A 208424-nucleotide genomic window follows, 5' to 3' on the forward strand; every position below is an offset into this window, starting at 1 on the left:
GCCGCCAGCGTTCGTCCTGAGCCAGGATCAAACTCTCCATAAAAGAAATTTGATAAGCTCAAATTGTTTTGCTGGCATCAATTTTGATGTCCAAAATTTTTGTTTCGTTCACTTACCGAAGTTAGCTACTAAAAACTTTATTGATTACGTTTTGCTTGTTCAGTTTTCAAGGTTCATTTAATTCATATCGCCATCTTCAAGAGACAACTTCTATATCATAACTCTTGTAAGAATGAATGTCAATATGTTTTTTTAAAGTATTTTTGGAGCGGGTGATGAGAATCGAACTCACGACATCAGCTTGGAAGGCTGAGGTTTTACCATTAAACTACACCCGCGATATTAGATTTTTTATGGCGCGCCCGGCAGGAGTCGAACCCACAACCTTCTGATCCGTAGTCAGACGCTCTATCCAATTGAGCTACGGGCGCATATTTTAGTTAAATGACTTGGTGCGGCCGAGAGGACTTGAACCTCCACGGGGTTGCCCCCACTAGGCCCTCAACCTAGCGCGTCTGCCGTTCCGCCACGACCGCATTCAATTAGTAACTTTTTTTATTATACTATGATAATTTGAAATGTCAAGTCTTTTTCTTAAAAACGATGAGCCATGAAGGACTCGAACCTTCGACCCTCTGATTAAAAGTCAGATGCTCTACCAACTGAGCTAATGGCTCAAATATAAGAAATGAATGGCTGGGGTACCTGGATTCGAACCAGGGCATGACGGAATCAAAATCCGTTGCCTTACCGCTTGGCTATACCCCAATAAATGGCGGTCCCGACCGGGATCGAACCGGCGATCTCCTGCGTGACAGGCAGGCATGTTAACCGCTACACCACGGGACCGATATACTAACTTTTTTTGAAAAATGACCCCTACGGGATTCGAACCCGTGTTACCGCCGTGAAAGGGCGGTGTCTTAACCGCTTGACCAAGGGGCCGTGGCTCCGAAGGCAGGACTCGAACCTGCGACAACCTGATTAACAGTCAGGTGCTACTACCAACTGAGCTACTTCGGAATAATCAATGTTGATTTGTCGTTGTTATCTTGTCGACTTTTACTATTATAGAGATATCCTATAAAAACGTCAACCTTTTTCTTAATTTTTTTTATCCCTTCAGTTTTAATAGGCCTGAGCACTTGCCACAGCAGTATTTCTTCACATTTAATTTAATTTTTCTTATATAAATCTGCTGACATTTTACACATGTATATGTATACAGAGGGCGCTGTCTTTTACTCGTAGTTGTAGATGTTTGTAATGTCGAACAAAAGCGAGGTGCATTCACTTTTTTTAATAAATCTCGGAAATCTTTGTCACGATGTTGATAGCCTTTCCCTTCTAAGTGTAAATGATAGTGACATAGCTCATGACGAACTATTCCTTCAATTTCCTTTACACCATATATTTCAAACGCCTTAGGATTTATTTCAATATGGTGTGATTGTAATAGATAGCGTCCACCTGTTGAACGTAATCTACCATTAAAATAAGCTTGATGCAGAAATGGTTTATGAAAGCTTTCTAATGAAATTCGATTAACAAGCTGCTGCAGTTCCTCATTGTTCATAACATTCACCTCTAACAACAAGAATACCACACTGCGTAGTATAGACAGTGTGGCTAAAAATTATTACTTTTCAATATTTTGATCTTTTGGTGGTAGCATCGTTAATGCGATGCGCCCTTTATTTACTTCTATTTGCTCTACCCATACTGTAACAATATCACCTAATGCCACAACTTCTAATGGATGCTTAATTCGTTTCTTCTGTAATTTAGATATATGAACGAGACCATCCTGTTTTACGCCAATATCAACAAATGCGCCAAAATCGACTACATTTCTAACTGTACCTTGCAACTCCATACCAACTTTTAGATCTTCCATTTTCAAAACATCTGTTTTGAGTAGTGGTTGGGGAAAGGCATCACGTGGATCACGGCTTGGCTTCATTAATGTATCAACTAAGTCTTGAATTGTAACAACCCCAATTCCTAAATCTTCACTTAGCACTTGCACATTAAGGGTTGCAATCGCTTCTTCTGCCCTCTGAGAACCAATTTCTTTTTTATTTAGATGTGCCGCTTCTAAAATCCGCTCTGCTAAATTGTAGCTTTCCGGATGAATACCTGTTCCATCAAACGGATTTTTCGCTTCTGGCACACGTAAAAAACCTATTGCTTGCTCATACGTTTTAGCACCGAGTCGCGGGATTTTCTTCAGCTGTGTTCGTGTAGTAAATTGACCATTTTCTTCACGTGCTTTAACAATATTCTCTGCAACTGTTTTTGACAGACCTGACACGTATTGAAGTAGTGAAGCAGAGGCTGTATTAACATCTACCCCAACCTGATTTACAGCTGTTTCTACTATAAAAGTTAACGACCCTGATAATTTCTTTTGCGAAACATCATGTTGATACTGACCAACACCGACTGCTTTCGGTTCAATTTTCACTAATTCCGATAAAGGATCTTGCAGACGACGCGCAATCGATACAGCACTTCGTTGCTCTACCTGTAAATCTGGAAATTCTGCGCGTGCCACATCCGATGCAGAATAAACCGAAGCACCTGCTTCATTGACAATGACATATGCCACATCATTATTTACTTCATTCAGTACATCAGCAATAAACTGCTCAGTTTCTCGAGAAGCTGTACCGTTACCTATAGCAATAATACTAATTGGATACTTTGTCAAAATCGACTTCACAACTGATTTTGATTTTGCTACATCTGGTTTCGGTGGATGAGGATAAATGGCCGTTACTTCAAGCATTTTACCTGTTTCATCAACCACAGCTAATTTACAGCCTGTTCGGTAAGCGGGGTCTACTCCTAAGACATACTTACCCTTCATCGGCGGCTGTAATAATAGATTGCGAAGATTTTCAGAGAAAATATGAATGGCCTGAGCTTCCGCCTTTTCCGTTAACTCATTTCGTAATTCACGCTCAATGGATGGTTGGATTAATCGCTTATAAGAGTCTTCGATGGCTAATTTCACTTCCGAAATAGCAGGTGATGAGCCTGTTGCTGGAATCCATTCCTTCCACATGATCATTAGCACTCGATCTATTGGAACATGAATCGCAACTTTTAGAATTTCCTCTTTCTCCCCGCGATTCACAGCTAGAATTCGATGTGGGACAATACGGTTAACAGGCTCTTCGTATTCATAATACATTTCAAAAACATTTTTATCGTCTGCCTCCGCATTCTTCACACTTGCAGCCAGTACGCCTTCTTTCCAAGAAAACAAACGAATTTTTTCACGGATACCTGCATCATCAGCAAAGCGCTCTGCCAAAATATCACGTGCGCCTGTTAATGCATCTTCTGCTGTTGCAACATTCTCCTCGTCTATAAAATCCTTTGCTAAAAGTATTACATCGTCACCACGGAACTCTAATAGAAGATCTGCTAACGGTTCTAGTCCTTTTTCCTTCGCAATTGTCGCTTTAGTACGTCGCTTTTGCTTATAAGGGCGATATAGATCCTCTACACGCTGTAAAACAGTCGCTATTTGAATTGCTTTTTCTAATTCGGGTGTCAGCTTGTCCTGCTCTTGAATTAAACGAATAACTTCTTCTTTGCGTTGCTCAAGCTGCTGTATGTAGTGATAGCGATCCTCTACAGATTTAATTTGCACCTCATCAAGAGAGCCAGTAGCCTCTTTTCGATAACGCGCGATGAATGGAACGGTATTTCCATCATCCAATAATTTAATTACTGCCTCTGCTTGACCGGGTTTAATAGCTACATCTTTTGCAATGAGCTGTAACATTTGCTTTTGTTCCACATCATCACTACCTTTTTCTTTTCATTTTACCATTACATACTAATAAAAATGCAAAAATAGCCTACTCCTAAGTTGAGTAGACAGCATCTTTCAAATAATAGCAGGCGTTTATCGCTACTGAATAGAGGAATCCAATAGTAATAAACGCCTCATTGTGATGTCAGAGTGATACACTGCCACTAGACAGGATGGCCTCCTGTAATTTCTTAATTGCCTTCCTTTGTATTCTGGATACATGCATTTGAGAAATCTCTAATCGTTCTCCAGCTTCTTTTTGACTTAGTTGGTCTAAATAAGTAAGCTGAATAATTTGTTTTTCTCGTTCGTTTAAAACATCCATTGCATCAAATACAATCATTCTTTTGTTGGTCATTTCATAACCAACATCTTCTTTACCCATAATATCAAATAGCGTGACGGTACTACCATCAGAATCTGATTTAATTGAATGGTCCATAGAAAGTGCTTGGTAACTGCGACTCATTTCCATCGCCTCTAAAACTTCTTCTTCTTGAACATCTAATCTGTCTGCGATTTCTTTAATAGAAGGTGACCGTTGCAATTCTATTGTCAATGCTTCTACAGTTGCTTTAATACGTGGTCCTAATTCTTTAATTCGTCTTGGCACATGAACATCCCATGTTTTATCACGTAAAAAGCGCTTGATTTCGCCTACAATAGTCGGCACAGCAAATGCCTCAAAGCTCCGGCCAAAATCTGGATCAAAACGTCTAATAGCACCTAATAATCCAAGCATCCCCACTTGCACGATATCATCATAATATGATTTACCGTGTGAATACTTACGAGCGATGGACTCTACTAAATACCGGTAATGAATCACTAAATTTGTTTGTGCTTCATCGTCCTCAGTTGCCTGGTACAGTGCAATCCACCTTAATACATCTTCCTTTGACGAAGATTTATGTAGTGATTCTTTCGACATTTTTTTCCACCTGCTCTCTAGCGACATACTTTGTCATGAAAACAGTTACGCCACCATCGTTATTAATCATCACCTCATCCATCAAAGTTTCCATTAAGTAAAGTCCTAAACCGCCTTCTCGTAGTCCTGCAATACTCTCTCCTGGAAGATATGGTCCAATTTTTGACTTTACCTCCTCAAAATTGAAACTATTGCCGTAATCCGCAATCATTATTTCCATCTTATTTCCATATAAGGCGCAACCAATCACAATTTCGCCTTCTTCATCTTCTTTATAAGCATGGTGTACAACATTCGTCACCGCTTCACTTGCTGCGATTTTCAAATCCTCAATATCATCATAATTAAATCCTATCCGACTAGCTAAGCCAGAAACTGTTAAACGAATCACACTGACATATTGCGGCTTTGCAGGAACCCTTATTTCTATATAATCAAATTCCTTCATCAGCTTAATTCCACCTTTTTATCAGTTTCTATATCCATCAACTCACTTAAGCCTGTTATTTCAAATAATCTTTGTAATCTATTTGATAAGCCGACTAGTTTAACTTTACCGCCTTCACGCATGGCTCTTTTATAAAAGGCTACGAAAATGCCTAGCCCTGTACTATCCATATAATTTACTTTTGATAAATCCAGTTCGATTTCTATTCCTTTAGTTATCTTCACAGCCTCTAGTTCTTCACGTAGGCCTGAAGCTGTAAATGTATCGATTTCACCTTCAACAAATCCACATAATTTTGCACCGTCTTCTTTAAAATGGATCATCACGTCCATACAGCCCACCTCCACCTTATTTGTTAGACTCTTCTTCAATTCCCCTTATTATAAAATATTAAACCTATTTATCTACTTTTTTATAATCACAACTGAAAAATCATCTGATAGTTTAAAACCTTGTATTCTTTCTATTTCTTTATGAAGAAGACTACAAAGTTCCTGTGCAGCTAGATGTTTATGCTTCACAATCAATGACGTAATGACATCCCGTGAATTTAATTCATCATGCGCTCTAAATTCTGTAACACCATCGGTCATAATGATTACTATGTCCTGCTCCTCTAAGAGAATTTCATTATATGAATACTTAAATTCAGGTAATACGCCAAGTAGTAAACCTTTCGCCTCTAAAGCATAAAATTTATTCTCTTTAGCATTATAATGCAACGCGGGTTCATGACCTGCAGATGCGTAAGAAAAAATGCAGTTTTGAATATCCAAGCAACCGTAAAACATGGACACGAACATACTATCGTCCACACCCTTTTCAATTACTCGATTGATGACCTCCAATACATAAGATGGATCTTTATAAGCATATTCTAACGTTTCAAGTCCATATTTCACCATAGACATACACAATGCAGCAGGAACACCCTTGCCTACAACATCGGTCACAGCAACACTGAGGTAATCCTCTCGGTCATGTAAAAAATGCACATAATCGCCATTCATCTTACGAATCGGGATCGAAATCATACCGATATCAACACGCGACAGTTGTGGTACAACAGTTTTGAGTAGTGTTTTTTGAATATTAGTTGCGATATTCATTTCTATTTCAAATTCAGCCTGCTTTTGCAATAAGCTTTGATGCTCTCTATGTGCCATCCCATAATGCACCATAACTTCAATGAGAAAATCATAAGCAGACTGCATTTCATTTATTCTATCTGGAAAAATCTGTTCTATTGCGTTTTTATGAATGCTTACAACATCCTCTGGTGAAACATTTTTTCGGATTAATTGACGGGTGAAATTTTGAGCAATATATAAATTTTTTTCAGTTTGATCGGTCATATAATCTGATAATGTTGTTTTATATTGCTGTTCTAACTCTTTCAATTTCCCCACCCCCTAATGCAGCCTTTTCTCAGTTCTGATGATCGTACCTTCCCCAATAATAGATTGCACTTCCATGCTATCCATTAACCTTTTAACACCAGGTAAGCCTGCACCTAGTCCACCCGAAGTAGAATAGCCATCTTCCATTACTTTTCGAACATCCTTAATACCTGGGCCTTTGTCTGATGCAGTAATAACAATTTTCTTTTCAGCTTCTGTCTCAATTCTCTCAACTTCTATAACACCAATACTTGCATATAAATATATATTTCTAGCTAATTCACTAATTGCTGTCGTTATTCGAGCCTGATCAACAGTTCCAAATCCAAGTGCCTTCGCCTCATTGCGCCCTAGTTGTCTTGCTGCAACTATATCCCACTCAGTAATAATTTCAACCGAAGACTTTACTGTCACTGTTGTCCCTCCAATTCCTTTCGGAGTTATATTCTCTCACTTTTTTGTCTAATGACCCTGTTGTGCTTTAAACGATACGTTTATTTTATCTAAAGTGAAAATAATTAAGGTATATTCTATGTAAATCTCAATAACCTCTTCGGCATTTTTTCACAAAAATCCACTTTATTATAGTGCTTATGTCTATTTTAAATCTATTAATACCATTTTTCAATTTACGGTATTGCAGAATTTAAGAATAGCAATATAAAAAAGCATCCGGATGAAGAAATCATCCAGATGCTCTATACATATGTATATCAAAATTTAACAAGTCCCAAACTAATCATCAATGCACCATCTACCTTTTCCATCACTGCATGATCAAGTTGCGTAATACGATCAGTCAGCCTAGACTTATCGATTGTACGTACTTGTTCGAGCAAAATGACCGAATCACGTTCAAAACCATACTTTTCAGCATTGATTTCAACGTGCGTCGGTAACTTTGCCTTTTGTATCTGTGCAGTAATTGCTGCGATGATGACAGTCGGACTAAATCGATTGCCAATATCATTTTGAATAATTAACACCGGCCTCGTACCACCTTGCTCGGAACCGACTACCGGCGATAAATCTGCAAAAAAAACGTCACCACGTTTTACATTCAAAGTGTCATCCCCCGCTAACGAGACGCTCCACTGTATGTTGTGCTTCATATTCTGCATGCAAGCATTCACTTGCAATCATCAGATTAATATGAGACATCTCAACATATCCTTTCATCATAGCTTCCCGTATTTGATTTGGTTGCTCCTGCATTAAATTTTTGCGCGACAAAACATGCACAAAAGATTCACCTTCAATTACTTCCTTTGTTTGTAGAAATAATCTGTCTCGAACAGCAATTGTAGCTTCTCTAAACTTTTTCTCGTACACAGCAAGCACCTCCAACGGAACCATCACTTTTCATTACTACTCATTCTACCATTGAAAGATATTGTTGAAAAGACACGAAATGACAAAATATCTGACAATTTGAAGTATAAGTTGTAAAATCCATGTTGGTTTTCGAAGGAATATGTCGTTAAATATATATTCTAGGGACTCTTGCTGTAATAATACATGGTATTTCATAATTAATGGTTTTTAGTTTTGCTGCCCATTCATTCATTGAAATAATTTCTTGCCCTTGACGACCAATGAGCGTTACTTTCTCTCCTATAGCATATGCTTTTGGAAGGGCAACCATACATTGATCCATGCAAATTCGTCCAACTATTGGTGTTCTTTGTCCACTAATTATCACTTCTTGTCCAGCTAGTTTACGAATTACTCCATCCGCATAGCCTACTGGGATAGTACCTATCCACATATCTTTAGGGGCAACAAATGTTGCACCGTAGCCTACTGACTCGCCTGCCTTTAATTGCTTGACATGTACAAGCTCACTCTCAAGTGAAAAGGCTGGGTTTAATGGAAATGGTAAGATTCCATCAACGTAAGATGATGGAGACAATCCATACATTGAAATACCATACCGTACTGCATCAAATTGCAAATGTGCGTCCTTTACTAATGACGTTGCTGTATTTGAAGCATGTACAAGTCTTGGCTTTTCAGGTAATAAAGAAATAAGTTTCTCAAAAGACTGCACTTGGCTATCGAAATATTTCGTATCCTCCTCATCAGCTGTTGCGAAGTGAGTAAAGATTCCGTCAAGCTCCACATTATTTGTTAGTTGAATCATATGATATACATCCAATAACGCTTCCTCTGTACGTACGCCGATTCTTCCCATTCCACTATCTACTTTTATATGTAGGCGTAAAGGATTTACTGCGTTAGCAATGTGTGCCGAAACTTGTTGTACCCATTCTCTTGCAAATGTAGTAAGAATAATACGTTGCTGAGCTGCATAAGGTGCAAACGAAACTGGCGAAGCTCCTAATACTAGTATATCTGGTTCTTCAAAATGTGCTCGTATATGTAATGCTTCGTCTGGTGTAGCTACGGCCAGCATTGTTGCGCCCGCTTCCAGTGCTGCTTTTGCAACGGCTACATCGCCATGTCCATATGCATTTGCCTTCACTACTGCAATAACTTGTACATTTGGTTGAAGTAGCTCTTTTAAGTTTCTTACGTTTTGTTGAATCGCTTGTAAGTTTACAATTGCTTTGGTTGGTCTAAAATACTGCTGTGTCTCCATTAGAATACCCTCTTTATTTTTTATTAAACCATTATGTAATACCCAAATACCTTTTATTCATTATACCTCAAAATAATTTCTGCTTGAATTTTGAATATCGCTAGGCATTAAGTATCTAAATAGTGTTAATAAACAACTTTTTTCATTTTAACTGTACTATTTGACTTAGTTAGCTACAGCTTTCTTTACCTTGAAAGCTGTAGCTAGTAAAAAATTACTTCATACTACTTATCGTCATAGAAGTAGCAACTTCAATCATTTCTTCACGCGTTAATTTACTCGATGCTACAAAGAAGGCAACACCGTCTTTTTCCCAGCTGATAGAAGTATCCGTGATAGCACCAATTGTAAAGCCTAAGTCAACAGGATCTCCAGGAGACGTTACTGGCAACATAGAAGTCTCTTTCATAACTGGTTGTTGCATCACAGTATATGCCTTATCACCTTCAAATGTTAAGATAACACGTTCCATACTACCATCACGAATAGCTTGCTCATCCACCATCGTTGTGTTTTCAAAATTCACAACTGGGTAATGTGTTTGGAATTCTTCATATTCTACTTCTGCACCAACTGCTTCTTTATCATCTTTTTCTGTTGGCGCAGCTTGCTCACCTTTAGTTTCATCTGTTTCAGTAAATTGCTCTACGGCATATTCTTTCGCAGCATGCTGCACACCTAATTTAATATTCTTAAATGTAATACGAATTTGTTCTTCTTTCACATCATTCATAATTACTACTGAAGTTGGAAGCATTGATTTTTTATCAACTGTTATGACCTGGTGAGGCATACTATTTTTATAGCTATTTCTAGTAGCCGCTTCAAATATATATGCTTTGTCTTCTTCTTTCATGACTAAATTCTTATCTTCCGCTAAATCTTCTGCAAGCGCTCCAATTAAATAGGCCTGACTATTTTTCTTTGGCCAATCACTTTGGAACTTATACATTTTGTTCAATGTTGGTGTAACCACAAAGACGCCATCTGCATTGCGCACAATCATTTGCGAAACATCTTTCCCGCTTTCTACTACTTCTACTCGGTAAAAATCAGGCTTTGTATGCCAAACAGTTACATCATACTTTCTCGGTTCTCCACCTGATTTAATCTCCATCGTAGCGTCTAACTCATAACCATTTGTCTCTGACCACTTGCCATTAACTTTCTTCAACACTTTTTCCTGTGAGGCTGTACCACATGCCGACAGAAGTAATATCGCACAAATTAAAACGAGCCAAGTAACTAAACGGTTGCCCACGCTTTCACCCTTTCTTCTTTCAAATCCACTACGACAATATATGAACTGCATTTGTCAGTTATGTCTTTTGAAGAATAGGCAATATATTTATCTTCATTCATCATATTTTTTTGTGGCAAAAACATAGTAAACTCCCATCTCTACAGGTGGTGAAATGAATGCCACTGTAGCTTTTATTATGGTAGGAAGCCGACCAAATGAAGATAAAGCCCCAAACGGATGTCACGGATTTTGAATGGATGACTAAAAGGCAGTTGACCTAATAGCGATGCAACAAGGCGACAACGCTGTGTCATGCAGACCTAAGCACCATTCAAGTTCCGGATGCTGAGGTCTAATGGACTACAACAGTAATATTACTTGAGCAGCTGCATATTGCTTAGTATGTGTAATACTGACAAATCCGTTCACTAGTTCTCCTTTGAAATATAGAATGGGATTACCAGCTTCTCCTCTTAATATTTCAACATCCTGTAGCCCACATTCTTTACCAATACCCGTACCTAGCGCTTTTGAAAATGCTTCTTTTGCCGCAAATCGTCCTGCCAAAAATTCTATTTTGCGAGTTTCTGAATGTGTTGCAAATAATGTCTGTTCTTTCTCTGATAAAATACGATCTTTAAATTTACTTGAACGTGTCATCACCTTAGTAATGCGCTCAATTTCCACAATGTCGAGACCAATTCCTTTAATCATATGAACTTCTCCTTTTCTTATTTCCAAAAATCCATGTATAATAATTGTAAATTGAGGTGGAGCAATGTTTAGTAGAACAGAAAATTTTAAGCAATATACAAAGTATTATCCTGTTGTTTCAATATTAATAGCTGTCAATCTAATCCTTTATGGATTAACTCTTTTACCTGGCATAGGTACGCTCATGTGGAACTATGGTGTCCAAGCAAATTTCCTCGTACAAAACGGTGAGTGGTGGCGTGTTTTCTCGGCAATGTTTTTACATGCCGGCTTTATGCATGTACTTTTCAATATGTTTTCACTATATTTATTTGGACCAGAGCTGGAAAAGATTGCTGGTAAGGCACGTTTCATTACGATTTACTTAGTATCTGGTGTTGTCGGTAACATGGCAACCTTTATGCTATATGATAGTAGCTATGCGAGTCTTGGCGCAAGCGGAGCTATCTTTGGCATTTTCGGTGCTTTTGGTGCCCTTGTCTACTATACTCGCCGTACAATGCCTATGCTACGCAAGGTTATTTTACCGATTATCGTCATTAGTGTTATTATGACTTTTTTACAGTCCAATGTGAATGTCTATGCCCATTTAGGTGGTTTAGTAACAGGATTCATTCTCGGACTTGTTTACTTACATCCCAAAAGAATCTTAAGCTGGCGTAAGCAAAAGATGGCAGGTAAATAACGCGAAAAAAGAGAGTGAGGTCACAATAACCTTCACTCTTTTTATTTATCCACAACTAGGCCAACTTGTATCAGCCGTTTCTTTTAGCCATTTCTCGGATACAATTATAATGCAATAGTCTCCTCTTTAGCTGCTTTGATTTTTTTCCATTCGGCTGCCGTTAAACCATATACAACCTGGTCTACATGATGATCATATAACCATTCTGCATCTCTTAGACGGCCTTCTTCATTAAAGCCTAACACTTTAGGAATTGTACGACTTCGGATATTCCCTACTGCTACACGCACCTCAATGCGATTCAACTTCAGATAACTAAAAGCATAATCGATAAAAGCTTTCATCGAATTAGTCACCAATCCTTTGCCGACAAAATCATTACCTAACCAATAACCTATACTCGTCCACTTATGCTGCCAATTCACCTGATGATAGCCAATTACACCTGCAAGTTTACCTTCATAGTAAACCCCAGCTTGTATCCCATTATTATTTGCATATTGTTGCATTGCTTTTCGTACAAATTGTTCAGTATCTTTTACTGATTTCACATCATCTACAAATGGTAACCACTCACGTAACGTGTCCCTTGAACGGTCAGTCAGTGCAAACAATTCATCTACATCACTTAAATCCAACAATTTCAAATATGTTTTTTCATTAATATCATATTTAAACACGATTACCACCCCTTATATTCAGTTTATTCTATTATATACATGATTTTTGTAAATTTATAGATAAAAAAGCTAATCTTCACATTTCACTGTAAGATTAGCTTAGTTTTTTTCTCCCGTTAATATTCGTACCAAGATAATATGGCTTCAGCATCTCGTTGTTCCAAACTCGGCACATTACCTGTCATCCCCGTCATGCCTGACATGACCGTAGCTTTAACAGACATGACCTTTTTTCTCTTTTGGAAATATGATTGTGTACACTCCACCGATTGTATACGTTTTTTCTCCATATAAAACGTTATACGACTAAACAGACGATATTGCATAGTAAATTGTTTACCATCAATCATATAGCCTGCCGTTTTATGTTGCCATATACCAAGTAGTATTGTTAATGGAATCAGTAACAACGACAGTAAACCATACGGATATAAGAAATAACTACTAGCACCAATTATCGGTACAAGCCATATAAAATCAATTCGGTAAAAAAAAGGACGGGCCCGTTTTGGTGAACGTGTATATTCAGGATGCCAGTTCATATCCGGAAAAAGTTCAGCTAATGTTTGTAGACAATCATGCTTTTTAATAAGTGGGAACAGTGCAATTTTTTTATCTCCACCTTTCTCACCATTTCCTCCAGCACTTTCTACAACAACAGTTGCAAAGCCTGTTAACTGACGTAAAGGGTTTTCAACAATACGAATGGCTTGTATTCGATTTAAAGGCAAAGTAATACGTTTCTTCTCCAGCAAACCCTTTGTAATAATAAGCTTTTCATCTTCAATGCGAACAGTATAATCGTAATAATTTACAAGCGTGATGATAACGGACACAAACCATGCGACTATAAGAATTAGCATGACTGTCAATGCTAATAAAAATGCACCAACTTTCACAAAATCTGAAAGCTCATGGAATACCGCTTCATATGGAATAATATCTGAAAACTGTGAAACTACCGCCACAATACCCGAAAGCACTACACCTATTCCACCAGAGGTCGTTGCTAACACCAATAAATCACGAATTGACATATGATAAATCGACGGAACGATCTCTTCTTCCACAGGAGTAGAATTAAGCGTCTGTTCTACGTCAATCTGTTGCTCATTTCGATTTTTTGCCCGGTGCATTTCAAGTTCAATAACATCTGCAGCCACCTTACGTATTGCTGTCAATTCTACCTCAGGCTTACCACCCTTACTACCAGCAGTTTCAACTTGTACTTTTACTAAACCAAATAATCGGTGAAAAATGCCCTCATTATAATTTAAACTTTGAATCCGCTCAAATGGAATATAGCGCTTTTTCTTCACGAACAAACCGTACTTTACACGTAGTTCGCCCTCCTCAAACCAATAGACAAAGGTACGCCATTTTATAATACCACCTACAAGTGCAAGTACTGCCGCTCCACCCCACACACCAAACAATAAAACCGTTTCAAAAAAATGCTCGCTGTGGAAGTTGAATGAAAAATTAAAGCCATTACTAATAATAATAATCACGACTGGTAAAATCATACTTTTTAATGCTTTTACAGTCGTTATAATAGCAGACACTGGGTGCAAACGATAAATTTCATTAGACATCATCTTCCGCCACCCTTGCTAATTCCGAAATATGTGCACGAAGTCCATCTGCCTCATCCATAATAAGTGCTGGAATTGTATGTACAGTAGCTGCCGTGGAGATAGAAATATTGCCAAGATTATATCTTTTTAATATCGGCCCTTGTGTAGTATCAACATGTTGTACACGCACCATTGGAATAAGTGTACGTTTTACTACAAATAAGCCATGCTGCACTTCGATTTCACGCTCACGCACTTCATAACGCCAACGTTCCCAACGTATTTTTGGAAATAAATATACAGACAGGATGGCACTCAGTAAAACAACAGCCCCGGCAATGAAATAAATAAATGTAGGCCATTCAAAATAATACGTGCCATAACATACGAACGCTGCCACAATTATGAGTAACACGGTTTGAATTACTCCGTAAAGCCGCCATACCGTTAATCCTTTACGAGAAATTTGATGAATTGGTTCTGCTCTCAAAGTCGTTCCTCCTCTTTTATCCAACTATGTATACGTACCCAAATGCCATTTTGTTTCAATTAAAAACGAAAAAAACCTTACAGTCAAATTAGACTGTAAGGTTCATAATTAATATTAGTCTTCATGACGACGAGGTGCTCTAGAACGACCTTGCCCTTGCCCTTGTCCTTGACCTTGTCCACCTTCACGGCGACCACCTTCACGACGTCCGCCATCTCGGCGACCTCCACGATCTCCACTGCGGCGCTCTCCGCTTCGACCGCCATCTCGACGACCACCGCTGAAGTTACGACCTCCACGGCTTCCACGATCTCCACTGCGGCTACCGCCACCAGAACGTTCACGACGCATTGGTAATGGACGTTCTTCTGAGATTGTTACTGGTGTATCATCTGGCTCTTTTGTTAATGAACGCAATGCAGCAGCTACTACATCTGTCGCATCATGATTTTCAAGAACTTCTGCAGCAAGTGTACGATAATCACCTAAGTTATTGTTAGCAATAAGACCTTCTAGTTTTTCAACAGCTAAACGTTGTTGACCAACTAATGCTTCGTCAGTTGTTGGTGGACGAAGTGGCGTCATGCGTTTTTTCGTAGTATCTTCAACGATACGTAGGTAACCCATTTCACGTGGTGTTACGAAAGTGATTGCTGTACCCGATTTACCAGCACGACCAGTACGTCCAATACGGTGAACGTAAGATTCTGGATCTTGTGGAATATCGAAGTTGTAAACATGCGTTACGCCTGAAATATCAAGACCACGAGCAGCTACGTCCGTTGCAATTAAAATGTCAATTTTACCCTCTTTGAATTGGCGTAAAACTGAAATACGTTTCGCTTGGCTTAAATCACCATGAATACCTTCTGCAAGGTAACCACGTACGCTTAGCGCTTGTGATAATTCATCAACACGGCGTTTTGTACGACCAAAGATAATCGCAAGTTCCGGTTTTTGAACATCTAATAAACGAGATAACGCATCAAATTTCTCACGTTCAGTCGCTTTCACGAAGAACTGCTCGATATTTTCAACTGTCATTTCTTTTGCTTTAATTTTAACTACTTCTGGGTTGTTCATGAAAGTTTCAGCAATTTTACGAATAGCTGGTGGCATAGTAGCTGAGAACAATAATGTTTGACGGCTAGATGGCACGCTTTCTAAAATTGTGTTAATGTCATCGATGAAGCCCATGTTTAGCATTTCATCCGCTTCGTCTAGTACAAGTGTTTGAACTTCGTCTAATTTAAGCGTACGACGATTAATATGGTCTAAAATACGCCCTGGTGTACCAACAATAATTTGTGGTTTATTTTTAAGTGCACGGATTTGACGACTAATTTCTTGACCACCGTAAACTGATAATAATTTAACACGTTTGTCGTAACCTAATTTATATAGTTCTTCTGAAACTTGAATCGCTAACTCACGAGTCGGAGCGATGATTAAAGCTTGGATTGCAGGGTTTTTAGGATCGATTTTCTCAATAAGCGGAATACCGAATGCTGCTGTTTTACCAGTACCAGTTTGCGCTTGACCTAAAACGTCGCGGCCTTCCATTGCAAACTTGATAGTACCTTCTTGTATTGGTGTTGCTTCTTCAAATCCCATACGCTTTAGTGAACGTAATGAAGATTCGCTAATATTTAATTCTGAAAAATTTGTCAAACTTCTCAATCTCCTTTTTCCTTTTAAGTTGACAAATGGTTACATTTTCAGATGAAGTTGTCGGCAAATTCGAGCCTGTGTTGTGGAACGTTTCCGTTACTTAAAAATTCTCTCTACGTGGATGTATCGTGTAGAGCTCTCTTATATGAAAAGGAAAGCCCGGTCTTTACCGAGCGGTTTAATTCTGTCGTAATTATTCACTTAGAATAAAACCGTTATGTTCAAAAAAAAGCACTCTTCAACCAAATCATGAAGAGTCTTCGCACAAAATGTATCCATTGCTTACACTAGTCTATCACGTGAATCAGTCGTATGCAACGATAACGCATGAGTCGTAATAATCTGACTACTTATTGACCCTTTAAAAATTCAAGAACCCTTAAAAACCAAGCAGAGCAATCCTCGCCATAACAAATATGATGCTTACCATTATCAGAAAAATACAAGTGTTTATCTTTTGAGGCCAGTTGGTCATATAAAAATTGCGCCGTATGATACGGCACAATACCGTCTAATTTTCCCTGTATTATATATACTGGATTTTTTATATCTTTATAATACGGCGCTACTGCTTGAACCAGTCTCATAAATTCCATTGTTGCTGATAAGGGCACGTTGTTAAACTTATTGCGATAGCGTAAAAACAATTCATTATTAGCAAGATTGCGATGATATGCCTCAGTCGCCAGCATCTTAAAATCCTTAACAAGCTGCTTTGGGCTCACATACTTCGCTGCTGCACTAAGCAACACAAGCTTTTTCACTTTATAGCGTTTCGCCAGGTACAAAGCGATAATGCCTCCCATTGAAAAACCAACGATTATTACTTCATCCACTTTTTTCGCAAGTGCGCGAAAAGCAAGTTCAGTATCCATTAGCCAGTGCTTCGCGGTAAAGCCTCGCATATGCAATTCTTCACCATGTCCGGATAGTGTGGGCGTCTCAACCAACCAGTCTGTCTGCGCCCGTAAATAAGCTGTAAAAGGCTCTACTTCATAAGGTCCACCTGAAAATCCATGTATACATAGCACCCCTACTGTCATTACCTCACCTCGAGAATAAAACACTAGTTTTACAACTAGCACTTCATTAATTACATACTTACAAATGCTAGGAATTCTACTTCAAAAGATGGGAATTCGAAAGATTCAAAAGTCGTTCATCATCATTATTTACCCAAATAGATTTCATATACTAAGATCACAACAACTTGTGCAGGCGTAGGTGTTAAGTAAGTACTCCACCGCATTTTCCTGAGAGATTGACGCGACATGAAAAATGCAGCTTTTTAGCCTAGATGGTATCTATAGATTAAATTATCCATTGTAAAAAATCTATTGTTCTCTTAAAAATTAAAAATCGATGGGGTGCATCCCCATCGATAAAACTTTACTGCGCAAATGCATTTAAAATGTTTTCTAACTTCATGCCTCTTGAACCTTTTATTAAAACGATGGATTGCTCATTAGCTTGCTGTAACTTTTTAATAATCGGAGCGTAATCATCTTGCGTATATAATAAATGCTCTGCGTCAAATTGCTCTTTTAACACCTCGTACAAATAAGCCATGCGTGGTCCATATAAGCAAACGTAAGAGATTTCTTCTACCTGAATATCTAGTGATAAGTCTTCATGGAAACTCTGTTCATTTGAGCCTAGCTCGAGCATATCACCTAGCACAAGCCACTTTTCTGGGCGAATCGTTGTCGTAGCTACAAACTGAATAGCAGCCTTTACAGATGTTGGTGCCGCATTGTAAGCATCATTAATGAACAATGCACCATTTGTACCGTGTACTTGTTGCATGCGCATATCAGTTAAGGCAACTTTTTTTAACGATTCCCGTATTTGGTCATTATTTAAACCTAATTTTTGTGCAATTAGCATAGCAATCAATGTATTTTTCACTTGATGCTTTCCTAGTATGGAAATAAAGAAATCACCTTCAATCATACCATGTGTCGTGAAGCTGCTTCCGTTAGCAGTCGCTTCTATATTTTCTGCGTACAATAAATCTCCAGGCTCTAAACCAAATGCCTGTGCATTTAAATTCCCCTCTTGTACAACCAATTCCTGCAATAACGGCTCATCACCGTCATAGAAAAGTACGCCATCATCTTGCATACCTTGAATAATTTCAAACTTTGCCTTGGCAATCCCTGCTCGAGAACCCAAATCTTGCATATGTGCCTCACCAATATTTGTAATAACCGTCATATGCGGGTGCGCTAACTTCGTTAAAAATTCAATCTCACCAAAACCACTCATGCCCATCTCAAGCACAGCGACTTCGGTATCTTCATCAAGCTGCAATATCGTTATTGGCAAACCTAGCTGATTATTAAAGTTCCCTATGGTTTTTTGCACCTTGAAAAATGGTGCCAGTGTTCCTGCTAAAATGTCCTTCGTTGATGTTTTACCATTCGACCCTGTAATCCCTATAAACTTTGCCTTATGCTCACTGCGATAGGCACGCGCCATCTGCTGTAATGCCTTTTCGGGATCATCGACAAATAATAATGGAACTCCTGCTGGCGGATTCGGTTCATCCCTTTGCCACAACGAAGCTCCTGCACCTTTTTCAAAAGCTTGCACAACAAATTTATGGCCATTTGCTTGCTCACCACGAAAAGGCACAAATAAATCACCTTGCTGAATTGTTCTTGTATCAATAGAAATCCCTGATACTACCGTGTCACTGAAAGCTGGCACTTCATCATTTAACCATGCTGCTAATTGCTTTAATGTCTTTTTCACAATAATCCCACTCAGTCTTTTTTATAGTGAAGCTGTTGTTTTTCCTCGTATCGCTCAATCGCTAGCTCAATTAATCGATTAATAAGCTCTGGGTAACTGACATTTGTATGTTGCCAAAGAAGTGGATACATACTTACAGGTGTAAACCCAGGCATTGTATTTACTTCATTGATATAAACCTCGTTATTTGCTGTAACAAAGAAATCTGCACGTACTAAACCGCTTCCATCTAGGATTTTAAAGGCACGTTTTGCATAATCTGTTAAGTTGGCTACAACTTCTGTAGACAATTCTGCTGGAATAATAAGCGCCGTTGAACCATCCTTATATTTAGAGTCATAATCATAAAAATCTGTCATCGGTTTAATTTCACCTGGCACTGAAACTTCCGGGAAATCATTGCCTAATACACCAAGTTCGATTTCACGTGCCACGATTCCTTGCTCCACTACGATTTTACGGTCAAATTGTAAAGCTACTTCAATCGCCCTAGTAAGTTCTTCACGATTTGACGCCTTGCTAATCCCAACACTTGAGCCTAAGTTGGCTGGTTTCACAAACATTGGCCAAGTTAATTTTTTTTCGCAGCGTGCTAAAATGGCTTGCTGTTCATTTGCCCATTCACTGCGAATGAAATACGTATACGGCACTTGTGGTAAGCCTGCAATTTCAAATAATTGCTTCATGATTACTTTATCCATACCTGCTGATGATGCTAGCACACCATTTCCTACATACGGAAGATTTAAAACTTCAAGTAAGCCCTGAACAGTACCATCCTCACCATTTGTACCATGTAACAACGGGAAAATCACATCGAACTGTACAGCTTTACCATTCTCGTCGATTAATAAATTTGTAATATTGTTTTCTAAAATAATGGCATCGTCACCAAATTGTAATTCTTCAATTGTACTTGCAGGCTTTACTAGGCGCTTACCTCGTCGCCACTCCCCATCAAGTGTAATGAAAATCGGATATACTTCATACTCCTCGAAATTTAAAGCCCCAGTGACTGCACATGCCGTCGACAATGACACCTCATGCTCCGCAGACTTTCCGCCGTATAATAAACCGATTCTTGTTTTCATTTTTGTGCCCTCCACATACTTCTTGAGTACTATTAGTTTATCACGAAACGGCTTGACAAATGTCATAAAAATCTCACCGTAATTTTGACGGTGAGATTTATGTATCCTATTCAATTCACGTTTAAAAAGTGAATGTGAGTTCGGTTAAATAATATGAATCAATTCATCGTGTTCGTTTTTCAAAATCGTATTTAAATCATCCCATACTTCATCTGGATAAGAATAATCTGATAGGTTGCGAATTTCAATGCCATACGCTGCTTTAGGTTTTTCAATTCGATAGAGTGACAATAGTGCCCCGTCTTTCGCGAAGGAGCGATAAGCTCTCAAAAACTCTGGTGTGATTGAAGGCGTACTGGATTGCACTTTCCGACGCCAAAAGCCCGTGCTACGTTCTTTTTCACGTATTAAACTATTAAAAACATTGGCAACTAGCAAATCTGAATCACTTAAATGACGAAAATAAACTTTCGTCATTTTTTCCACATCAGAAGAATAATAGACAAATCGATTTTGTAATTTATTAAAAAATGGAGAAGTAATTGGTTCTTTTTTATGACTTAGGTAGAGTAACTCCCCTTGCTCCATAGGTGTCAGCTGATTTAATTTTTTTTCATCCATGAAGTCTACCCAACACAATTCTTTTGACTCAGGCGCTTTTTTTACAAAATGAGAAACTTCTTCATCTGATACATAGTCAAACTGTGTATGCATATTAAACGAGCCGTCTTCATAGGAATGTTTCAATAACAGTAAGTGATGCAGTGGATCTAAAGAAGCTACGAATTGCGCGAGCTTAAGGCCACTAAAAATGACAAATTTATCGACATCATTCATATGAACATAAATATGGTACATAAAATCTTCAGCTGACTTCAATTTCTTAGCCACACCCATCACCCCATTCTTCATATCATTATAAAACTAAACCGAATTTTTTTGAAACATTTTATGCTGATTGTCGTCCCAACAATATACGTAGGCGGAAAAACGTTTTTTGCGTTATAATGTTTATGTTCTACATGCGTTAGCGCGCAGATTTTCAAACTATTTTATTTTAGGTGGCTTTTATGGAAAATAAACGAAATTTCGCGAATCGTTTCGACTGGACACTCGCTTTTATACTTATCACTTTCCTTGTCATTAGCATATTAGCTATTGCATCGGCGCAAACTTCAGGACAATATGGCATTAACTATGTACCCAAGCAATTTCAATGGTACGTGATTGGTGCAGTTATTATTGGTATTGTCATGTTTTTCGAACCAGATCAATATAAAAAAATGGCTTGGTATATGTATGGAGCTGGTATTGCTCTCTTAGTACTTCTTATTTTTATGCCTGATGGAGAAGGACAAATTGGTGCACCTGTTAACGGTGCTAAAAGCTGGTTTCATACACCTTTAGGGAATATTCAGCCCTCTGAATTTATGAAAACATTTTACATTTTAGCACTTGCACGACTAATTAGTAAGCACCATGAGGTCTATTCTTTAAAATCATTAAAAACTGATTTCATTTTACTAGCTAAAATCGGTGTGACTTTGATTATACCACTAGGCATTATCATGCAGCAGCCAGACCTTGGTTCAGCACTCGTGTTCTTTGCTATCACCGCTGCACTGGTTATAGTTGCAGGCATCTCTTGGAAAATAATTTTGCCGACTTTCGTTGGTGGTGCAGTAATTGGTGGTGCTCTCCTATGGATGGCACTATATATGCAGGATTTCTTAGAGAAAACTTTCGGCTTTAAGGCTTATCAGTTCGCCCGTATTTATTCGTGGCTCGATCCCTATTCATATTCATCAAGCGATGGCTACCATTTAATTACTTCATTGAACGCCATTGGTTCAGGTGAAATTTTTGGTAAAGGTTTCCGTGGTCGTGAAGTTTACGTTGCCGAAAACCATACCGATTTTATATTTACTGTTATCGGTGAGGAATGGGGCTTTATTGGTGCAAGTATCGTTATTTGTATTTTCTTCTTGTTGATTTATCATTTAACGAAAACAACACTTTTATTGAAAGATCCGTTCTCAACTTATGTGTGTGCTGGGATTATTGCCATGATTACGTTCCATGTCTTTGAAAATATCGGCATGACAATTCAGTTACTACCGATTACAGGTATCCCTCTACCTTTCATTAGTTATGGTGGGAGTTCATTGATGGGGAATGCACTTGCGATAGGACTTGTCTTTAGTATGCGTTTCCATTATCGTACGTATATGTTTACAACTCACGATGAAGATGATTAAAAAGCCAGCCATTACAGATGCCAAAGATATAGGAAATGGGTAGTCTCAATTTTAGGAGACTACCCATTTTCATTTTAAACGAGTTAAGCTTGAACTTGCGGTGTTTGCGTTGGCGGTGTGAGTACTTTTAAAAGCTCAAGTCGAGACTTTGTAACAGTAGCTTTCACACCCAACTTCGATAAATTCGAAACAATCTTTTTCAAATCTACTTCCTTCGTCATACGTTCCACCTCAATCTTTCCTCGAATTTTATAACGTTTGATTTACAAAAAAGTTTCAATTTTATATGTGTAAGATGTCTGACAAGTATATCTGTCTCTATCATACCATTTAACTTGACATTATAGTTTTTCAATTTTGTTACAATGTAAATTTTATTTACCCGCCAACTCTTGCCATCCTCAACATACCCTATATCGGTATATAAACATTATACTGTAGAACTAATCAAGGGGGCTATATGACAAATGATACAAATCAAAATGCTCAAAAAAAGTCGCCGTTTACTCGCTACCCCAGATAGCTATAGTTAAATTATTTACCTATCTTGTCCTATCTATTCGTACATCAAAAAAATTCTTCATCCTAAATCAATTATTTTTAAGTATTATGTGACCAACGCAATGAATTAAAATCCTTAACCAAGATACTTTCTCAAGTACTCGCAGATGAGCTATCTAATGATTTCTTGTAATAGCAAGAACAAGAGAGGTAGAATATACATACTGAAATATCGTAAGAAAGCAGGGAACTGTATTATGAAAAAGGCTATTCTATTGTTAATGTCTGTTCAATTTCTCGTCTACCTAGGTTTCGGAATTATTATTCCTGTTTTACCAGAGGTTATTGTCCAGCAAGGCTGGGATGATATACACGTGGGTGGTTTACTGACTGTGTATTCACTCGCAAGTTTTTTTACTGCACCACTTTGGGGAATGCTATCTGATAAGGTTGGGCGCAAACAGCTCATTTTAATGGGACTAATAGGCTTTAGCCTAAGCTTCGTTATTTTCTCTTTGTTTATAGATAATTTAGCCATTCTATACGTATCGCGTGTTGTAGGTGGTTTATTCTCAGGCGCACTATACACAGCCGTAACAGGCTTTATAGGTGATATGTCTAGCGAAGAAGATCGTAATAAATACATGGGTCTAATGGGCATGTCCATCGGTCTTGGGTTTATTTTCGGTCCAGCTATTGGCGGTATGCTCGGCCATTATAGCTTGCAATTACCTTTTGTCACTTCTGCAGCTTTAATCGCACTATTATTTATTTATGCAAATATCGTCTTAAAAGAACCTGACAAACGAAAAAATTCAAAAAAACGTGCAATTGTACCAAAAGGTGCTGGCAAGATGCTTCAATACCGAGTGCGTTATTTATTTATGTTTTCTTTTTTAGTGACATTTATGCTAGCAGGCGTAGAAGCGACATTCCAACTATTCCAAATTGACCGTATTAACATTACGCCATTACAGATTGGTTATTTATTTATGTTTAGCGGCTTTGTGGATGCGGCTATTCAAGGGGGTGTCGTTCGACGAATTAAAAATGGAGCTGAGACATCTTGGCTAATTGGCGCTCAAATTGTTACTGCACTTGGTATGCTTTTATTTACTTTAACTGCTAATTTAGTCATGGCTGGGCTAGCGCTTTGTGTCTTTACAGCTGGAAACGCTATTGCAAGAACATGTGTTGTCTCTCTTTCTTCCAAAGAGTCGGGTGGTCAATATGGTACGGCTGCAGGTCTTTCTTATTCAATGGATAATTTAGGTCGTATAATTGGGCCGCTCTTCTTCACATGGTTGTTCACCATGGAATCTAATCTTGGCTATTATATGTCAGCAGGAATAGCCATTGTATCCATTACTTTAATTTTTGTTTATAAATCTTCAAATAAATCTTTACGTCTTGAATAATTTAGCTGTTAAAAGCCGTAACCTATAATAATTCACAACTTTATATATGGGGTCAAATACGTAAAAAGGTATATCGATCATATGTAAAGAATATTGAATGCTTTTATGTGTAAAATCGGAGGGCTTTACATGAACAAAACAACAAGTCTTTTACTTCCTAAAGAGCTCGAAACGTTTCGTTCTAAAATTGAAGATACACTTCTTTCAGCGGTGATTATCTCGCCATTTAAACGTTCAACTTCGATAACGGAAAGTAAATTTGCTGGTGAACCTTACTTACCTTATTATCAAACATACCCGAAAGATATTACAGGTGAGCCAATGCGCCTATTAGCTCAAATAAATTTTGCAGAGATGCCTACACTACAGGATTTTCCTTCACAGGGCATTCTTCAATTTTTTATCTCATCTAATATATTTGCCAACGCTGCACATTACCAGGAGGATATTTTCCAGCAGTTTTATAAAATACGATTTTACCCTACAATAAATACTGACATAGTTGTTCCTTTACAGGAGACATCTGTGAAAGCATTAAATGATTGGTTTCCTATTAGCCAGGAACTAGCATTACAATTCCAACCTGGACAAGAGCCTGTTTCTGCTTTAGATTATCGTGCAGCACAATATTTACCAAATCTAAAACTAAATCAGGATGATGCTAATTTGCAGGAAATATATTTACAGCATTTTTTAGGTGCTGGTGCAAAAATAGGTGGTTACGCCTATTTTTTAGAGGAAGATATTCGTCATGAATCAAAATTGCTTCAGCGTTATGATGTTCTTTTACTACAAATTGATTCGAATGATGAATTTGGTATAATGTGGGCTGATAGCGGTGTCGGGAAATTTTTCATCAACCGCGAAAGACTACTTCAAGAAGATTTTTCAGATATATTATTCCAATGGGAACATTATTAATGATATTACTGAATTACCCCGAACTAACTTTCGAGGTAATTCTTTTTTCATGATTACAAGCTATTAACATATCTTCTTACATTCCACCTGTGAAGTAAGCTATACTAAATATATTGGAAATATAGTAAAGGCAGGTGCAGGAATGAGCATTTTTACAGATGTAGAGCATCTAGTACCTATAATTTTATTCATTAATATTTTATCAGCAATGACTATTATTTTTTTAGAGCGTAAAGATGCTACTTCTACTTGGGCATGGGTTTTAGTACTATTTTTCCTGCCATTAGCTGGGTTCATTTTATATTTATTGTTGGGACGACAATTGCGAAAAAAGCATTTGTTCCGTTGGGAAGGTCGCAAGGATATTGGCATAGATACCCTTATTAATTATCAGAAGGAAACAATTCACGACAATACGTTTGAGTTCCGTATCGAAAATGCTGAAAATTATAAAGAAATGATTTATATGCATTTAATAACAAATAATGCCGTGTTGACACAGGATAACCACATTACTATTTTGGTTGATGGCGCCGATAAATTCGAGCAACTCCTTAAGGATATAGATGCAGCAAAAGACCATATCCACATTCAATATTATATCTTTCGTCTAGATGATTTAGGAACTCGTATTGTCAATGCACTTATAAAGAAGGCAAAACAGGGTGTGAAAGTTCGACTCTTATATGATGAAATGGGCTCACGAAATGTTAAAAAGCGCCACTTTAAAAATCTTCTTAGTGCAGGCGGAGAAGTAGAAGTGTTTTTCCCATCTATTCTACCGCTTCTTAATCCGCGGCTAAATTTCCGAAATCACCGTAAAATCGTTGTTATTGATGGACGTATTGGTTATATAGGTGGTTTTAATGTCGGAGATGAATATCTTGGACTACAAAAGAAATTTGGTTACTGGCGAGATACGCATTTACGGATTGAAGGTAGCGCCGTACATCCTTTACAAACACGTTTCTTACTAGACTGGAACCAGGCATGTGCACAACAAAAAATGGGGTATTCAGACCGCTACTTCCCTGCTATTCCTAAAAAAGGTGATGTAGGCCTACAGATCGTATCAAGTGGACCCGATTCCGATTGGGAGCAAATCAAAATTGGTTATTTAAAACTTATTAATATGGCAAAAAAATACATTTATATTCAGACACCCTATTTCATACCGGATGTTAGTTTTTTAGATGCCATTAAAATCGCCACCCTTTCAGGCATCGATGTTCGGATTATGATTCCAAATAAGCCTGACCACATGTTTGTTTATTGGGCTACATACTCTTACGTAGGACAATTGCTTCGTGCAGGTGCAAAAGTTTACATTTATGAAAAAGGATTTATTCATGCCAAAGCCATTATTATTGATGATGAAGCGTCGACAGTAGGAACGGCAAATCTTGATGTTCGAAGTTTCAGCTTAAACTTCGAAGTAAATGCCTTTATTTATGATTCCACAATTTCCCATCAGTTGGCGGAGATATTTGAGAAAGATATTTTCGATTGTACTGAGTTAACATGGGAAATGTACAAAAATCGTTCGAGTTTAATCAAATTTAAAGAATCCATTTCCCGTTTACTAACACCGATACTTTAAAACGCTTTATACTTTCAAAAAAGAGGTTATCTCGATTTCTATCGAGACAACCTCTTTCTGTTATTTAACACCTAGGTATTCTTCTAATGTTATACTTTTCTTCTTAATTTCCTTGGCAATGTCGATGCCAACATAACGGAAATGCCACGATTCATACATGTAGCCCGTAATGTCTTCTTTATTTTGAGGGAATCGTAAAATAAAGCCGTATTCCTGAGCATTCTCCACTAACCATTTCCCTGCTGGTGTTTCACCGAATTCTTCAGTAAGCCATAAATCATCTTTACCCCGTTCGCCAATATCAAAAGCTAAGCCCGTTTGATGCTCTGAATAGCCTGGGCGCGCACTATAACGGTCTGCAGCAGCCTGTCCATCACGATTGACATAGTTTTTGTATAAGGTTGTTTGATATTCAAAAGAACGATAACCACTAAACGCTACTAAATCGAATCCCTTTTGTTGCTTCGCAGCAGCTAGCATTTTTTCTAGAGCTTGACTTGCCTCTGGGTTTACGTCAGGTGCAAAGGTCGATGGAAGCGGATAGATTTTATTTGCTAATAGGATACCGTCAATATATGTAGGCTCCGTTGGTAAGGTTTGGTTCGGTAAATAACCATTTTCATCAGGTTGTTGCTCTGGTTGTTCAATTGGTTTTGTTGGATCATCTGTTGCTGGTTTATCCGTTGCTGGAGTATCTTTTTTATTTGCCTCTGTTATTGGTTGCTGCTCATCTGACGCTACATTTACTTGATTATTTTTATAGTAAACAACTACGAAAATAGCTATTATTAACGCCGCTGACATTAAAGCACCAATGATGAGTGGTAGACGGTTGTTTTTCACTGTATTAGCCCCTTTTACGTTTAACCTATATGAACGGGTTATTAGGGCTCCCTACTTTAAAACAGATATTTAAAGTGGGAGCTCAAGCACCGTAACTCGATTAAAGCTTCACTTTATCTATATAGTTTTATTTTAACATTCTTCACATTTTTTAGTGTACCTTTTCGCCATTATTCTATTGTTAGTCCGTTAGAATGATAAAAAGCACAACTACTGAAGCGATTGTGAAAAAGATAGCCATATACTTCATCCATTTTGCTTCTTTCACGTAACCTTGCTCTTTAAAACTCTTAGCTCGAAAACCATTTGATAATGCAAACATTATCGTCATTGCAAGTACAGCAAAATTAAAATTACCCATAATTATACAAACAATAGCCGCAATACTGAAAATAGCGACGAGAATCGATGATAACCACTTCGTGTTCATCCTGTTGTCCCCCTAAAAAAATCGAGGCTACATAAGCGCCTCGACATACATTTTTTATGATTTTACTTTTTCGGGATGCTCCGAATAATATTTTCGTCCAATATAAGTTTGAATAATCAGTAACGCACCACTTACAGACCAGTAAAGCGGTAAGGCTGCCATTGAAGACATTGAGATAAAGACAATCATAATTGGTGAAATATAAATAAACATTTTCATCTGTGCTTTTTGCTGCTCTGGTACCGTCCATAGTGACACACGCGCTTGAACTAAATAAACAATCCCCGCAATAATGGTCATAATGATATCTGGCGAACCTAAGCTAAACCATAAAAACATATGTGATTTAACATCGGCTGAATATAAAATCGAAAAGTAAAGACCCATGATGATTGGCATTTGGATTAACATCGGTAAGCAACCCATATTTAATGGATTAACACCATGTTTTGAATACAAGGCCATCATTTCTTGTTGGTACTTCATTTGTTCTTCTTTTGTCTTAGCTTCCTTCATCTTTTTCTGAACTTCTTCCATTTCAGGCTTGAAGGCATCCATTTTTGATTTCATGATTTGTTGCTGACGATAGTTTTTCAACATAATCGGCATTAAGACTAAACGAATAAGCACTGTAATAGCGATAATCGCTAAACCGTAACTACCTGAAAATATATCGTTCCCGAAAAACTCAAGTAAAAATTCCATAGGCTTTACAAAAATACTATAGAAAAAGCCTTCTTTGTTCTGAACTGCTTGACAGCCACTAAGTACAAAAACCACAAGACCAAGCATTGAAAATAGCTTTAAATTTTTCATTTATCCACCTACTATTATTTTTCAACTAATGTGAAGTATACCTTATAAAGACTATCTTTATCAAATAGCAAGCGCTACTAATTCAATTACTTCTAGGCTTCATCGTAAGAGAGTCTAATTCGCATAAAAAAAGATGCGAGCTTAGCATCGCTAACATGTCCGCATCTTACTGTATGTTCGAAAATTGCTTACAAGGTCCTTCTACATTTAAAACAATCACAATATCAATTATATATTTTGAAGCTCAGACTCCGCCATTTCAAAACGATAAAATTCGTGATGTAACTCGTCTCGGAAATGCTTAGGTGTAACTCCTGTATATTTCTTGAAAATACGAGTAAAGTAACTTTGGTTACAGAAATGGAATTGATCAGAAATAGAAGTAATGCTTTTATTTGTATGGCGTAAATAGTACTGAGATTCCTCAACACGGCGAACATTTAAATATTCGACAAGTGTAATCCCAACATGTTCTCTAAATATACGCGATAAGTGACTTGTACTAATATGGAAGTTATTTGCGATGCTCTCTACTGTTAGGTCATTTTCTAATTCATCGTTTATATACATAATCACCTTATTGACAGTCTGGTGACGGAAAGTCGGTTGCTTGCGATCTGCGATAAAATAGACAAAGAAATCAATTAAATCGTCGGCAAATTGCAAAAACTCTGCGTCCTTCATTTGATTTTCAATCATATCATTACAGGCAATATTAAAGGCAAAAGCTTTCTTCGAAGGTACCTGATTGTCAAGTAATTTACGAGCAACAATCGACGACAAAACGGAAAAATAACTTCGAACAATTTTAATGACTTGCTTGCCAAAACGTATTGAAAGAATATCAATTATCTCATGCAAAGATTTCTTAGCCTTTGCAGATTCTAAGTGATAAATTTCAAAAATTAATTTCGACTCAATATTAAAAAATTCTTCAACACCGATGTATTGATTAATATTATCAATTTCTTGGAAGTATCTTTTTGATATCGTTTCTGACATTGAATGTTGATGTAGTTGCATAATCTTCCCCATCTTTCCTCAGAATGCACGAATAACTTTACAATATTTGACACCATTCTACATAATTTTTTAAATAAGAAAATAGCATTTACTTATTTTGGTATGAATTGGGTCCTATTCCACCAGTATAAATTGACTATAACTTAAAAATAATCCAATTAAAACACCAATTGTAATAAAAGTAGACTATACAGAGGATTTTATCATATTCTGCGAATTCCTTTCAACCACATTTTGACTTCCTCCCTAGTTCTTATTTATCACATAGGAATAGTAGAAACCTAGTAAACTTACTTAGACCCAATTAAATTTTACCATATATGTAACAAAAAAATTAGTAATTAATTAAAATTTGTTACATTTTCTGTAATGTATTTTACACCTTTTTATTTCACATTCGACATTTCTCTATTTTATTCCTAAATCTTCTCTATATAATTTATACGAATATGTAGTAAACTAGATGATAATACTATTTTTAAAAGTTCAAATGAGGTGTTAATAGTGGATCCAAAACAAATAGAAGAAATCATGGAGATTATTAAGGAGTTCTTCCCAGAGAATACTTCCATCGCAATTTCCGACACAAACGAATACTTGTATTACCAACCAAGCAAAAAAGTTGATTTAAAAATCAAGCCAGGTGACCCAATTAAAGAAGGCTCAGCTGCACATAAAGCTTTAAGCTATGGGCAAAAAATCAGCACGTATATCGAACCTGATGTATTTGGCGTTGCTTATTTCGGCATGAGTATCCCTTTAATGGAAGAAGGCGAGACAAAAGGTGCCATTACTGCTATCTTCCCACAAAAGCCATCAGCGTTTTTAACAAATTACATCACAATCAAAATTGATGATTGCTGGTACCCTATCAAGCATGACCAAGTCATTTATCTTGAAACCCAGCTTCGAAAGACATTTGTTAAAACAATGGGGCGCGAAGGATATCACCGACTAAATTTAAGCGATCTTGAGCTATTTTTAGCACCTGATTCATTTATTCGATGCCACCGCTCATATATTGTAAACATTGACTACATTGATGAAATTCAACCAGACTCACATTCCACTTTCTTATTAATCATGAAAGACGGCACACGTATCCCTGTTAGCCAACGCTATGCAAGCTACTTCCGTCGTTCTTTAGGATTTTAAATTATTAAGGTACAGCGAGCATTTTACTTTTCAAAGTGCTTGCTGTATTTTTTTCTTTTTAATAAGAATTTTATGTCAGTTCAATATAGGTGGCGCTATAATAAAACGTTTTCTCTGTCGAAAAAGCGTTCTTATGCTCGAATTTCCTTTTTTTAAACAGTTTAATGCTGTTTATAAAGTATTTGTGACAGATTGGTGATAGTATTATTCAAATGGTTGGTGTTATACTACAACTAAATAAACAGAAAATTCTTATAAGTTTTTTCTAGTTTTGTAATCGGTTTCCATCAAAACTTTTTAGGGGAGGATTTTTTTAATGGATGCAATTATTCAAAAACGTTTAGGTTTACAAGAGCTTGAAAGCAAAATCGTTACAGCTGATGTAGCTGCAGCACTTATTTCTGATGGTGATGTAGTAGGTATGAGTGGTTTCACTCGTGCTGGGGACGCTAAAGTTGTTCCAATGGCATTAGTAGAACGAGCTAAAAATGAAAAATTCAAAATTGATGTATATACAGGCGCTTCTTTAGGCCCTGAAGTAGATAAATACTTAGCTGAGGCTGGCGTTATTCGCAAACGCGGACCTTTCCAAGGCGATGCAGGTATCCGCAACCTTATCAACTCTGGTGATATCCAGTATGTAGATGCACACCTTTCTCATAACGCTGAATTAGTTCGTCAAGGGATTATGGGCCCAATTAAATATTTAATTCTTGAAGCTGTGGCTATTACAGAGGACGGATTTATTATCCCTACAAACTCTGTAGGTAATTCACCTATCTTCGCTGAGTATGCAGAAAATATTATTATCGAGTTAAATATCTCTCACCCAGAAGCTCTAATCGGTATTCATGATATTTATGTACCTGCTGAGCAAGGTGAACGTGAAGCAATTCCAATGACTGATGCTACACAACGTATTGGCGAAATCGGGATTAAAGTAGATCCAGCTAAAATTAAAGCAATCGTGATTTCTGAAGAACCAGATGCTCCTTCATTAATCGTTCCTCCAGATGAAGAAACACAAACAATGGCGAATATTTTATTAGACTTCTTCCGCGATGAAATTAAAGCTGGTCGTCTAACTAACAAATTAATGCCATTACAATCTGGTGTAGGTTCTGTAGCAAACGCTGTACTTGACGGCTTCGCTAATTCAGAGTTTGAAGATTTAGTTGTTGCTTCTGAAGTACTCCAAGATGCTGTATTCAACTTAATCGATGCTGGTAAAGTTAAATTTGCTGCAGCTACTTCAATTACACTTACTGAAGAATTACAGAAAAAAGTTTATGGCAATTTAGAAAAGTATGCTGATAAAATTTGCTTACGTCCACAAGAAATTTCTAATCACCCAGAACTTATTCGTCGTTTGGGCTTAATCTCAATCAACACAGCTCTTGAATTAGATATTTATGGTAACGTAAACTCTACACATGTATCAGGTACAAAAATGATGAACGGTATCGGTGGTTCTGGTGACTTCGCACGTAATGCGCGTCTTGGAATATTCGTAACAAAATCATATGCTAAAGGCGGAGCGATTTCGTCTATCGTACCAATGGTTTCTCACGTAGACCACACTGAGCATGACGTAGACGTAATCATTACTGAACAAGGTATCGCTGATTTACGTGGACTTGCTCCAAAAGAACGTGTACAACTAATCATCAAAAACTGTGCTCACCCAGATTACAAAGAGCAATTATGGGATTACTACAACCGTGCTGTTGAAGCAACTGGTAACCAACAAACACCTCATATTTTAGAAGAGGCACTTTCTTGGCACGTTAATCTTGCTAAAAACAAAACAATGAAAAAAGAAGTTGTAAAAGCTTAATTTATAATTCTAACGCCTAATAAGTTCATTTCGACTTATTAGGCGTTCTTTTTTTGTCGAAAATGGTATAATAAAATAAAATCGGTGGGGACTTATTCTTCCCCACCGATTTTATTGAGTTCTACAAGATGCAATAAACTTTCAAGTGTACTTTTGTCCAGTACTTATCGTGAACATGATTTCCTTCAACTGCGTTTTAGTTGGAAATGTTCGTATCCCTTTGTACGGATAAACCCACTAAGTCGTAATTTGTAACAGGAGGAGCTATGAAGAAATTTATCTATGTAATTATATTCTTTTCATTTTTTGACTTATTTACTCAGCTTCCTGTAATGAGTACATATGCAGAATCTTTAGGGGCATCTGCCTTTTTAACTGGGCTAGCTGTTGGCATGTATTCCCTTTCTAATACGTTCGGGAATATTATTTCAGGTTTTTTAACTGATCGTAAAGGACCGTTTGTGATTTTAGTAATTGGTCTTTTAACTACAGGTCTCTCGTTAACACTTTATAATTTAATAGCAGAGCCATTTGCTCTACTGGCTGTACGATTTGTACATGGCTTAGTAGCAGGTTTTATCGTCCCAGCTGCGTTTACATTCCTAGCAAATGCCACCGAACAAGAAAAACGTGGTAAGGGTAGTGCAATTTCGGGTGCATTCGTGGGAATAGCAGCTATCATTGGACCAGCATTTAGCGGTATTTTAGCAAGTCGTACAAGCGTACCTTTCGTTTTTAATATTACAGCAAGTTTTATGTTACTTTTAGGTATTCTAGCTACTTTTTTGCTTAGATCGAGTAAAGTAACTACGGAAAAAACTGCACCCAGTACATATATACCTATTCGTGTATTTTTTAATAATGCCGGTACGTTAAAAGCCTTTTCAGGTGCATTCTTTTTAATGTTCTCACAAGGTGTTATTGCCTACCTACTTCCCTTAAAGGTACAGTCTTTAGGCTTTGATTCTCGCTTAAGTGGTACACTAATGAGTGCATTTGGCGTTATTGCTGTACTCGTGTTTATTCTGCCTAGCAATCGCATTTTTGACAAAGTTGCCCCCATTAAAACGTTGTCACTCGGGATTGGCTTAATGGGGATTAGCCAAATACTTATCAGTCAGGCTGACTCCAGTACACTGCTTTATATGGCGATGATTTGCTATGGTGTTGGCTTTGGATTCTTGTTTCCTTCAGTAAATTCACTATTAATTGACTCGACGACAGTTGAAATTCGAGGAAAAGCATACGGTTATTTTTATGCCTTTTTCTCACTAGGCGTTGTATTAGGCTCCTCATTGTTAGGTTGGCTCTCACTCGGTATTGTCAGTGGATTTATTTTCACTGGATTAGTATTAATAGGCTTTGCAGTTATTACAGTCATTCCTAAAAGAAAACCTTCTCATCGTTAAATGAGAAGGTTTTTACTTACTTTTCTTTTTCCTGAATCTCTTCGTTGTAAAAATGGACGCCTGTATGTCCGCCACCTTCAGCAACCATTTCATTTGATGCTAACTTCGTTGGAGATGTCCCTGCTTCTGTCGCTACCTCAGTAGTTATACGTTCGGCGATTCTTTCATCCATATTAACATTTGATGTATTCAAATAAGATTCAACTTTGGATTTGGCACTACTAAACATATTCAATGCTTTATCACGGTTTTCTTTTTTGCTTAAATAAGATGCTGCTAATCCTGCTAATCCTGCAAGTACAACACCTGTTCCTTTGCGTTTTGCCATTTTAAATCCCTCCTAGAAATATAGAAACTGGCCTTATAATATAGCTTTTCCCTATTCTTAGAGGTCTAAACATTATTTTTTCGCCTTATACAACATATCAAGGTGCGGCAAGCTATCATAGATATAGCGCTCTGAAACTTGCTTGAAGCCAAAAGAACCGTAAAAATCTTCTAAATACCCCTGCGCCTGAATGAATATCTCTGAACCTGGCCATTCTTTTTCGATTGTATTTATAGCTAATTGCACCATTTCCTTACCCAGTCCAGTGCCACGTACTTCTTCATTGGTTATCACACGACCTATCGATGCCATATCAAATTTTTCTCCCGGAGGTAATAAACGTGCATATGCGAATATTTTTCCATTTTTAACATATGATAAATGTATAGAGTTTTGATCATGATTATCTAAATCCTCATAGCATGTTTGTTGTTCAACAATAAAAACATTTACTCGTAGCTGAATAATTTTATACAGTTCTTCCGTCGTTAATTCATTATACGTCTGTATTTTCCAAGACATTATCTATCACTCTCCCACTCAATATTATCGCACAATTCTAACTCCTTTTCGTTATCCAACTTTATTTTGTAATTATTTATGATTATAACTAACAAACTAAGGGAATTAATTAATTATTACAATTAATAGGAGGGTGATTTGTGTGAAAGATTTAGACTTACTATACGATTGGGTTGATATGGCTTCATTATTGGGGGGAGCAGGTTTCTTAACTTTTCTAATCTACAGTGTAATTCTACTATAGGGAGCGTAATTAATGATTTGCAGTAAAAGCTGAAAAGGCAATCCGCTTACTAGCACAAGGCTACTAGCAGATTGCCTTATTTTTTTAAAAATCCAAGTATCTCCATTAGTTTCGGTCGACATAATGTCAAATGTCGCGACAGTGCTCTACTGTTTTTACTTTATTGTTTTACATCATCATAGGCATCGGATTTTTCAAATGCAGCAACTACATATGAACAAACGGCTTCCATTTTATAATCGTTTTCACGTGCATAATCTGCTGCACGATCTAATAATTTTTTGGCCACTCCTTGCCCACGGAGCTTGTCTGAGACATATGTGTGATCCATTACCATCACTTGCCCCTGTTGCTGCCAAGTAATTTCTGCTAATCTTTCCCCTTCTTGCTCATATACAAATGCAAGCTTATTTGATGTACCATTCTGTAATTGGAATTCCATTTCTCACCACTCCTTTTTTTCATAGTAACACAGCCTTTTGTTTTTTCATAAAGATAGTGAGCGTTCGATTCGCACGCGTTTGCCTTGTGAAAATGGTGGCTTACCGAGTGTTTCTAGTGGCTCATCTGACGTAAAACCTGGCTCGTCTGTCGCAAGTCCATATAAAATCCCATTAGGCTCTCTAAAGTAAATTGAACGGAAATAGAAAAGATCCACTTCTCCAGAAGTTTGAAAATCTAGTGCACGTAACTTATCAGACCATTGTTCATATTCTTCGACTGTTTTGGCCCTGAACGCCACATGATGTACACTTCCTCTGCCGGCACGCCCTACTGGTAAGTCTTTATGTTCTTCAATGTGCATGCACCTCTGCTCCAGGACCGCCCTCGCCTGTAGTATAGACGAGGATATCTGGCCGTCCCATTACGGACGATGGATAGCTACCTGCCTTTTTAAAACCAAGAACATCAGATAAGACGCTTTCAGTCTTGTCAGCCGTACGTACCGTCAACGTGACAGGTCCAAGTCCAACGATTGCATGCTCTGCTGTAATACCCTCAGTCTTCCAAGGCTAACCATATGGCACACCATTACCATCATCAACTACAAGCATTAATCTTGCACCTTCAAAGTCACGGAAAGTAAGTGTTTGTCGTCCAAAGCGTTCGATAATATCATCACGTGTTACCCCAAAAGCATCTAATTGTTTTAGCCAAAACTGTAAGGCTTTATTCGACTGAATACGCAAAGCTGTATTAGAAATACTAGAAACACCAGGTCTAGTCCGTGCTGCCATTGGAATATCAAAATACGTCATATCTGTCCCTGGTGTACCAACCGCATTTTCGTAAAGAAATGAAATAAAACAAAAAAGCTCAACTGCCATTGTGACAGTGAGCTTTACTATTTTTATTTAAACCAAGATGAAATCGATTCTTTTAAATTGGCGAAGAAATTTTTCACACCTGTCCAGAAACCTTCATCTTCCATTAGTGCACCGAACTTTTCTTGTAACGTATTACTAATATCATTTAATTGATCAGACCATTTACTAAAATCAATATCTAGTTTACTAATTTTGTCCATTAAATCTATTAACAGTTGTCGATCCTTCTCACTTAAATTTATTTCTAGCTTATTTAACTGCTCTTGCACGATTTTTTCAACATCTTCACGTGTTGCCGGCTTTAATTCTGCTATTTGTTTTTTTATTTCTGTTAGTAGTTCTGCAACCTTTGCATCATCTACTCCAGATGACTCGGCAAGAGAAGTTGCTACTGACAGTTCTTCATTGGCAACGTCTGTGCGCTCAATATCTAGCGTTTCACCAGTCTTCACTTCATAAGCTTTATAAATCCCTACAAGCGCTGAATGACCCGTTACAGCCTTTGGCGCAGCTACCTGCACTGAAGCATCCTCAATACCTGCTGTCAGCATCGCATTCGCATACATTTCAGATGTTACTTGTGTGATGTTTGAGGGTGTGACAATCTCAATCACTAAGCCCTTCCCTGCATCCTTGCGCGTAATTTTTGCAGAGGAATACATGCGTGAACTGGAATTACTGTCTTTAATGTATTTCGCTAAGTCTTCTCCTGATACTGTAATTTCTTCAGTTTCAGGTTCTTCGTTTACTTTTAATGACTTTTTGACAGATTCCTTTTCCGTCTCTGATAAGTTTGCACCATATACCACGATTGGCACACCAAGTTTTTCATCAATTGCTTTTGTTGTCGAATTATCGGCCGCAAATCCTGTTGCTGGTGCCATCACACCAAATACTAACATAGTAGCAGTTAGCACTTTCATCCATGTTTTTTTCAAATTGTGTGACCCCTTTCGCTAGAAAAATCATTTAGCCTGTATAATGTATGTCACTATACAACTATTAGTACGAAAAAATGACGAGAAGGTTTCAAGCATTCTCTCGTCATTCGTGTGATATCCATTGAAGGATTATAAGATCCATTGCGCGTCTACAAGACGACGTTTCACTTTCCCTACACAAAACAAAACACTGAAAGAAGTTAAATTTCTTCTGTCCAGCCATTTTGTTGTTTTATCTTGCCAGCTTTCATAAGTGTACCTAGCGCACGTTTAAATGCAGCTTTACTCATATGGAACATTTCTTGAATTTCTTCTGGTGAAGACTTATCACCAAATGGCATTTTGCCACCAACATCCTGTAAATAGCTTAAGATTTGTTGAGCATCACCAGTAATGCGCTCATGTTTACGTGGTAAAAGTGAACCGTTCATAGAGCCGTCCTCTTTTACATCAATAATACGTACATCTATGTCTTGTCCAAGACGAGGTTCTGCAGAACGCTCTGATTCATGGACGAAAATGCGATATGGTACTTCTACACCTAGTAAAAACGATCCTACTGGCAATAAACGATATGGTCGTGCTTTAATATTTTTATTGTGCAAATCTTCAAATGCACCTTCATATAGCTCCAATATTTTTTCTTCCGTTGCTAGACGCCCAAATAAATCTCCATTACGATCTGTGCGCAATGTCATAAATAAATGGTCGCCCACTGCTGGCCAAACCTCGTTTATGGCAGGTAGATCTTCAGCTTTTACAAGTACCTCACGTGATGTCCCAATATCAACAAAAGCTCCTTCACGTTCCACCACTCGTAGTACGCGTGCCCAGCCATACTCACCTTGTGCAAATGTTGGAATAGCAGTTGTAGCCGCTAAATCTCCACGGCGATCCGTGAATAAAAATACTTGAAGAAGATCACCCACAGCAAGTGGTTCTGTGACCTCTGAAGCATTTAATGGTAATTCGGCTACCCCATTTGTTAAGATCCATTTCGATGCTTGTTGCTCTAATACAGTTAACGTTACAACTTCACCTGATTTTAATTCGTTCATAATGTCTTCCTTTCCTTCACACCATCAATTTCGCAAAATATTTTACTCCGTGCTACTAACGGGTACTAGGGCGTCCACTCCAATACAACAAGATAGTGGCAGGTCCAGCAACCATAAGTAACTGATTAAAGTTTCACTTTTATAGGTTGTGCTGTGATCTAGATGCCTCTAATTTTTTTGCGATGTCTGGATTTTCTTCCATTACCTGCACAAGATCAGCAATTCGATCGATTGAATTCCAACTAAGATGGTGCTCAATTCCTTCTACATCATTGTAAATGCGTTCTTCGTCTACACCAATGATTCGTAAAAATTGCTCTAGCAGTTCATGGCGTTGTACAAGACGCTTTCCAAGTTTTTCTCCTTTTGGCGTCAATGTAAGACCACGATATTTTTCATAAACTAAATAACCATCTTTATCTAATTTTTGAACCATTTTCGTAACAGAAGAAGGAAGAACAGATAATGCTTCCGCTATGTCAGACACACGAGCATACCCTTTATTAGCGATTAATAAATATATTTGTTCGATATGGTCCTCCATACTTGGTGTTGGCATATTCTATTCCCTCTCTTTCATTTTCTTACTCTCTATTTTACTACAAGCTTGCCTTAAAAGTTAACTGAAAATACATAACCACAGGAATCATTGTCATTACACATAAAAAGAGCCGACCTCATATAGAAGTGGGCTCTACTTATGCCGAGGATACTTATTCACTACATGTAATGCACGGATAATCTCTCTGTTAACCAGCTCGATATTTTCAGGAGTATTCATTGTTTTAAATGCTTCATCGCGCGCGTCCATAGATGTAACATACTTACTAGGTAACGCATTTAAAGCAATTGCAACTGTGTCAAACTCACAGATTTCACATTTACAAAATGTTTGATATTCCGGTCCTCGTAAAAGAAAACTTACTAAGCCACGTACAATTTCCTCTGTAACATTTACTAAAATAGGTTCTGACATATACAACTTTCGCCTCATTTATAATTAATTGTTACATTGTCCTCAACATATCTTAGCATTAAATAAGTGCTTTTTCAAGAATCGCTAATAGCATCTACATCAACAATAATTACTAATTTAAAGCGGTAGTATTCTCCTATATTTTATCAAACCCAATCTTTTTACTTGTATTTTTTTGTTTTAATTAGTCTTAAAGAGTTAAAAACAACTAGCAATGTCGCACCCATATCTGCAAAAATGGCAATCCATAATGTTAACCATCCTGGGATAACAAGTAATAAGGCGATTAATTTTAATGCCAATGCGAAAATTATATTTTCTTTAATAATGCGTAATGTTTTTCTACTTAAACCAATTGTATAAGGCAATTTCGTTAAATCATCACCCATTAAAGCAATATCTGCGGTTTCCAAAGCTGCATCTGTGCCCGCACCACCCATTGCGATACCTACATTGGCAGATGCTAAGGCTGGCGCATCATTCACTCCATCCCCTACCATAGCTACAGCTCCGTACTTCGTGCGTAATTCTTTAATTGCCATTAATTTTTCCGCCGGCAGTAAACCTGCCCTTACATCACTCATATTAAGGGAAGTAGCAATAGCTTCTGCTGTCATTTTAGCATCACCTGTTAACATCACGGTATGTTTCACTTTTAACGCCGTTAGGCTATGCAGAACACTTTTACTTTCCACACGTAATTGGTCAGCGATACCGATAATGCCGATTAATTGATCGTCGCTAACAGCTGCAACAACTGTTTTACCTTGTGCTTGCAATTGATTGGCTTGTTCTTTTGTCACTTCATCCACAGACGTTAAAGTGGCAATCCATTTCAAACTTCCGACAGAAACCTTTTTGCCTTCAATTGTTGCAAAAGCCCCTTTCCCCGTCACTGATTGGAAATCAGTCGGCACCAGCTCATCTAACCCCTTTTCATGTAAAGCAGTTAGAATTGCTTTTGCTAGCGGATGTTGCGATTGCTTTTCAACGGCCGCAACAAGTTGTAATACTGTATCCTTTGCCATGTCGCTCTGCGTAATTATGTCTGTTACTTCTGGTTTACCTTTTGTTAAGGTACCTGTTTTATCAAAGGCCACGGCTTCAATATGACCTAATTGTTCTAAATGAATGCCGCCCTTAATGAGCACACCATGTCTTGCTGCATTCCCGATAGCAGTCACGATGGCTACCGGAGTCGAGACAACAAGCGCACAAGGGCAGCCAACAACTAACACAGCTAAACCTTGATATATCCAATGCTGCCAATCGCCTATAAACAATGGTGGAATAACAGCAACAAGTACGGCAACCAGCATAATCGCAGGTGTGTAGTATTTAGCAAAGCGATCAACAAATTGCTGTGATGGTGCTTTCTCCGCCTGTGCTTCTTCTACCAAATGGATAATTTTAGCAATAGTTGTATCCTCCACACGCTTCGTAACACGGACCTCCAGTGCACCTTCCTCATTCAATGTTCCCGCAAATACCTCGTCATCTATTGTTTTATTAACAGGTATTGACTCCCCTGTAATAGTTGCTTGATTGACTGCCGATAGTCCACTTACTACAATCCCGTCCATGGCAATTTTTTGACCAGGTTTGACAATTAAAATATCACCAATTTCAATTTCTTCAGTCGGCACTTCCATTTCATGAAAATGCTTACCGTGAGCACGTTTAATAGTTGCTGTTGAAGGTGCAATATCCATAAGTTGCCGAATCGATTGGCGAGCTTTATCCATCGAATATGCCTCAAGTGCTTCACTCACTGCGAATAAAAAGACAACAACTGCCGCTTCTTCCCATTCACCAATAATTGCAGCACCTATTACGGCAATCGTCATCAGTGTTTTCATATCAAATTCGAAACGTGCTAGATTACGGAAACCTGTTTTAAATATTCCTACTCCACCTACTAAGATTGCTATGATAAACATGCCAATTGCCAGAGGATCTGTTTCACCACGTATTGTTACCAATACATAACCAAGTACCACGAATAACAAAGCAATCCCAGCTAAAATGTTTTCCATTTTTTTATAAAATGGTGTAGATGTTTCAATTGTGCTTTTTGGCGATTGCGATACTTTAATGCCATCAAATGCACCGGCCTCTTCAATTTGATCGACGTTTACGTCACCGATTACCATGATTTTGGAGGCCCCAAAATTAACTTGTGCTTCTTGTACCTCGGGAATAGCTTTCACATTTTTCTCAAATTTTGCTGCACAGCTGGCGCAGGATAAGTTTTGCAAACGGTATTCTTGCTTAGTTGGTGTCGCTGCCATCGTCAATCCCCTCTTTCGCATGTTCATAAGCAATCGTGACAATTTGGTATACGTGTTCATCGGCTAAAGAGTAGTACATTTGCTTTCCTTTTCGATACGATTTCGCTAGACTGTTATCTTTCAAGTAGCGTAAATGATGTGATGCTGTTGCTACAGATGAACCGATAATTGTGGCGACATCACAGACACATAATGCATCTTCTACCGTTAGGGCATAGGCAATTTTGAGTCTTGTTTCGTCAGATAAAGCCTTTAAAAATTTTGCTACACCTGATAAATCTGGCATTTGTTGCTGTACCTTCGTGACAGCCTCATCATTTACATGCGTTACTTCACATACTTCTTTCGGCATTTTCTCACCTCATTCAAATGTTCGTTTGATTGTTTTCAATATATCATAGTACTTCATCATATTCAAACAGACATTTGAATGTGTATGATTACGATCACGTATTATAGTTAAATTTATACGCTGACTCTCACAACAAAAAAACAGCGCACAAAATCGGACGCTGTTCAGACTGTAGAGTAAATAGTAAAAAAACATTGATTTCCGTTTCAGGCGCTCCCTTTCCGTAGGCACGGCTCCAACTAATTTTTGCGCACGTGCTGTTCCTGCAGGAGTGTCGCGCCTTCCACTCCAATCACCTACGTTTTCCATGCAGCTACAGACGTAAAAGGATTTGTATGAAGCACAATCGTCACGCTTGATTAGTCGAAAAGATTATTATTGCAATCTAATTGCTGTGGCAGCTGATGCTGCTTATAAAACACCTACGATGACGAATTTTTTATTAGAAAATCACAACTGCTACCTGTATTGCCATATACTCGCCGAAAAACAAAAGAAGGTTTTTTCTGCAAGCACGAATTCAGGAGAAATTTGAATTCAACTACCTTTAAAAACGACAAAATAGTGCACTGTCCGTCAATATTATTGTGCCTTTAATAATAACGTCTGCCCTTTAATATCATCTTTCTTGACAGAAGTTTCATGATAATTCCCATTAGCCCAATCCTCTACCTGGTCTTGATACCACTTCGATTTCACGTGGCCACTCTGTCCAGGACCGACAATATGGTAAGCTGAGCTCAAATCACCTACGTCTGCTACAAATCGCCAGGAAGCTCCATGATCTACATTGCCATCCATATCATCGTCAGCTGCCTGTACAGTTACTTTCGAACCGCCAATAGGTACCTTTTTAGCATTAAAGTATGCGGCTAATATCGGTGATGCACTTCCTAGTGTATGATCAAATGTAAGTTGATGGAAATCCCCCCATTGCCACTTCGAAACATTCGTTCCAAAACGATTCTCAATTAGTGCTATCGATCGTTCTAATGCTTCATATACTATTGCATCCACACCACCCTGTTCTTCTATCCAAGTACTTTTCTCACCCGCATATGCTTGTCGTAACAGTTGATCCGTTATATTGTATTTACCAGCCATTAGATTATACATATCTAGCGGCATTTCATCTTTAAAAAGAACTTCCTGCAATTGTTCCATTAGCGTATGGAAGACAAGTGGTGCGCTTGATTCTTTTGCATCCACCATATCCCAATTCACTAGTTGCGTAATGACTTCTGCATACTTTCCATCCTTATCTTGTGCTTTCAACGAAGTTAGTAAATCTGGTAAAAACTCACGTGCATATAAATTATGCTGATCCATTTGCAAATTCATCATGTCTTCTATTGTTAGCGAATCATTAGCTTCTAACACTTCTTTAATACGCTCATAGCGATACGGCTGTGCCCAGAAATCCGTTAGATGATAAGGATATTCCTCGCCAATAACTTCGTTATTCGCAGTCGCAATAAATCCTTCCTTTGGATTTACTACTGTCGGTAGTTCATCCCATGGGATAAAGCCTTCCCAGCCATAGTCACTTGAATCACCAGGCACTGGTAACTGTCCTTCTCCCTGCTTGCGTATCGGAATTTCACCGTTTGCTTTATAGGCGATTGTGCCGTCCTTGGATGCAAAGACAAAGTTTTGTGCTGGCGCTTTAAAGTCTTCTAATGCCTTTTCAAAGTCATCCCATGAATTTGCTTTATTAAAGCCAATTATTGCTCGCAGTTCTGCTGTAGATTGTAGCGCTGTCCACTGCATCGAAAACTGTGCTGATGGTTCAGTATCTTTAAACGCTAAATCGGTCATAATTGGTCCGTGTCGTGTTACGACAACATCAAAATCCACTGTTTTTCCATCCTTCACCTTGATAGATTCCTCACGTACCTCAGCCTGCTCCCACTCACCATCATATCTGAATTGTGTAGGATTATCCGGATTTGGAATTTCAATATACAAATCCTGTACATCTGGACCTACATTTGTTACCCCCCAAGCAATATCATCGTTATGACCTAGAATAATGCCAGGGATACCTGCAAATATGACACCGCTAACATTTTGTTCAGGTGACTGCAGATGCATTTGATACCAGATAGACGGCGTGCTTAAACCTAAATGTGGATCATCGGCTAAAATCGGAAAGCCTGACTTTGTTTTATCGCCTGAAACAACCCAGTTATTACTCCCATTAAATTCATTTGGCAATAAGTCTGTGTTAAATTGACCTGCTACCGCTACTGGATTTTCTATGTTTGCCTCAATAATGGATGATGCGTTGTCAGGATACTTTATAAATAATTCCTTTGCCTTCTCTTCATCGAAATTTTGTAAAGCCCAATGACGGAAAGCAAGCGTATTCCAATTACCCCCTAAATCGTACGCCATATATTTACCAATTGTTAGAGAATCTACAACAGACCATTCTTCCGGCTCGTAACCTAGTAATGCGAATTCATAGCTTAATGTATTATTTTCCTTTGCCTGCGTGATGAAAGCATTCACTCCTTCTGCAAACCATTCGAGCACCTGCTTACTTTCCGCATCATAAGCAGATAGTGATTTTTCTGCTGCATCACGTAAACTAAACGTAAGAAAATGTTTATCTGTATTAATTGTCGCCTCACCAATAACTTCCGATAATCGACCACTTGCCTGTCTACGTGCTAAATCCATTTGAAACAGTCTGTCCTGCGCCTGAACGTACCCTTGTGCACGATATAAATCTGCATCGGTCTCTGCTAATATATGGGGAACCCCCTTATCATCTCTCGTAACAGTTACATCCTGATCAAGCACACTTACTGCAAGATCCCCCTCAATAATGGGCTTTGATTTATTCATAAACCACGTAAAGCCTATAAAGACTACTAAAAGTACAATAGCTAAAAAAGCAACAACACCAACAAGCCACTTTTTCCATGCCTTTTTTTTCACAACTACAAACCCCCTTTAAGCAATATATTCTTTATCTAGCTTTTTCAAATCCTTTCCCACAAGATAAAAGCTAAAATTTTTAGCGAAGTTTATTGTTTTATCAGCGAAAAAACGCCTCTTTATAGACTACAAATAAGAAATCTATCAGAAAACCCTTTAAATATACGGAAAGATGTAAATTTCGTTGTGCACAAAATAATAGGATAAAAAACTTTTCTGTACGACAGAGGTATATAAAAAAATCGCACTTCCCTCCGGAAATACGATTTCTTCTTAGATATTAATGGTCAAGTTGTAATTCAATTGGACAATGATCACTACCCAAAATATGTGAATGAATTGTCGCAACGCTAATCTGCTCTTTCAATCGCTCCGATACAATAAAATAATCAATACGCCAACCAATATTCCGCTCACGTACTTTATTCATATAAGACCACCATGTGTAATGATCCGTCTCATTCGGATGCTTGTAGCGGAAAGAATCTATAAATCCACTTGCTAAAAGTTCGGTCATTTTAGCACGTTCTTCATATGTAAAACCTGAATTACCAATGTTTGATTTTACATTTTTTAAATCTATTTCCGTATGCGCGACGTTCAAATCCCCACAGTACACGATAGGTTTTTTCGCATCAAGTTCTTTTAAATACAGTGCTAAGCGGTTCTCCCACTCCAGGCGAATCGGTAATCTTGCTAAATCACGCTGGGCATTTGGTGTATAGACGTTCACTAAATAAAAATTGTCATATTCTAACGTTATTATTCGGCCCTCGTCCTGTGACTTATCCTCACCGACACCATATTGTACTGAAAGAGGTGTATGTTTTGTAAAAATAGCTGTACCTGAATAGCCCTTTTTCACCGCATAATTCCAATATTGCTCATAACCTTCTAGCGAAAGTTCAACTTGTCCCGCCTGACATTTTGATTCCTGAATACAAAAAAAGTCTGCATCTACCTCATTGAAAAAATCTAAAAAGCCTTTGCTTACGCAAGCTCGGATACCATTGACATTCCATGATATAAACTTCATAGTGATTCACCCCTAAAAAACGCCCCTCGCCATCAGCGAAGAGCGTCATCTGTAATTTTTTTACAAATCATCACCGACTATTTTCACTTCCGTTTCTAAGTCGATGCCAAACTTTTCTTTGACCACTCGTTGCACCATTTGGATGGTCGCAATGTAATCGGTAGACGTCGCATTTCCTTTATTAACAATAAAGCCTGCATGCTTGGTTGATACCTCTGCATCACCTACGCCTTTCCCTTGCAGGTCACTATCCTGAATAAGCTTGCCTGCAAAGTGTCCTGGAGGACGCTTAAAGACACTCCCAGCAGATGGGTATTCTAACGGCTGTTTAGACTCACGTTGGTACGTTAAATCTGCAATTTTCGCGGCAATTTCTTCCTGTATACCCTGCGTTAACTGAAATTCCGATGACAGCACATAATAACCCTTCTTGGCAATAATACTTTGGCGGTAGCCGAGTTCCAGCTCTTCTTTCGATAATTTCAAAATCTCCCCTTCTTTTGTTAAAACTTTAGAAGAAATAATAATATCCTTTATCTCACCACCATATGCCCCTGCATTCATCGCCATAGCTCCCCCAATGGAGCCTGGAATACCACATGCAAATTCAAAGCCTGTTAGGGATGCGGCTGCTGCAAGCTTCGACACATCCTTAATAAGTACCCCACTTTGTGCATATACATAATCACCGTTAATATGAATTTCATCTAAATGTGCAAATGTAACAACTATTCCTCGTAAGCCGCCATCACGCACGACCATATTGGAGCCATTACCGAGCATTAATAATGGAATATTATTTGTATGTGCATAGCGAATTACAGCTGCCGCTTCATCCTCCGTTTCAGGTAGAACAAAAACATCCGCCTTGCCACCTAATTTTGTCATTGTATATTGTTGTAACGATTCGTCTAACTTAATATTGGCTGGATTAATATTTTGCGCTAAATCCTTCGCCCATTGTTCTTTAGTCATGAGAGCTAATTCCTTTCTAACGTCCTTCTTACTCTACACTAGTATGGATTTAGAACCTCGATTTGACAAGTAAAATGAAGGGTATTTTTCCCGCATTAACGGGCAGTAAGATGTCTTTTTCAAAAATGCTTTATGCTATAAAAAAATTCACCGTCATTCCAACTGCTCGTAAATGCCCGATTAAAGGGACACTTCCTAAATTCACCACTTCCTGTGGTAACGTATGTGTGACCTACAGTGATGTCTATGTCACTTCACTGTTGGAAGTTTCATTTATAACCAGCCAGTTGCCCAAGCTTCAATATTACGAATAGCACCCTCTAAAGCTTGACCTTTATCCGTTAAAGAATATTCTACACGCACCGGCACCTCTGAATATACTTTTCGTCCAACGAGCCCTTCTTTTTCAAGCTCCTTTAAACGTTCTGATAGTAAACGACCACTTACAGGTAAGGCTGATTCAATTTCATTGAAGCGCTGTGGTCCGTCTAATAATTGATATAAGATTAGCCCTGTCCAGCGTTTCCCGATTAAATCCATTGCCTTAGCTAAACGAGGACATAAAGTTGTCTCATTCATATTTTTCACCTCTTATGTATTCTATTGTAACGATTTTTTAAGCAAAAGTAAATTTAAAGTAACTTATTTACTTGACGTAATTTGTTTACTATTTTATATTTAATTACAAAAAGTAACTTAAAATATGGAGGGTATTTATTATATGTCATTTAAAATTGATACAAAATTAGAGCTTGAGCATTTACACTTACTTGTACAGTCATTAGAGGAAATGACTGATTTTTATAAAACACTCGGTTTACAAATACTCAATAAAACGGCCACTCAAGTGGAATTTGCTATTCCTGGAACTACAAAGCCCATTTTAGTATTGTCATCTAATGAAGAAGTGACGATTCGTCCCCCACGTACCACAGGCTTATTCCATTTTGCCATTTTAGTACCCTCACGTGAAGATTTAGCATATGTGATTGGAAATTTATTAAATGTAGGCGTGCCAGTAACTGGTGCTGGTGATCATATCTATTCAGAAGCTTTTTACTTGAATGATCCGGAAGGTAACGGCATAGAAATTTACCGTGACCGCCCACGTTCTGAATGGATAAGTGATGGCAAGGGTGGACTTGTTACAGGAACCGAGGCAGTTGATATAGAAGGTGTGATGGCTCTCTATGACCGTCATCGTCCATGGACTGGTTTCCCAAAAGGAACTGTACTCGGTCATATACACCTAAATGTGCGCGTTATAAATGATGCAACAACTTACTTCTATATAGATGCACTCGGTTTAGATATTATGACTAACTTCCATGATAGCGCGCTATTCATTTCGGCTGGTGGTTATCATCACCATATTGCCGTAAATACATGGCAAGGAGTCGGGGCACCAGTGCCACCAGAACAAACAACAGGTTTACTTAGCTACACGCTTTCCCTTTCTTCACAAGAAGCATTACAAAAGCTTGTAGAAAATCTGCACACACATCAAATTCCACATGCATTAGAAAATGGACGCTTGCGTGTTTTAGATTTTAATAATGATGCCATGATTTTTTACGTACGTTAGTATTTATAATGATTACAAATATTCACAAAACCCACTATATTTTGTATCCTATTTTCCCTTTTTTCCTAAAAACTCATTGAACTAACAAATTATTTAATTTATCATTCGTGTAAGATGCTGTTATTAGGAGGAACTTCCAATGAAAAAGTATACGATTGATTATAGTCACTCAACAATCGGTTTTTCCGTAAGACATATGATGATATCACAAATTCATGGAACATTTGAATCTTATAATGCCGAACTTACCGTATTAGATATTGAAAAAATACAAGATGCCAAGGTATCATTCTCGATAATTGTTGCCAGTGTTTCGACCAAAAATTTTGATCGTGATGTTCATCTTGTATCACCTGATTTCTTTGATGCTGATGTTTATCCGAAAATTCACTTTGAATCTACATATATTGAAAAACTAGAAGATAAGAAATTTGCGATTCATGGATATTTAACAATTAAAAACATGACAAAACCCGTCATATTTACAACAATCTATACTGGAAGTGGCATGAACCCGTGGGCACAAGAAGTTTATGGATTTCAAGCAAAGTCAAAAATTGACCGTAGAGATTTTAACTTAGTGTATAATGCACTCCTCGAAACAGGTGGTGTATTAATCAGTGATGAAATTGATATAGTAGTAGATCTTGAAGTAAATCCAGTTTAACAGCTTGTGGCATCTTAGGTTGGAGGAATATTAATGTTTTGGGTGGATGGCTTTAATTTTGCAACGATTTTTATCTCGGTAATCTTTATCATTGTCTTTGGTACATTTGCATTTGTCATTATTAATAGTCTCATACAATGGTCTAAGAATAATGCAGCACCGGTTTTAACCGTGCCAGCTAAAATCGTAACGAAAAGTACAAATACAAGAGGCGGTAGCGGCAACTCAGGTGCTCATACATCTTACTATGTAACGTTTGAACAACAAAGTGGTGACCGTATAGAATTAAAGTTAAATGGACGCGAATATGGACAGTTGGCGGACGGCGACTTTGGTTTACTAACATTTCAAGGAACGCGTTTTCAAACATTTGAGCGACACAAAAAGGAGAGCAGCGATTGATATCGCGCTCTCCTTTTACATATTTATTTTATTAAATATTTTCCAAATCCAGCATCCTCTGTATCACCAAGATACTCTATCTTACTACCAGCTGGCATGACCTTTTGTGCATCCTTTGCAGAAAGGTAAATAACCTTTGTATTTGCTGGGAATGGTACGAATGACCAGTTGTTATCCGCTGCAGGATTAATTGTTTTATTTGCCATGATGTAGTCGATCACTGCTTGACGATTTTCATATGCATAGTTTGTTACATTGGAGCCGTCCGTATTTTTAAATGTCGCTCCGTAAGAGCCACCTACACGATAGTTGTTTGTAATGATGATGAACTCTTGGTTTACATCGATCGGTTTACCGTTGTATTGTACATCCTTAATACGATTCGCTTTTTCATCCACTAACTGACCGCGGCGATCGTATTTTGCAGGCGATGTCACATCAATTTGATATGTTAAACCGTCTAATACGTCAAAATTATAAGAACGTGCTTCTGCGTCAATAATATTTTGCTCTTCTGTTTTATTTGGATCAATTGTTGAGAAAATACCTGCAGCCATTTCTAACCATTCAATCGCTTGTGCACCCGTCACTTTAATAGTTGCAACAGTATTGTCGTAATGATAAATGTCTGCCATGTTTTTAATAGCAAGTGGGCCAACAGGAATGTTCGTGTAGTCGGCTGGATTATTTCGTGAACCTGCTTTGAAAGGTGCACCCGCAGAAAGGATTGGTGTATTTTCATCTGCCGTACCCTTTAATTGTTTTTCAATATACCATTTTTGAGCTTGTGTTACGATTTGAATGGAAGGATCATCTTGAACCATAGAGAAATAGCTGTGAATTGGTGCAGTTGTCTCACCAACAGCTTGGCGAATGTACGTTAATGTACCTTCGTGCGCTTCTTTAATAGCCTTTAACACTGTTTGAGATGGTTGTAACCCTTGTTGTTTGATGGAACGAAGTGCTCCCTGTCCATCTACTACCACCCATTCAGCGCCTTGTTGCTCTAATTTCAGGTCAATAACGCCAAGATGGCTACCATAGCTTCCTGCCATTACTGTAGGAACACCGTTAATCGTTCCTTTTTCTTGATCAACATTTTTAAGATCTTTATAATCACCAGGGAATGTTAGATGTGAGTGACCTGTTATTAAAGCATCGATGCCTTCAATAGCAGCAATTTGGTATCCTATATTTTCAGCCCCTGCTACATAGGTATCTCCACCAATACCTGAGTGTGAAAGTACAACAATCACATCTGCTCCTGCTTTTTGCATTTCTGGTACTACCTCTTTTATAGCTTCCACAGGTTCTTGCATCTCTACCTTACCTGCAAGATGGATGGCATCCCACTCAACAATTTTCGTAGGTACGATCCCTGTTACACCTACTTTAATTGTATGTTTTTTACCTGTGCTATCTAACACTTCTTTATCCATAATGACATAAGGTGTGTACATATGCTTTTTTGTTTTTGCGTCGTATGCATTGGCATTAACGACCGGATATTTCGCATCATTTAATACTTCATTTAAGAAATCTAATCCATAATTGAATTCGTGATTTCCTAAAGTTCCACCATCATATTTCAGTGCATTAAGCGCTGCAATAGCTGGATGAACCTCACCTGGTTTTAAGACATTTTCTAACGCTTTATATGAACCAAGTGGCGTTCCCTGAATTAAATCACCATTATCGAATAATAATGTATTCGGATTTTCTGCTCGCGCCTGCTCTATTAAAGCTGCCGTGTTTGCTAAACCAACGTCAGCGGATTCAGCATCTAAAAAATAGTTATAGTTGGCTAAATTTGTGTGAATATCAGTTGTACCTAAAATTTGAAGGTCAACTGTCGTTGCTTTTACAGGCACTTTGTATTCTGCTACAAAGCGTTCTACAATACTTTCCATTTGTTCCGTTGTCACATAGTCACGTGGACGAATTGTATTGTCTTCGAAACCCTGTAATATATTTGCTGCCACGGCATTTGCTAGATCTTGCTTATGTGTCTCAGCAATTTTATCTGCATCCATGAATTTATTTAACGCTGTCAACGGGGCATTTTCAGTGACTAATCCACGTGCAGATATGACAAATGCTTGTTGACGTGTTAATTTATCGTTTGGAGCAAAAGATGTAGTTGATTTCCCTTTGATAAGCTTCAGTTCTAATGCTTTTTCAACATAAGGCGCTAAGTCCTTAGGTACATCAGTAAAAGTAAGTGTAGCACCATCACCAAGCTCAACATTCAAGCTTTTTACTAATTCTTTCACATAGTCTCCACGTGTCACATCATTCGATGCAGCATTTGCAGATAGTCCTACAGGGAAGACTGTGAAGAGAATTAATAACATTGCTAAAAAATTAGTAAGTAATTTCTTATTCATGTAACGACCCCCTTATAAATCTAATATTTTCCTACATTTTCTATTATATTATACAAGCTTACGATTTAACTGAATATTTAGACCTAATTGTATGTACTTTTAAACGAATAGCACAACACTTTACTAATATATAATATATAATTATCATCTATGAACGATTCACAGTTATATGATGTTATATTATGTAAAACTCTATCAAATGCATAGCATCCATACGTCAGACCTTCATACCACTACCAGACTTCTACTTAACCAATAAAAAAAGTCCCCTCAAAATTGAGAGAACTTTTAATAAAAAAATAAATGATTATGCGTTTACAGTTTGAAGAGATTGTGCAACTTTTTTCACAGCTTCTAAGCCATTTGCAATGATTTCGTCTGCTTTGTCTTGTGATGCATTATGTCCTTCAATAATTACTTCTTCAATAATTTCCATACCGAATACGCCACCTACTACATTTTTAATGTAATTAACAGACATTTCCATCGGTTGTGCTTCTGGTGATGAGTAGTAACCACCACGAGCATTAAGAATGACAGCTTTTTTGTCACGCATCAAACTAACTAGTTGACCGTTTTCGCCATACTTGAATGTGAAACCAGCTTGATATACATAATCAATGAATGTTTGTAAAGTAGCTGGGATTGTTAAGTTCCAAAGTGGGAAAGCAAACACTACAACATCAGCTGCAGTTAACGCGTCCATTGCTTTTTGTTTTGCAGCTAAAATGCGTGCTTCAATATCAGTTAATTGTTCGCCGTTTTGTACTTTACCGAAAGCGTTGAATAGATCTTGACCGAAGTATGGCATATCTTCAGCGAATACATCGAAAGTCGTTACCTCTACACCTTGTACGTTTTCCATGAAAGTGTCATACATTTTTGTTGAGATACCGTCTGGGCGGTTATTTGCTTTTACTACTAATACGTTCATTATATAAATTCTCCCTTAGTCTTCTAAAATTATTATCTCGAATTCAAGATATATTAACATATTAAAAAATTTTTTCAAAAAAGTCAACGCTAGTAGTCTCATACTTTTGACTGAAATGTAAAATTAGCGATGCCTTCTAATGCTTTAAACCACATGCAAAAATACTCAGACTCCTGTTAATTGAGCCTGAGTATTTCTGCATTAGTATGGGGTTACATCCTTCACTTATTGTGTAAAATTAAAATTCGCAGCTTTCGTCAGTACATATGCCAGCATTTGTAGAACCTTCCATCTGCAAGCCTGGTTGTAAGCCTTCTTCTTCCGCTACTTTACGTAAAGTATCTTCAAAAACTTCCTGCGGTTGTGCACCAGAAATGCCGTACTTACGATTTACTACGAAAAATGGAACTCCTCTTACACCTAGTTGAAGACCTTCTTGAATATCATCCTCAACCTCACTTGAAAATACATCACTAGAGAGAACGTTTTCTACTTCCTCACGTTTTAGACCTAATTGCTCAGCAATGTCAATTAATACGTCATCATGGCCAATACGTTTCGCCTCAATAAAGTAACCATGTAACAAGGCCTCAACAAGTGCTGAAGCTTTCCCTTGTTGTTCAGCCCATTTCACAAGACGATGTGCCTTTAATGTATTTTCTTCCATTAGCTTATCAAAATTATAGTCCAATCCTACTTCTTTAGCACGAGCTGCTACACCTTGCGTCATTTCCTTCGCTTTTTCTAATGTCATACTATATTTTTTTGCTAAGGATTCATAAGTAGAGATATTCGCATCCACAGGCGTTGTTGGATCAAGTTGATAACTTTTATAAACCAGCTCCACCTGCCCTGCAAAGCCCGTATCCTGAAGCGCCTTTTCTAATTGTTTTTTACCAATATAACAAAATGGGCAAACATAATCTGACCAAATTTCAATTTTCATAAATGTACACACTCCCTTTGCTATATTGTATAGACACTGCACACTTCTAAGCAATTTTTCTGCTTCATTGCATAAATTTTCAAATCAATCTCCATACTGAGCATAAAAACAATGTGAGGGTTATGTATGACACAATCTCTTTGGCTTGCAACGAGCGAGTCTATTTCCTTACCATCACTTACTGATTCTACAACTTGTGATGTTTGTATTATCGGTGGAGGTTTGACAGGACTATATACTGCCTATGTTTTAGCAAAGGCAGGTGTGGATGTAGTACTGCTCGAAGCAAACTCCCATATCAGTCACGGTACGACCGGTCATTCAACAGGCAAATTAACAGCACAGCATGGCTTAGTATACGCTAATATTATGGAAAAGCTTTCAGTAGAAGATGCGCGGCTTTATTATCAACTGAATCAACTCGCTGTTGAAAAAGCATTACAGTTACTACCTAAAGAATCCATTCAACAAGTAGATTCACTGCTGTATTGTCAAACAAAAGAAGGCTATAAACAATTATTAGATGAGTGGAATGCCTATAAAGTATTAAAAATCAAGGCAAAAATCACCTCAGAAACGGAGCTACCTTTCTCTATTACAAAAGCACTTAGCATGTCGCAGCAAGCGCAAATAAATCCTGTGACCGTTTGTAACTTTTTAGTGAAAAAGGCATTATCGATGGGGGCAAGATTGTATGCCAACACACGTGTCCAACAATTACGCCTACCACAAAATGACTTACATACCGAAAATAATATGTCGGTTCAATATAATAAGCTTATTTTAGGTACGCATTATCCAATTGAGGCCTTCAAAGGTCTACAATTATTTAAGCTCTCCAATAGTCGCTCTTATATAGTCGCTAGCAAAATTTCAGATACTTTCCAAGGGCAATATTTATCGGTCGATTTTCCATCACGTTCTATTCGAACTGTAACTATTAACGATGAACACTATCTACTGCTTGGAGGCGCTAACCATACCGCTGGCCAAACAACCAATACCGAGCCTTTTTATGACGCTATACAAAATGAAATGAAAGAGCATTTCGAACAGGAATCTCTTTATAGATGGTCCGCACAGGATATTGAAACACCCGATATGATACCCTATGTCGGCAATATTACACAGTCCTTACCAAATGTCTTCATAGCGACTGGTTATAGAAAATGGGGGATTTCCAATTCTTTCGTGGCGGGCGATTTACTATCTTCCCTTATAACAGGAACACAGGCTAATGATGAGGCTACTGCACTTTATTCACCTACGCGTACAAAATTTGGTGCTCAGTTTATGCAAATGCTAAAGGTTGGCGGCTTTGTAGCAAAGGAGTTTGTAACAGGATATGTCAAGCATGCTAACACACCAACCTGTACACATTTAGGCTGTAAAACAAAATGGAATGAAGCGGATGAAACATGGGATTGCCCATGTCACGGCTCCCGTTTTAATGCCCAAGGGGAAGTTCTTGAAGGCCCTGCCGTCTTTCCATTAAAGCTAGAATAACAAAAAGGGGTGTCTCAAAAGTCATTTGAGACACCCCTTTTCTGCGCGAAAGCGAAGTAGAACGAAGCGACAGCAGCAAATATTTTTCTGTATCGTAAGCGTAGCGGCAGATACAAATGTTTTCTGTATCGTAAGCGTAGCGGCAGATACAAATGTTTTCTGTATCGAAAGCGTAGCGGCAGATACAAATATTTTTCTGTATCAAAAGCGTAGCGACAGATACAAATGTTTTCTGTATCGTAAGCGTAGCGGCAGATACAAACGTTTTTCTGTATCGAAAGCGTAGCGGCAGATACAAATGTTTTTCTGTATCGTAAGCGTAGCGGCAGATACAAATGTTTTTCTGTATCGTAAGCGTAGCGGCAGATACAAAATTGGGCTAAAATCGCTTGTTTTTCAGAGAATATTACTATCTAAATTTCTTACTTTTGACTTATTGGACAACCTTTATAAATTATTTCAATGCGTCAGTTAATACTGGCACGATTTGTTTTTTACGAGATACAACACCTGGTAATACAACACGATTATTCACAAGCTCTGCGCCAAAACCTTTTGCTGCAGCTTCTGCTACTTGCCCGATCGCTACTGCTGTTGAATCATTGTTTAAAATATCCGTCACAACAAAGAAGAATAAGTCTAAGCCATTCTCAGCAACATTTTTGTTTAATAAAATTTCTAATTCCTCTTGACGCCCAAGTACGTCATTAATATCGACAGCGTTTACTTGAGCAACTACTGATTTATATTCACCAAATTGGAACTCTTTTGCGTCTAGAGATAAAAGATCTTCTAATGATTTATCTGAAAGGTCCGCGCCAGCTTTAAGCATTGCTAAACCGTATTCTGCTATATCAACACCTGCAATTTTAGCTAGCTCTTCACCAGCTTTCACGTCCTGCTCTGTGCAAGTAGGTGATTTGAATAATAATGTATCCGAAACAATTGCTGAAAGCATTAAGCCTGCAATGTTTGCTGTTACCTCTACGCCGTTTTCTTTGAAAATTTTATTTAAAATTGTTGCTGTACAACCAACTGGCTCTGCACGGTAGTATAGCGGATCTGCTGTTTGAAAGTTTGCGATACGATGGTGATCAATCACTTCTGTAATTTGTACTTCATCAATACCATCTGCCGATTGTTGAAACTCGTTGTGGTCTACAAGAATTACCTGTTCTGCTTCTCCTACTACTGATGTGATTAATCGAGGTGCAGCAAAGTCAAATTTGTCTAACGCAAATTGTGTTTCGTTGTTCAATTCACCAAGACGTACAGCTTCAGCATTCTCACCGATTTGTTGTTTTAAATATGCATAGACAATAGCAGATGTAATTGTGTCTGTATCTGGATTTTTATGTCCAAAAACTAAAACTTTACTCATTGAAAATATTCCTCCTAAATGGCGATTACAATTTTATTTTTATTCTATCATACCTTTTAAAATATAATTATATAAAGTAAAACTTTAATTGGGTTTTTAACATGACTTTTCGCTCATCTTGGCCCATGATTAAGAGCTACTAAATAATAGTATTTCTCTCTACTTAATTTTATATCTATTTTTTACCATCCTTTAATTAACATTTAATATTAATAACAGGTTTTATATTAAAATTTATTCACTCTAATAGATATATAGTTGCGTTTTATTATTCAAGAAACCATAATTTTATGCTATTATCATGTAGTCTATATGTTAGGAAATACAGGAAATGGGGATTACGATGACGAAGAAGATGGAAAAAAAGTATATTCCTTTAGCAAGCTACTTTGAAGTAGCTTCGCAACAAAATATTACTTTAACCTTTAGCGCACTAGAAAACATTATGGGGCAAGCTTTACCAAATGCTGCTTATTTGAATAAGAGCTGGTGGAAAAAAACAAAGCCTCCTCTCACTCATTATTTATCATGGACAAATGCAGGATATTATGTCATTGATGTCAAGCTCGGTACAAGTGTCACTTTCTCTCGCGATCAAGTGAATGCCTCATCAAGCAATATTTCTGAAAATAATGAAATTACTTCTGCATACATAATCAGAGCGATTGAGGCATCCGATGCTAGAGCATTTATTCTGTTACAAGAAGAAATTTTTCAGGAAACCAATTTTATGTATAATGCGCACAATGAGTTAGATTTAACTGTACAGCAACTACGAAAAAATTTAGCTTATTGGAAACAACTAAAAAACCGCACTATTTTGTTGTGCGTATTAAATGGTCTATTTGCTGGTTATGCCGTTATTCATGGTAGTAAGCATTCTAAAGCCAAACATGTTGCTTCTGTTCGTCTTGCAGTCAAAGACGAGCATCAACAAAAAGGCATCGGATCAGCTCTTATGAAAGCAGTCGAAAACTGGTCCACACAAAGAGATATTTCACGCTTAGAATTATCTGTTATGGAGCACAATGACGTGGCCATCAATCTTTTTAAGAAACTAAATTTTCAACACGAAGGCACTCGCCAAAATGCTATTAAACTAAACAACACTTTTATCGATGAATATATCATGAGTAAAATTTTATAAACCATATTTGTCGCAAGGCTCCAAAGGTGTTGGTGTTTAAACACCGGCGGGTCTTGCCAACTTTCTTTACTGCTGTCGCTTATGCAAATGCTCCAATCTCCACTTAAAGGTAAGCCCCCACTACTCTTATGGATCCACATATATAACGCTCATACGTTATACATAATAAAAAAGCATAGAAAAGTAAATGCTACTTTATCTATGCGGAATATGTTATCAAAACACTAGCTTTTCTCTTGCAGCATCTAAGAATAATAAATTATTCTCCACTTGCTCATATGATTGTTGGTATTGATTGTATTGTGCTTTATCGTGACTGACCATTTCCTCTATCAATGCATGCATAAACGAAAAAAGAACTGGCACCATATCGAGTGAGGTTTGGTTCTTCATACCGAGTGCAAATAATGCACTTGCATAATCTCTTATTGGTGACAATGCTGAACCAGTAATCGCAATAATTTTCACCTTTTTCATTTTCGCAATTTCTACAATTGTTTTTACATCTTTCATTTGTTTATCACATGAAAAGACAATTAACGTCGTGCGTTCACCCATACTGTTAATTTGTTGCACAATATCTTCTGAATCTGTACGAAGTTGCTTAATGTTTGGTCGTAAGGTTTTCAACGTATAAGATAACCAGTTTGCAATGGAAGCAGATTGACGAGCACCAAGTATATAAATAGTATCTGCTTCATGCATCCATTTTGAACTTTTCTGAAGCATGTTATCGTTAATAAGATGAATGGTATCTTGAATATTTTGTATATCACGTTGCATGACTTTACTAAAGCTTGCGTTCTTCTGTTTATTGGATGTATATGTAGCGTTAAAATGAGCTCCATCATTTTGAGACATTAAGTAACTTCTGATTTCCTCTTGAAGCTCAACATAACCTGACAAATCCATTGCATAACAAAAACGAATGACCGTCGATTCACTAACATTAGCCTGTCTACCAACTTCAGCCGCACCATTGGCAATAACAACTGTCGGATTGTCAATTACAAACTGTGCAACCTTACGTTGCCCCTTCGACAGTCTTACAAATTTTCTTTTTATATTTTCATTTATACTCATTCCTAACAACCTTTCTTTCAAAGAAATTATCACGAATGGAGATTGTTTGCTACTGACTCTAAATTCGATTAAAAATACAGTATCATGATTGCAATTTGAATACAATGACTTTTCAGAAAAATCTTTAATGCTTTAAATCACTAATATAGTAGTTCGTAATAAAATGACATAAAATCGCTATATTTTCATTATCCATAGTATCTTTATCAGCTTAGTTCATAGGTTGGTTGAAAGTTTATAACGGTTTTTAATCTTAACAGATTGCCGAAAGGTATGTATATTAATTAATAAATCCTTATTTTTATGTAGCCAATAAGCAAATTATGAATGAAAAATGTCTTGAATCCTTAGTGAATTCAAGACACTTTCTTTTTTTAATTATTGTAATTCAGTTTGTTTTGTTTCAGTACCTAATAAGATTACTCCAACAACACCAACAATAATCGCTCCACAAAATATAGCGAAGATAAAGCCAATATCATAACCAGCAGTTAACAATGAACCGACTAATAGCGGACCAAAAATACCACCAATTCGTCCGACTGCCGCAGCCATACCTGCACCTGTACCACGTATAATTGCTGGGTACTGCTCTGGTGTATACGCATAAAGTGCACCCCATGCACCTAAATTAAAGAATGATAAAAACATCCCTGACGTTAAAAGCATCGCCATTGTTTCTGCATTACCAAAGATGAAAGCACTTACAGCAGTGCCAATTAAATAGGAAACAAGTACAAACTTTCGACCAAATTTTTCTATGAACCACGCAGCTGTAAAATAGCCCGGCAGTTGAGCTACTGTCATAATGAGGACATACTTAAAGCTTGTAATCATGTCAAAGCCTTTCCCAACCATTACGCTAGGTAGCCATAAGAACATTCCATAATATGAAAATACAACCGTAAACCATAACACCCATAACATCAATGTAGAACGTGCATATTTTTTCGACCATACCTCGCGAATATTTAGAAGAATACTACGTTTCTTAGACTCAGCCTTCACTGTAAACTGCGGTGAATCTGGCAAATGCCAACGAAGATAAATTGCATATACAGCAGGTATTGCGGTTAACAATAGTGCTACACGCCAGCCCCATGTAGGAATGACAAAATACGAAATGAGTGCAGCGATTAACCAACCCACAGCCCAGAAACTTTCGAGTAATACGACCACTCTACCACGTTCTTTAGCTTCTACACTTTCTGACACAAGTGTAGATGCGACTGGTAATTCTCCACCAAGCCCCATACCTACTAAAAAGCGTAATGCCATAAAAGCAACTAGTGTTGTTGTCAATGCAGATAAACCACTTGCAATTGAAAATAACACAAGCGTCCACATAAATATTTGCTTGCGCCCAACTTTATCGGCAAAAACACCGAAAACGAGCGCACCAACAGCCATCCCAATCGAGTTTATACTACCGATCCAACCCATTTGACTAGAATTTAAATTCCAATCTACTGCTAAGGCTGCAATGACGAATGATAATATTCCGACGTCCATTGCATCGAAAAGCCAACCTACACCCGCTACTCCCAAAAGCTTATTTCGAGAAATAGATTGTTGTGGCTTATTAGTATTTGTTGTCATCTCAACCACCTGTCTTTACAATTGACTTTACATCATAAGTTTACTATACAGTTGTTTCAATTAAGTGACAAGTACAATTCAAATGACCGAATTGTTTCGACAATTTATCAATTGCTATTGAAAACATAGGGCAATTTGCGTTAAAATGTCTTTTATACAAAAACAAATGTTCTTTCTATAAGAACAAAAGGAGATCGTAACGTTATGTGGAAAGGCCTTATTGAAGAATATAAACAATTTTTACCCGTAACAGAAAATACACCCGCTCTAACTTTAAACGAAGGCAATACGCCTCTTATACATTTAGTCAATCTATCTAAAAAACTTGGTATCGAGCTATATGGTAAAATTGAAGGTGCAAACCCAACTGGCTCTTTTAAAGACCGCGGTATGGTGTTTGCTGTTGCAAAAGCTATTGAAGACGGTAGTAAATGCGTCATTTGTGCATCTACTGGTAACACTTCTGCTGCGGCCGCTGCTTATGCAACTCGCGCTGGCATCCAATCGATTGTTGTTATCCCAAAAGGGAAAGTCGCACTTGGTAAATTAGCACAAGCAACAATGTACGGTGCAAAAATTATTGAAATCGACGGTAACTTTGACGACGCATTAAATATTGTGCGCCAAGTGAGCGAAACGACAGCAGTCGCACTTGTAAATTCAGTAAATCCATACCGTATCGAAGGTCAAAAAACGGCTTCCTTTGAAATCGTAGACGCTTTAGGATCAGCTCCAGACTATCTATGCATACCAGTCGGTAATGCAGGTAATATTACTGCTTACTGGAAAGGCTTTAAAGAGTATAACGATGTGAAAGGCTCTGGCCTACCAAAAATGTATGGGTTTGAAGCTGAAGGGGCTGCAGCTATTGTAAAAGGTGAGCCTATTGCGAATCCAGAAACAGTAGCAACAGCCATCCGCATTGGTAATCCTGCAAGTTGGCAATATGCTGAAGCAGCACGTGATGAGTCTGGAGGTATCATTGACTCTGTAACAGACGAAGAAATTTTAGCTGCTTACAAACTAATCGCTGGTACTGAAGGGATTTTTGTTGAACCTGGATCAGCAGCATCATTAGCTGGTGTCATTAAATCGGTCGAAAATGGCCAGATTGCCGAAGGTTCAAAAGTTGTCACAGTATTTACAGGCAATGGCTTAAAAGATCCTGATACTGCCATGAACGTGTCAACAGTGGACGTTGTATCTCTTAAGAATGAAGAAGAGGAAATTCGCAAATACATCGAGGGCGTACTATGAGTAAAAAGTGGCAAATCTCAGTTCCTGGGAGCACAGCCAATCTAGGCCCTGGCTTTGACTCAATCGGACTTGGCTTGTCTCTTTATTTAAAGCTAGATGTTTCTCTACAGGATAGCTGGGAGATCATACACCTCGATGATAATGGTCCTAGTGAGTTTGAGCTTGAAGAACATTTACTATACGTTATTACGAAAAAAATTGCTGATCAATACGGTAAGGGACTTCCACCTTGCCGTGTTGAAATGACAAGCGAGCTTCCATTAGCACGTGGTTTGGGAAGTAGTGCTGCAGTCATCGTTGCGGGTATTGAGCTGGCCAACCAAATATGCGAGCTAGGGTTAACTGTTCAAGATAAACTGAATTTATCTTCTCAAATTGAAGGACATCCAGATAATGCAACTGCCTCTGTTTTGGGCGGTTTAACTATCTCTTCTATGGATGAGAGTGGCATTGTCGATACATTCCATGTAAACAAAATCGATGCTTCTTTCGTCGTATTTGTGCCCGATGTTGAACTAAAAACAAGTGAATCTCGCTCAATATTACCAGAACAATTTGATCGGGCATATGCAGTCTGTGCATCGGCAAATGCTAATATGCTTGCGGCTTCCTTAATGGCACGCGACTTTGAACGTGCAGGTCGATATATGGAAGCTGATTTATTCCATGAGCCTTTCCGCTCAATATTAATACCTCAATATGCAGAAATTCGTGCAGTTGCCAAGGCGAACGGTGCATATGGTACAGCATTAAGTGGAGCAGGTCCAACCCTGATTTCCATCATTCCTACGGCTATTGCTGAAGACTTTGTTACAACAATGACAATGCAATTTCCAGAACACCATATTATCCTAACCAAAGCGGATGAGTATGGTGTACAAGTAATATGATTGAAAACGTCTACTCCCTAGTAGGCGTTTTTTATCAGAGGAGGAAATGTCTTGAAACCAATTATATTTTGTGATTTTGATGGTACAATTACGGCAACTGATAATATCGTCTCCCTAATGACACATTTCGTTCCAGAGCAATCAGAAAAAATTGCTAAAGCAATGATGGCACAGACAATTACCTTTAAAGAGGGCGTCTCAGCTATGTTTGAGCTACTATCCGCTACCCAAAAAGATGATGTCATTCAATATTTAATGGACACAGCTGTAATTCGTGAAGGCTTTGGTGAATTTGTTCGCTATGCACACGAACATGCTATTCCATTCTATGTTGTTAGTGGCGGAGTAGATTTTTTCATAGAGCCGATGCTGGAAAAATTCGGTCCACTTTCAGGTGTCTATTGTAACAGTGCTGACTTTTCAGAGAAGCAAATCACGCTTGTCTATCCAAATAGTTGCGATGAGGATTGTACCAAATATGAAACGCAAGGCTGCGGCTGTTGTAAACCAACAGTCATGCGTAAAGTTTCACAAAGCGATCATTTCAAAATCGTCATTGGTGATTCCATATCTGATTTTGAAGCAGCTAAACAGGCTGATTTAGTCCTTGCCCGAGATCATCTAATTGAACGTTGTGAGGATTTACATATCCCCCACAAGCCCTTTGAGACCTTCTATGACTGCTTGGAAGCCGTTAGAGAGCTTGTAGAAGCTTAAAAAAAGGAATCTAGCTGATTTGTTTGCTAGATTCCTTTTACTATATCGTTTATCGAATTATATCCTAATTCCGAAGTATTTGTTTATGCTAGTAATACTAAACTGACAGCCATTACAGCCATTCCAGCTACTAAACCATACATCGATAAATGTGTTTCGTCGTATCTTTGTGCAGCTGGCAGTAATTCATCTAATGAAATGAAGACCATTATCCCCGCAACTCCCGCAAATACAATTCCAAACATGACATCGGTTAAAAAAGGCATTAATAATAAGAACGCCACTAGGGCACCTACAGGCTCAGCCAACCCTGATAAAAAAGATAGCTTAAAAGCTTTTCTACGATTTCCTGTTGCAAAAAAAATCGGGACCGATACCGCAATGCCCTCTGGAATATTATGAATCGCTACAGCTATTGCAATAGCAATTCCGACATTTGGATCATTTATGGCAGACATAAATGTGGCAATACCCTCTGGGAAATTATGAATTCCTATCGCTAATGCCGTAAATAGCCCCATCTTCATTAAATGATCCTGATCGACTTGAGGCTTTACAGCATTTACATCCTCAACTAATTTCACTTCATGTGGATTTGCAGCTTTTGGAATAAACTTATCAATCAACGCAATAAATAGCATGCCACCAAAAAAGCCTGCAATTGTCATCCAATAACCATTGGTTGTACCTAGTGCATTCGTTAAAGCATCCTTGGCCTTCACAAAAATTTCAACAAGTGATACGTAAATCATAACGCCTGCTGAAAAACCAAGTGCTACTGATAAGAATTTTGTATTTGTTCTTGATGTAAAAAACGCTATTAAACTACCTACTCCTGTTGCAAGTCCGGCAAAGAGCGTTAACCCTAAAGCCAATAATACATTTCCTTCCATTCCCTTCTTCCTTTACCCTTTATGTTATTGTACTCATCTTAACGTAGAAGTTTCCTATGTGCAATTCTTTTTTACTAGGCTAATATTATTCGCCTATGAATTCCTTGAATTTCCAGATAAAAAAGCAGCACCCTATTCTACAGAATAAAAGTACCGCTTCCTAAATTTTAACTACATATTCGCTTTTTGAATTACTCGCTTACGTCGCTCATACCAAATGACACAAATGATGAACCATGTAAAACCGACGCTCCATCCTGCTAGTACATCCGATGCAAAATGACGAGCCCCTGCTACACGCGACATACCAATGAGTATTGTTAGCACAATCGCCCCAACCCACAATTGTATTTTACGTACCTTCTTATTATTCTCCGATAAAATATAAGCCGTAGCAAATAGATATAGGATACCTGACATGGAATGTCCTGATGGGAAACTAAAGGATGTTAACTGATCTTCAATTTCAGGTCGTGGTCGCTGCACCCACTTTTTCAATAATTGGTTTAGTATATTTCCTGCTGCAAATGTTAATAGAACAAATACTAACCCACGGTAATTTTTCATCTTCCAAGCTAAATACACCATTAACACAATCGCTACAGATACTACAAATACGGGCTCTCCGATATAATGAAAAACTTCAATTAAACGATTGCCGAATAAGATATCTGCCATTTTGATATCAAAGTTTTGTATAGTCTCACTCTGATAAGTTACACGTAATACAAAAAAGGCAATAAGCGTTAAAATCGCCAATGGATATGCCCAATTTTTCATATTTTCTTTCACCTCTAAGCACATTCACGCTATATTTTTTCACATCATATCATATATACATGTAATTAGAGGAGAAAAAGCAATGACTCTTCATAAACTTACAACATAAATTTGCACTCTTTACCTTGTGCAATTACAATCGTTTCTTCATCCGGTTTATAGAAATAATTTGAAAGAGCCAATGCCACAATGAATAAAATCACAATTATAGGTAGTATTTTTCTAAACAAAATAAACACTTCCTCATCTTAAAGAATGTCATAGCCCAAAGTAAGTTACTTTAATAATACAGGATCAAATAACCAATCTTTTGGCCCGAAATTACGATCCTTTTCTCCCTTAACTTCTCGAGAAATATTATTTTTTATAATTAATTCTCTGAACTTTCTACTGAATAATGTTTTTCTGTAAAGATATCTTCCATCATGGCTCCACTCAGCTGAAAAGAAAATATCTCCCTTTAAATCCGTTATAGCTTTTCGATCATAAATATCAGGACCATTGATAACTCCACTTAGCCCACAGCGACATGGCGGTTGCTCTGTCGCAAAATACAATTTAACTCTTTCAGAGTTACATGTCGGAAGTATCTGTCTTGGTATTATTTGATAAGCAGGTTGCTTTCCTCTTTCTGGACCTTGATGGATTACTTCTAGAAGATCATAGCCTTCAATGCTCTCTTGTTTCATTAATGTTACTAATCTCTCTGAAGCTACCCAAAAACCGCTTACATGTACGAGATGTCGGTCCTCTATTTTTGATGTATCAATAACTAATGGGGAAAGTTGCTCTTTCTCCATTAGACCACAATGATGACAATATGTGCTTATAGAAAATAAGGTTCCTCTATCATCCAAAAACATTTCTGGGGAGTTCCCTGTCGAGTTTAACGTAAATAATGATGCTTGTTCATATTCGCTATCTGAAAAGTCGAAATAAAATCGTTCACCAATTGAAACAATGCCTAATTCATGTTCTAAAGATTTATATAAATCTGCCACGTGTTCATATGTCACATCTTCATTCAATGTAAAAATTGGATTGAAGGATGCTTTTAAGTTTCTTTTTCTTATTTCAGGCGCATCTATAAAAATACCATAGCGATTATACACTTTTATGACTTGATCTTGACTAGATTCATCTATAGAAAATAAATTTTCAAGTTCTACTTTCAAAATACACGCCTACCTTTATATAAAGTTTTATCGTGAAGTATGTTGTTTAGCTAGTAACATTTTTAGGAAATCTAACATAGTCTACTTTATTCATAGATAGCCAGGCAGCTTACTTTAAACGAAATCTTATCTTGTATTATTACTCACTACAGCATATTTACTTAACCACGATTATCTTAAGCGTAACAGCACTTACACCGATATTTCAATGTCGGGTTTACGCCAATTTTTTGGCGGACAATAGCGGTTTTTTTGGCGTGAATTGGCGGACTCAAGAAAAACACCGCCAATATTTGGCGGTGTTTTTTAAAATATATAGGTATTTTATAATGTAAATATGCTTTATTTACCCAAAGGAAAATATAGTAATTAATTTGGTGGTAAATTGGCATTTATTTTATTTTGAAATATATTACATTTTTGAATATTATATCATATTATAAATTTACAGTAAATTCATTCTTTCTGCAAGATCCACAGCTTCCGTACGAGAATCTACATTTAACAAAGTAAATAATTGTGTTAAATATCTCTCAGTTGTACGCTGCGGAATATTTAATTCAATAGCAATAGCTCTATTCGTATGCCCCTCTGCAATAAGTCTTAATATTTTCTTTTCTTTTTCATTTAAATGAATATCCAACTTTGCATCCTGTAATTTAAATCGATTGTCTAGAAAATCTAAAAAATTAATAGGAAGAACAATTTCACCGCTGCCGATTGCACGCACTGTTCGTAAAATATGTTCCTTAGATGCTGTTTTAGCTAATATCCCTTCTATTTTCCGCTCTAAAATAAGTGAATAATAATCGGTAATATCGTCACCTGTGTAAAGAATAATCGCAGCATTAGATTGTATCGCTTTGATATTGCGAGCTAAGGTAATACCGTTTTCTAGTGGCATATTTATATCAATTAAATAAATATGATAAGGCTTTTCTTTAATTCTTTGCAGTACACATGTAGCATCGCTTTCCGTATCAACTACGATATCGTCATCTTCTTTAAATAAATTTTTTGTTCCCTCTAAAACTATAGGGTGATCATCCACTATGAGCATTGTAATCAAGTGTGTCACTTCCTTCTTTTACTGATATCCGAATAGACATCCCTTCATTGATATTTGAGCTTATATAAAAATGTCCATTAAAGGCTTTCACTCGTTCCTGCATACCCTTTATCCCCATGGAATCCGTTTGTCTAATGTCTTCTACATTACAACCTACGCCATCGTCCGTGTAGATGATTTCGAATCCATCCGCCATTTCTTTGAGATGTATTTCAACAATTGTTGCATAGGCGTGCTTTAACGCATTATTGAGTAATTCCTGAAAAAGTCGATATATCATTAAATTCATTCGCTCATCCTCTAGATAGAGGCGATCTATTGTATAAATTAAATCATAATTAGATCTTTCTGCTACCTTACGAATCAGCTTCTCCAGAGCAGCATTCAATCCTAATGTGTCCAATAAAGGCGGCTTTAAATTTTCACAATATGCTCTTAAATCATGCAAGGATACTATCATTTGTTCATGAATTTTCGCAAGATTTTGTTGAATATCAGTGGTATCCTTCGCATGAATAAGTACATTAACTTCTCTGGCAATATGAAGCTGTTCTTGTAAATTTGTATCATGTAGTTCTTGAGCCAATTGATATTTTTCTTCCTCAAATCTTAACCATAATAGCTTGTTTAGCCAAGGTAGTTGACCATCATCTGCTTGCTTCATATGCTTTAGTTCCTCTAACAGTTCTTCCACCATCTTTGTATTCTCAATAAAGTTATTTACGTATAATAATAGCAATTCAAGCCACAATAGCTCTTCGTCTTTTAAATGAATTGAATTGTTATGTCCTAATACTAGGACCCTTTTGCAATGAGTATCTTGGTGGAGGAAGGCTAGATAAACAGTGTCAACCTTTCTTATTTCACCTAACCTTAAATCTTCCATTAGGTCTGGATTAATAGGAATTTTCCCCTCACCCGTTGAAGTGAATTGATTTGAATCATACTTATAGGTTAATACATATACTTGCTCGAGCTCAAGGTGAAGTGAAACCTCCTGAGCGAATTTCCCTAAAAGTTCTTCTATTCTAATTGTTTTTCCTATCTTATCTACCGCTGTGTATAGCTGATGAATATAATCTCCCTTTGTTGAAAACAATATTTTACGCTTTCGATAATCTACTTTTTCTTTTATGTAAAAAAGAATAATTAACGATACGAGAGTAAACAAGAAAATTCCCGATAAAACAGTAAAAGATAATAACTTACCGGCAATCCAATAGAGACCAAAAATAAACCAAAGAGTAAATATTAGCGAAAAGATAAGATAATAGCGAAGACGTGAAATATGATATTCTAGATCAAAAAGACGCTCCGTAAGCTGCGAAAAAATAAAGCTAAAAGGCATTAGTAATAAAAATAAAGCACTTACCTCAGCTGAAAGTATATATTGTTGGAATAAGATATTGGGCAACGCGTACAAAAACAGAAATGGTAAGAAAGGGATGATTATACTAATTAATAATATTTTCAATTGTGGTGTTTTATATTTGAAATAGCTGAGTAATAAAATACTAAGAATTAATAAGAGTAAGATGAAGAAACTTGCTAATACGATATTAGAAAGAATATTATTGGTAGATGGATAGATAATACCGATTATGCTAAATAATATAGCAATGACCGGTACAATATAAAACAGTTTAATATTGTTAGCAAACAGCCAATTAGTCTTTAAAAAAGAATAGTAATTTTTCATAAAATTGAGTAGTACTACTAAGCAAAGTATCATACTACTACGATTAACTATAACCCCTATTTTATTCAAACCACCAGACGCGCCAATACTAACATATGCCAAAGAAACTAGGAGCATAAATAAGATGAGCAAACTTAAAAGTGGTGTGTTTTTTTGTTTATAGTACAAATAAAAAGCAATAATTAAGGTTAAAAGAAAATAACAAAAAGGAACTATCAATAAATAGTAAAATTGCTCAGGTATATCAAAATTACTTATTTGTACATCTATTATTTGACCATTAGGCTTCTGAATCGTTAATGCTTTTGCGGCGCGGACAATATTATCATATTTTACATTAGGTACATCATCTATTAGAACACCATTTACTTTTAAAACTACATCCCCTGATGATATATCGTTTTCATTGGCCCATTCTTTATAGTATGGGTCTGATATAATCCAACGTTTATTTTCTTCTTTTACCTCTAAACCCAAATAAGGCGTGCTATAAGTAACATAAAGTAGATAACACCCCAATACTAAATAGATACTTATAACAAGCCAAAAATATTTCTTTTTAATATCTATTAATTCCAAAGACCGTTTTCTACACATACTACAGCTTCAAAAGACTCTAATATTGCCTTTTGTTCAATTGAGGAAATTCCGATTAATGAAGCTTTTTGTTCTATTAATAGTTCAACTAGGGATGGGTTTTTTTCTAAATACTGAATTACATTCATCATACAATTTCTCCTCATTTTATTAGTTTTTTTAAATACTCTTTACTCACATTACTCAAAGTCACATCTTCGAGATCATCTAACGCCTTATGTTTATAAATATTTTTGATTGACATTGCATAGCGTATAGCGCCACCAGTAGTCAACTCTTTTTCTAAAGCATTATTATCTAAATGTGTAACTATATCACCATTATAATAGTTCATAACCGATTTCGAAACATTATTTTCCTTTGATAAAAGATAAATAATGGGCAAAGAATATTTTTTATTTAAAAGGTCATTCTTGCGTCCCCATGTCTTCAAGCCCTGAATATCGTTTTTAATCTGTTGGATAATGCCTATATACTTCCCATATCCCTCAACCCGAGTAGACACATTACCTTTTGCAAGCGCTTCACCAATCAAACAACTCATCGCCGTCAATGAACCTGATTTCTGCTCAATCATCTGTAAATAGGAGTGCTCTTCACAACAACCATTGAGCAAATCTAGCTGCTGGCCATTTATACTGAGCAAAGCATTTTTTTCAAGGATCTCTATGGCTACATCTCGGTGTATAAAGGAAGTCTCACGAATATTTTTAGATGCCATTACAAGTATGGCTATAGCAATATTTAAGGATAATTCAGGTGTTTTGCTCCAACTATAGTCCGTATCTTTATCTTGCAAATCATCAATAATATCAAAAGAAAGAATAAGCAGTTCAATAGCTGCTGCAACTTTGTAAATGTCTTCATTCAAACAGTCCGTAAATGCCTCATAATGCAAAATACATAGTTTTCCAAAAGAATAACCACCTGCTTTTTTCTCATTTTTAAAGCTCTTTAGCATTTCCCGTAGTTCCATACCTATCAATGTCTCAGATTCAATAAAAATGTCCAATGATTCATTAATTCGATTATCTAACCACTCCAATAGTCCTCTCCTCCGTCTAATATATTAATAAATATTATATAGATTAATGGCAATTAATACTAGTGAACTTCAGATATTTTAATGCATTTCCTTTTTAAAACGGTTGTTTCTAATTGTAGCTTTTCAGTATTATTTTATTGTCTCGAGACACTTTGCATAAAAATGGCGGCATTAAATTCGAGTCCGCCAATTCACGCCACTAAAACACCCATGTCCGCCAGAAAAATGGCGGAAACCCACCATTGAAATGGCGTGATTGGTAATGATAGGATTAAATTAACTTCTATGGTAAATAATATAATTATAACAATAATTAAAGGATAAAAATACCTTTTATTTTAATATTCAGATATTAAAAGCATTAAAAGCAATAGGTAAAATTTGTAAGTAATTCTCCTATAGTATAGTTTAAAACTGACAGATACTTATACCTTTTACCTTTATCAAGTTTTACAGTTTAGTTCAGTCATCAATAATAAGACAACTTAAAGGAGGTTTTGTATGATAGTGAATTTTCTTTATACACAGGTAAAAGTAAAGGTAGACAGACCTTTAGGTTCAAAACATCCTAAATATAACTTTGTTTATCTCGTCAATTATGGGTTTATCTCAAACACTATTGTTGGAGATGGTGGAGAAATAGATGCATATATTCTTGGTGAATTTGAACCGTTGGAAACCTATGAAGGAAAAGTAATAGCCGTTATTAAAAGAAGTGATGATATTGAAGACAGACTTGTTGTTTCGAACCAACCTTATACGACCGAACAGATTTATGCTTTAATTGAATTTCAAGAAAGGTTCTTTACAACTCAAATAATTACGAAAAATAATATAGGCATTAGTAATCCTCAACCTTCTATTAAATTTCAACATTAAATAAAAACACAGTAGATACTACGGAAGGAAAAGTAAATGAATGTACATCTAAAAAGGAAATTTTTAATTATCGGGTTATTAGCTTTTATAGGCGTTATAATTTGCTTATATATAAACGCTTACTTTGTTCATAAAGAAATTATGCATGCAACGAATATGTGCTTTGATAACAATGGCATTCCACAAGTAAGTAAAGGGCTTTTATCAAGTTCTTGGTCATTTACATGTGAATAAAAAACGCCCTGACTAATTGTCAGGGCGTTTTCTTTTTAACCTTTTACATAATAGACTTCTTGACCGCTCTCAACGATATAATCGGATTTTGGCTTCCCTGCATTTGCTTTATGACCTGCGATATGCTCGGGGCTCTTTTCCCAGTTCTTCCATGCCTCTTCCGATTCCCAACGAACCATAATTAGCACTTCTTCGTCACCACGGCGAACTTTCTTTACTAATACTTGCTTGTCAATAAAACCTGGTTGTTGTTCCAATAATGATGGACTGTCCTTTTTTGCACCAAAGCGCTCAACGATTTTCTCAGCATTACCTTCTGTTACAACCATACGTTTAATTTGTACAAACATATTAGTTAAATGCCTTTAAAACATCGTCAGCTTTTGCAGTTTCAGATGTAATACCGCCACCTGATAGGTACCAGTATTGTGGATCTAAATAGAAGATTTTACCGTTTTTCGCTGCATTAGTAGCACCAACGATTTCATTTTCAATTGCCGCTTTCGTACCAGATTCGCCTTCAGGATTTACTGCAGCATCACGGTCAACTACGAATAATACATCTGGGTTTGTATCGCGTACATATTCGAATGATGCGTTTGCACCATGTGTAGATACTTCAATTTTTTCATCAGCAGGTTTTACAGCAAATACATCGTGAATCACACCGAAACGTGAACCAGGACCATAAGCAGATAATGAACCTTCAGAACCTAAAACGATTAAAGCTTTTTCTTCAGATGAAGCAGTTTTAGCTTTGATTTCTTCTACTTTTGCTTCATATGCAGCAAATGCATCAGCAGCTTCTTGTTCTTTACCAAAGATTTTACCAGCTAATTCAGTATTTGTTTTGAAAGAGTTTACGAAATCAGCGTCATCCACACCAATGTATACAGTTGGAGCGATTTTAGATAATTCTTCGTAAGCAGATGCTTGACGACCAGAGATGAAAATAATATCTGGATTCATAGAAGATAATGCTTCAAAATCAGGCTCTTTTAAAGAACCAACATTTACATAAGTTGTGTCTGTGTATTTACTTAAATATTCAGGAACTGATTTTTGTGCAACACCTGCAACTTCAACACCTAAAGCGTCTAAAGTATCAAGGAAACCATAGTCAAAAACAACAACATTTTCTGGTTTTTTTTCTAAAGTAACGTCAGTAAAAGTGCTTTCATCAACTGTGCTACCTGGGATTGTAAGTGGGTAAGCAGTTGCTTCGTCCTTTTGTTCCTCTGCAGGCTTGTTATCAGTTGTTGAACCTTTATCTTCTTCTTTTGCTTCGTCTTTTGAACCACACGCAGCTAATACTAATAGCATCATAGCCATTAATACTGTAAGTAATTTCCAATTTTTCATAGTGAAATTGCTCCTTTAATTGTTTTATATTTTTCAGATGACTTTAATCATCTTTGTTCCTAAGCGTTAAAATACACGCAAATGCGGCAACCATCCTGTTCTTGAACAGGGATATCCATATCATAGATTTCCTTAAGCGCATCCGAAGTAATGATGTCATGTGTTGGCCCGTCTTTGACAACGCGTCCATCTTTTAATGCTACGATATAATCAGAGTACACCGACGCAAAGTTAATATCGTGTAATACAATGACAACCGTTTTTCCTAACTCGTCCACCAATTTGCGCAGGATTTTCATGATTTGCACCGAGTGCTTCATGTCCAAGTTGTTCAGTGGCTCATCGAGTAAGATATAGTCTGTGTCTTGTGCAATCACCATTGCGATAAAGGCACGTTGACGCTGACCCCCTGATAATTCATCCAAATAATTATGTTGGAGATCTTCCAAATTCATATATTGAAGTGCCTCTTCTACTTTTACTTCATCCTCTGGTTTTAAATTTCCTTTTGAATAGGGAAAACGACCAAAAGATACAAGTTCACGAATTGTTAGGCGCACATTCATATAGTTCGACTGCTTTAAAATCGAAACGCGCTTTGCAAAATCATCTGATTTCCAACGACGTACGTCCGATTTATCGAGTAATACTTCTCCAGTATCTGCATTAAGTAAACGGCTTACCATTGAAAGCAGTGTTGATTTACCAGCACCATTCGGTCCTATAAAGGACGTAATTTTCCCTGTTGCTACTTCAACACTGACATCTTGAATGACCGGTTTTTTTCCAAAATACTTAGAAATTTCTTTAACTTGGATCATCCTGCTGACCTACTTTCCTTGAGTAATAGGTAGATGAAATATACGCCACCTATAAAGTTTATAATAACGCTAAGTGTTGTATCGAAATTAAAAATACGTTCGACCACCCACTGCCCACCGACTAAAGCAACAATACTCATTATACAAGAGCCTGCAATTAACACAGAATGCTTGTACGTCTTGAAAAACTGATACGATAAATTCGCCACGATTAAGCCGAAGAAAGTAATTGGCCCAACAAGTGCAGTAGAAACGGCAATTAATACCGAAGATAATATAAGCATGCGCTGTACAAGTTTATCATAGGGTACCCCTAAGTTTATTGCTGTATCTCGACCAAGAGACATAACATCTAGTTGACTCATATGACGCCAGCCAAAAATAAAGGTAATCACAATAACAAGCCCTGCTAGCCATACTAAATCCGAATTGACATTGTTAAAGCTTGCAAACATTTTACTTTGTAAACTCAAAAACTCATTCGGATCAATTAATACTTGGAAGAACGTTGTGACGCTTCCTAAAAACGTTCCGACAATCATGCCGACAAGCAGCAAGAAGTAAATTGGACGTTTTCCTTCTTTAAACAATACGCGATAGAAAATTAACGCAAAAATAATCATTGCTGAAACAGCTAGTAAAAAATTATATTGTGCATTAATAACGAACACCGACATCGAGCCAAAGAAGTAGTAGATAATTGTTTGAACCAACATATATAAAGCATCGAGACCCATTACACTTGGCGTTAAAATACGATTATGTGTAATTGTTTGGAAAACAACTGTAGAATAGGCAATTGCTACTCCAGTTAACGTCATTGCTACCACTTTAATTAAGCGACGCGGGAACGCGTAATGATAGTTGCCATTTAGTTCATAAAACACATATAGTAATACAAAGACTATAGCTAGTCCTACTAAAATTAACAGCTTCTTACTATTACGCATATGCTTTCCCCCTAAACAACATAAATAGGAAGATTGCACTTCCGATAACACCGACTGTCATGCTAATCGGAATTTCATAAGGGAAAATTAATATCCTGCCCAAAATATCACAGAATAATAGGAATGACATACCTAACAAGGCTGTGTGGGGTAATGTCTTCGCTAAATTATCCCCTTTGAACAGCGAAATAATATTCGGAATGATTAAACCAAGGAATGGAATAACCCCAACCGTCAATACCACTGTTGTTGATATAAGTGCTACTAACACTAAACCTAAATTTAAAACAAACTTATAGGAAAGACCAAGATTTTTGGCAAAATCCTCGCCCATGCCTGCTACAGTAAAGCGGTTCGCATAAATGTAAGCTAAAATCAGCACAGGCACACTTATGTATAAAAGCTCATAACGACCTTTCATCATTAATGAGAAATCTCCTTGTAACCATGCAGAAATGTTTTGGATAATATCCGCCTTGTACGCAAAGAATGTCGTAATCGACGAAAGAATATTTCCGAACATTAGGCCGATAAGCGGTATAAATATCGCATCTTTAAATTTGATTCGATTTAATATTTGCATAAATAATAACGTGCCGGCTAAAGCAAATATGAAAGCGAAGGAAATTTTTTGAAAGTACGTGACATTTGTGAAAAACATCATTGAAATTAGTATGCCTAATTTCGTTGCGTCTAAAGTTCCCGCTGTCGTTGGCGATACGAACTTATTCCTACTTAAGCTTTGCATAATTAAACCAGCAATACTCATACCTGCCCCTGCAAGCAAAATTGCCACAAGTCTCGGTATACGACTAATTAAAAAAAGTCTAGTTTCCTCTGATTCGAAGTCTAATAGGTCACTCGGCTTAATATCTACTACACCGATAAACAACGACACGATAGACAACACAACAGTTGCTGTTAAAAGATATCTTATTTTCATTGTAATCCCCGGTAGATTCATTTTTGTAAGTTAACCTTTTTCTAGTGAAAATGATTATCATTACTCACGATTCTCATTATAAGCGTGTTTGTATTATCAGTCAACCTTCAAATGAGAATTATTCTCGCTTTATTTTACATTGACTAAAAAACAAGTATAAATAATGATTTATCGACATTTCTGACTTTTTTTAAGACAAAAACAATTCAATCTTCCACAAGTTTTTTATCCAAATGAAAAAGGTAATTGAGAATAAAGCATTTTACTTTTCTCAATCACCTTATTAATCAAGCTAATCTACGTATTCCCCTTAACCAAGCAAAAACAATTGACACCACTAAGATAAAACCTAGATAACCCATCACAGCATATAATTTCGATACGAGTGTTGTGAAACCTGCAAGACTTGCTAAAAAGCCTAATGCACCTAAGAAGAGTACAGCAACCTTAAAGCTAGGCTTTTTCGGTTTAAAGAAGCGTACCATGAACGAGTAAAACATCCCAACTGCTGTATTATAAATCATGCCTAACAATGATAGTGACATTAATAGACCAATTATCGGATGTATTTCATTCGCTAAGGCGAGCATCGGGATATCTAATCCGCCTACGATATTCATCTTGGCAAGTAGCGAGAGATTAATGAGTAAGATTAATGCTCCTAGCAGAATCCCTCCGATAATGCCTCCCAAGCCAGCAACTCTTTCATTTCGTATAGATCCACACATCACGGTAAGAAGTGAGAAACATACACCCATATTAAAGGACATGTATAGTAAAGCCGTGACCCACCAGCTTTTGGATTCTACTCTTAATTGTTGTTCGGCAATCACAACTTGTTCTGCAAAGGATAATTCCATCGTCGCTAATGAATAAACTGCTATAACTGTTACGACTGCTAGCAAATAGGGTGTAGCAATGGCTATAATGTTAATGATACTTTTCACATTCATCATCACTGTGACAATGGTTAGGGCTATCATAAAAATACTTCCCATCCAGACCGGCAGGCCAAACATTTGCTCAAATGTAGCGCCCGCTCCAGCAAACATAATTACGGCCACGCCAAATAAAAAGAGTGACAGTAAATAATCCATCACGAAACCAATAGTATTACCTGAAATTTGATAAATCAAATCCTTATGTGATGTTGTACGCAGTCTTGAGCTAATTTGCGCAATACACATTCCTACAAAGGCAAATCCTAATGTAGCAATAAGTGCGCCATAAATCCCCTTATAGCCATAGCTCGTAAAGTACTGTACGATTTCCTGTCCTGATGCAAACCCCGCACCGACGATAATTCCTACATAGGCACCACCGATTTGCAAACTCTTTTTCAATCAATTCTCTCCCCGTTAATTTATCCCGTGCTAGCAGGTACTACGACTCCCGCTAATGAATGTTTCTATTTGTAGATTTTCTTGCTGATTGTCAATTTTTCAATTACGTCCAAATTAGGCGTATACCCAATACCAATAGTCTGTGGAATACGAATATAGCCATCTTCTACAATCACTTCAGGTGTAATAATATCCTCATACCAATAATGATTTGAACCCGCTGTATCGCCAGGCAATATAAAATTAGCGAGTGACGTTAAGGCAATATTATGCGCTCGTCCGATTCCAGCCTCTAACATACCGCCACACCAAACAGGAATATTTTTTTCTTTACACAAGTCATGAATTCTCTTAGCTTCAGTTAAGCCTCCTACCCGTCCAATTTTAATATTTATGACACCACAGCTACCAAGTTCTATCGCCTTTCGAGCATCCTCCAAAGATGTAATACTTTCATCTAAACAAATTGGCGTTTTCAACTGCTTTTGTAGTTTGGCATGATCTATGATATCGTCGGCCGCAAGTGGCTGCTCTATCATTAGTAAGTTGTATGCATCAAGTTGCTGTAACACCTCAATGTCACGTAAAGTATAGGCAGAATTTGCATCCGCCATTAAAGGCAAGTCTGGGAATTCAGCACGAATAGCACGAATCACTTCAACATCTTGACCTGGTTTTATTTTTATTTTTACACGTTTATAACCCATTTCCACATAGCCTTTTATCAAATCTATTAATTTCTCGGTGGACAATTGAATCCCTACACTAATTCCTACCTCAATCATCTCCTTACTTCCGCCTAATGCGTGGGCAAGAGACTGCTTCGTTTGCTGTGCATATATATCCCAAACCGCTCCTTCAATTGAAGCCTTCGCCATGCAATTACGCCGGATAGAGGCAAACATAGCACTGACCTCATCCGGATGCACAATATCTTTATGTAGCAAGGTAGGCATTAAAAAGTCCTCTAGCATATGCCATGTCGTTTTTAATGTCTCCTCTGTATACCACGGTGCTACAAAGGCTACCGCTTCTCCCCATCCAATCGTTCCGGATACATCCTTCACTTCTAGAAGTAATAATTCTTTTTCATGAATCGTACCAAAACTTGTTTTAAATGGGGCTTTCATCGCCATTTTCAAATGTCTAATTGTAATTTCTTCTATTCTCATAAGCATTCACTCCTTATTCTTATTATAAGGCTAATAAAGAGCGTCTAACTAACAGATAAAAATTCACATATTCCTTGTGCTTTTTCACTCGAACGATAGCATACTCCTGTTCAAATAAGGTCGTTAAAATTGTACGGATCTTATATCGCCAGTCCTCCCCAAGCTTCGGACTTTCTACTTTCATTTTTTGCAAATATTGTGGAATTGCTAATAAGTAAGCATCCCTAATAAATATTTGGTCGCGCTGAAATTCACCATCTTTATCAAGTACAGGGAGTCCATCCACCGTCATTGACCACGGAACAATTTCTTCTGCAATTTCTTCTAATTCATCTAAGCAATCATCTACATGGTTGCGCTCAACCCACCACTCAACAACAAGTCGATCTGAGGGTAGTCCTTCATTAAAATCATCTTGTAATGGACCATAGTAATCCGTTTTGTATTGACAGCTAACGGCATTTAATTTCAAGAAAGATAAATTAGCCAACCGTGCTTCTAAGGGATCGAATAGCCAGCGCACAAGATGAAACTCATTTTCTTTTGCATAATCTTGTTGTGCATGTTTTAATAATTCCCCTACACCTTGTTCACGATATGTTTTCTCCACGCCAATCATGTGCGAGTGAAGATACATTTTGCCTTCTTGATAGCCAACAAAACAGTAATTAAAGCCAATCAGTTGATCTTCCAGATAGGCACCATGTATTAATCCCCCATTTTGCACAACGGCGAGCAACTGGTGTGAGGGAATTGCCTGACTTCCCCATATTTCTGCATTTAAGTGTTGCACTTTTACAATTTCTACAGGTGTTATCACTTTCTTTATACATACTTTTTCTAACATTATACTGACGCCTCCCCTATATTCCCTGTTTTTAATGCTAGCAATATAGCCCTTGTAAGAATTTCAACCCCAGTGACAAGCCTTGCCTGCTTAAATTTCATCTTCGGATGGTGCAATCCTGGTGTTAAACCACAGCCTAGACCTAGCATTGTAGATTTTAAATGTGGTCGTTGAACAGCATAATGGTGGAAATCCTCACCCCCTGGTGTTCGTATAGGCTTTCTTAAATTCGATAAACCTGTCGCTTTCACAATCGCCTGCTCCATAATACATTGCGCACTTGAATCTACCTCTGCCGCCACAATGTTCGCAACCGTACGTAACTCAATTTGAACTTTATGCAAGATTTTCGAAGAATCTATTACTCGCTTTACACCTTGAGCAAGTGTATCCATGACATCATTTTGTTGAGCTCGTATATCAATAGTGAAAGATGCTCTTCCGGGAATTATATTGCCCGACCCTCCCCCTGCTTGAAATTTTGTCATCTTGATCGATACAGGGATCATAGGATCTGTATGAATCGTACGCAAATCTTCTATAATGGTTGCCCCTACCTCAATCGCATTGATACCAAGATGCGGTCTTGCAGCATGTGCATCCTCGCCAATAATTTCCCCTTCAAGCAGCCTCGAAGCACCATGGTACAATGCAGCACAATAGGCACCATCCTCTAGTTCATGTACAGGTCTTACATGAACACCAAATAGATAGTCTAAATCATCGATTATTCCTTCTTGTAGAATCGCTAACGCACCCGTCCCCTTTTCTTCTGCTGGTTGGAAAATTACACGAATTGTGCCATTGAATGATTGTGGTTGTTCTTTCAACAATAAAAGAGCACCAATGGCCATCGTCATATGTCCATCATGCCCACAGGAGTGATTGGCGCGGAACTCACCATCTATCTCCTGCCACAACGCATCCATATCCGTACGCAAACCAACTTTTGGCTTACCTTCTCCTACGTCCACATAGAGTCCTGTACAATTTTTAAAGCGTTTTGGAGAAAATCCTTCACGCGTTAGTAGATCAATAATATAATTAGTTGTTTCTATCTCATACCAGCTTTTCTCTGGATGTGCATGTAAATACGTAAAAATCTCCATTAACCTTGGTCTCAAGCGATCCAACGCTTCTTTCATAGCAACCACCCCTTTAATTTTCATACTATTAAGATTATTATAACGGAAAAAATTTCTTTTCTACACAGAAACTTATGCCCTTATTTAGCAAATCAACCACACGAAACACAAAAAAAGATGTCCGGAGCAGTCCATCACTAGACTACCCTGACATCCTTTTACTAATTAATACCGCGCATTGCTTTAGATATAATTGGTGAAAGCAATAATAAGATCACACCAATAACGATTGACAATAAACCTAAAAAGCCAAAGTACGTGAATTCACTTACGACTTCATATACCTTTACAAGCTGTGCGTTAATGGCTTGCGCTGCGGCGCTTGTTAAGAACCATAGTGACATTGTCTGTGCTGCAAAAGCCTGTGGTGCTAATTTCGTTGTAGCTGAAAGACCTACCGGTGATAGCAATAATTCCCCTACCACAACTAAGAAGAATGACAGCACTAACCACCAAGGACTCACCAATACTTGTCCACCAGATAGGTGCGCCGGAATCATCATCACTAAAAATGATAATCCCGCAAAGAATAATGCGTAAGAGAACTTACGTGGTGTCTTCGGTTGCTTATCGCCCCATTTTAGCCATAGCATGGCGAATAACGGAGCCATGGTAATAACGAATAATGGATTTAAAGATTGAAACCAAGACGATTGAAGATGAAAGCCACCAATGTTTAAACGAGTACGCTCATCTGCATACGTTGCTAAAATAGTTGCCCCTTGTTCTTGGATGGCCCAGAACATAACAGCAGATATAAATAGCGGAATATAAGCAAGCAGACGAGATTTCTCATCCTTCGTTGTTTTCTCGCTGCGATACATATAGATAAAGAACACTGTTGGAATGATAATACCTAATGCGGTAATGATTAGACTAAAGACATTCATTGTTAGTATGCCTGTTTTAATGCCAATCGCACCTGCAATTATTATTAGTAAGGCAATAATGCCGAATTGCGTAAATACTTTTTTACGTTCTTCAGGCTTTAATGGATTATTTACCTGTAAGCCTGCTAAACCTAAATATTTTTTCTCTGTTGCCTTATAAACGATTAAACCAATTAGCATACCAATACCTGCTAAACCAAATCCTAAATGGAAGCTATACTTTTGTCCAATTGTTCCGACAATAAACGGCGCAATAAACGCACCCATATTAATACCCATATAGAAAATTGAGAAACCTGCATCGCGACGACTATCTGTCTCAGCATAAATATCTCCAACAACACTTGAGACATTTGGTTTTAATAGCCCCGTACCAATAACAATAAAGGCCATTGAGACAAACAACATGCTCACGCCTCCAGGAAATGCTAACAGTAAATGACCAATCATTATTAATACGCCACCATAAAATATAGTTCTACGCGTACCTAAAAGTCGGTCGGCAATCCAACCACCGATTATACCCGACATATAGACAAGTGATCCATAGATAGCCATAATGGAGTTTGCTGTACCACGATCTAAACCTAAACCGCCTTCATTCAACTCATAATACATAAAGAAAATTAGAATCGCTCGCATACCATAGTATGAAAAACGTTCCCAGAATTCAGTGAAAAATAAAGTAAAGAGCCCTTTAGGGTGTCCGACAAAGCCATTTTGAGGGACGGATTTTACAATTTCATCTTTAGTAGACATACAATACCCTCTCCCGTTTTTATTATCCCTTAATAATATTATTACCCATAAATAAGGAAAAAAAACTATATTTCATCATAGTAAAGCGTTTTCATCACTTTATCAACAGTTTTTTTAAATGTTGAAAGTTTATCATTTTTCACTAAATTCTGATTGATTCTAGTTATTTTCGCTAAAATCATTGATATATCTAAGTTTTCTTACTCTTTTACCGTATCCCTACATCAAATTATTCCAAAATAATATTTAATCTGAATTTTCTATATATCTCATTCCATAAAAAAACAACGACGATATTCGTCGTTGATTCCATCATTGTTATTTAACGACATATTGCTGATACTTTGCATAATCAGCTTCTTTTGCTTCAAGCGTCAATAAGGTACCCTCTTCTTCATATGCCGTTTCATGAATGGTTGATTTTTCATTTAGATAAGACACCACATTTCCTTGTTCATAAGGAATAAGCATTTTACATGTTATATAATCAGAGAAAATATACTGACGTATCATTTGTAGTAATTCGTCTAAGCCAACACCCTGCTTTGCAGAAATCCAAATATTATCGCCACTGATTATCGGGTAAGGAACATTTGCTAGATCCGCTTTATTATATACATAAATAGTTGGAATGCCTTCAACCCCAACTGCCTTTAACGTCTCATTCGTTACATCCATCATAAAACCATGCTCCTCATTGGACACATCTACAACATGAAGCAGTAAATCTGCATCACGTGCCTCTTCTAGTGTCGAGCGAAAGGCCTTAACCAAATGATGAGGTAATTTGCTAACAAAGCCGACTGTATCCGTTAATAAAAATGATTTATTATCGGACAACTCTATCTGACGCACAGACGTTTCGAGTGTTGCAAATAGCATATCCTTCTCAAATACTTGTTTATGATCCTCTTGTCCAATTTTCGCAAGAAACTGGTTCATAATGGTTGATTTCCCAGCATTCGTATAGCCAACAATGGATACGACAGGTATAGCATTTTTGCGTCTTTGCTTACGCTGTGTTTCCCGTTGTTCCTTCACTTGCTCTAGGTCTTTTTTAATTTTTGAAATCTGATCCTCAATTTTACGACGATCCAACTCAAGCTTTGTCTCACCGGCACCACGGTTTTTAAAGCCGCCCCCTGTACCTCCACCTTGACGGCTAAGTGAAGCATGTAATCCGACTAAACGTGGCAACATATATTGTAGCTGTGCCAATTCTACCTGCATTTGGGCTTCACGAGTTTTAGCACGACGACCGAAAATATCTAAAATAAGCATTGTCCGATCAATAACCTTCGTTTCTAAATCGCGTTCTAGATTGCGGATTTGAGAAGGAGACAATTCATCATTAAAAATGACGAGATTGGCTTGCGCTTCATCATAAAAATTTTTAATTTCTTCGATTTTACCCGTTCCCACATAATGAGAAGGCGTAACACGCTCTAAGTTTTGCGTCACGGTGCCTACAACTTCCACATTCAAAGCTTCTGCTAAATTTGTAAGCTCTTCAATGGAATAATCAAAATGCGTATCATTACGCAAATTCACACCAACTAAAATTGCCTTTTCCTGCAGTACATCTACTTCCTTTATTCTATCCATTCACAAACCTCCCACCAACGCCTTGGTGACGCTACGACAAATTTTCTCCATCTTACCATATAATGCCCCAATCTGTGACTTTTACTCGGTATCATTAGAAAAGGACATCCACTCTTGTTCCGCACGTCATCACAATCCAAACAGTTAGAAATTGAATTTAACGTAGCTCTTAAAAAATTGTGTTACACTATTGCCATCTATCACACAATGAAGAAGGCGAAAAAATGACATTTGAAGAAATGAAGGCTCAACTGCAAGAGCAAATTTTACAACAACAACTCATAGCGGCTACAATTAGTCAGCCACGAATGAAATCAAATGAAGTAAAGCGTATTAAACTAAAACCATTAATGTTAAAAGACGTTTATCATATACAAATTGAATACCAATATGAACGCATCTTGAAACATGAAAACGTTCAACTGGCGGAATTCCCGACTAAGCTTGAAGCTTTTTTCGAAGATTTTCGTCAAGCACATATAGATTTTATGGGTGAAAAAGTACAAGTACAACTTTCGAAAAAAAACAAAGTATTATGGAAATCCAATAATACAGAGGCACCAAAATCAGTAAACCTCTCGCATAATCGAAAGAAAAACTACTTACTTGACGATGCGACACCTTACCCATTTTTAATTCGACTTGGTGTACAAACAGAGGAAGGTAAGGTTAAAAAGCAAAAGTACGATAAATTTAAACAAATTAACCGTTTCATTGAATTTATCGACGATGCTTTAGCCTATTTACCTAAAGATCGACCAGTTCGTATTCTAGATTTTGGTTCAGGAAAATCATATTTAACCTTTGCTTTATATCATTATTTAAAAATTGAAAAGGGCTTGGACATTCGCGTTACTGGCTTAGATTTAAAAAAGGAAGTGATCGAGGAGTGCTCCTGTATCGCACAGGATTTAGGCTATGAACAGCTTGAATTTTTAGTCGGGGATATTAATGACTATAATGATGAGTCCACAGTGGACATGGTGGTGACATTACATGCCTGTGATGTAGCAACGGATATGGCATTATCACGTGCTGTCAAATGGGGGGCAAGTGTTATATTAAGTGTACCTTGTTGTCAGCATGAGTTAAACCGCCAACTTCATACTCCGGCTCTCGACATTATGCTACAGCATGGGCTTGTCCGTGAACGCTTTGCTGCTCTAGCGACTGATGCTATTCGCGCAGAAATACTATCTCTGGTTGGCTATGAAGCACAATTACTGGAGTTTATAGACATGGAAAATACGCCGAAAAATATTTTAATACGAGCGTATCGTACTGGCAAAAAAACTAGTCCAGAACAACGTGCCAAATATGATGCCTTTGTAACACTGTTGAATGCGAAGCCATTTTTAGCTAATGAACTAAAATCATACTTATAATTATGAAAACCCGAGACAAAATATGTGTCTCGGGTTATTTAGGTTGCCTAGAAAACGAACTGACCGAAATAGGTAGCTACCAAAAATTTTGTCATATCGCTGTCCTATTGCCATTAGCTTCGTTTTTTGTTGAAGTGTCACCTATGAAATTATAACTCTTGTCGTAATGCTTGAATAACATCTATTTTCGTTGCCTTCCGTGCTGGTCTGTAACCCGAAATCATTGCTACACCAACACTTATAGCTGATGCAATAACCACAAGCTGCCATGGAATTAGCGAGAACGTAATGTCATTCGTACTAAATGCTTCTTCCCCGGTAGCTGCTTTAAGAATAAATGGCAATACTGCATTTGCAGCAAAGCTAATGACATATGAAATCACTACAGCAATCAACGTACCCAGGATTCCTATAAACGTGCTCTCCATTAAAAACAAGCGTTGAATTAGTTTTGGACTAGCTCCAATAGCCTTTAACACACCAATTTCACGTGTACGCTCTGTAACAGCCATCGTCATCGTATTAAAAATTCCAATCGAAGCAATCAATACCGCGATCGTCCCAACAAATATTAAGCCAATTTTCAATACAAGGAAGAATACGTCCATCTGCTCTAATTGTTCAGTTACAGAGAAAACGCTGTACCCTTTGCTCTTTAGCTTCTCTAAAATAGGTTTTACATTTTCCATACTGTCTGCAAAAATATTAAATTCCGCATAGAACATTTCATCGTCTAGTAAATCGCCTGTTGTTGACATGTTCGCAGCTAATACAGCTTGCTGTTCTGTATCCATATAAACAGAGTTCTCAATCTTCCAATCATAAGAAGGCTTTTTAGTCACGCCGACAATGGTGTATGTCATTTTTTCAGACTCAGTACCTTCAGCAATATTAGGCACTAAAGACATTTCAATTTCTTGACCAATTAAGGAATCTTTATAACCTTCCTCATTGCCATCATAATAGGTTTCTTCCGCTTCAGCTTTCTTATTTTTTTCTTGAATTACATCACGTTCTGCATCATTTAATAGTGTTTGACCAAAGTGGTAGCCCACAATGATTTCATTAGGTTTTGTCGGATATCTCCCTTCTGCAAGTTTCCCCATAACTTTCTCGAAATCCTGCATATCTGTTACATATAAATTGGAGTTTGTATCACGATCCTCAAAAAAGGAATGCGCATTTGCATTGACGGATACAGTTTCAAGTACAGTTTCAACATGCTCTATCGCCTTAATTTCATCTATTTGTTCGTCTGTAAATTGCCCGTCTCCGTATACTTGAATCTTCGTAACCTTTTCATCTGATAATATTTCATTACGAATTGAATCTTGTAAGCCAAAGCCTACGGATGCAAGTACAATCAAAAATGCACAACCCATTGTTGCAGCTAACACTGTCATAAAAACGCGTAATTTATTTTTCTTAATATGTTGTGTGACAAAGTCTAGTTGATCCTTAAATAACATGTTACGCATCCTCCTTTACAAGCTCGCCATCATACATACGAAAACGTCGATGTGCAATCGTCGCTACTTCTTCATCATGCGTAATAATGACAAAGGTTAAGCCATATTCGCGGTTCAAGCTTTGTATGAGCAGTAAAATATCCTGCTCTGTTTCAGAGTCAAGGCTTCCTGTCGGCTCATCTGCTAGCAAGATAGGTGGATTCGTAATCAAAGCTCTTGCAATACTAACACGTTGTTGCTGACCACCTGATAATTCATTCGGATAATGGTCTGCTACCTCAGCTAGTCCGACCTTGTCCATTATTTTTTTCACTTTTTCTTTTCGAACCGCCTTGCTAGTACCTTGTAATTTTAAAGGTAACTCGATATTTTCAAACGCCGTCAAGCCAGGCATCAGTTGAAAGTTTTGAAAGATAAACCCGAACTGTCGCAAGCGAAAAGCTGCACTCTCCGTTTCTGTAAGCTTTGCAGTTTCCTGTCCGTTTACCTTTATGGAGCCTTGTTCAGACTTCATAAATCCCGCTAAAGTTTGTAGCAAAGTTGATTTACCAGAGCCACTTTTGCCAACAATTGCGACAATCTCTCCCTGCTTCACTTCAAAGTTTACGCCCTTTAATACTGGCACACGCTTTTCCTTACCCTTTTTCCCTATTAAAAATGTATGTTGTAAATTCTCGACTTGGATCATTATCGTTTAAACGCTCCCTTCTCATTCTTACTCCATTGTAGAAAAGAATTCTTAATAATATTGAAGGATAAAAGTGAAGATATTCTTAAGAAAACAGGGAACACTAATAACAATCGAACGCCTTTACAATCCCTTTACAATTAAATCTAAAACAGAGCTAAAAAACAGTAATCCGCAAGGCTATTTTCTGTACTAAACAGCTTTTTATTTTTTAAAAAATGTTGTTCTATAGGCTTTTTTCTGTACCTATAAAAATGAGTACAATCAATACCATTCCTATTTGTGAACAAATTAAATATTACGGGAATGTAAAGTTTTATGGAGATTAGATGAATTTTATGTAGATAAACTAAAGATTTTGTTATGATAGTAAAGTTTAATGGTCGATTATTTTATATACATCCAGGAGGATTCGATTTACATGCTTAACTCAAAAAAACAAGACCCTTTCTTTGTAGCATTGCATAAAATTGCTGAGAATATAAGAGAGGCCGTACATTACGCAAATGATTTTCGGATTAACAGTGTAGCTGACTTGAAAGAGATTAGCATTACCATGAAAAATTACGAAACAGCTGGCGATAAACTTATTCATGAGCTAATCGTGATGCTAAATAAATCATTTATGACACCTATCGAGCGCGAGGATATTTTAGAATTAGCGATTCGTATGGACGATGTGTTAGATGGTACGGAGCATTGTATCGCTCACTTTGAAATGTTCTCATTGACAGAAGTTGACGAATCAATGCGTATTTTCCTAGGCTATATTTCTAAAAGTGCCGACGAAATTGTTAAAGCAACTGAAGAGTTAAAGAAAAAGAATCTTATCGGCATGCGCCCACATGCAATTTTAATTAAAGACTATGAGCGCGAATGTGATGAAGTGCAACGTACTTCGATTAAGCAATTGTTTTTAAATGAAAAAGATCCAATCCGAATTATTAAGTTTAAAGATATTTATGAACAATTAGAAGATATCGCTGATTATTGTCAAAACGTTGCCAACACAATGGAAACAATTATCATGCGTAACGCGTAATTAGGAGCTGGGCACTTACAATGGACACAATTATTATATTAACCGTACTAGTCGTCATCTTTGCCCTAACATTTGACTTTATTAATGGTTTCCATGATACAGCAAATGCTATCGCTACTTCGGTTTCCACTAGAGCATTGCCACCACGTGTGGCAATTATTATGGCAGCTACGATGAATTTCATCGGTGCTATTACCTTCGTAGGTGTAGCAAAGGCACTTACAAAAGACATTGTAGATCCCTTTGCTTTAAATGCCTTTGAAGGTGACACAACAGGTTCTGTCGTTATATTAGCGGCGTTATTCTCAGCTATTATTTGGAATTTACTTACTTGGTATTTTGGTATACCATCAAGCTCATCCCATACGTTAATCGGTTCAATTGCTGGCGCAGCCATAGCCTCTGCTGGTTTCGATGTACTTAACTATGGTGGTTTTACAAAAATCTTAACGGCATTAGTGCTTTCGCCAATCATTGCCATTTGCGCTGGCTTTCTAATGATGACATTGTTTAAATTACTGTTTAAAAACTTAAATTTGTACCGTACAAATAAAGGCTTCCGTACAATGCAAATTTTCACTGCCGCTATTCAATCGTTTACGCATGGTACAAACGATGCGCAAAAAGCGATGGGGATTATGACGATGGCGTTAATTGCAGGTGGCTTGCACTCAGGGGACGAAATCCCTTTCTGGATTCGAGCTGCTGCAGCAACCGCTATGGGTCTTGGTACTTCTATTGGTGGCTATAAAATTATTAAAACTGTTGGCGGTAAAATCATGAAAATCCGTCCAGTTAATGGAGTGGCAGCGGACTTAGCTTCCGCAACAGTTATTTTTGGTGCTACTTTAGTTCACTTGCCAGTATCCACAACACACGTTATTTCTTCATCTATCATGGGTGTTGGTTCTGCACAACGTGTACGTGGTGTAAACTGGGGCATGGCACGTAAAATTGTAACTACTTGGATCATCACGATGCCAATTTCAGCTGTAATGGCATCTATAATATATTTCTGCTTATCACTATTCTTTTAATGTTATTGACTATGCGTTTAAACGCCTGCTCCATAACATTAAATTCTCCAACGGATGTTTTTTTGACTCCTGCTCTTTTATGGGCAGGAGTCTTTACTTTGTCACACGACAAAATGTGACACAACCTTTACACTAGTGTAAAAAGGGGGCTACATAATCAATATGAAAACTTTCTCAAAATTCATCACTGCTCATGCAAAGGTCATCGTTGCTATATGGCTTGTTCTTTTTATTGCAATGGTAGTGTTTGCCATACAGCTTCCAAGTAAACTCCAAGGGGACGGTTTTTTTGTCGAAGCTGATCATTCCTATGTAACAAATGAGCTAGCAAAAACATTTGATTTACCTGCTGATACAGTTTTAGTGGTCTTTGATCCCGCAGAGGATAAAAAAATACAAGAGACATTGCAAAAATTAGACGATATCGAAGCCATTCATTCTATTCAGTCACCGCTGGAAGATGCCTCTTTGCAAAAGAATGGTATTGCCTATGCGATGGTTCATTTTAATAATGATGTTGAAAATCTTCCTGAAGTCGTAAAAGAAGTTCGTTCACTAATAGAGGATGACGGTGTCAGTATAACGGGTGGACCTGTTATTTCAGAGGATATTAATACTGCAAGTCAAAAAGATTTAGCATCCGCCGAAGCAATAGGTCTACCAATTGCCATTGTCGTACTATTACTTGCTTTTGGGACTGTTGTAGCGGCCATATTACCGATTATCATTGGTGTCGTTACAGTTGTCACAGCATTTGGGATTCTGACATTATTAAGCGGTGGTGTTAATTTATCCATTTTCGTGTTAAATATCGTACCAATGTTAGGGCTCGCATTAAGCATTGATTTTGCGCTACTATTTATCAATCGTTATCGCGAAGAACGTGCACACACATCGATCGCACAAGCTATCCAAACAGCTATTCAAACAGCTGGACGTTCAATTATATTTTCCGCCGTTTGTGTAATGATTGGTCTTGGTGCAATGATAGTAATTAACGTAGAAATTTTTCACAATATCGCACTAGGTGGCACAATCGTTGTGTTACTTGCAGTGATTTCTGGTCTAACATTATTACCAGCCACAATGATGTTATTAGGGGATCGTTTAAATAAGTGGCGTATACTACGTGTAAAGCCAGGAGGCGCAAATCGTTGGCGAGGCTTTGCAGGCTTCGTCATGAAACGACCAGTAACTATTGTCATTGTGGCTTTACTTTTACTTGGTATCGGCATGATTCCACTAAAAGATATTCGACTGACGATTCCACAGGTGGATTCTTTACCAACAAAATACGATGCACGTGCAGCATACGATAAGTTAGATGAAACATTTGGGCTTGGCGAAACTTCCACTTTATACTTACTTGCAGAGCGCAAGAAAGGTTGGGATGATGAAGAGGCGAGAAACATTATTTACACGATTCAAGAACAACTACTGGAAGATCCGCTTGTAGATACAGTATCGACTATTTTTACTACCGCTAATATCAAAACACCCGATGAATTATCAGCTTCGTTGGAAATTCCGCAAGCAGCGGAACAATTAAAACCAGTTCTCAATGCTTTTTCAAAGGATACACAATTGTTTATCCCTATTACATTAAATGTTGCTGGTTCATCCACCGCTGCCCAAGATTTTGCTAGAACGTGGATGGACAAAGATTTAGGGGTCGATTTTGCGCTTGGTGGACATGCGAAATTTAACCAAGAAATTTTCGATGAAATTGCGAGTAAAATATTCTTAGCAGTATTGATTATTATCGTGTCAACTTTCTTTATTTTAATGCTCGCTTTCCGTTCTATTTTAATCCCCATTAAAGCCATTATGATGAATATCATTGGATTATCTTCGGCATTTGGGATTCTCGTGTATATTTTCCAATATGGTCATTTCGGAATCGAAGCTGGTTCCATTGTTCTTATTATTCCAGTAATCGTATTCTGTCTTGTGTTCGGCTTGAGTATGGACTATGAAGTCTTCTTAATATCACGTATTCAGGAGGAATATCTAAAAGGTTCAGATAATACACGCGCAACAATTGATGGGCTGACATCTACTAGCCGTATTATTACATCTGCTGCACTCATCATGATTGTTATTACAGGAGCATTTGCTTTCACAGATGTAATGCCCGTGAAGCAAATCGGGGTCGGCATTGCGGTCGCAGTTGCCATCGATGCAACAATCATTCGCCTTATGCTTGTCCCTAGTCTCATGAAACTATTTGGCGATTGGAACTGGTGGTTACCTTTTGCTAAAAAGAATAAATAATACCCGATATTAGAAACATAAAAAACCGAGAACGTCTATTACAGATGTCCTCGGTATTTTTAATAATCTCTAGCTTTATTCGTAGAACTATCGAATCTAGGCTTCAGTATAATTAATTTTATACCATTCCCTAGCAGCTTCTACCTCAGGCATTGTTAGTTGATGGCCGTAATTAAACCACTTGGTCATTACGTCGGCTCCGGCAGCAGACAAAAGCGCCTCCAAGTCTTGTGATTCTTGAGCTGTACACATAGCATCATTCGTACCAGCAGCGATAAACACTGGAATCGAAGATAATATTGGCAATTCGATATTTCGTCTAGGTACCATAGGGTGATGTAAGATCGCACCTGCTAATGCATCCTCATAATGGAATAGCAAGCTCGCTGCAATATTGGCACCATTTGAATAACCAATAGCTACAATACGTTTACGATCAAAGCCGTATTGTTCTGCAGCCTCAGTCAAAAAATCATGTAACTCTTGTGTACGGAAGATTAAATCCTCTATATCGAAGACGCCTTCTGCAAGACGGCGGAAAAAGCGCGGCATGCCGTTTTCCATAACATTCCCACGAACACTTAATATATTCGCTGTCTCATCAATTTCCTTTGCAAGGCCGATTAAGCTATGCTCGTTACCACCTGTCCCATGTAAAAGTAATAGGGTTGGTTTTGATTCATCTGTTCCTTTATGAAAAACGTGCTGCATAAACAGACCACCTCTCAATTATCTTGAATTCGAGATAATTGTAGCCTGTGGTAAGATTAAATTCAAGCTCTTTGACTTATTAATTTCACGATTTTCGCTATTTGGCTGCTCTTGATTGTTTTTATAAAAATTAGTAATCGTAAATACTGAAAATAAACATACAACTATTACAACAACAATAACAATGCCCACTAATTTTTTCCCATTCATCGAAAGTTTCCCCCGTCTAACTTAGTTCTTTTTACGAAAGCCCTCTTCCAGTAAATATTCCTTTGCTGCATCATATGTGCCAAAGGCTTCCTCTAAATTTTCTCCATGATAAATATTCCAAGAACGTTGCTCAAAGGCAAGCTCTAATTTATCGCCCTCACGATTGCGCCATAATTCAACGATAGGTGCTTCCGCTTCTTGTTCCTCCGCTAAATATTGAATAGCATCTTCAATAATTTCTCGAAGCCGTTGCTCATCGTAATCACGAATATTCACTAATCCTTTGTCACTTGCCTCGTTTTCATAACGAAGTAGATCCCCTACAAAGACAAAACCATTGCCATTTGGATGAAGTTTCTCCACGACAATCGTCTTTTCGTATAGGCTATCCTTGAAATGATAATTTACACGTTTCATTGAAATTTCCTTCTTCGTTAGTTCAGGAAATGATTCTATAACCGCTTGCTTTTGTTCAAATGTTAGCATATAAAAATGCTCCTTTTCTTTCAATCTAACTTACAGTATAACTTATTTTGCCTGTTATATCGTACTATAAGGTGAAACTTCAATCAGTGGGGTCTTCTTCACCCCACTGATTGTACGTTGAACCAATCTGTTTTTAAACATTGTGCATAAAGCTTCACTACTGAGTTTGTCAGAAACTAAATTTCAATTCACATGATTTCAAATGCGAGGAGCTGAACAATCTACCTACCACTTCTACGTTTAAAAATAGTAGGACAAACCTTGTTATGGGCTTGTCCTACTGTTAAGTATTTTGACTATATAGTGCTATTTAAACATCTCATTTTTTACAAATTCAATAACTTGTGCAACATAAAGCTCTCTGTACGGTACAAATTGCGCTGTACTCACAGGTCGCACAACTCTACCTCGTTGACCATCTGGGAAGTATTCATAACCCTCAATATTAAGCGTCACTGTTTCTCCCAAAAAGAATGATTGTGCTTCATCCAGTCTCGCCCTCACAACACCTGATACTTCCTCGTATTGCAACTCAAAAGAATCCCAATCATGTTCAAATGGATACAAGTATACATGACAAAATTCATTGTCAATCATCTTTTCAGATACAATGCTGCAAGACGTCATGCCCATCCGCACAACTTCTTGAATATTGATACTAAGACCTAGCTCTTCCTTTACTTCTCGAATACCTGCTTCAACTGTCTCAAGCGCTAATAGATGTCCTGCCGCAGTAATATCAAGTAAACCAGGGTAATCCTTCTTCTGAGAGCTACGAATTTGGAAATAAATATAGTCCTTATTTACAAGCCAGCAATGAAACGTTTCATGCCATAAGCCCTTTTCATGCACTTCAGCTCGTGTAGCTGTTCCAATTTGTTCGTACTGTTCATTAAAAACTTTAACGATTTCTTGCTCCATTTTATTTCGACCCCTATACTGACTTCGTAGCCTTTTTCTTTATTGCATTTCGTTCATCATAAATATTGGACACGATTACCTTCAATACCGCATAAAACGGTACGGCTATAATAATACCGATAAATCCAGCAATATTTCCTGCCGCTAAAATGATCGTAATGACCGTTAATGGGTGAATATCAAGTGATTTCCCCATCACATTTGGCGTAATAAAATTGCTATCGATTTGCTGTGCGACAAGCGTAACTACACATACCCAAATAACAAGCATCGGATCTTGCATGACAGCCACAACAACAGCTGGTGCCAATGCAATCCAAGGTCCGATAAATGGTATCATATTCATAAAGAAAGCAAAAATTACGAGTAACAACGAATACTCTAAACCAATAATTAAAAAACCAACATACATAATTAGAGCCAATAAAAAACTAATTTGCAATTGCCCCTGAATATAGCTACGTAAAACATCGTCAATTTCACTTAACGTTTTTTTCACCCATTCACGACGTTCACCACTAAAATATTTATAAATCGAAGGCGCAAGTTTCTCATGATCCTTCAACATAAAAATGAAAAAGAATGGAATTAAAATTGCCAATAAAGAAGCAGATACAATAGATTGTAAAAACGAAACAAGTCCTTTACTTGCCACTACTGCAATATCTTGTACTGAGTTTGCTACATGATTAATAAAGGATGTTAATTGCGGTGGGAAATTTTCCCTGTTTCGTAATACATATTCCGATGCATCTTGAATGCTTGCTCCAATCATAGGCGCACTTTTCACAAGATTATTTACCTGTGTCGCGATTGGACTCCCAATAATCAAGCCCAAACCACCAACAAGCGCAATGAGCCCAACGACAATCGTCAGTATACTTGCCCACCTAGGCCATCTGCGTTTCTCTAAAAATCGCTGTATTGGCTCTGTCACATAATACAAAACGCCACCTAATAACAATGGCACAAAAATAGTTTTTAGAATAATAGCGAGCGGTGAAAAAATCCAATGTATTTCTATAAAATATTTAGTAATTAATAGAGCTAGTAAAATTCCTACTCCAACCTGAAACCAGACTTTCCTCGTCACTCTCGTCACTTCCTTTTATCACAGTTACTGAAAATACTACTTATATATTAACCATTTCGCAAGTATCCTAGTATTAATTCAGCAAATTATTCATATCATCAAAGAGTAACATCAGATACAGAAGATTTCCAATCCTATAGATGATGATAGCACTTATTTGTTCATCGTAACTATTACTTACAAGAGTCTCGCAAATTTTTTACTGTTATGAAAATCAAAAAATCAAGATAGGAAATGAAGAATAGCCTCTTGTTCCTACATATTGGACCCCTCATGTTCAAGTTAATACCTTAACTTTTGATACAAAAAAAATTCCGCTCTCTTTCCGCAGGGGTCCACAAGACCTCGGAGATGCAAAAGCATCTCCGAGGTCTTGCTTGGCTTGTTGTCCCGCAGGAATATCGCGAAATTTTTCAAATAGAGTATTCAATATTTTTTCAGGAGCACTATATCCATTCAGAACTGGCTCTTGGACATTCTATAATTTTGTATCGTCAACTGAATTTAAGTAGTTCTCAATATCACCAATTACCGATTCAACACAGCCTTCCTCAAATGGTGAAATTAATCCTGCTTCCTTCACAAGCTTGGTAAATGACATTGAACCACCTAAGCCACATAAATGTATATAATCCTTCCAAGCCGCCGCAAATTCTTCACGCGAGCGTTTCCAGAATTGGAATGCACAAATTTGCGCTAATGTGTAGTCAATATAATAGAACGGGCTCGCATAAATATGCGCTTGACGCTGCCAGATACCACCTACTTCTAAATAGCTATTGCCGTCATAATCACGATGTGGTAAATATGTTTCCTCAATTTTTTTCCATGCTGCTTTACGCTCTGCTGGTGTCATCTCAGGATTTTCATAAATAACATGCTGGAACTCATCAACGGCAACCCCATAAGGAAGGAATAATAAACCACTGCTTAAATGTGCGAATTTGTACTTCTCTGTGTCTTCCTTGAAGAATAATTCCATCCATGGCCACGTAAAGAATTCCATACTCATAGAGTGAATTTCACATGATTCATATGTTGGCCATAAGTATTCTGGAATGCCAATATTACGGCTTGAATATACTTGGAAGGCGTGTCCAGCCTCATGTGTCAATACATCGATATCACCAGACGTTCCATTGAAGTTCGAAAAGATAAACGGTGCATGATAATTTTCAATAAATGTACAATAACCGCCACTTTCTTTCCCCTTCTTCGCCACTAGATCCATTAGATCATTATCGATCATAAAGTTAAAGAATTCACCTGTTTCAGTTGATAATTCCTCGTACATACTCTTGCCATTCGCAACAATCCACTCAGGGTCACCCTTTGGTGTAGCATTTCCTGTTAAGAAGTTTAAATTTTCATCATAGAACTTAAAATCAGAGATGCCGATACGTTTCGCCTGGCGTTCAAAAAGCTTTGTTGCCACAGGTACGATTAAATCACGCACTTGGTCTCGGAATTTTTTCACCATATTAGCATCATAATCAATACGGTTCATGCGTATATAACCAAGTTCAACATAATTTTTATAGCCCAGTTTCACAGCAATTTCGTGACGTACCTTTACTAGTTCATCAAATAATCGGTCAAACGCCTCTTCATGCTCTGCGAAAAAGCTAAATCGTGCCTCAGTTGCTGCTTTACGCATGGTGCGCTCAGTCGATTCAGCATATGGACCAAGCTGTGCAAGTGTTAATGTTTCACCATTAAATTCGATTTGTGCTGAGGCAACTAGCTTATTATACTCAGAAACCAGTTTATTCTCTTTTTGCATTAAATCGATGACAATTGGTGAAAAGCCTTTAATTTGGTAGGAAGCTAAATCGAATAGCTGTTGTCCCCACTTTTCTTCTAATTGTCCGCGAAATGGCGAAGCAACTAGCGCTTTATAGTATTCTGTAGTAACTTCTTCTAACTCTGGGCCAACTTCGTCGAAATAATCGCGTTCGACCTGATAAAACGCATCATTTGTATCAATGGACGCACGAATATAAACTAAGTTTGCCATGGTAGCATAGTCATTACTTAGCTTATTTAATTTCTCAATAAGATTACTTTGTTCCTCAACAGTTTGTGCAAGCTTAAATTGCCCGATTAAAGCTAATTGTTGTTCTTTCAATGCCTCCACATTTGGACGCTGGTATTCATAATCTTTAAAAGTTGTCATAGAAGTCCCCTCTTTCTGTCGTATACACGGTGATATTTCTATTATATGCCAAATACAAGATATTAAGAAACAAAATATACCTTTAATAACCCAAAATATATGTTTTTAATAACGCCGCTCTTTCACGGATTCTTAACTTTGTTTCAACCGATTTAGGTGTTTTTGCGGCAACAACATCCACCTCAAAGCCTAAAGACTTCGCTAAATACTTCGCCCGTTGTAAATGAAAATCATTCGAAACAATGGTAATTTGCTTTATATCATTTGGTAATAAATCCCTTGAAAATAATAAATTTTCGTATGTCGATGTTGATTGGTCTTCTACTAAAATACGTTCAGCTGGAATACCTCTTTTCACCAAATAATCTAGCATGACGGATGCCTCTGTTCTGTCCTCGTCAGATCCTTGTCCACCTGAAACAATTACCTTTACATGTGGATACGTATTTAAATACTCAATCGACTCCTCTAATCTATTTTTTAAAGATAGTGAAGGAACGCCACCTGGTTTTACCTTGGCTCCAAGTACAATCATGTATGTAGCTGTCCCATTCGCGGCAGGTTGAACACCACGTTTCATTTCCTCACCTAACCATATATAAATCACACCGCCCATGCAGACTAGTAGAATCATCACCCTCGTTATCCACTTTTTCAAATGCATCACCCCTTTACTTCTATCAACGTCCGACAATGAAAAAGGATGCTTGTACAAAGTCTTACTACTGTACAAACATCCGATTAGTTATCGTAATATGAAGCGCTTAATAGACTCTTGTAATGCAGAGATTTCATCCGTTAAATCATTTGAGGATTCACTAATAAGTTGAATTGCACGCTGTTGCTCGTCTACAGATGCAGTTACTTCCTCTGATGCACCAGCGTTTTTCTCACTAATATGCGCAACACTTTCAATAGAATGCATGATTTCATCCTTCGATTGATTTAAATATTCTACGCCAGTTGCCATTTCCTCTATTGCAGAAATGATTTTTTCGACTGCTAACTCAATTTCTTTAAATGATGTTTCTGTAATCGCTACCGAATCATTTTGCTCTTGAACAATGGAATTCGTTTTTTGCATTTCACCAGTAACTAAATTTGTTTCACTTTCAATACCACGTAATGTTGTACGCACTAATTCTGTCGCCACCGATGTTTGATCTGCAAGTTTACGTACTTCCTCTGCAACTACGGCAAAGCCCTTCCCATGTTCACCGGCACGAGCAGCTTCAATCGATGCATTTAACGCCAAAAGGTTTGTCTGATCAGAAATTTCATTAATCGTTCCAACAATGCCTTCAATTTCTCTTACCTTCACTATAAGACTATCAAAAACAGTTTGTACATTACTTATAAGTGTTGACGATTCCAATGACTTTTCCTTCAAACGATTTAAATTTGCTAAACCTTCCTCATTGGACTTTTTCATCAATTGTGATGAGTCCAACATGGATGTGTTTTTATCATGTAAAACGATGATTTGCTGTGCAAATTCAAGAGTTGTGCGATTCGTATCCTCAGCATCTGATGCCTGTTGCACTGCGCCTCTTGATACTTCATTAATTGCTTTTACTATTTCATCACCATATGCATTTGTTTCTTCTGTCACCGCTGTAAGGTTAGAAGAAGTTGCTTGTATTTCTACAATCGATTCTTCAACATCTGTAATTAATGTTTTTAATTGATTAACCATTTCATTAAAGCCTACATTTAGTTGACCAATTTCATCAGAACGTTGTAGATTTTCAATTTCAACGGTTAAATTTCCTTTTGCTACTTCACGTACACGTTTCGACAAGCGACCAATAGGTAAAGCCAAATGTCTAGAAACTAAGATAACAATGATACTTCCAATAATAACTGCCCCAAATAGTGTAAGCCCAATTACTAATAACAATGAGTTCGCTTCTTTATTAAAATCTTGCATATATGTACCCGATGCAATAATCCATCCCCAATGAGGATCTTTTTCTGAGTAGATTATTTTATCAGCCAATGTTTGTTGTCCCGGTAATTCAAACTCGTATTCTGTAAAACCCCCGCCCTCCAGTGCTCGATCAGTTACTTCACGAATAAAATACTTGCCGCTACTATCCTTATCCTCCCAAAGATTGTCCCCTTCACGAGTAGGGTGGGTTGTTAAAGTTCCCTCATCGTCTAAAACATAGATATACCCGTTCTCACCGAGATTTCCAGGATAATTAATTGGCCGCTTTCCCTCACTGTCCTTTGGTCCAAGAAATGCTTCCCGCATTCTTTCTTGCGCAACTCCCAAAGGGATGTCGCCATTTTCTACTCTTTCATTTGCAAGTTCAATTAATTGCAAAGCAGATTTAACGCTATTTTCGATAACTTGTTCTCCAATACTTTCCATACCATCTTTTGCTTTCCCATAACTAACTATACCAATAATTAAGCTCGGCACTATTAGTAATGCTAATGAAATGATAATTAGTTTCCCCTGTATTGAACGTAAAAATTTCATACTTTCCCCCCTTTTTCTCTTCGTTCACAACCTGTATTAATCTATATTATGGAATGGTTTCAAAGTTTACACAATGGGTAAATCACAAATAATATGCAATTAGTCGTTTTATTGTCTGAATATTCTATTAAAATATTTTTATGTATAAGAAAAAAACTATCTTTCTACATGATTATGGTCAGTAGAAAAATAGCTTTTTGATGTTTATCATAATTTAAATGTATGAATGGCTCCAATTACTTCTTTTGAAGTTTGCTCTAGAATATTCACAATTTCATTTAATTCTGAAACCATGGACACTTGTAAATCTGATGCAGCCGCCACTTCCTTCGTTCCTTGTGCACTGTACTGCGCTATATTTTGCATTTGCTCAGTCGTCGCTAAAATTTCCTCTGAGCCTGCAGACATTTCCTCAATAACTGCTGAATCATCCTGAATTTTATTATTTACCTCAACGACCGAATGTAGAATTTGTGTCAGGCTCTCACCAATTTGCTGAACTGCCTTATTTCCGGACTGTACATCCTCTGTACTACAAGTCATTTCATGTAGTGCACGGTCTGTAATGTCCTTAAAACTTTCTAAATGCTTATGAATATCATCAGCAGAAACCTTGGACATTTCAGCAAGTTTTCGCACCTCATCAGCCACTACAGCAAATCCTTTACCTGCTTCTCCAGCCCTTGCTGCTTCAATTGCTGCATTTAATGCGAGTAAATTTGTTTGATCGGCAATGCTAGTAATAACCGATACCATTTCTTCAATGGAACGGAATTTTTCACCCATTTCTTCAACATGGCCGGCCGTACGTAATACGGATGCCTCTACATTGTGAATTTGTGAAACAACTTCTTTGGAATGGCTTACGCTCTTTTCCACTAACCCTGTCATCGCTGAAGAAGACTCTGCAATTTCTGAAGTTGTATCAGCTAAACGTTGAATGCCAATCGACATTTCATTCATCGTTAAGACGACTTCGTTATTATTTTGTTGTTGTTGCTCACTGCCCGCCGCAACCTCAATAATTCGGTTTGCAATTTTCGTATTGGATGTTTCAACATGCTGTGATGTTAAATCTATTTTCTCTATAACTTCTTGTAATGTCGAAGTTCGATTTTGAATAGTATAGAAAGTATCTTTTAATTTACTTAACGATTCCTGGAAGGCTTGTGCAAAAACCGTAATTTCATTTTTACCTTTTAAGTGAATTTTGGCAACCTCTACAGTTGCATTAGCAATATCACCGTGGGCGAAGCTTTCTGCAGCTCTCCCTAGATACGTTAGCGGATTTAATGCACGGTTTACATAGCTATACATCACGTACATAACAATTACTGTTAAAATTAATATAATGATTATTATAACTGGTAAGATTGAAGTCAAAACTGCCTTATTTACCCCACTTACCTGTGTAGCTTCAATATCGACTCCAACGTAAGCAACAGTATTACCCGAAGCATCCTTTAAAGGCACCGTACCTGATAAGTAATCACCAAAATCACTATGTAATATATCCGAATAATAACTACCCTTATCCATGACTTTTTCAAGATCTTTGTAGTTTGTTGATGAAGATTCAGTACCAATAACCCCTGCATTTTCTTGGTCATCTACGGGCATACCATCTACTAAAAATCTTACCTTCTGATCCACTTTCGGTGCTGCAAATGTATAAGCATACAAGACACCGTTTTTTTCGCGTAAATCATTTAACTCTTTTCGTAGTTGCCAGTATAATTCAGATTCTATTGGATTTTCTGACAGTTCAACATAATCATCTGCATGTAAATGTTTAGCTATGTTCTCCGCCACTTCTACTGCCTGTGAGCCCATCGTTTGATTAACTGCAGATCTCGCCGTATAGATTGTCGTCAAAATAAAAAAAATCAATAAAGTTACTAACGTAATTAACGAAATAAAAACAATTTTATTGCTTAACTTATCTGCTGTCCGCATATGATTAGCACTTTCCTCCTTTAATTTACTAGTATACTAATCCCTTATTATCACCTATTATTCTATTTTTTCAACTATTTCGACTTTGTTACTACGTAATTATTACTATCCAAGCGATTAATGCTAGTAAAGTAGCGAAAAGCGTCGGTACAGTTAGAATAACACCTATCTTTAAAAACTGACTCCAGCTTATTTTCATGCCCTTTTGCGCTAATATATGAAGCCACAATAATGTGGCAAGTGATCCAATCGGATTCATTTTCGGTCCTAGATTACAATTCTCCTCCCTAAATAAAAACCAGTAGCAATGATATCGCTACTGGTTTAACATTATTTAATTTTATTCGCCTAAATCTGCATTATGGTAAACATTTTGTACATCATCTAAGTCTTCTAATGCATCAATTAATTTTTCGAATTTTGCTACATCTTCACCAGTCAATGCAACTTCTGTTTGTGGTAACATGGCAAGCTCAGCCACCGTGAATTCTTGTACGCCTGCTTCTTTTAGTGCTTCTTGAGCAGCAAAGAATTGATCTGGTTCTGCATAAATAATTACTGTTTCTTCTTCTTCCAGAATATCACGTGCATCAACATCAGCTTCCATTAAAATCTCAAGTACTTCGTCTGCCGATTTACCTTCTAGACCAATAACAGCTGTTGAATCGAACATATAAGCCACCGAACCGCTTACTCCCATGTTGCCATTGTTTTTACCGAATGCTGCACGCACATCAGATGCCGTACGATTTACGTTGTTTGTTAAAGCATCCACGATTAGCATTGTGCCGGCTGGACCAAAACCTTCATAGCGTAACTCATCGAAGTTTTCATCGCCGCCACCTTTCGCTTTTTCAATTGCTTTTTCAATGATATGTTTTGGGACACTATATGTTTTTGCACGTTCAAGGACAACTTTAAGGGCGCGGTTTGATTCAGGGTCTGGTTCGCCTGATTTTGCTGCTACATAAATTTCGCGACCGAATTTTGCATTTACACGGCTTGTGCTTTGATCTTTAGACGCCTTCTTTTCTTTAATATTGTTCCACTTACGACCCATTGTTTCCACTCTCTTTCGAAAATAAAGTTTATAAAAATCATAGATGTGCAACTACACATCTGTAAATGGTATTTAAATACTTATCGTATCTTTACTCTGCAAATAATAACACAATGATGCTTACAAAGCTAGATATACCAATGTTTAAGGTGATGTTTTATGAAAGTCAAATTACAAAAAATTTCATCATTTCGAGCCTTTGTTTAAACTGCTTTACCATAAATAGTAGTATTTTCACAATTTCATATCTTGTTTAATCTTTACTAATAATGCCTGGCATCCTTCTATGGCTAAGTCATAGGTTTCTTGAAAATCCCCTGTATAGTAAGGGTCAGGTACGTCTTTTCTATGACTCGTTAAATCTAAAAAGCGCAAAATCTTAGGTGAATCTGGATTGCCCAACATGGTGTGGATGTTGTGAATATTACTATGATCCATCCCAACAATATAATTAAATTGTTCGAAATCAATCTTTTGTAATTGTCGTCCTTTCATCCCTTTCGTTGAGATTCCATACTCTCGAAGCTTATCTTGCGTACCAAGATGTGGTGGTTCTCCAATATGCCACGCACTCGTCGCAGCAGAATCCACTTCAATGGCGTCACTTAGATGCTCTTTTCCTACTAAATCACGCATCACTGCTTCAGCCATGGGTGAACGACATATATTACCTAAACAAACAAAAAGCACTCGAATCATACCAATGTCCTCCTACGACAAAGCACTCAAAACCAAATGATTTTGAGTGCTTTCTTTTCACTTTTTCTCTACTGCAATCCGCTTGTGTAACTCTTCTGTTAACGCAATTAGTTCATGCTCTAAATGATGCATAAATTCCTCGCGTCCGTCTTTACCCTTACCTGTTACATAAAACGGTTCGCCATAGATTAGATAACCCTTGCCACGCTTAAAAACATCGCCAGCATTACGTGCACCAACGTAAGCAGCTGGTACGATTTGCGTCTTTGACAGCTGTGCAATCGTAATCGCACCTTGCTTTAAATCAGCACCTTCTGAATTACGAGTACCAGAAGGGAAAATCCCAACAATTTTCCCCTCCTTCAATAACTGTGAAGGTATTTTAATGACACTTGGCCCTGGGTTATCGCGGTCAACCGGAAAGGCATTTAAATGCCCGACGAGCCAGCCAAGTCCTTTTATATCAAACAATTGCTTCTTCGCCATAAAATAAATTTCACGGGGATACATGGAAACACCTAAGTTTAAAATATCAACATAGCCTGTATGGGTACATGCAATAATAAACCCACCATCCTTCGGTAAGTTCTGCTCCTCATATACACGAGCCTTCGAGCCCATTAACTTTAATATTATCTTGACGATGCTTGCTACAAATTTATACACGGTCTCATTCCTATCTTATTAAATAGTTATCACTATTGTAATCGAAAAGACTAGTATGCTGCAATTACCTATACAACAATTAGACCTTTCCCACTAACACATCAACATCAATTGTTATTTCATGTAGAGAAATTTTCGCTTCATCTGACTTATGCCAGCCCATTGGTGTCATTTCAAGTAGTGCAGGAACAAGCTCTGAAGCAAGTGGCACTGTATAGGTAACACGTTCAACCATCACATCGGCAAAACTATCTCGAAAACGTTCTACGGTTTGTTCATTAGAATACGTTTCTTTAGCTGAATCAGCATATAGCTGTGTGCGAAGCTCTTGTAAATAACCACTTTGCGGTACAACCTTTATCACACAGCCGCCGGGTACTAATAGTCTCTTGAATTCTTCATAATTCGCCGGCGATAAAATATTTAAGATCGCATCAAAGCTAGTCTTTGCAAATGGACTCTTCGCTAAGTCACCCACACACCAAATTTGCTGTGGATAATGTCGAGCTGCAGCAAGAATTCCTTCCTTTGCAATATCAATGCCAATGCCAATACCTTCTCTTTGCGCCATAATACGAGCTAAATGTGAACCCTCGCCACAGCCTGTATCCAGCACTATTTTGGCAGCAGCAATTTGTTCTCTAATTTTTTCTTCAAGCAAGTCGTATATACCACTATCGATAATGGCCTTGCGAGATTCAAAAAGGTCCTTACTATATTTTGAAGTAGCACCATGTGTCAACATATTCACATAGCCTTGCTTAGCAATATCAAAAGAGTGATTCATTGAACATTCAAGCCGCCCTTGTTCATGCACAAGCATAGGCTCTTTACAAATTGGACAAGCAAATATAGTAATATTTCTATTCATCATTGCCGCTCCCGCAGCTCGTTTAGATAATGCCCCCATTTAATTCGCCTCCTTTTGCTCTGTTGGTGAAACGAGTGCAAAACGCTCCCATTTTCGACTTTTCCATCTAAAGTATACGATAATTGCACGCAACCATTCATCTGCCGATATAGCTAACCAAATTCCTACTAAGCCCCATTCTAAAACGAATACAAGCAAATAACCAAGTGGCACACTCATACAAACCATTGATAGAAAACCAATTTTCACAGGGAATCTTGCATCCCCTGAGGCACGTAATGAATTAATCACAACAATATTCATTGTACGCCCCGTTTCAAGTAAAATACTCAGTACTAAGACAGACGCTCCAATAGCAATTACCTCTGGATTATCCGTAAAAATACTCATAAGCTGTGTACGGAAAAGCGTCACAGCCACCACCATTATTATCGTGAAAATAAAAGCTGCACGCACACTCGACCACAGTTGATGGTACGCTTCCTCCTTTTTGCCGGCGCCGACATTACGACCTATGATTATCGCTGTCCCTGTGCCTATAGCAATTGCAAATAAATACGTGAACATAGAAATATTCATAGCATATTGTCTAGCCGCCAGCGTTTCGGCTCCCAAATAGGTAGCATAGTAAAGGAATATAATTTGACAGAACTGATACAGCACCTGCTCAAAAGCTGACGGTAAACCAATATTTAATATTTTCTGAACATATTCCTTTGAATAGGTAAAGTAATATTCTAGCTTTACACGAACTTCCATCACTTGATACAACAGCCATAAAAACACGATTACTGCAAGTCCACGGCTAATAACGGAAGAAATCGCTGCCCCTTTTACACCTAACTCTGGCATGCCTAAATTACCAAAAATCAAACCATAATTTAATACCACATGGAGCACGTTCATGCCTAAGGAAACATACATCGTTTGCTTTGTCCAACCATGTACACGAATCACTGCTGCTAACGCATTGATAATCGCTTGTAAAAAAATAAAACTACCAATAATAACTAAATAGCTTTGTGCATATATCAATACTTCGCCCTTTAAATTCATCATGGTCATTAAGCGACTTGCACCAAAGAAGAATACGACACTCATAATTAGTCCCACGCATAAATTCATGGTAACTGCCAATGCCGAAATCTTCGCCGCCTCAAAGTAACGCCTTGAACCAAGATACTGTGAAACAACAATCGAAGCACCATTTCCGACAACTTCCAATATTAAAATTGCAATATGAATATATTGATTGGCCGCTCCAACCCCCGATACAGCATTATCAGATAAAGCACTCAGCATAAACGTATCGGCTAACCCCATTAACATAAATAAAAAAACTTCTAAAAAAATTGGCCACGTTAAATGAAATAAACTTAAATGGTCAGCCGCATTTTTCTCACTAATCGTCTCCGCCAATCCTTTTCACTTCTCTCTCTAAATTGCATAAAAACCTATTGTATCTTATCATAGATTTGTCTGCTGTAAAGACTTATACGGTGAGAAAGGATGGCAAAATCCTTCCTATCATCTCATGAAAGTTGAACATAAAAAAACCCTTCTCACAGGGCTTGTGTGAAAGGGTGTCTTTTTAACTTAAGCAATTAGCTTGTAATTGTGCACGTTTGTCTCGCGTTAGACCAAACTCTTGCTCTAAAAATGCGGTCTTTGAGCCATAACGAACATCCATTGCATCGAGTGCCGCTTGTAAATAATCTTCTCGAGCAGACATTAATGCATAAAATTGCTGTAATTCGCGATCATTAAAATCCTTCCGAATCGCCTGTGCCATACGATTTACCATCGGGCGTAAAAGCTCATTCGTATCTAAGTAATCTTGCATAATAATCTCCTCAGGGACATCTAATGCTAATAAAATCAGTGCACCACCTATACCAGTTCGGTCCTTGCCCACTGCACAATGATGAACAAGCCCTAAATTTTCAGGGTTTTGAATCGTGGCGATCAATTCTTTAAATGAAGCATTATTAAAGGGCATCTGTGCATAAAAATCACAGAACATTTCTGGACTTACAACTTTATAGAAATTTTGCCCCCCAGTATTCGTAGGCATTTCAAAAGCATGGTTCCCCTTGGCTGGGATTTGTATATATTTAGCATTTGAAAATGTCGGATTAGGGTTATTTTGTGCTTCATGTTTGTCCCGATAATCAAAAATTGTTTTCACACCTAATGTCTCAAAGCGTTCTTTATCCGCCATCGTCATTTTCCCTAGTGCTGCCGAACGATAGATTAAGCCTTTTTTTACAATACGCCCATCTTTCGACTTATAGCCACCCATATCACGGAAATTATAGACTGCTTCAAACGGAATAACCTTCATGTCAAACTGTGTCATCCACTACGTCCCCCCTTATATTAGCAATCACCTTCCCCTCTATTCTATAGAACAACTAAGGATAATACCAATTTTCACACTAGGGTATTTCTTTACACAGTAAGCTCCTAAAATAAATGTACTGTTTACGATAAACACCACATAATTAGCATTCACCCATGTTGTGAAGCCGCCACTTTTCGCAAAAAATATCATTGCCTTCTTTTCCATACACTCCTCGTAAACTGCGTGATGATAAGTGATTTTTGAGCAGTGCGCTAATTGACCTGAGCGGCAGTCAACGGTACCCGAACGGTGTACTTTGCTACGTAGTGTTTCCCCGCTGTTACCAACGCGTTCTCCATCTTAGCAAGGCTTTCTGAGGCGGTATCGGTATACATTCATATATTTCAAAAAGCCGCCCAAACTTATAGGACGGCTCTTAAAAATCTTCAATTATTGAAATAATTCAGGATATACAGCTTTGGCTACTAGCTCAACCGCTTCCCCGATACGTGGCCCAGGTCGAGTGGATATATCAGCATCTACATAAAATACAGCTTTGTTTTGAATCGCTGTTATCGTGTTCCAACCATTGCGAGCAATGATTTCTGCCACAGGGTCTTCGCCGTAATTTACAGTTGTTAGAATGACTTCAGGGTTTTTAGCAATGACGTTTTCCTCAGAAACCTTTACCCAATCCTTTTTGTCAGCAAATACATTGTTCACTTTAGCCGCATTTAAAATTTCTTGTTGGAATGTACCTGAACCTGCTGTATAAATCTCTGGCTTCGGACTAATTTCCAAGTAAACATTTTTTTGTTTTTCTACATCTTTTACTTTTGCTTGAACATCAGCTATTTTAGCCTTGATGTCTTCATTTAGTTGATCACCTTTATCCTCAACACCCATGACAGTCGCAATTTGTTCTATATCACCATAGACATCTTCAAATGAAGCTGCTGATTTGATAACAAATACTTTTACACCTGCATCTTCAAGTCCTTTTAACGCATCGTCCTTACCATTAGCAGAGTAAGCTATCACCACATCTGGATTTAATGATACAATGCGTTCGCTATTAAACGTACTAGAATCTGATACACGTTCAATGTTTTGTGCTTCCGCTGGATATGTATCATACTCTGTAGCACCTACGATTTTATCACCTACACCTAATGCAAATAAGATTTCTGTATTGCTTGGCTGTAAGGATACAATCGTTTTTGGTATAGCATCAAATGTCACTTCTACACCACGATCATCTGTCACTTTATAGCCTGATTCAGCTGTTTTTTCTTCCTTCGATGTGTCCCCATTCTTCGCTTCATCAGTTGTACCGCAGCCTACTAGGACAAACGCTAACATCAAAATCGAAAGCCATTGGAAATTAACTAATTTTTTCACTTCACTCATTCTCCTTTTTTCTTTTTCATTGGGTATGATTTACTTATAAACGGAATCTCGGCGATTCCAGCCTGTTGATTCATGTATATAGCCATTACGAAAAATACATTGGCCAGTAATCCTAGATAATCGAAAAGGATGGTTGGTACTTCTCGCTCCTCAGACACTTTGTGCAAGGCACGGTATGATTTCTTTGCTTCACTTCGACATAAATGAAGGGCAGCAGCAGCCTCCGTCCCCTGAGGTAAAACAAAGTTTTGAATCTCTTCCCTAACATACTCAACGTAAAAATCATAACGATTGCTAAGCCATGCTAAATCTTCGTCGGTTACAGCTAATTTGCCACGCACCGAACCATTCACATGATAGGCCATTGGCAAAATTGCCATCAAATCAGCTGCCACAACTTCAACCGTTTCTTTCTTTATAGCAGCTAATGCAACACCCACATGCGTTGTTAAACTATCTGTACGAATCTCATAATCTACCAATGATATTTTTTCACGCATAAACGGATAACATGAATAACGTGCATTTTTTTTCAAACCTGAGACCCCACTTTCTTTCGCGAAACTATTCTTACTTACTGGATGAAAGTAAAAGTGCATAAAAAAAAGCCGCTCCCGATTAACAGAGAGACGACGAAAATGCATAAATAGCGTCGCTTTGACACGACATTGCCTATGTATTTGCCGTATATCCCCCTAACTTCCGAAGAGTATTTATACGCTCAAATAAAGGTCGGTCTCCTGGCTTGTACAGTTCGCTACCTTTATGTAGCGATGTCATAAAAACCTTCCCATCTACTAGAGTTATGATTCTTCGACAGTGGCTTAATTTTATGATATCTGTACTTACAGTTGCGGAAACAGCTTCGGTTTTACACCGAATTCCCGATTATGCTATGGCCTAGCACCCTTATTCTGCAAGAATTATTCACTTGTAAAGCAGTGTATCATATATTGTGTTGAAAAAGTAGTTGCGAAATTGCGGAAAACTTAATCGAAAATATACAAAACTTAGCACTATTTCTACATAACGATTAGCTATTCGTGTTTCTCCCTCAAAAATTCTAATTAAAGTATGACTATAAGATTTTATCAATAGCTTGCTCAATATCAAGTTGTGAATCAGTTGGTTCAAAGCGAGTAATCGTTTTACCGTTCCCATCCACTAAAAATTTTGTAAAGTTCCAGTGAATATTACGACCATCTAAAAAGCTAGGTACAATTTGGACAATGGATTGAGCTAGCTTTTTTCCTGCATATTCGCCTTTCCAAATTCTCGAAAATCCACTTCATGCTTCAAATAATTGAATAATGGATGTGTTGTCTCACCGTTTACTTGCACTAATTCAAAAATTGGAAACGTCACACCATAGTTAACTTTACAAAGCTGTATAGTTTCCTCACCATCTTCAGGATTTTGATTATCAAACTGATCACAAGGAAAACCTAAAACTACGAAATTATTCTTACCATATTTCTCATGCATTTTTTGTAAATCTTCAAACTGATATGTAAAACGACATTGGTTGGGAGTAGACAAATTTGTCTACTTCTTAATACCGACTTTATTAATTAATACTAATTGTATATTGACCCGCTTTATCTAACTACCATAACTTTTAACACTTGTTGCCAAATTATGAGGCGTACTTAGAATATTCAAACCAAATATAGAAATATCACTCTCTTTTGTCCTCAAAGCGCTGTCGCAATACTAGAGCCGAGACAGCGAACACCGCGAAAGCTACTGTTGAGGCGGCAGCAACCATCTGCAACACGTTTCCCGTTGGGGATTTGAACAACAGCGCGACCGAGATGATTAAAACGGCACCAGTTAAACCCATTCCCAAGATCGAAATCACCAAAACCTTGTTCATCGTATTAATACTGGAAAAAAGAATTTTTTCACCTTCGACATAATAAAACCTCCTATTTTTCAGTATTTTGTTACAAATTATTAATTCTACATCAAATTGAAATCATCCTCCTTTTAACATATAACTCCTTTTCATATTTTTCATGATTATAGCAATAAACTAAATTTTCTCCAACAAACGAGTTTCCAAATCAATTTCGCCTTGGCGTAATTGCGTCCGGATTTTGAATTGTGTCCGCACAATTCAAAATCCGTGACATCTGCCGGAGGCTTTGGGCCAACATAATGTTGGTCACTCAGTCGTTGCCACAGGACGTGGCGTTCTTAGACTGAGTTCCTCTATTTCAGTAGGTGTTTGGACACCCACTGAAAAGGAACCACACCCGCATTCATCTCACCACCTTCAGAGGTGGGAGTCTTCTGTACCTGTCGCTACGCTTTCGGTACAAAAAATATCTGCTGAATGGAGATAAAAAAAACAGCCATTACGCTTGTTTAACGAATGGCCATCTTATATTTCTTTTTATATTTTGCATCTTGTTCTTCTTCAATTAATCTTTGTGCAATTTCCAATAGTTTCGTGTCATTCGTGGCATCAAACAACTTTTTAAAGGATACAATAATATCATATCGCATGAGTGCCGGGTGTTTTTCGTCAATACATGTTTGGAATCTTTTTGCTAAATATGAAACAATTAAATCTCTTTGCACCTGTCCTGCAAGACCAATTTGCCAAATTGCTTGTAGACTATGTCTTGCTGTTACGGTTTTATCATCATACGTTACTGCCCAGATTTTCAAAAAATCCTCTAGTACACGTTCTTCTGGATCACTTTTTGCCGCCAATGCGCATAAAAACTGTACTGCTCGCGCACGCACATGTCCATCTTTATATGTAAGGGCTTGAATGAGATGCTCCCAGACTGCGTATGTCCAATCAACTGGTTCTTGCATAATTTTCATCAATTTTTCGTAAGACTCGTATTGAATTTCACGGTCAAGCTCTGTTAAATTACTAAAAAGTTGCAAAACCTCTTTTTCCATGATTCATCCCTACCTTTATTCTGTCAGAACGTTATAAACTTTTAAATTTTTTATGTTACACTTAACTTAATTTATACCAAGAAGGAGAGTTTATGAATAAATCTATTACCCGAAAGTTGATTTTACGAACGCTTGTGATTATATGCCTAATAATTGCGGCATATTTTATCATACCAGTCTCCGTGCCTATTATACTGGCTGGAATTACCGCTTTTTTCTTAGAACCAATTGTTATGTTTTTTAAACGCAAATGGAAAATGTCACGTAAAATTGCAGTCGCCTTCATTTACATAATGAGCGTTATCTTTATTTCTATTATTTGTTACTTTACTATTACACAGCTCATGTCGCAAATAATAATAGTTTCTAAGCAAGCCCCTTATTATATTTCTAAGATATCGGAAATGTGGCTTCACATGCAAGATAACATTTCTAAATATACCGAAGACTTCCCCGCTGAAGTGAGTACCTCACTTCAAAATACGACGTTGGATTTCATCAAGAAAATTGAAGAATCTTTTCTAAACTTCTTTAATTATACCAAAGTTACCGCATTCTTTTCGGAAATTCCAAGCCTCTTTATTAGTCTTCTCGTATATATGATTGTTCTATTTTTATTTATGCTCGATTTGCCAAAATTAAAACAGGTTACTTACAAATATTTAAAGCCATCTACTGCTAAAAAGATGAAAATAATCTCCAATCGCTTAAAAGATGCAATCTTTGGTTTTATGAAGGCACATTTACTCGTTAGCTTTATTATTGGCGGTGTCACACTTGTTGGACTTCTCCTTATCCAACCAAAATATGCTGTCACTATGACCTTGATCATTTGGCTTATCGACATTATTCCATTCCTGGGATCAATTATTATTTTGGCACCTTGGGGACTTTATCATTTATTAATGGGGAACACATCCATTGCTGTTCAATTATTCATCTTAGCAGTAATTTTACTCATTATTCGTCGAGTAGTCGAGCCCAAAATGATGGGAGATCATATTGGATTATCTACTTTACCAACATTAATAGCAATGTTTATCGGACTTCAGCTATTTGGTATTATTGGTTTACTCACTGGACCATTCTTTATTATTTTATTCTTCGCTTTAAAAGAAACAGGCATTATCAAGTGGAACTTCAAAATTTAACTTATTAGAAAAGCGCATTCGTGGCAGTTAAGCTGCGATATGCGCTAGAAAATGAATTTTAATGTAATTGCCACATATAGCAACTTTCCTTTATATTTTTTTAACCTTTTAAAAAGGCCATCTCTGTAATTTGCTCTACAAAGATGACCTTTTTGCTATTTAAATCGTCTATATAATAGTAGGATTATTGAATGCGACCGAAGCCTACTAAATATTGATTCCACCAATCAAGTGATTCGATGACAACACCTTTGTTTTGCGCATCAATCATCGTGTTGTTGCCTAGATAAATACCGACATGTGCTACGCCTGATCCATAGCTGAAGAATACTAAGTCACCAACACGTGCTTCACTTGCGGAAATGCGTTGTGTTGCTAAATATTGCTGAGATGCTGTACGTGGTAATGAAACTCCCGCTTGCTTGTATGACCATTGTACAAGGCCTGAACAGTCAAAACCTGTTGATGGATTGCTACCGCCCCATACGTAACCACGACCTAAAAATTGTTTAGCTGTTGAAATAGCATCGCCAGAAGATGCTGTACCTGTACCTGAACCAACAACGATTGATTGCGTTTTACCACCATTACTAATATTAGTTGTTTGCATTACAGGTGCAGCAGATTGAAGAGCACGTAAACGAGCCGCTTCTTCTTCAGCTGCTTTCCGTTCCGCCTCTAAGCGTTCCTCTTCTTGTTTCGATGCAATTTGAGCCTTTAACGCAAGTGATTTTGCTTCGTTTTCAGCTTTTTTAACTTCCATTTCGCTTTCTTTTTGTTGAAGCGCTTGGAATTGCTTTTGTAATTCTTTTTGTTTTTCATCTAAAGTTACTTTTTGTTCTTCTAATTTGGCTTTATCTGCTTCTTGTTGATTGACTAATTCTTGGTCTGCATCCATTAATGTTTTAACCGCTACGACACGGTCCATTAAGTCTGCAAAGCTTTTCGCTTCAAGAACTACGCTTAAATAAACACCCACTGTGTTATCCTGCGCTTGGTATGCAGCCATACGTTCACTCAAAATAGCTGAACGTTGCTCAATACGCTTTTCTGTTTCCACGATACTCGCATCAACTTCTTTAATATCTGCTTGTACTTGGTTAAATACTTTCACTTTTTCGTCAATATCGTTTTGGAGATTTGTTAATTCCGCCTCTAATTTCTTAACTTCGGCATCAATCTGAGCTTTTTTCTCAATCATATGTTGAGAAGTTTCTTCTGCGTGCACTTCGGTTGGTTGGACTGTATTAAATAATAAGCCGCCAGCAAGTGCTAATGTTAGCACCATCGACTTACGCCATTTATTGCGCTTACCCACTAATCTTCATTTCCCTTCATCCATCAATTTCGCTCTTGGTGTTCTATGTAATCACTTGAACGATTTTTATTTATCATCAAATTTACGTTTATACTTTTATTAGCCTTTTAAAGTTTAGCATTAATGGCACAACTTTTATACTATTTCTCGTCGTTTTAATAGTTTAGTAAAACTCGAAACATTTTTGTAATATTATCGATATCACTTAATTACTCTACAATATACAACAATACACTGCATTATCACATAATTAACTCCCGCTACACAAATGACGAATGATTATTTGTAATGGTTTTGTAATATACCGCTATATATTTCTCAGGCAGTAAAAAAAAGGCAGAGGAATTTTTCCCCTACCTATTGTTTCATGGAACGTAAAGCTTGAATAGATAGCCGTACTAATAGGATTGCACATAAGAACAGACCTAAGTACGCTGCTGTATTTAAGTAAACCGCATAGGAATCATGTATAAATTGCGAGATAGCTAATAGCGCTACAGATATAATACCAAATGTAATCCCAACGAGTAATAAGACGAAACGTGAAAATAACTGCGTTATAAAACGAGCATTATGTTCATCTGAAAAAATATCATGGTGTAATATAATTTTCCCACTTTCAACTCGTTGAATGAGTTGGTCAACTCTTCTTGGCATTTTTCGTAATGTTGGAATTAACATCGATAGCTCTTCTTGCAAACGTTCCTTTGTAGCCATCGGTTCTTTAAAAGGCTTTAGAAATGCTGCGCGCATATAGGCGGAAGAAAAATCTTTTGCCTCTGTGAAAATATCAAATTGTCGATCAATGATTCGCAAAGTACCATCCAACGTCACTAATGAGCGAAGCGCCAGACCGACAGAGGGATAAAACGCAAGGCCAAAATCACGGACAACGGTAAATAGCGAGTGAATCAACTCTTCAGTTGGAATACGATCTACATAAGTGATTTTCAACAATATTTGATCTATTGCTTGCTCCATTCTAGCCCGTTCTGCATGAGCAGCATTTTCTACTAATAGCATTAAACCATCATATAAGATACTCGAATCATTCTGCTGAATACCCATTAAAAATAGCTTTAAACCTTCTTGTTGAGTCGCTCCCAAGCGTCCGACCGCTCCGAAGTCGAGAAGAATCGGCGTACCATCTGTCTCATCAATATATATATTGCCAGGATGCGGATCTGCATGAAATATTCCTGAAAAAAGCATTTGCTCAAAGAATGAATACAATACAGTCTGCGCAAACTGCCTGCGATCTATTGATAGCCGTCTAAATTCTGATGCGCCTTCTGCTACACTTTTCCCACGTACATATTCCATGACAATAATGTCTTCATCACTGTATTGTGTATAAATTTTAGGAATGCGAACCTTATAATCACTTTTCGCAAGCGCATTCGTTACCTGCAATGTATTACGCACCTCAATATCTAAATGGATTTCCTCACGCAAACCATCCGCAAATCCACCTGCCAACTCTCGAAAACCCAGCGACTCAGCCCACGTTGACTTGCTTGTAAGCCAGTTCGCGAATTCCTCTAATATATCCAAATCATCACGCATTATGCCTTTCACTTCTGGACGAAGTAATTTCACCACAACTTCATCGTAATTTTTCAGTCGTGCCTTATGTACTTGTCCAATGGATGCTGCCGCTAAAGGCTCCATATGAAAAGAAGTGAATACCTCATCTACAGCTTTTGGAAGGGAATGTGCTAAAATCTTTGTGACTTGCTCCGGTTGCAACGGCCTCACACTTTGCTGAAGTCGTTCTAATTCATCTATGAATATGGGCGAAAACAATTCTTTACGTGTCGATAATACTTGACCAAATTTGATGAATATCCCACCGCATTGCTCCAATGTCGTTCTGAGTGCAATTGCGAGCTCCTTTTCATTTTCACGCTGTCTTGCATATTTAATTGTTTGTACAACACCATTTGTGACTGCTATTTTTAATACCTGGCGTAATCTCTTTTGTTGACGCCAGTAACTTCGTAACCTTAATAGTATCGACCTCTGTCCATGTCTTCGATCTCCACTAGCAATACCACTCGAATCAAAGAGCTCAAATACGAGGTAGAGCAGCATGGAGATAAGGAGCATGCTGCCTATCCAAATTAGCGTACTCACCTCTGTCACAGTTTGCATCATGGATTCCGATAAAAAATTTGTATGACGCAAGTATGAATACCAGTAGACAAAGGAAGTGAGTGTCACACTTATAACAACAGAAAGCACTCTTCGTACAAAATTAATACTCGAACCTATTAAACGACCACTAACAAAGTAAATGATTCCCGAAACGACTATGATTTGAATAAGAAATTTCACATAAATCAACAGTACCACCCCCGTTGTATCTTCCTAATACTGCTAGTATAACAAATACATGCCTGCACTTTCTTTTACAAGCTCACGTCGGAAAACAATAAGTGAATATAACAGCTATTTTTTCTACCCACCAAATTTTTCGAACATCCAGTATCCCAATCATTAGACATTATTTGCTTTGTAAAACCACTACAAATATTGAAATTAAGAAATAATTATCATTGATAATATACCCACCAAGGTATATCATTAACTTATATAAAGATTTAACAAGATTATAGACTTCACTATTTATTGTTAATTCAACTTTCCATCTTATCTATACCCCAATAAGTATAAAACAATAAAATAAAAGGATGTGTATGTACATGAGTAAAAAGTTTTTAGTAATAGGTGGCGTTGCAGGCGGTGCCACAACAGCCGCAAGAATTCGTCGCTTAGATGAACAAGCCGAGGTTATTATGTTTGAAAAAGGTCCCAATGTATCGTTCTCAAATTGCTCTTTACCGTTTCATTTAAGCGGAATCGTTGAAAACAGTAGCAAATTGATTTTAATGACACCACAGGCTTTTCAATCAAAATACAATATCGAAGCACGAGTTAGTCAAGAAGTAGTTTCCATTAACCGCGATGCAAAGACCGTAACTGTAAAGAATTTAATAAACGACACTATCTATGAAGAAAGCTACGATACGTTGGTGCTATCTCCTGGCGCAAGTCCCATCGTACCAAACTTAGCGGGCGTCGATTCTCCTCATGTATTTACTGTTCGTAATGTAGTAGATATCGAACGATTAAACAATTATGTTAAAAGTGATGATATAGAAGATATTGCCGTAATTGGTGGTGGCTTTATCGGTGTAGAAGTGGCAGAAAATCTACGTCTTGCAGGTTTCAACGTCTCTCTCGTCGAATTTAGTAACCAAATTATGATGCCGTTCGATTACGATATGGCACAAATTTTACACAAAGAAATGATGGATAAAGGTATCCACGTCATTGTGAATGATGGTCTCGCTAAAGTAACCGAAGATTATGTAGAACTGAACTCTGGTAAACAAGTGAAAGCGCAGGCTGTCGTACTTGCGATTGGCGTTCGCCCAGAAACTTCTCTAGCCAAAGAGGCAGGGCTTACAATCGGTGAACTAGGTGGTATACAGGTAGATGGCAACTATGTTACTTCTGATCCATCGATTTACGCTGTTGGCGATGCAATTGAAGTATTCCATCAACAAACTCATAAACCAACTCGCCTTGCTCTAGCAGGCCCTGCACAGCGTCAAGCACGCGCAGCTGCCAATCATATGTATAATATGTCTCAACAGAACAAAGGAGTAATCGGATCTGCAAGCGTGCAAATTTTCGATCTGACGTGCGCTGCCACAGGGTTAAATGAAAAAACAGCGCTTGCGAATGGCTTCCAAGCAAAAAGTGTATATATTATAGCACCCGACAAAGTAGGCTTAATGCCAAATAGCAATCCTCTACATTTTAAACTTGTCTACGAAGTGCCAACAGGGAAAATTCTTGGTGCTCAGACTATCGGAAAGGGCAATGCCGACAAACGAATCGACGTCATTGCGACAATGATTACAATGGGCGGTACATTAGAAAACCTAAAAGAGCTTGAACTATCGTACTCTCCGATGTTTAGTACAGCGCGGGATGTTGTTAATCTAGCAGCACTAGTTGCACAAAATCAGTTATTTGGTCATTACCAGCAAGTTGATGTAGAGATGGTTCGAGATTTAGTTGAAAATAACGCGTATATCTTGGATGTCCGTGAGAAAAATGAATATGAGGTTGGACATTTAATTAACGCCATTAATATTCCACTAAGTGAGCTTCGTGAACGTATGAACGAAATTCCAAAGGATGTACCAATTTATGTACACTGCCGCTCTGGTCAGCGCAGTTATAATGCCGTTATGGCTCTACAAAATAATGGCTACTCTAACGTTTATAATATAGCAGGATCATTCTTAGGCATTTGCTTGTATGAATACTTTAATGACGTGACAACAAATCGAGAAAAAATTGTTACAGCCTATAACTTCAAATAAGACGAAAGGGATGCCGCTAAATTGCAGCATCCCTTGTGGTTTAATTCGTAGAAAGCACTTGCTCCCAATCAATCGTGTTGTTTTTTACTTGTTCTCGTTTCTCTTTGTCCATTATATCGTTCGGACGTCCACCTTTTGGCCAATCTTTATCATGATTTGCCCATTCAGGTCGATCCTGCGCTAAAATATATGCAGCTAAATCAGAAGCGTCTTGATCTGTTAAGGTCCCACCAGCACCTATCGGCATGTTATTTTGAATGTAACCAGCCATTTTTGACAGACGTGCCATACCTGCTCCATCATTAAAGGAATTTTCACCCCATAATGCCGGGCCTGTATTTGCACCAGTACCAGAGCCATCTGTAGCATGACAAGCGATACAAGACTGTGCATAAAGTTCCTCACCATTCGCTACATCAGGAACGGGAACGCTCTTCATATTACTCGTACCAGCCCATTCACGTTCTGCCCCTATTGGAACACCTTGTGAAATATAGGCAAAGTACGCTACCATCGCTTCCATCTCATCACTATTGATTTCAAATTTCTTACCATTCATGCTTCGTATCATACAGCCATTAATACGTTCTTCAATTGTTACAATACTTCCTGAACGACCAATGTATTGTGGATAATTTGCCATAACACCCACTAATGACGAGGCTTGTTCATCATAACCTGCTCCTGCATGACAACTTGTGCAAGATAATTGATTTCCAACGTATTCATCTGCGGCAACATGTGTATTATTCACAAGCTCATAACCATATAAAATAGCTTCTTTCATAGGTCCATCTGGTACTTCTTCGATACTTGGTGGTGCGTAGACAACTTTCTGAGAAGCTGCTGTTGTCGGTATTTGTGTTTGTAGCGTCGCATCTGCTGTTTCTCCATTCGCATCACCTAAGATTTTATCGCTGATGACCGCTCCCACAAAAAGTGAACCAGCTAATAATACCGTTCCGGCTATCCCCGTTACTATCGCTTTCATCTTTCATACCCCCCTCTGTATCGTTAACTTTACTTTAGCAAAATAATGTATTTATGGATGTGATTTTTCTCACAAGTCTTTATATTTGAACCTTATATACAACAAAATTGGATAAATATAGAAACGATAATTGTGCTACAACAGAAAAAACTAGACTTAATACCCCTTTATGTATATCTTGCTTTATGCTAGAAAAAAACCGAGCACATCGCTGTACTCGATCACTGCCATTCTATTAAAGTTTACATTCTCCATCCGCACATGCATTTTCCCCATTGCCAACCATTTTCAACGAGGACTTCACACCTACCATTTCAGCAGTTTGATGCAATGTACGTACGAAAACTTCATTTGGCTCTGCCCCTTTAATCCCATAACGATTTTCAAATACAAAAAACGGTACACTTTGCACACCAATTTGTTGTGCATCGTAACGATCCTCATTCAATTCTTCTATAAAAGCATCACTCGAAGAAAGCACTTCCTTTGCTTCAACGACGTTTAGGCCTATGTCTTCGATAACCGTTAGTAAAACAGCCTCATCATTTAAATCTTTACCTTCTATATGATAGGCAGCCATTAAAGCTTTATGATAAGCTACTTCTTTACTATATTGTTTTGTCCATTTTGATAAGCGATGAGCCTTCTCTGTATGCGCCGTTTTCATGTCATCATAATTATAGGCAAGCCCTACTTCCTTTGCTCGCTCCACAATACCAACCGTCATTTGCTTCGCTTCTTCTAATGTCACCTTATGATAAGCTATTAAATATTCATAAAAGTCTTGGCCCTTTTCTTTTGGTGCCCCCGAATCAATTTGGAACGCTTTAAATTCTATTTCTACTTGTCCAGTATAACCAGCCTCTTCAATCGCTCGCTCTAATTCCTTTTCCCCTATATAACAAAAAGGGCAGGAGAAATCAGAAAATATTTCGACTTTCATAATAACCCCCCTACAAAATATCCATCCAAATCTTTATGGCAGTTGCCAATATCAGTACAGCTAAAATACTTTGCAATGCCTTCGTATTCATATTTTTCCCCGCTTTTGCTCCTAATGGCGCAGCCATTAAACTAGCTACAATCATTATCGCTGCCGGATAATAATCAACTTGGCCTGTCATTAATTTTCCTATTGTACCACCGATGGATGAAATAAAGGTAATTGCTAAACTTGAAGCAATCGTCATGCGTGTTGGAATCCCTAATACAACAAGCATTATCGGTACGAGCAGGAAGCCACCTGCAGCTCCAACAATCCCTGAACCGATCCCCACGATGAACGCCAGAATTGCTGCTAACACTTTATTAAAGCTAACCTCATTCATTGCCTTATCATCAATTTGCTTTTTCGGGATAAACATCATCACCGCTGCAATCAATGCTAATATACCATATACGACATTAACACCTGTCTCCGATAAAAATTGAGAACCATAACTACCGACAAAGCTACCAGCTAAAATAGCTGCCCCCATATAAATAATGAGTGACTTATTCAAATAGCCACCTTTACGGTAAGCCCACACCCCTGCAATCGAAGCAAAAAATACTTGTACAGCACTAATACCCGATACTTCATGTGCTGTAAACGCTGTAAAGCCAAGTAAAGGTGGAATATACAATAACATAGGATATTTAATAATCGAGCCACCAATACCTAGCATTCCCGACACATATGAACCTACAAAACCGATTAAAAATATTGTAATGATCCATGTTAAATCCATTATTTTTCCTTCTTTCTTTCATTACACCTCTGGGTAATAAACATCCCGAAAGCTTCATTTGAATGAAGACGAAAGGTGAGTGTCCAAGCTCGAACACTCACCAACCACATTACGCTTTTTGAATAAAGAATGTAATGACACCAGCGTCTTCGGATTGGTCCAGGATTGTGTGACCTCCTACTTTTGTCCAAGCTGGGATATCTGCTAAAGCACCCTTATCTGTTACTTGCACTTCTAAAATTTCACCCGAAGCTAGAGTATCCATTGCCTTTTTCGTTTTCACGATGGGCATAGGGCAAGATAAACCTTTTGCATCTAACTGTAAACTTGAATTCATGTTAATCTCCTTTTTGTGTGCTAATTGTGTGTGAATTGTGTGTGTGCCAGGCACTATCTCACTGCACAGCGATTCGGTCCGATTTCCATTTCGGTTTGCTCATCTTGAGCCGGCGTAATTTTACCCATATTCACTTGACGAATTTCTTGGTAGGCATTCGGTTGTGGTGGTAAATTATTTGTTACAATGCTATGGAACTTTGCCTCGTCTTCAATATTTAAACCATGGTTTTCAGCAAATAATTCACCTAGAGGTTTAGCCACAGTGCCATCTTCATTTAGCTCATCAATAATCATAAAGTGAGCAGGTAACACAACTAAATCATCCGAAAGTTCACGGTAACGTTTATAAAGCGTTTCACGTAAATCCCCAACCCAATCTTCTGCAAGTCCAGCTAAATCTGGGCGTCCAATTGAATCTATAAATAAAATGTCCCCAGTCATTAAATATTTGCCGTCAACAACAAACGATGTTGAACCGATTGTATGACCTGGCGAATAAACGGCTCCTACATCAATTTTGGATGCACCAATTTGTACCGAAGTACCATCTACTAATGGCTCATAATCATATACAACCTCTTCTGCATCTTTCGGAGGCAGATAATACATTGCACCAGTTGCAGCTGCAATATGACGCCCACCCGAAATATGATCTGCGTGTAAATGTGTATCAAATACATGCTTGATTTTTACGTTTTTCTCACTTGCAAAGTTTGTAAATACTTCTGTGAAACGAACCGCGTCAATAATTGCAGCCTCACCCTCAGAGATTACCATATAAGAAAGGCAGCCTTTACCTAAACGTACGAACTGGTAAAGCTCGCCTCCACCTGTTAAATCCCCTACTTTAATCGGCTCTAAATATTCACTCCACGTTTTCATACCACCTGCTAAATAACCAACTGTAATCCCAGCTTCCGCTAACATTTCAGCCACCATCACCGACGAGCCCTCTTTCGCACAAACAACTAATACATCTTTGTCAGTCGGGATCTTCGGTAAAATTCCTTCTACACCATCTAAGAGCTCGAAATACGGAATATTAAGGTACTCAAACTTATGTCCATCAATTTTCCAATCCTCAAATGCATCCGCATTACGCACATCTAAAATAAATAATTCATCATTATGAATAACTTTTTTCGCTACATCTGCAGCGCTCCATTGTTGTATTGACACTAAAAGTACCCCCTAAGGTATTATTTTATTGATTTTTTTAGCGGAAAGGACATGCCTCTCCGCTTATTGTTATATACAAAAAATTAAAACGTTAATGATGGTGCGGCATCTTTAGCAAATTCTAAGAACGTCACAGCGCCTCCAACCGCAATACCCTCTACTAAATCCTCTGTTGTTAAACCCATGACATCCATTGTCATTTGACATGCAATAAACTTCACACCTAATTCCTGCGCCATTTCTACTAATTGCGGGATAGCAGGAACATTCGCTTTTGCAAAGCCTTCAGCAAAATGTTCTGTTCCAGCAGGCATTGGTAGTGCGTGCATACCTTGCTTGTGAATTAAATTTAACCCTTCGAATGTGAAGAAAATTGCTACTTCTTTGTCAGAAGCCGCAGCTGCTGTTGCGATATTGAATACCTTATACGCGTCAAAAAGACCACCATTACTTGCAATAATTGCTACTTTGTTTGACATATTAAATTCCTCCAATTACATAGTTTTTATTAGTTCGCCCGTCCAAGCTGTCATACCTGGAAGTACGTTATATACCTTAGTAAAACCATTTTCAACAAGCTTTTGCGCTGCAAAATCGCTACGCTTTCCTGTACGACAAATTACATATATCTCTTGTTCCTTATCAAGCTCCGAGATACGTGCCACAAGATCGCCCATTGGAATAGATATTGCTCCATCAAGATGACCGAAGGCGAACTCTACCTCTTCACGTACATCTAATAGTAGCCCTTTTTTTCCAACCATTTCAGCCAACTCAATAGTCGGTTCAAACGCTTTTTCCGTTACAGTGTCGTTTGCACATTTACGAATATAATGCTTTAACACAGCATCTTCTTCTGTTGTACCAATGTATTGATGACCTACAGTTTCTGCCCAAGCAGCAATATCCGCCTTAGAACCTTTATCCGTTGCTAAGACTTCTAAAATTTGACCATCCACTAAATCAGCCATTGCTTTTTTCGTTTTCACGATGGGCATAGGGCACGATAGCCCTTTTGCATCTAGCTGAAAATCTACTTTATTACTCATAACTTCCTCCTTATACCTATATGGGTATTATTTTAGATAAAAAAATATAGAGAGGTGCTAAGAAAATCTGCCATACAAGCTCTTACTGCACTTCACCTTCCCAGGCAAGCATGCCGCCAATCATATTTGTTACATTAAAACCTCGATCTTCTAAATATTGTGTAGCTCGACCACTACGGGCACTTGAACGACATACCATAATATATGGTTCATTTTTATTTAACTCATGCATACGGAATTCCAATAAGCCCAACGGAATATGAAGGATGCCTGGGATATGCCCAGATTCCACTTCATCTACTTCACGTACATCAATCAGTCTTAAAGCTTGCCCTTGTTCTAGCGCTTGTTGTACTTGTTTTGCCGAAACTTCTTTCATAACATTGTCCTCCTAATAAGCGCCCATGCCTCCACGAACATTTGTTACACGCTCGAATCCTTGTTTTTTAAGTTGCTTACAAGCTTGACTACTACGCATACCACTTTGACAAATGACAACAATTTCTTTATCTTTCGGTAGTTTGTCAAAGTTAGAGCCAAGTGGGATATTTTTAAATTGCGGAATATTACGCCCCTTGTATTCAGCTGCCGTTCGCACATCCACAAATACTTTGTCCTTATCATTCAACATACTTTTTAGTTGTGCTGCCGATATTGACTGGACACCTTTTGTTGGCTTCATCCGCCACACTAAAAATGCAATAACGATCGCAATGATAATCCATGTTTCCAAGTGATAGTTCCTCCCAACTCCATACTACAAAGGGTATATATAATTTATCTACTTTTCACGACTAAATCCATCGCTTCTTGAATAGCCGTATTCATTTTTTCCGAATCTCCTTCGGCAGTCGTTACACAATTCAACAAATTCTCACTGACAATAACGCCAATAGTCCGATCAACTGCTGAACGCACCGCAGATAGCTGTGTAATAACGTCCTTACAGTTTTTTTCCTCTTCCATCATACGTAAGATCCCACGCAATTGACCTTCCATTCGCTTCACTCGATTTGCTGCTTTTGCATCGTACGCCATTCTTGTGCACGCCTCCTTCCGAATAAAATATTCAACTTGCTTACGTGTTTTATATTATACCCCATTAGGTATAATGTCAACATGAATGCATAAACATATTTTGTTGCATGTCTTGTTAAATCCTATCAATCTGTCCGTGCGGCGCGTGCGCTTTATCCATCAATTTATGGTTCTATCCGTCAATTCGAGAGTTCTATCCATCAATTCCATGGTTCTATCCATCACTTTGAGAGTTCTATCCATCAATTTCATGGTTCTATCCACCACTTCGAGAGTTCTATCCGTCAAAACACATGCATTAAAATAAAAAAACCTGCCACAAGCGAGGAAACGCTCATAACAGGAAATTTTATTCTTATTTGGCTAATTGCATCGCTGGACCAAAGAATTCATAGTGAATTTTTTCGTCTGCAACGCCAATTTCATGTAAGTTTTTAATAACCGCTTCCATAAAGCCAGAAGGGCCACATACATACACATCCGTATTATTCGCTACGCTTTCAGCCAATAATTCTTTCGTAATGAGCTTGTCCTCATCAGAATATAACGCGGTATATGTTGCATTTGGAAGAGTATTTACTTTTTCTTTAATGTCATCACTAAATGCTACAACTTTCTCATTGCGAGCACACTGAATGAAGTTCACTTCATTTGCCGCATCGTCTTTTAAAGATTGAAGCATACTATTTAATGGTGTTACGCCAATACCACCACTTACAAATGTGATTGGTGCAGATGTTTCTTCTAAAACAAATAGACCTGCTGGAACACTTACGTCTACCAAATCACCAACTTGTAAAACGTCATGAATGAAGTTTGATACTTTACCGTTTGGTGTATGATCGCTTTCACGTTTTACAGAAATGCGGTACCCATCTTCTGCTGTTGCTTGTGAAAGTGTATATTGACGATTCATTAAATAATCTTCCCCAGGCACTTTCACGCGAAGGCTAATATATTGTCCTGGCTCATACGCTGGTAACAGAGAACCATCCTCGTTGACAAAATAAATAGAAGTTACAAGGTCACTTTCAACTTCTTTTTTTGCTACTTTTAATGGTTTGAATAAACGCCACCCACCATTTACCGCTGCTTTTTGATATAACTCTTCTTCTACTTGAATGAAGATATCTGCAATCACGCCATACGCCTCAGCCCATGCATTAATAATGTCGTCTGTTGCTGCATCTCCAAGAACTTCTTTAATCGCTTTTAATAAGTATTCTCCTACAATTGGGTAATGCTCTGGTAAAATACCTAAACTACGGTGTTTATGAGCGATTAACATAACTGCCGGTAAAATAGCCTCTAGATTTTCAATATGAACAGCTGCCGCGTAAACAGTGTTTGCTAACGCTGTCTGTTGGCGCCCTTGTTCTTGGTTCGTGTGATTAAAAATATTTAATAATTCCGGATGAGCCTGAAACATATTTTTGTAAAACGTCTTTGTAATTGCTACACCATGAACTTCTAATACTGGAACTGTCGCTTTAATAATTTGTACTGTTTCTTGTTTTAACATATCGCATACCATCCTTTCGTGATTACAATATAACGCTTTCAATCCCCTAAAGCAATATATTAAATACATCTTTAACAAAATAGACATAATTAATGTATTTTAAATACATCTTTTCAAAAGGCATTCATATTACTATGAAATAGAGGATAATGCTATAATTATTTAAGAACTTTAGAAAGTAGGGTGTTCTAATGCGATTAACTTTATACACAGATTACTCCCTTCGGACACTTATTTATCTAGGAGCGAAGGAAGACGGTCAACTATCAACTATTCAAGAAATTTCAGATGCCTATAATATATCAAAAAACCATTTAATGAAGGTGACACACCAGCTTGGACAGCTTGGTTATATTGAAACGATCCGCGGGCGCGGTGGCGGTATTCGTCTGGCAATTGATCCAAAGACTGTTACAATCGGTGAAATTGTGCGCCATACCGAAGAAGACTTTCACCTGGTGGAGTGCTTTGATAAAGAAAATAACCTCTGTAAAATAGCCCCTGAATGCCAGCTAAAAGGCGTACTATATGAAGCACTGCAAGCTTATTTAGCCGTACTGGATCGCTATTCACTCGATGATTTTTTACATTCCAAGGAAAAATTGATGGCTTTATTGCTCGGCAAATAGAAATACCCGTCCCAACTTTTGGTTGAGCGGGTATTTCTTTTTTACTTAGTTGACATTTATAAACCTGTAATGACAAGACCTCTCCAAGGATAGGACAGCTGCTTCTTCTAATGTAGGTTTTTTTCACAGCTCGATTTCACGACAAAATAAAAATCGAGGAGTGTTTCGCCTCGATTTATAGTACCTTTGAAAACAAAATCATATCTAAGGCACGAATACCATTTTCATAGATTGGTTGTGGATAACTACTAAAAAAATCTTTTTCAATTGCTTCCATACGGAAACCAGACTTTTGATAGAAAGCAATATTATCAATACTGGAATTTGCCGTGCCTACAATAATGTTTTTATAACCTTGCGATGCACTAATTGCTGTAATTTTTTGCAAGGCTACTTTACCAATACCTCTACCTTGAAACGCTGGTACGATGGCGATATTTTTTAATTCAACGGTTGTGGCAGAGTGTGCAATGAGCAAGGCAATACCCGCTAATTTTTCACCGCACTTAATTTCATATAAGTCACCTTCATTCATATATTGACGAACGGCTACTTCACTTTCATCCGCAATCAATAACTGTGGCAAATAGCTTTCACGTGACTCTTCTACCTTCTCTAGAGAGGTACAGTGACGAACAAAATCCTCACGTTCAAAGACATTTAAAACACATGGTTGTTTTTCCTTCACCTCTAACCAAGAATGTTCTTGGGAAAAATCCTGCTCTACACCTAGACGGATAAATGGTATTTTCTCTTGCGCTTTTTGGGAGCGAATATTGACCTTTCTTGCCCCTGCAAAAACGCGCTCTAGCCCTAACTCAAAAAACGCAATTTCTAGTATTGCATTTTTTGCCTCTAGATTATAGCCCTTTCCCCAAAATTCATAACCAAGCCATGAACCAATATGACAGCTCTTTTTGGTATGGTCTATAAACATCAGTGCCGTCACACCGATGACTTGTCCTTCCTCGTTCAAGACAACACGAGGAACAGTCTTGCCCGCTTCTTCATCTATACATTCTCGTTTAATAAAATTTATCGTATCTTCTACTTTGCCGACTGGTAACCCAAGTGCATCTCTCACCTGTGGCATTGAAGATAATGCATGCATCGCTTCTGCATATTTAATGTCGTGCTTCACTAAAGTTACTGCCATACCATATTCTCCTTTTAATCGTTATTACGCTTTTTTATACCAAACATGCATCGGATTTTTTTCCTCATCCTCTACTGGTAAATGTATCATTTGAAATACCCGATCAGTCTCAGTCTTCTGTAAGTCAGCGTATACCTCACTTGAGCGACCTAAACCTACCGCTATGGCATCTGCTAGTGAATTGGCAAAATAGGCCTTATCTACACCAGCCATCGCCATTGCACCAAAGCACATTGGACATGGTGCACCGCTTGCATACATCACCGTACCACTTAAATCGATAGAATCTAGTTTTTCCTGTGCACGTCGTAATGCTAATAACTCTGCGTGCCCCGTACTATCTGGACGTAGATGAAGTTCATTGACTCCCTCGCCAATGATTTCGCCGTCTTTCACTAATATAGCTCCAAATGGCTGGCCTCCCTGCGCAACGTTTTTAAGCGCTAGCTCTACAGCTCGTTCCATCCATTTATTCATATATACTCCTCCCTCTACTTAATTATACGTAAACTGCCAGGATACACCGAAACGATCCTCAATCCAGGCAAATTGTTTAGAGAACCCATAATTCTCAAGAGGCATTAATACTTGTCCACCCTCCAATATTAGCGCTACCAGGCTTTCTATTTCTGCAAGTGTCTCACATTCTACAAAAATAGATGTGGCAGGTGTAAAAGTAAAGTCATGCTTCTCTATACTATCATTCATCATAATTTTCAGACCTTTTAAATTAAGAACAGCCATTGCAACTTTCTGAGAATTCTCCATATAAGTCAAATTTTCCACTGTTAAATCTGTAAACCATTGTTTATATTGCTGGATTGCCTCGTGCGCTTGTCCTTGGAACATCAAAAATGTTGTAGCACTTTTCATTTGTTTAATTCTCCTTCATATTTGAGAATCCATTCAGCTGGTGTCATTTTTGATACAAGTTCGCCAATCAAATCATAAGGAATATTTTTAGAACTCGTAAAACGAATGCAACTTTTCCCCATATTTAGCTTTGTGGGTACACACTTGGCATACTCGTCTTGAAACCAAGAAAGCAATGCCTTATCTGTATATATGCCCATGTGATATACAGCTATATGCCTCTTTTGAGCTGCAAGACTAATAAACGGCAGCGGAGTATTTGGCGTTACATGGTAACCTTTCGGATATATTGATAACGGCACAACATAACTTATCATGTCATAGTTCATTGTTCGTTCAAAGCCATCTGGTAAATTAAATTCCACTACCTCCACTAGCTTAGTCAAACTATCGCGCCATTTTTCATCTACTTGTTCAATATAAGTACTCATACTTTGCCCTCACTTTTTAACATAGTGTCGTTTGCCCCTAGACAATATATCTCCCTTTGCAGAAAACTTCAAAGCAGCTATGAAAGCATTCTACACATAATAATAATAAGTTATTTGCGTGTAATCGCTATTGTCCCATAGATTCTTCCTCCGCTGCGTTTTTACTAAGAAACCTTTATTAAATTATGCATTTCCTTCACTTTTTGCTTTTCGATGTAACTCTTTCGTCTTAAAGCCTTGTCTTGTAATTTCCCGCATTTCATCTAAACGTGCTCGCTGTGTTTCTTCCTTTTTCGCACTATAAATATAGCGAGCCCAGTCCTTCTGATACCCTGGTGTTAGTCCATCATAAAAGGCTAAATCATTTACATTTTCTACAAGCTGGTCTCGCAATTGCGGAACCATGCTTTCATAATCGCTAACACATTGACTATTTGCGGTCTTTTTCTTACCACGCGCCTTACTATCTCTCTTAATGCTCAAAATGGAAAACGTCTCATCAAGAGACATAAGACTTGCAAATTTATAATCACTACCGACAATATATTTTTCTTCATCTACCTGAATGGCTGGGAAAATTTCATCACGATGAATAAACTGTTCATACTTTTTATTACCCTTTTTTGGATATACGAAAAATAAATAGCCTTGCTCAGCTAGCACATTAGCCTTGAGCGTACTGTGTAAATAAGTTACCATGTCATCAACTGAAAACACAAAGGAAATGATACGATCATACGGAGCATCGCCCGCGTGTGAAATCCCATCTAATATCATCTCCTGTGGCTGGTTTAGAATTGTAAGCGAGAGCCCATCCTTTAATTTAAATTTCTTTTGCATGTCTTTCGCACCTCTTTCAATTTCAAGTATCCTAAATTTAGCACAAAAAAGGGAGACGTCTCAAAAGTTGGAGACGCCTCCTTTCTGTAACTAAAGTATTACGGACATAAAATTATACATCCGTAATGGAAACATTACTATTTAATTTTTGAAGAAGTTACTAAACCTTTTAGAATCGGAATGGCTGTTCCAATCAGTACGAATGGTAGGAACCACCAGCCTAATGTCTCTACTTTCTCTAAAGCAATGTGAACCATTTGGAATGAGATGAATGCAAATAAAATTAAGCAAAAATTTTTCACTTCATTTAATATTTTTCGGCTATTTAAATAAAATTTCTCAACGTTACTCTCGTTTAAACGTGCAGGATAGTTATGCATATGTGGTGCTTTTTCAAGTAGCCACAGTAAAACCCACAAAAATATCCCTATCAACGGAAGGATAAATAATTCGATTTTAGAACCCCATCGATTCACTTCTCCCGCACCGTTAAAATGCGCTGGAATTTCATCGGGTATTTTTCCCCATATCACAACAATATATAAGATAGACACAACAAATAACCCACCACCAATATAGTCCCACACCTTTTCATATCTCGTCTTTGGTAATTTTAAAATTGGTCTGTACATCGGCACACATCCTTGTTTAATCATTCATTTATTGTACGTATCACGTCATATTAAGTTTCAAGTTCACTTAATGTAATAGCCCTAAAATTCTATTTTTCTACGACTTACTTCTCTAATTTATATAATAATCACCATGAAAATACTCATAATACTTTGTAAATTTCATATAATCTGATATAAATGTTATATATACATATTTCATTTTTTTGTAACATTTCTACTAATCTACCAAGAAAGGATTTTTCAAACATGCGATTTACTATCTATAAGAAATTATTACTCGGTTTTTTAATTGTCATTTTCGTTTTAATTGGCACAATAGGTTTAAACTTCAAACAACTGAATTCAGTAAATAGTACGTACCGTGATTTACTCGAAGAACAGACGACTAAATCTATTAGTATTCAAGAGCTCAGCGCTATCGCAAAACAAGAGATTGTTAGTATGCGAGGCTATCTACTATTAGGGGATAAGCAAAATCTTCAAAGTAATAAAGACTCCCGGGATGAATTCAAACAAAAGTCCGATGACTTAATGACATCACTCGAGTCCAAAAAATCTATTGAATTATTAGAGGCCATTATTAAAAGTGAGGAAAACGTTCAGCAGTTCGCAGATCGTATGTTTTCTTTAAAAAATGATGGACAAACCGAACAATATGAAAAGTTGGATAGCACACAAGGCCGCCTCATTATTAAACAATTTGATGAACGGGTTGAAAACCTCGCAAATTATCAAAAAGAATTTGTAGAATCAAAAATTACTGCTACATCAAATGAAATTCAATCTATTAAGTTTCAAATGATTTTACTTGGGGCACTTGCCGTTGTCATTAGTCTGATAATTGCTATGGTAATGGGAAGCATTATTTCCCGACCAATCAATGGTATGGCAAAAGCTGCAAAAAAAATTGCAGAAGGCGATTTAACAGCTGAACAAATTCGCATCAAGAATCGTGATGAGGTTGGCGATTTAGCCCTCGCTTTTAATCAAATGGCTCAAAATTTAAAGGATTTAATTACGAACGTACGTCATAACACTGTGCAAGTTAGTGCTTCTGCAGCAGAATTAACTGCGAGCGCTGATCAAACGATTCAAGCAACAGAGCAGATCACATCTTCTATTCAAGAAGTAGCCAGTGGCTCTGAAGCGCAAGGAAAAAATGCTACCGAGAGTTCTGAGGCAATGAAAATGATGACCAAGGGTATCCAGCAATTAGCAGCAACAACCGCTGCTGTTTCTGAACTCACAATTGAGACAAATACAGAGGCAAACAAAGGGAATGGCTCATTACAGCGCGTCATTACACAGATGGATACCATTAATAATGCCGTATTAGAATCAGCAATAGTTGTCAAAAATCTAGGAAGCCATTCGGTGGAAATTGGTAGTATCATTAGCATTATCACTGACATCGCAGAGCAGACAAACTTATTAGCACTGAACGCAGCAATCGAAGCAGCACGCGCAGGTGATCATGGTCGCGGGTTTGCAGTCGTGGCTGACGAGGTTAAAAAATTAGCTGAACAGTCTAAAAAGTCTGCTGAACAAATTGCAGGTTTAATCTCAGAAATCCAGCAAGATACAAATCGTGCAGTAACGGTGATGGATACAGGAACTCAAGAGGTTCAGATTGGTATACAGGTTGTAAAGGTGGCTGAGGAAGGCTTTTCAAAAATCGTCGAACTCATTAAACATGTATCGATGCAAATTCAAGAAGCGACAACTGTTTCTGAGGAGATGTCATCAAGTGCTGAACAAATATATGCATCTTTCGATGAAATTGCCACAATCGCACAAATGTCGTCCGCAAACTTGCAAAATGTGGCTTCAGCCTCTGAAGAGCAATTAGCAACAATTGAAGAAGTGGCCGCTTCTGCAGCTACACTGTCTACAATGGCTGAGGAATTACAAACACAAGTTTCTCGCTTCAAGGTGCAAAAAGAAGAGGTTATTTAATAAGACCCTCCATCCACTGGATAAATGGCTAGATTTGCTCACCTTCCGTAAATAAGCAGCAAGCCTCGCTAGGCGCATATGCGTCTACTGGGGCTTGACTGATTTACTTCTTTATTTTCGCAGATTCTTTTCTTTATGAAAACACAACGAAATCTCATGCATAGCAAGGCTAGATTTACCTGCCATATGCATTTTACTTTAATACTTTTCACTTAATTCTTGTAGCATGGCAATTACTGCTGCTTCTTCACTAGGCACTTGTAAAGTAGCATACTTCTGTACTTCATGCACACCCACACATACACTTTCCTTGGCCTTTACAAACATCGCTTTATCATTTGCATCATTACCAAATGCGATAAAATCACCTTCCAAAACACCTAATTTTTTTAAGCCATCCCATTTATCAATGCCACTAGGACTTATATCGATAATATTTTCTGACGCATGCTCATATAACGAGATTGGTAACTTTACTAGCTCTGCGAGTATTTCTTTATGTTGTTCACCTGGAAATAATACAATTTTCACAATGTCCCTTAGTTCATCAAATACTACTTTTTTTGCAAGCTTCAGCGGGTCTAAATTTTGGTAAATCGGATGATCTTCACTACCTGTGTACGCATAATCCCAGTCACCGTCGATTAAATATGGGCATTTAAATGCTGATATAATCTTAGAGATTGCTTCCACCATCTCTGCTGGAAAAGCGCATACTTCAATCGTCTCACCATCTTTCGCCACAAAAGCCCCATTGCCGCCAACCATTGAAAGTTTTCTCATCGACTCTGGTAATACAGGCAATAAATCACGAATTGGACGTGCTGACGCAAAGATTATCTCATGGCCATTTGCCATACAGCTCTCCAATGTAGTTGTTATACCTTGGCTCAATGGCTGTCCTTTAAAACAAATTGTGCCATCTAAATCAAAGACAAATTTCATTGTCACGCCTACTTTCTATGTATAAAATCACCTTCTATTATCCCATAAAATCTGGCTTTACTAGCAGCAATCCAATTATTATTAATTTATAGTTCTTGATATTAATGCAGCCGACCTACATTAAGACAGAAAACAAAAAATTTTTAGAATATTGTTGACAGAATACCAATATCAAAGTATTATTGCTTTCAACAACACATTGTAGGCCTAGATTGGAAATAGTAAAAATGCCTGTGTACTTGTAGAGAGCCGGTGGTTGGTGCAAACCGGTAGACACACATTTTGAACTCGTCCATGAGCTACTCCCTGAACTATAACTTCGCTAAGGCGCTGTAAAGTAAGGGATGTCGGACTCCCCCGTTATAGGGATAGACAGTGATAGCTGTTGATAAGGGGACTTTTTCTGTAAAGAAAAGGTCAATTAGAGTGGTACCGCGAGCAAAAACTCGTCTCTATATTTTATATAGAGACGGGTTTTTTTTATTTTAAAGTAGAGGGTGCTCGTTAATATTCGACGACCACTGGTCATAAAGTGAAACTTCATCAGTGGGGGTAACCTTACGGGATGCGTCATGCTCAGCTTGAAATATTTTAATTAAACAAAAGGAGTGTTTGAAAATGGGAAGAAAAATTTGGGTGTTTGATACAACTTTACGTGATGGCGAGCAAGTACCGGGAGCAAAACTGAACTTATACGAGAAAGTAGAGATTGCACAGCAACTCAAAAAATTAGGCGTCGATATTATCGAAGCTGGCTTCCCTGCTTCATCACAAGGTGACTTTGATGCTGTGAAAGCGGTCGCTCAAAAAGTCGGTAACACAAATGATATTATGATTACAGCTTTAGCACGTGCGGTACAGGCAGATATTGATGCTGTTTATCATGCTGTAAAATATGCGGAGAATCCAATGATTCATATGGTGCTTGGTACTTCTGACATTCATGTTGAAAAGAAATTTAGTAAATCTAAAGAGCAGATTCTTCAAATAGGTGTGGATGCTGTAAAATATGCAAAAACACTTCTACCGCAAGTCCAATATTCTACAGAGGATGCATCTCGCTCTGAATTCGAATACCTTTGGAAAACGATAGAAGCGGTAATGAAGGCTGGCGCAACGATGATAAATGTGCCTGATACAGTTGGTTTCGCAGAGCCCGAGGAATTTGGAGCGATGATCTATAAACTAAATGACCGCATGAAAAATCTAAACGATAGCGTTCTGCTAAGTGTGCACTGTCACAATGACCTTGGTATGGCAACGGCTAACACACTTGCAGCCATTAAAAATGGAGCTGACAAAGTTGAATGTACGATTAACGGTATTGGTGAACGCGCTGGTAACGCTGCACTAGAAGAAGTCGTGATGGCATTAAAAACACGCAGTTCTGTCTACAATGCTGAAACACGAATCAATACAAAAGAGATTATGAATACATCACGTCTTGTATCAAGCTTTATGGGCTTAGATGTACAAGTGAACAAGGCAATTACTGGAGACAATGCATTTGCCCATTCATCAGGCATTCACCAAGACGGCCTGTTAAAATCACGTGATGCCTACGAAATTGTGCATCCTGAAGACGTTGGATTAGATGACATGGAGCTAGTGCTAACTGCACGTTCAGGCCGACATGCCGTGAAGAATGCCCTTGAAAAACTTGGATTCTCAAACCTTTCTTCTGAAGAATTTGAAGGAATCTTTGAAGGCTTCTTAAAGCTAGCCGATGCGAAGAAAGAAGTATACGACCATGATTTATATGTAATTGTAGAAAGCTATTATGAAAAGCACGATGCAAACCATGCCAATGCTACACATTATAGTGATCAATTCTTTGATTTCGCTGATCTACAAGTCGTCAGTAATGCAAGCTTCCCATCTGCGAGCGTGAAAATTCGGAAAGGTGACGAAGTTTTAAAAGCTAGTGCAGTTGGTTCTGGTCCAATTGATGCGTTGTATTCTGCGATTGCAGAAATCACCAAAATTGATGTGAAGTTAGTGGAGTATAATATTAATAGTGTATCTCGTGGAAAAGAAGCGCTTGGTAAGGTAAAAATCACAATCGAACATGAAGGCGAAAAGTATATCGCAAAAGCAGCGGATACAGATATTTTAAAAGCAAGTGCCCTTGCCTATATGAATGCTATTAACAGCATCGTTGTGGCGAAATTAACCCCTGTTATGAACTAGGTCAGTCTTGAGCGATCCACAGTTCATAAGGCTGGAAAGCGTTATTGATAAACATGGAAAAGCAGTATGACGAGAAAGATAGTCATACTGCTTTTGTTATTTACTGTCATTTACCAATTTTTGATATTCTTCTTCGATCAGTTCAACATCAAGACGGTCAAACAGCGGCGTCACCTCTCCAATGACTGATGGCAATTCCACTTGCTCATGCCACATCACTTCCTTTACACCTAACATCTCTCGAATTTTCTCAGAGGAAAACGGTAGAAATGGTTGCAGTAGCTGACTAAGATTGGCAATAATATAAACGCATGTTGCGAGTGTTTGATTCCCTGCCTCAACGTCTTCCTTGACTTGCAACCACGGCTGTTGCTCATCAAAAAAGCGATTGGCAGCACGAATATATTCAAAAATCGTCTCTAAGGCCTGCTTAAAATGTCCCGCTTCAATCTCAATACCAGCATCACTAAACAATCGGATAGTCTGCTTTCTTACATCTCCATCTACCTCAGCCTGAGGTACTTGACTGTCAAATGATTTTTCTAAAAACTTCAATGTACGATTCACAAAATTACCGTAAGCGCCAAGTAGTTCACCGTTATGACTATAGATAAATTCACGCCAAGAAAAATCAGTATCACGATTTTCTGGTGCATTCATTATTAAAAAATAGCGTATTGAATCTGCATCATAGCGGCTTAGTATATAAGGAACCCATACAGCCCAATTTTGGCTGGTAGATAATTTCCGTTTCTCTAATGTCAAATATTCATTCGAAACAATATGTGTGGGTAATGCTTTCGCCCCAATGCCCATTAAAATAGCAGGCCAAATAACTGTATGAAACGGGATATTATCTTTGCCATGTATATAGTACGAAATTGTTTCTTCATTCCATAGATCCTCGATGACCACATCGTGCTGTTTAGCCCATTCGATACTTGCAGTTAAATAGCCAGCCACGGCCTCAATCCACACATAAATCTTCTTTCCTTCAAAGCCAGGTACCGGCACTTCTACACCATTTGGTAAATCCCTTGTTACTGCACGATCTGGCACACCTTCGGACAAATAACGCGCTGTTAAACCTAGCGCATTATCGCGCCAACGTTTCTCCACCTTTGCTTCAGCCAAATAAGTCTCAAGCCTTCCCTGAAACTGACTGAATGCAAAATAAAAATGCTCTGTCTCTCGAATCACTGGCTCATTTCCACAAATTTTACAACGTTTATCAATTAAATCAAGTGGATCTAATATTTCTGAACAATTATCACACTGGTCCCCGCGTGCCTTCGCACCACAGTTCGGACAAATCCCTTCCACAAAACGATCCGGCAAAAACTGCTTATCATTTTCACAATACGCCTGTTCAATTTTCTTTTTATATAAATAATTATTTGCTAACAGCTGTAAAAAAATAGTTTGTACGGATTCATGGTGGTGCTCAGCATCTGTTCTTGTATACATATCATACGTAAACCCTAAATCCTGAAAACATTGTGTAAACTCTTCATGATATCTATTGGCAATGGCCTCTGTTGTGGTGTTTTCCTGCGTAGCTCTAATGGAAATCGGTGTGCCATTACAGTCACTACCAGAAACATATAAAACTTCCTCGCCTTTTTGTCGGTAATATCTAGCCAAAATATCACCAGGTAATAATGCAGCGATATGACCTAAATGCAATGAACCATTTGCATATGGCCATGCGCCTCCAATAATAATTGTCATCCTAAATGCTCCCCTCGAAAAAAGAATAAAAAAAACGCCCTAATCATTACTGATTAGGACGAGTATACCCGTGTTACCACCTATATTTACAAATAGCTCAAACTATTTGCCTCAATCAGTACATCCACATATAAGAGATACTGCTGCTGTTATAACGAGTGCCCATCTCGTCGTAGCCTACTTACGAAAGCTTTCGGTACGAAGCTCAAAGGTCATTTTCAAAAGGGTTCATTTACCTCGTTTCCACCAGCAGAGGCTCTCTATTAAATGCTTGTCCAATTTACTTTTCCTTCTCAACGCTTTTTTTATAGATTGGCATCATTTTACTCTTTTCCCTTATGAATTGCAATGCAAACTTGGGAGATATTATAAATAACTGGGATAAGTAAGTGAAAATTGAGGATAAACCGAGATGTCTTTTCGATAAATATTAAAAAAGTTAGGGGATAAATATTATTATGTTGGGGATAACGCTAAAGCATCTAAAAATCAATAATTGCTAGATTTTTATCACCGTGAGTAGTTCCTTTAGATTGTCTATGACTACATCCGCCTTTTGTAATTCAGATTCCTGCGCAAAATCAAAGCGTACACCAATTGATTGTAGGTGATTATCTTGAGCCGCCTGAATATCAGAGGCACGATCTCCAACAACTGCTCCATGATGTATGTTATTTTCTACGACTACTTTACGAACCAAATCTGACTTATGACCACTTAAAATGGATTGAATGCTATATGTACCTTTAATAAAACGTTCTAATTGATACGTCTCAACAATTGCCTGTAAATACTCCATCTGCCCATTACTCGCTATGTACAAATAATAGTTTTCTGACAGCGTCGCAAGTGTTTGCTCCGCGTTTGGATACAATGCACCCTTACGATTCTGTATCTGTTCGATTAGTTTTGTATGAAATATGGCGTTGCTCTCTTCACGAATCTCCAAAGAGTGCTTTGGACATAATGTTTCCCACACAACAGGTAAAGTTACACCCATAATTTCACGATACTTTTCGATTGGTGTATCACCTTGCCATAATCCCTTTGCACGAAGCTCATCAAAAGTCGATGTAAGAGCTGGCTCTAAAATTAGATTTGTTTGAAATAAAGTACCATCCATATCAAAAATAATTGCCTTTTTCATAAAATCACCTCTTCCCATAATAAGAAAACGTCCCTTAATCGGGTTTAGTTTCACTTTAACTTCATTAAATAAGGAAAGGAGTTAGGTGCAAAGCCTACTCCTTCTTCTCATCGCATTCCAAGATTAACATTATTAATAAAAAAATTCCATATGCTCTTTTTCTTTTTTATAATAATCTAATCTATCTTGCAAAGTACCTGTATGAAATTCAAACTTATGACCATCTGGATCAGTAAAGTAAATCGAGTTTTTATCTCGCACATCTCGCTGTCTACCTTCCAAAATATTAACGTTGTATTCGACCAGCTTGTCATACATTTTATCGTAATCATTTTCATGGATAGAAAATGCTATATGCGTATAAGACTGATGAATTTCATTGCGAGGAATCTCAATCTCTACATTTAGAGCAAGCCACAGTCCATTCAGATCGAAATAAGCCGTATTTCTACCTTTCACTAATAATTTTGCATCAAAGATATTCTGATAAAATGCTATAGAATTCTCTAAATTAGAAACTGAAAATAGAAAATGATTGATGTTTTGTATTGTCACACGCTTTCACTCCTAAAAATAAGACACGGATTTTTCATTTATAACCATGCTCCGTCTTAATCACTTCTTTTTACCTTTTTTTAAGCCCTTCGCAATTTTCTTCCATTTACGCTGCTCATCTAATCTTGCCTGTGTGTTTGTTTTACGTTCCATAAATGCGAGTTCCCGCTGCAACTTGAAGTAGCTTTGTAAACGTGAGCTTTCGAGTGCTCCATCTATAATCGCTTGCTGAACTGCACAACCTGGCTCTTCTTGATGCGTGCAATCTCGATAGTGACATGCAGCAGATAGTTCTTCAATATCCTTAAAACTGGCAGATAAGCTATCCCCTTGATCCCATAATTGCAGTTCACGCATGCCTGGCGTATCAATCAAACAACCACCGTTTGGAAGTACAATTAACTCACGATGTGTCGTCGTATGGCGTCCTTTAGCATCGTCCTCACGAATATCCGAAACTTTCATGAGCGTCTCGCCACTGAGTGCATTTGTCAATGTAGATTTTCCGGCCCCTGAAGAGCCAAGTAGTGCACCTGTTACCCCCTCAGTAAAAAGGACACGAATATCTGATAAGCCTTCCCCTGATAAAGCACTTGTCACAAAAATATCTACACCAAATGCGACCGCTTCGACCTCACGTAACATGTTCTCAACGTCGTCACATAAATCTGCCTTTGTCAGTACAATTATCGGCTTAGCGCCTGAATCCCAGGCCGCTACTAAATAACGTTCTAAACGCCGTAGATTAAAATCGGCATTTAAGCTCATAACAAGGAGTACAATATCGACATTGGATGCTACAATTTGCTCCGTTATTTCTCGACCTGCAACCTTGCGTGAAAAAACTGACTTTCGTTCAAATAGTTTATGAATAATCACTTTTTCCTCGCCTGCCATTTTTTCGACCAACACCCAATCTCCAACAGCTGGGAAGTCTTCTCGTCCTAATGAAGTATAAGCGAAATGTCCAGCAATCGTTGCTAACCACTCGCCCTCTTCCGCCAGTACACGATAGGAGTGCTTATGCTCCAAAGTCACTCGTGCTGGGATGCAGTTAGCTAATTTTGACTCCTCTTTAAACACCATCATTTGTTCTTCAAAATATGATGAAAATCCTAAAGTTGTTAAATTCAATTTGTTTTCCTCCTGATATATGCATGTTATTTACGCTTCAGCATATTTGTGCACAAAACATCTATGCATTAACCGAAGCCTTATCTTTTTGCAGCAACTGAATTGCTGAAAAAATAAAAAACCTTGTATCTGCAATTTCGGCAGTTACAAGGTTTCACAGGCACGTTCAAGAGAATGTACAAGTAGCCTTATTGATGTAGAAATCTAACTAGCTACAAAACAAGGTCAACAAGTATATTTTAGGCGTGTGAAATTGAACAAACCGAATTGCAGTCCATTAAAAACAGATCTATTCATCATGTCACATCACCTACTTCCATTTAATTGTTTCCAATATATCGAAATTTTTTAAAATTGTCAAATCCAAATTATCAAGCATGTAACCACTCCTCCCTTGCATACAATGACTAAGACCACTTTGCAAAGGAGCTGTTGAATTGTCGAAAATCGTTTCTATCAGTACATATCAACCACCGTACACATTACATCAGGCAAATGCTGAGGAGCTTACAAAAGAGCTTTTTTATAAAAAAATCCCACGATTAGAACGTTACTTAAAAGTCTTTGAAAGCGGTGGTATTGAGACTCGCCATTTCTGTGTACCAGCTGAATGGCATCGTACTGAGCATACTTTTGAAGAACGTAATAACTTATATATTGAACTAGCCACACAATACAGCGTCGACGTCATACAAGCATGTCTACAAAACGAAGCCTTCTTAGATACACCAATTTCTCCTGAGGATATTGACGCCATTATTTTCGTTAGTAGTACGGGCATTTCAACGCCAAGTATTGATGCTCGGGTTATGAACCAACTTTCCTTTTCAGACAGGCTCAAACGGATACCACTATGGGGACTTGGTTGCGCTGGAGGAGCAGCTGGTGTCAGTCGTGCCTCCGATTTTTGCAAGGCACATCCTCAAGCAAAAGTACTTGTTGTTTGTGTCGAACTATGCAGCTTAACCTTTCAGCCAAATGATTTTTCAAAAAGTAATTTAATAGGCGCCTCTCTATTTGCCGATGGTGCCGCATGTATTCTCGTTTGTGGAGAAGACGTGACAATACCTACAAGAAAGTCGACGCCTTCCATACTCACTACTGGCTCTAAATGGATGGCAGATTCCGAAAATGTAATGGGCTGGAATATTAAAAACAATGGCCTTCATGTCGTTTTCCAGAAGAGTATTCCTTCTATTATTATGAATTGGCTTGGCCCATTCATCGAACAATTTTTAGTAGAACAACAGTTATACAGTGAACAGCTTGATCATTTCATTGCTCATCCCGGAGGTAAAAAAGTGTTAAAAGCCTATGAGGACACTCTGTATCTTGCGGCACGAAAAACCGACATTTCTCGAGAAATATTACGACGTCATGGAAATATGTCATCCCCTACTGTGTTGTACGTATTAGAACAATTTATGTTAAACGAAGGTCAAGTAGATGATGTTGGTTTGCTCGTCGCTCTCGGCCCCGGCTTCTGTGCGGAAGCTGTATTACTTAAATGGAGGGAGTAGCATGTTTTTTTACATTATCCTGATTCTTGTCATCCTACAAAGATTGACAGAAGTCTCTATAGCGCGACGTAATGAAAAGTGGATGCTTTCACATGGCGCGTATGAAGTGGGAACTTCGCATTATCCATATATGGTGACCATGCATGTCAGCTTTTTTCTGTTTTTAATTATTGAAGTAAGTACGGATAACAGTAGTCTCCCGGCCTTATTCCCCTTATTTTTTTTACTATTTATTGCCGTGCAAGCACTGCGTATTTGGTGTATTCATTCATTAGGTCCTTTTTGGAATACAAAAATTATTATCTTGCCTGGCGCAGAAGTTGTCCGAAAGGGGCCATATACATTTATGCGCCATCCTAATTATGCTGTTGTTTGCTTGGAAATTCTTTTGCTACCTCTGATGTTTCAAGCTTACTTTACGGCATTTTGCTTTACGCTTTTAAATATTACAATGCTCTCTGTACGCATTCCAATAGAGGAAAAGGCATTGCGTGAAGCAACAAACTATAACAAGATATTTAAAAAGGAAGAGGTTGGGACAAAACTTTAAATTTTAAGAAAGAGGAGCATGGGCGTTATTAAATTTTTGCTATCTAAAATGAAGAAAAATTTAGACGTTCTTCCTTTTTGAATAAATAAAATTTAGAAGAGTGCACTAGTTGATGGTAGCGAAGGCGGTGGCTCCTGGGGGATTAGCGTGACGCCCCCGGAAAGCGTCCGCCGTAGCGGACATCAACGGTTACAGCAAAAAAGTGTTAGATCGACATCAGTCAATCTAACACTTTTTCTCTTTTGTTCCAGCCTCTTCTCTTTTCTATGAATACCATTCAATGAATTTTTCAGCAAAAGAAAGTATTAGGCTATAGCATTTGCTTGTTAAGCTAACACAGAGATTGTAGCGAACTTGAAAGTACTCATTCTTTTAGAGCACGGAGCCACTTGCTATTTGATTCCTCTAACTCCATTCCCAATTGAATGGATCTTTTAAATTCTCCCATGGTTCATTAAATTCCTCATCAGACAATAGACAAGCATCGAGCTCTTGTATAATGGCCTCTTTATCTAAATCAATGCCGATAATGACAAGTTGTGTCAATCGATCACCATATACCGTATCCCAATCCTTCAATACTTCTGGGCTTTGTAAAAAGACATCCTGCTGCTGTGCTTTAGGTAAAGCTGCTACCCAATATGAAACAGGCTCGATGTTTGCAGATGAACCAGCCTGTGACAGTAATAATGCCACTTCTTGATGTTTTGCGCTCCAAATAATTCCTTTGGCACGAACAATGGAGGTTGGCATATTGTCACACCATTCCACAAAACGCAATGGATGAAATGGCATTCTACGCTGATAGGTGAACGAAGTGATGCCGTACTCCTCCGTCTCTGGTGTATGGTTTTCATGACCAAGCTCTAATTCCTTTAACCAACCAGCAGATTCTGAAACACGTTCGAAGTTAAAACGTCCTGTATTTAAAATTTCTTTTGGCTCTATGACACCATTTTTTGTCCGAATTAATTTGGCTTCTGGTTGTAATGCTCGTAGAATTCTTTCTAATCTTTCAAGCTCCTCCTCTGACACTAAATCACATTTGTTCAGGACAAGGACGTCACAAAACTCAATTTGATCAATCAGTAAATCCGCAACATCCCGCTCATCTAATTCACCTACCGCTTCCTTACGCTCTAGCAAACTCTCTCCTGATTGAAAATCATGCCAGAAACGGTTTGCATCCACTACAGTCACCATCGTATCGAGCTGACAAAACTTTGTGAGATCAATATCAAGTTCCTCGTCCATGTAGCTGAATGTTTGTGCAACTGGAATCGGCTCACTAATGCCTGTAGATTCTATCAAAATATAGTCAATATTCCCGAGCCTTGCAAGACGCTCTACCTCCTGTAGTAAATCCTCACGTAACGTACAGCAAATACAACCATTTGATAGCTCTACAAATTTTTCTTCTGTGCGTGAAATGCCGCTACCATTCGCAATTAATTCAGCATCAATATTGATTTCGCTCATATCATTGACGATAACTGCCACACGCATATTTTGCTCATTTTGTAACACATGATTCATCATAGTAGTCTTACCTGAACCTAAATAACCACTTAAAACTGTAACTGGTATTTTTTTTATCATCTTTCAAACCTCTCTTAAATCGTAATGATTACTATTTGTATTTTGTAATTAAAGCACAAAGAATACTAAAGTGCAACATCTAATATGTTAAGGAAACAAGTATTTGACAAATGAAAGTAAAAATAATATCTTATAAAGCGTAATTATTACCATTTAAAAGGAGGTGTTTTTATGCGTGTCCAAATCACATTAGCCTGTACAGAAACAGGGGATAAAAACTATATCACTACAAAAAACAAGCGCAATAACCCCGAGCGATTAGAACTCAAAAAGTATTCATCCCGTGTGAAAAGAGTTACCTTACACAGAGAAACAAAATAAAGTGAAATAAAGTACCTCAAATCAGTTATACCAATATTTACGAGTGCTTAGTTTACCAATCAAACGGCTTTAAAGGAAGAATATTATTACCCGTGAAACTTCAATCAGCGAGGGTTTTCTTCATCCCCACATTAAATAGAGGAACACAAGCTAAAACCTTCACATCCTGTGAAAAAGCTTGTGTGACCAACATCCTGTCGCTGCCGCTGCGCTTTCGCACATAAAACATCTGTTGCCCCGAACCAATCGGACTTTTACAATCAGTTGATCGACCACCTCGTTGTCATCTTTCAACTTGAGGTGGGTGTCTTACTAATCGTTAAAGTGGGATAAAAAATGGCTGATTCAAAAGTGTAACTCCTTTTGAATCAGCCTAATCGTTGTGCAAAAATTATCGTAATAGATTTTCCTCCTTAACCTAATCCATTTGACAGTTAATTGCTTCTATTAACTTCTATTTCAATAGCAAGCTGATTCAACTTCTGTTCTAAGTCATCTAGAATACGTAATTTAGCATCTAACTGCCCTTCGAATCCCATAGATTGGTCCAATATTTTTTTTACTTGGGCATCTAAGTCTGAAAAAGTTTGAGAATTTAGAATAGTTTTCTCACTTGAAAGGGTAGAATCACTCTTTAAAAGATGTTCACTGTAATCTTTTAAATTAGCTATTTCGTTCAACAGTTTTTCATTTTCACTTGTTTTTTCTTCTATTTCTTTTACTAAAAACTTATTGATGTTATCAGAACCACTCAGTTCTCTACGAGTTATTCCCAACTCCTCAATAATACTCTCCATTTGTTTGCTTGTTTCTTTCGTAAAATCAATGAGCTTATTTTCGAGATTTTCGATAACAGACTTATTATCTGCCACCATTAGCTCCTGGCTCTCTCCTTTAATTGCAATCAATTCGTCCTCTGTGGCCTTTAGTGCTTCCATTAATTGTTCATTTTCCGCGTGCAAATCATTTTGATCTTTCAATAAAGCCTCAATTGAAGATATATGTTTCTTTCTTTGATTTTCCCTTACCTGAATGTCTTCTTGATAATCCTTTGATTCTTTTTCTAGTTCTCTCTTTAACTTGATAAGCTCCAGCGTAAGCTCTTTTTCTCGATTTGTTAATTGTACATTCTCTCGTTCTAATCGAAGTACTAGTGAATAATAATCGCTATCTCTCAGTCTTTCCACTTCACTTTTATATTTGGCTAATTCCGCTCTTAAAAAAATAATCATTTGTTGTAGCTGAATAGGGTCGTTATTTCTAACGCTCTCATTATCCACCTTGGTACCTCCTATCATGAAATGTCTTTAAGAAAATCGATTATTTCTTCAAATTGCTTTTTGTTAGCGTCCATGATTGCATCAAGCTGCTTTAAAACCCATAATTCGAATTCTTCATCTACTATTTCACTCTTTCCACGACTTTCTCCCGATAACAGATAGGCTATCAGTAAATTCAGTGTACTTTTTTCTAGAAATGCAAAACTATTATCTTTCTCTTTGCTATTCTCTGGTAATTTATTCAGTTGTGCCTTCATAAATTGGCGAATGTGCTCCATTCCAACACCTTGCTCATCTAACTCACTCATTTTCATCCTCCTGTATAAGAGTTATGCCATTAAGGTTGATAGGGTTTAATACAGCAACCCCCTCTTTCAGCTGGTCACAATAGGCAAATCCCATGATCGTTCCTGAGTAAGATAAATTATGTGACCATTTAATCTGAAAGTTTGTAAATGAAATAGTTTCATCAGGTTCAATCGATGTTTTTCCTAATGGTTTAAGCCAAAATTCCTCATTGCTCGATCTATCATTTATTCGTTCCCAACTTGTCGGCCCCTTTAAATTCTGTTTGAAATGCTCATAAACATAGCGCCCAGAGAAGGAAAAAGGAGAATCTTCAGGTAGCTTTATACATAAATATGGATTTGTCAGAGACTGATTGCCAATGTTTCGTATATGAAAGGAACCCAAACATAAGCTCTCCTGTTCAGGATCATAGGAAATATTGAGCGAGGAAGTGAAATATCCGATTATGTTTACACTGTCAGAATGAATGAACCCCTCCAGCATCTTTTTCATTTCATTGACGTATGATTCCGTTTGTCCTTTAAGTTCATTTATCTTTTGTTCTACATCATTCCTGCCAGTCCTCATTTTACTGCCCCCCACTTGTATTATGTAAACAATGAACAATTGCATTAAAGCGCTTCGTTGTGACAGTGACCCAAAAATGTACCCCTTAGCATTTTGCCCAAGGGAATCGACAGCACTTTCCTAACAATAAAAAAAGAGAGGATTATCCTCTCTTCAAGATATGACTTTTAGTTATCTGTTAGCACCATTAACCGCCATTTGGGAAAATAAGAGAGCATTGCTTTGGACGAACTGCAGTTGGACATGAGAATGGTAAATCTGCTCTTGGTTCGCAGAAAGTTGCTAAGAATTCAACAGTAACTGGGAATGTAGACTGGATACTTTGACAAACAGATACAGTAATTGTTAACGCTGAAAACGTAATTGTACCCTCTCCAGCTGTAAGTGTTCCAGTTGTACACACGAAGCAATCTAAATCTGTAAATAAAATTTCTACATCTGTTCCTTTTGGTGCACATAATGTAACTTGCTCACAGCGTGAAACTGGGATATCTGTGCTTGTGAAAACAGTACCCGTTGGTAAAGTAACAACGATTGTAAGAATAAAATTCTTTTGAATGTTTAAATGTTGAAGACATACTGTTGATCCATCAATGGAGAATTGGCGATTCTCACGGTTCAAGATAACAATTGGATTTGTAGCTGCTGGAATTACTCTACATGTAACTGTTGCCCCCGTCAAAACTGTTGTTGGTGTTACGCCTGGGAAAGTAATTGGTCCAGTAGGAGAAATATCAAATGACATTTCTTTTACAATCCAGTCAAATACCTTATCGACATTTATACAAATTAATTCTCGATCGTGGGATAGCATATTTTCTTGCATCCTTTTGACACCTCCATAAATTTTTATCTTTCGTTTGTAGCATATGTATTCTAGCTAAAAGTGCATGGGCTAATTAATAGTTCTACATGATATTTATTAAAAGTCACAAATATCAGCGTGTATCATTTTCACTTACAAAAACCTCCTCTTAAAGAGGAACTAAAATGTTGAAAAGAACCGGTATATTTGTAACAGAATAACAATATTTTTAATAAAATATTAAAGGACTGAAAGGGGTGACATGCAATGGAAGATTCTAAATTGCACTCTACTCAAGAAATTGAAACATTAAAACAGAAAATCGACAGTTATAGAGAAACGTTAACTTCATTAAAAATGGGGTCGTCAATTGAAGATTTCCTATTTATGAAAAACGAGTTTGATGGACTAAAAACGCAAATCGTAAATTTGGAGGGGCTAACAGAAACATTAGATGATAGGCAAAATTCACACACCAAGGGATATGAGGACCGAATAAACATGCTTTCGACACAAATCGAATCTCTGAATCAAACCATTGAAGAAATGAATCAGGACATTTTTACGGTTATAAACAGATTACTAACGATTGAAGTTAAGGACGCTTCCACAGCTTTACCTGACATTGAAACAACTCCCAATACTACAACTAACACTTCACAAAGGCATCCTAGAATCACACAAACAGCAGATCAATCCACTATTACATCAAAACAGCCATCTTATAAATTGCTGCAGAGTTTGGCAGGAAAAGCGACAAATATGCAATTAAATGCAAACAATGGAATACCTTCTGCTCACAATGACATACAGGAAAATAAACCCGAAGAACGTCATTTTAATCAACAATATTTTCAATCGATAAATACCCATCCAAGCCAAATATATAATGGCCTTTATAGAAATACCACCGTAGAATCCACCTTCCATTTTAAAAAAGCTACTGACGCACAGGAGATTCCAGTTAGTGTTTATGATCCTAATATGGTGTCACCTGCTACAAATGAATCCGTCGATCATAATGCCTTAAACTCTTCTATTGTTAATGAACCAGTCAATGATGTTGATGTAGAAAGTGAAATAATAAATAACCCTGTCGATTATGTGGATTCTAAAAAAGTAGTTGAGCCTGACAACCATGGAATTTCTCAAAAGGTTAATGAATCCGTCGACCATGATCACGTAAATGCTGAAAGAGTGAATGAACCTGGCAAGGATATACACGCTGAAATGCTTAATGAACCTGGCTATTCTCTTAATTCTTCTACTAAAGCAACAGATGAACTTGAAATTTTTGAAACTAAATCAGAGGAAGGCGATGAAACTCATATACCACTTGAAGAGAAAAACAAGCAACCTGAACTTATAAAAGAGTCGACTGTAGAGGAAAATAAAAAAGAAAAGAATTCATTTTTCAATTTCTTTAAAAAATGGAGTTAATTAAAAGTTGTGATGTGTAAGCCATAAAATTGAATTCCACATTAAATTTTTAAAACCGTCCGATATGTACAAAAGTACATATTGGACTTTTTGTGCTTGTTTAAAGAACTAACTAACTGACAGGAGCCTTCTTGAATAATACTTTTTTCAAATATAGAAGCCGCGATGTAGATAATTGCCCTTACCCCCCAGCCTTAGATGAATAGAATAATGAGGAAAGGGGGTGTAAAAATGTGTACAAATAATTTTATGAACAATGGTGGTTGTGGTTGCTCATCTAGTTGTAATTGTAATAACCAGTGTAGTTCACTTGGGCCGTTTGTAGCGATTGATGCTGCATGTATTGTTCCACCACCTCTAGTGAATACTGGCTCAATCATTCCTTTCTCTTCTGGTGTCACACCTGTTCTTTTAGTATCATTAGCTACAGGCTTAATTAACACACCTGTTTTAATCGGATTCGGCTCTGCTGTTCCTGGTGTTACAATTTTAGGAAATACTATTGATTTATCAGGTGTTGTAACAGAAGCTTTTTCTGTTCCCCGACCAGGTAATATTACAGCTATTTCTGCTTCATTTACTGCAACAGTTGCTCTTGCCGTGTTTGCTGGCACAACAACAGTAACTGCAACAGTCTACCGTGCTCCTGCTGGAAGTACTCTATTCACAGCTACAGGTGCAACTGTAAACTTAGCACCATCCTTTGTTGCTCCAATAGTTATAGGTCAAACAGCATTCGCTTCGACAAACGTCGCACCAGTTCCGGTAGTAACAGGAGACCGTTTATTAATGGTTTTCTCAATGATTACTTCTGGTGTTACACTTGTTCAAACATTAACTGGAACTGCAAGCGCAGGTATTACTATTGCATAACAACTAGTTCGACCATACTACGAAATATGTGATACACATAACTAATCTTTTAACTATAATCTTGTATTTAACAACAAAAAAGTAGGCGACTTCTTCTCAAGAAATCGCCTATTTCGTATTCCATAAACATTCTATTTCGCTAAAGCATGTTGAATATGGGCAAGATGGTGCTTTCCATGCCATGCATATAATGCAATCGCTTTTTCAAGTGTCGTCAACCCTGAATCTGGATGGTTAAATGCTCGTTGTAATTGTACTTCTGTTAAACTTGTCAGTAAATAAACCCAACGCTCATGCAAACTTTCAATCATTTTATAGGAAGTCGCTACCGGCATTTCAGAATCTGGTAGTTGTGCCCAATCTTCTTCATTGTAGGGCTTAATCGTCGGTGTATCTTCAGTTAAAGCTAACTTAAAGCGAATATAGCTATTCATATGGCTATCCGCAATATGATGGACCAGCTGTGATACAGTCCAGCCATTGTCACGGTAGGATTTCGCTAATGATTGTTCACTTGCACCACTCAGTGTTTCAGCAAGTTGCCTTGGCAAAAGGCGGATGTCCTCTATCCATCCCCTTACTTGCTGTGTTGTAGTGACTTCTGGAAATCGAAATTGTCCAATTGGATATTGTAAATCGATCATTTAGCTCTCCTCCATTTCTATTTTCTTATTCAATATACTACCAATTTATAAGAATTCTTGCCAAAGGCTTTTATTGCCTTGACGAATATTTATTAAATCTAATGTGCCACATTTACTCATTGATTTCATAAACCAACGTATCGAATAATTTTTCATTCACATAAAGCAATATGGCCCATTCACCTGGCTCAGGGATTATTACTCCCGAAGGCGTATGCGCATCTGCACCATTATTTGGACCGCCTAGCCCTATTGTCCAACCATCCACTAAAATTGGCTGTACAGTTGAGGACTCTTTATGAAATCCGACAATCGTTAACTTCGTATCACGGATATTTTCAATGCCCCATAGATGCCACATCCATTTATAGGTCGTTAATCCACCACCAATGACACCAGATTTATTTTCATTTCCGATGATGCCCCTATCGCCAAATTCAACAGCCTTATTATGCCAATTGATAGTTTCAACATCACTTAGTTGCACAAAATCAGGGATATCCTCTGGTAAAACGATCGTTCCTTCATTTTTCACACAACCTACAACAACTAACAAGATACCGCATAAAATAAGGAATCGCCTCATTGCATCACTCCCCATCCCTAGTCATGATTATTTCTTTATGAAACGATTTATTTAAGGATATTGTTACAAAGTATTTTTATTTTAGAGTGTGGGAAGTCACCACACAATTAGCTGAATTATAGAGTCTATCCTCGCATACAATTTTCCTTAAATCTGCATTTATTTAGACTTTTGTTATTTTTAATTGTTTTAAAACTGTACGAATTAAAGCTTGTAAGGGATGTGAAATTATTGTTGCCGTTTCTTTTTCAAATTGCTGGACGGCTTCTACCATCGATAGTTGTGCCACAGATAGTGGCTGCTGCTGTTCACTCCCTGTTTCATGGAGAAATTGTAAGATTGCCTTATTATATGCATCCTTCTTCCCCTGCATAATTAATTCAAACGTATCATCGATTACTTTTGCTTCAACATTTATTGCCTTTTCATGCTGCTTGGCAAACTGCTGAAGCCGTTTCATCGTGCCCTCTACAGTCGCGGGATTTGTAAAAAGTATCGTTTGACGATGCTCGTCCTCACAAATGGTTTCAAAATAAGGCTCATCAATTTTAATAATAGGGATTGATAATGATAACTGTTCATCCTTCATTAGCGCAATGTAATTCGTACATGTTATTAAAATACCATCAACATCGCAACCCGCTATCCACTCCAATTGCTCTTTGACCTTAAGAGACAATCCTTCAGCACCTTGGTTCACACATTGCATAAGCCCTGGGTCAACAAAATGTACAAGTTCCACCTCTTCAAAGTTGCTAAAGGCCTGCTCTATGTAGTCAATATTCGAATGATGGGCATGCAAACAGCCTAATCTTTTCTTCAAGTTATATCCCCCTCCTCGGAAAGAACCTTTACCATTGTCACGACGGGAATGGCGATGCCGTTACGATTTTTCACAACTTCTTCTTTTGTAATAACATAGCCTAGTGAATGATATAGCTCAATATTTCGTGGTACACTCATCCGTACTTTACACTCACTTATACTTTTTCTTTGTGAACGTCCATACTTTTCCAGCCCGACGATTAATGCCTTTGCTAATCCAAGTCCCTGTTTTTCTGGTATAACAGACAGTCTAAAGAAATAAATCCCTGTATTATTCACTGTAAATAATCGCACCATCGCAACTGCCTGCTCCTTTATATAGCCAATAAATGCTCTCTCTCCACATTTTAGCGCCTGTTCAATAGAAGCTACCGTTTCATTTAATGCACTTGAAGGCGGTATTGCATGTTCATACTCTTTAAACGCCTGTAACATCACCTCATGAATAATCGGAGCATCCTTTACTTCTGCTAGTACTATCTCCATTATTTTCACACACCCCTCCGTGACTGAATATTCAATTTTATGTATATTTAAACATAAATAAACCGCATTATCAATAGATAGTGCGGTCACTCTTTTTAATTTTTGTTCACAAAACGTATGGCTCTACTCATGACAGTCGGGACAATCGATGCATGATTTTCATCTAATGCTTCATAAAAATCAATATCCAACCTATTCTTTAAATCACTGAAAATTTGTTGAGCATCATCTACCATAAAGGTCTCCAGCTCTCCTACTCCGATAAATAATTTTTCATTTACTACCGCTTGCTCTTTCATAAACAAAGCCGCGTTCGCTAATAATTCATGATTATTCCACCAAATCGATGGGCTGATCGCTATATAACGCTGGAAACTTGAATGCTCATAAAATAATTGCCACAGTACATAATAGCCCGCTAATGAATGGCCGAACAGTGTTTGTTGTTGTCCATCTACCTGGAATTCCGCCTGAATACTCGGCTTTAATTCCTCTTCTAGAAATCTAGTAAAGTCCTGTGCTCCACCATGCTTGTCATAGCCCTTCCCTTTAAATCTTGCTGGGTAGACATATGCTGCTTCATGTGCAGTAAAGTCATAAAAACGTCGTTCATGCATATCTTCGCCATGTCCAATTCCGACAACAATCGCTGGTATCACGCCCGTCTTTGCTGCATTGCGACTTTGCAAACGTACCGCTTCTTTTACTAACTGAAAATAGGATGAACCATCTAACACATAATAGATAGGGAAGCCCTCATCTGGTACCGGCCCCTGAGGCACAAAAACATTCACTGTATACGTATAATCTGTGAACTTCGAACTAATTTGATGGCTCGAATAATCAGGTGTTTCCTCTAATTTTTCAATGCTCATTTGTTTGCTCCTTCAAAATATCGTAACCATAGCACACAGGTGTTTTCGTTGCTGGATCTTCCATGATACGTGCATTAATATGAAAGACCTTACGCATGACATCCGCACATAAAATTTCATTAGGTGTACCCATCTCGATGACAACACCCTGACGCATGGCTATTAAATGATCTGAGTATCGAGCGGCATGATTGATGTCATGCAAAACCATTATAATTGTACAACCATGCTGTTCGTTCAGGTTTTTTACAATGTCTAGCACCTCTAATTGATGGGCCATATCTAAATAGGTCGTTGGCTCGTCTAATAACAAAATACTTGTTTCTTGTGCTAATGCCATAGCTAACCACACACGTTGGCGTTGGCCACCTGAAAGCTGGGCCAGCTCACGATTACGGAAATCAAGCGTATTTGTGACAGATAGCGACCACTCAATCATTTCTTCATCTTTCTTCGTTAAGCGATTGACATTGTTGCGATGTGGATAACGGCCATAGGCAACAAGTTCCTCCACTTTTAACTGTCCAGGCGCAACAGGCGTTTGCGATAAAATAGCAAGCTTTTTGGCTATATCCTTTGACGATAAATTTTGCATATTTTGCTCCTGTAAATAGACAGTCCCCTGCTGTTTCTTTAATATCCGTCCAATTGTTTTCAATAGCGTTGATTTACCGCAACCATTCGGCCCAATGATTGTTGTTACTTTTCCTTCTTCAATCGATAAATTTAAGCCTTCAAACACACGAACCTGCTCATAGCCAGACGATAAATTTTCCATACGAAATGCAGTTTGCATTGCTATTTCCTCCTATGCCTTTGATTTCACTAATAAATATAAGAAATACGGAATACCTATAATGGATACGACAATGCCAACCGCTAATTCAGATGGTGCAAATACCGTTTTTCCGATAAAGTCTGCGATAACAAGCAAACATGCGCCAATCAGTGCACTTGCTGGCATTACATAACGATGCTGAATACCGACCAGCTGTTTCGCTATATGCGGAGCCATTAAACCGATAAAGCCAATACTACCTGATACGGACACACACGCACTCACTAAGCCGACACTCGCTAATAACAGTTTGATTTTCTCTTTTTCTACCGCAATGCCTAAGCTGGTGATACTATCTTCTTCAAGTTGAAAATAATCCAGTAAATACGACTTTCTATAGACATAAAAACCTAGTATTATCAGCCACGGCAGCATAGCGGTAACAAAAATCCAGTTAGCATTATAAATCGAGCCAGCCATCCAAACAGCGGCAGATTCATAATCCTGCGCATTCATTTTCAATGATAAAAACAACGTCAATGCCCCAAAGCCACTGTTAATGGCAATACCTGTTAAAATTAGTCGTTGCATATCTAAGTGACCATTTTTAAGTGCAAATGAAAAAATAAGTGCAGCTGCCATCGCACCTCCTACAAAGCCGAACATAGGCATCATTAAAATTGATAACCAGCTACTCATATCCGCTGTAACAATATTCAGTTGGAAGAAAAACATGAATATGACAACGGCTGCACCAGCCCCAGCATTAATCCCTAAAATCCCAGGATCCGCTAAGCCATTACGAGTAATGCCTTGTAACACTACCCCTGCCATCCCTAGCCCAACACCAACCAGTGCTGCAATAACAATACGAGGTAAGCGGAATTCAAAAATAACTAAATCAAATTTAGGGTTCGGTTCAATACGTAGCAATGTTTTCACTACATCGATGACAGACATATCAAAGACACCATTTGTAATATGTAGATAACTAGCACCTAATATAAATAAAATTAGTAAAGAGATTGTTAATACAAATACACGTGAGGTATTTTTACGCATGTTTTTCACCGCCGTGCTTACGAATTAAATATAAGAAGAATGGAACACCAACTATTGCTGTTAATATCCCGATTGGCGTTTCCATTGGGTAATTAACATAACGACTGAGTACATCACAGAGCGCCAAGAAAAATGCACCTATTGCTGCTGCACAAGGAATTATAAAGCGGTAATCTACACCGACAAGGAAACGTGTAATATGGGGTATTACTAGCCCTACAAAGGCTATTTTTCCGACAAGTGCCACCGCCGTCCCTGTTAAGCACACAACAGCTAACATGCTAATAATTTTTACTACTTTCGTTTTTTGTCCGAGACCTAAGGCAATATCTTCACCTAATGAAGTTATGGTGATAGCTCTTGCTGATAATAAAGCAAGAACTAAACCGACTAATCCAAATGGAATGGCTAGTAGAAGCATATCAATGTCTACGGTATGTACCTTTGTGTTATACCAAACACTTACTGTTTGCGACACTTGGAAATACATTGCAATTGCTGTAGCAATACTGCTCAAGAATGTACCAATTACCGTTCCTATAATGGCAAGCCTTACGGGTGATAGCCCATTTCGAATGAGGGAGCCAAAACCAAACACTATACCTGCACCTAATGCCGAACCAAGCATAGAAAGTAAAATCATTTGATAATTTGGGAGTCCTGGAAAAAATACGATTGCTAACGTGATCACAAATGCAGAACCATCATTAACGCCCATCAATGAGGGGGACGCCAGATAATTCCGTGTAATACCTTGCATAACAGCGCCAGCTACTGCCAAAAATGCGCCCACTAGTAATACCGCGGCAATCCGAGGAATACGTCCTGTACGAATAATCTGGTGATCGACATTCGAAGGGTCAAAAGCTATAATCGCCTGCCACACCGTTAATGCACTAATATCTTTTGTACCATACATAATAGAAATTAATGCCACAATCGTAATCAGGAATGGGGTAGCTGCTAATATAGCAAATGACACAATATTTGTTTTTTTCAACTTCCACACCTTTTTCTATTTGAACTCTATCTTACAAAAGGCTGATAATAGCCCGGTGACACCACCAAATCTACTACCAGCCTATTTAAACTATTTAAGTAATTTTTCCGCTGCAACATCTAAAAATTTAACGTTAGACCAGGTAGTACCACCTTGCGCTAATGGCTCAATCGCATTAACAAAAATTTCATCGTTTTGAGATGCCTTTAAGCTTGCAAAAATGGGGTTCTTTTGTAGCTCTTCTAACGCTTTTGGTGCATCTGTATTTTCAGATTGCTCAAATTGTAAGAAGATAGCATCTGGATTTACCTCCGCTAATGTTTCAAGCGAAAGTTCAGCCTGGGCTTTTGCTGTGTTTACAATCTCTGGTACTGGCGCCCCTAAATCTTCATATAGTATTGGGTTTAAGTACACTCCTGCAGGGTAGATATACATCACGCCGCCACGTACACGAATGATTAACACTGATTTTTCTGCTAATTGCTCTTTCGATTTCACTTGTGAATCAGCCACTTTTGCTTCATAGTCTGCAATAATTTTTTCTGCCTCAGTCTCTTTACCAGCAAGCTGTGCAAGTACTGTTAAGTTTTCCTTCCAGTTTATTGAAATATGTGAATAAGGAATCATTGTTTGGATTTTTTTCAGCTTTTCAGCCGTTTCTTCAGGGAATTTTGATGTTCCAATAATCACGTCTGGATCAAGTGCTAAAATTGCCTCTGCATTCGGCTCCATTTTGGTACCTATAAGTTTAGCATCTGCAAAATCTGTAGCAAGGTATGATGGGACTTGCCCAGCAATTTCAAGCACACCGACAGGTTTAATGCCAAGCATTGCTGCGTCCTCCATTGACTCTAAGCTCGCTGCTACAATGTTATTGACCTTAGCTGGTAATTCATATGTCTCACCGAGATATGTAATTTTCTGAGTTGCAGCCTGTTCTTGAGCTTCTGTAGTACTTGATTCTACCGCTGAGTTCGTTGCAGGTGTAGTCTCTTCTGCTTTTTCTGAACCACATGCTGCAAGTGATAAAGCTAAAAGTGCAGGTGCACACATTTTGAAATATTTATTCATATTTATTCTCTCCTAATCATTTCAGTATCTATATTGATAATGATAATCATTTTCAATTAAAAGTCAATAGTATTTACATATTTAATTGATATTCATTATCATTTATGGATGCTATTTTAACAAAGAGAAAAACAGCTGTGAATGGACATATTTATTTATCACATGGATTTTTGCCTATTTTAATTAAAATAAGAGCTGTTTCTCTTATACAAGAAACAACTCACTTATACATATATAGCTTCCTCATTCATCATCTTTCGATATATTGTCGGGGACATACCCGTACATTTTTTAAATACCCGACTAAAGTAAAAACAATCTACATAGCCTACACATTCTGCTATTTCCGCGATTGTACTATCGCAAGATCGCAATAATTCCTTTGCTCTTCTTATACGATACTCCGTTAAATAGCTACTTGGATTCATACCTGTATGCTGTTCAAATAAATCAGCAAATCGACGACGCTCCACACCAAATTCCTCCGCTATCTTCGTTATCGAAAGTTGTTTAGCATGGTTTTTGTGTATGTATTGTAAAACCTGTTCCATCTTTTCACTAGCTGTATCTAAAACCTTCAATTTTGCCGAAACAAGAATAGCTTCCACTAGATTCATAAATAACGTCTTTGTTTTGAATGTTGCCATACTACCTAGCATTGAATAGCTTTCTATAAGTTGCTGTACGAAACTAATAATCTTTGTATTATCCCCAGTATTTATTAAGAAATGCTGTTGAGTAAGCGGGAAAAGTGCTCTTACCTCTGGCGTAACATAATAATGGATGACCGCGTACTCCCATATTTTTTCACCAATCACGTTAATTTCTATTGGCATTTGAGGACCCGCGTGTACCACCATTCCAGGCTCCATCGTATAAGTAGTGCCATTGAAACTAAAATTAGCACATCCAGCGAGGGGGACGACTAATCCACACTTTCCAGGAGCTGTTGTTCGACCCACATCCTGGCTCCCTGGTTCCATTTTATTTGTAAAAACATCTAAAAAAGTTACAGATGCATGCGCATAGTAATCAATTATCTGGTTAACCGTTATTTCCATTCCATTTACTTTCACTTTAGCACCTTCTCAATCTGTAAAAAATGATGCAAATCATGTTCCACCAAGCCTGAAAAATAACGAAAAAGTGTAAGTTCAGAATCACCAATATGAAAGCTTTGCTGCCATTGTTCATCTGTTAGATGATGAAGCGCATCTATAAGTTGACGTCTACCATTCAAAAACTTCCCTATCGTTTCTTCCTTACTTTGTAAGCGACTACTATTTGCAGCATTTGCGTTCATTTCCTGTATATTCGGTGCCTTTGGCAGGCTGTCCTCTGTAAATAGAAACGGAATACGTTTACTTACCACAAATTCATCCCATGGGATAAGATGTCCAATAACCTCTGCAACCGACCATTTTCCAACTTCTATTGGTGTTCGCCACTGTTCTTCTGTTACATTCGCCAAGCTCCCCACCCATGTCATCGATTTTTCGTATTGTGCGAGTATTTGCTTTTTATCTTGGTTCAAACGCTTTTGCACCTCCACTTCAGTCAAAGATCTTTAACTGCGGCCAGATCGATTTCCACTGTTTATTGTGTATCCTTTGTTTATAGATCTCATACATTCGCTCATCTTTTTGAAAGTATGGTGTAGGAGAGACAATTCCAGCGACTAAATGATTGATTCCATAAGGCGCAGTAATTTCGAGTAAATCATTATTTAACCTTATGCCAATAGCTGTTGGTGTTTCTGGAAAATGCGCAATGCCATCTGTAGAAGATTGATATGGTTTACTATTATTTATCAAATGCATCCTTGCTTGATTTTTCACAGACCAGGGCTCATTTGGTAAACATTTTCGCAATTGTTGTTCATATTGTTTTTCAATCGTCTCAGAGACTGTCCATGGATCAAAATAAATAACATCAATATCGGCTATTGGTGTTCTACTGTTATATTCATGAAGAGTATCCCACACTTTAGAACGCACAAACCCTGCACATACCCAACAATCAGGTAATTGTAACTTCTGCACTGTTTTTAAAATCTCCATCATCCAGATATCTGTCTTGATTAGTTTTTCTAAGTCACCCTCTGTTTTTAAGCGTCCCATACCATCAAACCTTTCAGCTAGAAAAGTAACTATATACTTTATTGCCTTACACTGATACTCTGTTATTTTCCATTCGCAATATTTCCTCGCTAACTGCTTAAATGTTCATGAATTAACTTCCACTCATTATTCACTATAGTAAAAATATTTGTTGCTCTTCCGCTACCAGATATAAATTTCCCATTATAATAACCTTCGTAGTGGTATGTATATATACAGGTAGCAGCAGTTTCATCAACTGTAAGCCATTGAACATTCGTAACACTATAAACTTCATCTTTTATTAGATCCCATGCATGATTGAAATAAGCGCCAATTTCTTCGATAGTTGTGCAGGTTTTATCAGTAAACCAATAAACGGCTTCAGGATGTACTATTTCTTTTACGTTATTGAAATCATGTGAATTCGTTGCTTCAATATAGCGTTCCAGAGCTTTTTTAAATGACTTAAGCATCTCTCCTAATAAAAATAGTGGAATATTCATGTATTAATGTAACGGAAAAAATTTATTTAGTAACTTAAAAGTAAACACAATGTGATTGAAAAATATGGATTATCTCGTTTTTTGGCAATTGTTTTATTATATTCATTACTTGTAACTAAAAGAAAGAACTTTAGTATCGAAAACCATGTCGGCTGACTTATTCGCATTCCAATAAACGAAAAACCTCTGCTAATCTGCACCCCAATTATTCCTCAAAGGGCTATTGTAAATTCGGCATGAATTTGATCAAAAAGTTTTTGAAACAAGGAATAAGACAGTGGAAATAGGAGTTGCCTGGCACTAAACCTTGAACTTTTATTATACAATCTGTAATGAGGAATGTAATTTGTATCAAAGGGGTTTTTCGCTTGCTTAATTGCATGTATAAGTTCAGGAACACTTATGTATTATAGAAAAGCAGATATAAAAAGGAGGATACCGATGCTAGCTACTATTCAAAAACAACAAAATAGCTATATCGTAAAATTTAACCGTCTACTGCCACATCCAGTTAATGCTGTTTGGGGCTTATTAACAGAAAATGGAAATCTGCAAAAATGGATGAGCAATTTAGAAATCATTGATCTACGGAAAAACGGCAAGTTCCATTTTAATATGAATGATGGAACAGATGCTTACAAGGAAATAACAATTACCGACTATGCTGAGAAGGAAATACTAGAAATTGATTGGGGCACAGATACAGTAAGATTTGAACTCTCCTCCACTAGCAGCGGTTCCCTATTAGTATTACTTGAATCAATTGGTGAGCTAACTGAGCACACACCTAAAGATTTGGCTGGCTGGCATATATGCTTAGACCTGCTTTCGGACTTATTAAATGGAACTGTACATGAAGAATTTCCAATGGAAGAATGGAAAAAATGGTTTACAGAGTATAAGCAGCTTGTGGGTGACGTTGAAAAAATTTAAGCATATTACGAAAAATACTCCTAGAGCAGAGATCATGCTCTAGGTCCTCGTTTTGCCGAAGTGCCATATTTTATTTAATATGACATCTTAGTTTCATTGACACAGTAGTTTTTATTAATGGTGAAAAGCTGTAGCAATGGCAAGTGCCTCCATTGGCTCCTTGATGGAATCAAGTGTATAGACCCGCTTGCCGTCCTGCCAGACAATTAAATTTCCAGATTTATAAACATCTAGATGCGCAAAACCGTTTTGGTTTGGAATTGGAAGCGTATGTGTTTCTAAAAACTGTACTGCCTGCTTAGCAAGCTTCACACCTGCTTCCGGATTGTCTGTTCTTGTATGTGTCGCTAATGCCCATCTTCCCTCATTCCAGCCGGTCCATAAAGAGCCAGCACCTGCATCCTGATAGCCTTTCATATTAAATCCAAGATCAACTTGCTGCCCACCATTTTGACTGTATTCCTCAAAGGCAATTTGCTCATTTGCTTGTGCTACGCTGTCATATTGCGTTACCAGCAGTTTTGCAATAACAGTCGCCTCGGTTGAATTTTTGAGTTTTATATCATTGATTGGCATATACGTTTCGCTTTCGAAAAATACAATTTCCACCTGTTTCTCTTTGACCTTTGTTGTTGCCGTTAAAAAGGTACCTTCTGTTACAGGAAGCTCTTTTGGCAAGACAACTGCTAAATCAGTCTCTAGCTGTTCCTTTACATTTTTAAGAGCCTCTGCCTGCGTGATAGTAGATACCGTTTCTTCAGGTTTTGTTTCAAAGGTACCATGCGAATTGTCATTTGGCTGATTTACTTGTTGTTGGTTATTCGGTGTTTTTGTATTGTCATCATTGTCCGTACATGCGCTTACTATGCTTGCACTAAGTAATAATAACGTAAAAAACAATCTCTTCGTCATGTTAGACACCCCCTCTTAATTAGAGTTTAGCTTATATATTTTTTCCCTATCCCATGATCTCTTAAACGTTAATTTGAGAGCTCATTTATATGTTTTGTAAGCGCGTTAAACTTTCGATCAAGCATCGCATAATCCTTTAAAATAAGAACGTTCTTTTCCTCTAAAATATAGGCCATTAGTTTACACTTCACTCGTTCCCCCATACTCATATTACCAATTGGTGCCGTCCAATGCGCAGGTGTAAACCCACCGTATCATTTTACATATTCTGTGGCTATTACTGTTATATTTTCCGTATTCTTTTATCCATATAAAAAGGCTGTGTATTTTATCTATACACAGCTCTTGAAGTTTTTTATTTTATCTAAAGCACTCAAATGATCGAATATTATTTCTTATGATGGTACGGAATTGCCAGCCATATCTTCTACTCCAGCGAAACCCTGCAACAAATTCTCTACCAACAGCAGTTGGGAAAAACCAAAAGCTTCTTCCACTATTCATCCATATATACGTAAATGTAAATAAGCAAGAACGTATACCACTAGAGCCTACCCGCCAAGCTGGAATTGGTGGTGAAAATCCAGGTGGTGAACCCATTGGCATTTGTCCCGCTGGCGGTGGTCCAAAATTTGGCGGTCCAAACTGTGATGATTCGAAATAATCAGCGCCATTCCAGCCCGGACGTCTGAAATTATCCCCAATTTGATTATTCGGATTGAAATACAATACAAACCCCTCCCTTTACATATTTCACTATATGTAAAAGGCGAAAGACCGTTTGAGCAATAGCCTACTCCTCCCTGACCTAGAATGCTGTATAATCAAAGTCAAATTTACTTAAAAAGGAGATCTAATGCGTAAAATATACATAATTATTTTAACTGTCTTATTCTTAACTATCGGGTTACTGTTAAACAACAATGCCAAACAACTACCAAATACATCCACAACGATTAAGGAGAAACTAGCAGCCGTAGAAGACTATAAATATTATTTGGACAAAGGAAATAAAACAATTGGCAAAGAGATGCAGAAAATGGATCTGGTTATAGTCGAACCAATTGAAATGCAACAGCCATATATCGAAGCTGCTCAAGAACATGGAACATTAATTTTTGGTTATATTAATGCAATGGAAGCAGATACATGGAACGAGACACTTTATAACCAATTACAAGAAATCGATTTTTACACAGATGAATATGGCGAGAAGATGTATTTTGCTGAGTGGGATTCTTACTTAATGGATATGACTTCCTCGCACTATCAGAATCTTTTACTAGAAGAGATTCAAAAGCAAATTGTTGATAAAGGCTTAGATGGGGTATTTTTAGATACTGTCGGCAATATAGATTCCTTTTTGCCTCCCAAAGAACAAGTGCAACAAAATGAAGCGATGCTAACCTTCATCAAAAAAATCAAACAACAATTTAATGGCTTGTCGATTGCCCAAAACTGGGGCTTTCAAACACTAGCAGATTACACAGCACCCTATATCGACTTTGTCATGTGGGAAAATTTTTCATACAAAGTAGTCGGAGAGGATGACTGGTCGCTGGAAAAGATGAAGCAATTAATACAACTACGAGAAAAGTTCGGTACACAAGTCATGACTATCGGATTTAACGATGAAACGCAGAGTCGTGCCTTAGCAGAAAAGCATCATTTTAAATTCTTTTATAACCCTGCAGGCTCTTATTACAATAGTTGGCAATAACAAATAAGTTTTCATAATCCCCCGCTCATAAACTGTGAACGTTTTTTGATGTAAATTACGAGCAAATATAATTGCCTATACTTAGAACTAATTGTTACGTTTAGATTGTTTAATGAAAAATCTCATGGGTAAACTAATAAAGTGCAACTTCAATAGTGGGGGTTCTTCATCCCCACTGATTGTTAGTTGAAGCAATCGAGCTTTTACGGTCAGTTGATCGCCCTCCTCCTCGTGTACTCGTTGTCATCTTTCAACTGGAGGCGGGCAGCTTACTGACCGTTAATGCGGGTAAAATGTTCCTACATGAGGTGAATCCATTGACCATTTCTAATATCAATGCAGAAAAAAATCTTAAACATGAAAATCGTTATGACTATGGGCAACGTAATCTATGGACAGGCTTATTATTTGGTCTTGGCGTAGTGGCATTTATAGACGAGGTAATCTTCCATCAATTATTGCATTGGCATCATTTTTATGATAAATCCACCGCTAATATTGGATTAGTGTCAGATGGCTTATTTCATGCCTTTAGTTTTTTTGCTACAATCGGGTCTGCTTTTTTACTTGCGGATCTCCATCGAAAACATGGATTTTGGGTGAAGCGATGGTTAAGCGGAATATTCATAGGGGCAGGCGCTTTTCAACTATATGATGGTATTATTCAGCATAAACTAATGAATTTTCATCAGATTCGCTATAATGTCAACATTCTTCCATATGATGTAGTTTGGAATGTACTAGCTGCTATTCTGATTTTAATTGGCATTGTCTTACTTTTACAAACAAATAATTCAGCAAAACAATAAGGAGGTTCTTTGTCCATTGCATGTACATGATCATCACTCACAAAGTATCTCTATCATTGTTCAGCTTATGTTAGCCGTGCCATTTGTTATCTCACTATTTATATATATTTTTGCCGTATTTCTTTCAAATCGGCATAAGAAACGCTGGCCTTTGTACCGCACCTTTTTTTGGGTTCTTGGACATGTATGCGCCATTGTAACATTAATTGGCCCATTTGCTGAGCATACTCATACTAGTTTTTCAGCTCATATGATTGGGCATCTATTATTAGGTATGCTTGCTCCTCTTGTAATTGCTCTAGCAGCACCTATGACCCTACTATTAAGATCAATTCCCGTGAACATGGCTCGTACCCTCTCACTTTTACTTCGAAGAAAATCTTTTCACGTTCTTCGCAACCCTGTTTTTGCATCTATTCTAAATGTCGGTGGATTATGGTTGCTCTATACGACACCACTTTTTACAATGATGCACGAAAGCACATTTTTATTTATTTTTATTCACATTCATATTTTTTTAGCAGGTTATTTGTTTACGATTGCATTTATTTATATAGATCCAACTCCGCACCAATCATCCTTTATTTATCGCTCTATTATTTTATTATTAGCGTTAGCAGCTCATTCCATTTTATCTAAACGTATTTATGCTTATCCGCCTAGCAATGTTTCTATCGAACAGGCAGAACTAGGTGCAATGATTATGTATTACGGTGGAGATGCCATCGAAATTGGGTTTGTTTTTTTGCTTTTTTACCAATGGTTTAAAAGTAGTCGCAAACCTCTTCACCCGAAGGCTGTTGCACCTAGATAAAACAAATCCCTTCAGGCATTACATACTTATACTAAGACAGGTAAGATTGCATCACACGCCAATCCGCTAGCTTTTCCTCAAAAGATTTAATATTTTTGCCAGGTATAGGACTGGTAGATGGCATTTTCTGATATTGACGATTAGATAATATTTCGAACCCAATATGCTTTTTAAATACCTCGAAAGCCTTTGAACCATTAAAAAGAACGAGTTGAATATCAGGGTAGCGCTCAAAAAGTGTTTTAAAATCATTTGGTTTTTCATTTCGTATGGCGGCATCTAAGCTTCCTTCGCGCTCACAAGATTCGATTGTATCCCAAAGACCAATATGGTTTTCCAGTAGCAATTGAAGTCTCTTGGTATAATTCTCCGGTATCTCTTGACCCAAGATTTCCCCAATAATTGGCCAAAAATGATTACGCGCGTTGCCATAGTATTGTTGTTTCTCTAGTGATTGCTTTCCTGGCATTGATCCGACAATTAGTACTTTCGTTGATAGATCAATTACTGGTGGCAATATATTTTTCAGTTCAGCCATCATGATAGTCACTCCTTTCTTCTATTGTAACGGAAAATCAGAGCCTGCCACTAATTCCTCCGCTGACTTCAAATAGAGCTCACTCGTGGGGAAATTCTTTTTATACGTTCGGACGATTTCATATCCGATACAATAACCAATCCATTTAGGTAGCTCGCCTCCATATAAGAAGTCAAAATGATTATGTACGCCCTGTACATCTAATACAGGAACAAAATCACTCTCCCAACTCTGCAATAGGTCTTCCATTGAGTAGTTTTTGAGCCATGGGGCTAACCATTTGTCACCATACAGTTCTTCCACTGCACATTCTGCCAGTCCCTCTAAAATAAGAGAATCCCTCAAGGTCATTACTTCTAAAGGCTTGTTACTATACCGAAGTCGACAAACATGATTATATTCATGAGCAAATAATGCTTTCACTTCCTCCTTTTCAAGACCCGTAGCAATAAATAGAAACAAGGCATTCGGATAAGCAACACCATTTTTTCTGGTAAATGATTGTTCCTGATTTATAGGGAAAATATAGATAGGGACATCTGGTCCATTCCATCGTTTCTTTAAACGGTCAAATTCCACTTGAACAATCTTCCATATATCCTGTTTTTCTAACGCTTCCAAAGCGACTTCTTCATGTGCCTGAAATAGACCATTTTGCAATAAAACATATTGTACCTCTTCAGGTGGAAAGTCTATAAAAACGTCTACTAAAGGATTACAAAGAATGGCGCATTGTATCTCCTCCAAACTTTTATCATGATTTCTCTTTCGTACATTAATGAAGTTGTTAAGCCACTCATCTGTAGGTCGTACTGACATCTTCCCATCCTTTTTTCATAGCTTATGCCTTGAGTAGACAATCGGCTAATGCTGATTGTCTACAGTCGCATATATTAACTTGTAATGAAGTTAGAAAGGAGGGAAATTTGTGAATCCAGCTGATGCTTATAATCTTTGCTGTAAATATCATGGTAAACGCGTAAAAATTACTGATACATCTGGCAGAGTACATGTGGGGGAAATAACAAGGGTAGACAGAAAACAGGTATGGATTCTGCCTGATAGACGATATAATGGCTACGGTTTAGGTTTTTGGGGCTTTAGAGGTTCAGGATTTGGTTTTGGTATCGCTATAGGTACTATTTTTGGCATAGCACTAGCACCACTTTTATTTTTCTAAACTTTTAAATGGCTTTTACTGATTCCATCGCATTTAAAATGAGCCATCTCAACAATATTTTTGAGATGGCTCATTTTTTTTTATTTTACTGCCTCTTGTTGTTGTTTGCTTTCAATTAACTCCGATACGGTAACAAATGTATATCCTTGCTTCTTTAGTGTTGGCAAAATTTCTTCAAGTGCTTTAAGCGTTTGCGTACGATTGCCACCACCATCATGAAAAAGAATGACATCTCCAGGCTTTGTACCGTTAAGTACTTTTTTAACAATTTTACTCACACCTGGTTGTTTCCAATCCTGTGTATCCTGATGCCAAGACCACATAACCACTTTGTATCCATCTTTCACCGCAGCATTAATCATCTTGTCATTGTAATTTCCACCTACAGGGCGAAACAGAACAGGATAGAAACCAGTAATACTATAAATCATTTCATTCGTCTGCAGCAATTCCTCCTGCAATTCAGTTACTGAAACCTTAAACGGATGCGTATACGTATGATTGGCCAATTCATGTCCTTCCGTATAAGTGCGCAAAACAAGCTCAGGATATTTTTCGGCGTTCCCTCCAACAACAAAGAAAGTAGCTTTTGCCTCATATTTGGCTAATAAATCTAAAACTCCTGCTGTATATTTTGGATGCGGACCATCGTCAAAAGTCAGGGCAACTATCTTATCTTTGGTGTTAATATCCCACACAACTTCCCCTGTCTCTTCATAATAACTTCGCCCTTTATCAGCAAAGGTTTTCAACCCTGCATAAGATATCGAGATGAGTAAAAAACAAGCCGTTAAAATCAATACGTGTTTACGCATTATAGCATCACCTCCCATGCTCAATTTCACATAACTTCGATAACTTACTATTTGCGAAATGCAGTGAATTATACTTCAGAATGACTGGCTGTTTTCACCTACATCCCCTAAAAAACTACACCTATAAAATAGTTAGAAATGTTTTCACTTCAACACATAATTGCAGTTCATATACTGACCTTCATATAATATTCACAAACGGGCGCTTATTTTTGAACGATTTGTGAAAACAATCACATTGCACTTTCTTTTTTAAAAAATCGGTGTAAAATAGGAACTATAACTGATATATAACAATTTAAGAAAAACACCGTGAATCATCCGGTTGTTATAGAACAAAAAATTTGATACAAAGGGGACTTTATAATGTGGGTTATTACAGTTTTTGAAAAAGATACTTTCCGTATGTTCGAGTACAGTACTAAAAATGAGGCTACAATTGCATTAGAAAAAATCAAGCAAACAGCGATGCTTTCCTATACAAAGTAATTTATTGACAAGGCTACTCTCAGGAGTAGCTTTTTTTATGCCTTTTCGTAAATCCCCCAAATCTTCTACATACTTTCATTAGTGAACGCTCACATAAAGTGAAGAAAGCTACTAACATAACTACAGTTGTTTTGGACATTCACTATTGGATACCGAACTGTCATTACGTGCTTTTTTAAATTGAAATATCTTGAACACCTTTTTGTCTATTGCCATATGTATATAGAGAAAAGGAGTGATTTAAATGGTGACAATTGAACCTATTATGATTAAAGGTCATTTTTTCACAGCTGTGATTGTCCATTTACCAAAAACAACACTACTGACAATTTCAAATGATACAGGCTACATCATGTGTGGTGCATTAGATGTTGGTCTTTTAAATAGTCGTTTAGTGGATCGTAAAATTGTTGCTGGTCGAGCTGTTGGTGTTAAAACAATTGATGAGTTATTAACAGCTCCGCTAGAATCCGTTACCTATGAAGCGGAACAACTTGGCATATTTGCAGGAATGACTGGGGTAGAAGCCTTATTAAAAATGATTTAATGTGGTAAACAATTGATACGACTAGAACCTTCAATTATGCCAAAGCGTAAAAATTGAACTTTATTCAGCTGGTGTTTTAACATCGGCTGAATAAGCTAATCACTCTTTCCTTATACTATAAGGCAAAGGAAGTGATTATAATGCATACAAATAAACATTTGAAGATACATTTAGCTTTATTATTACTTGTTACTGTAGTTTTTATATGGTCAATTATCAAACCTGTTTCTTATTTGGATTGGTTGGCAGAAGTCAGCCCTGGTGTGATTGCTGTAATAACGGTCACAGCCATTTATAACAAGTTCCGCTTCACTACACTTTCTTATGTTATTATCGCTCTTTTATCTATTCTGACATTCATTGGTGGGCACTATACGTATTCAGAAGTCCCACTTTTTAACTGGCTAAAGGAAGAATTTCATTTACAACGCAATCACTATGATCGCTTCGGACATTTCCTTAAGGGGTTAATGGCAATTGTGGTAAGAGAGATATTATTACATAAAACGCCGTTAACCAAAGGAGCTTGGTTGTCAGGGATTACAATTAGTATCATGCTTGCCATTGCCGCTTTCTATGAAATTATTGAATGGCTTAGTACAAAAATTTCAAAGGGAGGGAAAGTTTCTAAAGACTTTTTAGGCATGCAAGGTGATAAATGGGACGCTCAATGGGATATGTTTTTAGCCCTTATTGGGACGATTTTAGCACTACTCCTTTTCACCAAATTACATGATAAATTAATAAGAAAACAGTCCAAGTGAACCTGAATTATCGACTATAAGTTATTTCCTGTAACGCGTATAGTATGAACTATTTGGAAGGTGGTGTTCAGATGTATTATGCAAATATCAATCAGCCTTCACCCCCTGCATCTCGTATTATAACTGTGACCGGAAATGGAAAGGTACTTGCTAGTGCAAGTTATGTCCAGCTTCAAATAGAAGTGAGCACACAAGGGAAAAATGTACAGGAAGCACAACAAGAAAATGCTAGTATCATGAATCGTGTACTTCAATCCATCTTGGCACTTAAAATTCCAAGAGAAAATGTGCAAACCGCGGCTTATAATATTGCACCTATCTATGATTTTGTAGACGGCAAACAGGTATTTAAAGGCTACGAAGTGACAAATGCCATTACGGTTAAAATACCGGATACGAATCAGGTTGGAGCGGTCATTGATACAGCCGTGCAAAATGGTGCAAATCGTATCTCGTCCATTCAATTTAAAATTGACAATGCTGATGTATATTATCAACAGGCGCTCAGTTTAGCTCTTCATAATGCGCAAATGAAGGCCAAAACAATTGCCGAAACCATGCACTTGCCATTGCATCCTCAGCCAATCGAAATTGTTGAGGAACATGAAAGTGGCCCTGTGCTATATAAATCCATGGCGATGGCAGATTCGACAATTTCAACCCCCATCGAGCAAGGTCAAATGACCATTAGTGCAACTGTACGAGTCAAATTTCAATATTAACGATCTTACAGAAATATGAAATTAAACAAGGAGAGGCTGGGACAACAGAGAAAAAGCGTTAGATTGACTGATGTCGATCTAACACTTTTTTGCTGTAAGCGTTGATGTCCGCTACGGCGGACGCTTTCCGGGGGCGTGGCCTGAGCCTGTAGTCTCAGGCGTCACGCTAATCCCCCAGGAGTCGCCGCCTTCGCAACCATCAACTAGTACTCTCTTCTGAATTTTATTTATTCCAAAAGGAAGTACGTCTAAATTTTTCTTCATTTTTAGATAGCAAAAATTTAATAACGCCTTTGCTCCTCTTTTTTAAAATTTAAAGTTATGTCCCAGCCTCTCCTTGTTTATGAATTACGTTTGCCCCTGTGCTGCGCAATGTCTAACAATATAAACTCTCTTTATCATATTATTTCATTGACTCCTTCTCTTAGTTAATGGCGTATTAGAACTAATTGATATTTATTACACCTTCCCTGCTAACTAGTTCCAATCTATTCGAGGCGTCCCCAATTTTACCTTCATGTGATTTCTCAGTATTCTTTTCTTCCCGATACCCGTCTAAATCAATTGTTACATCTGCTGAATCACTGTTAGCAGTAAGTACTAATGATGACGGTGCTTCTTTATAAGATACCGTAATATCTCCTGAACCAGTTTCTACAAATAGTGATTCCCCTTCCTTCATCTCCTTCATTAGGACCTCACCGCTTGTTGAAGTAATTTCCAGCTTAGGACTAGTAACTCTTGTAATATAGCTATCACCATTGGTTGAAACGATTGACAAATCATTCAATGAACTGTCCATTATACTCAATTCTCCGTCGTTTGATGTAATTTTACCTTTATCTGAGGAAAGGCCTTTAATGTTTTTAGAGCCAGAATCATTCGCAATAATAATTTCTTTTGTTACTATATTATTGATTTCTAAATCCCCATAGCTATTATTCACTGTAATCATGTTCACTCTATTATTGGGTAAAGAAATGTGAATTGTACCCTTTTTGCCAAAGCTAAGGTTTCCCAAAATCCCACCTGTTGAATCTTGCTGTTGTACCTTAATTTTATTTCCTACCTTGTTAATGGAGACTGGATTATTCTCGCTATTTTGTTGTTTACCATCAACCGTAACTGTCATTTTTTCAGATTCTGAACTTTCTAATTCTATATTCCAAGACTCACTATTTAATTCTACTTCTTCAATTTGATCACCATCAAAGGACTGTTCTTTTTTATAGATTTTTTCACCAACTGCTTTGAGGCTGAATACGACTCCCCCAATTACACCCATTAATAAAAAAGCAATTATAGCTTTTTTCAACTTTACTCCTCATTTCCCATAGATATTTTAAATTACATCAATTTTGTCGACTTTGTAATAAGAAAGGTAGCCTACTATAAGACCCAATAGGCAAAATACGATTGGAACAGCTATAAATTGAAATAAGCTTGTAGGGCCTCCCCCATTAGAAACGGTTGCGTTAATCAAAAATCCAATGAATACAGCAGAAGTAATTGTCGTTGCCGTTGATTTTTTTCTCATGCCAAAATACAAGGGCATTAAACTCACTCCAGCAATCATAAATGCACCGATAAAAATGGATGGTACAGTAGAGATCATTTCATGTATTTCAACAGGTTTTTCGAATAAGCCCATCATTGGATTTAACAAATAAATGAACAAATTAATTATCAAACTAGCACTAATAATACTCAAGAAACAGAATCCAAAAACAATGGTTAATTTGGCTTGAATTATTTTTTTCCTTTTTACTGGATAGGTAAATAGTGTTTGAATGGTATTCCCCTTATATTCATCGATGACTAAACGGGATAAAATCACACTCGAAAAAATGATAAATACGATTCGAATTAAAATATTCGTTAACGACATAAATTCTGTATAATCCGGAAACATTGGCTCAGCTTCACTTTTAGAACCTAATGCCATAAGTGCAACAGCAGCAAAAATCCCTATAGTACACATTGCTAACCCTTTAAAATAACTTGATAGGCAATTCTTTTTCCATTCCAGTCTCAGAAGCTTAAGCATCTCGATTACCTCCATTAATAAGCTTTAAAAAGTACTCTTCTAAATTATGTTGTTGTTTCTCAATTCCGTTCACCACAATGCCATTTAGAACTAATTCTTTATTAATTTGCGATTGGGAAATCTCTGTTGCAAAAATTCGAATGCAATGCTGATCCACGACTTCATATTTTTGAATCCCTAATTTCTTCTCCAGTACTTGTGTCGTTTTTTTCAAATTGTCTACCTTAATTTCAAGGTACTCCATATTTTCAGCTCTGACCTCCTCCATTCTCACTTCTTTTAACAATTTCCCATGATCGATAATGCCAATAGTGTCAGCAATCGATTCAATTTCTGAGACGATATGACTTGATATTAAAATCGTGATGCCATGCTGTTCTTTTAAAAGCAAAAGAAGTTCGCGAATATCTTTAATGCCAATAGGATCCAGCCCGTTAATTGGCTCATCCAATATAAGAATTTCCGGTTTAGTCACAATTGCACGCGCTATGCCTAATCTTTGCTTCATGCCTAAAGAAAACTCATATATTTTTTTATTTCCTACATCCTTAAGGCCAACAATTTCTAATACCTCTTTAACAGCCTCTTTCTCATAAATACCAATATAGTCGCAATGAAGTTGTAAATTTTCCTTTGCTGTCAGTCTTTGATAAAACTCCGGATACTCGATAATGCTACCTATATACTTTAAATATTGATACGAAGTCGGAAGAACCTGTTGGTCAAATACTTTAATTTCACCCGAAGAAGGTTTTACTAAGTTTAATATCATCTTCATAATTGTTGTTTTCCCTGCACCATTCGGGCCCAAAAATCCATAAATTTCTCCTCTGTTAATGTTCATATTGACACTTGAAACCGTTTCAACCCCCTTGAATGCCTTAGTTAATTGATGAATGTGGATAACTGTTTCCATTTGACTTTACACCCCATCTTTATTTTTTGGTTGCGATACACTAAGCTTAATAAACGAAAGTAAAATCAAAGTAAACACAATGGAAAATAACCGTAATATTTTCATTAAAGTAAAGAAATACAGAAAAGAACTTGATATGATGAGGTTGAAATGAGGGATAATGAACATGGAGTCTGCAAAAATCTTAGTAGTAGATGACGAAATCGGTATTTTAAAATTACTCGAAATTACACTCAGAAAAGAAAACTTTATAAATATTGAAACTGCTTCAACGGGCAAAGACACTCTACAGCTTGTAAAAAACAATACATACGATATTATTTTGCTCGATATTATGCTGCCAGATATCAGTGGCTTTGAACTCTGTACGGAAATACGGAAATATACGAATACACCTATTATTTTTGTGAGTGCGCGCTCTACGGATTTCGATAAACTAACAGGATTAGGTATTGGTGGAGATGATTATATTACAAAACCTTTTAATCCTTTAGAAGTTGTTGCAAGAATTAAAGTCATCCTTCGACGTCAAAAAATGTATGAGGATACTAAGCTGAAGAATAACACTGGATTCGATTATGGCTATTTCGCTTTTAACCCTGAGTCTGCTACATTAACAGTTAACAATCAACACATCGAATGTACTGCAAAAGAGCTTGAGTTACTGCATTTCTTTTGTAAAAACCCTAATCGTATTTACACTACTACGCAGCTCTATGAATTTGTATGGGGAAATGATGTATTTGGAGAGGAAAAAACGGTGACGATCCATATATCAAAGTTGCGAAAAAAGCTCGGCGATGATACACGTAAACCTCAAATTATTGTCAATTTACGAGGAATCGGTTATAAATTTATTCCACCTAAAGAGGAATTTATATGCGAATAAATACTCGATTTACGTTGCATCTAGCACTGGGGATAATTTTGTGGATATTGGTGACTGGTTTAGGCATTCTCATTATTCTTGAAGGTATTCTTCCAATCATCGCCATCACTGCTAATGAGGATTTTGAAGGTTTACTTGTAGGGTGGATTTTTGTTATTAGTACCATTATCTGTATCGTTTTATTTGGATGGTATTTTGGAGGGCCCCTTGGTTTCATCATGGCTTGGATTTATCAGCTCTCGCTAGAGAACTTTAAGCAGCCTGAAGGTTTACCTAAAATCTATACGAGAAAAGGAAAACTCCGTAAGCGCTATCTTTTGTATCAAGAGGTCCTTCAACACCTTCAATCCTTATCTATGAAATTACAGGCTGCTGAAACAGAACGAGGACAAGTAGAACAAGCGAAACAAGAATGGATTGCAGGCATTTCTCATGATTTAAAAACACCTTTAACCTATATAACAGGCTATTCCACATTGCTATTGAATGAGCAGTATGAATGGTCAAAGGAGGAGACTCACTCCTTTATTCAAGAAATAGCAGATAAGGGCCAGCATATGGAAGATCTTATTCAAGATTTAAGTCTCGTGATTCAGCTCAATAGCGCCGATGGTACGTTCCTTTTGGATAAGAAGAAACAAGACTTAGTTGAATTTATAAAAAGAATTGTTGCAAATATTAGTAATAACCCACAGGCAACTGACTATATGTTGCACTTTCAATCGGATATACCTGTACTAGATGTCGATTTTGATGCAAAATACTTGCAACGGATTTTACAAAACATTCTTATGAATTCCATTATCCACAATCCTCAACACACAGACATTTATACACAGCTTTCCGATAGAGGCGAGAATGTAGAAATCCACATTGTTGATAATGGTGTGGGTATGTCCACGCACATGGTAGAAAATATTTTTCAGCAGTATTATCGTGGAACAACAACAGACTCCTCTTCTGAAGGCACTGGGTTAGGCATGGCTATAGTCCATAAGCTAGTTAAAACACATAATGGGACAATCTCCGTTCACAGTGAGCCCACTAAAGGAACGACTTTCAAAATTACATTACCGAAAAAATAGAATAGTCACTGCTCCAACTAGCTGTCTGCGTATCCTAAAAAAATTCCACATGAGGCTGGTACATAACTTTAAATTTTAAGAAAGAGGAGCAAAGGCTTTATTAAATTTTCGCTATCTAAAATGAAGAAAAATTTAGACGTTCTTGCTTTTGGAATAAATATAATTCAGAAGAGAGTACTAGTTGATGGTTGCGAAGGCGGCGACTTCTGGGGGATTAGCGTGACCCTGAGACTACAGGCTCAGGCCACGCCCCCGGAAAGCGTCCGCCGTAGCGGACATCAACACTTACAGCAAAAAAGTGTTAGATCGACATCAGTCAATCTAACACTTTTTCTCTTTTTGTCCCAGCCTCATGCGAATCAACTGAAGAATGGGAACTATATTTTTACATTAGACTTTTTAAAAATGCGTTCATTCGAAAATAGCAGCGCAAATAGAATTATACATATGCCCACCAAATGTCGCATAGATAACGATTCATTTAATATAAAATAGCCTAATAGTACACCAACTACCGGAACAATATAATTACTAAAGGATGCAAATAGCGCACCTTCTTCTTTAATTAAAAGATTATAGAGCAAGTAGACGATTCCTGCGTGGAAAATGCCTAATATAGCAATCGATACTATTTGTGTCCTATTAATATTCACTTGTAAAGGTTGTTCAAAAATGAATGACAATGGAAGTAATAGTATCGTAGCTATCCACAGAACGTTTCTCATATGGATTACAGGAGAGCCCCCATCTAATCTTTCCATTAATATCAATGATAAGGCAAAGCTTATCGCAGCCATTAGCAGTAGTACATTTCCAAGAATATTTCCCGAAACATTCAGTGCTGTTTGATCAGGCCATGATAAAACAACGATGCCTAAAAAACCTAAAAAAATACTAAGGACTTCTATCTTTTTTGCTTTCTTTTTAAAGAATAATGTAAATAAGGCGAGTGTAAAGATTGGTACCATCGCAATCAGCATTGAAGCAACACTGCTCGAAACGTATTTTTGACCTTGTGCAATCAGGATAAACGGCAATACAACTTCAAAAAGGGCAAGGAAAAAATATAGTCTTATCGTTGTTTTATTGTTTTCTTTTATTAAAAACAGACTAATAATGCTTAAGCAAATAGCTCCAATAATAGCTTTCAAAACCGATAATGTAATGGCTCCTATATTATTCGTTACTGACGCTACGAAGAAAAATTGGGAGCCCCAAATGCAGCTTATCATAAGCAAAAAACTATATTTTCTCATTGCGTTTTCTCCCATTTCCCAAAAGATTAGTTCCTACAACCCCAATAATAATGACAATAGCGCCAAGTAAATGATATAGATGAAATGTCTCTTGCAAAAAGATAACGCCAGCAACTATCGTAATGAGTGTGGCAAAATTACTAAAAACACTCATTTTTGATGCTTCTATTTTTGATAAAGCATAATTCGAAAGATAAGATGTAACGAGTGACGATAAAATACCTAAATATAAAATAGCTAGCACAAAGTCAACATGCGCAAAGGGTCGAAAGAACTGATTGATCGTACCGTTTACTACATGATTACCGACTGCTATGCCGTTAAACACAAGAAATCCACATAATGTCATGACTTATGTTAATGTCACTAATGAGTATTGTTGTGTTAACTTTCTAGCAAAAATGTTATATAACGATGTAGCTATCGCAGACAGTAATATGAAGCAGCTACCGATAATATTCGCTGTATTAGCGCTCAAGCCATTCATAAAGAGCATGAAGATCACGCCAAGTACCGATAAACTAATAAAGACAAACTGTCCACGTGTAGCTTTTTCCTTCAATAAAATACGGGCAAGGACTAATGTAAAAATAGGAACAGTTGCATGAATAACACCCGCCTCTGAGGTGGATACACGAGCCAAGCCAAACACCTGGAAAGTGAAAAAAGCGATTGGATATAATAACGCTAAGGGTAAAATTTGCAATAAATCATTTTTATTGATTTTTAATTTTTCTCGTTTAACAAGTACTAAAACGGTCACACCCATCATTGCAATCGTAAAACGATGTGCAAGTGTATCCATTGGACTTGCGACAGTTAATGTCATTTTGACGAACATAAACGAAAGTCCAATAATAAATGAATAAATAATTGCTGCCATATAGGCCATTCTTTTTTCTTCCATATGATTGACTCCTTCTCTATTCTTTCCGACCGGTAAAGCTATCATAGTTAAAAATTTAGAATTACACGATATCAAAAAAACACATCTGTACCGATACAGATGCGTAAGGAGGCTGAACATGCTCAAATATGACTTTATCTACAATCAATTAGTGCAACAAATACAGACCGGTACCTTACAGGCTGGCGCAAAGCTGCCCTCTATCCGAAATCTATCTCTTCAATTTTCTTGTAGTAAAAGTACCGTGCTAACAGCTTTAAATAAACTCGAAACTCAACATTTGATCTATGCAATCCCTAAAAGCGGCTATTTTGTTGTAGATCATCAACTTCCACATTTACCACCAGCAAATGATTTTATAGATTTCGCGACTTCATCACCAACTTGGCATGCATTTCCTTACAAAGATTTTCAACACTGTATGAACAAAGCCATTGATACCTATCAAACGGACTTATTTCGATATGGAACGCCCAAAGGCTTACCATCATTAATTGTCGAGGCTAAAAAATTGTTAGAAACGTATCAAATATTCACACATGAAGACAATATCTTCATTACTTCAGGTGTCCAGCAATCGCTATCCCTGCTCAGTATTATGCCATTTCCAAATCAACGCACAACCATTTTAGTAGAACAGCCGAGTTATCATCTATATATGGATTATTTGAAAACCTACAGATTGCCAGTTGTAGGTATTAAGCGAACAGCTGAGGGCATTAACTTAGACGAGTTAGAACAACTCTTTAGTACCAATACGATTAAATTTTTTTATACCATGCCGCGCCTGCATAATCCATTAGGTTCTTCTTATAACAAAAAGGAAAAATACAGTATACGCAAACTAGCTAATAAATACGATGTTTATATCGTTGAGGATGATTATTTGGCAGATTTTGAACAAAATTCGAAAATGGACCCCTTATTTACGGAGGATCTCGAGGACCGAGTGATTTACTTAAAAAGCTTTTCTAAAATTATGTTTCCTGGTCTACGCATTGGTCTAGCGGTGTTGCCTCATGCATTAATTAACACTTTTCAGCAATATAAAAATACCACCGATATTGATAGCTCTATGATTTCACAGGCTGCCTTGGAACTATATTTAAAAAGTGGCATGTTTGATCGCTATCAAATAAAAGTATCTGAGGATTACATGAAGCGTGCCACTACGCTACAGCACTCCCTAAAAAAACATTTACCTATGTATTTAACTACAACGGATATTTGTATGCATAGTCATATCGTTTTACCAAGGCAAGTCAATATGAACTTACTGATTCAACAATTAACACAACAGCATATCTTTTTAGACAGCATTGATCGCAATTATTTAGAAGGATTTTACCGTGAACGAATTTTAAAACTAAATGTTTCGAATGTGGAAGAACAAAAAATTGACAAGGGTATTAAGGAAATAGCTATCGCTCTTACTAACATGAATAACTATTATAGTTAAGAGCGATTTTCTCTCCATTTTTCTATAAATTAGGAGGGATTTGCGTAAAATTATTGATTCATGAACGCCTATTGTTGGGCATATGTTTAGACAGTATAAAGTGAAACTTCAATCCGTGGAGGATTTCTTCATCCCCCATGGATTGCTAGTTGAACCAATCGGGCTTTTACGGTCAGTTGATCGACCTCCTCGTTAACTCGGTCTCATTTTTCAACTTTAGGCGGGCGTCTTGTACCTGGCGCTTCGCTTTCGGAACAGATAAATTACTGACCGTTAATGCGGGAATAAATGGTGTATAAGGAGGATATCATGCAAAAAGAAAAAATGCGCCTTCGAAGAATTCAACATCTTGCTTATGAAATCATGGATGAGATGAATGCAGAGAAAGAATCGACACGGATTGATACGTTAATTCCTGTGGTCGATAATTTATCCCGTGCAATTGGTGATTTAACAGATTCTGTTGGGCATTATTCGTTAGACTATGTAGAGGAAAAAGTGAAGAATGCTCATTACTTGTTATTCCAGAATGATAAAGTGAATTTACATCAATAAAGTGAAACTCCAATCCGTGGGGTTTCCTTCATCCCACGGATTGTTAGTTGAACCAATCGGGCTTTACGGTATCACCTCACTCATTTATAGACGTGCACTAGTTGATGGTAGCGAAGGCGACTCCGGAAAGAGTCCGCCGTAGCGGACATCAACGCTTACAGCAAAAAAGTGTTAGATCGACATCAGTCAATCTAACACTTTTTCTCTTTTGTCCCAGCCTCATTCATTTAATGCGTTTCAGGTTTAAATGTTTTACAATCCGTATCCTCACTATTGGAAGCTTGTTGACCTTTTTGACTAACTACATAAATAGCTTCTGCAGTACATTTATTTCCAGAGTCCCAATACGTGCAGTTATTGACTTCACATAAAATCTCTTGTGCCATCGTATCCCACCTCCTCTGTTGTTATCTTTAACAAATTAGAGGCAATCAATACTTCACCACAAAACAAAATCCAAAGATAACCTTTTTATCTCCTCCATTTATTATTCGCTAAAGTCTAGATTTAAAGGCCCTTTTCTTGCTTAAAAATACGACCTAGCGCTGGCTAAGTTGGTGCTAATTCGTTATTCTTCCATAACTGTTGTTGCTGTAGCTTCTTTCACAATTATAATGCCATCGTATGCTTCTGCTGGTGTCATTTTAATTGTATAAAGCATCTTCGATAACTTATACCAAGGGCGGAAATCATCACCTATATTGCCCATTCTTTGCTCTTTCGTAAAAATATCCGATAACGCAGCCGATTCACTAGCTTTTTTAAAATCTACGTAGTAAATATTGTCCTTTACCTCACTAAATGCGTCCACTAATTCATTATGATGCTCTAGTGTATAGTTTTTACGCTCACCTGATCCTGCATTTTGTGCCTGAAACGTATTGCTACCAAAGTCCGTACCAATGGCAAAATAAGCTTCTTCGTATAATTCATTTAAGTACTGCCCCATTGATTTGTAACCTGCCATTGATGCGGATGTTTTCTCGATGTGTCCATTATGTGCCGACATAAGAACTTTATCATGGCCTCGACCCGCTTCATATTCAACAATCCACTGCAAATTGTTTGCTAAATATTCATCCCGCAAATCCATATAATCACTATCGTGCAAAAACAATTGTGTACGCTGCTTCATGATTTGGGCGTATTGTAAGGCAAAGGTAAAATCATCATTAGATGATTGGTTGATATAGGATGCCTTATTTGACTGTAAATCTGTAATAATAGAGTCAATGATGTCATTTAGTTCATTCAATTGACTGTTTGTTAACACTCGCATTGTCTCATTAGAAACGTGTGCCAACTGTGTGGCATATTTTTTTGCGCTATCTTTGTTAACCACTTTATAATAATGTAAAACGCCCTGCTTGCTATAGTCATAACGTTGCATATCATTACCGTAAAAATATACTTTATCTTTTTCATCCGCCGTCTTGTTATAGTCCTGCATCCACTGAACAAATTCAATCATTTGTTCAGTTTGATATATGCCATAATCAAGAGCCTTAACAGCCTCTTCCGCTGTTCCAGTACCATTCAAAATAAACTGATTGATTTGCTGTGCACCACCAAAATCGCCTTCTAAAACAAAGACATGGACATTTTCATTGTCAATTAATGCTTGAAATACATCTTTCTTTAATGTCTGAAATTCAATGTTTCCATGAGTCGCTTCACCAAATCCAATTACTTTTACACCATCCGGAATTTCAATATCTTCAATTGCAGTAGCATATTGTGAAGCATCCTTAATTGCTTTACCAGTTCCACATCCCACTAAAATAACCGATAGAAAAATAGCTGTAACGAATAAAAAACTCTTTTTAGAAAATACCATTTTAATCTCCTCTACAATATGAAAAAGTTAAACTGCTTTTCGTTGAAAATATAAATATCCCCCAATAAAAAATAATACAAAACTACCACCTACAACCGTTAATAATTGATCCCATGGTACAAAAAATATATCCTCAGGGTTTCCAACATGCATCATTTCAAAGGGTTGAACCCATGGATAGTAAGGGGCAAATCGTTCAGAGTTCACGACTAATATGGATGGCAAGGTAAAAATTACATTCACAGCAAATGGCGCAGCAAAGCTCTTAAACATCACAGACATCCACAATTGCAAAGCAACTAATGGCAATGTAGCCACCCATCCTCCAAAGATGCTTTTCAAAACAATTTCCATTGGGAAAGGATCTGTATAACCTTTTACAACACCTACCGCGAATATAGAACTTAAAAATAATAATTGCATCACCATGACAAGCAGCATGATTAAGACATACTTTGCAGCAAATACTTTTCCCCTTGTGACAGGCAATGCTAAAAGTTGTTTCCATCCTCCAGCTTGATGCTCATATCTACAAATGAGGCTTGCAAAGACACCTGAAATAAGTGGGAGAAATAATAGTGCATATGTTAAATTCATTGAAAGTAAGGCAATATACCATTTATTCACACCAAAATCATCATCGAAATTGACCGCTAATCCTATAAATAAGCCAATCATCGGTCCCGCAAAAATAATTGGTATCATTTTAGACTTTCTTAATTTGTACCATTCAGAGTAAAGTATAGCGCGCATTATTTCACATCCCTTCTCGTGAAATCGATCATTCCAACGATATATAATAGAACCCCTACACCTATACCAAGCGCAACATTGATGATTGGCTCATCCCATTCATTCATTAATGATGGCCACTTCCAAATCATCCAATCTGGCAATTTATATGCTGAAAAAGCAAATATCACACCAAAGACCCCAGCAGTAATTGGAATGGCTTGATTTTGACTAACAGTCGCAATCCAAAGCTGTAATGCCAATACTGGTAATGACGCTAAAAATGGATAATAACTAGACTTGACTAGCTCCATATAAGGAATGTTCTCTCCCAGATCTAAAAACATTCCATGAGCAAGTGCAAAAACCATTAATAGCGAGGAAGATACAAATAATAATATTGTTAGCACTGTAAATTTTGATAAATACACTGTCAATTTAGATACAGGTAAAACAATTAATTGCTTCCATGCATTTGTTTCATTTTCAATACTCGCCATAAAGGAAGTTAATATGGCAATCCCTAAGATAAGCGCAAGTGGTGTAAAAGAATGCACATTTCCTAAATAATATCCCCAATCATCCTCACTTTGTTGTAACAAATAGTCTTTTCTTATACCGTAATTGACCGTTTGTAGCGCCACTACACCTAAAGGGCCTAACGCTGTTAAAAACCATAATCCTTTTCGTTTAATTTTCAAAAAATCAGCAGTCAACAGTTTGCCCATCATATAGCTTGCACTCCCGTTGTCATTTGAAGGAATATATCCTCCAATGATTGTTTTTCTTCTTCCACGCGATAAACCGAAAAGCCCTCTTGCACGAGGATATGAACGATTTGCGCTACTTTTTCATCGGAACATTCATCCAGTACAATTTGCCCTTCTTTGCATTCTGCCTTTATGCCGTTTGCCACTAACGAACGCCACGCTTGCTCACTCTTACTCACTTTAAACAAAACTTTTGGCTGTGCATGCATACGCATTGCTTCAATTGAATCCTGAAAAATCATTTTTCCTTTCGAAACAATACCAACTGTCGTCGCCATTTGATCAATCTCTGATAGCAAATGACTCGAAATAACAACCGTCATCCCATATTCTGAAGGTAGTCGTTTAATTAAATTTCGAATTTCAATAATCCCAGATGGGTCAAGTCCATTTGTTGGTTCATCTAAAATTAATAACTCTGGATTGTGTAACAGAGAAGCGGCGATGCCAAGACGCTGCTTCATGCCAAGCGAAAATCCTTTTACTTTTTTATTGGCTGCCTCTGTTAAACGAACAATTGCTAACACTTCATCAATGCGCAATTTTGGCACACCTAAAATTTTTCTTAATGCTTCTAAATTTTCATAGGCCGTTAAATGTGGATAATAGGATGGGTTTTCAACCAACGAGCCAATTTTCGATAATATTTCGATTCGTTCCTTTGTTACATCCTTTTGAAAAATTTTAATGGTGCCTGATGTCGGTTTCATCAATCCTAAAAGCATACGAATTGTCGTTGTTTTCCCTGCGCCATTTGGTCCTAGAAATCCGTATATTTCCCCTTTACGGATTTTCAAATCTATGCCCGCTACAGCCAGCTCTTTACCAAATCGTTTTGATAAGTTTTCTGTTTGTACGATATATTCCATTTCCCTCACCTCTTTATTAAGCATAGGAGACGAAGTTTAAAAGCAGGTAAGGGCAAAGTTTAAATTTTGTTTAAAAAAGAGGTTCATCACAGTAACTCGGGGTTGATTTCCGTTCCAGCTGGGCGCTTTCCCAGGGGGCGTCTGATGAGCCGCTTCGGGGCAACAGATGTTTTATGTAGCGAAAGCGAAGCGTCAACTACAGGATGTTGGTCACGAAGGCGTGTGCTGCTGTCGCTTCGCTTTCGCGCAGATAAATTGTCACAGGACGTGACGTTTTTAGCCTTCGTTCCTTTATTGTAATCCCCCAGGAGTCACCCAGCCTCCACTCCAATCAACAAGCCTTGTAGCCAAATGTCATCCCCTACTTTGGTAAAGAACAAAAAAGAATCTGTCCGAAATCATTTGGACAGATTCTTACGTTTTTTAATTTTTATAATTGTGCCTGATTCACTTGATTCAATCTCCCAATCGAGGTCCATCCCTTTAACCATAATGTCAACTATTGATAAACCAATGCCTGCACCTTTTGCATTGGATTCATTGTTCATTCCTTTTCCGCAATCCGAAATGACGAATGCATCATGGTGCTCTGTCGACTCTGTTTTTACGCCAATATATTGCCCACTGCTCGCATGGCGCAACACATTTTGGAAGAAATTATCGAATATACGCCCTAACCAAAGCGGATCAACTAACCATTTATTTTCCTCAAATGAATTTAACTCTACATCTATTTCAAAGCCTTCCTTTTCAAAAACAAGATACCACGTAGTCATCTGCTCTCGTACAAATCGAATAACATTGATTTCCTTTGGTTCAAATTTATATTTACTAGCCATTAGTAACGTATACGACATTAAATTTTCGATTAATCCATCAATATTAACAATCGATGTTTCTAGAGCTTTAATAGCGTGTTTTCCTTCATCTGATAATTTCTCTTTACTAATGGAATAGGTTTGCGCCCGTACTTTTGTTAAAGGGGTGCGTAAATCATGAGATAGATTAGCGATCAATTCCCTCCGCAATTGTTCTTCCTTTTGCTCACGGTTTTTACTTTCCCTAAGCTCACACACCATGCGATTAAAGCTTTGCTCGAGTTGCCCAATCTCGTCCTTCTTTTTCACATGCATCTCAATAGGTAACCCATCTACATCGCGTATTTCCATCGCATCCTGTAGCTTTAATAAGCGTTTTCGAATCCCCCTAAAAAATAAAAAAGAGATACTAACAAAAAATATGATGATACAAATAACACCTAAAAATAAAAAGGTGCCATATTGCTGATAAACATTCTTCAGTGGTGGATTCAATACTAATCTAGGAATTTCTAAAACAATAAAGCCATTCGTTTCATCTTCTCCAAGAAATGCAATGACTGTAAAGGGATCTCCGTCATATCGTTCCTTTATAAACTTAGTCGTATATGCTGGTGTCCATTCTGAGGGTATTTGCTCTTTAACATTAACCTCTTTTAATAATGTCCCATCTTCGCCGACCCAAAACATGGAGGCTTCAGGATACTTTCCCCTCCAGTTTTCGAAAAGTTGTTCGACTACTTCAAGTTCAATAGCTTTTATTTTATTTGCTTCAGCATGCCATTTTTCCTCAATTACATTTTTATTGGAGTCTTCGCCGTATCGAGTTTTATTAATACCTTCCTCTGTTTTAGCAACCCCCATTATAAATAAAGCAAGGACAAAGTACGCTATTTGAACAATAGACATTGCTAATAAAATAATAAGCATATATTTCGCTAATAATGATCGGAAAAATTTCATAGTTTTACCCTATAACCAATACCACGAATCGTTTCAATAATCATCGGCTTAGCTGGATTCAGCTCTATTTTTTCTCGTAAATATCGGACATGCACCATCAAAGTTTTATCACCTTCTATGTAAGCTTCTCCCCAAACCCCTTCATAAAGCTGTTCCTTTGTTAGTATTTGATTTAAATGGCGAATAAAATATTGAAATAAATAAAATTGCTTGCCTGTTAATTGGATTTCCTCATTGTCATTACTATTTATAACTCGCATCTCTTTGGTATGTATTTTTAGGTGCTGAAGCTCTAATACATCATCATTCTTTTGATATCGCCTTAGTAAAACCTCCACACGCGCTACTAGTTCATCCGGATGGAATGGTTTTGTTAAATAATCATCTGCGAAGTTTAGCCCCTCGATTTTGTCCTCTACCGCAGTGCGTGCGGAAAGCATTAAAATGGGTAATTCACTATTTTCCCTCTTGATTCTTTTCCCGATAGAAAACCCATCTAATCCAGGTAGCATCACATCCAAAATAACAACATCGACAAATCCTATGAACTTCTCAACCCCTTCACCAGACTCCAGCCATGTTACCTCATATCCTCTTTCCGATAAATCCTTTGACACCCACTGTCCTATCTCTTTTTCATCTTCTATGTACAATATACGAAACAATTTTTATCCTCCAAATCTATGACCTAGGCTAATTAGGAATAAATGCATCTTTTAAAATCCATAATTTGTATTATACATTTACAAAAATACTAACTCAAATCATAATCCTACATTTCAATACAATATAAAGCTGCTCTTTAGGAAAAAATATCATCCTTCCAATCTATCTGAAATTTAAAAGGGCATGTTTTGAAAAAAATTTTCAAAACACGCCCGAAATATTTTAATTCTCGCTAATTATCAACATATCACTTTCATCAAATTCCCAGCTATCTCCATAGGCCGCTTCCCAATAAAAACCGTTAGGATCTTGGAAATAGCCACTATAGCCACCCCAAAATACTACTTCTGGCTTCTTGACGATTTTTGCACCTGCTTTTTCAGCCAACACAAATACTTCATCGACTTCTTCTCTGGATTTACCGTTATAAGCAAGGGTAATTCCTGAAAAGCTATCACCAATTTGTGGTGGATTTTCTTCGTTAATATCTTTTACCAAGCGATCAATTTGAAACAGTGAAATCTTTGTTCCTGCATTATTAAAGAAAATTACATCTGGACTTGATTCATCTCCATATACAAACACTTCAAATCCAAGTCCATCCCGATAAAACGTTAGTGACTCTACCATATCTTTAACACCTAAAGTTATTAAATTTAAACGGTTCATCTCGTAATCCCCTTTTCTACAGTGTCCTTACTTAATTCTACTTCTACTCCCAAATCCCCTTTATCTTTACAGTTCCAGCTAAATTATTTATTTAATTTGCTTCTGTCCATATACTTTTGGTGTAAGCCATCTCCAATCCACAACGCTCCATATTATTTTGACTTATAGAAGCAAATTTTGCTTGACCGATCATTAAGTCACAATTTTGCTTGATAGCTGCATGGATACGAAATTTGATTAATGCTTGATGGACGCCTTGATTCCGTGCACTTGGTTTTACAGCAGATGCAGCTAAAATAGCCGTCCCATCCTTTACAAATAAAGAACCAATGCCAACATCCTCATTATTCAGCGAAGCAATATAAAACGACCAACCTGGCTTATCATGTAATACTTTATTATTTTGAGCGACATTGGCTGCTAAAAAGGCAGGCATATCAAAGCCTTCCGCATAAATCTTCCCACAGCTATTAAATTCACTTTCAGTTATTTTTCTTATCTTTATGGAAGAATGATCTGCCATTTCTAAATAATTTGCTAAGTCTTTTGTAATGACCATTCCTCTAACACCAACCCCATTTTATTATGAAGACCGATTCAAACTTACATTTATTGTATATTAAAACTGAAAGAACGACACTTATTTTTGTGTCGTCTTCTTTATTTTACCTAGCTTTGTCAGTTTGAAAGTACTTGCTATTAAAATTTTTCCCATACGGACCCTTGGTATCACGCAATAGGAACCTCCGCGTTTCTATGAAACCAAAAAGTGCGTACTTTTTTTTATACATCGACAAAAGCATAATAAAAAAGCAACAAAGAACAATCCACAATGGAGGACTGACCATGATAAATAATTTACAAGATACAATCACATTACAAAACGGCTTAGCAATGCCAGGTATGGGATTAGGTGTATTCCAAGTAGCAAACGACGCTACCGTGGAAATCGTAAAAAATGCAATTGAGGTTGGTTACCGCAGCATTGATACCGCAGCTATTTATGGCAATGAAGTAGGAGTTGGTGAGGGTATACAACAAGCATTAGCATCTACTGGTTTAAAACGTGAGGATCTATTCATTACATCAAAAGTATGGAATGACGGCTTAGGCTATGACGAGACAATCGCAGCATACGAAGAGAGCTTACAAAAATTAGGATTAGATTACTTAGATCTCTATCTCATTCACTGGCCGGGTAATGATAAATATACGGAAGCTTGGAAAGCACTAGAGGATTTATACGAAGAAGGAAAAATTAATGCAATCGGTGTATGTAATTTCAATGTATCACATTTACAAGATTTATTAAAAATAGCTCGCATCACACCTGCCATAAACCAAGTAGAATTCCATCCACGATTACAACAAATAGAGCTACGTTCATTTTGCATGGAGCACAAAATTCAACTGGAAGCTTGGGCTCCATTAATGCAAGGAGGACTTCTTGAGGATGAGACGATCTCAAAAATAGCAGAAAAATATGGGAAATCAAATGCACAAGTTATTTTACGCTGGGATATCCAAAATGGTATCGTAACCATTCCAAAATCAGCACGTAGAGAGCGTATGATTCAAAATGCCGACATCTTTGACTTCAGTTTAACTGATGAAGAAATGGCATACATTCATACCATGAATTTAGATAAACGCGTCGGCCCAGACCCAGAACAATTTGATTTTGTCATGTAATTAAAGGGTCAATATGGCTGTAACGGTAGGACAACCAAAGTGACTGCTACCGTAAGTTGAAAAAGAATCTGCGAGACTCCTGCAATTTACCCGCAGAGAGCTGGCAGATTCTATTATCCTAGAAAGCTTCTTTTGCTATTTTTTAAGAAGTTTGCTTAACTGCAATATCTTCATCGCGTTGCATTAACAGAACGTCTTCACCGTTATTAATTAATAGCTCAATGTGTTTTTCACCCCACGTGCACAGTAAGTTCAGCACAGGATCCATTTCTTGTCCATAGGGTGTTAATGAATATTCAACCTTTGGCGGTACTTGATTGAACACCTTACGATTAATTAATCCCGACTGCTCTAATTCACGTAATTGACTCGTCAACATTTTTTGGGAAATCCCTGGAATTAACCGACGAAATTCATTCGTACGAATGTTGCCATGGTGAATGAGATGACACAAAATAACAGGTTTCCATTTTCCACCGATTACTTCAAGAGTGGCTTCAACACCAATATTATAAACTTTTTTCATAGTAACCTCCTGTAATATACAAAAGTAACTAAAAGTACACTACACAACTTTTTGATACCATTGAATATTACTACACACTATAAAAAAAATCAAAGGAGTAAGCAATATTATGACAACAAAAACAGCTCTGAATGCTAAACTAACGCTTCTTGCACTAGCAATCAGTGCGTTTGGTATAGGTTCAACAGAATTTATCAGTGTGGGGCTTCTACCCCTCATTACAAATGACTTGGGTATATCGTTAAGTACTGCAGGCTTAACGGTTTCAATATATGCATTAGGTGTAACAATTGGCGCACCCCTTTTAACGGCTTTAACTTCTGGACTCAGTCGAAAAAATGTACTATTGCTTGTCATGGTACTTTTTATTGCTGGTAATTTACTGGCTGCTCTAGCACCTACGTTCTCAATATTACTAATTGGGCGTATTATTTCAGCTCTGGCACATGGTGTATTTATGTCCATCGCCTCTGTCATAGCGGCTGAAGTTGTAGAGCCAAATAAACGGGCCAGTGCCATTGCATTTATGTTTACTGGCCTAACATTAGCAACTGTGACAGGTGTTCCATTAGGAACTTTCATCGGTCAAGTGACAGACTGGCGAATGTCTTTCGTTTTCATTGTCGTAATCGGCTTAATCGGCTTAATTAGTAATGCTTTACTTGTGCCAAGTAATTTATCAAAAGGTGAACCTGTCTCAATACGTGATATTGGCAAAGTACTAGGCAACTTACGTATGCTCTTAATTCTATTCATTACAGCAATTGGTTATGGTGGTGTTTTTGTAGTATACACGTATGTATCGCCTATTTTAGAACAATACATGGGCTACTCGCCTCACGCTATTGTCATTATTTTAGTCGTCTTTGGTATCTGCGTGGCTATTGGTAATACATTGGGTGGACATTTTGCAAATAACGACCCATTGCGAGCCATTTTCATAATCTTTATCGGTCTTGCTTTATCCCTACTGGGTATTCATTTCTTCTTACAATCACATATTATTGGCTTAATCATGGTCCTGTTAATGGGACTGTTTATGTTTATGAACGTACCCGGCTTACAACTATATGCCGTACAGCTATCAGAAAAATATGTACCTTCAGCTATTACAATGGCTTCAGCGTTAAATATTTCTGCATTTAATATAGGCATTTTCCTCGGATCTTACCTAGGTGGGTTAATTATTGACCATCACTCTTTAACTCAAACACCCATGTACGGATTCTTAATGGTTCTGCTAGCTGCTTTCGTTTCATTAACTTGGCTACTCTTAGACAAAAATAAAAAATAAGATTTGCAGTTGCTCCTACCTCTTCACTACAACTCTCAAGTTTGTATAAGAAACATCTAGAGAATGTGTATTGTTTGTTTTAATAATGTGTCCTATAATTTATTTGAATCAAACGAGAATGATTATCATTATAAATTACAAATATTTTCACAGTGTATCTGTACTAAAACTATAGGAGTGAATAGCTATGCGTAGAGGACCATTTTTTTCGTTAGCACTTTTATTGGTGCTGACGTTCATTTTAGGAGCATGTAGTTCTAACGAACAAAAAGTTGAGTCGAAAGAAAATACATCAGCAGTAGAAACTAGAATCGTAGAGGATGAGTTTGGTAAAGTCGAAATCCCTGCCCACCCACAGAGAGTCGCAGCCGTATACTTAGAAGATTATTTAAGCGCTCTTGATATAAAGCCAGTCATCCAGTGGTATCATCCTACATGGGGTATACAAGAGTATTTAAATTTAGATGTACCTAAGTTCGATGTGACAGGAAGTATTGAGGCTCTTTTGGAAGCTAAGCCAGATTTAATCATTGTGGACGGAGCAGTCGATTCAGCGAAATATGAAAAGTACTCAAAAATTGCACCAACTTATCGTTTAAAAGAAGAAATTCTCCAAAATCCTCGAGAAATTGTAAAAACAATTGCAGATGTTTTAAACGTACCAGAAAAAGCGAATGAGGTTGTTAAACAGTATGAAGAGCGAGTGACTTCGTTAAGAACTGAATTAGATGCATCTGTAGGTGAAGAAACAGTAGCCGTTTTACGCTTAAACGTTGGAGATAAAACTTTAGCTTTATTTGGCATTGAGAATCGATTCATAGGGAATGTTTACAAAGAAGCAGGTTTAACACCACATCCTTTAGTGCGTGATATGAAGGAATTCCAAGAAGTTTTATCTGAAGAGGCTATTCCCAATTTGGATGCGGATCATATAATAATTTTCCCTTCTGATGGAACATGGGAATCGAAGGAAAATCAAGAGGCTGTTCAATGGCTTGATAGCACGCTATGGAAATCGGTACCCGCAGTAAAAAATGATCATGTGTATATCGCAAATAGAACATATTGGCAAACCGGAGCTATTACAGCAAACTTATTGAAATATGATGATCTTGAAAAATGGTTTGTTAAATAATTGAATCGTCTGGTAAAAAGAAAGCTCTCTAAGGGCTTTCTTTCTGTTGTTTTCATAAATATATAGAAAGGATGAAGGATGCAATGGGGAACCAACCGTTTATGTACGTATTACAAGAAATATTGTATTTTGCATCCTCAGAAAGGCAATGGCAGATACATAAAAACGATGATTATAGGCTATTCATTATTATGAATGGTAGGGGAAAACTAGTTGCTGCAGGGGAAACTATAAAACTTGCTGAAGGTAAGTGTGTCATTATCTCTCCAAATAACATGATTGAAATTAGCGTTGAAAGTGAGTGTTTTAGTTTTTATCAATTGTCGTTTACAGCTATAAGTTTGGGTGATTCAAAGCAACCCAAAGTGCATGAAATCTTTTCAATTATAGGTGAACTACGTTGCCTTCCCGTTTCACAATGTAACAATCAGCTAGAGATTATTTATCGCAACCGCTTAATGATTGATGAACTTTCGATATTTGAGCAGCATGTTCGATTTCAAGAATTTATGTTATTCATTCTTCAACAGAATCTACCTAAATTGCACAAAAAAAATGATCGCCAATCTGTTGAATATTCAATTGACTATATCAACGAACACTATGAAAAGGATTGGACTGTCGAACAATTATCACATATTGCAGACGTTCCTCGGTGGAACTATTCTCGTATCTTTAAAGAAATCACTGGCCACATTCCACTTCACTATTTAAACAATATTCGTATTGACCGTGCAAAACAATTACTTAGCACAACTAATGATCGGATATTTGAAATCAGTCAAACTGTTGGATTTAATAATGAATATTATTTTAACCGTCGCTTTAAAGAACATGTCGGTGTCTCTCCAGGACAATATCGTAAAAGTCACAGCAACAATATCCGCGTTTTCGCTCCTTTTTTAGAAGATTTTTTAGTTGCATTAGGCATTACACCCATTGCCCAATTTAGCCATGCGAAATGGGGCAAACAAGAATACCTGGGCTTACAAGAAGTACCGGATTTTGATGTAGCAGATGGTCACATGGAGCAACTTTTAAAATATAAGCCAAATTTAATTATGTTAAATGCTGGTGTAGAGCGTTGGGACACTTGCCACCAATTAAATCAGTTAGCGCCAATTTGTCATCTCTCGCACCCTGGTGAGGACTGGCGTTCAACACTATATAAAATTGCAGATCTAACAGGCCGAACCGCCATCATGAAAGATGTCATTAGGCAATATGAGCACAAGGTCCATGATGCCAGAACAATCTTGAGCAAATCTGTTTATGGCCAAACCGTTGCATTTCTTCGTATCTCTGCACAAGGCATTAGCCTTTATGCAGGCCCAGAATGCGGCTACACAGGGCCCATTTTATATCGAGATTTAGGTTTGATGCCACATCCTCTTGTCTGGAATGTGCCTCACTACACAAGAAGATGTATATTGACGAACGATCAACTTAGTAAACTAGATGCCCAACATCTGTTCATAACATTCGATAAACAACACTCTACTTTCGAAGGAGAGGAACGAAATATTTTAACCTCGCCAATATGGCTTGCCCTTTCAGCTGTGAAAAGCCATTGTGTCTATGAAGTGGACTTTTTAACGTGGATGAATTACGGAGTACTTTCCCATAGCAAAAAAATAGAAGATGTCTTACATGTACTCGGATAATGAATTCGAAGGGAAGCTTTTAAAGTAATTTGAGGGCTTCCTTTGATACATATTTTTTACGTTCAAGAAGAACTACTACCTTTAACACCTAACATCATTCTCTTTCATAAGATAGGATATCAGCTATTGGATAGGAGGAATTCCGTTGTATTATAACCCTTATCCGTATTTTGTCTATTCAAATCATTATCCCCCTTGGATAATGTCCAACCATTCTCCATCTAGCCCATTCCTTGGATATCTGGCAATGCCGACGAACCCAACAAACACCAGCCCCTTCCCACCTGTAGACACACATAAGTTGAAGTCATCAGCAAAACGGATTCAGACTATTATGCAGCAAGCTCAATTACTCACGGATAAAATCGATGGATCAGAGCAATTTGCACATGACCTCATGAACGCCGCGCAACTTTCAAATAAAACTGAAGTTGATACATTAATTGCTTCAACAGGCATCACCATTAAATTCGAAACAAAATATTCACCCGACAATATTCGAATACTATTTACTGAAAGTGGTTGTTGCAGACTAACGTTGATTTTAAATTGGTGATTAGAAGACGCATAGAAAACCACTTTACGTCAATACTCATGTATCCCTATCGAACTTGTAAACTATGATTGCATATGTTAAAGTATTTACATTATTTATTTCTGAAAATTCTATACTTATTATTTCTTATCACGAGAGACGGAGGGATTGGCCCTATGAAGTCTCAGCAACCAGCCTTAGCATGGTGCTAATTCCAATTGGCGAATATCGCCTTGAAGATGAGAAGATGAATCATAAAAGGTCTGTTCTAAGGTCACTTATTGTCACCTTGGAACAGACCTACTTAATTTACGTACAGAGGCACTAAATAGCCACTCCATTTAGATTAGGCACAGTTTACGCAGTGCATAATCAATGCCGCCCTCATTGGATTTCTTCGTTACAAAGTCAGCACTACTTTTTAATGCTTTGCTACCATTTGCCATCGCAATCCCATATCCAACTTGCTCTAACATATCAATATCATTGTCTCCATCACCAAAAGCAATGGCTTCATGAGAATCTAACTGGAAGTAATTTAACACAGCTTTAACAGCAATTGATTTTGAAACATCCTCTTGTAAGACATTTACGATATTGGGATGCCATCTTTCAAATTTTAAATTTGGAAATTGTATCTTGTACTTTTTCTCCATTTGTTCATCCACATATAAACACATTAAGTAGACCTCTTGATTTAAAATATCTTCATTGAATGTTGGATAGTCAAATAAAGATAAAGTTTCATTCATTGCTTTTAAAGTTGCGGGATTATGTACGCCATTCATCGATAATTGTTCTGTAAAAAAAGTAAGACTTTCATTATTCGCATCCGCATACTCTTTTACTGTTTGCACAATATCTTGTGCAAGAGGTATTTTATGAATTACATGATTTTGGTGCTTCACATATGCACCATTAGCTGTGATAAAGGTATCTATACCTAAAGCTATTAATTCCTGACACATTGATAGTGGTCTTCCAGTAGCGGCCACTAAACGAATGCCTTTGCTTTTCAATATCTGTAGAGCTGTCTTAGTACCGTTTACGATACTTCCATCCTCATAATTAATGAGCGTTCCATCAACATCAAAGAATACAATTTTACAATCCATTATTAGCTCCTCCCATTATCTCACTGTTATATAGAGCATTTATTACGATACATTGTACGTTTAACTTATGTAGAACAACGACGCATGATTTTTTAAACCAAACTGCCTTGATAGCCATAATTAGTTTAAAAATTAGTTGGATTTTTAACGCAGCCCTTAAATAGTTAATCCGACCTATAAACAACAATAATAAAACTCAAAAAATGTTTTACGCCTATGCAAAAAAAATAGCTTTGTAAATAAGTCCTTTCAGAATTTTGCAAACTATCATAAACAATTTAACTTTATGTCAAACACGCCGATAAATGCTATTACAAGTACACTTCAGAAAAATTCTTACTTACATAAAAACAACATAAATATTAACCAATATAATTTTAATAATCCTAAAGGAGTATACCAATAAACATAGAATTGTTAAAATAAGAGTTAGTTAAATAAATCTATTGAACGAGCATATACATTCTATAAATAGAACAAAAGAAATAACAATGAATTCGTTACAAAGGAGTTGAATCCCATGGCTTTTAACATTTATTACTATGAAAGTAATGTAGAGTGTAAATTTTGCAAAAAACATTTTACTACATATAAGGTGCGTCCAAATCGCTACAAAATAGTTGAGGAACAAACAGACTTCATGCCCATTTATGAAGGATTGAATCCATTGTTTTATGAAGTAGCGGTTTGTCCACATTGTGGATATGCCTACCATAAGTCCATGACAAGAACTTACGGTCCTTTCATGTTGTTAATCGATGAGTTGTACATTAAAGAGCTGCAAAAACCGATGAACATTTGTCAGGAAAGAACTATAGATGACGCAATTAGTAGCTATAAATTAGCATACCTCGTATCGAGGGCATCGATGGAAGAGCCTCTTTTAATGGCAAATTTTGCGTTAAAAATAGCTTGGCTTTACCGATTAAAAAATGAACATGAATCTGAAATGCGCTATCTTTTTGCAGCTAGAGACTTTTACAGTAAGTCTTTTGCTTCCAACCAAGAGGGCGAGGAACGTATCCAATTCTTACATGCTGAACTGAGCCTACGAATCGGTGATATGGCAGAAGCAAAAAAAGGATTCTCTCGCTTAATTTCAGACCGCAGTATATCCAACAAATATCGAAAATTTGCTCGTAATCGTTGGGAAAATTATAAATATGATGAGCAAACAATTAACGTAAATGAAAATATAGGGGAAATCATCAAATGATGTAATCGAGGAGGAAACAAAATGCAGCTGTTTGGCAAAAAAATTGATGCGAGAGAAGAAGATATTTTTTCGGAATTACATCATTTTTTACTAAGAAAAAATAATCGCACTTTAACAAACGATGAAGTTGTTGAATTAACAGGCGTTTCATCTGATTTGATTTATAAATGGGTAAAAGCAGGTAAATTAAAAAAGTCGATATTCCCTAATATCGGCGCACCATGTGAGCGATGTGGAAAAATTACACAAGCAAAAATCTGTGTTAACTGTTCATCATCCATCGTTAGTACTTTAAATCAAGAGAAAAAAGATCAAGCTTGGTTTAACCAAATACAGCGTAACAATCCACGTGCAGGCACATACCATTACAAATAAGACAAACACACCTTCCGAAATATGTATAAATTTTTCACTTACACATCTCGAGGTGTTTTTTTGTCCGCTCTATTAAGAAAAATAAGGAATTTAAACTAAATTTAAACAAATTTCACCACGATTTTAAACTTCATTCATTATAATTGGACTCATCAAGAGAGAGGGGCCGATGAATTTTGATTAAGTCGTATAAGCAAAAAAGCAAGAAACAAATGGTGTTGCTTTCATTAAGTGTAGCCTTTACTAGTTTACTAGTCTTCACCAATGTAGCCAATGCCTCAGCAGCTGTCCCTGCCATTACAGAGCAAAAGACAGTGGAAAATAAGTATGTAGAGGTTAAGCAAGCGCGTACATCAAATGAAACACTACAAGAATGGAAAAGTTGGGTGAATGACCATGCCTATAGTTTAACGTCCATTCAACCTGAAAAACTTGAAAAACAGCAGATTCCATCTAGTCACTTTGATGATTTAGATATATTAAAGCCATTATTACACGATAAACGCATTGTCTTTCTAGGTGAGAGCTCGCATGGAGTAGCTGAATTTAACCTTGCCAAAACGCGCATCATCCAATTTTTACATCAAGAAATGGGTTACAACGTTCTTGCATTTGAAAGTGGTATGGGCAATGTCATGAATGCCCAAGGACAGATTGACAAGCAAGCCGCACAACAAACGATGAAGGATGCTATTTTTGGCGTTTGGTGGACAAAGGAAACACTACCGTTGTTTGAATATGCTAAGACAACTCAGCAAACCGATCAGCCATTAGCTCTAGCAGGATTTGATATTCAGCAACAAGGTCCATATACAAACGGTGACTGGTTAAAAAATAGTGAGTTAGCTAAACAGTTCAGTGACGTAGAAGAGCAGTTAGCTGAATGGAGCTCTAGCAAGGATTTACAAGGTTATAGAAAGGTAAAGCCAAGTATCATCGATGTATATACGCAGGTAAAATCACAAGTGAAGCTCAAGGAAGCAGAATTAAAGTTAGCATATCTGAACGAACCTCATATTGTAAAACTTATGGAGAGAACTCTAGCTGATCGTATCGATTTAGCAAGCGAATATGTAGAACTTACAATTCAATCCAACATTGAAATCGAACAAAATAACCCTGAATCATTTTTGAAAACGATGGAATGGCGAGATCAAGCAATGCTAGAAAACTTGCTTTGGTTGTCCACAGAAATTTACCCGACAGAAAAATTTATTGTTTGGGCTCATAATGACCATATTCGTAAAGCCCAATCAGAAGTTATGGGTTCTCCTTATCCGGTAAAATTAATGGGTGAACGCCTACCAGATATCTACAAGAAATATAGCTATGTGCTTGGTCTTTATATGGCTGGTGGAGAAACGGCAAACAATATGCGTAAACCTATGAATGTCTTGCCACCAGCAAAAGGATCAGTCGAAGATATTCTTTCATCAACAAATAAACCTTACACCTTCATAGACTTACGAAACCGTCAAAATGAACGAGGAAATTCATGGATGTTTGAACCACGTTTATCATATAGTTGGGGAATTATGCAGGAAAGTCTTGTGCCACGCGATCAATATGATGGAATTCTTCTAATTGACAAGGCGAGTATTCCAAATTATGTAAAGTAGAAGGATTTGAGAATCGTATCGGTTAGTTTCGCTATTTTATCCGTCAGTTCGACCATTCTATCCATCACTCCATTTCTATCTCTATTGAAAAAAGCAGGCTAAGGAAAAGATCCTTAGCCTGCATCTCGTTATCATCTTCTAAGTATCCATCGAAATATTATCCCAGCCTTCATTTCGATGGCCTATCATCCAGAACAATCCTCTGCGTCTTTCCATGACAATACTTTCGTTCATACCGGCAGGACAGTCTTGCCCTTTTATTCGACTATCTACGCATGCCCAGTGCAGTCTATAAATTTTATCGGCCTCATCCAGTATTTCTTCTGTGCTACGCATCGTAGTATGGAGGTAGAACTGTTCAAATGTTTCGTGGTTAGAAACGACTTTAATTGCATAAGCACAGTCGCATACATCATCAGGAAATTCCAGCGTATTCACAAGACCTAGGGCCCAAACAAGTACCCAGTAAGCTTCATATTGCCAAGAAATATTGACCGCCCCTTGTCTACTTGGTTCTTCAGCTTGTAGAAAATTGCTTTCATTATCAGTCAAGAATTCTCTCACGCCATATCTCTGCAGCATATTAATGAAAAAATCTTTGGATTCATGGATGTTGTCACCTTGCACTACATCACAAGCGTATTGAATGACAATTAACAAAGCGACAGCTCTTCTGGCTATGTCTTCATGCGTTTTAAACTGACATTGCTCTATAGCCACGAGCTGAGGTAAGGAATGATTAAAGGATATCCCATTTTCATTTAAATAAGCCTCTGTCTTGTTCTTTCTTAGTTCCCCCTCTTCGGATGGTACCTCCTGCCCCATTACTTTTCTTGTACAACCATGTGGTCTAAAATTAGCAGACCCAGATTCCCCATTTGGATAAACAATAACAAGACCTTCTTGATCTAATAAAGTACCATCTGGTAAAAAGCCAATTCCTCCTATTTGCGATAGCAGCCTCGTAAATAACTGCATCTGTTCCTCATTCATATCTTTGTCCATTTCGATGGCAACCACCGTATTTAAATCGGATATTTGTGTTAATACCAATCCTTTGAGGTTCTCATCCTCAAAAGGAATGTCATTATAATATCCCATCATTCCAGGTATATTTTTATCGAAGTAACTTGGGTCCGTCTCTTCAGAAATGACCCTTATCGTAAATTTATATTTTTTAAATAGCGTTTTGAATTTGATAAAATATTCATTGTCATCTCTCTTAATTTCGAAGCCTTTCGCAAAAACATCTGATATCTTATTTTCAATATCATCAATGTCGTTCTTGGAAGCAAATATAGTAAAATTTCTCAATCTTATCTCTCCTCAGCAATACTTTAATAAATTATAAAGCTATTAAGTATTTCGGATTTCTATGACTATCCTTTCACCTAATTTTCACTAACTACCGATAATCTAGATAATATGTTCTTTGTAATAGTTATAGTATTCACTCACACTATTCATGACCTGTCAGAAAGTTAAAATAGAAAAGGAGACGATAACTAAATCGCCTCCTTTATCTCATCGTATGTGTTAAATCTCAGGTTCTTGTTTCGCAAGTTCTTCAAGCATCACTTTTAATTGCTCTACCATTGGAGCCGGAGCTTTCTTTGGCGAACCCACATCAAACGGAGGCATAGGATCATATTCCAATAACAGTTGGACTAATTTACTAATATCTTCTCCACATTCCCATGCTACTAGCTGAAGAGCCATGTCGATACCAGAAGAGACACCCGCTGCCGTAACGATTTTACCTTGGCGAACTACCCTTTCTTCAGTTGGCATGGTACCAAGAGAGCTTAGAATGTCAAAGGAGCCCCAATGACTGGTTGCCTTCGCTCCTTTTAGCAAACCTGCGGCACTCAGAATTAGAGAACCATTACACACGGAAGTCGTCCACTTAGTCGTTTCATGAATTTGCTGAATCCAATGCAATGTTTCTTCGTCATTCATTGGCACTTTAAAATTAGGTGGGCGACAACCAGGAACGACCAGAATATCGGCTGATGGTACTTCAGAAAAACTTAAATCTGCATGTAAGTATCCCATTTTAGAATCTAATTTTATTAATCCTTTATTTTTAGCGACAAACTGTACTTGCATGCCCTCTACTGTTGCAAATACTTCATACGGACCAATTGCATCTAACGCTGTGATTCCATCGTAAAGCATAATTACGACCTTCATATTAACCTCTCCTTTTAACTTCATTATTTATAGAGAATGAAAGTTTCACCCCTTAGATAAAATAAGACCGGACGGTTCGGTCCTTAACTAGCATTATATAGGATAACTCCACATATTTCTATACAAAAAAAGAACCAAGAATTTAACTCTGGTTCTTTTCTGTATAATGCTGTAAAAGTATTTTCACTTGTTCAACACTATGGTTCATATGTTCATTTTTTAAAGATAGACGGCTTGCCATCACTGCACCCTCTATAGTCGAAAATAAAAAAGATGCTAAAGAATACGAATCCATCTCTTGCCGAAATTCCTTAGTGTGAATTCCCTCATCAATTATGCCTTGTATAAAAAACACAGTTCGATTGTAAGCTTCTGAGGCTTTTTCATGAAGCTCTGGAAAACCAAAATCGGATTCGATTGCCGTATTAAGTAGAGGGCAACCCCCTTCGATTGGTGGGTTATTAACAGCATCTTGGTAGATATGAAACATCGCTATTAATTTATCGGTCGCCGTAACCATATATTTCGTTGCTTCAAAATAATACTGCCAAATAAGGCTGCCCGCATATTCAAATGAAGCAATTGCAATATCGTTCTTGTTTTCAAATCTTCTATATATAGCACCTTTAGGAAGTCCAGTGGCTGTCATAATATCTTGTATAGAAGTTTGACTATAACCCTTTTTATTAAATAAGGCTAAGGAAGTTTGAATAATAAGATTGCGTGTTTCATCTACTTTATTCATGTATATTCTCCTCCCCATGTAATGTAACAACTATTATAGCTAATAATGCAATAACTTTAAATTAGTAACAATCTTTTTCTAGCGCTTTTACCATACAATCTCCTTTACCGTAGTTAATTAAGTTGTATTGCATAATAAAATAGTTGTTTGACAAATACCAAAAAAAATCATGGTAGCTTTACAGATTTAGCTGCTGTTTCGCCCATTATTAATGAATCCGGCACAGACGTGAAGGTAATTCATACATTGATCAATGAAATGGCTCTGGGCTTCTTTGATAAAAATTGAAAGGGCACAAATAAAAATATATTAGAAGAAATTCAGAACAATTATTCTGAAATTAACTTAACCAAACATTAAAAAAAGGTTGCTGATGAACTTACTTGTCAGCAACCTTTCTCTTAGGGATTCCACAAAATTCTCTGGATGTTACTTCAATAATTACCTCTACCTACAGTCCGCTACTTTTATCTTTTACAAGTTCCATCATAATTTTTGTCACATACTCCTCCTCACGATTTTTAATTACCGCGTCATAAATATATTCCTCATAAACGTACTGCCCTAACTCGTAGTCCTTTTCATGCATGACGTTAAATAATCGCTCGTATGTTTCACCAAGTGTAGTAGATGGCCCCACATGGTAGCCAATAATAAAATCTCCTGCAATCGCTTTAAAGTATGGGTGGCCCTCACGTGGATTGGGCTGCTCCATATATAGAAAACAATAATTATCATAGTTACCAGCTAACACTTGCTCTCTTTTCGTAATACCGCCAATTGGATAGCCTGTATCCAACTGTGAGCGATCTAATTCATCGATAAAATCAGAGACTGCCTTCACAAACTGTTCTTCTGTGGAGTCCTCAATATTTTTACTTAAATATAATGTATCTTCAGGGAAATGTTCGATTGTAATGCTATCAAAATCAAGATGTAGAGCTTCTTCTGTTGAATCAATTTTCACATCAATAATATTTTCAATCATTTCAAGCTCTCGGCGCTTTTTCGCAACAATTCCCTTTTGCTGACGCATCAATTCTAAAAAATTCTCGGGCGATTTATCTGCCATATAGGCCTGAATTTCCTTTAGGGACATGCCGACCGCCTTTAATAATTCAATAACACTAAAAAAATCATATTGTGCAATTGAATAATAGCGATAATCTTTATTATCTTTCATGATTGGTGATAATAATCCTATTTGATCGTAGTAAATCAGCGTTTGTTTATTCACTTTACAAAGCTTAGCGAATTCACCTGTTGTAAAAAATTTCACATTTTTATTAAGCATATTAAGTTTCCTCTCTTGACTATATAGTTACTATATACCTTAAATTGTAGCTAATCACAATAAAATTAGAAAGGTTTTGACATTATGTTCACGGAAATACGTGACATCACTTCTTTAAACAAGGAAGAAATTTTAGCATTACGCATTGCCGACTATCAGCAGGATTTTATTGAAACGACATTGCAATGCTTAACTGAGGCTGAAAACGACCGACGTTATATCCCTGTTGGACTGTATAAGGATGACATTGCTGTTGGATTTGCTATGTATGGCGTTTTTCCGCACGAGGATGAGACGCAGCGGGTTTGGCTGGACCGATATTTTATTGATGAACACTATCAACATCAAGGATTGGGAAAGTATTTTTTACAGCAGCTTATACATTTTTTAGTAAGGGATTACCATTGCCGAAAATTATATTTAAGTGTCTACGACCATAATAATGTTGCCATTCAACTTTATAAAAAATTCGGATTCGTTTTCAACGGTGAACTAGATGAACAAGGTGAAAAGGTGATGGTAAAGGAGGTACACAATCATGACAACAATTAATTCTATTGAAACAAGACCTCTAAGGCCGTTGTTTTTATCATACTTATTTCCAGCTATGATTGGTATGTTATTGATGTCCGTCAATATTTTAGTGGACGGTATTTTTGTTAGTCATGGTGTTGGACCAACAGCACTTGCAGGAGTAAATATCGCAGTGCCGATTTTCTCCATTCTATTATCTATTTCTTTGTGGATTGGTATGGGTGGTGCCACCATGTACTCCATCTCTCTTGGTGAGGGTAATAAAAAACGTGCACATCAGCTTTTCACATTATCTTTTTTGACGATGTTGACAGTAGTCGTAACATTGATTACATTACTTTTATTCAACTTAAAAGATATTGCCTATATATTTGGCGCAAGCGATGTTACCTATCCTTATGTACAAGATTACTTGCATGTTATTTTGTTATTTGGTGTTTTTTATACAATTGAAAACTTATTAAGTATTTTTATTCGAAATGATGGCAATCCAAAGCTTGCAATGATGGGTTTAATTACGACGTCTATTTTGAATATACTTTTAAACTATATTTTTATTTTCGTATTAAATTACGGTGTAACTGGCTGTGCATTAGCGACTGCGATATCTACGATTTTAGGGATGTCTGTACTGTGCCTACATTTCTTCCAGAATGGATCTGAGCTAAAATTTGTATCTAAGTTTTTTAATTGGTCAGATTTAAAGAAAATATTTGCCATTGGCCTACCAAGCTTTATAGTGGAAGCTTCAATGGCTGTCATGATTATTTTGTACAACGTAACATTTTTACACTATTTAGGTGCAAATGGCGTTACTGCCTATGCAATGGTCAACTATATTCATACCGTTCTTTTAACTGTATTCCTTGGCATTGGCATGGCACTACAACCGCTCGTCAGTTATCATCATGGCGCCAGATTAATAAAGAGATTAACAGTCCTTCTAAAAATTGGTATTACGACCGCACTTATTTTAGGATTAATCACTACCATTATTGCTACGTTATTCCCTTCACAGCTAATGGCTTTATTCGGCGACAGTACAATTGACATTCGCAATATGGCCGCACTTGGCTTTGCTCATTTCGCGATTGGATATATATTTTTAGGTATAAATATGGTTTTTGCGGAATTTTTCCAATCCATTGAAAAAATTCGTCTCGCAACAACTATCATGTTACTTCGCAGTATTATATTATTTATACCTGCCCTCATATTATTGCCAAAACTACTTGGTGCACAGGCAATTTGGTGGACATTCCCTGTTGCTGAAGGCATTACCAGCTTACTTATTTTCTTGTATATGAAGAAAAAGCCAAAAGTAATTTCTTCTATTTTTAATTCATAAGAAGGATGAATAAAACGTTATCCCCCTTTCGATGATCTCGTCGAAAGGGGGATAACTTTATAATTTTATTTCACCAATACATTTCAGCAGATATTACCTGGTAAATAAGCTAGCTAAATCTCAAAAAGGAGTACAAACGTTCTATTTTATGCTATGATGAAAATTCATACTATTGAAAAGGCGGGATGTACATGAATAAGATAAGTTCGGTTCAATTAGAGCACTTTGATGAAAAATTTCTCAATGATTTAGAAAACTTTGATCTACCTCTAGAGCAAATACAATTTTCAGCACTCCCAAAAGAAATTATCAATACAACAGATGGGCAATATCGTATCGTCATTACTCACCAAGAACAAGCAGTCGGATTCTTTCTTTTACATACCACAAAGAGAGTAAAAGACTACTCAAACAATCCAAACGCACTACTTTTAACAGCGTTAACTGTAGATCATAAACATCAAGGTATGGGGTTTGCCAAGGAGGGCATGCTTGCTTTACCTCATTTTATGAAAGAATTTTTCCCTAGTTATAATGAAGTCATTCTGGTTGTAAATGAAAAAAACATTCCAGCTCAACATTTATATAAAAAAGTTGGATTTGTTGATACAGGAATACGAAAAACTGGACGTATTGGTGAACAAATTCTAATGAATCTGCTCATTAAATAAAGCGGTGTACTATATAGAAAAGAATCTGCGAGACGTCTGCGGCTTACCCGTGGAAATCGAGCAGATTCCTGTTATTTACTTTAGCAATGCAAGCATCACTTCCACAGAATTATCAACAAATGACCGCTCAGGACGAGATTTCATTATGACGGTTAGACCAATTAATGATACGAGCAAAGCCTGAGATAAAGCCTTCGCATTTATCCCTTGCTCAAGTTCCCCCGATTGTATACCTCGTTCAATGGTCTCTTGAAATATGACTGATAAGTACATTTGATGTTCTCTTGTAAGAATTTCGAATTTCTCATCATGAGGCGCAAGTTCGACCATTGTATTAATGGAAAAACATCCTCGGCTGAAACCTTCTGTGTATTCCTCAGTAACCAAATCTTCAAAAAAAGTACGGAATGCTTGTTTTGCAGATGGAATGTTTTGGAGTTTCGTTCGAATTTCAGAAGCACGGGCCATCGTGTATTTACGTAGCGCTGCTTCGAACAATTCTTTTTTACCTCCAAAGGCTGAGTATACACTGGGGCGTTGAATACCCATTCTAGAGGTTAAATCACTTAATGATGTTGCCTCATATCCCTTCTCCCAAAATAGTTGCATAGCTGCATCTAATGCTTTTTCTTCGTCAAATTCGCGGTTTCGTCCCATCATCAATACCTCGCATTATTCTTGATTATTTATCATTCATTCAATTGTTCCGACTAAATAAAATTGAATACATTTACGTACCAAACAGTATAATATAATTTTATATTTAATCATTCATGTTGTCAATTATGTTTGAGCTTAACCTAACAAAAGATAACTACATTATGGCATTAAATGCTTCACCTAAAATCCTATTTGACAGAAATAGGTTTTATAAGGTATATTTATTTGGCTTAATATCGTACCAATCGGTATGATATTTTTCTTTGTTTTTAAATTTTGAGAGAAGGTGTGTACAAAATGAAGGGGGTTAAAGAAAAAGTAACAAGCGATGCCGAGATAAAAATGAACTCGCCAGTAGGTGCATTTATCACAACTGATTCAGCTCATGGTTCTTCTATGTCTCGCTATGTGACAGTATTGTTTGCAGTTGCATGTGGTATGTCAGTTGCGAATATCTACTTCGCACAGCCGCTACTCGATCAACTTTCAAGTGAGTTTGGTATTGACCATTCCATCATTGGTATTGTTATAACCATTACACAAATCTTTTATGGTCTGGGATTACTGCTGCTAGTACCACTTGGTGATTTACTGAATCAGCGCCGTTTGATCATCGGTCAGATGTTATTATCCATTATTGTTTTGGTTATAGTTGGAACTTCATCTAATACTTCTATACTTTTCGCAGGTATGGCTTTGGTGGGACTGCTTGCGGTTGTGACTCAGACTCTTGTGGCGTTCGCAGCAACTATGGCTGCCCCTGCAGAACGAGGACGTGTCGTGGGCGTTGTAACTAGCGGAATTGTAATCGGCATACTTCTTGCACGATCTATTGCAGGGATATTAACAGATCTTGCGGGTTGGCGTTCCGTATATCTTGTTTCTGCTGCGCTACTGTTTTTTATAGTATGTATGTTTTTTAGGGTGTTACCTAATGTTGAACGCGAGGTAAAATCACTTTCGTATTCTCAGTTACTTAAATCAGTCTTTACGTTGTTTATCCAAGAGCGTGTGTTACGCATCCGCTCTGTTTTGGCTCTGCTGATTTTTGCTGATTTCAACATTTTGTGGACTTCACTTGTACTGCCCCTTAGCACGCCACCAATATCTCTTTCGCACAGTGCAATTGGAGCGTTTGGCCTTGCAGGTGTAGCGGGAGCTTTAGCTGCTGCACGTGCGGGAAGGTTAGCTGATCGAGGTTACGGACAGAGAACGACGGGCATTGCTTTGTTGCTATTGTTGATTTCATGGTTGTTCATTAGCTCTACAGAGCATTCGTTATTCGCATTAGTTATAGGTATTATTCTGCTTGATTTGGCAGTGCAGGCCGTACATGTCACTAATCAAGCGATGATCCTTCCATTGCGTACGGAAGCGCGTAGTCGTCTTACTGCTGGGTACATGGTGTTCTATTCTATCGGTAGTGCTAGCGGTTCAATTGCATCGACCCAATTATATGCACACTTTGGCTGGGAAGGCGTATGCATACTCGGTGCCTCTGTTAGTGCTTTAGCTCTTCTATTTTGGGCGATGACCTGTCGTACTTCTCTCGCAATAAAATAAGCCTGTGTCCTATCATTGTCAAGTTCTACATAATGAATCCGCACGATACAGGTACTAGAAGGAATAAAAATAATTCGAAATAAAGATATATGAAATTAAAACCTATTTGCTTGCAAAACTGATTACGGAGAAAGCTTATGGGAAAAGGAGAGATAATTTGTGGAGATAGGTATTACTTCGTTTGTAGAAACAAAACCGGATGTTAAGACTGGTGAAGTGATCAGTCACGCACAACGATTACGTGAAGTTGTGGAAGAAATTGTTCTTGCCGATCAGGTGGGACTTGATGTGTTTGGTGTAGGGGAGCATCACAGGGAGGATTATGCAGCATCTTCTCCAGCAATTGTGCTGGCTGCTGCTGCATCTATGACCAAAAATATTCGGCTGACTAGTGCTGTGACGGTGCTTTCTTCAGCTGATCCAGTACGGGTTTTTCAGGATTTTGCTATGCTCGATGGCATTTCAAATGGGCGTGCAGAGATTATGGCGGGCCGGGGTTCTTTTATCGAGTCTTTTCCATTGTTTGGCTATGATTTAAATGACTATGATGAATTGTTTGATGAACATTTGGAATTGCTGCTCAAAATACGAGAATCTGAAAAAGTAACCTGGGATGGCCGACATCGACCAGCTATTAATAATTTAGGCATATATCCACGGCCCGTTCAGAACCCTTTACCAATATGGGTTGGTAGCGGAGGCAATCAGCAATCTGCGATTCGTGCTGGTTTGCTAGGGTTACCACTGATGCTGGCCATTATTGGTGGCAACCCTATGCAGTTTGAACCGCTAGTACAACTTTATAAAAATGCCGCAGCGCACGCTGGTCATGATGTATCAAAACTAAAGGTTGGGTCGCATTCGATAGGATTTGTTGCAGACAATACTGAACTAGCAGCAGAGACATTTTTCCCTTCTACTCAAGCAGGCATGAATAAACTTGGCAAGGAGCGAGGCTGGAGGCATTATGACCGCTCTAGTTTCGATGCCGCTCGCAGCTTCGACGGTGCTCTATATGTTGGTGATCCAGAGACTGTTGCTCAGAAGATTATTCACCTTCGTAAAAATGTTGGCATTACACGCTTTATGATGTATGTACCGTTAAGCTCCATGCCACATGCTGAAGTGATGAGAGCTATTGAGCTGTTAGGAACAGAGGTAGCACCCCGAGTAAGAAAGGAAATAGCCAAATGGGAAGCTGAAACAAGGGGCGATCAATAAAGAGTGCACCCTTCAAGAAAAAAAGCTATTAACTAATTGTTAATTTAATAAAGTTAATCATGCATGAAATAAAAGTAGTTGTTTGGCAATATAGTGTAGATACCATTTCACTAGACATTTAATCTTAAAGAGGCTGGGGCATAACTTTAAATTTTAAGAAAGATGAGCAAAGTCGTTATTAAATTTTTGCTATCTAAAAATGAAGAAAAATTTAGACGTTCTTCCTTTTGGAATAAATAAAATTCAGAAGTGAGTACTAGTTGATGGT

At 37.4% G+C, this 208424-nt stretch carries 214 protein-coding genes, 8 tRNA genes, 2 pseudogenes, 2 riboswitches and 2 other annotated features; of the genes and pseudogenes, 58 read left to right on the top strand and 166 right to left on the bottom strand.

The window, feature by feature from the left end:
- Positions 1-264 precede the first annotated feature (264 nt).
- The 21 genes from ACQKII_RS07600 to acpS all read right to left on the bottom strand — a co-directional run bounded on the left by ACQKII_RS07600 (position 265) and on the right by acpS (position 11167).
- Positions 265-338, bottom strand: a tRNA-Gly gene (locus ACQKII_RS07600).
- Between the two features lie 16 nt (positions 339-354).
- Positions 355-431 (bottom strand) — tRNA-Arg (locus ACQKII_RS07605).
- A gap of 19 nt (positions 432-450) precedes the next feature.
- Positions 451-536, bottom strand: a tRNA-Leu gene (locus ACQKII_RS07610).
- Positions 537-604: 68 nt separating this feature from the next.
- Positions 605-677: transfer RNA gene (locus ACQKII_RS07615), tRNA-Lys, on the bottom strand.
- A 16-nt stretch (positions 678-693) separates the two neighbouring features.
- Positions 694-768, bottom strand: a tRNA-Gln gene (locus ACQKII_RS07620).
- Between the two features lie 5 nt (positions 769-773).
- Positions 774-849 (bottom strand) — tRNA-Asp (locus ACQKII_RS07625).
- 24 nt (positions 850-873) lie between these two features.
- Positions 874-945 (bottom strand) — tRNA-Glu (locus ACQKII_RS07630).
- A 1-nt stretch (position 946) separates the two neighbouring features.
- Positions 947-1023 (bottom strand) — tRNA-Asn (locus ACQKII_RS07635).
- Between the two features lie 91 nt (positions 1024-1114).
- Positions 1115-1576, bottom strand: a complete 462-nt coding sequence (locus tag ACQKII_RS07640; protein ID WP_427457963.1) for a SprT family protein — start codon at positions 1574-1576, stop codon at positions 1115-1117.
- A gap of 63 nt (positions 1577-1639) precedes the next feature.
- Positions 1640-3814, bottom strand: a complete 2175-nt coding sequence (locus ACQKII_RS07645) for a Tex family protein (RefSeq protein ID WP_427457966.1) — start codon at positions 3812-3814, stop codon at positions 1640-1642.
- 160 nt (positions 3815-3974) lie between these two features.
- Complete coding sequence (gene sigB, locus ACQKII_RS07650) at positions 3975-4760, bottom strand: RNA polymerase sigma factor SigB (protein WP_427457968.1); 786 nt, start codon at positions 4758-4760, stop codon at positions 3975-3977.
- Positions 4738-5208: an anti-sigma B factor RsbW gene (rsbW, locus tag ACQKII_RS07655; protein WP_427457971.1), complete on the bottom strand. Its 471-nt coding sequence runs from the start codon at positions 5206-5208 to the stop codon at positions 4738-4740. Before rsbW ends, sigB begins: the two co-directional genes overlap by 23 nt.
- Complete coding sequence (locus ACQKII_RS07660) at positions 5208-5540, bottom strand: STAS domain-containing protein (RefSeq protein WP_427457974.1); 333 nt, start codon at positions 5538-5540, stop codon at positions 5208-5210. The genes rsbW and ACQKII_RS07660 overlap by 1 nt, the downstream gene beginning before the upstream one ends.
- 72 nt (positions 5541-5612) lie before the next feature.
- Entirely contained in the window at positions 5613-6608 is a 996-nt protein-coding gene (locus ACQKII_RS07665; protein ID WP_427457977.1) for a PP2C family protein-serine/threonine phosphatase, read from the bottom strand.
- Between the two features lie 12 nt (positions 6609-6620).
- Entirely contained in the window at positions 6621-7022 is a 402-nt protein-coding gene (locus tag ACQKII_RS07670; protein WP_427457980.1) for an anti-sigma regulatory factor, read from the bottom strand.
- Positions 7023-7321: 299 nt separating this feature from the next.
- Entirely contained in the window at positions 7322-7672 is a 351-nt protein-coding gene (locus ACQKII_RS07675) for a type II toxin-antitoxin system PemK/MazF family toxin (RefSeq protein WP_008177055.1), read from the bottom strand.
- Between the two features lie 4 nt (positions 7673-7676).
- On the bottom strand, positions 7677-7940 hold the full coding sequence (locus ACQKII_RS07680; RefSeq protein ID WP_427457983.1) for a hypothetical protein: 264 nt from the start codon (positions 7938-7940) through the stop codon (positions 7677-7679).
- Between the two features lie 148 nt (positions 7941-8088).
- On the bottom strand, positions 8089-9210 hold the full coding sequence (gene alr / locus ACQKII_RS07685) for an alanine racemase (RefSeq protein ID WP_427457987.1): 1122 nt from the start codon (positions 9208-9210) through the stop codon (positions 8089-8091).
- A 214-nt stretch (positions 9211-9424) separates the two neighbouring features.
- Entirely contained in the window at positions 9425-10471 is a 1047-nt protein-coding gene (locus tag ACQKII_RS07690; protein ID WP_143997057.1) for a LolA family protein, read from the bottom strand.
- On the bottom strand, positions 10456-10596 hold the full coding sequence (locus ACQKII_RS07695) for a hypothetical protein (RefSeq protein WP_427457990.1): 141 nt from the start codon (positions 10594-10596) through the stop codon (positions 10456-10458). Before ACQKII_RS07695 ends, ACQKII_RS07690 begins: the two co-directional genes overlap by 16 nt.
- 217 nt (positions 10597-10813) lie before the next feature.
- Positions 10814-11167: a holo-ACP synthase gene (acpS, locus tag ACQKII_RS07700; RefSeq protein WP_427457992.1), complete on the bottom strand. Its 354-nt coding sequence runs from the start codon at positions 11165-11167 to the stop codon at positions 10814-10816.
- Between the two features lie 64 nt (positions 11168-11231).
- On the opposite strand from acpS, the gene ACQKII_RS07705 reads away from it, so the two are divergent.
- Positions 11232-11852: a rhomboid family intramembrane serine protease gene (locus ACQKII_RS07705; protein WP_427457995.1), complete on the top strand. Its 621-nt coding sequence runs from the start codon at positions 11232-11234 to the stop codon at positions 11850-11852.
- Between the two features lie 104 nt (positions 11853-11956).
- On the opposite strand, the gene ACQKII_RS07710 is transcribed toward ACQKII_RS07705, so the two are convergent.
- The 8 genes from ACQKII_RS07710 to ACQKII_RS07745 form a co-directional block, all read right to left on the bottom strand.
- Positions 11957-12532, bottom strand: a complete 576-nt coding sequence (locus ACQKII_RS07710) for a GNAT family N-acetyltransferase (RefSeq protein ID WP_427457998.1) — start codon at positions 12530-12532, stop codon at positions 11957-11959.
- 116 nt (positions 12533-12648) lie between these two features.
- The gene (locus ACQKII_RS07715; RefSeq protein WP_427458362.1) at positions 12649-14127 is read right to left on the bottom strand and encodes a PH domain-containing protein; all 1479 of its coding nucleotides are present in this window, start codon (positions 14125-14127) and stop codon (positions 12649-12651) included.
- Complete coding sequence (locus ACQKII_RS07720; RefSeq protein ID WP_427458000.1) at positions 14120-14599, bottom strand: PH domain-containing protein; 480 nt, start codon at positions 14597-14599, stop codon at positions 14120-14122. The genes ACQKII_RS07715 and ACQKII_RS07720 overlap by 8 nt, the downstream gene beginning before the upstream one ends.
- Before the next feature lie 114 nt (positions 14600-14713).
- Positions 14714-16270: a DEAD/DEAH box helicase gene (locus tag ACQKII_RS07725; protein ID WP_427458002.1), complete on the bottom strand. Its 1557-nt coding sequence runs from the start codon at positions 16268-16270 to the stop codon at positions 14714-14716.
- Positions 16271-16620: 350 nt separating this feature from the next.
- Positions 16621-17313: an alpha/beta hydrolase gene (locus ACQKII_RS07730; protein ID WP_427458004.1), complete on the bottom strand. Its 693-nt coding sequence runs from the start codon at positions 17311-17313 to the stop codon at positions 16621-16623.
- A 346-nt stretch (positions 17314-17659) separates the two neighbouring features.
- A complete protein-coding gene (locus tag ACQKII_RS07735) occupies positions 17660-19027 on the bottom strand; it encodes a UDP-N-acetylmuramoyl-tripeptide--D-alanyl-D-alanine ligase (protein ID WP_427458006.1) in 1368 nt (455 codons plus the stop codon).
- An 11-nt stretch (positions 19028-19038) separates the two neighbouring features.
- The gene (locus ACQKII_RS07740) at positions 19039-20118 is read right to left on the bottom strand and encodes a D-alanine--D-alanine ligase (RefSeq protein WP_427458008.1); all 1080 of its coding nucleotides are present in this window, start codon (positions 20116-20118) and stop codon (positions 19039-19041) included.
- A 144-nt stretch (positions 20119-20262) separates the two neighbouring features.
- A complete protein-coding gene (locus tag ACQKII_RS07745; RefSeq protein ID WP_427458010.1) occupies positions 20263-21015 on the bottom strand; it encodes a hypothetical protein in 753 nt (250 codons plus the stop codon).
- A gap of 173 nt (positions 21016-21188) precedes the next feature.
- Here ACQKII_RS07745 and ACQKII_RS07750 point away from each other — a divergent pair, with 173 nt between their 5' ends.
- Positions 21189-22376: an FtsW/RodA/SpoVE family cell cycle protein gene (locus ACQKII_RS07750; protein ID WP_427458012.1), complete on the top strand. Its 1188-nt coding sequence runs from the start codon at positions 21189-21191 to the stop codon at positions 22374-22376.
- 83 nt (positions 22377-22459) lie between these two features.
- Here ACQKII_RS07750 and ACQKII_RS07755 read toward each other — a convergent pair whose 3' ends face one another.
- Positions 22460-22597: an Lmo0850 family protein gene (locus ACQKII_RS07755; RefSeq protein WP_167395997.1), complete on the bottom strand. Its 138-nt coding sequence runs from the start codon at positions 22595-22597 to the stop codon at positions 22460-22462.
- Between the two features lie 537 nt (positions 22598-23134).
- Between ACQKII_RS07755 and ACQKII_RS07760 the strand changes: the two genes are divergently transcribed.
- The 3 genes from ACQKII_RS07760 (at position 23135) to cls (ending at position 26816) form a co-directional block, all read left to right on the top strand.
- Positions 23135-24295 carry an MFS transporter gene (locus tag ACQKII_RS07760; protein ID WP_427458014.1) on the top strand — a complete coding sequence of 387 codons (1161 nt, stop codon included), beginning with the start codon at positions 23135-23137 and terminating at the stop codon, positions 24293-24295.
- A gap of 129 nt (positions 24296-24424) precedes the next feature.
- Positions 24425-25216 carry a YwqG family protein gene (locus ACQKII_RS07765; RefSeq protein WP_427458016.1) on the top strand — a complete coding sequence of 264 codons (792 nt, stop codon included), beginning with the start codon at positions 24425-24427 and terminating at the stop codon, positions 25214-25216.
- A 142-nt stretch (positions 25217-25358) separates the two neighbouring features.
- On the top strand, positions 25359-26816 hold the full coding sequence (cls, locus tag ACQKII_RS07770) for a cardiolipin synthase (RefSeq protein ID WP_427458018.1): 1458 nt from the start codon (positions 25359-25361) through the stop codon (positions 26814-26816).
- Positions 26817-26876: 60 nt separating this feature from the next.
- Here the strand turns inward: cls and ACQKII_RS07775 are convergent, their stop codons facing one another.
- The 4 genes from ACQKII_RS07775 to ACQKII_RS07790 form a co-directional block, all read right to left on the bottom strand.
- Positions 26877-27659 (bottom strand): M15 family metallopeptidase, encoded by a 783-nt coding sequence (locus ACQKII_RS07775; protein WP_427458020.1) that lies wholly within the window; start codon positions 27657-27659, stop codon positions 26877-26879.
- Between the two features lie 181 nt (positions 27660-27840).
- Positions 27841-28089, bottom strand: coding sequence for a hypothetical protein (locus tag ACQKII_RS07780; protein ID WP_427458022.1), 249 nt, complete (start codon positions 28087-28089; stop codon positions 27841-27843).
- A gap of 54 nt (positions 28090-28143) precedes the next feature.
- Positions 28144-28905: a membrane protein insertase YidC gene (gene yidC, locus ACQKII_RS07785; RefSeq protein ID WP_427458024.1), complete on the bottom strand. Its 762-nt coding sequence runs from the start codon at positions 28903-28905 to the stop codon at positions 28144-28146.
- A 228-nt stretch (positions 28906-29133) separates the two neighbouring features.
- Positions 29134-29928: a helix-turn-helix transcriptional regulator gene (locus ACQKII_RS07790; protein ID WP_427458026.1), complete on the bottom strand. Its 795-nt coding sequence runs from the start codon at positions 29926-29928 to the stop codon at positions 29134-29136.
- Positions 29929-30432: 504 nt separating this feature from the next.
- Between ACQKII_RS07790 and ACQKII_RS07795 the strand changes: the two genes are divergently transcribed.
- From ACQKII_RS07795 to ACQKII_RS07805, 3 genes are all read left to right on the top strand, one after another.
- Positions 30433-31083, top strand: a complete 651-nt coding sequence (locus tag ACQKII_RS07795) for a LytTR family DNA-binding domain-containing protein (RefSeq protein WP_107925438.1) — start codon at positions 30433-30435, stop codon at positions 31081-31083.
- Between the two features lie 316 nt (positions 31084-31399).
- Positions 31400-32920, top strand: coding sequence for a succinate CoA transferase (locus ACQKII_RS07800; RefSeq protein ID WP_427458028.1), 1521 nt, complete (start codon positions 31400-31402; stop codon positions 32918-32920).
- 266 nt (positions 32921-33186) lie between these two features.
- A complete protein-coding gene (locus ACQKII_RS07805) occupies positions 33187-34329 on the top strand; it encodes an MFS transporter (RefSeq protein WP_427458030.1) in 1143 nt (380 codons plus the stop codon).
- 16 nt (positions 34330-34345) lie between these two features.
- Here ACQKII_RS07805 and ACQKII_RS07810 read toward each other — a convergent pair whose 3' ends face one another.
- The 16 genes from ACQKII_RS07810 to ACQKII_RS07885 all read right to left on the bottom strand — a co-directional run bounded on the left by ACQKII_RS07810 (position 34346) and on the right by ACQKII_RS07885 (position 47905).
- Positions 34346-34657 (bottom strand): hypothetical protein, encoded by a 312-nt coding sequence (locus tag ACQKII_RS07810; RefSeq protein WP_427458032.1) that lies wholly within the window; start codon positions 34655-34657, stop codon positions 34346-34348.
- Between the two features lie 72 nt (positions 34658-34729).
- Positions 34730-35179 (bottom strand): GNAT family N-acetyltransferase, encoded by a 450-nt coding sequence (locus ACQKII_RS07815; protein WP_427458034.1) that lies wholly within the window; start codon positions 35177-35179, stop codon positions 34730-34732.
- A 404-nt stretch (positions 35180-35583) separates the two neighbouring features.
- Positions 35584-35865, bottom strand: a complete 282-nt coding sequence (locus ACQKII_RS07820; RefSeq protein WP_427458036.1) for a GNAT family N-acetyltransferase — start codon at positions 35863-35865, stop codon at positions 35584-35586.
- A 45-nt stretch (positions 35866-35910) separates the two neighbouring features.
- Positions 35911-36228 (bottom strand): VOC family protein, encoded by a 318-nt coding sequence (locus tag ACQKII_RS07825; RefSeq protein ID WP_427458038.1) that lies wholly within the window; start codon positions 36226-36228, stop codon positions 35911-35913.
- On the bottom strand, positions 36218-36376 hold the full coding sequence (locus ACQKII_RS07830) for a hypothetical protein (RefSeq protein ID WP_427458040.1): 159 nt from the start codon (positions 36374-36376) through the stop codon (positions 36218-36220). Before ACQKII_RS07830 ends, ACQKII_RS07825 begins: the two co-directional genes overlap by 11 nt.
- Positions 36377-36436: 60 nt before the next feature.
- A complete protein-coding gene (locus ACQKII_RS07835; protein ID WP_427458041.1) occupies positions 36437-36751 on the bottom strand; it encodes a hypothetical protein in 315 nt (104 codons plus the stop codon).
- 23 nt (positions 36752-36774) lie between these two features.
- Positions 36775-37689: a DUF1002 domain-containing protein gene (locus ACQKII_RS07840; RefSeq protein ID WP_427458043.1), complete on the bottom strand. Its 915-nt coding sequence runs from the start codon at positions 37687-37689 to the stop codon at positions 36775-36777.
- A gap of 203 nt (positions 37690-37892) precedes the next feature.
- Entirely contained in the window at positions 37893-38750 is an 858-nt protein-coding gene (locus ACQKII_RS07845) for a CvfB family protein (protein ID WP_427458045.1), read from the bottom strand.
- 139 nt (positions 38751-38889) lie between these two features.
- The gene (gene mntR / locus ACQKII_RS07850; RefSeq protein ID WP_010860342.1) at positions 38890-39309 is read right to left on the bottom strand and encodes a transcriptional regulator MntR; all 420 of its coding nucleotides are present in this window, start codon (positions 39307-39309) and stop codon (positions 38890-38892) included.
- A 135-nt stretch (positions 39310-39444) separates the two neighbouring features.
- The gene (locus ACQKII_RS07855; protein WP_143997032.1) at positions 39445-39726 is read right to left on the bottom strand and encodes a late competence development ComFB family protein; all 282 of its coding nucleotides are present in this window, start codon (positions 39724-39726) and stop codon (positions 39445-39447) included.
- A 161-nt stretch (positions 39727-39887) separates the two neighbouring features.
- Positions 39888-42017, bottom strand: coding sequence for a heavy metal translocating P-type ATPase (locus ACQKII_RS07860; protein WP_427458048.1), 2130 nt, complete (start codon positions 42015-42017; stop codon positions 39888-39890).
- A complete protein-coding gene (locus ACQKII_RS07865; RefSeq protein WP_427458050.1) occupies positions 41998-42369 on the bottom strand; it encodes an ArsR/SmtB family transcription factor in 372 nt (123 codons plus the stop codon). The genes ACQKII_RS07860 and ACQKII_RS07865 overlap by 20 nt, the downstream gene beginning before the upstream one ends.
- Before the next feature lie 582 nt (positions 42370-42951).
- Positions 42952-45315, bottom strand: coding sequence for a penicillin acylase family protein (locus ACQKII_RS07870; protein WP_427458052.1), 2364 nt, complete (start codon positions 45313-45315; stop codon positions 42952-42954).
- Positions 45316-45595: 280 nt separating this feature from the next.
- A complete protein-coding gene (locus tag ACQKII_RS07875) occupies positions 45596-46351 on the bottom strand; it encodes an exodeoxyribonuclease III (RefSeq protein ID WP_427458054.1) in 756 nt (251 codons plus the stop codon).
- Between the two features lie 60 nt (positions 46352-46411).
- Positions 46412-47326, bottom strand: a complete 915-nt coding sequence (gene murB, locus ACQKII_RS07880) for a UDP-N-acetylmuramate dehydrogenase (protein ID WP_427458056.1) — start codon at positions 47324-47326, stop codon at positions 46412-46414.
- A 273-nt stretch (positions 47327-47599) separates the two neighbouring features.
- Positions 47600-47905, bottom strand: a complete 306-nt coding sequence (locus ACQKII_RS07885) for a winged helix-turn-helix transcriptional regulator (RefSeq protein WP_427458058.1) — start codon at positions 47903-47905, stop codon at positions 47600-47602.
- A 142-nt stretch (positions 47906-48047) separates the two neighbouring features.
- Here ACQKII_RS07885 and ACQKII_RS07890 point away from each other — a divergent pair, with 142 nt between their 5' ends.
- The 3 genes from ACQKII_RS07890 to ACQKII_RS07900 all read left to right on the top strand — a co-directional run bounded on the left by ACQKII_RS07890 (position 48048) and on the right by ACQKII_RS07900 (position 49980).
- On the top strand, positions 48048-48911 hold the full coding sequence (locus tag ACQKII_RS07890; protein ID WP_427458060.1) for a VOC family protein: 864 nt from the start codon (positions 48048-48050) through the stop codon (positions 48909-48911).
- 139 nt (positions 48912-49050) lie between these two features.
- A complete protein-coding gene (locus tag ACQKII_RS07895) occupies positions 49051-49578 on the top strand; it encodes a YceI family protein (protein WP_427458062.1) in 528 nt (175 codons plus the stop codon).
- Between the two features lie 33 nt (positions 49579-49611).
- Positions 49612-49980 carry a DUF2500 domain-containing protein gene (locus ACQKII_RS07900; RefSeq protein WP_427458064.1) on the top strand — a complete coding sequence of 123 codons (369 nt, stop codon included), beginning with the start codon at positions 49612-49614 and terminating at the stop codon, positions 49978-49980.
- A gap of 23 nt (positions 49981-50003) precedes the next feature.
- Here the strand turns inward: ACQKII_RS07900 and ACQKII_RS07905 are convergent, their stop codons facing one another.
- From ACQKII_RS07905 to ACQKII_RS07915, 3 genes are all read right to left on the bottom strand, one after another.
- Positions 50004-52367, bottom strand: coding sequence for a bifunctional 2',3'-cyclic-nucleotide 2'-phosphodiesterase/3'-nucleotidase (locus ACQKII_RS07905; protein WP_427458065.1), 2364 nt, complete (start codon positions 52365-52367; stop codon positions 50004-50006).
- A gap of 307 nt (positions 52368-52674) precedes the next feature.
- Positions 52675-53301 (bottom strand): FMN-dependent NADH-azoreductase, encoded by a 627-nt coding sequence (locus tag ACQKII_RS07910; protein ID WP_427458067.1) that lies wholly within the window; start codon positions 53299-53301, stop codon positions 52675-52677.
- 238 nt (positions 53302-53539) lie between these two features.
- Positions 53540-54247, bottom strand: coding sequence for a DsbA family oxidoreductase (locus tag ACQKII_RS07915; RefSeq protein ID WP_427458069.1), 708 nt, complete (start codon positions 54245-54247; stop codon positions 53540-53542).
- Between the two features lie 126 nt (positions 54248-54373).
- On the opposite strand from ACQKII_RS07915, the gene ACQKII_RS07920 reads away from it, so the two are divergent.
- Positions 54374-55753, top strand: a complete 1380-nt coding sequence (locus tag ACQKII_RS07920) for an FAD-dependent oxidoreductase (protein ID WP_427458071.1) — start codon at positions 54374-54376, stop codon at positions 55751-55753.
- A 454-nt stretch (positions 55754-56207) separates the two neighbouring features.
- Here the strand turns inward: ACQKII_RS07920 and ACQKII_RS07925 are convergent, their stop codons facing one another.
- On the bottom strand, positions 56208-57134 hold the full coding sequence (locus ACQKII_RS07925; protein WP_427458073.1) for a manganese-dependent inorganic pyrophosphatase: 927 nt from the start codon (positions 57132-57134) through the stop codon (positions 56208-56210).
- A gap of 355 nt (positions 57135-57489) precedes the next feature.
- On the opposite strand from ACQKII_RS07925, the gene ACQKII_RS07930 reads away from it, so the two are divergent.
- A complete protein-coding gene (locus tag ACQKII_RS07930; RefSeq protein ID WP_427458075.1) occupies positions 57490-58281 on the top strand; it encodes an N-acetyltransferase family protein in 792 nt (263 codons plus the stop codon).
- A 216-nt stretch (positions 58282-58497) separates the two neighbouring features.
- On the opposite strand, the gene ACQKII_RS07935 is transcribed toward ACQKII_RS07930, so the two are convergent.
- Complete coding sequence (locus ACQKII_RS07935) at positions 58498-59364, bottom strand: MurR/RpiR family transcriptional regulator (RefSeq protein WP_427458077.1); 867 nt, start codon at positions 59362-59364, stop codon at positions 58498-58500.
- A 378-nt stretch (positions 59365-59742) separates the two neighbouring features.
- Positions 59743-60963, bottom strand: a complete 1221-nt coding sequence (locus ACQKII_RS07940) for an MFS transporter (RefSeq protein WP_427458079.1) — start codon at positions 60961-60963, stop codon at positions 59743-59745.
- Between the two features lie 204 nt (positions 60964-61167).
- Between ACQKII_RS07940 and thrC the strand changes: the two genes are divergently transcribed.
- From thrC to ACQKII_RS07955, 3 genes are read left to right on the top strand one after another with little or no spacing between them, the layout of a single operon-like run.
- Positions 61168-62220, top strand: a complete 1053-nt coding sequence (thrC, locus tag ACQKII_RS07945) for a threonine synthase (RefSeq protein ID WP_427458081.1) — start codon at positions 61168-61170, stop codon at positions 62218-62220.
- Positions 62217-63110, top strand: a complete 894-nt coding sequence (gene thrB, locus ACQKII_RS07950; protein WP_427458083.1) for a homoserine kinase — start codon at positions 62217-62219, stop codon at positions 63108-63110. Before thrC ends, thrB begins: the two co-directional genes overlap by 4 nt.
- Before the next feature lie 51 nt (positions 63111-63161).
- A complete protein-coding gene (locus tag ACQKII_RS07955; RefSeq protein ID WP_427458085.1) occupies positions 63162-63827 on the top strand; it encodes a 2-hydroxy-3-keto-5-methylthiopentenyl-1-phosphate phosphatase in 666 nt (221 codons plus the stop codon).
- An 83-nt stretch (positions 63828-63910) separates the two neighbouring features.
- Here the strand turns inward: ACQKII_RS07955 and zupT are convergent, their stop codons facing one another.
- From zupT to ACQKII_RS07990, 7 genes are all read right to left on the bottom strand, one after another.
- Positions 63911-64720 carry a zinc transporter ZupT gene (gene zupT / locus ACQKII_RS07960; protein WP_427458087.1) on the bottom strand — a complete coding sequence of 270 codons (810 nt, stop codon included), beginning with the start codon at positions 64718-64720 and terminating at the stop codon, positions 63911-63913.
- Between the two features lie 171 nt (positions 64721-64891).
- Positions 64892-65500 (bottom strand): phosphatase PAP2 family protein, encoded by a 609-nt coding sequence (locus tag ACQKII_RS07965; protein ID WP_427458088.1) that lies wholly within the window; start codon positions 65498-65500, stop codon positions 64892-64894.
- Between the two features lie 275 nt (positions 65501-65775).
- Positions 65776-66675, bottom strand: coding sequence for a hypothetical protein (locus tag ACQKII_RS07970; RefSeq protein WP_427458090.1), 900 nt, complete (start codon positions 66673-66675; stop codon positions 65776-65778).
- A 445-nt stretch (positions 66676-67120) separates the two neighbouring features.
- The gene (locus ACQKII_RS07975; protein WP_427458364.1) at positions 67121-67735 is read right to left on the bottom strand and encodes a response regulator; all 615 of its coding nucleotides are present in this window, start codon (positions 67733-67735) and stop codon (positions 67121-67123) included.
- On the bottom strand, positions 67719-70022 hold the full coding sequence (locus ACQKII_RS07980) for an ATP-binding protein (RefSeq protein WP_427458092.1): 2304 nt from the start codon (positions 70020-70022) through the stop codon (positions 67719-67721). Before ACQKII_RS07980 ends, ACQKII_RS07975 begins: the two co-directional genes overlap by 17 nt.
- Positions 70013-70171, bottom strand: a complete 159-nt coding sequence (gene comX, locus ACQKII_RS07985) for a competence pheromone ComX (RefSeq protein ID WP_427458094.1) — start codon at positions 70169-70171, stop codon at positions 70013-70015. Before comX ends, ACQKII_RS07980 begins: the two co-directional genes overlap by 10 nt.
- A gap of 11 nt (positions 70172-70182) precedes the next feature.
- Positions 70183-71085 carry a polyprenyl synthetase family protein gene (locus tag ACQKII_RS07990; RefSeq protein WP_427458096.1) on the bottom strand — a complete coding sequence of 301 codons (903 nt, stop codon included), beginning with the start codon at positions 71083-71085 and terminating at the stop codon, positions 70183-70185.
- A 501-nt stretch (positions 71086-71586) separates the two neighbouring features.
- Here ACQKII_RS07990 and ACQKII_RS07995 point away from each other — a divergent pair.
- Both ACQKII_RS07995 and ACQKII_RS08000 read left to right on the top strand, forming a co-directional pair.
- A complete protein-coding gene (locus ACQKII_RS07995) occupies positions 71587-71964 on the top strand; it encodes an inorganic diphosphatase (RefSeq protein ID WP_427458098.1) in 378 nt (125 codons plus the stop codon).
- A 36-nt stretch (positions 71965-72000) separates the two neighbouring features.
- Entirely contained in the window at positions 72001-72198 is a 198-nt protein-coding gene (locus ACQKII_RS08000) for a hypothetical protein (RefSeq protein ID WP_427458100.1), read from the top strand.
- 35 nt (positions 72199-72233) lie between these two features.
- On the opposite strand, the gene ACQKII_RS08005 is transcribed toward ACQKII_RS08000, so the two are convergent.
- The 11 genes from ACQKII_RS08005 to hflX all read right to left on the bottom strand — a co-directional run bounded on the left by ACQKII_RS08005 (position 72234) and on the right by hflX (position 84035).
- Entirely contained in the window at positions 72234-72548 is a 315-nt protein-coding gene (locus tag ACQKII_RS08005; RefSeq protein ID WP_427458102.1) for an antibiotic biosynthesis monooxygenase family protein, read from the bottom strand.
- A 1-nt stretch (position 72549) separates the two neighbouring features.
- Positions 72550-73560 carry a siderophore ABC transporter substrate-binding protein gene (locus ACQKII_RS08010; protein WP_427458104.1) on the bottom strand — a complete coding sequence of 337 codons (1011 nt, stop codon included), beginning with the start codon at positions 73558-73560 and terminating at the stop codon, positions 72550-72552.
- A 59-nt stretch (positions 73561-73619) separates the two neighbouring features.
- Positions 73620-74381, bottom strand: a complete 762-nt coding sequence (locus ACQKII_RS08015) for an ABC transporter ATP-binding protein (RefSeq protein ID WP_427458106.1) — start codon at positions 74379-74381, stop codon at positions 73620-73622.
- On the bottom strand, positions 74378-75331 hold the full coding sequence (locus ACQKII_RS08020) for an iron chelate uptake ABC transporter family permease subunit (RefSeq protein ID WP_427458108.1): 954 nt from the start codon (positions 75329-75331) through the stop codon (positions 74378-74380). The genes ACQKII_RS08015 and ACQKII_RS08020 overlap by 4 nt, the downstream gene beginning before the upstream one ends.
- Positions 75324-76274, bottom strand: coding sequence for an ABC transporter permease (locus ACQKII_RS08025; protein WP_427458110.1), 951 nt, complete (start codon positions 76272-76274; stop codon positions 75324-75326). Before ACQKII_RS08025 ends, ACQKII_RS08020 begins: the two co-directional genes overlap by 8 nt.
- 287 nt (positions 76275-76561) lie before the next feature.
- Positions 76562-77617 carry a YkvI family membrane protein gene (locus ACQKII_RS08030; RefSeq protein WP_427458112.1) on the bottom strand — a complete coding sequence of 352 codons (1056 nt, stop codon included), beginning with the start codon at positions 77615-77617 and terminating at the stop codon, positions 76562-76564.
- A 65-nt stretch (positions 77618-77682) separates the two neighbouring features.
- The gene (gene menC, locus ACQKII_RS08035; RefSeq protein ID WP_427458114.1) at positions 77683-78789 is read right to left on the bottom strand and encodes an o-succinylbenzoate synthase; all 1107 of its coding nucleotides are present in this window, start codon (positions 78787-78789) and stop codon (positions 77683-77685) included.
- Between the two features lie 22 nt (positions 78790-78811).
- Positions 78812-79636 carry a GNAT family N-acetyltransferase gene (locus ACQKII_RS08040; protein ID WP_427458116.1) on the bottom strand — a complete coding sequence of 275 codons (825 nt, stop codon included), beginning with the start codon at positions 79634-79636 and terminating at the stop codon, positions 78812-78814.
- Positions 79636-80781 carry a M20 peptidase aminoacylase family protein gene (locus ACQKII_RS08045; RefSeq protein ID WP_427458118.1) on the bottom strand — a complete coding sequence of 382 codons (1146 nt, stop codon included), beginning with the start codon at positions 80779-80781 and terminating at the stop codon, positions 79636-79638. Before ACQKII_RS08045 ends, ACQKII_RS08040 begins: the two co-directional genes overlap by 1 nt.
- A gap of 161 nt (positions 80782-80942) precedes the next feature.
- On the bottom strand, positions 80943-82430 hold the full coding sequence (locus tag ACQKII_RS08050) for a peptide MFS transporter (protein ID WP_427458120.1): 1488 nt from the start codon (positions 82428-82430) through the stop codon (positions 80943-80945).
- 318 nt (positions 82431-82748) lie between these two features.
- Positions 82749-84035 (bottom strand): GTPase HflX, encoded by a 1287-nt coding sequence (hflX, locus tag ACQKII_RS08055; protein WP_427458122.1) that lies wholly within the window; start codon positions 84033-84035, stop codon positions 82749-82751.
- A 224-nt stretch (positions 84036-84259) separates the two neighbouring features.
- Here hflX and ACQKII_RS08060 point away from each other — a divergent pair, with 224 nt between their 5' ends.
- Entirely contained in the window at positions 84260-85420 is a 1161-nt protein-coding gene (locus ACQKII_RS08060) for a class I SAM-dependent methyltransferase (protein WP_427458124.1), read from the top strand.
- A 149-nt stretch (positions 85421-85569) separates the two neighbouring features.
- On the opposite strand, the gene ACQKII_RS08065 is transcribed toward ACQKII_RS08060, so the two are convergent.
- The gene (locus tag ACQKII_RS08065; RefSeq protein ID WP_427458126.1) at positions 85570-86889 is read right to left on the bottom strand and encodes an ABC transporter permease; all 1320 of its coding nucleotides are present in this window, start codon (positions 86887-86889) and stop codon (positions 85570-85572) included.
- 1 nt (position 86890) lies between these two features.
- Positions 86891-87577: an ABC transporter ATP-binding protein gene (locus tag ACQKII_RS08070; protein WP_427458128.1), complete on the bottom strand. Its 687-nt coding sequence runs from the start codon at positions 87575-87577 to the stop codon at positions 86891-86893.
- 421 nt (positions 87578-87998) lie between these two features.
- On the opposite strand from ACQKII_RS08070, the gene ACQKII_RS08075 reads away from it, so the two are divergent.
- From ACQKII_RS08075 to ACQKII_RS08085, 3 genes are all read left to right on the top strand, one after another.
- Entirely contained in the window at positions 87999-88619 is a 621-nt protein-coding gene (locus tag ACQKII_RS08075; RefSeq protein ID WP_427458130.1) for a DUF47 domain-containing protein, read from the top strand.
- A 20-nt stretch (positions 88620-88639) separates the two neighbouring features.
- On the top strand, positions 88640-89656 hold the full coding sequence (locus ACQKII_RS08080) for an inorganic phosphate transporter (protein ID WP_427458132.1): 1017 nt from the start codon (positions 88640-88642) through the stop codon (positions 89654-89656).
- Positions 89657-89818: 162 nt separating this feature from the next.
- On the top strand, positions 89819-91930 hold the full coding sequence (locus tag ACQKII_RS08085; RefSeq protein WP_427458134.1) for an MMPL family transporter: 2112 nt from the start codon (positions 89819-89821) through the stop codon (positions 91928-91930).
- Between the two features lie 96 nt (positions 91931-92026).
- Here ACQKII_RS08085 and ACQKII_RS08090 read toward each other — a convergent pair whose 3' ends face one another.
- From ACQKII_RS08090 to ACQKII_RS08190, 21 genes and pseudogenes are all read right to left on the bottom strand, one after another.
- Positions 92027-92641, bottom strand: a complete 615-nt coding sequence (locus ACQKII_RS08090; RefSeq protein ID WP_427458136.1) for an alpha/beta hydrolase — start codon at positions 92639-92641, stop codon at positions 92027-92029.
- 18 nt (positions 92642-92659) lie between these two features.
- On the bottom strand, positions 92660-92851 hold the full coding sequence (locus ACQKII_RS08095; RefSeq protein WP_427458138.1) for a hypothetical protein: 192 nt from the start codon (positions 92849-92851) through the stop codon (positions 92660-92662).
- 21 nt (positions 92852-92872) lie between these two features.
- Entirely contained in the window at positions 92873-93337 is a 465-nt protein-coding gene (locus tag ACQKII_RS08100) for a hypothetical protein (RefSeq protein ID WP_427458139.1), read from the bottom strand.
- A gap of 306 nt (positions 93338-93643) precedes the next feature.
- Positions 93644-94258 carry an NUDIX hydrolase gene (locus ACQKII_RS08105; protein WP_427458141.1) on the bottom strand — a complete coding sequence of 205 codons (615 nt, stop codon included), beginning with the start codon at positions 94256-94258 and terminating at the stop codon, positions 93644-93646.
- A gap of 13 nt (positions 94259-94271) precedes the next feature.
- The gene (locus ACQKII_RS08110; RefSeq protein WP_427458143.1) at positions 94272-95351 is read right to left on the bottom strand and encodes an AI-2E family transporter; all 1080 of its coding nucleotides are present in this window, start codon (positions 95349-95351) and stop codon (positions 94272-94274) included.
- 478 nt (positions 95352-95829) lie between these two features.
- Positions 95830-97527, bottom strand: coding sequence for a M3 family oligoendopeptidase (locus ACQKII_RS08115; protein WP_427458145.1), 1698 nt, complete (start codon positions 97525-97527; stop codon positions 95830-95832).
- Positions 97528-97609: 82 nt separating this feature from the next.
- Positions 97610-98185, bottom strand: coding sequence for a YdcF family protein (locus tag ACQKII_RS08120; RefSeq protein WP_427458147.1), 576 nt, complete (start codon positions 98183-98185; stop codon positions 97610-97612).
- A gap of 87 nt (positions 98186-98272) precedes the next feature.
- Positions 98273-100015 (bottom strand): methyl-accepting chemotaxis protein, encoded by a 1743-nt coding sequence (locus tag ACQKII_RS08125; protein WP_427458149.1) that lies wholly within the window; start codon positions 100013-100015, stop codon positions 98273-98275.
- Between the two features lie 207 nt (positions 100016-100222).
- Entirely contained in the window at positions 100223-101971 is a 1749-nt protein-coding gene (locus ACQKII_RS08130; RefSeq protein ID WP_427458151.1) for a methyl-accepting chemotaxis protein, read from the bottom strand.
- Between the two features lie 91 nt (positions 101972-102062).
- Positions 102063-102245 (bottom strand): annotated as a pseudogene (locus ACQKII_RS08135) (ArsB/NhaD family transporter); the annotation flags it as partial.
- Positions 102246-102311: 66 nt separating this feature from the next.
- Positions 102312-103031: a YebC/PmpR family DNA-binding transcriptional regulator gene (locus tag ACQKII_RS08140; RefSeq protein WP_427458153.1), complete on the bottom strand. Its 720-nt coding sequence runs from the start codon at positions 103029-103031 to the stop codon at positions 102312-102314.
- Between the two features lie 234 nt (positions 103032-103265).
- The gene (locus ACQKII_RS08145; RefSeq protein ID WP_427458155.1) at positions 103266-103730 is read right to left on the bottom strand and encodes a low molecular weight protein-tyrosine-phosphatase; all 465 of its coding nucleotides are present in this window, start codon (positions 103728-103730) and stop codon (positions 103266-103268) included.
- Between the two features lie 57 nt (positions 103731-103787).
- Positions 103788-104396 carry a lysophospholipid acyltransferase family protein gene (locus ACQKII_RS08150; protein ID WP_427458157.1) on the bottom strand — a complete coding sequence of 203 codons (609 nt, stop codon included), beginning with the start codon at positions 104394-104396 and terminating at the stop codon, positions 103788-103790.
- Between the two features lie 79 nt (positions 104397-104475).
- Positions 104476-105306: a putative RNA methyltransferase gene (locus ACQKII_RS08155; protein ID WP_427458159.1), complete on the bottom strand. Its 831-nt coding sequence runs from the start codon at positions 105304-105306 to the stop codon at positions 104476-104478.
- Positions 105307-106686, bottom strand: coding sequence for an MATE family efflux transporter (locus ACQKII_RS08160; protein ID WP_427458161.1), 1380 nt, complete (start codon positions 106684-106686; stop codon positions 105307-105309). It lies immediately after the preceding gene.
- 172 nt (positions 106687-106858) lie between these two features.
- Complete coding sequence (locus ACQKII_RS08165; protein ID WP_427458163.1) at positions 106859-107626, bottom strand: tyrosine-protein phosphatase; 768 nt, start codon at positions 107624-107626, stop codon at positions 106859-106861.
- A gap of 39 nt (positions 107627-107665) precedes the next feature.
- Positions 107666-107836 (bottom strand): hypothetical protein, encoded by a 171-nt coding sequence (locus ACQKII_RS08170; RefSeq protein ID WP_427458165.1) that lies wholly within the window; start codon positions 107834-107836, stop codon positions 107666-107668.
- Between the two features lie 225 nt (positions 107837-108061).
- Positions 108062-109012: an ABC transporter substrate-binding protein gene (locus ACQKII_RS08175; protein WP_427458167.1), complete on the bottom strand. Its 951-nt coding sequence runs from the start codon at positions 109010-109012 to the stop codon at positions 108062-108064.
- A gap of 5 nt (positions 109013-109017) precedes the next feature.
- Positions 109018-109557: a hypothetical protein gene (locus tag ACQKII_RS08180; protein ID WP_427458169.1), complete on the bottom strand. Its 540-nt coding sequence runs from the start codon at positions 109555-109557 to the stop codon at positions 109018-109020.
- Between the two features lie 177 nt (positions 109558-109734).
- Positions 109735-109947: riboswitch (cobalamin riboswitch) on the bottom strand.
- 313 nt (positions 109948-110260) lie between these two features.
- Positions 110261-110560: a hypothetical protein gene (locus ACQKII_RS08185; protein ID WP_427458171.1), complete on the bottom strand. Its 300-nt coding sequence runs from the start codon at positions 110558-110560 to the stop codon at positions 110261-110263.
- 831 nt (positions 110561-111391) lie between these two features.
- On the bottom strand, positions 111392-111940 hold the full coding sequence (locus ACQKII_RS08190; RefSeq protein ID WP_427458173.1) for a hypothetical protein: 549 nt from the start codon (positions 111938-111940) through the stop codon (positions 111392-111394).
- Positions 111941-112032: 92 nt separating this feature from the next.
- On the opposite strand from ACQKII_RS08190, the gene ytvI reads away from it, so the two are divergent.
- On the top strand, positions 112033-113091 hold the full coding sequence (gene ytvI / locus ACQKII_RS08195; protein ID WP_427458175.1) for a sporulation integral membrane protein YtvI: 1059 nt from the start codon (positions 112033-112035) through the stop codon (positions 113089-113091).
- Positions 113092-113275: 184 nt separating this feature from the next.
- Here the strand turns inward: ytvI and ACQKII_RS08200 are convergent, their stop codons facing one another.
- Both ACQKII_RS08200 and ACQKII_RS08205 read right to left on the bottom strand, forming a co-directional pair.
- On the bottom strand, positions 113276-114409 hold the full coding sequence (locus tag ACQKII_RS08200) for an NlpC/P60 family protein (protein ID WP_427458177.1): 1134 nt from the start codon (positions 114407-114409) through the stop codon (positions 113276-113278).
- Between the two features lie 357 nt (positions 114410-114766).
- The gene (locus tag ACQKII_RS08205) at positions 114767-116755 is read right to left on the bottom strand and encodes an ABC1 kinase family protein (RefSeq protein ID WP_427458179.1); all 1989 of its coding nucleotides are present in this window, start codon (positions 116753-116755) and stop codon (positions 114767-114769) included.
- Positions 116756-117114: 359 nt separating this feature from the next.
- On the opposite strand from ACQKII_RS08205, the gene ACQKII_RS08210 reads away from it, so the two are divergent.
- Positions 117115-118809, top strand: a complete 1695-nt coding sequence (locus tag ACQKII_RS08210; protein ID WP_427458181.1) for an FAD-dependent oxidoreductase — start codon at positions 117115-117117, stop codon at positions 118807-118809.
- A 40-nt stretch (positions 118810-118849) separates the two neighbouring features.
- Here the strand turns inward: ACQKII_RS08210 and ACQKII_RS08215 are convergent, their stop codons facing one another.
- The 11 genes from ACQKII_RS08215 to hmpA form a co-directional block, all read right to left on the bottom strand.
- On the bottom strand, positions 118850-119800 hold the full coding sequence (locus ACQKII_RS08215; protein WP_427458183.1) for a c-type cytochrome: 951 nt from the start codon (positions 119798-119800) through the stop codon (positions 118850-118852).
- A gap of 235 nt (positions 119801-120035) precedes the next feature.
- The gene (locus ACQKII_RS08220) at positions 120036-120743 is read right to left on the bottom strand and encodes a DsbA family oxidoreductase (RefSeq protein ID WP_427458185.1); all 708 of its coding nucleotides are present in this window, start codon (positions 120741-120743) and stop codon (positions 120036-120038) included.
- A 10-nt stretch (positions 120744-120753) separates the two neighbouring features.
- Positions 120754-121530: a sulfite exporter TauE/SafE family protein gene (locus ACQKII_RS08225; RefSeq protein ID WP_427458187.1), complete on the bottom strand. Its 777-nt coding sequence runs from the start codon at positions 121528-121530 to the stop codon at positions 120754-120756.
- A 109-nt stretch (positions 121531-121639) separates the two neighbouring features.
- Positions 121640-121867, bottom strand: a complete 228-nt coding sequence (locus ACQKII_RS08230; protein WP_427458189.1) for a sulfurtransferase TusA family protein — start codon at positions 121865-121867, stop codon at positions 121640-121642.
- Positions 121868-121920: 53 nt separating this feature from the next.
- Complete coding sequence (locus tag ACQKII_RS08235; protein ID WP_427458191.1) at positions 121921-123048, bottom strand: MBL fold metallo-hydrolase; 1128 nt, start codon at positions 123046-123048, stop codon at positions 121921-121923.
- 83 nt (positions 123049-123131) lie between these two features.
- Entirely contained in the window at positions 123132-123527 is a 396-nt protein-coding gene (locus tag ACQKII_RS08240; RefSeq protein WP_427458193.1) for a DsrE/DsrF/DrsH-like family protein, read from the bottom strand.
- Between the two features lie 15 nt (positions 123528-123542).
- Positions 123543-124097 (bottom strand): sulfurtransferase TusA family protein, encoded by a 555-nt coding sequence (locus ACQKII_RS08245; RefSeq protein WP_427458195.1) that lies wholly within the window; start codon positions 124095-124097, stop codon positions 123543-123545.
- 82 nt (positions 124098-124179) lie between these two features.
- The gene (locus tag ACQKII_RS08250) at positions 124180-124476 is read right to left on the bottom strand and encodes a rhodanese-like domain-containing protein (RefSeq protein WP_427458197.1); all 297 of its coding nucleotides are present in this window, start codon (positions 124474-124476) and stop codon (positions 124180-124182) included.
- A gap of 12 nt (positions 124477-124488) precedes the next feature.
- Positions 124489-124830 carry a rhodanese-like domain-containing protein gene (locus ACQKII_RS08255; protein WP_427458199.1) on the bottom strand — a complete coding sequence of 114 codons (342 nt, stop codon included), beginning with the start codon at positions 124828-124830 and terminating at the stop codon, positions 124489-124491.
- Between the two features lie 44 nt (positions 124831-124874).
- On the bottom strand, positions 124875-125135 hold the full coding sequence (locus ACQKII_RS08260; RefSeq protein ID WP_143996957.1) for a metal-sensitive transcriptional regulator: 261 nt from the start codon (positions 125133-125135) through the stop codon (positions 124875-124877).
- 355 nt (positions 125136-125490) lie between these two features.
- On the bottom strand, positions 125491-126657 hold the full coding sequence (gene hmpA / locus ACQKII_RS08265; RefSeq protein WP_427458201.1) for an NO-inducible flavohemoprotein: 1167 nt from the start codon (positions 126655-126657) through the stop codon (positions 125491-125493).
- A gap of 191 nt (positions 126658-126848) precedes the next feature.
- Here hmpA and ACQKII_RS08270 point away from each other — a divergent pair, with 191 nt between their 5' ends.
- Positions 126849-127286, top strand: coding sequence for an Rrf2 family transcriptional regulator (locus tag ACQKII_RS08270; RefSeq protein WP_143996955.1), 438 nt, complete (start codon positions 126849-126851; stop codon positions 127284-127286).
- Between the two features lie 175 nt (positions 127287-127461).
- On the opposite strand, the gene ACQKII_RS08275 is transcribed toward ACQKII_RS08270, so the two are convergent.
- From ACQKII_RS08275 to ACQKII_RS08300, 6 genes are all read right to left on the bottom strand, one after another.
- Entirely contained in the window at positions 127462-128442 is a 981-nt protein-coding gene (locus tag ACQKII_RS08275; RefSeq protein WP_427458203.1) for a GNAT family N-acetyltransferase, read from the bottom strand.
- Positions 128443-128466: 24 nt separating this feature from the next.
- On the bottom strand, positions 128467-128919 hold the full coding sequence (locus ACQKII_RS08280; protein WP_427458205.1) for a nucleoside deaminase: 453 nt from the start codon (positions 128917-128919) through the stop codon (positions 128467-128469).
- 18 nt (positions 128920-128937) lie between these two features.
- The gene (locus ACQKII_RS08285; RefSeq protein WP_427458207.1) at positions 128938-129315 is read right to left on the bottom strand and encodes a VOC family protein; all 378 of its coding nucleotides are present in this window, start codon (positions 129313-129315) and stop codon (positions 128938-128940) included.
- On the bottom strand, positions 129312-129746 hold the full coding sequence (locus ACQKII_RS08290; RefSeq protein WP_427458209.1) for a DUF1801 domain-containing protein: 435 nt from the start codon (positions 129744-129746) through the stop codon (positions 129312-129314). Before ACQKII_RS08290 ends, ACQKII_RS08285 begins: the two co-directional genes overlap by 4 nt.
- A 183-nt stretch (positions 129747-129929) precedes the next feature.
- On the bottom strand, positions 129930-130586 hold the full coding sequence (locus ACQKII_RS08295; protein ID WP_427458211.1) for a YdeI/OmpD-associated family protein: 657 nt from the start codon (positions 130584-130586) through the stop codon (positions 129930-129932).
- Positions 130587-130723: 137 nt separating this feature from the next.
- Positions 130724-131218 carry a DUF1648 domain-containing protein gene (locus tag ACQKII_RS08300; RefSeq protein WP_427458213.1) on the bottom strand — a complete coding sequence of 165 codons (495 nt, stop codon included), beginning with the start codon at positions 131216-131218 and terminating at the stop codon, positions 130724-130726.
- Between the two features lie 249 nt (positions 131219-131467).
- Here ACQKII_RS08300 and ACQKII_RS08305 point away from each other — a divergent pair, with 249 nt between their 5' ends.
- Positions 131468-133177, top strand: a complete 1710-nt coding sequence (locus ACQKII_RS08305; protein WP_427458215.1) for a methyl-accepting chemotaxis protein — start codon at positions 131468-131470, stop codon at positions 133175-133177.
- Between the two features lie 198 nt (positions 133178-133375).
- Here the strand turns inward: ACQKII_RS08305 and ACQKII_RS08310 are convergent, their stop codons facing one another.
- Complete coding sequence (locus tag ACQKII_RS08310; RefSeq protein ID WP_427458217.1) at positions 133376-134122, bottom strand: HAD-IIB family hydrolase; 747 nt, start codon at positions 134120-134122, stop codon at positions 133376-133378.
- Between the two features lie 199 nt (positions 134123-134321).
- Positions 134322-134579 (top strand) — a binding site (T-box leader).
- 161 nt (positions 134580-134740) lie between these two features.
- Here ACQKII_RS08310 and ACQKII_RS08315 point away from each other — a divergent pair.
- A complete protein-coding gene (locus ACQKII_RS08315; RefSeq protein ID WP_427458218.1) occupies positions 134741-136312 on the top strand; it encodes a 2-isopropylmalate synthase in 1572 nt (523 codons plus the stop codon).
- Between the two features lie 96 nt (positions 136313-136408).
- Here ACQKII_RS08315 and metG read toward each other — a convergent pair whose 3' ends face one another.
- The 4 genes from metG to rsgA all read right to left on the bottom strand — a co-directional run bounded on the left by metG (position 136409) and on the right by rsgA (position 140879).
- A complete protein-coding gene (metG, locus tag ACQKII_RS08320) occupies positions 136409-138043 on the bottom strand; it encodes a methionine--tRNA ligase (protein ID WP_427458220.1) in 1635 nt (544 codons plus the stop codon).
- Positions 138044-138094: 51 nt separating this feature from the next.
- Positions 138095-138349: a binding site (T-box leader), on the bottom strand.
- A 193-nt stretch (positions 138350-138542) separates the two neighbouring features.
- Positions 138543-139190, bottom strand: coding sequence for an HAD hydrolase-like protein (locus ACQKII_RS08325; protein WP_427458222.1), 648 nt, complete (start codon positions 139188-139190; stop codon positions 138543-138545).
- A gap of 132 nt (positions 139191-139322) precedes the next feature.
- A complete protein-coding gene (gene fosM / locus ACQKII_RS08330) occupies positions 139323-139745 on the bottom strand; it encodes a FosM family fosfomycin resistance protein (RefSeq protein WP_427458224.1) in 423 nt (140 codons plus the stop codon).
- A gap of 60 nt (positions 139746-139805) precedes the next feature.
- Positions 139806-140879, bottom strand: coding sequence for a ribosome small subunit-dependent GTPase A (gene rsgA / locus ACQKII_RS08335; protein WP_427458226.1), 1074 nt, complete (start codon positions 140877-140879; stop codon positions 139806-139808).
- Positions 140880-141316: 437 nt separating this feature from the next.
- Between rsgA and ACQKII_RS08340 the strand changes: the two genes are divergently transcribed.
- Entirely contained in the window at positions 141317-142399 is a 1083-nt protein-coding gene (locus ACQKII_RS08340; protein ID WP_427458228.1) for a type III polyketide synthase, read from the top strand.
- Position 142400: 1 nt separating this feature from the next.
- The gene (locus tag ACQKII_RS08345) at positions 142401-142949 is read left to right on the top strand and encodes an isoprenylcysteine carboxyl methyltransferase family protein (RefSeq protein WP_427458230.1); all 549 of its coding nucleotides are present in this window, start codon (positions 142401-142403) and stop codon (positions 142947-142949) included.
- A gap of 405 nt (positions 142950-143354) precedes the next feature.
- Here ACQKII_RS08345 and ACQKII_RS08350 read toward each other — a convergent pair whose 3' ends face one another.
- Positions 143355-144545: a GTP-binding protein gene (locus tag ACQKII_RS08350; RefSeq protein WP_427458366.1), complete on the bottom strand. Its 1191-nt coding sequence runs from the start codon at positions 144543-144545 to the stop codon at positions 143355-143357.
- 174 nt (positions 144546-144719) lie between these two features.
- On the opposite strand from ACQKII_RS08350, the gene rpmG reads away from it, so the two are divergent.
- The gene (rpmG, locus tag ACQKII_RS08355) at positions 144720-144869 is read left to right on the top strand and encodes a 50S ribosomal protein L33 (RefSeq protein WP_427458232.1); all 150 of its coding nucleotides are present in this window, start codon (positions 144720-144722) and stop codon (positions 144867-144869) included.
- Positions 144870-145303: 434 nt separating this feature from the next.
- On the opposite strand, the gene ACQKII_RS08360 is transcribed toward rpmG, so the two are convergent.
- From ACQKII_RS08360 to ACQKII_RS08375, 4 genes are all read right to left on the bottom strand, one after another.
- Positions 145304-146149, bottom strand: coding sequence for a hypothetical protein (locus ACQKII_RS08360; RefSeq protein WP_427458234.1), 846 nt, complete (start codon positions 146147-146149; stop codon positions 145304-145306).
- Between the two features lie 14 nt (positions 146150-146163).
- On the bottom strand, positions 146164-146457 hold the full coding sequence (locus ACQKII_RS08365; protein WP_427458235.1) for a hypothetical protein: 294 nt from the start codon (positions 146455-146457) through the stop codon (positions 146164-146166).
- Positions 146450-147025, bottom strand: coding sequence for a hypothetical protein (locus ACQKII_RS08370; RefSeq protein ID WP_427458237.1), 576 nt, complete (start codon positions 147023-147025; stop codon positions 146450-146452). Before ACQKII_RS08370 ends, ACQKII_RS08365 begins: the two co-directional genes overlap by 8 nt.
- A 187-nt stretch (positions 147026-147212) precedes the next feature.
- Complete coding sequence (locus ACQKII_RS08375) at positions 147213-147851, bottom strand: hypothetical protein (protein WP_427458239.1); 639 nt, start codon at positions 147849-147851, stop codon at positions 147213-147215.
- A gap of 246 nt (positions 147852-148097) precedes the next feature.
- Between ACQKII_RS08375 and ACQKII_RS08380 the strand changes: the two genes are divergently transcribed.
- The gene (locus ACQKII_RS08380) at positions 148098-149270 is read left to right on the top strand and encodes a hypothetical protein (protein ID WP_427458241.1); all 1173 of its coding nucleotides are present in this window, start codon (positions 148098-148100) and stop codon (positions 149268-149270) included.
- Positions 149271-149501: 231 nt separating this feature from the next.
- On the top strand, positions 149502-150143 hold the full coding sequence (locus ACQKII_RS08385) for an exosporium glycoprotein BclB-related protein (protein ID WP_427458243.1): 642 nt from the start codon (positions 149502-149504) through the stop codon (positions 150141-150143).
- A gap of 131 nt (positions 150144-150274) precedes the next feature.
- Here the strand turns inward: ACQKII_RS08385 and ACQKII_RS08390 are convergent, their stop codons facing one another.
- From ACQKII_RS08390 to ACQKII_RS08450, 13 genes are all read right to left on the bottom strand, one after another.
- Positions 150275-150787, bottom strand: a complete 513-nt coding sequence (locus tag ACQKII_RS08390) for a YfiT family bacillithiol transferase (RefSeq protein WP_427458245.1) — start codon at positions 150785-150787, stop codon at positions 150275-150277.
- Between the two features lie 112 nt (positions 150788-150899).
- Complete coding sequence (locus ACQKII_RS08395) at positions 150900-151373, bottom strand: hypothetical protein (RefSeq protein WP_427458247.1); 474 nt, start codon at positions 151371-151373, stop codon at positions 150900-150902.
- Positions 151374-151536: 163 nt separating this feature from the next.
- A complete protein-coding gene (locus ACQKII_RS08400; RefSeq protein WP_427458249.1) occupies positions 151537-152196 on the bottom strand; it encodes a hypothetical protein in 660 nt (219 codons plus the stop codon).
- Positions 152193-152684 (bottom strand): GNAT family N-acetyltransferase, encoded by a 492-nt coding sequence (locus ACQKII_RS08405; protein WP_427458251.1) that lies wholly within the window; start codon positions 152682-152684, stop codon positions 152193-152195. Before ACQKII_RS08405 ends, ACQKII_RS08400 begins: the two co-directional genes overlap by 4 nt.
- Before the next feature lie 95 nt (positions 152685-152779).
- The gene (locus tag ACQKII_RS08410; RefSeq protein WP_427458253.1) at positions 152780-153559 is read right to left on the bottom strand and encodes an alpha/beta hydrolase; all 780 of its coding nucleotides are present in this window, start codon (positions 153557-153559) and stop codon (positions 152780-152782) included.
- Positions 153549-154355 (bottom strand): ABC transporter ATP-binding protein, encoded by an 807-nt coding sequence (locus ACQKII_RS08415; protein WP_427458255.1) that lies wholly within the window; start codon positions 154353-154355, stop codon positions 153549-153551. The genes ACQKII_RS08410 and ACQKII_RS08415 overlap by 11 nt, the downstream gene beginning before the upstream one ends.
- Before the next feature lie 12 nt (positions 154356-154367).
- Positions 154368-155399, bottom strand: a complete 1032-nt coding sequence (locus ACQKII_RS08420) for a FecCD family ABC transporter permease (RefSeq protein WP_427458257.1) — start codon at positions 155397-155399, stop codon at positions 154368-154370.
- Positions 155392-156399, bottom strand: a complete 1008-nt coding sequence (locus ACQKII_RS08425) for a FecCD family ABC transporter permease (RefSeq protein ID WP_427458259.1) — start codon at positions 156397-156399, stop codon at positions 155392-155394. Before ACQKII_RS08425 ends, ACQKII_RS08420 begins: the two co-directional genes overlap by 8 nt.
- A 90-nt stretch (positions 156400-156489) precedes the next feature.
- Complete coding sequence (locus ACQKII_RS08430) at positions 156490-157470, bottom strand: ABC transporter substrate-binding protein (RefSeq protein WP_427458261.1); 981 nt, start codon at positions 157468-157470, stop codon at positions 156490-156492.
- Between the two features lie 224 nt (positions 157471-157694).
- Entirely contained in the window at positions 157695-158546 is an 852-nt protein-coding gene (locus tag ACQKII_RS08435) for a helix-turn-helix domain-containing protein (RefSeq protein ID WP_427458263.1), read from the bottom strand.
- Positions 158543-159004 (bottom strand): DinB family protein, encoded by a 462-nt coding sequence (locus ACQKII_RS08440; protein ID WP_427458265.1) that lies wholly within the window; start codon positions 159002-159004, stop codon positions 158543-158545. The genes ACQKII_RS08435 and ACQKII_RS08440 overlap by 4 nt, the downstream gene beginning before the upstream one ends.
- Positions 159005-159023: 19 nt before the next feature.
- A complete protein-coding gene (locus ACQKII_RS08445) occupies positions 159024-159590 on the bottom strand; it encodes a nucleotidyltransferase family protein (protein ID WP_427458267.1) in 567 nt (188 codons plus the stop codon).
- A gap of 89 nt (positions 159591-159679) precedes the next feature.
- Entirely contained in the window at positions 159680-160045 is a 366-nt protein-coding gene (locus ACQKII_RS08450) for a YybH family protein (protein WP_427458269.1), read from the bottom strand.
- Positions 160046-160516: 471 nt separating this feature from the next.
- Between ACQKII_RS08450 and ACQKII_RS08455 the strand changes: the two genes are divergently transcribed.
- Positions 160517-161008, top strand: coding sequence for an SRPBCC domain-containing protein (locus ACQKII_RS08455; RefSeq protein ID WP_427458271.1), 492 nt, complete (start codon positions 160517-160519; stop codon positions 161006-161008).
- A gap of 114 nt (positions 161009-161122) precedes the next feature.
- Here the strand turns inward: ACQKII_RS08455 and ACQKII_RS08460 are convergent, their stop codons facing one another.
- From ACQKII_RS08460 to ACQKII_RS08470, 3 genes are all read right to left on the bottom strand, one after another.
- Positions 161123-161920 carry a hypothetical protein gene (locus tag ACQKII_RS08460; protein WP_427458273.1) on the bottom strand — a complete coding sequence of 266 codons (798 nt, stop codon included), beginning with the start codon at positions 161918-161920 and terminating at the stop codon, positions 161123-161125.
- A gap of 68 nt (positions 161921-161988) precedes the next feature.
- Entirely contained in the window at positions 161989-162111 is a 123-nt protein-coding gene (locus tag ACQKII_RS08465; RefSeq protein ID WP_427458275.1) for a hypothetical protein, read from the bottom strand.
- Between the two features lie 169 nt (positions 162112-162280).
- Positions 162281-162649 carry a hypothetical protein gene (locus tag ACQKII_RS08470; RefSeq protein ID WP_427458277.1) on the bottom strand — a complete coding sequence of 123 codons (369 nt, stop codon included), beginning with the start codon at positions 162647-162649 and terminating at the stop codon, positions 162281-162283.
- Between the two features lie 127 nt (positions 162650-162776).
- Between ACQKII_RS08470 and ACQKII_RS08475 the strand changes: the two genes are divergently transcribed.
- The 3 genes from ACQKII_RS08475 (at position 162777) to ACQKII_RS08485 (ending at position 165263) form a co-directional block, all read left to right on the top strand.
- Positions 162777-163640, top strand: coding sequence for an endo alpha-1,4 polygalactosaminidase (locus ACQKII_RS08475; protein WP_427458279.1), 864 nt, complete (start codon positions 162777-162779; stop codon positions 163638-163640).
- Positions 163641-163933: 293 nt separating this feature from the next.
- Positions 163934-164449 carry a DUF2243 domain-containing protein gene (locus ACQKII_RS08480; protein WP_427458368.1) on the top strand — a complete coding sequence of 172 codons (516 nt, stop codon included), beginning with the start codon at positions 163934-163936 and terminating at the stop codon, positions 164447-164449.
- 16 nt (positions 164450-164465) lie between these two features.
- Positions 164466-165263 carry a cytochrome c oxidase assembly protein gene (locus ACQKII_RS08485; protein ID WP_427458281.1) on the top strand — a complete coding sequence of 266 codons (798 nt, stop codon included), beginning with the start codon at positions 164466-164468 and terminating at the stop codon, positions 165261-165263.
- A gap of 31 nt (positions 165264-165294) precedes the next feature.
- Here ACQKII_RS08485 and ACQKII_RS08490 read toward each other — a convergent pair whose 3' ends face one another.
- Both ACQKII_RS08490 and ACQKII_RS08495 read right to left on the bottom strand, forming a co-directional pair.
- Positions 165295-165804 (bottom strand): DNA-deoxyinosine glycosylase, encoded by a 510-nt coding sequence (locus tag ACQKII_RS08490; RefSeq protein ID WP_427458283.1) that lies wholly within the window; start codon positions 165802-165804, stop codon positions 165295-165297.
- 18 nt (positions 165805-165822) lie between these two features.
- Positions 165823-166620, bottom strand: coding sequence for a DUF2268 domain-containing protein (locus ACQKII_RS08495; protein WP_427458285.1), 798 nt, complete (start codon positions 166618-166620; stop codon positions 165823-165825).
- A 109-nt stretch (positions 166621-166729) separates the two neighbouring features.
- On the opposite strand from ACQKII_RS08495, the gene ACQKII_RS08500 reads away from it, so the two are divergent.
- Positions 166730-166981, top strand: a complete 252-nt coding sequence (locus ACQKII_RS08500) for a hypothetical protein (RefSeq protein WP_427458287.1) — start codon at positions 166730-166732, stop codon at positions 166979-166981.
- Between the two features lie 80 nt (positions 166982-167061).
- Here the strand turns inward: ACQKII_RS08500 and ACQKII_RS08505 are convergent, their stop codons facing one another.
- The gene (locus ACQKII_RS08505; RefSeq protein ID WP_427458289.1) at positions 167062-167796 is read right to left on the bottom strand and encodes a polysaccharide deacetylase family protein; all 735 of its coding nucleotides are present in this window, start codon (positions 167794-167796) and stop codon (positions 167062-167064) included.
- 366 nt (positions 167797-168162) lie between these two features.
- Here ACQKII_RS08505 and ACQKII_RS08510 point away from each other — a divergent pair, with 366 nt between their 5' ends.
- The 4 genes from ACQKII_RS08510 to ACQKII_RS08525 all read left to right on the top strand — a co-directional run bounded on the left by ACQKII_RS08510 (position 168163) and on the right by ACQKII_RS08525 (position 170318).
- Entirely contained in the window at positions 168163-168285 is a 123-nt protein-coding gene (locus ACQKII_RS08510; RefSeq protein ID WP_427458291.1) for a hypothetical protein, read from the top strand.
- A gap of 244 nt (positions 168286-168529) precedes the next feature.
- Complete coding sequence (locus tag ACQKII_RS08515; protein WP_010860472.1) at positions 168530-168832, top strand: YunC family protein; 303 nt, start codon at positions 168530-168532, stop codon at positions 168830-168832.
- A 140-nt stretch (positions 168833-168972) separates the two neighbouring features.
- Positions 168973-169596 carry a DUF2238 domain-containing protein gene (locus ACQKII_RS08520; protein ID WP_427458293.1) on the top strand — a complete coding sequence of 208 codons (624 nt, stop codon included), beginning with the start codon at positions 168973-168975 and terminating at the stop codon, positions 169594-169596.
- A gap of 71 nt (positions 169597-169667) precedes the next feature.
- Complete coding sequence (locus ACQKII_RS08525) at positions 169668-170318, top strand: SIMPL domain-containing protein (RefSeq protein ID WP_427458295.1); 651 nt, start codon at positions 169668-169670, stop codon at positions 170316-170318.
- Positions 170319-170763: 445 nt separating this feature from the next.
- Here ACQKII_RS08525 and ACQKII_RS08530 read toward each other — a convergent pair whose 3' ends face one another.
- Genes ACQKII_RS08530 through ACQKII_RS08540 form a run of 3 tightly spaced genes read right to left on the bottom strand, consistent with a single transcriptional unit; the run spans position 170764 to position 173281 of the window.
- Positions 170764-171633, bottom strand: a complete 870-nt coding sequence (locus ACQKII_RS08530; RefSeq protein ID WP_427458297.1) for a DUF4097 family beta strand repeat-containing protein — start codon at positions 171631-171633, stop codon at positions 170764-170766.
- A gap of 27 nt (positions 171634-171660) precedes the next feature.
- Positions 171661-172365 (bottom strand): ABC transporter permease, encoded by a 705-nt coding sequence (locus ACQKII_RS08535; protein ID WP_427458299.1) that lies wholly within the window; start codon positions 172363-172365, stop codon positions 171661-171663.
- Positions 172358-173281: an ABC transporter ATP-binding protein gene (locus ACQKII_RS08540; protein ID WP_427458301.1), complete on the bottom strand. Its 924-nt coding sequence runs from the start codon at positions 173279-173281 to the stop codon at positions 172358-172360. Before ACQKII_RS08540 ends, ACQKII_RS08535 begins: the two co-directional genes overlap by 8 nt.
- A gap of 166 nt (positions 173282-173447) precedes the next feature.
- Between ACQKII_RS08540 and ACQKII_RS08545 the strand changes: the two genes are divergently transcribed.
- On the top strand, positions 173448-174170 hold the full coding sequence (locus tag ACQKII_RS08545; protein WP_427458303.1) for a response regulator transcription factor: 723 nt from the start codon (positions 173448-173450) through the stop codon (positions 174168-174170).
- Positions 174161-175255, top strand: coding sequence for a sensor histidine kinase (locus ACQKII_RS08550; protein ID WP_143996905.1), 1095 nt, complete (start codon positions 174161-174163; stop codon positions 175253-175255). Before ACQKII_RS08545 ends, ACQKII_RS08550 begins: the two co-directional genes overlap by 10 nt.
- 377 nt (positions 175256-175632) lie before the next feature.
- Here ACQKII_RS08550 and ACQKII_RS08555 read toward each other — a convergent pair whose 3' ends face one another.
- Together ACQKII_RS08555 and ACQKII_RS08560 are read right to left on the bottom strand one after the other, a co-directional pair.
- Positions 175633-176511: a DMT family transporter gene (locus ACQKII_RS08555; protein ID WP_427458305.1), complete on the bottom strand. Its 879-nt coding sequence runs from the start codon at positions 176509-176511 to the stop codon at positions 175633-175635.
- Positions 176498-177418 (bottom strand): annotated as a pseudogene (locus ACQKII_RS08560) (DMT family transporter). The gene ACQKII_RS08555 and the pseudogene ACQKII_RS08560 overlap by 14 nt, the downstream one beginning before the upstream one ends.
- Positions 177419-177536: 118 nt before the next feature.
- Between ACQKII_RS08560 and ACQKII_RS08565 the strand changes: the two are divergent.
- Positions 177537-178877, top strand: a complete 1341-nt coding sequence (locus tag ACQKII_RS08565) for a PLP-dependent aminotransferase family protein (RefSeq protein WP_427458307.1) — start codon at positions 177537-177539, stop codon at positions 178875-178877.
- Positions 178878-179186: 309 nt separating this feature from the next.
- Positions 179187-179432 carry a group-specific protein gene (locus ACQKII_RS08570; protein ID WP_427458308.1) on the top strand — a complete coding sequence of 82 codons (246 nt, stop codon included), beginning with the start codon at positions 179187-179189 and terminating at the stop codon, positions 179430-179432.
- 227 nt (positions 179433-179659) lie between these two features.
- Here ACQKII_RS08570 and ACQKII_RS08575 read toward each other — a convergent pair whose 3' ends face one another.
- The 9 genes from ACQKII_RS08575 to ACQKII_RS08615 form a co-directional block, all read right to left on the bottom strand.
- Entirely contained in the window at positions 179660-179818 is a 159-nt protein-coding gene (locus ACQKII_RS08575) for a DUF1540 domain-containing protein (protein WP_219361593.1), read from the bottom strand.
- 182 nt (positions 179819-180000) lie between these two features.
- Entirely contained in the window at positions 180001-181269 is a 1269-nt protein-coding gene (locus tag ACQKII_RS08580; RefSeq protein ID WP_427458310.1) for an erythromycin esterase family protein, read from the bottom strand.
- 27 nt (positions 181270-181296) lie between these two features.
- Positions 181297-182022 carry an ABC transporter permease gene (locus tag ACQKII_RS08585; protein WP_427458312.1) on the bottom strand — a complete coding sequence of 242 codons (726 nt, stop codon included), beginning with the start codon at positions 182020-182022 and terminating at the stop codon, positions 181297-181299.
- Complete coding sequence (locus ACQKII_RS08590; protein ID WP_427458314.1) at positions 182022-182732, bottom strand: ABC transporter permease; 711 nt, start codon at positions 182730-182732, stop codon at positions 182022-182024. The genes ACQKII_RS08585 and ACQKII_RS08590 overlap by 1 nt, the downstream gene beginning before the upstream one ends.
- Positions 182729-183640, bottom strand: a complete 912-nt coding sequence (locus ACQKII_RS08595) for an ABC transporter ATP-binding protein (RefSeq protein ID WP_427458316.1) — start codon at positions 183638-183640, stop codon at positions 182729-182731. Before ACQKII_RS08595 ends, ACQKII_RS08590 begins: the two co-directional genes overlap by 4 nt.
- 398 nt (positions 183641-184038) lie before the next feature.
- Positions 184039-185421, bottom strand: a complete 1383-nt coding sequence (locus tag ACQKII_RS08600) for a HAMP domain-containing sensor histidine kinase (RefSeq protein ID WP_427458318.1) — start codon at positions 185419-185421, stop codon at positions 184039-184041.
- Entirely contained in the window at positions 185418-186086 is a 669-nt protein-coding gene (locus ACQKII_RS08605) for a response regulator transcription factor (RefSeq protein WP_427458320.1), read from the bottom strand. The genes ACQKII_RS08600 and ACQKII_RS08605 overlap by 4 nt, the downstream gene beginning before the upstream one ends.
- A gap of 223 nt (positions 186087-186309) precedes the next feature.
- Entirely contained in the window at positions 186310-186756 is a 447-nt protein-coding gene (locus tag ACQKII_RS08610) for a VOC family protein (protein WP_427458322.1), read from the bottom strand.
- A 91-nt stretch (positions 186757-186847) separates the two neighbouring features.
- Positions 186848-187315 carry a GNAT family N-acetyltransferase gene (locus ACQKII_RS08615; protein ID WP_427458324.1) on the bottom strand — a complete coding sequence of 156 codons (468 nt, stop codon included), beginning with the start codon at positions 187313-187315 and terminating at the stop codon, positions 186848-186850.
- Positions 187316-187602: 287 nt separating this feature from the next.
- Between ACQKII_RS08615 and ACQKII_RS08620 the strand changes: the two genes are divergently transcribed.
- Positions 187603-188448: an aldo/keto reductase gene (locus tag ACQKII_RS08620; protein ID WP_427458326.1), complete on the top strand. Its 846-nt coding sequence runs from the start codon at positions 187603-187605 to the stop codon at positions 188446-188448.
- 142 nt (positions 188449-188590) lie between these two features.
- Here ACQKII_RS08620 and ACQKII_RS08625 read toward each other — a convergent pair whose 3' ends face one another.
- Positions 188591-188974: a winged helix-turn-helix transcriptional regulator gene (locus ACQKII_RS08625; RefSeq protein WP_427458328.1), complete on the bottom strand. Its 384-nt coding sequence runs from the start codon at positions 188972-188974 to the stop codon at positions 188591-188593.
- Between the two features lie 109 nt (positions 188975-189083).
- On the opposite strand from ACQKII_RS08625, the gene ACQKII_RS08630 reads away from it, so the two are divergent.
- The 4 genes from ACQKII_RS08630 to ACQKII_RS08645 all read left to right on the top strand — a co-directional run bounded on the left by ACQKII_RS08630 (position 189084) and on the right by ACQKII_RS08645 (position 193623).
- Positions 189084-190268, top strand: coding sequence for an MFS transporter (locus ACQKII_RS08630; protein ID WP_427458330.1), 1185 nt, complete (start codon positions 189084-189086; stop codon positions 190266-190268).
- Between the two features lie 187 nt (positions 190269-190455).
- Positions 190456-191403 (top strand): ABC transporter substrate-binding protein, encoded by a 948-nt coding sequence (locus ACQKII_RS08635; protein ID WP_427458332.1) that lies wholly within the window; start codon positions 190456-190458, stop codon positions 191401-191403.
- An 83-nt stretch (positions 191404-191486) separates the two neighbouring features.
- A complete protein-coding gene (locus ACQKII_RS08640) occupies positions 191487-193067 on the top strand; it encodes an AraC family transcriptional regulator (RefSeq protein ID WP_427458334.1) in 1581 nt (526 codons plus the stop codon).
- A 145-nt stretch (positions 193068-193212) separates the two neighbouring features.
- Positions 193213-193623, top strand: coding sequence for a hypothetical protein (locus ACQKII_RS08645; RefSeq protein ID WP_427458336.1), 411 nt, complete (start codon positions 193213-193215; stop codon positions 193621-193623).
- A 123-nt stretch (positions 193624-193746) separates the two neighbouring features.
- Positions 193747-193848, top strand: a riboswitch (SAM riboswitch).
- 95 nt (positions 193849-193943) lie between these two features.
- Here ACQKII_RS08645 and ACQKII_RS08650 read toward each other — a convergent pair.
- Entirely contained in the window at positions 193944-194717 is a 774-nt protein-coding gene (locus ACQKII_RS08650; RefSeq protein ID WP_427458338.1) for a Cof-type HAD-IIB family hydrolase, read from the bottom strand.
- 520 nt (positions 194718-195237) lie between these two features.
- On the opposite strand from ACQKII_RS08650, the gene ACQKII_RS08655 reads away from it, so the two are divergent.
- The 3 genes from ACQKII_RS08655 (at position 195238) to ACQKII_RS08665 (ending at position 197927) form a co-directional block, all read left to right on the top strand.
- Positions 195238-195933, top strand: a complete 696-nt coding sequence (locus ACQKII_RS08655; protein WP_427458340.1) for a DUF2225 domain-containing protein — start codon at positions 195238-195240, stop codon at positions 195931-195933.
- Between the two features lie 21 nt (positions 195934-195954).
- Positions 195955-196308, top strand: a complete 354-nt coding sequence (locus ACQKII_RS08660; protein WP_427458342.1) for a hypothetical protein — start codon at positions 195955-195957, stop codon at positions 196306-196308.
- 212 nt (positions 196309-196520) lie between these two features.
- The gene (locus tag ACQKII_RS08665; protein WP_427458370.1) at positions 196521-197927 is read left to right on the top strand and encodes an erythromycin esterase family protein; all 1407 of its coding nucleotides are present in this window, start codon (positions 196521-196523) and stop codon (positions 197925-197927) included.
- Positions 197928-198065: 138 nt separating this feature from the next.
- Here the strand turns inward: ACQKII_RS08665 and ACQKII_RS08670 are convergent, their stop codons facing one another.
- The 4 genes from ACQKII_RS08670 to ACQKII_RS08685 all read right to left on the bottom strand — a co-directional run bounded on the left by ACQKII_RS08670 (position 198066) and on the right by ACQKII_RS08685 (position 202159).
- Entirely contained in the window at positions 198066-199241 is a 1176-nt protein-coding gene (locus tag ACQKII_RS08670; RefSeq protein WP_427458344.1) for a DUF4272 domain-containing protein, read from the bottom strand.
- Positions 199242-199463: 222 nt separating this feature from the next.
- On the bottom strand, positions 199464-200120 hold the full coding sequence (locus ACQKII_RS08675) for a DJ-1/PfpI family protein (protein WP_427458346.1): 657 nt from the start codon (positions 200118-200120) through the stop codon (positions 199464-199466).
- Between the two features lie 142 nt (positions 200121-200262).
- Entirely contained in the window at positions 200263-200865 is a 603-nt protein-coding gene (locus tag ACQKII_RS08680) for a TetR/AcrR family transcriptional regulator (protein WP_427458348.1), read from the bottom strand.
- A 451-nt stretch (positions 200866-201316) separates the two neighbouring features.
- A complete protein-coding gene (locus ACQKII_RS08685) occupies positions 201317-202159 on the bottom strand; it encodes a MerR family transcriptional regulator (protein ID WP_427458350.1) in 843 nt (280 codons plus the stop codon).
- Between the two features lie 84 nt (positions 202160-202243).
- On the opposite strand from ACQKII_RS08685, the gene ACQKII_RS08690 reads away from it, so the two are divergent.
- From ACQKII_RS08690 to ACQKII_RS08700, 3 genes are all read left to right on the top strand, one after another.
- Complete coding sequence (locus ACQKII_RS08690; protein WP_427458352.1) at positions 202244-202711, top strand: N-acetyltransferase family protein; 468 nt, start codon at positions 202244-202246, stop codon at positions 202709-202711.
- A complete protein-coding gene (locus ACQKII_RS08695) occupies positions 202698-204041 on the top strand; it encodes an MATE family efflux transporter (RefSeq protein WP_427458354.1) in 1344 nt (447 codons plus the stop codon). Before ACQKII_RS08690 ends, ACQKII_RS08695 begins: the two co-directional genes overlap by 14 nt.
- A 191-nt stretch (positions 204042-204232) precedes the next feature.
- On the top strand, positions 204233-204712 hold the full coding sequence (locus ACQKII_RS08700) for a GNAT family N-acetyltransferase (protein ID WP_427458356.1): 480 nt from the start codon (positions 204233-204235) through the stop codon (positions 204710-204712).
- 75 nt (positions 204713-204787) lie between these two features.
- Here the strand turns inward: ACQKII_RS08700 and ACQKII_RS08705 are convergent, their stop codons facing one another.
- A complete protein-coding gene (locus ACQKII_RS08705; protein WP_427458372.1) occupies positions 204788-205369 on the bottom strand; it encodes a TetR/AcrR family transcriptional regulator in 582 nt (193 codons plus the stop codon).
- Positions 205370-205669: 300 nt separating this feature from the next.
- Between ACQKII_RS08705 and ACQKII_RS08710 the strand changes: the two genes are divergently transcribed.
- Entirely contained in the window at positions 205670-206935 is a 1266-nt protein-coding gene (locus tag ACQKII_RS08710; protein WP_427458358.1) for an MFS transporter, read from the top strand.
- 159 nt (positions 206936-207094) lie between these two features.
- Positions 207095-208156: an LLM class flavin-dependent oxidoreductase gene (locus ACQKII_RS08715; protein ID WP_427458360.1), complete on the top strand. Its 1062-nt coding sequence runs from the start codon at positions 207095-207097 to the stop codon at positions 208154-208156.
- Positions 208157-208424 lie beyond the last annotated feature (268 nt).

This window comes from Lysinibacillus sp. NPDC048646, assembly GCF_050272295.1.
In the GTDB taxonomy this organism is placed as follows: domain Bacteria; phylum Bacillota; class Bacilli; order Bacillales_A; family Planococcaceae; genus Lysinibacillus.

Excerpts from the sequence above, each read along its gene's own strand:
- ACQKII_RS07640 (WP_427457963.1), bottom strand. The coding sequence starts at position 1,576 with ATGAACAATGAGGAACTGCAGCAGCTTGTTAATCGAATTTCATTAGAA.
- sigB (WP_427457968.1), bottom strand. The coding sequence starts at position 4,760 with ATGTCGAAAGAATCACTACATAAATCTTCGTCAAAGGAAGATGTATTA.
- rsbW (WP_427457971.1), bottom strand. The coding sequence starts at position 5,208 with ATGAAGGAATTTGATTATATAGAAATAAGGGTTCCTGCAAAGCCGCAA.
- ACQKII_RS07660 (WP_427457974.1), bottom strand. The coding sequence starts at position 5,540 with ATGGACGTGATGATCCATTTTAAAGAAGACGGTGCAAAATTATGTGGA.
- alr (WP_427457987.1), bottom strand. The coding sequence starts at position 9,210 with ATGGAGACACAGCAGTATTTTAGACCAACCAAAGCAATTGTAAACTTA.
- ACQKII_RS07695 (WP_427457990.1), bottom strand. The coding sequence starts at position 10,596 with ATGTTTTTGCCACAAAAAAATATGATGAATGAAGATAAATATATTGCC.
- acpS (WP_427457992.1), bottom strand. The coding sequence starts at position 11,167 with ATGATTAAAGGAATTGGTCTCGACATTGTGGAAATTGAGCGCATTACT.
- ACQKII_RS07705 (WP_427457995.1), top strand. The coding sequence starts at position 11,232 with ATGTTTAGTAGAACAGAAAATTTTAAGCAATATACAAAGTATTATCCT.
- ACQKII_RS07715 (WP_427458362.1), bottom strand. The coding sequence starts at position 14,127 with ATGTCTAATGAAATTTATCGTTTGCACCCAGTGTCTGCTATTATAACG.
- ACQKII_RS07730 (WP_427458004.1), bottom strand. The coding sequence starts at position 17,313 with ATGACAGTAGGGGTGCTATGTATACATGGATTTTCAGGTGGACCTTAT.
- ACQKII_RS07740 (WP_427458008.1), bottom strand. The coding sequence starts at position 20,118 with ATGAAAACAAGAATCGGTTTATTATACGGCGGAAAGTCTGCGGAGCAT.
- ACQKII_RS07745 (WP_427458010.1), bottom strand. The coding sequence starts at position 21,015 with ATGGGTGTGGCTAAGAAATTGAAGTCAGCTGAAGATTTTATGTACCAT.
- ACQKII_RS07750 (WP_427458012.1), top strand. The coding sequence starts at position 21,189 with ATGGAAAATAAACGAAATTTCGCGAATCGTTTCGACTGGACACTCGCT.
- ACQKII_RS07755 (WP_167395997.1), bottom strand. The coding sequence starts at position 22,597 with ATGACGAAGGAAGTAGATTTGAAAAAGATTGTTTCGAATTTATCGAAG.
- ACQKII_RS07760 (WP_427458014.1), top strand. The coding sequence starts at position 23,135 with ATGAAAAAGGCTATTCTATTGTTAATGTCTGTTCAATTTCTCGTCTAC.
- ACQKII_RS07765 (WP_427458016.1), top strand. The coding sequence starts at position 24,425 with ATGAACAAAACAACAAGTCTTTTACTTCCTAAAGAGCTCGAAACGTTT.
- cls (WP_427458018.1), top strand. The coding sequence starts at position 25,359 with ATGAGCATTTTTACAGATGTAGAGCATCTAGTACCTATAATTTTATTC.
- ACQKII_RS07780 (WP_427458022.1), bottom strand. The coding sequence starts at position 28,089 with ATGAACACGAAGTGGTTATCATCGATTCTCGTCGCTATTTTCAGTATT.
- yidC (WP_427458024.1), bottom strand. The coding sequence starts at position 28,905 with ATGAAAAATTTAAAGCTATTTTCAATGCTTGGTCTTGTGGTTTTTGTA.
- ACQKII_RS07790 (WP_427458026.1), bottom strand. The coding sequence starts at position 29,928 with ATGCAACTACATCAACATTCAATGTCAGAAACGATATCAAAAAGATAC.
- ACQKII_RS07800 (WP_427458028.1), top strand. The coding sequence starts at position 31,400 with ATGGATGCAATTATTCAAAAACGTTTAGGTTTACAAGAGCTTGAAAGC.
- ACQKII_RS07805 (WP_427458030.1), top strand. The coding sequence starts at position 33,187 with ATGAAGAAATTTATCTATGTAATTATATTCTTTTCATTTTTTGACTTA.
- ACQKII_RS07810 (WP_427458032.1), bottom strand. The coding sequence starts at position 34,657 with ATGGCAAAACGCAAAGGAACAGGTGTTGTACTTGCAGGATTAGCAGGA.
- ACQKII_RS07815 (WP_427458034.1), bottom strand. The coding sequence starts at position 35,179 with ATGTCTTGGAAAATACAGACGTATAATGAATTAACGACGGAAGAACTG.
- ACQKII_RS07820 (WP_427458036.1), bottom strand. The coding sequence starts at position 35,865 with ATGGAATTCCAATTACAGAATGGTACATCAAATAAGCTTGCATTTGTA.
- ACQKII_RS07825 (WP_427458038.1), bottom strand. The coding sequence starts at position 36,228 with ATGCACATTGAAGAACATAAAGACTTACCAGTAGGGCGTGCCGGCAGA.
- ACQKII_RS07835 (WP_427458041.1), bottom strand. The coding sequence starts at position 36,751 with ATGGCAGTTGAGCTTTTTTGTTTTATTTCATTTCTTTACGAAAATGCG.
- ACQKII_RS07845 (WP_427458045.1), bottom strand. The coding sequence starts at position 38,750 with ATGAACGAATTAAAATCAGGTGAAGTTGTAACGTTAACTGTATTAGAG.
- mntR (WP_010860342.1), bottom strand. The coding sequence starts at position 39,309 with ATGCCAACACCAAGTATGGAGGACCATATCGAACAAATATATTTATTA.
- ACQKII_RS07855 (WP_143997032.1), bottom strand. The coding sequence starts at position 39,726 with ATGTCAGAACCTATTTTAGTAAATGTTACAGAGGAAATTGTACGTGGC.
- ACQKII_RS07860 (WP_427458048.1), bottom strand. The coding sequence starts at position 42,017 with ATGGCAGCGACACCAACTAAGCAAGAATACCGTTTGCAAAACTTATCC.
- ACQKII_RS07865 (WP_427458050.1), bottom strand. The coding sequence starts at position 42,369 with ATGCCGAAAGAAGTATGTGAAGTAACGCATGTAAATGATGAGGCTGTC.
- ACQKII_RS07875 (WP_427458054.1), bottom strand. The coding sequence starts at position 46,351 with ATGAAGTTTATATCATGGAATGTCAATGGTATCCGAGCTTGCGTAAGC.
- murB (WP_427458056.1), bottom strand. The coding sequence starts at position 47,326 with ATGACTAAAGAACAATGGGCGAAGGATTTAGCGCAAAATATTAATCCA.
- ACQKII_RS07885 (WP_427458058.1), bottom strand. The coding sequence starts at position 47,905 with ATGAATGAGACAACTTTATGTCCTCGTTTAGCTAAGGCAATGGATTTA.
- ACQKII_RS07890 (WP_427458060.1), top strand. The coding sequence starts at position 48,048 with ATGTCATTTAAAATTGATACAAAATTAGAGCTTGAGCATTTACACTTA.
- ACQKII_RS07895 (WP_427458062.1), top strand. The coding sequence starts at position 49,051 with ATGAAAAAGTATACGATTGATTATAGTCACTCAACAATCGGTTTTTCC.
- ACQKII_RS07900 (WP_427458064.1), top strand. The coding sequence starts at position 49,612 with ATGTTTTGGGTGGATGGCTTTAATTTTGCAACGATTTTTATCTCGGTA.
- ACQKII_RS07905 (WP_427458065.1), bottom strand. The coding sequence starts at position 52,367 with ATGAATAAGAAATTACTTACTAATTTTTTAGCAATGTTATTAATTCTC.
- ACQKII_RS07910 (WP_427458067.1), bottom strand. The coding sequence starts at position 53,301 with ATGAACGTATTAGTAGTAAAAGCAAATAACCGCCCAGACGGTATCTCA.
- ACQKII_RS07915 (WP_427458069.1), bottom strand. The coding sequence starts at position 54,247 with ATGAAAATTGAAATTTGGTCAGATTATGTTTGCCCATTTTGTTATATT.
- ACQKII_RS07920 (WP_427458071.1), top strand. The coding sequence starts at position 54,374 with ATGACACAATCTCTTTGGCTTGCAACGAGCGAGTCTATTTCCTTACCA.
- ACQKII_RS07925 (WP_427458073.1), bottom strand. The coding sequence starts at position 57,134 with ATGAGTAAAGTTTTAGTTTTTGGACATAAAAATCCAGATACAGACACA.
- ACQKII_RS07930 (WP_427458075.1), top strand. The coding sequence starts at position 57,490 with ATGGAAAAAAAGTATATTCCTTTAGCAAGCTACTTTGAAGTAGCTTCG.
- ACQKII_RS07935 (WP_427458077.1), bottom strand. The coding sequence starts at position 59,364 with ATGAGTATAAATGAAAATATAAAAAGAAAATTTGTAAGACTGTCGAAG.
- ACQKII_RS07940 (WP_427458079.1), bottom strand. The coding sequence starts at position 60,963 with ATGACAACAAATACTAATAAGCCACAACAATCTATTTCTCGAAATAAG.
- thrC (WP_427458081.1), top strand. The coding sequence starts at position 61,168 with ATGTGGAAAGGCCTTATTGAAGAATATAAACAATTTTTACCCGTAACA.
- thrB (WP_427458083.1), top strand. The coding sequence starts at position 62,217 with ATGAGTAAAAAGTGGCAAATCTCAGTTCCTGGGAGCACAGCCAATCTA.
- zupT (WP_427458087.1), bottom strand. The coding sequence starts at position 64,720 with ATGGAAGGAAATGTATTATTGGCTTTAGGGTTAACGCTCTTTGCCGGA.
- ACQKII_RS07965 (WP_427458088.1), bottom strand. The coding sequence starts at position 65,500 with ATGAAAAATTGGGCATATCCATTGGCGATTTTAACGCTTATTGCCTTT.
- ACQKII_RS07975 (WP_427458364.1), bottom strand. The coding sequence starts at position 67,735 with ATGCTCATAGTGGATGATCACCCTATAGTTTTAGAGGGAACAAAAAAT.
- comX (WP_427458094.1), bottom strand. The coding sequence starts at position 70,171 with ATGATGAATGTAATTCAGTATTTAGAAAAAAACCCATCCCTAGTTGAA.
- ACQKII_RS07995 (WP_427458098.1), top strand. The coding sequence starts at position 71,587 with ATGATAGTGAATTTTCTTTATACACAGGTAAAAGTAAAGGTAGACAGA.
- ACQKII_RS08000 (WP_427458100.1), top strand. The coding sequence starts at position 72,001 with ATGAATGTACATCTAAAAAGGAAATTTTTAATTATCGGGTTATTAGCT.
- ACQKII_RS08005 (WP_427458102.1), bottom strand. The coding sequence starts at position 72,548 with ATGTTTGTACAAATTAAACGTATGGTTGTAACAGAAGGTAATGCTGAG.
- ACQKII_RS08010 (WP_427458104.1), bottom strand. The coding sequence starts at position 73,560 with ATGAAAAATTGGAAATTACTTACAGTATTAATGGCTATGATGCTATTA.
- ACQKII_RS08015 (WP_427458106.1), bottom strand. The coding sequence starts at position 74,381 with ATGATCCAAGTTAAAGAAATTTCTAAGTATTTTGGAAAAAAACCGGTC.
- ACQKII_RS08020 (WP_427458108.1), bottom strand. The coding sequence starts at position 75,331 with ATGCGTAATAGTAAGAAGCTGTTAATTTTAGTAGGACTAGCTATAGTC.
- ACQKII_RS08025 (WP_427458110.1), bottom strand. The coding sequence starts at position 76,274 with ATGAAAATAAGATATCTTTTAACAGCAACTGTTGTGTTGTCTATCGTG.
- menC (WP_427458114.1), bottom strand. The coding sequence starts at position 78,789 with ATGAGAATAGAAGAAATTACAATTAGACATTTGAAAATGGCGATGAAA.
- ACQKII_RS08040 (WP_427458116.1), bottom strand. The coding sequence starts at position 79,636 with ATGTTAGAAAAAGTATGTATAAAGAAAGTGATAACACCTGTAGAAATT.
- ACQKII_RS08045 (WP_427458118.1), bottom strand. The coding sequence starts at position 80,781 with ATGAAAGAAGCGTTGGATCGCTTGAGACCAAGGTTAATGGAGATTTTT.
- ACQKII_RS08050 (WP_427458120.1), bottom strand. The coding sequence starts at position 82,430 with ATGTCTACTAAAGATGAAATTGTAAAATCCGTCCCTCAAAATGGCTTT.
- hflX (WP_427458122.1), bottom strand. The coding sequence starts at position 84,035 with ATGGATAGAATAAAGGAAGTAGATGTACTGCAGGAAAAGGCAATTTTA.
- ACQKII_RS08060 (WP_427458124.1), top strand. The coding sequence starts at position 84,260 with ATGACATTTGAAGAAATGAAGGCTCAACTGCAAGAGCAAATTTTACAA.
- ACQKII_RS08065 (WP_427458126.1), bottom strand. The coding sequence starts at position 86,889 with ATGTTATTTAAGGATCAACTAGACTTTGTCACACAACATATTAAGAAA.
- ACQKII_RS08070 (WP_427458128.1), bottom strand. The coding sequence starts at position 87,577 with ATGATCCAAGTCGAGAATTTACAACATACATTTTTAATAGGGAAAAAG.
- ACQKII_RS08075 (WP_427458130.1), top strand. The coding sequence starts at position 87,999 with ATGCTTAACTCAAAAAAACAAGACCCTTTCTTTGTAGCATTGCATAAA.
- ACQKII_RS08080 (WP_427458132.1), top strand. The coding sequence starts at position 88,640 with ATGGACACAATTATTATATTAACCGTACTAGTCGTCATCTTTGCCCTA.
- ACQKII_RS08085 (WP_427458134.1), top strand. The coding sequence starts at position 89,819 with ATGAAAACTTTCTCAAAATTCATCACTGCTCATGCAAAGGTCATCGTT.
- ACQKII_RS08090 (WP_427458136.1), bottom strand. The coding sequence starts at position 92,641 with ATGCAGCACGTTTTTCATAAAGGAACAGATGAATCAAAACCAACCCTA.
- ACQKII_RS08095 (WP_427458138.1), bottom strand. The coding sequence starts at position 92,851 with ATGAATGGGAAAAAATTAGTGGGCATTGTTATTGTTGTTGTAATAGTT.
- ACQKII_RS08100 (WP_427458139.1), bottom strand. The coding sequence starts at position 93,337 with ATGCTAACATTTGAACAAAAGCAAGCGGTTATAGAATCATTTCCTGAA.
- ACQKII_RS08105 (WP_427458141.1), bottom strand. The coding sequence starts at position 94,258 with ATGGAGCAAGAAATCGTTAAAGTTTTTAATGAACAGTACGAACAAATT.
- ACQKII_RS08115 (WP_427458145.1), bottom strand. The coding sequence starts at position 97,527 with ATGACAACTTTTAAAGATTATGAATACCAGCGTCCAAATGTGGAGGCA.
- ACQKII_RS08125 (WP_427458149.1), bottom strand. The coding sequence starts at position 100,015 with ATGAAATTTTTACGTTCAATACAGGGGAAACTAATTATCATTTCATTA.
- ACQKII_RS08130 (WP_427458151.1), bottom strand. The coding sequence starts at position 101,971 with ATGCGGACAGCAGATAAGTTAAGCAATAAAATTGTTTTTATTTCGTTA.
- ACQKII_RS08140 (WP_427458153.1), bottom strand. The coding sequence starts at position 103,031 with ATGGGTCGTAAGTGGAACAATATTAAAGAAAAGAAGGCGTCTAAAGAT.
- ACQKII_RS08145 (WP_427458155.1), bottom strand. The coding sequence starts at position 103,730 with ATGATTCGAGTGCTTTTTGTTTGTTTAGGTAATATATGTCGTTCACCC.
- ACQKII_RS08155 (WP_427458159.1), bottom strand. The coding sequence starts at position 105,306 with ATGGGGGCATTATCTAAACGAGCTGCGGGAGCGGCAATGATGAATAGA.
- ACQKII_RS08165 (WP_427458163.1), bottom strand. The coding sequence starts at position 107,626 with ATGACACAGTTTGACATGAAGGTTATTCCGTTTGAAGCAGTCTATAAT.
- ACQKII_RS08170 (WP_427458165.1), bottom strand. The coding sequence starts at position 107,836 with ATGGAAAAGAAGGCAATGATATTTTTTGCGAAAAGTGGCGGCTTCACA.
- ACQKII_RS08190 (WP_427458173.1), bottom strand. The coding sequence starts at position 111,940 with ATGGAAAAAGAGGTTTTGCAACTTTTTAGTAATTTAACAGAGCTTGAC.
- ytvI (WP_427458175.1), top strand. The coding sequence starts at position 112,033 with ATGAATAAATCTATTACCCGAAAGTTGATTTTACGAACGCTTGTGATT.
- ACQKII_RS08210 (WP_427458181.1), top strand. The coding sequence starts at position 117,115 with ATGAGTAAAAAGTTTTTAGTAATAGGTGGCGTTGCAGGCGGTGCCACA.
- ACQKII_RS08215 (WP_427458183.1), bottom strand. The coding sequence starts at position 119,800 with ATGAAAGCGATAGTAACGGGGATAGCCGGAACGGTATTATTAGCTGGT.
- ACQKII_RS08220 (WP_427458185.1), bottom strand. The coding sequence starts at position 120,743 with ATGAAAGTCGAAATATTTTCTGATTTCTCCTGCCCTTTTTGTTATATA.
- ACQKII_RS08225 (WP_427458187.1), bottom strand. The coding sequence starts at position 121,530 with ATGGATTTAACATGGATCATTACAATATTTTTAATCGGTTTTGTAGGT.
- ACQKII_RS08230 (WP_427458189.1), bottom strand. The coding sequence starts at position 121,867 with ATGAATTCAAGTTTACAGTTAGATGCAAAAGGTTTATCTTGCCCTATG.
- ACQKII_RS08240 (WP_427458193.1), bottom strand. The coding sequence starts at position 123,527 with ATGTCAAACAAAGTAGCAATTATTGCAAGTAATGGTGGTCTTTTTGAC.
- ACQKII_RS08245 (WP_427458195.1), bottom strand. The coding sequence starts at position 124,097 with ATGAGTAATAAAGTAGATTTTCAGCTAGATGCAAAAGGGCTATCGTGC.
- ACQKII_RS08250 (WP_427458197.1), bottom strand. The coding sequence starts at position 124,476 with ATGAAAGAAGTTTCGGCAAAACAAGTACAACAAGCGCTAGAACAAGGG.
- ACQKII_RS08260 (WP_143996957.1), bottom strand. The coding sequence starts at position 125,135 with ATGGCGTACGATGCAAAAGCAGCAAATCGAGTGAAGCGAATGGAAGGT.
- hmpA (WP_427458201.1), bottom strand. The coding sequence starts at position 126,657 with ATGTTAAAACAAGAAACAGTACAAATTATTAAAGCGACAGTTCCAGTA.
- ACQKII_RS08270 (WP_143996955.1), top strand. The coding sequence starts at position 126,849 with ATGCGATTAACTTTATACACAGATTACTCCCTTCGGACACTTATTTAT.
- ACQKII_RS08275 (WP_427458203.1), bottom strand. The coding sequence starts at position 128,442 with ATGGCAGTAACTTTAGTGAAGCACGACATTAAATATGCAGAAGCGATG.
- ACQKII_RS08280 (WP_427458205.1), bottom strand. The coding sequence starts at position 128,919 with ATGAATAAATGGATGGAACGAGCTGTAGAGCTAGCGCTTAAAAACGTT.
- ACQKII_RS08285 (WP_427458207.1), bottom strand. The coding sequence starts at position 129,315 with ATGAAAAGTGCTACAACATTTTTGATGTTCCAAGGACAAGCGCACGAG.
- ACQKII_RS08290 (WP_427458209.1), bottom strand. The coding sequence starts at position 129,746 with ATGAGTACTTATATTGAACAAGTAGATGAAAAATGGCGCGATAGTTTG.
- ACQKII_RS08295 (WP_427458211.1), bottom strand. The coding sequence starts at position 130,586 with ATGCAAAAGAAATTTAAATTAAAGGATGGGCTCTCGCTTACAATTCTA.
- ACQKII_RS08300 (WP_427458213.1), bottom strand. The coding sequence starts at position 131,218 with ATGTACAGACCAATTTTAAAATTACCAAAGACGAGATATGAAAAGGTG.
- ACQKII_RS08305 (WP_427458215.1), top strand. The coding sequence starts at position 131,468 with ATGCGATTTACTATCTATAAGAAATTATTACTCGGTTTTTTAATTGTC.
- ACQKII_RS08310 (WP_427458217.1), bottom strand. The coding sequence starts at position 134,122 with ATGAAATTTGTCTTTGATTTAGATGGCACAATTTGTTTTAAAGGACAG.
- ACQKII_RS08315 (WP_427458218.1), top strand. The coding sequence starts at position 134,741 with ATGGGAAGAAAAATTTGGGTGTTTGATACAACTTTACGTGATGGCGAG.
- metG (WP_427458220.1), bottom strand. The coding sequence starts at position 138,043 with ATGACAATTATTATTGGAGGCGCATGGCCATATGCAAATGGTTCATTG.
- ACQKII_RS08325 (WP_427458222.1), bottom strand. The coding sequence starts at position 139,190 with ATGAAAAAGGCAATTATTTTTGATATGGATGGTACTTTATTTCAAACA.
- ACQKII_RS08345 (WP_427458230.1), top strand. The coding sequence starts at position 142,401 with ATGTTTTTTTACATTATCCTGATTCTTGTCATCCTACAAAGATTGACA.
- rpmG (WP_427458232.1), top strand. The coding sequence starts at position 144,720 with ATGCGTGTCCAAATCACATTAGCCTGTACAGAAACAGGGGATAAAAAC.
- ACQKII_RS08365 (WP_427458235.1), bottom strand. The coding sequence starts at position 146,457 with ATGAGTGAGTTAGATGAGCAAGGTGTTGGAATGGAGCACATTCGCCAA.
- ACQKII_RS08370 (WP_427458237.1), bottom strand. The coding sequence starts at position 147,025 with ATGAGGACTGGCAGGAATGATGTAGAACAAAAGATAAATGAACTTAAA.
- ACQKII_RS08375 (WP_427458239.1), bottom strand. The coding sequence starts at position 147,851 with ATGCAAGAAAATATGCTATCCCACGATCGAGAATTAATTTGTATAAAT.
- ACQKII_RS08380 (WP_427458241.1), top strand. The coding sequence starts at position 148,098 with ATGGAAGATTCTAAATTGCACTCTACTCAAGAAATTGAAACATTAAAA.
- ACQKII_RS08385 (WP_427458243.1), top strand. The coding sequence starts at position 149,502 with ATGTGTACAAATAATTTTATGAACAATGGTGGTTGTGGTTGCTCATCT.
- ACQKII_RS08390 (WP_427458245.1), bottom strand. The coding sequence starts at position 150,787 with ATGATCGATTTACAATATCCAATTGGACAATTTCGATTTCCAGAAGTC.
- ACQKII_RS08395 (WP_427458247.1), bottom strand. The coding sequence starts at position 151,373 with ATGAGGCGATTCCTTATTTTATGCGGTATCTTGTTAGTTGTTGTAGGT.
- ACQKII_RS08405 (WP_427458251.1), bottom strand. The coding sequence starts at position 152,684 with ATGGAGATAGTACTAGCAGAAGTAAAGGATGCTCCGATTATTCATGAG.
- ACQKII_RS08410 (WP_427458253.1), bottom strand. The coding sequence starts at position 153,559 with ATGAGCATTGAAAAATTAGAGGAAACACCTGATTATTCGAGCCATCAA.
- ACQKII_RS08415 (WP_427458255.1), bottom strand. The coding sequence starts at position 154,355 with ATGCAAACTGCATTTCGTATGGAAAATTTATCGTCTGGCTATGAGCAG.
- ACQKII_RS08420 (WP_427458257.1), bottom strand. The coding sequence starts at position 155,399 with ATGCGTAAAAATACCTCACGTGTATTTGTATTAACAATCTCTTTACTA.
- ACQKII_RS08430 (WP_427458261.1), bottom strand. The coding sequence starts at position 157,470 with ATGAATAAATATTTCAAAATGTGTGCACCTGCACTTTTAGCTTTATCA.
- ACQKII_RS08445 (WP_427458267.1), bottom strand. The coding sequence starts at position 159,590 with ATGGGACGCTTAAAAACAGAGGGTGACTTAGAAAAACTAATCAAGACA.
- ACQKII_RS08450 (WP_427458269.1), bottom strand. The coding sequence starts at position 160,045 with ATGCTTAAGTCATTTAAAAAAGCTCTGGAACGCTATATTGAAGCAACG.
- ACQKII_RS08455 (WP_427458271.1), top strand. The coding sequence starts at position 160,517 with ATGCTAGCTACTATTCAAAAACAACAAAATAGCTATATCGTAAAATTT.
- ACQKII_RS08460 (WP_427458273.1), bottom strand. The coding sequence starts at position 161,920 with ATGACGAAGAGATTGTTTTTTACGTTATTATTACTTAGTGCAAGCATA.
- ACQKII_RS08475 (WP_427458279.1), top strand. The coding sequence starts at position 162,777 with ATGCGTAAAATATACATAATTATTTTAACTGTCTTATTCTTAACTATC.
- ACQKII_RS08480 (WP_427458368.1), top strand. The coding sequence starts at position 163,934 with ATGTTCCTACATGAGGTGAATCCATTGACCATTTCTAATATCAATGCA.
- ACQKII_RS08490 (WP_427458283.1), bottom strand. The coding sequence starts at position 165,804 with ATGATGGCTGAACTGAAAAATATATTGCCACCAGTAATTGATCTATCA.
- ACQKII_RS08495 (WP_427458285.1), bottom strand. The coding sequence starts at position 166,620 with ATGTCAGTACGACCTACAGATGAGTGGCTTAACAACTTCATTAATGTA.
- ACQKII_RS08505 (WP_427458289.1), bottom strand. The coding sequence starts at position 167,796 with ATGCGTAAACACGTATTGATTTTAACGGCTTGTTTTTTACTCATCTCG.
- ACQKII_RS08510 (WP_427458291.1), top strand. The coding sequence starts at position 168,163 with ATGTGGGTTATTACAGTTTTTGAAAAAGATACTTTCCGTATGTTCGAG.
- ACQKII_RS08515 (WP_010860472.1), top strand. The coding sequence starts at position 168,530 with ATGGTGACAATTGAACCTATTATGATTAAAGGTCATTTTTTCACAGCT.
- ACQKII_RS08520 (WP_427458293.1), top strand. The coding sequence starts at position 168,973 with ATGCATACAAATAAACATTTGAAGATACATTTAGCTTTATTATTACTT.
- ACQKII_RS08525 (WP_427458295.1), top strand. The coding sequence starts at position 169,668 with ATGTATTATGCAAATATCAATCAGCCTTCACCCCCTGCATCTCGTATT.
- ACQKII_RS08535 (WP_427458299.1), bottom strand. The coding sequence starts at position 172,365 with ATGCTTAAGCTTCTGAGACTGGAATGGAAAAAGAATTGCCTATCAAGT.
- ACQKII_RS08540 (WP_427458301.1), bottom strand. The coding sequence starts at position 173,281 with ATGGAAACAGTTATCCACATTCATCAATTAACTAAGGCATTCAAGGGG.
- ACQKII_RS08545 (WP_427458303.1), top strand. The coding sequence starts at position 173,448 with ATGGAGTCTGCAAAAATCTTAGTAGTAGATGACGAAATCGGTATTTTA.
- ACQKII_RS08550 (WP_143996905.1), top strand. The coding sequence starts at position 174,161 with ATGCGAATAAATACTCGATTTACGTTGCATCTAGCACTGGGGATAATT.
- ACQKII_RS08555 (WP_427458305.1), bottom strand. The coding sequence starts at position 176,511 with ATGAGAAAATATAGTTTTTTGCTTATGATAAGCTGCATTTGGGGCTCC.
- ACQKII_RS08565 (WP_427458307.1), top strand. The coding sequence starts at position 177,537 with ATGCTCAAATATGACTTTATCTACAATCAATTAGTGCAACAAATACAG.
- ACQKII_RS08570 (WP_427458308.1), top strand. The coding sequence starts at position 179,187 with ATGCAAAAAGAAAAAATGCGCCTTCGAAGAATTCAACATCTTGCTTAT.
- ACQKII_RS08575 (WP_219361593.1), bottom strand. The coding sequence starts at position 179,818 with ATGGCACAAGAGATTTTATGTGAAGTCAATAACTGCACGTATTGGGAC.
- ACQKII_RS08580 (WP_427458310.1), bottom strand. The coding sequence starts at position 181,269 with ATGGTATTTTCTAAAAAGAGTTTTTTATTCGTTACAGCTATTTTTCTA.
- ACQKII_RS08585 (WP_427458312.1), bottom strand. The coding sequence starts at position 182,022 with ATGCGCGCTATACTTTACTCTGAATGGTACAAATTAAGAAAGTCTAAA.
- ACQKII_RS08590 (WP_427458314.1), bottom strand. The coding sequence starts at position 182,732 with ATGATGGGCAAACTGTTGACTGCTGATTTTTTGAAAATTAAACGAAAA.
- ACQKII_RS08595 (WP_427458316.1), bottom strand. The coding sequence starts at position 183,640 with ATGGAATATATCGTACAAACAGAAAACTTATCAAAACGATTTGGTAAA.
- ACQKII_RS08600 (WP_427458318.1), bottom strand. The coding sequence starts at position 185,421 with ATGAAATTTTTCCGATCATTATTAGCGAAATATATGCTTATTATTTTA.
- ACQKII_RS08610 (WP_427458322.1), bottom strand. The coding sequence starts at position 186,756 with ATGAACCGTTTAAATTTAATAACTTTAGGTGTTAAAGATATGGTAGAG.
- ACQKII_RS08615 (WP_427458324.1), bottom strand. The coding sequence starts at position 187,315 with ATGGTCATTACAAAAGACTTAGCAAATTATTTAGAAATGGCAGATCAT.
- ACQKII_RS08620 (WP_427458326.1), top strand. The coding sequence starts at position 187,603 with ATGATAAATAATTTACAAGATACAATCACATTACAAAACGGCTTAGCA.
- ACQKII_RS08625 (WP_427458328.1), bottom strand. The coding sequence starts at position 188,974 with ATGAAAAAAGTTTATAATATTGGTGTTGAAGCCACTCTTGAAGTAATC.
- ACQKII_RS08630 (WP_427458330.1), top strand. The coding sequence starts at position 189,084 with ATGACAACAAAAACAGCTCTGAATGCTAAACTAACGCTTCTTGCACTA.
- ACQKII_RS08635 (WP_427458332.1), top strand. The coding sequence starts at position 190,456 with ATGCGTAGAGGACCATTTTTTTCGTTAGCACTTTTATTGGTGCTGACG.
- ACQKII_RS08640 (WP_427458334.1), top strand. The coding sequence starts at position 191,487 with ATGGGGAACCAACCGTTTATGTACGTATTACAAGAAATATTGTATTTT.
- ACQKII_RS08650 (WP_427458338.1), bottom strand. The coding sequence starts at position 194,717 with ATGGATTGTAAAATTGTATTCTTTGATGTTGATGGAACGCTCATTAAT.
- ACQKII_RS08655 (WP_427458340.1), top strand. The coding sequence starts at position 195,238 with ATGGCTTTTAACATTTATTACTATGAAAGTAATGTAGAGTGTAAATTT.
- ACQKII_RS08660 (WP_427458342.1), top strand. The coding sequence starts at position 195,955 with ATGCAGCTGTTTGGCAAAAAAATTGATGCGAGAGAAGAAGATATTTTT.
- ACQKII_RS08665 (WP_427458370.1), top strand. The coding sequence starts at position 196,521 with ATGGTGTTGCTTTCATTAAGTGTAGCCTTTACTAGTTTACTAGTCTTC.
- ACQKII_RS08675 (WP_427458346.1), bottom strand. The coding sequence starts at position 200,120 with ATGAAGGTCGTAATTATGCTTTACGATGGAATCACAGCGTTAGATGCA.
- ACQKII_RS08680 (WP_427458348.1), bottom strand. The coding sequence starts at position 200,865 with ATGAATAAAGTAGATGAAACACGCAATCTTATTATTCAAACTTCCTTA.
- ACQKII_RS08685 (WP_427458350.1), bottom strand. The coding sequence starts at position 202,159 with ATGCTTAATAAAAATGTGAAATTTTTTACAACAGGTGAATTCGCTAAG.
- ACQKII_RS08690 (WP_427458352.1), top strand. The coding sequence starts at position 202,244 with ATGTTCACGGAAATACGTGACATCACTTCTTTAAACAAGGAAGAAATT.
- ACQKII_RS08695 (WP_427458354.1), top strand. The coding sequence starts at position 202,698 with ATGACAACAATTAATTCTATTGAAACAAGACCTCTAAGGCCGTTGTTT.
- ACQKII_RS08700 (WP_427458356.1), top strand. The coding sequence starts at position 204,233 with ATGAATAAGATAAGTTCGGTTCAATTAGAGCACTTTGATGAAAAATTT.
- ACQKII_RS08705 (WP_427458372.1), bottom strand. The coding sequence starts at position 205,369 with ATGGGACGAAACCGCGAATTTGACGAAGAAAAAGCATTAGATGCAGCT.
- ACQKII_RS08710 (WP_427458358.1), top strand. The coding sequence starts at position 205,670 with ATGAAGGGGGTTAAAGAAAAAGTAACAAGCGATGCCGAGATAAAAATG.